The 222,695-nt window shown below is 71.5% G+C and carries 205 protein-coding genes, 1 tRNA gene, 1 other RNA gene and 1 pseudogene (1 of these 208 only partly in view); 109 read left to right on the plus strand and 99 right to left on the minus strand.

Annotation, left to right across the window (positions count from 1 at the left end):
• Both AC3RJ6_RS05905 and AC3RJ6_RS05910 read right to left on the minus strand, forming a co-directional pair.
• On the minus strand, window positions 1-698 hold the 5' portion of the coding sequence (locus AC3RJ6_RS05905; RefSeq protein WP_491425973.1) for a PspA/IM30 family protein. The gene continues 64 nt to the left of window position 1, outside the view; the window shows 698 of its 762 coding nt (coding positions 1-698); the start codon lies at window positions 696-698; the stop codon falls past the left edge of the window.
• Window positions 695-1,360, minus strand: coding sequence for a hypothetical protein (locus AC3RJ6_RS05910; protein WP_491425974.1), 666 nt, complete (start codon window positions 1,358-1,360; stop codon window positions 695-697). The genes AC3RJ6_RS05905 and AC3RJ6_RS05910 overlap by 4 nt, the downstream gene beginning before the upstream one ends.
• Window positions 1,361-1,572: 212 nt before the next feature.
• On the opposite strand from AC3RJ6_RS05910, the gene AC3RJ6_RS05915 reads away from it, so the two are divergent.
• The 7 genes from AC3RJ6_RS05915 (at window position 1,573) to AC3RJ6_RS05945 (ending at window position 7,027) form a co-directional block, all read left to right on the plus strand.
• The gene (locus AC3RJ6_RS05915) at window positions 1,573-1,845 is read left to right on the plus strand and encodes a hypothetical protein (protein ID WP_491425975.1); all 273 of its coding nucleotides are present in this window, start codon (window positions 1,573-1,575) and stop codon (window positions 1,843-1,845) included.
• Window positions 1,845-3,431 carry a hypothetical protein gene (locus AC3RJ6_RS05920; RefSeq protein ID WP_491425976.1) on the plus strand — a complete coding sequence of 529 codons (1,587 nt, stop codon included), beginning with the start codon at window positions 1,845-1,847 and terminating at the stop codon, window positions 3,429-3,431. The genes AC3RJ6_RS05915 and AC3RJ6_RS05920 overlap by 1 nt, the downstream gene beginning before the upstream one ends.
• Window positions 3,406-3,894, plus strand: a complete 489-nt coding sequence (locus AC3RJ6_RS05925; protein WP_491425977.1) for a hypothetical protein — start codon at window positions 3,406-3,408, stop codon at window positions 3,892-3,894. Before AC3RJ6_RS05920 ends, AC3RJ6_RS05925 begins: the two co-directional genes overlap by 26 nt.
• Window positions 3,891-4,559, plus strand: a complete 669-nt coding sequence (locus AC3RJ6_RS05930) for a hypothetical protein (protein ID WP_491425978.1) — start codon at window positions 3,891-3,893, stop codon at window positions 4,557-4,559. The genes AC3RJ6_RS05925 and AC3RJ6_RS05930 overlap by 4 nt, the downstream gene beginning before the upstream one ends.
• A 148-nt stretch (window positions 4,560-4,707) precedes the next feature.
• On the plus strand, window positions 4,708-5,196 hold the full coding sequence (locus AC3RJ6_RS05935) for a DUF6069 family protein (RefSeq protein ID WP_491425979.1): 489 nt from the start codon (window positions 4,708-4,710) through the stop codon (window positions 5,194-5,196).
• 56 nt (window positions 5,197-5,252) lie between these two features.
• Entirely contained in the window at window positions 5,253-6,416 is a 1,164-nt protein-coding gene (locus tag AC3RJ6_RS05940; protein ID WP_491426235.1) for a sensor histidine kinase, read from the plus strand.
• Entirely contained in the window at window positions 6,413-7,027 is a 615-nt protein-coding gene (locus AC3RJ6_RS05945) for a response regulator transcription factor (RefSeq protein WP_491425981.1), read from the plus strand. The genes AC3RJ6_RS05940 and AC3RJ6_RS05945 overlap by 4 nt, the downstream gene beginning before the upstream one ends.
• A 77-nt stretch (window positions 7,028-7,104) precedes the next feature.
• On the opposite strand, the gene AC3RJ6_RS05950 is transcribed toward AC3RJ6_RS05945, so the two are convergent.
• The 3 genes from AC3RJ6_RS05950 to AC3RJ6_RS05960 form a co-directional block, all read right to left on the minus strand.
• Entirely contained in the window at window positions 7,105-7,608 is a 504-nt protein-coding gene (locus AC3RJ6_RS05950; RefSeq protein WP_491425983.1) for a hypothetical protein, read from the minus strand.
• Between the two features lie 39 nt (window positions 7,609-7,647).
• Window positions 7,648-8,433, minus strand: a complete 786-nt coding sequence (locus AC3RJ6_RS05955; RefSeq protein WP_491425984.1) for a hypothetical protein — start codon at window positions 8,431-8,433, stop codon at window positions 7,648-7,650.
• 111 nt (window positions 8,434-8,544) lie between these two features.
• Window positions 8,545-9,183 (minus strand): hypothetical protein, encoded by a 639-nt coding sequence (locus tag AC3RJ6_RS05960; protein WP_491425985.1) that lies wholly within the window; start codon window positions 9,181-9,183, stop codon window positions 8,545-8,547.
• An 88-nt stretch (window positions 9,184-9,271) separates the two neighbouring features.
• Here AC3RJ6_RS05960 and AC3RJ6_RS05965 point away from each other — a divergent pair, with 88 nt between their 5' ends.
• Window positions 9,272-9,730, plus strand: a complete 459-nt coding sequence (locus AC3RJ6_RS05965) for a MarR family winged helix-turn-helix transcriptional regulator (RefSeq protein ID WP_491425986.1) — start codon at window positions 9,272-9,274, stop codon at window positions 9,728-9,730.
• 123 nt (window positions 9,731-9,853) lie between these two features.
• Here the strand turns inward: AC3RJ6_RS05965 and AC3RJ6_RS05970 are convergent, their stop codons facing one another.
• Window positions 9,854-10,798, minus strand: coding sequence for an EamA family transporter (locus AC3RJ6_RS05970; protein WP_491425987.1), 945 nt, complete (start codon window positions 10,796-10,798; stop codon window positions 9,854-9,856).
• A 73-nt stretch (window positions 10,799-10,871) separates the two neighbouring features.
• On the opposite strand from AC3RJ6_RS05970, the gene AC3RJ6_RS05975 reads away from it, so the two are divergent.
• Entirely contained in the window at window positions 10,872-11,816 is a 945-nt protein-coding gene (locus tag AC3RJ6_RS05975) for a LysR family transcriptional regulator (RefSeq protein WP_491425989.1), read from the plus strand.
• A gap of 11 nt (window positions 11,817-11,827) precedes the next feature.
• Here the strand turns inward: AC3RJ6_RS05975 and AC3RJ6_RS05980 are convergent, their stop codons facing one another.
• From AC3RJ6_RS05980 to AC3RJ6_RS05990, 3 genes are all read right to left on the minus strand, one after another.
• Window positions 11,828-12,286: a hypothetical protein gene (locus AC3RJ6_RS05980; RefSeq protein WP_491425990.1), complete on the minus strand. Its 459-nt coding sequence runs from the start codon at window positions 12,284-12,286 to the stop codon at window positions 11,828-11,830.
• Window positions 12,283-13,575, minus strand: a complete 1,293-nt coding sequence (locus tag AC3RJ6_RS05985) for a hypothetical protein (protein WP_491425992.1) — start codon at window positions 13,573-13,575, stop codon at window positions 12,283-12,285. Before AC3RJ6_RS05985 ends, AC3RJ6_RS05980 begins: the two co-directional genes overlap by 4 nt.
• A gap of 145 nt (window positions 13,576-13,720) precedes the next feature.
• Window positions 13,721-14,308: a hypothetical protein gene (locus tag AC3RJ6_RS05990; protein WP_491425993.1), complete on the minus strand. Its 588-nt coding sequence runs from the start codon at window positions 14,306-14,308 to the stop codon at window positions 13,721-13,723.
• Window positions 14,309-14,365: 57 nt separating this feature from the next.
• On the opposite strand from AC3RJ6_RS05990, the gene AC3RJ6_RS05995 reads away from it, so the two are divergent.
• Window positions 14,366-15,031 (plus strand): hypothetical protein, encoded by a 666-nt coding sequence (locus tag AC3RJ6_RS05995; protein WP_491425994.1) that lies wholly within the window; start codon window positions 14,366-14,368, stop codon window positions 15,029-15,031.
• Between the two features lie 16 nt (window positions 15,032-15,047).
• Here AC3RJ6_RS05995 and AC3RJ6_RS06000 read toward each other — a convergent pair whose 3' ends face one another.
• Entirely contained in the window at window positions 15,048-15,443 is a 396-nt protein-coding gene (locus tag AC3RJ6_RS06000; RefSeq protein WP_491425996.1) for a hypothetical protein, read from the minus strand.
• Between the two features lie 428 nt (window positions 15,444-15,871).
• Window positions 15,872-16,297 carry a hypothetical protein gene (locus AC3RJ6_RS06005; RefSeq protein ID WP_491425997.1) on the minus strand — a complete coding sequence of 142 codons (426 nt, stop codon included), beginning with the start codon at window positions 16,295-16,297 and terminating at the stop codon, window positions 15,872-15,874.
• On the opposite strand from AC3RJ6_RS06005, the gene AC3RJ6_RS06010 reads away from it, so the two are divergent.
• From AC3RJ6_RS06010 to AC3RJ6_RS06030, 5 genes are all read left to right on the plus strand, one after another.
• A complete protein-coding gene (locus AC3RJ6_RS06010) occupies window positions 16,277-17,521 on the plus strand; it encodes an SIR2 family protein (RefSeq protein WP_491425998.1) in 1,245 nt (414 codons plus the stop codon). The two genes, AC3RJ6_RS06005 and AC3RJ6_RS06010, sit on opposite strands and share 21 nt — an antisense overlap.
• Window positions 17,518-18,036: a hypothetical protein gene (locus AC3RJ6_RS06015; RefSeq protein ID WP_491425999.1), complete on the plus strand. Its 519-nt coding sequence runs from the start codon at window positions 17,518-17,520 to the stop codon at window positions 18,034-18,036. Before AC3RJ6_RS06010 ends, AC3RJ6_RS06015 begins: the two co-directional genes overlap by 4 nt.
• Window positions 18,033-20,414, plus strand: a complete 2,382-nt coding sequence (locus AC3RJ6_RS06020; RefSeq protein ID WP_491426000.1) for an AAA family ATPase — start codon at window positions 18,033-18,035, stop codon at window positions 20,412-20,414. The genes AC3RJ6_RS06015 and AC3RJ6_RS06020 overlap by 4 nt, the downstream gene beginning before the upstream one ends.
• Before the next feature lie 145 nt (window positions 20,415-20,559).
• Entirely contained in the window at window positions 20,560-23,199 is a 2,640-nt protein-coding gene (locus AC3RJ6_RS06025) for an ATP-dependent Clp protease ATP-binding subunit (protein ID WP_491426001.1), read from the plus strand.
• A 234-nt stretch (window positions 23,200-23,433) separates the two neighbouring features.
• Window positions 23,434-24,300 carry a hypothetical protein gene (locus AC3RJ6_RS06030; protein ID WP_491426002.1) on the plus strand — a complete coding sequence of 289 codons (867 nt, stop codon included), beginning with the start codon at window positions 23,434-23,436 and terminating at the stop codon, window positions 24,298-24,300.
• Between the two features lie 106 nt (window positions 24,301-24,406).
• Here the strand turns inward: AC3RJ6_RS06030 and AC3RJ6_RS06035 are convergent, their stop codons facing one another.
• From AC3RJ6_RS06035 to AC3RJ6_RS06055, 5 genes are all read right to left on the minus strand, one after another.
• Window positions 24,407-25,795: an NAD(P)-binding protein gene (locus AC3RJ6_RS06035; RefSeq protein WP_491426004.1), complete on the minus strand. Its 1,389-nt coding sequence runs from the start codon at window positions 25,793-25,795 to the stop codon at window positions 24,407-24,409.
• A 100-nt stretch (window positions 25,796-25,895) separates the two neighbouring features.
• Entirely contained in the window at window positions 25,896-26,600 is a 705-nt protein-coding gene (locus AC3RJ6_RS06040) for a response regulator (protein WP_491426005.1), read from the minus strand.
• Window positions 26,597-27,739, minus strand: coding sequence for a sensor histidine kinase (locus AC3RJ6_RS06045; protein WP_491426006.1), 1,143 nt, complete (start codon window positions 27,737-27,739; stop codon window positions 26,597-26,599). The genes AC3RJ6_RS06040 and AC3RJ6_RS06045 overlap by 4 nt, the downstream gene beginning before the upstream one ends.
• Window positions 27,736-28,392 (minus strand): DUF2306 domain-containing protein, encoded by a 657-nt coding sequence (locus tag AC3RJ6_RS06050; protein WP_491426008.1) that lies wholly within the window; start codon window positions 28,390-28,392, stop codon window positions 27,736-27,738. The genes AC3RJ6_RS06045 and AC3RJ6_RS06050 overlap by 4 nt, the downstream gene beginning before the upstream one ends.
• Window positions 28,393-28,482: 90 nt before the next feature.
• On the minus strand, window positions 28,483-28,878 hold the full coding sequence (locus AC3RJ6_RS06055) for a YybH family protein (RefSeq protein ID WP_491426009.1): 396 nt from the start codon (window positions 28,876-28,878) through the stop codon (window positions 28,483-28,485).
• A 186-nt stretch (window positions 28,879-29,064) separates the two neighbouring features.
• On the opposite strand from AC3RJ6_RS06055, the gene AC3RJ6_RS06060 reads away from it, so the two are divergent.
• Window positions 29,065-33,567 (plus strand): beta strand repeat-containing protein, encoded by a 4,503-nt coding sequence (locus AC3RJ6_RS06060; protein ID WP_491426010.1) that lies wholly within the window; start codon window positions 29,065-29,067, stop codon window positions 33,565-33,567.
• A 66-nt stretch (window positions 33,568-33,633) separates the two neighbouring features.
• Here the strand turns inward: AC3RJ6_RS06060 and AC3RJ6_RS06065 are convergent, their stop codons facing one another.
• Both AC3RJ6_RS06065 and AC3RJ6_RS06070 read right to left on the minus strand, forming a co-directional pair.
• The gene (locus AC3RJ6_RS06065; protein WP_491426011.1) at window positions 33,634-35,370 is read right to left on the minus strand and encodes an alpha/beta fold hydrolase; all 1,737 of its coding nucleotides are present in this window, start codon (window positions 35,368-35,370) and stop codon (window positions 33,634-33,636) included.
• Between the two features lie 157 nt (window positions 35,371-35,527).
• The gene (locus tag AC3RJ6_RS06070; protein ID WP_491426012.1) at window positions 35,528-36,382 is read right to left on the minus strand and encodes a class I SAM-dependent methyltransferase; all 855 of its coding nucleotides are present in this window, start codon (window positions 36,380-36,382) and stop codon (window positions 35,528-35,530) included.
• A gap of 123 nt (window positions 36,383-36,505) precedes the next feature.
• Between AC3RJ6_RS06070 and fosX the strand changes: the two genes are divergently transcribed.
• Complete coding sequence (gene fosX / locus AC3RJ6_RS06075; protein WP_491426013.1) at window positions 36,506-36,937, plus strand: FosX/FosE/FosI family fosfomycin resistance hydrolase; 432 nt, start codon at window positions 36,506-36,508, stop codon at window positions 36,935-36,937.
• A 91-nt stretch (window positions 36,938-37,028) separates the two neighbouring features.
• Here the strand turns inward: fosX and AC3RJ6_RS06080 are convergent, their stop codons facing one another.
• Window positions 37,029-37,601 (minus strand): hypothetical protein, encoded by a 573-nt coding sequence (locus AC3RJ6_RS06080; protein ID WP_491426014.1) that lies wholly within the window; start codon window positions 37,599-37,601, stop codon window positions 37,029-37,031.
• Between the two features lie 75 nt (window positions 37,602-37,676).
• Window positions 37,677-38,330, minus strand: a complete 654-nt coding sequence (locus AC3RJ6_RS06085) for an FMN-dependent NADH-azoreductase (RefSeq protein WP_491426015.1) — start codon at window positions 38,328-38,330, stop codon at window positions 37,677-37,679.
• 96 nt (window positions 38,331-38,426) lie between these two features.
• Between AC3RJ6_RS06085 and AC3RJ6_RS06090 the strand changes: the two genes are divergently transcribed.
• Window positions 38,427-38,885, plus strand: coding sequence for a MarR family winged helix-turn-helix transcriptional regulator (locus AC3RJ6_RS06090; protein ID WP_491426016.1), 459 nt, complete (start codon window positions 38,427-38,429; stop codon window positions 38,883-38,885).
• A gap of 129 nt (window positions 38,886-39,014) precedes the next feature.
• On the opposite strand, the gene AC3RJ6_RS06095 is transcribed toward AC3RJ6_RS06090, so the two are convergent.
• Window positions 39,015-40,313 carry an MFS transporter gene (locus tag AC3RJ6_RS06095; protein ID WP_491426017.1) on the minus strand — a complete coding sequence of 433 codons (1,299 nt, stop codon included), beginning with the start codon at window positions 40,311-40,313 and terminating at the stop codon, window positions 39,015-39,017.
• Window positions 40,314-40,415: 102 nt separating this feature from the next.
• On the opposite strand from AC3RJ6_RS06095, the gene AC3RJ6_RS06100 reads away from it, so the two are divergent.
• The gene (locus AC3RJ6_RS06100; protein ID WP_491426018.1) at window positions 40,416-41,039 is read left to right on the plus strand and encodes a CGNR zinc finger domain-containing protein; all 624 of its coding nucleotides are present in this window, start codon (window positions 40,416-40,418) and stop codon (window positions 41,037-41,039) included.
• 27 nt (window positions 41,040-41,066) lie between these two features.
• Here AC3RJ6_RS06100 and AC3RJ6_RS06105 read toward each other — a convergent pair whose 3' ends face one another.
• On the minus strand, window positions 41,067-41,444 hold the full coding sequence (locus AC3RJ6_RS06105) for a DUF4406 domain-containing protein (protein WP_491426020.1): 378 nt from the start codon (window positions 41,442-41,444) through the stop codon (window positions 41,067-41,069).
• 47 nt (window positions 41,445-41,491) lie between these two features.
• Between AC3RJ6_RS06105 and AC3RJ6_RS06110 the strand changes: the two genes are divergently transcribed.
• Window positions 41,492-42,259, plus strand: a complete 768-nt coding sequence (locus tag AC3RJ6_RS06110; RefSeq protein WP_491426021.1) for a DeoR/GlpR family DNA-binding transcription regulator — start codon at window positions 41,492-41,494, stop codon at window positions 42,257-42,259.
• A gap of 84 nt (window positions 42,260-42,343) precedes the next feature.
• A complete protein-coding gene (locus AC3RJ6_RS06115) occupies window positions 42,344-42,961 on the plus strand; it encodes a 2'-5' RNA ligase family protein (protein WP_491426022.1) in 618 nt (205 codons plus the stop codon).
• Here AC3RJ6_RS06115 and AC3RJ6_RS06120 read toward each other — a convergent pair.
• From AC3RJ6_RS06120 to AC3RJ6_RS06130, 3 genes are all read right to left on the minus strand, one after another.
• Window positions 42,945-43,730 carry a DUF2306 domain-containing protein gene (locus AC3RJ6_RS06120; RefSeq protein WP_491426023.1) on the minus strand — a complete coding sequence of 262 codons (786 nt, stop codon included), beginning with the start codon at window positions 43,728-43,730 and terminating at the stop codon, window positions 42,945-42,947. The two genes, AC3RJ6_RS06115 and AC3RJ6_RS06120, sit on opposite strands and share 17 nt — an antisense overlap.
• A 76-nt stretch (window positions 43,731-43,806) precedes the next feature.
• The gene (locus AC3RJ6_RS06125; RefSeq protein WP_491426024.1) at window positions 43,807-44,019 is read right to left on the minus strand and encodes a DUF2188 domain-containing protein; all 213 of its coding nucleotides are present in this window, start codon (window positions 44,017-44,019) and stop codon (window positions 43,807-43,809) included.
• Between the two features lie 234 nt (window positions 44,020-44,253).
• Window positions 44,254-44,691, minus strand: a complete 438-nt coding sequence (locus tag AC3RJ6_RS06130) for an ester cyclase (RefSeq protein WP_491426025.1) — start codon at window positions 44,689-44,691, stop codon at window positions 44,254-44,256.
• A 206-nt stretch (window positions 44,692-44,897) separates the two neighbouring features.
• Here AC3RJ6_RS06130 and AC3RJ6_RS06135 point away from each other — a divergent pair, with 206 nt between their 5' ends.
• A complete protein-coding gene (locus tag AC3RJ6_RS06135) occupies window positions 44,898-45,137 on the plus strand; it encodes a hypothetical protein (protein ID WP_491426026.1) in 240 nt (79 codons plus the stop codon).
• 39 nt (window positions 45,138-45,176) lie between these two features.
• Here AC3RJ6_RS06135 and AC3RJ6_RS06140 read toward each other — a convergent pair whose 3' ends face one another.
• Window positions 45,177-46,508 (minus strand): 6-phospho-beta-glucosidase, encoded by a 1,332-nt coding sequence (locus AC3RJ6_RS06140; protein ID WP_491426027.1) that lies wholly within the window; start codon window positions 46,506-46,508, stop codon window positions 45,177-45,179.
• Window positions 46,505-47,254 (minus strand): DeoR/GlpR family DNA-binding transcription regulator, encoded by a 750-nt coding sequence (locus tag AC3RJ6_RS06145; RefSeq protein ID WP_491426028.1) that lies wholly within the window; start codon window positions 47,252-47,254, stop codon window positions 46,505-46,507. The genes AC3RJ6_RS06140 and AC3RJ6_RS06145 overlap by 4 nt, the downstream gene beginning before the upstream one ends.
• Window positions 47,255-47,391: 137 nt before the next feature.
• Between AC3RJ6_RS06145 and AC3RJ6_RS06150 the strand changes: the two genes are divergently transcribed.
• The 5 genes from AC3RJ6_RS06150 to AC3RJ6_RS06170 all read left to right on the plus strand — a co-directional run bounded on the left by AC3RJ6_RS06150 (window position 47,392) and on the right by AC3RJ6_RS06170 (window position 54,834).
• The gene (locus tag AC3RJ6_RS06150) at window positions 47,392-48,486 is read left to right on the plus strand and encodes a carbohydrate kinase family protein (protein ID WP_491426030.1); all 1,095 of its coding nucleotides are present in this window, start codon (window positions 47,392-47,394) and stop codon (window positions 48,484-48,486) included.
• Window positions 48,483-49,841: an ABC transporter substrate-binding protein gene (locus AC3RJ6_RS06155; RefSeq protein WP_491426031.1), complete on the plus strand. Its 1,359-nt coding sequence runs from the start codon at window positions 48,483-48,485 to the stop codon at window positions 49,839-49,841. The genes AC3RJ6_RS06150 and AC3RJ6_RS06155 overlap by 4 nt, the downstream gene beginning before the upstream one ends.
• A gap of 70 nt (window positions 49,842-49,911) precedes the next feature.
• Entirely contained in the window at window positions 49,912-50,739 is an 828-nt protein-coding gene (locus AC3RJ6_RS06160) for a carbohydrate ABC transporter permease (protein ID WP_491426033.1), read from the plus strand.
• Entirely contained in the window at window positions 50,736-51,554 is an 819-nt protein-coding gene (locus AC3RJ6_RS06165) for a carbohydrate ABC transporter permease (protein ID WP_491426034.1), read from the plus strand. Before AC3RJ6_RS06160 ends, AC3RJ6_RS06165 begins: the two co-directional genes overlap by 4 nt.
• Before the next feature lie 211 nt (window positions 51,555-51,765).
• Window positions 51,766-54,834: an NEW3 domain-containing protein gene (locus AC3RJ6_RS06170; RefSeq protein WP_491426035.1), complete on the plus strand. Its 3,069-nt coding sequence runs from the start codon at window positions 51,766-51,768 to the stop codon at window positions 54,832-54,834.
• Between the two features lie 74 nt (window positions 54,835-54,908).
• Here the strand turns inward: AC3RJ6_RS06170 and AC3RJ6_RS06175 are convergent, their stop codons facing one another.
• Both AC3RJ6_RS06175 and AC3RJ6_RS06180 read right to left on the minus strand, forming a co-directional pair.
• The gene (locus AC3RJ6_RS06175; RefSeq protein ID WP_491426036.1) at window positions 54,909-56,549 is read right to left on the minus strand and encodes an ABC-F family ATP-binding cassette domain-containing protein; all 1,641 of its coding nucleotides are present in this window, start codon (window positions 56,547-56,549) and stop codon (window positions 54,909-54,911) included.
• Window positions 56,550-56,805: 256 nt separating this feature from the next.
• Window positions 56,806-57,465 carry a TetR/AcrR family transcriptional regulator gene (locus AC3RJ6_RS06180; protein ID WP_491426037.1) on the minus strand — a complete coding sequence of 220 codons (660 nt, stop codon included), beginning with the start codon at window positions 57,463-57,465 and terminating at the stop codon, window positions 56,806-56,808.
• A gap of 105 nt (window positions 57,466-57,570) precedes the next feature.
• On the opposite strand from AC3RJ6_RS06180, the gene AC3RJ6_RS06185 reads away from it, so the two are divergent.
• Window positions 57,571-58,965: an amidase gene (locus tag AC3RJ6_RS06185; RefSeq protein WP_491426039.1), complete on the plus strand. Its 1,395-nt coding sequence runs from the start codon at window positions 57,571-57,573 to the stop codon at window positions 58,963-58,965.
• A 115-nt stretch (window positions 58,966-59,080) separates the two neighbouring features.
• On the opposite strand, the gene AC3RJ6_RS06190 is transcribed toward AC3RJ6_RS06185, so the two are convergent.
• On the minus strand, window positions 59,081-60,274 hold the full coding sequence (locus AC3RJ6_RS06190; protein WP_491426040.1) for an FAD-dependent oxidoreductase: 1,194 nt from the start codon (window positions 60,272-60,274) through the stop codon (window positions 59,081-59,083).
• A 40-nt stretch (window positions 60,275-60,314) separates the two neighbouring features.
• Between AC3RJ6_RS06190 and AC3RJ6_RS06195 the strand changes: the two genes are divergently transcribed.
• Genes AC3RJ6_RS06195 through AC3RJ6_RS06205 form a run of 3 tightly spaced genes read left to right on the plus strand, consistent with a single transcriptional unit; the run spans window position 60,315 to window position 61,506 of the window.
• Window positions 60,315-60,719 (plus strand): hypothetical protein, encoded by a 405-nt coding sequence (locus tag AC3RJ6_RS06195; protein WP_491426041.1) that lies wholly within the window; start codon window positions 60,315-60,317, stop codon window positions 60,717-60,719.
• A gap of 59 nt (window positions 60,720-60,778) precedes the next feature.
• Window positions 60,779-61,090, plus strand: a complete 312-nt coding sequence (locus AC3RJ6_RS06200; RefSeq protein WP_491426042.1) for an ArsR/SmtB family transcription factor — start codon at window positions 60,779-60,781, stop codon at window positions 61,088-61,090.
• Complete coding sequence (locus AC3RJ6_RS06205; protein WP_491426043.1) at window positions 61,087-61,506, plus strand: SRPBCC family protein; 420 nt, start codon at window positions 61,087-61,089, stop codon at window positions 61,504-61,506. The genes AC3RJ6_RS06200 and AC3RJ6_RS06205 overlap by 4 nt, the downstream gene beginning before the upstream one ends.
• Window positions 61,507-61,606: 100 nt before the next feature.
• On the opposite strand, the gene AC3RJ6_RS06210 is transcribed toward AC3RJ6_RS06205, so the two are convergent.
• Complete coding sequence (locus AC3RJ6_RS06210) at window positions 61,607-62,008, minus strand: hypothetical protein (RefSeq protein WP_491426044.1); 402 nt, start codon at window positions 62,006-62,008, stop codon at window positions 61,607-61,609.
• A 163-nt stretch (window positions 62,009-62,171) separates the two neighbouring features.
• On the opposite strand from AC3RJ6_RS06210, the gene AC3RJ6_RS06215 reads away from it, so the two are divergent.
• Window positions 62,172-62,765, plus strand: a complete 594-nt coding sequence (locus AC3RJ6_RS06215; protein WP_491426045.1) for a hypothetical protein — start codon at window positions 62,172-62,174, stop codon at window positions 62,763-62,765.
• A 56-nt stretch (window positions 62,766-62,821) separates the two neighbouring features.
• Here AC3RJ6_RS06215 and AC3RJ6_RS06220 read toward each other — a convergent pair whose 3' ends face one another.
• Together AC3RJ6_RS06220 and AC3RJ6_RS06225 are read right to left on the minus strand one after the other, a co-directional pair.
• Window positions 62,822-63,526 (minus strand): endonuclease/exonuclease/phosphatase family protein, encoded by a 705-nt coding sequence (locus AC3RJ6_RS06220; protein ID WP_491426046.1) that lies wholly within the window; start codon window positions 63,524-63,526, stop codon window positions 62,822-62,824.
• A 75-nt stretch (window positions 63,527-63,601) separates the two neighbouring features.
• Window positions 63,602-64,582, minus strand: a complete 981-nt coding sequence (locus AC3RJ6_RS06225) for an NAD(P)/FAD-dependent oxidoreductase (protein WP_491426048.1) — start codon at window positions 64,580-64,582, stop codon at window positions 63,602-63,604.
• Between the two features lie 66 nt (window positions 64,583-64,648).
• Between AC3RJ6_RS06225 and AC3RJ6_RS06230 the strand changes: the two genes are divergently transcribed.
• Window positions 64,649-65,239 (plus strand): XRE family transcriptional regulator, encoded by a 591-nt coding sequence (locus AC3RJ6_RS06230; RefSeq protein ID WP_491426049.1) that lies wholly within the window; start codon window positions 64,649-64,651, stop codon window positions 65,237-65,239.
• A 57-nt stretch (window positions 65,240-65,296) separates the two neighbouring features.
• Window positions 65,297-65,668, plus strand: coding sequence for a PLD nuclease N-terminal domain-containing protein (locus tag AC3RJ6_RS06235; RefSeq protein WP_491426050.1), 372 nt, complete (start codon window positions 65,297-65,299; stop codon window positions 65,666-65,668).
• A 58-nt stretch (window positions 65,669-65,726) separates the two neighbouring features.
• On the opposite strand, the gene AC3RJ6_RS06240 is transcribed toward AC3RJ6_RS06235, so the two are convergent.
• Window positions 65,727-66,284 carry a hypothetical protein gene (locus AC3RJ6_RS06240; RefSeq protein ID WP_491426051.1) on the minus strand — a complete coding sequence of 186 codons (558 nt, stop codon included), beginning with the start codon at window positions 66,282-66,284 and terminating at the stop codon, window positions 65,727-65,729.
• 294 nt (window positions 66,285-66,578) lie between these two features.
• The gene (locus AC3RJ6_RS06245; RefSeq protein WP_491426052.1) at window positions 66,579-67,166 is read right to left on the minus strand and encodes a helix-turn-helix domain-containing protein; all 588 of its coding nucleotides are present in this window, start codon (window positions 67,164-67,166) and stop codon (window positions 66,579-66,581) included.
• Window positions 67,167-67,264: 98 nt separating this feature from the next.
• Between AC3RJ6_RS06245 and speB the strand changes: the two genes are divergently transcribed.
• The 4 genes from speB to AC3RJ6_RS06265 are packed head-to-tail and all read left to right on the plus strand — an operon-like array spanning window position 67,265 to window position 70,765.
• Window positions 67,265-68,221, plus strand: coding sequence for an agmatinase (gene speB / locus AC3RJ6_RS06250; RefSeq protein ID WP_491426053.1), 957 nt, complete (start codon window positions 67,265-67,267; stop codon window positions 68,219-68,221).
• 38 nt (window positions 68,222-68,259) lie between these two features.
• The gene (locus tag AC3RJ6_RS06255) at window positions 68,260-68,691 is read left to right on the plus strand and encodes a YybH family protein (RefSeq protein WP_491426054.1); all 432 of its coding nucleotides are present in this window, start codon (window positions 68,260-68,262) and stop codon (window positions 68,689-68,691) included.
• Between the two features lie 39 nt (window positions 68,692-68,730).
• Window positions 68,731-70,131, plus strand: coding sequence for a purine-cytosine permease family protein (locus AC3RJ6_RS06260; RefSeq protein ID WP_491426056.1), 1,401 nt, complete (start codon window positions 68,731-68,733; stop codon window positions 70,129-70,131).
• On the plus strand, window positions 70,124-70,765 hold the full coding sequence (locus AC3RJ6_RS06265; protein WP_491426057.1) for a cyclase family protein: 642 nt from the start codon (window positions 70,124-70,126) through the stop codon (window positions 70,763-70,765). The genes AC3RJ6_RS06260 and AC3RJ6_RS06265 overlap by 8 nt, the downstream gene beginning before the upstream one ends.
• A 48-nt stretch (window positions 70,766-70,813) precedes the next feature.
• On the opposite strand, the gene AC3RJ6_RS06270 is transcribed toward AC3RJ6_RS06265, so the two are convergent.
• Window positions 70,814-71,482 (minus strand): TetR family transcriptional regulator, encoded by a 669-nt coding sequence (locus AC3RJ6_RS06270; protein ID WP_491426058.1) that lies wholly within the window; start codon window positions 71,480-71,482, stop codon window positions 70,814-70,816.
• A 115-nt stretch (window positions 71,483-71,597) separates the two neighbouring features.
• Between AC3RJ6_RS06270 and AC3RJ6_RS06275 the strand changes: the two genes are divergently transcribed.
• The 3 genes from AC3RJ6_RS06275 to AC3RJ6_RS06285 all read left to right on the plus strand — a co-directional run bounded on the left by AC3RJ6_RS06275 (window position 71,598) and on the right by AC3RJ6_RS06285 (window position 76,910).
• Entirely contained in the window at window positions 71,598-73,085 is a 1,488-nt protein-coding gene (locus AC3RJ6_RS06275; RefSeq protein WP_491426060.1) for a purine-cytosine permease family protein, read from the plus strand.
• 8 nt (window positions 73,086-73,093) lie between these two features.
• Entirely contained in the window at window positions 73,094-74,314 is a 1,221-nt protein-coding gene (locus AC3RJ6_RS06280; RefSeq protein ID WP_491426061.1) for a serine hydrolase domain-containing protein, read from the plus strand.
• Window positions 74,315-74,480: 166 nt separating this feature from the next.
• A complete protein-coding gene (locus AC3RJ6_RS06285) occupies window positions 74,481-76,910 on the plus strand; it encodes a hypothetical protein (RefSeq protein ID WP_491426062.1) in 2,430 nt (809 codons plus the stop codon).
• A gap of 9 nt (window positions 76,911-76,919) precedes the next feature.
• On the opposite strand, the gene AC3RJ6_RS06290 is transcribed toward AC3RJ6_RS06285, so the two are convergent.
• Both AC3RJ6_RS06290 and AC3RJ6_RS06295 read right to left on the minus strand, forming a co-directional pair.
• A complete protein-coding gene (locus AC3RJ6_RS06290; RefSeq protein WP_491426063.1) occupies window positions 76,920-77,768 on the minus strand; it encodes an EamA family transporter in 849 nt (282 codons plus the stop codon).
• Entirely contained in the window at window positions 77,765-80,071 is a 2,307-nt protein-coding gene (locus AC3RJ6_RS06295; RefSeq protein WP_491426064.1) for an alpha-galactosidase, read from the minus strand. The genes AC3RJ6_RS06290 and AC3RJ6_RS06295 overlap by 4 nt, the downstream gene beginning before the upstream one ends.
• 47 nt (window positions 80,072-80,118) lie before the next feature.
• Here AC3RJ6_RS06295 and AC3RJ6_RS06300 point away from each other — a divergent pair, with 47 nt between their 5' ends.
• Window positions 80,119-81,147, plus strand: coding sequence for a LacI family DNA-binding transcriptional regulator (locus tag AC3RJ6_RS06300; RefSeq protein WP_491426065.1), 1,029 nt, complete (start codon window positions 80,119-80,121; stop codon window positions 81,145-81,147).
• 38 nt (window positions 81,148-81,185) lie between these two features.
• On the opposite strand, the gene AC3RJ6_RS06305 is transcribed toward AC3RJ6_RS06300, so the two are convergent.
• From AC3RJ6_RS06305 to AC3RJ6_RS06320, 4 genes are all read right to left on the minus strand, one after another.
• On the minus strand, window positions 81,186-82,937 hold the full coding sequence (locus AC3RJ6_RS06305; RefSeq protein WP_491426066.1) for a glycoside hydrolase family 35 protein: 1,752 nt from the start codon (window positions 82,935-82,937) through the stop codon (window positions 81,186-81,188).
• Window positions 82,938-83,041: 104 nt separating this feature from the next.
• A complete protein-coding gene (locus tag AC3RJ6_RS06310) occupies window positions 83,042-84,361 on the minus strand; it encodes an ABC transporter substrate-binding protein (protein ID WP_491426067.1) in 1,320 nt (439 codons plus the stop codon).
• A 73-nt stretch (window positions 84,362-84,434) separates the two neighbouring features.
• Window positions 84,435-85,376 (minus strand): carbohydrate ABC transporter permease, encoded by a 942-nt coding sequence (locus AC3RJ6_RS06315; protein ID WP_491426068.1) that lies wholly within the window; start codon window positions 85,374-85,376, stop codon window positions 84,435-84,437.
• Window positions 85,376-86,200 carry a carbohydrate ABC transporter permease gene (locus tag AC3RJ6_RS06320; protein WP_491426236.1) on the minus strand — a complete coding sequence of 275 codons (825 nt, stop codon included), beginning with the start codon at window positions 86,198-86,200 and terminating at the stop codon, window positions 85,376-85,378. The genes AC3RJ6_RS06315 and AC3RJ6_RS06320 overlap by 1 nt, the downstream gene beginning before the upstream one ends.
• Before the next feature lie 321 nt (window positions 86,201-86,521).
• Here AC3RJ6_RS06320 and AC3RJ6_RS06325 point away from each other — a divergent pair, with 321 nt between their 5' ends.
• The 5 genes from AC3RJ6_RS06325 to AC3RJ6_RS06345 are packed head-to-tail and all read left to right on the plus strand — an operon-like array spanning window position 86,522 to window position 94,752.
• Window positions 86,522-88,177: a glycoside hydrolase family 13 protein gene (locus tag AC3RJ6_RS06325; protein WP_491426069.1), complete on the plus strand. Its 1,656-nt coding sequence runs from the start codon at window positions 86,522-86,524 to the stop codon at window positions 88,175-88,177.
• Window positions 88,174-90,291 (plus strand): DUF5054 domain-containing protein, encoded by a 2,118-nt coding sequence (locus AC3RJ6_RS06330; protein WP_491426070.1) that lies wholly within the window; start codon window positions 88,174-88,176, stop codon window positions 90,289-90,291. The genes AC3RJ6_RS06325 and AC3RJ6_RS06330 overlap by 4 nt, the downstream gene beginning before the upstream one ends.
• On the plus strand, window positions 90,288-91,433 hold the full coding sequence (locus tag AC3RJ6_RS06335) for a metallophosphoesterase family protein (protein ID WP_491426071.1): 1,146 nt from the start codon (window positions 90,288-90,290) through the stop codon (window positions 91,431-91,433). The genes AC3RJ6_RS06330 and AC3RJ6_RS06335 overlap by 4 nt, the downstream gene beginning before the upstream one ends.
• Complete coding sequence (locus AC3RJ6_RS06340) at window positions 91,430-92,590, plus strand: glycoside hydrolase family 27 protein (protein WP_491426072.1); 1,161 nt, start codon at window positions 91,430-91,432, stop codon at window positions 92,588-92,590. Before AC3RJ6_RS06335 ends, AC3RJ6_RS06340 begins: the two co-directional genes overlap by 4 nt.
• On the plus strand, window positions 92,587-94,752 hold the full coding sequence (locus AC3RJ6_RS06345; RefSeq protein ID WP_491426073.1) for an alpha-N-acetylglucosaminidase: 2,166 nt from the start codon (window positions 92,587-92,589) through the stop codon (window positions 94,750-94,752). Before AC3RJ6_RS06340 ends, AC3RJ6_RS06345 begins: the two co-directional genes overlap by 4 nt.
• A 63-nt stretch (window positions 94,753-94,815) precedes the next feature.
• Here AC3RJ6_RS06345 and AC3RJ6_RS06350 read toward each other — a convergent pair whose 3' ends face one another.
• Window positions 94,816-96,741, minus strand: coding sequence for a glycoside hydrolase family 5 protein (locus AC3RJ6_RS06350; protein ID WP_491426075.1), 1,926 nt, complete (start codon window positions 96,739-96,741; stop codon window positions 94,816-94,818).
• Between the two features lie 195 nt (window positions 96,742-96,936).
• Between AC3RJ6_RS06350 and AC3RJ6_RS06355 the strand changes: the two genes are divergently transcribed.
• Window positions 96,937-97,560 (plus strand): VOC family protein, encoded by a 624-nt coding sequence (locus AC3RJ6_RS06355; protein WP_491426076.1) that lies wholly within the window; start codon window positions 96,937-96,939, stop codon window positions 97,558-97,560.
• A 110-nt stretch (window positions 97,561-97,670) separates the two neighbouring features.
• On the opposite strand, the gene AC3RJ6_RS06360 is transcribed toward AC3RJ6_RS06355, so the two are convergent.
• Together AC3RJ6_RS06360 and sigJ are read right to left on the minus strand one after the other, a co-directional pair.
• The gene (locus AC3RJ6_RS06360; RefSeq protein ID WP_491426077.1) at window positions 97,671-98,006 is read right to left on the minus strand and encodes a DUF1905 domain-containing protein; all 336 of its coding nucleotides are present in this window, start codon (window positions 98,004-98,006) and stop codon (window positions 97,671-97,673) included.
• A complete protein-coding gene (gene sigJ / locus AC3RJ6_RS06365) occupies window positions 97,967-98,950 on the minus strand; it encodes an RNA polymerase sigma factor SigJ (protein ID WP_491426078.1) in 984 nt (327 codons plus the stop codon). The genes AC3RJ6_RS06360 and sigJ overlap by 40 nt, the downstream gene beginning before the upstream one ends.
• 135 nt (window positions 98,951-99,085) lie before the next feature.
• Between sigJ and AC3RJ6_RS06370 the strand changes: the two genes are divergently transcribed.
• Both AC3RJ6_RS06370 and AC3RJ6_RS06375 read left to right on the plus strand, forming a co-directional pair.
• Entirely contained in the window at window positions 99,086-99,826 is a 741-nt protein-coding gene (locus AC3RJ6_RS06370; RefSeq protein WP_491426079.1) for an SDR family oxidoreductase, read from the plus strand.
• 9 nt (window positions 99,827-99,835) lie between these two features.
• Complete coding sequence (locus AC3RJ6_RS06375; protein WP_491426080.1) at window positions 99,836-100,762, plus strand: aldo/keto reductase; 927 nt, start codon at window positions 99,836-99,838, stop codon at window positions 100,760-100,762.
• Window positions 100,763-100,771: 9 nt separating this feature from the next.
• Here the strand turns inward: AC3RJ6_RS06375 and AC3RJ6_RS06380 are convergent, their stop codons facing one another.
• Window positions 100,772-101,641, minus strand: coding sequence for a 3-methyladenine DNA glycosylase (locus AC3RJ6_RS06380; RefSeq protein ID WP_491426081.1), 870 nt, complete (start codon window positions 101,639-101,641; stop codon window positions 100,772-100,774).
• Window positions 101,642-101,789: 148 nt separating this feature from the next.
• Here AC3RJ6_RS06380 and AC3RJ6_RS06385 point away from each other — a divergent pair, with 148 nt between their 5' ends.
• Together AC3RJ6_RS06385 and AC3RJ6_RS06390 are read left to right on the plus strand one after the other, a co-directional pair.
• Entirely contained in the window at window positions 101,790-103,319 is a 1,530-nt protein-coding gene (locus tag AC3RJ6_RS06385) for an ATP-dependent DNA ligase (RefSeq protein ID WP_491426082.1), read from the plus strand.
• Between the two features lie 31 nt (window positions 103,320-103,350).
• Window positions 103,351-105,192: an SLC13 family permease gene (locus AC3RJ6_RS06390; RefSeq protein WP_491426083.1), complete on the plus strand. Its 1,842-nt coding sequence runs from the start codon at window positions 103,351-103,353 to the stop codon at window positions 105,190-105,192.
• Window positions 105,193-105,196: 4 nt separating this feature from the next.
• On the opposite strand, the gene AC3RJ6_RS06395 is transcribed toward AC3RJ6_RS06390, so the two are convergent.
• The 3 genes from AC3RJ6_RS06395 to AC3RJ6_RS06405 all read right to left on the minus strand — a co-directional run bounded on the left by AC3RJ6_RS06395 (window position 105,197) and on the right by AC3RJ6_RS06405 (window position 107,556).
• The gene (locus AC3RJ6_RS06395) at window positions 105,197-105,520 is read right to left on the minus strand and encodes a hypothetical protein (protein WP_491426085.1); all 324 of its coding nucleotides are present in this window, start codon (window positions 105,518-105,520) and stop codon (window positions 105,197-105,199) included.
• Between the two features lie 25 nt (window positions 105,521-105,545).
• On the minus strand, window positions 105,546-106,151 hold the full coding sequence (locus AC3RJ6_RS06400) for a dihydrofolate reductase family protein (protein WP_491426237.1): 606 nt from the start codon (window positions 106,149-106,151) through the stop codon (window positions 105,546-105,548).
• A gap of 130 nt (window positions 106,152-106,281) precedes the next feature.
• Window positions 106,282-107,556, minus strand: a complete 1,275-nt coding sequence (locus AC3RJ6_RS06405) for an MFS transporter (protein WP_491426086.1) — start codon at window positions 107,554-107,556, stop codon at window positions 106,282-106,284.
• A gap of 65 nt (window positions 107,557-107,621) precedes the next feature.
• Here AC3RJ6_RS06405 and AC3RJ6_RS06410 point away from each other — a divergent pair, with 65 nt between their 5' ends.
• The gene (locus tag AC3RJ6_RS06410) at window positions 107,622-108,173 is read left to right on the plus strand and encodes a CGNR zinc finger domain-containing protein (protein WP_491426087.1); all 552 of its coding nucleotides are present in this window, start codon (window positions 107,622-107,624) and stop codon (window positions 108,171-108,173) included.
• A 7-nt stretch (window positions 108,174-108,180) separates the two neighbouring features.
• Here the strand turns inward: AC3RJ6_RS06410 and AC3RJ6_RS06415 are convergent, their stop codons facing one another.
• Window positions 108,181-109,140, minus strand: coding sequence for a GlxA family transcriptional regulator (locus tag AC3RJ6_RS06415; RefSeq protein WP_491426088.1), 960 nt, complete (start codon window positions 109,138-109,140; stop codon window positions 108,181-108,183).
• 71 nt (window positions 109,141-109,211) lie between these two features.
• Between AC3RJ6_RS06415 and AC3RJ6_RS06420 the strand changes: the two genes are divergently transcribed.
• Entirely contained in the window at window positions 109,212-110,039 is an 828-nt protein-coding gene (locus tag AC3RJ6_RS06420; protein ID WP_491426089.1) for an MBL fold metallo-hydrolase, read from the plus strand.
• Window positions 110,040-110,127: 88 nt separating this feature from the next.
• Window positions 110,128-110,553 (plus strand): VOC family protein, encoded by a 426-nt coding sequence (locus AC3RJ6_RS06425; protein WP_491426090.1) that lies wholly within the window; start codon window positions 110,128-110,130, stop codon window positions 110,551-110,553.
• A 3-nt stretch (window positions 110,554-110,556) separates the two neighbouring features.
• Here the strand turns inward: AC3RJ6_RS06425 and AC3RJ6_RS06430 are convergent, their stop codons facing one another.
• Both AC3RJ6_RS06430 and AC3RJ6_RS06435 read right to left on the minus strand, forming a co-directional pair.
• The gene (locus tag AC3RJ6_RS06430) at window positions 110,557-111,972 is read right to left on the minus strand and encodes an alpha/beta fold hydrolase (RefSeq protein ID WP_491426091.1); all 1,416 of its coding nucleotides are present in this window, start codon (window positions 111,970-111,972) and stop codon (window positions 110,557-110,559) included.
• Entirely contained in the window at window positions 111,969-112,892 is a 924-nt protein-coding gene (locus tag AC3RJ6_RS06435; RefSeq protein WP_491426092.1) for an alpha/beta fold hydrolase, read from the minus strand. Before AC3RJ6_RS06435 ends, AC3RJ6_RS06430 begins: the two co-directional genes overlap by 4 nt.
• 77 nt (window positions 112,893-112,969) lie before the next feature.
• On the opposite strand from AC3RJ6_RS06435, the gene AC3RJ6_RS06440 reads away from it, so the two are divergent.
• Together AC3RJ6_RS06440 and AC3RJ6_RS06445 are read left to right on the plus strand one after the other, a co-directional pair.
• Window positions 112,970-113,524 carry a TetR/AcrR family transcriptional regulator gene (locus tag AC3RJ6_RS06440; protein WP_491426093.1) on the plus strand — a complete coding sequence of 185 codons (555 nt, stop codon included), beginning with the start codon at window positions 112,970-112,972 and terminating at the stop codon, window positions 113,522-113,524.
• 62 nt (window positions 113,525-113,586) lie between these two features.
• Entirely contained in the window at window positions 113,587-114,519 is a 933-nt protein-coding gene (locus AC3RJ6_RS06445) for an intradiol ring-cleavage dioxygenase (protein WP_491426094.1), read from the plus strand.
• A gap of 88 nt (window positions 114,520-114,607) precedes the next feature.
• On the opposite strand, the gene AC3RJ6_RS06450 is transcribed toward AC3RJ6_RS06445, so the two are convergent.
• On the minus strand, window positions 114,608-116,512 hold the full coding sequence (locus AC3RJ6_RS06450) for a choice-of-anchor A family protein (protein ID WP_491426096.1): 1,905 nt from the start codon (window positions 116,510-116,512) through the stop codon (window positions 114,608-114,610).
• Window positions 116,513-116,736: 224 nt separating this feature from the next.
• Here AC3RJ6_RS06450 and AC3RJ6_RS06455 point away from each other — a divergent pair, with 224 nt between their 5' ends.
• Window positions 116,737-117,528, plus strand: a complete 792-nt coding sequence (locus tag AC3RJ6_RS06455) for a siderophore-interacting protein (RefSeq protein ID WP_491426097.1) — start codon at window positions 116,737-116,739, stop codon at window positions 117,526-117,528.
• Window positions 117,529-117,560: 32 nt separating this feature from the next.
• Window positions 117,561-118,088 carry a hypothetical protein gene (locus AC3RJ6_RS06460; RefSeq protein ID WP_491426098.1) on the plus strand — a complete coding sequence of 176 codons (528 nt, stop codon included), beginning with the start codon at window positions 117,561-117,563 and terminating at the stop codon, window positions 118,086-118,088.
• 38 nt (window positions 118,089-118,126) lie between these two features.
• On the opposite strand, the gene AC3RJ6_RS06465 is transcribed toward AC3RJ6_RS06460, so the two are convergent.
• Window positions 118,127-119,080 carry a helix-turn-helix transcriptional regulator gene (locus AC3RJ6_RS06465; RefSeq protein WP_491426099.1) on the minus strand — a complete coding sequence of 318 codons (954 nt, stop codon included), beginning with the start codon at window positions 119,078-119,080 and terminating at the stop codon, window positions 118,127-118,129.
• Window positions 119,081-119,143: 63 nt separating this feature from the next.
• Between AC3RJ6_RS06465 and AC3RJ6_RS06470 the strand changes: the two genes are divergently transcribed.
• Window positions 119,144-120,313, plus strand: a complete 1,170-nt coding sequence (locus tag AC3RJ6_RS06470; protein WP_491426100.1) for an epoxide hydrolase family protein — start codon at window positions 119,144-119,146, stop codon at window positions 120,311-120,313.
• A gap of 63 nt (window positions 120,314-120,376) precedes the next feature.
• Here the strand turns inward: AC3RJ6_RS06470 and AC3RJ6_RS06475 are convergent, their stop codons facing one another.
• Complete coding sequence (locus tag AC3RJ6_RS06475; protein ID WP_491426101.1) at window positions 120,377-121,219, minus strand: alpha/beta hydrolase; 843 nt, start codon at window positions 121,217-121,219, stop codon at window positions 120,377-120,379.
• Between the two features lie 152 nt (window positions 121,220-121,371).
• Here AC3RJ6_RS06475 and AC3RJ6_RS06480 point away from each other — a divergent pair, with 152 nt between their 5' ends.
• The gene (locus AC3RJ6_RS06480; protein WP_491426102.1) at window positions 121,372-121,953 is read left to right on the plus strand and encodes a TetR/AcrR family transcriptional regulator; all 582 of its coding nucleotides are present in this window, start codon (window positions 121,372-121,374) and stop codon (window positions 121,951-121,953) included.
• Window positions 121,954-122,054: 101 nt separating this feature from the next.
• Window positions 122,055-122,648 (plus strand): class I SAM-dependent methyltransferase, encoded by a 594-nt coding sequence (locus AC3RJ6_RS06485; RefSeq protein ID WP_491426103.1) that lies wholly within the window; start codon window positions 122,055-122,057, stop codon window positions 122,646-122,648.
• Here the strand turns inward: AC3RJ6_RS06485 and AC3RJ6_RS06490 are convergent.
• The gene (locus AC3RJ6_RS06490) at window positions 122,617-123,387 is read right to left on the minus strand and encodes an EI24 domain-containing protein (RefSeq protein ID WP_491426104.1); all 771 of its coding nucleotides are present in this window, start codon (window positions 123,385-123,387) and stop codon (window positions 122,617-122,619) included. The two genes, AC3RJ6_RS06485 and AC3RJ6_RS06490, sit on opposite strands and share 32 nt — an antisense overlap.
• A 41-nt stretch (window positions 123,388-123,428) precedes the next feature.
• On the opposite strand from AC3RJ6_RS06490, the gene AC3RJ6_RS06495 reads away from it, so the two are divergent.
• Entirely contained in the window at window positions 123,429-124,262 is an 834-nt protein-coding gene (locus AC3RJ6_RS06495) for an alpha/beta fold hydrolase (RefSeq protein ID WP_491426105.1), read from the plus strand.
• A 21-nt stretch (window positions 124,263-124,283) separates the two neighbouring features.
• On the opposite strand, the gene AC3RJ6_RS06500 is transcribed toward AC3RJ6_RS06495, so the two are convergent.
• Both AC3RJ6_RS06500 and AC3RJ6_RS06505 read right to left on the minus strand, forming a co-directional pair.
• The gene (locus AC3RJ6_RS06500) at window positions 124,284-125,360 is read right to left on the minus strand and encodes a trans-sulfuration enzyme family protein (RefSeq protein ID WP_491426106.1); all 1,077 of its coding nucleotides are present in this window, start codon (window positions 125,358-125,360) and stop codon (window positions 124,284-124,286) included.
• A gap of 9 nt (window positions 125,361-125,369) precedes the next feature.
• Window positions 125,370-126,272, minus strand: a complete 903-nt coding sequence (locus tag AC3RJ6_RS06505; protein WP_491426107.1) for a transposase — start codon at window positions 126,270-126,272, stop codon at window positions 125,370-125,372.
• 55 nt (window positions 126,273-126,327) lie between these two features.
• Between AC3RJ6_RS06505 and AC3RJ6_RS06510 the strand changes: the two genes are divergently transcribed.
• Window positions 126,328-127,023 carry an NAD-dependent deacylase gene (locus AC3RJ6_RS06510; RefSeq protein WP_491426108.1) on the plus strand — a complete coding sequence of 232 codons (696 nt, stop codon included), beginning with the start codon at window positions 126,328-126,330 and terminating at the stop codon, window positions 127,021-127,023.
• A 204-nt stretch (window positions 127,024-127,227) separates the two neighbouring features.
• On the opposite strand, the gene AC3RJ6_RS06515 is transcribed toward AC3RJ6_RS06510, so the two are convergent.
• Together AC3RJ6_RS06515 and AC3RJ6_RS06520 are read right to left on the minus strand one after the other, a co-directional pair.
• The gene (locus tag AC3RJ6_RS06515) at window positions 127,228-127,680 is read right to left on the minus strand and encodes an acetyltransferase (RefSeq protein WP_491426109.1); all 453 of its coding nucleotides are present in this window, start codon (window positions 127,678-127,680) and stop codon (window positions 127,228-127,230) included.
• A 91-nt stretch (window positions 127,681-127,771) separates the two neighbouring features.
• A complete protein-coding gene (locus AC3RJ6_RS06520) occupies window positions 127,772-128,251 on the minus strand; it encodes an NUDIX hydrolase (RefSeq protein WP_491426110.1) in 480 nt (159 codons plus the stop codon).
• A gap of 66 nt (window positions 128,252-128,317) precedes the next feature.
• Here AC3RJ6_RS06520 and AC3RJ6_RS06525 point away from each other — a divergent pair, with 66 nt between their 5' ends.
• Both AC3RJ6_RS06525 and AC3RJ6_RS06530 read left to right on the plus strand, forming a co-directional pair.
• On the plus strand, window positions 128,318-128,956 hold the full coding sequence (locus AC3RJ6_RS06525; protein WP_491426111.1) for an NAD(P)H-binding protein: 639 nt from the start codon (window positions 128,318-128,320) through the stop codon (window positions 128,954-128,956).
• 311 nt (window positions 128,957-129,267) lie between these two features.
• Complete coding sequence (locus AC3RJ6_RS06530) at window positions 129,268-131,796, plus strand: AMP-binding protein (protein WP_491426238.1); 2,529 nt, start codon at window positions 129,268-129,270, stop codon at window positions 131,794-131,796.
• Here the strand turns inward: AC3RJ6_RS06530 and AC3RJ6_RS06535 are convergent.
• The 3 genes from AC3RJ6_RS06535 to AC3RJ6_RS06545 form a co-directional block, all read right to left on the minus strand.
• A complete protein-coding gene (locus AC3RJ6_RS06535; protein ID WP_491426113.1) occupies window positions 131,771-132,859 on the minus strand; it encodes an ABC transporter ATP-binding protein in 1,089 nt (362 codons plus the stop codon). The genes AC3RJ6_RS06530 and AC3RJ6_RS06535 overlap by 26 nt on opposite strands.
• Entirely contained in the window at window positions 132,856-134,331 is a 1,476-nt protein-coding gene (locus tag AC3RJ6_RS06540; protein WP_491426114.1) for an ABC transporter permease, read from the minus strand. Before AC3RJ6_RS06540 ends, AC3RJ6_RS06535 begins: the two co-directional genes overlap by 4 nt.
• A gap of 77 nt (window positions 134,332-134,408) precedes the next feature.
• Window positions 134,409-135,431 carry an iron ABC transporter substrate-binding protein gene (locus AC3RJ6_RS06545; protein ID WP_491426116.1) on the minus strand — a complete coding sequence of 341 codons (1,023 nt, stop codon included), beginning with the start codon at window positions 135,429-135,431 and terminating at the stop codon, window positions 134,409-134,411.
• 319 nt (window positions 135,432-135,750) lie between these two features.
• Between AC3RJ6_RS06545 and AC3RJ6_RS06550 the strand changes: the two genes are divergently transcribed.
• The 6 genes from AC3RJ6_RS06550 (at window position 135,751) to AC3RJ6_RS06575 (ending at window position 140,969) form a co-directional block, all read left to right on the plus strand.
• On the plus strand, window positions 135,751-136,794 hold the full coding sequence (locus tag AC3RJ6_RS06550; RefSeq protein WP_491426117.1) for a GNAT family N-acetyltransferase: 1,044 nt from the start codon (window positions 135,751-135,753) through the stop codon (window positions 136,792-136,794).
• Window positions 136,795-136,889: 95 nt separating this feature from the next.
• On the plus strand, window positions 136,890-137,093 hold the full coding sequence (locus AC3RJ6_RS06555; protein WP_491426118.1) for a hypothetical protein: 204 nt from the start codon (window positions 136,890-136,892) through the stop codon (window positions 137,091-137,093).
• A 163-nt stretch (window positions 137,094-137,256) separates the two neighbouring features.
• Window positions 137,257-137,559, plus strand: a complete 303-nt coding sequence (locus AC3RJ6_RS06560; RefSeq protein WP_244855107.1) for a DUF1540 domain-containing protein — start codon at window positions 137,257-137,259, stop codon at window positions 137,557-137,559.
• A 207-nt stretch (window positions 137,560-137,766) separates the two neighbouring features.
• Complete coding sequence (locus AC3RJ6_RS06565; RefSeq protein ID WP_491426119.1) at window positions 137,767-139,215, plus strand: Gfo/Idh/MocA family protein; 1,449 nt, start codon at window positions 137,767-137,769, stop codon at window positions 139,213-139,215.
• A gap of 22 nt (window positions 139,216-139,237) precedes the next feature.
• On the plus strand, window positions 139,238-140,341 hold the full coding sequence (locus tag AC3RJ6_RS06570) for a discoidin domain-containing protein (RefSeq protein ID WP_491426121.1): 1,104 nt from the start codon (window positions 139,238-139,240) through the stop codon (window positions 140,339-140,341).
• Between the two features lie 145 nt (window positions 140,342-140,486).
• The gene (locus tag AC3RJ6_RS06575) at window positions 140,487-140,969 is read left to right on the plus strand and encodes a helix-turn-helix domain-containing protein (protein WP_491426122.1); all 483 of its coding nucleotides are present in this window, start codon (window positions 140,487-140,489) and stop codon (window positions 140,967-140,969) included.
• Here AC3RJ6_RS06575 and AC3RJ6_RS06580 read toward each other — a convergent pair.
• The 3 genes from AC3RJ6_RS06580 to AC3RJ6_RS06590 form a co-directional block, all read right to left on the minus strand.
• A complete protein-coding gene (locus tag AC3RJ6_RS06580) occupies window positions 140,951-141,580 on the minus strand; it encodes a ClpP family protease (RefSeq protein ID WP_491426123.1) in 630 nt (209 codons plus the stop codon). The two genes, AC3RJ6_RS06575 and AC3RJ6_RS06580, sit on opposite strands and share 19 nt — an antisense overlap.
• Complete coding sequence (locus AC3RJ6_RS06585) at window positions 141,577-142,197, minus strand: ClpP family protease (RefSeq protein ID WP_491426124.1); 621 nt, start codon at window positions 142,195-142,197, stop codon at window positions 141,577-141,579. The genes AC3RJ6_RS06580 and AC3RJ6_RS06585 overlap by 4 nt, the downstream gene beginning before the upstream one ends.
• A gap of 122 nt (window positions 142,198-142,319) precedes the next feature.
• A complete protein-coding gene (locus AC3RJ6_RS06590) occupies window positions 142,320-142,844 on the minus strand; it encodes a MarR family winged helix-turn-helix transcriptional regulator (protein WP_491426126.1) in 525 nt (174 codons plus the stop codon).
• Window positions 142,845-142,945: 101 nt separating this feature from the next.
• Here AC3RJ6_RS06590 and AC3RJ6_RS06595 point away from each other — a divergent pair, with 101 nt between their 5' ends.
• Window positions 142,946-143,518 (plus strand): NADPH-dependent F420 reductase, encoded by a 573-nt coding sequence (locus AC3RJ6_RS06595; RefSeq protein WP_491426127.1) that lies wholly within the window; start codon window positions 142,946-142,948, stop codon window positions 143,516-143,518.
• 62 nt (window positions 143,519-143,580) lie between these two features.
• Here the strand turns inward: AC3RJ6_RS06595 and AC3RJ6_RS06600 are convergent, their stop codons facing one another.
• The gene (locus AC3RJ6_RS06600; protein ID WP_491426128.1) at window positions 143,581-144,456 is read right to left on the minus strand and encodes an MBL fold metallo-hydrolase; all 876 of its coding nucleotides are present in this window, start codon (window positions 144,454-144,456) and stop codon (window positions 143,581-143,583) included.
• Between the two features lie 77 nt (window positions 144,457-144,533).
• Here AC3RJ6_RS06600 and AC3RJ6_RS06605 point away from each other — a divergent pair, with 77 nt between their 5' ends.
• The 3 genes from AC3RJ6_RS06605 to AC3RJ6_RS06615 all read left to right on the plus strand — a co-directional run bounded on the left by AC3RJ6_RS06605 (window position 144,534) and on the right by AC3RJ6_RS06615 (window position 148,275).
• Window positions 144,534-145,229 (plus strand): NUDIX hydrolase, encoded by a 696-nt coding sequence (locus AC3RJ6_RS06605; RefSeq protein ID WP_491426129.1) that lies wholly within the window; start codon window positions 144,534-144,536, stop codon window positions 145,227-145,229.
• Window positions 145,230-145,245: 16 nt separating this feature from the next.
• Window positions 145,246-146,706: a phytoene desaturase family protein gene (locus tag AC3RJ6_RS06610; RefSeq protein ID WP_491426130.1), complete on the plus strand. Its 1,461-nt coding sequence runs from the start codon at window positions 145,246-145,248 to the stop codon at window positions 146,704-146,706.
• A 114-nt stretch (window positions 146,707-146,820) separates the two neighbouring features.
• A complete protein-coding gene (locus AC3RJ6_RS06615; RefSeq protein ID WP_491426132.1) occupies window positions 146,821-148,275 on the plus strand; it encodes a lipase maturation factor family protein in 1,455 nt (484 codons plus the stop codon).
• A gap of 15 nt (window positions 148,276-148,290) precedes the next feature.
• Here the strand turns inward: AC3RJ6_RS06615 and AC3RJ6_RS06620 are convergent, their stop codons facing one another.
• A complete protein-coding gene (locus AC3RJ6_RS06620) occupies window positions 148,291-149,673 on the minus strand; it encodes an MDR family MFS transporter (protein WP_491426239.1) in 1,383 nt (460 codons plus the stop codon).
• A 169-nt stretch (window positions 149,674-149,842) separates the two neighbouring features.
• Here AC3RJ6_RS06620 and AC3RJ6_RS06625 point away from each other — a divergent pair, with 169 nt between their 5' ends.
• Window positions 149,843-150,988 carry an AI-2E family transporter gene (locus tag AC3RJ6_RS06625; protein ID WP_491426133.1) on the plus strand — a complete coding sequence of 382 codons (1,146 nt, stop codon included), beginning with the start codon at window positions 149,843-149,845 and terminating at the stop codon, window positions 150,986-150,988.
• Window positions 150,989-151,003: 15 nt separating this feature from the next.
• Here AC3RJ6_RS06625 and AC3RJ6_RS06630 read toward each other — a convergent pair whose 3' ends face one another.
• Both AC3RJ6_RS06630 and AC3RJ6_RS06635 read right to left on the minus strand, forming a co-directional pair.
• On the minus strand, window positions 151,004-152,362 hold the full coding sequence (locus tag AC3RJ6_RS06630; protein WP_491426134.1) for a GNAT family N-acetyltransferase: 1,359 nt from the start codon (window positions 152,360-152,362) through the stop codon (window positions 151,004-151,006).
• 62 nt (window positions 152,363-152,424) lie between these two features.
• Window positions 152,425-152,721 (minus strand): hypothetical protein, encoded by a 297-nt coding sequence (locus AC3RJ6_RS06635; protein WP_491426135.1) that lies wholly within the window; start codon window positions 152,719-152,721, stop codon window positions 152,425-152,427.
• 222 nt (window positions 152,722-152,943) lie between these two features.
• Here AC3RJ6_RS06635 and AC3RJ6_RS06640 point away from each other — a divergent pair, with 222 nt between their 5' ends.
• A complete protein-coding gene (locus tag AC3RJ6_RS06640) occupies window positions 152,944-154,230 on the plus strand; it encodes a multidrug effflux MFS transporter (RefSeq protein WP_491426136.1) in 1,287 nt (428 codons plus the stop codon).
• Between the two features lie 65 nt (window positions 154,231-154,295).
• Window positions 154,296-155,057 carry a phosphatase PAP2 family protein gene (locus AC3RJ6_RS06645; protein ID WP_491426137.1) on the plus strand — a complete coding sequence of 254 codons (762 nt, stop codon included), beginning with the start codon at window positions 154,296-154,298 and terminating at the stop codon, window positions 155,055-155,057.
• 91 nt (window positions 155,058-155,148) lie between these two features.
• Here the strand turns inward: AC3RJ6_RS06645 and AC3RJ6_RS06650 are convergent, their stop codons facing one another.
• The 5 genes from AC3RJ6_RS06650 to AC3RJ6_RS06670 form a co-directional block, all read right to left on the minus strand.
• Window positions 155,149-155,637 (minus strand): MogA/MoaB family molybdenum cofactor biosynthesis protein, encoded by a 489-nt coding sequence (locus AC3RJ6_RS06650; protein WP_491426138.1) that lies wholly within the window; start codon window positions 155,635-155,637, stop codon window positions 155,149-155,151.
• A gap of 35 nt (window positions 155,638-155,672) precedes the next feature.
• Window positions 155,673-156,155: a cyclic pyranopterin monophosphate synthase MoaC gene (moaC, locus tag AC3RJ6_RS06655; RefSeq protein WP_491426140.1), complete on the minus strand. Its 483-nt coding sequence runs from the start codon at window positions 156,153-156,155 to the stop codon at window positions 155,673-155,675.
• Window positions 156,148-157,497 carry a molybdopterin molybdotransferase MoeA gene (locus AC3RJ6_RS06660; RefSeq protein ID WP_491426141.1) on the minus strand — a complete coding sequence of 450 codons (1,350 nt, stop codon included), beginning with the start codon at window positions 157,495-157,497 and terminating at the stop codon, window positions 156,148-156,150. The genes moaC and AC3RJ6_RS06660 overlap by 8 nt, the downstream gene beginning before the upstream one ends.
• Window positions 157,498-157,587: 90 nt before the next feature.
• On the minus strand, window positions 157,588-158,253 hold the full coding sequence (locus AC3RJ6_RS06665) for a DNA alkylation repair protein (RefSeq protein WP_491426240.1): 666 nt from the start codon (window positions 158,251-158,253) through the stop codon (window positions 157,588-157,590).
• Between the two features lie 38 nt (window positions 158,254-158,291).
• Window positions 158,292-158,540, minus strand: a complete 249-nt coding sequence (locus tag AC3RJ6_RS06670) for a MoaD/ThiS family protein (RefSeq protein ID WP_491426142.1) — start codon at window positions 158,538-158,540, stop codon at window positions 158,292-158,294.
• A gap of 110 nt (window positions 158,541-158,650) precedes the next feature.
• Here AC3RJ6_RS06670 and AC3RJ6_RS06675 point away from each other — a divergent pair, with 110 nt between their 5' ends.
• Together AC3RJ6_RS06675 and AC3RJ6_RS06680 are read left to right on the plus strand one after the other, a co-directional pair.
• Window positions 158,651-159,856: a ThiF family adenylyltransferase gene (locus tag AC3RJ6_RS06675; RefSeq protein WP_491426143.1), complete on the plus strand. Its 1,206-nt coding sequence runs from the start codon at window positions 158,651-158,653 to the stop codon at window positions 159,854-159,856.
• A gap of 28 nt (window positions 159,857-159,884) precedes the next feature.
• The gene (locus tag AC3RJ6_RS06680; protein WP_491426144.1) at window positions 159,885-160,298 is read left to right on the plus strand and encodes a molybdenum cofactor biosynthesis protein MoaE; all 414 of its coding nucleotides are present in this window, start codon (window positions 159,885-159,887) and stop codon (window positions 160,296-160,298) included.
• A gap of 287 nt (window positions 160,299-160,585) precedes the next feature.
• Here AC3RJ6_RS06680 and moaA read toward each other — a convergent pair whose 3' ends face one another.
• The 5 genes from moaA to AC3RJ6_RS06705 all read right to left on the minus strand — a co-directional run bounded on the left by moaA (window position 160,586) and on the right by AC3RJ6_RS06705 (window position 164,988).
• On the minus strand, window positions 160,586-161,686 hold the full coding sequence (gene moaA / locus AC3RJ6_RS06685) for a GTP 3',8-cyclase MoaA (RefSeq protein WP_491426145.1): 1,101 nt from the start codon (window positions 161,684-161,686) through the stop codon (window positions 160,586-160,588).
• A gap of 62 nt (window positions 161,687-161,748) precedes the next feature.
• On the minus strand, window positions 161,749-162,903 hold the full coding sequence (locus AC3RJ6_RS06690; protein ID WP_491426146.1) for a sulfate/molybdate ABC transporter ATP-binding protein: 1,155 nt from the start codon (window positions 162,901-162,903) through the stop codon (window positions 161,749-161,751).
• On the minus strand, window positions 162,900-163,727 hold the full coding sequence (locus AC3RJ6_RS06695) for an ABC transporter permease (protein ID WP_491426241.1): 828 nt from the start codon (window positions 163,725-163,727) through the stop codon (window positions 162,900-162,902). The genes AC3RJ6_RS06690 and AC3RJ6_RS06695 overlap by 4 nt, the downstream gene beginning before the upstream one ends.
• Before the next feature lie 23 nt (window positions 163,728-163,750).
• A complete protein-coding gene (gene modA / locus AC3RJ6_RS06700) occupies window positions 163,751-164,584 on the minus strand; it encodes a molybdate ABC transporter substrate-binding protein (protein ID WP_491426147.1) in 834 nt (277 codons plus the stop codon).
• The gene (locus AC3RJ6_RS06705) at window positions 164,581-164,988 is read right to left on the minus strand and encodes a TOBE domain-containing protein (RefSeq protein WP_491426148.1); all 408 of its coding nucleotides are present in this window, start codon (window positions 164,986-164,988) and stop codon (window positions 164,581-164,583) included. Before AC3RJ6_RS06705 ends, modA begins: the two co-directional genes overlap by 4 nt.
• Window positions 164,989-165,217: 229 nt before the next feature.
• Here AC3RJ6_RS06705 and AC3RJ6_RS06710 point away from each other — a divergent pair, with 229 nt between their 5' ends.
• Both AC3RJ6_RS06710 and AC3RJ6_RS06715 read left to right on the plus strand, forming a co-directional pair.
• Complete coding sequence (locus AC3RJ6_RS06710) at window positions 165,218-166,810, plus strand: NCS2 family permease (RefSeq protein WP_491426149.1); 1,593 nt, start codon at window positions 165,218-165,220, stop codon at window positions 166,808-166,810.
• A 178-nt stretch (window positions 166,811-166,988) separates the two neighbouring features.
• A complete protein-coding gene (locus AC3RJ6_RS06715) occupies window positions 166,989-168,227 on the plus strand; it encodes an MFS transporter (RefSeq protein WP_491426150.1) in 1,239 nt (412 codons plus the stop codon).
• A 136-nt stretch (window positions 168,228-168,363) separates the two neighbouring features.
• Here AC3RJ6_RS06715 and AC3RJ6_RS06720 read toward each other — a convergent pair whose 3' ends face one another.
• The 6 genes from AC3RJ6_RS06720 to AC3RJ6_RS06745 form a co-directional block, all read right to left on the minus strand.
• Window positions 168,364-169,131: an SDR family oxidoreductase gene (locus tag AC3RJ6_RS06720; protein ID WP_491426151.1), complete on the minus strand. Its 768-nt coding sequence runs from the start codon at window positions 169,129-169,131 to the stop codon at window positions 168,364-168,366.
• A complete protein-coding gene (gene xdhC, locus AC3RJ6_RS06725) occupies window positions 169,128-169,991 on the minus strand; it encodes a xanthine dehydrogenase accessory protein XdhC (protein WP_491426152.1) in 864 nt (287 codons plus the stop codon). Before xdhC ends, AC3RJ6_RS06720 begins: the two co-directional genes overlap by 4 nt.
• 17 nt (window positions 169,992-170,008) lie before the next feature.
• Entirely contained in the window at window positions 170,009-172,426 is a 2,418-nt protein-coding gene (xdhB, locus tag AC3RJ6_RS06730; protein WP_491426153.1) for a xanthine dehydrogenase molybdopterin binding subunit, read from the minus strand.
• The gene (locus tag AC3RJ6_RS06735; protein ID WP_491426154.1) at window positions 172,423-173,913 is read right to left on the minus strand and encodes a xanthine dehydrogenase small subunit; all 1,491 of its coding nucleotides are present in this window, start codon (window positions 173,911-173,913) and stop codon (window positions 172,423-172,425) included. The genes xdhB and AC3RJ6_RS06735 overlap by 4 nt, the downstream gene beginning before the upstream one ends.
• A 195-nt stretch (window positions 173,914-174,108) precedes the next feature.
• Window positions 174,109-174,282, minus strand: a complete 174-nt coding sequence (locus AC3RJ6_RS06740) for a hypothetical protein (protein ID WP_491426155.1) — start codon at window positions 174,280-174,282, stop codon at window positions 174,109-174,111.
• A gap of 387 nt (window positions 174,283-174,669) precedes the next feature.
• Complete coding sequence (locus AC3RJ6_RS06745; RefSeq protein ID WP_491426156.1) at window positions 174,670-175,425, minus strand: IclR family transcriptional regulator; 756 nt, start codon at window positions 175,423-175,425, stop codon at window positions 174,670-174,672.
• A gap of 223 nt (window positions 175,426-175,648) precedes the next feature.
• Here AC3RJ6_RS06745 and AC3RJ6_RS06750 point away from each other — a divergent pair, with 223 nt between their 5' ends.
• The 16 genes and pseudogenes from AC3RJ6_RS06750 (at window position 175,649) to menC (ending at window position 193,657) form a co-directional block, all read left to right on the plus strand.
• Window positions 175,649-177,088, plus strand: coding sequence for an NAD(P)-dependent malic enzyme (locus AC3RJ6_RS06750; protein ID WP_491426157.1), 1,440 nt, complete (start codon window positions 175,649-175,651; stop codon window positions 177,086-177,088).
• Complete coding sequence (aceB, locus tag AC3RJ6_RS06755) at window positions 177,085-178,698, plus strand: malate synthase A (protein ID WP_491426159.1); 1,614 nt, start codon at window positions 177,085-177,087, stop codon at window positions 178,696-178,698. Before AC3RJ6_RS06750 ends, aceB begins: the two co-directional genes overlap by 4 nt.
• Window positions 178,699-178,700: 2 nt before the next feature.
• The gene (locus AC3RJ6_RS06760; protein ID WP_491426242.1) at window positions 178,701-180,029 is read left to right on the plus strand and encodes a DUF6986 family protein; all 1,329 of its coding nucleotides are present in this window, start codon (window positions 178,701-178,703) and stop codon (window positions 180,027-180,029) included.
• 39 nt (window positions 180,030-180,068) lie between these two features.
• A complete protein-coding gene (locus tag AC3RJ6_RS06765) occupies window positions 180,069-180,878 on the plus strand; it encodes a bifunctional allantoicase/(S)-ureidoglycine aminohydrolase (RefSeq protein WP_491426160.1) in 810 nt (269 codons plus the stop codon).
• A 280-nt stretch (window positions 180,879-181,158) separates the two neighbouring features.
• Window positions 181,159-181,980 carry a hydroxypyruvate isomerase family protein gene (locus AC3RJ6_RS06770; RefSeq protein ID WP_491426161.1) on the plus strand — a complete coding sequence of 274 codons (822 nt, stop codon included), beginning with the start codon at window positions 181,159-181,161 and terminating at the stop codon, window positions 181,978-181,980.
• A 57-nt stretch (window positions 181,981-182,037) separates the two neighbouring features.
• A complete protein-coding gene (locus tag AC3RJ6_RS06775; RefSeq protein WP_491426162.1) occupies window positions 182,038-182,916 on the plus strand; it encodes a 2-hydroxy-3-oxopropionate reductase in 879 nt (292 codons plus the stop codon).
• Between the two features lie 53 nt (window positions 182,917-182,969).
• Window positions 182,970-184,757: a glyoxylate carboligase gene (gene gcl / locus AC3RJ6_RS06780; RefSeq protein ID WP_491426163.1), complete on the plus strand. Its 1,788-nt coding sequence runs from the start codon at window positions 182,970-182,972 to the stop codon at window positions 184,755-184,757.
• Window positions 184,758-184,808: 51 nt separating this feature from the next.
• Window positions 184,809-185,915 (plus strand): annotated as a pseudogene (locus AC3RJ6_RS06785) (glycerate kinase); the annotation flags it as partial.
• Between the two features lie 12 nt (window positions 185,916-185,927).
• The gene (allB, locus tag AC3RJ6_RS06790; RefSeq protein WP_491426243.1) at window positions 185,928-187,364 is read left to right on the plus strand and encodes an allantoinase AllB; all 1,437 of its coding nucleotides are present in this window, start codon (window positions 185,928-185,930) and stop codon (window positions 187,362-187,364) included.
• 175 nt (window positions 187,365-187,539) lie between these two features.
• On the plus strand, window positions 187,540-188,016 hold the full coding sequence (gene bcp, locus AC3RJ6_RS06795) for a thioredoxin-dependent thiol peroxidase (protein WP_491426164.1): 477 nt from the start codon (window positions 187,540-187,542) through the stop codon (window positions 188,014-188,016).
• A 173-nt stretch (window positions 188,017-188,189) separates the two neighbouring features.
• On the plus strand, window positions 188,190-188,687 hold the full coding sequence (gene uraD, locus AC3RJ6_RS06800; protein WP_491426165.1) for a 2-oxo-4-hydroxy-4-carboxy-5-ureidoimidazoline decarboxylase: 498 nt from the start codon (window positions 188,190-188,192) through the stop codon (window positions 188,685-188,687).
• Complete coding sequence (gene uraH, locus AC3RJ6_RS06805) at window positions 188,684-189,064, plus strand: hydroxyisourate hydrolase (RefSeq protein WP_491426166.1); 381 nt, start codon at window positions 188,684-188,686, stop codon at window positions 189,062-189,064. Before uraD ends, uraH begins: the two co-directional genes overlap by 4 nt.
• Before the next feature lie 6 nt (window positions 189,065-189,070).
• The gene (pucL, locus tag AC3RJ6_RS06810) at window positions 189,071-190,051 is read left to right on the plus strand and encodes a factor-independent urate hydroxylase (RefSeq protein WP_491426167.1); all 981 of its coding nucleotides are present in this window, start codon (window positions 189,071-189,073) and stop codon (window positions 190,049-190,051) included.
• Between the two features lie 335 nt (window positions 190,052-190,386).
• Entirely contained in the window at window positions 190,387-191,301 is a 915-nt protein-coding gene (locus AC3RJ6_RS06815; protein WP_491426168.1) for a hypothetical protein, read from the plus strand.
• Between the two features lie 242 nt (window positions 191,302-191,543).
• Window positions 191,544-192,431 (plus strand): hypothetical protein, encoded by an 888-nt coding sequence (locus tag AC3RJ6_RS06820; RefSeq protein WP_491426169.1) that lies wholly within the window; start codon window positions 191,544-191,546, stop codon window positions 192,429-192,431.
• On the plus strand, window positions 192,428-193,657 hold the full coding sequence (gene menC / locus AC3RJ6_RS06825; RefSeq protein WP_491426170.1) for an o-succinylbenzoate synthase: 1,230 nt from the start codon (window positions 192,428-192,430) through the stop codon (window positions 193,655-193,657). Before AC3RJ6_RS06820 ends, menC begins: the two co-directional genes overlap by 4 nt.
• Window positions 193,658-193,673: 16 nt before the next feature.
• Here the strand turns inward: menC and AC3RJ6_RS06830 are convergent, their stop codons facing one another.
• Genes AC3RJ6_RS06830 through AC3RJ6_RS06840 form a run of 3 tightly spaced genes read right to left on the minus strand, consistent with a single transcriptional unit; the run spans window position 193,674 to window position 196,779 of the window.
• Window positions 193,674-194,531: an aminoglycoside phosphotransferase family protein gene (locus AC3RJ6_RS06830; protein WP_491426171.1), complete on the minus strand. Its 858-nt coding sequence runs from the start codon at window positions 194,529-194,531 to the stop codon at window positions 193,674-193,676.
• A complete protein-coding gene (ligD, locus tag AC3RJ6_RS06835; protein WP_491426172.1) occupies window positions 194,528-195,847 on the minus strand; it encodes a non-homologous end-joining DNA ligase in 1,320 nt (439 codons plus the stop codon). The genes AC3RJ6_RS06830 and ligD overlap by 4 nt, the downstream gene beginning before the upstream one ends.
• Window positions 195,848-195,852: 5 nt before the next feature.
• Window positions 195,853-196,779 carry a helix-turn-helix domain-containing protein gene (locus AC3RJ6_RS06840; protein ID WP_491426173.1) on the minus strand — a complete coding sequence of 309 codons (927 nt, stop codon included), beginning with the start codon at window positions 196,777-196,779 and terminating at the stop codon, window positions 195,853-195,855.
• 160 nt (window positions 196,780-196,939) lie between these two features.
• Between AC3RJ6_RS06840 and AC3RJ6_RS06845 the strand changes: the two genes are divergently transcribed.
• Window positions 196,940-197,395, plus strand: coding sequence for an SRPBCC domain-containing protein (locus AC3RJ6_RS06845; RefSeq protein ID WP_491426174.1), 456 nt, complete (start codon window positions 196,940-196,942; stop codon window positions 197,393-197,395).
• 56 nt (window positions 197,396-197,451) lie between these two features.
• On the opposite strand, the gene narI is transcribed toward AC3RJ6_RS06845, so the two are convergent.
• Genes narI through AC3RJ6_RS06865 form a run of 4 tightly spaced genes read right to left on the minus strand, consistent with a single transcriptional unit; the run spans window position 197,452 to window position 204,360 of the window.
• Window positions 197,452-198,222 (minus strand): respiratory nitrate reductase subunit gamma, encoded by a 771-nt coding sequence (gene narI, locus AC3RJ6_RS06850; protein ID WP_491426175.1) that lies wholly within the window; start codon window positions 198,220-198,222, stop codon window positions 197,452-197,454.
• A complete protein-coding gene (narJ, locus tag AC3RJ6_RS06855; protein ID WP_491426176.1) occupies window positions 198,219-198,950 on the minus strand; it encodes a nitrate reductase molybdenum cofactor assembly chaperone in 732 nt (243 codons plus the stop codon). The genes narI and narJ overlap by 4 nt, the downstream gene beginning before the upstream one ends.
• The gene (narH, locus tag AC3RJ6_RS06860; RefSeq protein WP_491426177.1) at window positions 198,950-200,605 is read right to left on the minus strand and encodes a nitrate reductase subunit beta; all 1,656 of its coding nucleotides are present in this window, start codon (window positions 200,603-200,605) and stop codon (window positions 198,950-198,952) included. Before narH ends, narJ begins: the two co-directional genes overlap by 1 nt.
• Entirely contained in the window at window positions 200,605-204,360 is a 3,756-nt protein-coding gene (locus AC3RJ6_RS06865; protein ID WP_491426178.1) for a nitrate reductase subunit alpha, read from the minus strand. The genes narH and AC3RJ6_RS06865 overlap by 1 nt, the downstream gene beginning before the upstream one ends.
• Window positions 204,361-204,593: 233 nt before the next feature.
• Between AC3RJ6_RS06865 and AC3RJ6_RS06870 the strand changes: the two genes are divergently transcribed.
• From AC3RJ6_RS06870 to AC3RJ6_RS06880, 3 genes are read left to right on the plus strand one after another with little or no spacing between them, the layout of a single operon-like run.
• On the plus strand, window positions 204,594-205,868 hold the full coding sequence (locus AC3RJ6_RS06870; RefSeq protein WP_491426179.1) for a nitrate/nitrite transporter: 1,275 nt from the start codon (window positions 204,594-204,596) through the stop codon (window positions 205,866-205,868).
• A 9-nt stretch (window positions 205,869-205,877) separates the two neighbouring features.
• Window positions 205,878-207,812, plus strand: coding sequence for a helicase HerA-like domain-containing protein (locus tag AC3RJ6_RS06875; RefSeq protein ID WP_491426180.1), 1,935 nt, complete (start codon window positions 205,878-205,880; stop codon window positions 207,810-207,812).
• Entirely contained in the window at window positions 207,812-208,450 is a 639-nt protein-coding gene (locus tag AC3RJ6_RS06880; RefSeq protein WP_491426181.1) for a GNAT family N-acetyltransferase, read from the plus strand. The genes AC3RJ6_RS06875 and AC3RJ6_RS06880 overlap by 1 nt, the downstream gene beginning before the upstream one ends.
• A 36-nt stretch (window positions 208,451-208,486) precedes the next feature.
• Here AC3RJ6_RS06880 and AC3RJ6_RS06885 read toward each other — a convergent pair whose 3' ends face one another.
• On the minus strand, window positions 208,487-209,008 hold the full coding sequence (locus tag AC3RJ6_RS06885; RefSeq protein WP_491426182.1) for a hypothetical protein: 522 nt from the start codon (window positions 209,006-209,008) through the stop codon (window positions 208,487-208,489).
• Between the two features lie 422 nt (window positions 209,009-209,430).
• Here AC3RJ6_RS06885 and AC3RJ6_RS06890 point away from each other — a divergent pair, with 422 nt between their 5' ends.
• Window positions 209,431-210,081: a DUF4190 domain-containing protein gene (locus AC3RJ6_RS06890; protein WP_491426183.1), complete on the plus strand. Its 651-nt coding sequence runs from the start codon at window positions 209,431-209,433 to the stop codon at window positions 210,079-210,081.
• A 91-nt stretch (window positions 210,082-210,172) separates the two neighbouring features.
• Here AC3RJ6_RS06890 and AC3RJ6_RS06895 read toward each other — a convergent pair.
• The 5 genes from AC3RJ6_RS06895 to AC3RJ6_RS06915 all read right to left on the minus strand — a co-directional run bounded on the left by AC3RJ6_RS06895 (window position 210,173) and on the right by AC3RJ6_RS06915 (window position 213,835).
• Window positions 210,173-210,260 (minus strand) — tRNA-Ser (locus AC3RJ6_RS06895).
• Window positions 210,258-210,354: signal recognition particle sRNA small type (gene ffs, locus AC3RJ6_RS06900), an RNA gene on the minus strand. The genes AC3RJ6_RS06895 and ffs overlap by 3 nt, the downstream gene beginning before the upstream one ends.
• Before the next feature lie 165 nt (window positions 210,355-210,519).
• Window positions 210,520-211,470 (minus strand): NAD-dependent epimerase/dehydratase family protein, encoded by a 951-nt coding sequence (locus AC3RJ6_RS06905; RefSeq protein WP_491426184.1) that lies wholly within the window; start codon window positions 211,468-211,470, stop codon window positions 210,520-210,522.
• Window positions 211,467-212,471 carry a bile acid:sodium symporter family protein gene (locus AC3RJ6_RS06910; RefSeq protein ID WP_491426185.1) on the minus strand — a complete coding sequence of 335 codons (1,005 nt, stop codon included), beginning with the start codon at window positions 212,469-212,471 and terminating at the stop codon, window positions 211,467-211,469. Before AC3RJ6_RS06910 ends, AC3RJ6_RS06905 begins: the two co-directional genes overlap by 4 nt.
• Window positions 212,468-213,835 (minus strand): flavin-containing monooxygenase, encoded by a 1,368-nt coding sequence (locus tag AC3RJ6_RS06915; RefSeq protein WP_491426187.1) that lies wholly within the window; start codon window positions 213,833-213,835, stop codon window positions 212,468-212,470. Before AC3RJ6_RS06915 ends, AC3RJ6_RS06910 begins: the two co-directional genes overlap by 4 nt.
• A gap of 215 nt (window positions 213,836-214,050) precedes the next feature.
• On the opposite strand from AC3RJ6_RS06915, the gene pta reads away from it, so the two are divergent.
• The 5 genes from pta to AC3RJ6_RS06940 form a co-directional block, all read left to right on the plus strand.
• Window positions 214,051-216,225, plus strand: a complete 2,175-nt coding sequence (gene pta, locus AC3RJ6_RS06920) for a phosphate acetyltransferase (protein ID WP_491426188.1) — start codon at window positions 214,051-214,053, stop codon at window positions 216,223-216,225.
• Window positions 216,222-217,448 carry an acetate/propionate family kinase gene (locus tag AC3RJ6_RS06925; protein ID WP_491426189.1) on the plus strand — a complete coding sequence of 409 codons (1,227 nt, stop codon included), beginning with the start codon at window positions 216,222-216,224 and terminating at the stop codon, window positions 217,446-217,448. The genes pta and AC3RJ6_RS06925 overlap by 4 nt, the downstream gene beginning before the upstream one ends.
• Window positions 217,449-217,501: 53 nt before the next feature.
• Window positions 217,502-218,080, plus strand: a complete 579-nt coding sequence (locus tag AC3RJ6_RS06930; protein ID WP_491426190.1) for a helix-turn-helix domain-containing protein — start codon at window positions 217,502-217,504, stop codon at window positions 218,078-218,080.
• On the plus strand, window positions 218,077-219,453 hold the full coding sequence (locus AC3RJ6_RS06935; RefSeq protein ID WP_491426191.1) for an MFS transporter: 1,377 nt from the start codon (window positions 218,077-218,079) through the stop codon (window positions 219,451-219,453). The genes AC3RJ6_RS06930 and AC3RJ6_RS06935 overlap by 4 nt, the downstream gene beginning before the upstream one ends.
• A 117-nt stretch (window positions 219,454-219,570) precedes the next feature.
• Window positions 219,571-222,695 (plus strand): IPT/TIG domain-containing protein (locus AC3RJ6_RS06940; protein WP_491426192.1); only part of this gene is annotated, 3,125 nt, incomplete at its 3' end.

Consider the following 222,695-nt stretch of genomic DNA (forward strand, 5'->3'; position numbering starts at 1 on the left):
CCCGAGGCATCCTTCATCGCCTTCAACTGACGGTCGATCTCGGCCTGGGCCGACATGGTCGCGAGCTGGCGCTCGATGTCGGCGTCGGGTGAGGCGGTGAGGTCTTTGAGGGCGCCGCTCGCGAGCAGCTCGTCGGTCGCGGCGGCGCGGGCCTGCATCTGCGCGACCCGGTCCTTCGCCCGGTCGAGGCTCGCGCCGACGTCGGTGATGCTCGATCCGATGCCCGCGACGGCCTCGTTCGCCTTCACCTGCGCCTCGGAGGCGGTGTAGGTCGCCTTGATCGTCTCCTTCTCGATGCGGAAGGCGGCGACCTGCTCCGACAGCTGGCGCTCGCGCTGCTGCAGCTGGGCGGTCTGCTGCTGCATCGACGCGTACTGGTCCTGCAGCTTGGCGACCTGCGTCTCGAGCAGCGCACGGCGCTCGAGGGCCGCGCGGGCGAGGTCTTCGCGACCCTGCGCCATCGCCTCGCGGGCCTGTTCCCCGAGACGCTGGTAGCGCGTGCCCATCTCCTGCCCCTGCAGGTCGATGCGCTTCTTCGCGGTAGCCACGTCGGCGACCGCCTGGCGAACCTGCTGGAGCAGTTTCACCTGCTGCTCGTAACTGTCGTCGAGGGTCTCGCGCGGGTCTTCGATCTTGTCGAGCGCCTTCTTGGTCTTGCTGCGGAAGATGGTGCGCACGCGTGCGGAGTTGTCGCTCATGGTCGGGTCTCCTTCAGGTCGAACGTCTGACGGGGTCGGTGCGGTCGGTGGTCGGCGGTCGACGCCCGGGTCGGCGGCCGGATGGGCACGACGCGTTCATCGCGCCGATTGAGCCGGCGCAGCTCGTCGACGCCCTCGGCGAGGGCCGCGACCTCGCGTTCGACGTCGGCCTGCAGGTCGGTGAGGGTCTCGTCGGTCGCACCCGTGAGCCCGGATGCCACGGCCGAACGCAGCCGGCGCACGAGCCCCGCGACCTGGTCGACGCGGTCGGCGGCGAGGGGCAGCTCGGCGGCGAGCACGGCCTGGTCGGTCTCGCTCTCGAGCAGGCGCAACTGCAGGTCGAGGGCGGCGCCCTCCTCCCGGATGCGTCGGAAGAGCCGCGGCAGCTCGCCGTGCGCCGCACCGCGGCCGTCGGCGCGCTCGGCGGCGAGGTCGATGGCGGCCTGCCCGCTGTCGAGCATCTCGGCGAGGCGCACGCGCAGGGCGAGCACCCGCCGGCGCGGGCCGCGGCTGAAGCCCGCACGGGCCCGCAGCGCGGTGTCGGCGACCGCGCGACTGCGACGGATGCGTCGATAGACCGCGCGCGCGACGAGCACGACCGTCGTGATCGAGACGATGACCATGACCACGAACGCGACGAAAATGCCGAGCAGTACCTCCACGGCTCACACCCCCTCCGACGCGGCATCCTCGCCCGCGTCGCAAACGCGATATAACGCAATCTACGCTCGGGTCGGCCGCGGGCCTAGCGCTCACTGCGAATTCGGAGGCGGCGGTCCCGATCGCGAGTGATGGGGAGTGCTGCCCATCGTGCTCGCTCCCGCCCCCGTGGTGGGATGCTGGTGAGCTGCGCAGGGCAGCGCAGAACGGAGTGATGATGGCCGACGTCGACCTCGACCTCTCCGCGCTTCGCGTCGCGCGCACCCGCGTCGGCGGGGCGCTCGACACGTTCTCGTCCGCCGATCGCGTCGGCGACGACCTCGCCGACCTGATCGGCGAAGACCGGCTGGCCGACCGGGTGCGCGACTTCGCCGGCAACTGGGACCACAACCGGGGCAAGCTCGAAGAGCAGCTCGAGACCGTTCGCGACTGGCTCGACGCGATCATCGAGACCTTCACCGAGCTCGACGAAGAGATGGAGGGCTGATGAGCTCTGGACTCGCGATCGAATTCGAGGACGTCTTCGCGGGGCGGCCGGCGCAGCTCGAGACCCGCGCCCGCCGCCTGCAGTCGACGGCCGACGCCATCGAGCGGGCCGCCGAGGCGTTGCGCGACCTCGTCGACGACCAGGTCAGCACGTCGACCGAGCAGGTGGGCGACAGCGCCGAAGAGGCGGCGAGGGGGCTGCGGCGCGCGTACCGCCGGTACAGCGGCACCGCGTCGGCTCTGACGACGTTCGCCGTCGAGCTCGGCCCCGTGCAGGAGCGGGCCCGCGCCGCCGTCGACGACGCCGACTTCCACCAGGACCGCATCTACAGCCTGCAGGGCGACCTCGGCGACCTGAACAACAAGATCACCCAGGCCGAGGCGGCGGGCAAGTCGAGCAACGACCTGCGCGACGACCTCATGACGGCGAACAACGACCTCGCGGCCTCGCACCGGCACATCCGCGAGGCGCGCGGCGTGCTGTACGACGCGCGCGACCAGATCCGGGATGCCGCCGACCGGGCCGTCCGCGAGATCGAGACGGCCATCGAGCACGGCGCCGACTCGTTCGGCGACAACTGGAACCAGTTCTGGGGCGGCGTCGGCGATGTGCTCTCGTCGGTCGGCGAGTGGCTCTGGGACGTCTTCAAGCCGGTCGTCGACTGGCTCGTGCAAGAGCTCAGCGAGCTCGTCTCGGCACTCATGGTGCTGCTCATGGTGGTCATCGGCGCCGCCCTGGTAGGGATCGTGTTCACCGCGTTCGGGCCGCTCGGCCTGCTCGTGCTCGGGCTCGCGCTCGCCGCGGCGATCATCGCGCTGCCGATCGCCGAGCAGGCCGGCAAGCCGCAGCTGCTGCGCAGCCGCAAGGAGACGACGAGCGACGACCGCGAGGCCCGCGACTACCAGAGCCTCATGGCGCAGCTGGCGAAGCAGGACCAGAACGGCAAGGAGGCGTTCAGCGAGATCCGAGTCGTTGCGGTATACGACAAGGACGGCCACATCGTGTCGTGGCGCGTTCAGACGCCGAGCACGCAGGTCTGGTCGCCGTTCAACACCGACGGGGCGATGAACGACCTGCGCACCGACCTGATGCTGTCGCTCTACCCCGAGATGCGCACCCAGTACGAGGAGGCGGTATGGCAGGCGATGACCGACGCCGGCGTCTTCAAGAACGATGCGCCGATCATGTTCACCGGCTGGTCGCTCGGCGGCATGATGGCCGGTGAGATGGCCACCGACCCGCGCGTCGCCGACCGTGTCGAGTCGGTCTTCGTCGCCGGCTCGGCGATCGACAAGCACTACAGCGACATGCCCGACGGCGTACGCGTGACGCAGATCAAGAACGGCATCGACCCCGTGCACACGCTCGAGTTCGCGGGCCTCGACCCGATCGACTCGCTCGCGGTGTTCGACTCCGACTGGCAGGAGTACCGGCCGCTCTCGTGGCCGATGCACGATTCCACGATGTACGGCGACGCGGCCGAGTACTATCTGCCCGAGCCGCGGCCGGGCGACGAGATCTTCTTCACCGAGGAAGATGGTGCATATGAGGAGGTCTACGTTGCCCAGTACACCCGCGGCTCGTAAGCGGGGCGCCCGCATCAAGATCCTGTCGGTCGTCACGATGCTCACGGTCGGCGCCGCGCTCGTCGGCTGCACCGCGAATGCCGACGTGAGCGACCTCGAGTCGCAGCTCGCGGGCATCGACAACGTGAACGGCGCGACCGCGGCGGTGACGCACCCCGGGGCACCGTGGAACACCCAGGTGGTCGTCGCGCTCTACCTCGACGATGCGTCTGACGAAGGCGTCGTCGAGGCGGTTCGCGCCGCGGCACCGGTGCTGTCGGCCGATCCGGTCGCGTCGCGGCACGACGTCGTGCTGAGCTTCATCGACGGTCAGCGCAGCGACTACGAGTCCGAATTCGACGCGCAGAGCGACGAGGTCAGTGTGACCCCCGAGGTGTACGCGGCGCTCGGCATCCGCGATCGCGGCGCCTGGTTCCTGCAGCTCTCGCCGAACCAGGTCCGCGACATCGCGGGCGCCGAGTGAGCGGCGAGATCGGTGAGCTCGCGCCGCCGAAGCTGACCTTCCAGCTGCCCGGGCGCTGGCTCACGGTCGACCCCCGCGACGAGCGGGTCGCGAGCGACCAGGTCGACGCGGCCGTGCGCGAGCTTGTGGGCGTCGCCGACGACGCGGCGATCGCCCGTCGGCGGCTGCGCGACAGCTTCGATCGCGCGATCGCAGCGGCCCGCAAGGCCGACGCGCACGCGCTGCTCCTCTGCATCGAGGCCGCGCCCGGCGTCGCGCTGCCCGCGTCGCTCACCGTGCACGCACCTGCACGCCTGCGCATGACGCCCGCGGTCGGCACCTCGGCCGACGCCGTGCTCGGCGTGCTGGCCAAGGGGCTCGCCTCCTCCGACGCGGCGGCGACCCTGGCCGACACCGTTCGTCGACTCGACGGGCCGCGGGCGAGCATGCTGCGCACCGAACGGCAGTACGAAGAACTCGTCGAAGAAGACGGGGTCTCGGTCACCGCCGTGCGCCTCGAGGTCGACTACTGGTTCGCGGTGCCGGGGTCGAAGCAGGTCGTGCTCGCGAGCTTCGCGACCCCGCTCGGCGAGATCCGCACCGCGATGCTCAACCTCTTCGACTCGATCGCGCTCGCCGCGTCGTTCGACCCGGCGATGGCCGCCACGACCCGGTCGGTCGAGTAGCGCGAAGCGCGTATCGAGACCACCCGACCCGGTCGGTCGAGTAGCGCGAAGCGCGTATCGAGACCACCTCTCGGCAGTACCTTCGTCCCTCCCGATCGGTGACATTCGTCTCTGCCCGCGTCGCCGCGCCCTTCGTAGCGTCGCAGACATGAATACGACGACCCACCAGCTCCAGCAGAACCACACCGCCGACGAGACCCGCGCCGAGGCCGCGGCCGCCCGACGCCGCCGACTCGCCCGGCTCGCGACCATCGCTGCGGCGATCGTGCTGCCGCTCCTCGTCTGGGCGATCGCAGTGCCGCTCGCGGGGCTCGACCTCATCGCCGGTGCCGGCGCGACGGCGCAGACCGTGACCCCGGCGTCGATCGTGATCGTCGGCCTCGTCACGGGGTTCGCCGCGTGGGGCTTCATCGCCCTGCTCGAGCGGTTCACCCGGCACGCGCGCCGCACGTTCGCGATCGTCGGCTGGCCGCTGCTCGCCCTCTCGCTGCTCGGGCCGGTCGGCGCCGGCGCTTCGGGCGGCGTGCTCGTCGCCCTCCTCGTGATGCACCTCGTCACGGGCTCCGCGCTCATGATCGGCATGCCCCTCGCCGCCCGCCGCGCCGCGACGCGACCGAACCCCGGCCAGGGGCGGTGAGTAGATTGACGCACGGAGCAAGCCAGAACGCCGAGCCGACCAGGATGCGTGACGTGATGACGACGACCGAAGACCCGCAGGCGGCACCGCGCACGGCGGCGTGGCTCGCCTACCGGCCCGTTCCGTGGCTCGCGCTCATCGCGGCGCCGGTGCTGCTCGTCGCCCCGCTCGTCTCGGCGATCACGGCCGGCAACCCGGCGCGCATCGCGTACGTCGTGCTCATCGGGCTCGCGTTCGCGGCATCCGTCTCGCGGCCGTTCGGAGCCGGGCGCCGCCCGGGCGGCGCCACCGAGGTCTTCTTCATCGCGCTGCTCGCCCTCTGCACCGGCTACCTCGTGCTCTGGCAGTCGGGGCAGGCCCTGCTCTTTCCGCTGCTCGCGGTCGCCGCCTCGCTCGCGGTGCGCCGCCGGTGGGCGATGGGGGTGGTGGGCTCCGTCGCGGTGACGGGCGCGCTCGCCGTCGGGTTCGAGGCCTGGTCGCTCGAGGCCGCGGTGCTCGTCGGCTTCGCCGCGTTCGCGGGCGGGGCCGGCAACTACCTCGTGCAGTACTACGTGGCGCTGGCCCGCGAGCTCGATCGCACCCGCGAGCGGCTCGCCGTCGCCGCCGTCGGCGAGGAGCGCCTGCGGTTCTCGCGCGACCTGCACGACCTGCTCGGGCACTCGCTCTCGGTCATCGCGGTGAAGGCCGAGGCCGCGCGACGCATGATGAGCCGCGATCCGGATGCCGCGACCGGGCACATCGCGGATGTCGAGGCGATCGCCCGCGACGCGCTCGGCGAGGTGCGCTCGATGGTGGCCGGCTCGCGATCGGCGAGCCTCGGCGACGAGGTGGCGAACGCGCGTCGCACCCTCGAGCAGGCCGGGGTCGCGACATCCGTCACCCTGCCCGACCGGCCGTTGCCGGTCACCGTCGACGCCGTGCTCGGCTGGGTGGTGCGCGAGGGTGCGACGAACGTGCTGCGCCACTCGGTGGCCCGCGAGTGCGTCATCGCGGTCTCGGTGACCGACGGGCGCGCCGTGGTCGACTTCTCCGACGACGGCCCCGAGCGGGCCGGTCGTTCGTCATCGTCGGATGCCTCGGGGGCGACGTTCGAGCCGGGCAACGGGCTCCGCGGGCTGCGCGAACGCGTCGAAGCGGCTGGCGGCGAGTTCGCCGTCGAGACGGCGCCGCGGTTCCGCCTCACGGCCGTCGTGCCGATGCCCGGGGAGGCGGGGCGATGAGCGCGCCGACTACCATCCTCATCGCCGAAGACCAGCGCATGATGCGCTCGGCCCTCGCCACCCTGCTCGAACTCGAGCCCGATCTCACCGTCGTGGGCGCGGTCGAGCGGGGCGACGAGGTCGTCGCGGCGGCCGAGCGGTTGCAGCCCGACGTCGTGCTGCTCGACATCGAGCTGCCCGGACCGAGCGGGCTCGACGTGATCGCGCCGCTGCGCGCCGCAGTGCCCGCGTGTCTCGTCGTGGTCGTCACGACCTTCGGACGACCCGGGTACCTCGCGCGGGCGCTCGCGGCGGGGGCGAACGGATTCCTCGTGAAGGACGATCCGGTCGAGCAGCTCGCCGCGGCGATCCGGCGGGTGCGGGCGGGGGAGCGGGTCGTCGATCCGCAGCTCGCCGCCGAGGCGCTCGGGGTGCGCGACAACCCGCTCACCGGGCGCGAAGCCGACGTGCTGCGGGCATCGGCCGACGGCGCGACCATCCACGACATCGCCGAGCAGCTCTTCCTCTCGACGAGCACCGTGCGCAACTATCTCTCGAACGCGATCGGCAAGCTCGACGCCCGCAACCGCATCGAGGCGCTCACGATCGCCCGCGACAGAGGGTGGTTGTGACCGCTCGTCGGCGGAGGTCGGTCGAGTAGCGCGCAGCGCGTATCGAGACCACCGCAGGTCGGTCGAGCGGCGAGCCGTTATCCGAACGGAGCAGGCCCGAGCAGACGACACGCCTCGGCCGCACCCGGCACGACGGCGATGTCGCCGTCGGCCAGCACGCACGCGGTGAGTTCGGCGGGCGGCTCGTGGTACTCGGGTGTGGGATCGAGCGGGTCGCCGCCGAAGGGAAGCGCGCCCTGCGTCCACATCTCGCGGCAGACGTCGAGGGCGTCGTCGACCGTCGGGCTGCCCATGCGCTGCTCGTCGAGCATCGCCTGCGCGTCGGCGTACTTGCCGTCGGGGCCGCGTTCGACGGACTCGAGGCAGTGGATGATCGAGTACTCGTCGCCGCCCGAGCCGAGCAACGAGGCGCCCGCGACGGTCGTCACGCCGATGGCGGCGAGCGCGAACGGCGAGATCCAGCGCACCGCCTTCCAGCGGCGCCTCCGCCTCGCCGTCGGCTCGTTCTCGACGGTCTCGACCAGAATCTGCCTGATCTGATCGGTGCGCGTTCGTGGTTCTTCGTCTGAAGCGTGCTTCACGGGGAGCCCTCTGCGCTCGGTGGAGCGCCTTGGACCTCGTTACTGCGACGGCCTCACGACCGTGAGCACGTAGGTGTCGGGGTCGGGGCAGGCATCGTGCAATGCGGCATCCATCTCACGATCCATGAATCGCTCGTCGTCACCGGCTGAGGGGAACCAGACGAACCCCGGGTAGGTCTCGACCCAGACGTCACGCCCAGGCGGGTCGGCCACCTCGATGCCGTTCGCGGCGAGGCACGGTGCGTAGAACTCGGTGAGGTAGTCGTAGATCCACCCGAGCTCGGCGTCGTTCGGCCCCGGGTCGGTGAACTTCGTCGGGTGCGCCGTGTCGCAGGAGTACCCCGCGATCGCTTCGGCCTCGCTGCCGCTGCCCGACCAGCTGATGGAGTCAGGCGGCCCGTCGGTGTTGCCGGCAACCCGACCCTCGTCGACCGTCAGGCCTGCCGACTGGTAGCACTCGCGCAGCACGTCGATGCGGTTCTCGTCGGTGACGTAGCCCGCGAACACGACCTCGGGGCGCACCGCGTCGGGGAAGCTCGCGACCACGCCCTGCCAGCGCGCGTCGGCGTCCGCGAGCCGCTTCGCCTCCGACTCCGCCTCGGTGAGCGGCGGGTCGGACTCGGGGTACGGCGCCCAGTCGGGCATCTCGATGCTCACGACGGCGGAGGCCGGGTCGGTGGGCGCGGCGGTGACGGCGTCGGCGGCGGGCGACGCACATGCCGTCAGCACGAACACGGATGCCACGGGCACGGCGAGGCTCCAGGCCGCGAGCGTTCGTCGGCGGCCGGGTGATCGGTGTGACCCGTTGATCTCGTGTTCGCGCATGCGCACCTCCGGTTCGTCGTCGAAGCGTGGGAACGGCCCATAGAGATATGTCCGGAGGGGCGCCGAAGGTTCCCGATTCGTGCCGAAGCGGCCAGGTCGGGTTCAGACGCCCTACGCCCAGGGGAGGCGCGTCGACACGGGCTCGGGGGCCGGCAGCGAGCCGGGCACGATGCGCCTGACGGATTGCGGCGTCGCGCCGATCTGCAACACGGACACGCGACCTCCGACGCGGACGGCGGCGAACGAGCTCTCGAACGGGACCTCGTCGGGAATCGGGATGTGGTGTTCGCCGGCGTCGAGCTCGCCCTCGAACGCCGTCACCGTGTGTCCCACCGGCTCCGGCGGCACGAACGTGCCCCAGATGCCCTCGACCGCGACCGGTGCGGCGTCATCGAGCTTCACCCGGAGCACCCGGGACTCGGCGTCGTAGTCGACGTCTGGAGCGGCGCCGTTGAAGAACTGCTCGACCTGCGCGACCAGCAACGGTGCCACGCCACCGAGGCCCGGCATGAACGTCACCCCGGGATTGAGGTCGCGGATGTCGACCTGGAGCTGCTCCTTCTTCTCCGGCGGCACCATTCCGCCGAAGATCACGAGGTCGACCTCGCGAAAGTCGTAGTCGTCGAGCAGCTGATCGAACTGGTTGCTGGCGTTCGCGCCGTAACCGCGCTGACGCAGCATCGCCACGGTGTCGACGAGTACCGCCGCGCTGCGCCCCACGATGAGTACGCGAGAAGTACGTGCTGACATGATCTGCCCCTTTGTTGGTTGATCCAATGTTGGTACGGCCAACATAGCAAACTGTTGGCCGCGCCAACAAGTGTCTAGAATCCGGGATATGCGCGAGACTCCTTCCGGTCGCACGCCAGACCGCCTCAAAGACCGGCCCACGTGGCTGCTCGGCCGAGCCGCCGCGAGGGCGTCGGCATTGCTCGCGAGCGGATTCGAAGCCCACGGCGACGGTTTGCGCGGGTACCACTACCGGCTGCTCGCCGCGCTCGACCAGTTCGGACCGGCCAGTCAGGCCGACCTCGGGCGAGGCACCGGCATCGACCGCAGCGACGTGACGGCGGCCCTCGCGCAGATGTCGGAGCGCGGACTCGTCGCCCGCGAGGTCGACCCCCGAAATCGACGGCGCAACATCGTGTCGATCACGACGGCCGGTGCGGCGACGTTGCGCGAGCTCGACGAGGTGCTCGACGGCATTCAGGAGGCGCTGCTCGCCCCGCTGTCGCCGACCGAGCGAGCGCAGTTCGCCAAGATCATGACCCGGCTCGCCGAAGCTGACCACTCGTAGGCCGATCCAGCGAACGGGCGGTCGAGGGCAGGTGGATGTCGCGGCCGATGTCGCCGCTCAGTGAGGGTTTCGGCGACAACGCGGAAAGCGCAGCGCGACTGTGATGCCCGTCGCTCGAGGCGGCTACGACCGAGGTTTGACGGCGGACGCCGGCGCTGCCACAACCCGCTCCGGTACATCCGAGGGCGGCTGAGCCCGTCGCCGCGCCGGCGCATTCGCGATGAAGACCCCGGCGACGAGCACGAGCCCGCCGACGGTCTCCCATACGTTCGGAATCTGGCCGAGCAGCAGTGCTGCCGACGCCATGGCCACGACGGGCGCGAGCAGCACCCACGGCACGACCGACGCCGAGCGGTTGCGCGCGAGCAGCCCGTTGAAGATCGCGTAGCCGACGAGCGTGCAGAGCCCCGCCGTGTAGAGCGTCGAGACGATCGGGCGCCAGCCGAACGCGGCGATGCCTGCGGCGATCGCGTCGGGTCCCTCGATGAGCGCCGACAGGCCGAGCGCGGGCAGCGGTACGACGAGCGACGACCACACCGTGAGCGACAGCGCGCCGAAGCGCTTCGCGGGCGCGACCGGGCCGGCCTTGCGCGAGATGACGTTGCCGATCGCCCACGAGAGTGCGGCGAGCAGGCACAGCACGACGGCGATCGCCGGGGCATCGCCGTCGCGACCGAGCGCGACGACGCCGAGCCCGACGGTGCCGACGAGCACGCCGATGGTCTGCAGGCGGCTGGGGCGCTCGCGCAGGGCGAGGGCCGCGACGACGATCGTCAGCACGACCTGCGCCTGCAGCAGCAGCGCCGCGATGCCGGGCTGCAGGCCGAGCGCGATCGAGGTGTAGAGCAGGGCGAACTGGCCGAGGCTCATGAAGAGGCCGACGCCGACGACGGTCTTCCAGCTCGCGAGCGGGCGCGGCACGACGACCACGGCGAGGGCGACGACGGCGAAGCGCACGGCGACGAAGAACAGCGGCGGGATGCCGCTCATGCCCCAGTCGATCACGACGAAGTTGAAGCCCCACATCGTCGCCACCAGGGCGGCCAGCAGCATGTCGCGTCTCGTCATGGTCTCTACTTCACCGCGAAGCATCCGGAAACACCAGCGATCATTTGTGCGCGTGATTCGGTAGCATCCGTACATGATCGATCTCGAAGCCGTGGTCGCCCTGCGTGCCGTGGCGACCAACGGAAGCGTCGCGGCCGCGGCCGATGCGCTCGGCTTCACGCCGTCGGCGGTGTCGCAGCAGATCAAGCGCCTCGAGCGCGGCACCCGCGTCGCCCTGCTCGAACGCGCCGGCCGCGGGGTCGTGCTCACCGACGCCGGGCGTCACCTCGTCACGTCGTCGGCGACCGTGCTCGCCGACCTCGAACGTCTCGAGGCCGACCTGCACCTGGCCGGCGGGGTCAGCGTGGCCGATGGGGCGCCCCGCCGCGTCACCGGCGAGGTGCGCATCGGTGCGTTCTCGACGGCGGTCCGCGGCATCCTCGTCGATGTGCTGCCGCGGCTTCGGGCGGAGCATCCCGAGCTGCGGGTGCCGATGCGCGAGAGCGAGCCGTGGGAGACGATCGCGCTCGTCGCGTCGGGGCAGCGCGACCTCGGCATTGTGCACCGGTGGGGCGGGGTCGCGCTCGCGATGCCCGATCACCTCGTCGAGACGCCCCTGTTCACGGATGTCGCGGACGTGATCCTGCGGCGCGACCACCGCCTCGCGCTCTCGGGCGCCGCCGAGCTGACGCCGGCCGATCTCGCCGACGAGGAGTGGATCGCGACGTTCGACTCGACGATCTGCCGGCAATGGCTGCGGCGGCTGTTCGACGGCGTCTCGAACGCGCCGCGCGTCGTGCACGAGTCGATGGAGTTCGAGAACCACCTCGAGCTCGTGCGCGCGGGGCTCGGGGTCGCGCTCGTGCCGCGGATGGGGCGGCCGGCGTTGCACCCGGATCTGGTGGCGATTCCGACGGTGCGGCCGGCGTCGACGCGCGGGGTGTCGGCGGTGCATCGGCGCAGCCAGGCGGACTCGCCGGCGCTGCAGGTGGTGCTGGATGCGGTGCGGGAGCGCTTCGCATCGTCGCTGACTGACTGAGAGTTCGACCTTCAACTGTGATGCTCTGCCGAGTCGATCAGCGATGCAAACTGCACGTTTGTCAGCACCGGCAGTCCAAACTCTCTGGCCTTGTCCTGCACCGCCTCGTCGTCGGTGACGACGATCCACTCTGGTGCGTCTAGGTACTGACTGTCCTGCGTTCGACCATCGAGGGCGGAGGCTACAACCAACGGATCGGCGCCGCCCTTGTTGGCGTACAGGTCAACGAGACCCGTATCGTCGGAGGGGATCGTTGCCATGACTTCGACGAGCCAATCGAGGACCCCGCGTGTAAGTGGGTGCAGATTCTTCCGCAGGGCATCAATGTCGGGGAAACCTTTTGCCTCGCGCAGAACCGCATCGGGTATGACCGCGTTCTCTTGGAAGAATGCGCTCGCGCGACGGTGTCGCCTCAGATAGGTCAGGGCGTTCGTGTCCACGACGTACCTCTGCCCGAAGTCGTCGTTCACGAAACGACTCTCCTGAGATCGTTGATCTGATGTGGCCGAATGTGGTTCAGACACACGGTGCGGCAGAACTCACCGGGTGAAATACTTGTCGCATCGAGCGCTCGCAGCATGCGTCGAGCGAGTTCCCGACTACCGTACTTCCGCACGGCGTTCTCAGGCAGAATCGGGCTTCGAGCGCCGATCTTCGGCCGGTTTCGAAACTCGGCTCGCAGCTCGTCGAGGTACATCGTGGCAATTTCGGTGCTGAGCATGCCGAGTCGCATTGCGCGAACAGTGACCGCGCTCGGCGTTACCTTGAACTCATCAGATGCCGCCTTCACTTCATCGAGAGATGTAAGGCTGACGGCTCCAAGACGCTCCTTCGACATGAGCATTGCGCCAGCTACGTCGTACTCGTGGCCAAGGTCGGTTTCGGTACTGCCGCCGTCCCAAGTCATGGGTGCAAAGATCCGCCGTGCAACGAGCACCGCCATCAGTGTCAGAGTGAAGAGGGTCCTCCCGACTGGTTCCTGGCCGTCGCCGTGGTCGCCTCCAGCAAGGAAGATGAAGGGCACTTTGCTATCGCGGATCGTCATGCCGCTGAAGCTCACATGGGTAAGGCGCTGAGGCATGTAATGCTGCACGCTGCGGGAGACGAGTACCTGGTTCGCCTCCAGCCGATCGATCATCAAATCGAGGGCGGCCTCCTTGTTTCGGCATCCGCGGATCGAGTCGTGAGCAAGACCCAGCGCCGACATGAGTCGCTCCGCATCCGCATCCGCATCCGGCGAAACGCCAAGCTTGCGAAGCATCCCGACGATTCTGTTCCCCGTGAGGGAGCTGTCGTGCTTCTTCAGCAATTGCTGCTTACGGATGAGATCTTTGACGATCAGTTCGACGTCACGAAGTTCTACTCGCGCTCGGGAACCAATTGAGAACGTCTCCTTGCTGACGCCGGCGAGTAGCTTTTGTGTCTTCTTGGCCACTTGCGCCTCGACGAGGGGGAGTGGAGCGAAAAAGAGGGGGTACGGGATCTCACCCTTGTTCGCGAGATAGACGAGGTCGGCGAACTTGATGTTGTGCGACTCGAGCGCACGCTCGTAGCCCTTGTATGTACCTGCGACGGAGTTGTCGAGCAGAGTCGTGAACACCGCATCGTCGATCGGGACGGTGGAGCCGCCGAGGAGCACATCTATCGGCATGTTGTAGCCCGGAGATCCATAGCTCGATGATCGATCGCGCGAGCGACGCCACGAATAGCGGCCGGTTCCGAGAACACGACTCCTTGATCGCTGCTCTTCATGAGCCAACCGTAATGAGTCTTGCACCAACCATCAGGCATTTCTGGGTGGGTTCATCGATAGACGAACGTGCTGGATTCTCGAAACGAGGTCCCGATTCGATCAGCCCTCGTCGGTGACTGCTTCCGAAAACGGTCGCGACCCTCGCCGAGATTCAGGCCGGATCGATCCGCAGCACCGGCGACGACTCACCGACGGTGAGGTCGTCAACGACCCGGATGCCGCGAGCAAGGTCGTCGACCGCCCCGATGACCGTCCCGAACCGCTCGCGATCGCTGCACACGGCCGTGACGGTCACGAGGTGCGTGCCGAGATCCCACGTGTAGGTGGCGAACGGCGGGCGACCGCCCGGCGGCAGCGCCATGACGAGCTTCTCGCCCACGCCGAGGTAGGTGCCGCGGAACTCCTCGGTGTCGTCGTACTCGATCGGCATCGAGGCTCGCGCGATTCGGATCTCGGGCGTCGCCGTCTGCACCTGGGCCATCACGACCAGTAGGTCGGGCTCGGCCTTCCAGACCCACACGAGCACCCGCCCCGCCGCCTTGCGCATCAGCAGCGGCACGGCCTGACTCAACGCCCACGCGCTGAAGCCGCCGCCCTTCGAGGGCTCGGCGCTCGGCCCCTTGGCCTGCGACAGCAGCATGCCGATCGCCTGCTTGCGGGCGCGGCGGCCGCGGAATCCGAGGGAATCGGTGACGGGCACCCACTTGGAGCGATCGGGTTCTGCGTGGAGACGGGGCACGCTGCCAGCCTAGGATGCGACTCCTGTGCGCGACACGGGCGGCACTAGGGTGATCGCGTGGCACTCGATCCGAAGCTCGACGCTGCTGTCAGGGATATCGACTCGCACGCAAAGCAATTGCGCAGTGGGTGGTGGTGGATGGGCTGGGTGAGCATCGGCATCGCGGGTATCGCTGGGGCGGGTGCTGGCATTGCTGCACGTGAGGGCGGTGTTGCTCTCGCCCTGATGGGTCTTCTCGCGGTGATCGTGGCATCAGTCTTCATGTGGTTCGAGCTGCAGCATGCCGCGCGAGTTCGCGCGGCAGAGCAAGTGGCTCCCCGCGCAGCAGTGATGCCGTTCCTCGTGACAGCTCGACTCCCGTACGAACTCGATGCGGCCGGCGCGGCTGTCGGGCGCCGCGCGCCGTACGTTTCGAATCCGGGCTTCGGTCTCCTCGTCGCCGATGAGAGCGGCATCCGAGTCTTGTCGGGTTGGGCGAGCTCTACCGACGTCGCCATTCCACGTAGGAACGTCGACGACATCGCCCTCGGCACAATCGAGTATCCGTTCGGCGTCGCTCAGTCGGTCGACCTGCTGATCGAAGGCGCGACTGAACCGGTCCGCTTGTCGTTCCGTCCGTTGAGGATGCCGAATCATTACTTCGGTGTAGAGCGACCTGAGATCATTGCCCGCTACATCGAGGCGTTACGTGCGGCCATAGAGACGCAAGAGCGAGCTGACTGAGGCCCACGCCAGCCGGTTACATCATCGACTGCAGCAGTCGGGTGGCCTGCTGGTTGTCGCTCGTCGCGAGCACGACCCGGTTTCGCGAGGCGACGTAGACGAGCGAGATGTTGATGCCCGCCTCGGCGAGGGCGCGAGCCATCCCACCGAACACGCCAGGTGTGTCGAGGTCGGGCTCGGGCAGCGCCGGACTGACGATGACGTCGGTCTCGGCATCGATCGCGATGCCGGCCCTCTCGAGCGCCGCCCTGGCGCCCGCGACGTCTTCGACGAGGATGTGGACGGCGCCCCGCCCGCCCTCCATGAGCGCGCAGAGGCCCTCGATGTTGACGCCCGCGTTGCCGAGCGCCTCGCCGAGTCGAGCCCCCTCGCCGGGCTGGTCCTCGAGGGTGACCAAGAGATCCTTCGCCATGACGGCACCTCCTTCTCGGGCTGACTCAGGTCTACGCCGGTGGGGGTGGTGCGTCAACGACTCGACGAGCATCGAGTGATGGGACATGTAGAGACCGAAGAAACGCTTCTGCCGGTTCCATGGCGGCGTTCTGCCCGATCGATTCGATCGCGGCATTCTTCACATGGCTTGACGTGTCGTGAGCGAGGTTGGTCGCATCACCTCGGATCATTGCTCACGTCACGCCGTCGCCGATCTGGATACTGACCGCGAGCGGGAGCGTGACAGGACTCGCTGGATCCGGGTAGCGGGCCGGGCCGGCGTTATCGCCGCGTCACCAGTCCCTGTCGATTTTGGCGAGTTGTCAACTGAGACCCGGTGCTGTCGAGCGAATTTGGGGCACAATCGAGGGACCCATTGTCACGGAGGACGAAGCGTTGCCTAATCCATCAGTCGCTGACCTGTATGAGTCGTTGTCGCGTGATCATGGCCAGGTCGTCGAAAACGTGGTGAGGGGTCACTACTGTTTTTGGCTCGGATCCGGAATCTCTAAGCGGCGTGCGAGGACGGTCCCCGCGTTCCTTCAGGGCCTCCTGGAGTTTCTCGTCGCAAGGCTGGAACCAGAGGCCGAGGGCCCGCATCGGGTCGCTCTCCACGAAATCCTTCGGATTGCTCGCTTTGAGATTAACGATGAGCATCAGCTCGAGAACCTCATAGATTGGGAGGAACTTGGGTCGATCTGCAATGCCCTCGCAGATCAATACTCGGCGGCCTTGGACGTCGATGTCGACGGCTTTCCCGCCGACTACCTGCTTTGGGAAGGCATCGATGTCGTGGCCCAGTATGCAGGGCCTATGGACCCCGATATCGAGCATGTCGCAGTTGCGATGCTTGGCGCTGAAGGGGCAGCACCGATTCTTGTCTCGGCGAATTGGGATCCACTGGTCGAACGCGCCTACGATCTCCTTTTCGGTTCGCGGGTTGGCCTACTGAAGGTTGAGGTTCATCCTGACGAGTTCCGGCCGCCACACGCTCGAACTGAGTTGGTCAAGTTCCACGGGGACGCAACGCTCGCGCACGCACAGGAGGATCGGTATCGACCGCTAATGATCGGGCGCAAGTCGCAGATCTTCGATTGGATCACCGATCAGAGTTTTCGGGCTCTTCGCGAGAGACTTACTGGAATCGTGCGCGATCACCCGAGCCTGATCGCTGGGCTCTCCGCGCAGGATGCCGACATTCAAGCTGTGTTCGGCTCGGCGGCTGACATGAACCCATGGGTTTGGCCGTCTGACACCGGCGCCGTGGTTGTGGCGACTCCGCAGTTGGGGACAGATCAGAAGCAAGTCCTCAAGCAGGCCTACTCCACAACCTATGCTCCGAATTCGCGACAAATACAAGAGGACGCCTGCCTTGGTGCCTATCCACGCGTAGTTTTTCTCGCTCTGCTCGTGCACGTATGGAAATCAAAACTCCTTGTCGCCGTTGACGAGCTCAAGATTGATGCCACGGTGGGTGACTCCATTCGGGCAGGGGTTGAGGTTTGGACGGCGCAGATGTCGGCCGCGCTGGGGGCCGACGAGCTTACGGACGTACTTGCACCAATCGCGAGTGTTTCTCGCGGTATCGCGCGATTCAGGCGCGGCCAGACTGGCGCGGCGATGTACGAACCACTAACTGAACGGGCCGTCCTTGAGACGTCAAGTGTGACGACTGGTCGCCCGGAAGACAATCAACTCGCTGCGCTGTCGCTGGCAATTGGCGCCTTGGCGAGTGGAGCCCAAGAAGGCCGCTGGGATATCAAGTCACCGATGTTGGATCCCAGTTCGGTCGACCTCATACTGCCGGGCGGTGTTGAACGAAACGTGCAGGCTTTCGCGGACGATGGTGCATATGCTGCGGCGTTGGCTAAAGACGATCTGAGCGGCCCATTGACCGTCATTGCAAACGGCAGCCCGTTTCAACGGAGGTCGCCAGAACATTCAGTGGGTCGTACGGGCCGGTTCGTTGCAGAGCCGATCTACCTCGATGCTATTACATCCCCCTACGACTCCTTGGCTTCGATCTTGGACGCTCTGGAGGAGTACTTGGTGCTATGAAACTTCGAGATAAGGCAGTCGAGCTGCTTAGAGCGGGCGGCTATGCCGAGATGGACGATGAACTGAACATCGGAGCGGCATCATTTGAGTTCGAATTCGTGTTCTGGAGCAGCGATGCGGGGTTCAATCTGATCCTCGGCGCGCAATATGAGAGCACCCTGCCACGTAGGCTTGCGGCTCTGGCGAGAGGACTCGACTACATGGGTTCGAAGGCATCGATTACGGTCGTGATTGACGCGGAAAGGCTAGACGCGAAGACGCGGTCAGAGATGAGTCGGTATGCCCGCGTACTCCTCGTTCGAACGGACAGCGTCGAGGATGATCTTCGGGTGCTGCTACCCCTCCACCTCGAACGGAGCGCCGTGACGTCAGTAGATCCGATCTCCGTCATGCGTCGCTCTAGCGTTAGCGACCCGCTCATTGTTGGCAGCCGATTGCTAGGAGGTTCTACCCGCGAGGAGCGAGTGCGAGAGCACCTGCGCGCCTTCATAGCTGAACCCTTGGTAGCGAAATGAAGCTGCACTCGCTTGAGGTAAGCAATTTTCGCAGTATCCGCGGCACGGTCCGATGTGACTTAGACGCGTCGGTGATCCTTGTGCACGGTGCGAACGGCGCTGGAAAGACGTCGATCATGTCCGCAATTGAGCTTGGGCTTACCGGCGGTGTCAGCTCGCTGGAAGGGTTCGGTGGGCAACTTTCGCAGCACCTCCTCCATAGCGGGATGGCGAGCGGAACAGTGGCGCTTTCGATAGGGAACGGCGGAGCCACGAGCACAATCTTCGAGTTGGCCGAAGGGGCACGCTCGGGGGAATCACTCTTGGAAGCGCAAGACCGCGACTTTCTCCGTGAGCGCGCGTACCTGGCCCAGTCGACTATGGCGCGGCTCCTTGAGACGTACGAGCAGTCTGACCGCCGAGGTGACTCGGCTCTGGCCCGCTTCGTGAATGAGTTGCTTGGCCTCGAAACACTCGACGCGCTGATTGCTGGGTTGGAGCCGGCTCGGGACGTCCGAAGAGTTCGCAAACTGGTTCCCGAGTTCGCCGATCTTGAGGCCGAACTCAACTTCCTAACGAAGCGAGCGAGCGAGACCCAGGCTGAAGTCGTGCGCGCTCGGCGAGCCCATGCTGCTCTGAGCGAGGAAGCGAAGTCAGTAGGTGGTGATCGACTCGAAGAAGTCCCGAGCATGGGGCCGAGCACCGCACTGCTCGAACGAGTCAGACATGTCAGTGCTCAGTTTGAGTCCCTACGAGTGACCGAGTCGATTGATGTCTTGGATCTCGAGGCTCGGCTTCATGCCTCCAACAATCGAATAACGTCATGGCAGTCCACTTCACAGGCCGCCTGTCAGGTCTTGTTGATGGAGGTCCTTTCCTTCGCGAACGTCGAGCTAGAGCTATCGGCAGAACCTGGCGCAGTCGAGAAGAGCCTTGAAGTCGCCGAGGGCCTCATCACTGACGTTCTGGTTGGCGCCAGCGCGCGGATTGGCGCAGACCGCGCTAGCCGGAAGCGGTTGGCAGCGCTTGATGAGCAGGTTGCCGTCGCTTTGCAAGGAGTTACGGAGACCAACGCGGAAATCGCATCGGTTGCGGTCGAGTCTGATGTCGGAGGGCTTGCGGAAGCTCTGTCGGCAATCGCTCCCTACATCGATGACGATATCTGCCCAGTTTGTGGGCGCGACTTCGGCGAGCTTCACGACGGATCGCTGGCAGGTCACCTTGCCGTGCGCATTTCTCAATTCGGTATCTTGGCGAAGCGAATCACGGCGCTGGGAGAGCATCGCGACAAGCAACAAACACGCCTGGATGAACTAGCCAGGGAGAGGAAACGAGTTCTGGACGGTCTGGAGTTCGGGGAAGCTCTCCTATCGCTTACGTCCCGCATAGCGACAGGGAATGACCTGCTAGCTCGGATTCGTGGGGCCCGACCGAGCGCCGCAGGCGTAACCCGTGACGTCGAGGAGCGGCAGCGGGTGGAGTCGTCTCTCAGCGCCTCGCGCGCAACGGCGGATCGACTGAATCGGCTGCGAGGCGAGCTGTCTGCGATTGGCTTCGACGCCGGCCTCGGACTGCGGCAGGATGCAACGCAGCCTTTCCGAGAGCAGCTCGATGACATCCTCGGGCGGGTTGAAGCGCTCCACAGATCAGCGGCGGAAGAACTCAGCGCGTTCAACGAGCGGATCGACATCGCACAGGCAATGGAAGATCGCGCGAGAGAGATTGCGGACTTGCGTGATGTTCATTCATCATTCGAAGCGCGGATTTCGGTCGCGAAGAGCCAACTTGCCGCGGCGAAGGAGCGCGTCGAATCTGCAGCCCGCCTGAGCAAGAGTGCGGTTGAGCTTCGGAACCGACTTGTTGAACAAGTCTTCGACTCCACGCTGAACGGAACGTGGCGAGAATTGTTCACGCGTTTGGCGCCAGATGAACCGTATGTCCCTGAGTTCGTCGCATCCGATAGTCCTCGAAGTGGCGGGGTGAGCCTCCGTGCGGTGAACAAGCGGACAAAGATGGCCGGCCCACCCGGCCTCGTACTAAGCGCTGGGAACCTAAACACCGCAGCGCTCACGTTGTTTCTCTCGCTGAATGCCACGGCGAAGACCTCGGTCGAACTGTTGCTCCTTGACGATCCTGTCCAAGCGATGGACGACGTCCACGTCGCGCAATTCAGCGCGCTACTTCGATCTTTTGCGCACGACCTAGGTCGGCAGGTTGTTATCGCGGTGCATGAACGTTCTCTATTTGAGTACTTGGCGCTCGAGCTGGCGCCAGCTCGAGCCGGCGAATCGCTCGTGACCATTGAGCTCAGCCGGGTGCCGGGTGAGGACACCCGCTCGCAAGTGACTCGATTCGAGTACCATCCCGATCCCATCGAGGCGGGTTTGACAGCCGCGTAGGGTGGACAAGTTGCGGAGCGACCGGAAGTGTGGCGGCTCCCGGCTTGATCGTTGCAGCATCCTGCCTCCCTAGGGCACGGGAATACGCACGTGCACTGTGCGTTGAACTTGAGCGAACCACACTCAACTTCAACCAGGAGGCCAGGTGCCCAACGACTTCAACGAGGCCGGCGCAAGCTCGTTCGACGAGTTCCTCGCCCGATACCTCGCCGGTGAGCAGGCGCGACAGGCGCGGTCGATCGACCTCAGCCGGTTCCTTACCGCGCGCACCCAATCGATTCTTCAGCAGGCCGGGCGCTTCGCCCTCGAGCGCGGACAGACCGAGCTTGACGCCCTGCACATCCTGCGCGTGATCGTCGAGGACGAGAGCGTGCAGCAGGCGATCCGCCGTGTCGGGGCGAGCCCCGAGCGCATCATCACGGCGACCGAGGCACGTCTGCCCGCGGCATCCGAGATCGCCGACATCAACGCGGCGACGATCACGCCGTCGGCATCCCGGGCGCTGTTCCACAGCTATCAGGTGGCGCGGTCGTCGGGGGCGACGTACATCGACCCGGAGCACCTGTTCTTTGCGTTGGTGCTCGGGCAGGATGCGCCTGCGGGACAGGTGCTTGCGAGGGCTGGGGTTACTGCTGAGGCGTTGACGCAGGGGATGCGTCAAGACTTCGAAGCGCAGACCGATGGTGAAGGTGGTTTCGATACGCGTCCTCCTTCGTCGGACGCTACTCAACCGACCGAGTCGACCACCCCAATGCTCGACAAGTTTGGGATGGACCTCACCGAGCGGGCCGCGAACGGCGAGCTCGACCCGGTGATCGGCCGTGCCGACGAGATCGAGCAGACGATCGAGATCCTGTCGCGCCGCACGAAGAACAACCCCGTGCTCGTCGGCGAGGCCGGCGTCGGCAAGACGGCGATCGTCGAGGGCCTCGCCCGCGCGATCGTCGAGGAGAACGTGCCCGAGGCCCTTCTCGGCAAGCGCGTCATCGCGCTCGACCTGCCCGGCATGCTCGCCGGCACCCGCTACCGCGGCGACTTCGAAGAGCGTCTCACGAAGACGATGGAGGAGATCGCCGAGAACACGGGCGAGCTCATCGTCTTCATCGACGAGGTGCACACGGTCGTCGGCGCAGGTGGGGCTGGCGAGGGCGGCATGGATGCCGGCAACATCCTTAAGCCGCGCCTCGCGCGGGGCGAGCTGCACCTCGTCGGTGCGACCACGCTCAACGAGTACCGCAAGATCGAGAAGGACCCGGCGCTCGAGCGCCGCTTCCAGCCGGTGCGCGTCGGCGAGCCGTCGATCGAAGACGCCGTGCTGATTCTGCAGGGCCTGAAGCCTGCGTACGAGCAGCACCACGGTGTCGAATACACGGATGCCGCGATCCGCGCCGCCGTCGAACTGAGCGACCGCTACCTGAGCGACCGCGTGCTGCCCGACAAGGCGATCGACCTGATCGACCAGGCCGGCGCGCGGCTGCGCCTGAAGCTCGGAGTGAAGGTCGATGTGTCGGCGCTGCAGGCACGGCTCGGGGAGCTCGAGGCGGAGAAGAACGCCGCGGTGAGTGGTGAGCACTATGAGGAGGCGTCGCGGATTCGGGACGAGATCGTCAAGGTGCAGGCGAAGCTCGATGAGGCCGTCTCCGTCGGTCGAGTAGGCGCGCAGCGCCGTATCGAGACCACGGAGGGTGATGGTTTCGATACGCGTGCTCCTTCGTCGCTCGCTACTCAACCGGCGACGATTGTCGACGAGCAGCAGATCGCGGCCGTGATCTCGCGGGCCACCGGCATCCCGGTGAACCGCCTCACTGAGACCGAGCGCGAGCGCCTCGCCGACCTCGAGGGCGAGCTGCACGAGCGCGTCATCGGGCAGGACGACGCGGTCACCGCGGTCGCCAAGGCCGTGCGCCGCAACCGCACCGGCATGGGCGACTCGCGTCGGCCGGTCGGGTCGTTCCTGTTCCTCGGGCCGACGGGTGTCGGCAAGACCGAGCTCGCGAAGGCCCTCGCCGACCGCCTGTTCGACGACGAGACCGCCGTGATCCGCTTCGACATGTCGGAGTTCGGCGAGCGGCACACCGTGTCGCGACTGGTCGGCGCCCCTCCCGGATACGTCGGCTACGACGAGGCCGGCCAGCTCACCGAGCGCGTGCGGCGCAACCCGTACTCGATCGTGCTGTTCGACGAGATCGAGAAGGCGCACCCCGACGTGTTCAACCTGCTGCTGCAGGTGCTCGACGACGGACGCCTCACCGACGGCCAGGGCCGCACGGTCGACTTCCGCAACACGGTCGTCGTGATGACCTCGAACCTCGGTTCGGAGTTCCTCGCGTCGCGGTCGGGAGCGCTCGGCTTCGTCGCCTCGGCCGACGGCTCGGGCTTCTCGTCGCAAGACGACGTGCGCGCCCGCGTCATGGGCAAGCTGCGCGAGGCCATGCGGCCCGAGTTCCTGAATCGCATCGACGAGATCGTGCTGTTCCAGAAGCTCGACCAGCCGCAGCTCGAGCAGATCGTGCGCCTCATGCTGGGTGCGACCGCGCGTCGCCTCGCCTCGCGCGAGGTCGGCTTCGAGGTGACGGATGCCGCGGTGGCGCTCCTGGCGGAGCGCGGTTACGAGCCCGAGTACGGTGCTCGCCCCCTGCGCCGGGTCATCCAGCGCGAGGTCGACGACCGCATCGCCGACCTGTTCGTGTCGGGTGCCGTCGGCGACGGCGGAGCGGTGCACGTCGACGCCCGTGACGGCGAGTTCGTCGTCACGGCCGCGGGCCTCATGCCGATGGCGGCGTAACCGCATTCGCCGGTCGAGTAACGCCGGCGCGAAGCGACGACGCGTATCGAGACCCTCGCGGGGGTCTCGATACGCGTGCTCCTACGTCGCTCGCTACTCGACCGGCGAAGGGTTCGGTCGCTCGCTACTCGACCGGCGACAGGGTTCGGTCGGGCGCTACTCGACCGACTCAGGCCGTCAGCGCTCAGGGGTGTCCCTGTGGTGCGCGCCGCCGAGTTGCGAGAGACTCCACGGATGAGCGGAGCCCTACCCGACGCAGACGGCGACACCGGTGCACCCGACCCGGTCGCACCCGAACGCGCCGCCTTCGACGTGCGCGCCCGCGCCGTCGAACTGCTCGTGCTCGTGGCATCCGTCGTCGTGCTTCGCGTCGTCGGCCTGCTGCTGCTCGTCATCTCGTCGTACGGTTTCGGCTCGGGCGAGTGGCTGTTCCCGCTCGTCGCAATGGTCGTCGACCCGAACCTGCTCGTCTGGGTCGCGCTCGCCGCAGCCGTGCAGTTCGGGCTGCGATCGATGCGCAGACCGGGGCGCTGGGGGCTGATCGTGCTGGCCGCGCCCGTCGCGGTGGTGCTCGTATCCATCGTGCGCGGCGCGCCGGGCATCGCCTCGGGCGGGATCGCCGCAGTGCTCGGCAACGGCATCGCGTTGATCGACGCCGGCATCCTCACCGCGGTCGTCGCACTCGGCGTCGCGTGCTCGGCGGCGTTCCTGAGCGGCGGCCGGTGGTCGGCGAAGGTCGCCGGTGGGCTGCTCGCCGTCGGCGGGCTGCTGGCACTCGTGCTCGCCTGGCAGGCGTTCGAGACGTATTTCACGCTCTTCGGAGTACCGGTGCAGGTCACGCCTGCCGACGAGAACCGCTACCTCGTCACGGCTGCGCTCACGCTCGGCGCGCTGATCGGCGCGGTCGTGTTCGCCGCGATCAGTCGCCGGCGCGGGCTCATCATCACGGCATGCATCATCGGATGCCTCGGGCTGGTCATCATCTTCGCCCTCCCGGTTCCGGCCGACCGCTTCATGCCCGAGCCGCAGCCCGTGCCCGTCGATCCCGGCGGAGGCGGGGGCTGCATGGGTGAGGGCGACCCGAACTGCGTGGGCGGGTAGCGACGGAGGAGACGGGCGAGACCTGTTCGCCGGGTTTCGAGACGCGTGCTGGTTTCGAGACGGCGCTAGCGCGCCTCCTCAACCCACCGCCTTCGTCGGGCGCTACTCAACCGGCGGGGTGGGCGCTGAGCTCCTCGAGGCGGGCGGTGCCCGGGGCCGAGTGGGCGACCAGCCGCTCGAGCACCGAGTCGAGCTGCGTCGAGTGCGGCGTGCCGGGCGCGATGCGGGCCGGGTTCGTCGCGACCGTCGACGCCCACTCGGCGATGTCGGGCTCCGATCCGAATCTCGCCGCGTTGCGGCCGCCGACGGCGATCATGCGCGCCCATGCCGCCATCGAGTCGGGGTAGGGCGACGGCGGGGCGAGCCGGTTCTTCTCGTCGTCGTCGGCGCGGGTCGCCTCGACGTAGCCGGCGATCGCCGCACCGAACGTCGGGAACCCCGCACGGATCGGCTGGAGCGTGATCGTGCCGGGCGCCCAGATCGGCACGAGCGGCGGATACATGAGGCCCGAGCCGGCGCAGTGCACGACGAGGGCGTCGTCGGTGATCGCGACCGACTCGCCGGCGAACTCGAGCCGCCCGCGCTGCGCCCGCCGGAGGTGCCCGAGCCGCACGACGTGCTCGATCGTGCGCAGCAGCTCGAGCTCCCACGTGCCGAGGGTGGGCGCCTTGGCCATCGTGGGCATCACCGACCGGTCGATGCGCAGCATGACGCCGGCGTCCTCCAGGTGGAGGAAGAGCTGCTCGAGCGAGTCCGACCGCACAGCCGACTCCATGATGTCGGCGACCATGCCGAGGAACACCTCGGGCACCGGCTGCTGCGCGGCCCGGTTCACCATCCACGGATCCCTGGGGCGCACCCACGTGATCGCATCGGGAGCGACGCCGCGGCCGAGCAGCCACACGATCGCATCGGTCGCCGTCTTGCCCGACCCGGCGATCACGTATCGGCTCGGCGCCGCCTCGACGTGGGCGAGCTCGTTGACCGGGATGACCCGCACGTCGTCGTCGACCGCGAACGGCGGCGGCACCTCGGCGGGCACGCGCGGCGCGAGGTAGCGGGCGTCCACGACGCGGCAGCGTTCGGGCACGGTGTACCGCGCGCCCGACACCCGCGAGACGAACGTGCGGTCGCCGAGGTACTCGCAGCCCGGGTAGAACTCGACCCGGTCCGACTCGAGCATCCGGTCGGCGAGGATGCGCTCGTAGTAGGCGCAGATCTCCGACTTCGACGCGCGCTCCTGCAGCCCGGTCTCGGGCCCGCGATGCTGCACGCGGCCGCCGCCGAGCAGGGTCGACGGCACCCCGTAGAGGGCCGATGCCTGGTGCAGTCGTACGAACGGGTAGGCCTCGAGCCAGTGCCCGCCGACACTGTGGCGCCGGTCGACGAGCGCGACGCGAACGCCCTCGGCGTGGTCGATCAGCGTGTCGGTGAACGCCATGCCCATGGCGCCTGCGCCGACGACGAGGTAGTCGACCTCGACCGTCGCGGTCATGGGTGCGAGCAATCCTCAGCAATGGTCATGGGTTCAGGATCCTCCCGTGCGCGACCGCGCACAATCGCCGCCGACACCCCAGTTCTCGGGATGCCGCGGCTCATCGCTCGCGCGTCGGGCGGCGCTCGCCGCCGCGAGCGGCGTCGTGCCCGCCGCGCTCGTGCGCCCAGATCGCGAGCTCGACCCGGTTGCGGGCGCCGATCTTCGCCATGATGCTCGCGAGATGCGTCTTCACCGTGCTGAGCGAGATGTGCAGTTCGCGCCCGATCTCGGCATTGCCGAGACCGCGCGCGACGGCGTCGAGCACGTCCTCCTCGCGGTCGGTGAGTGGCGAGGCTGGACTCGCCGGCGGGCTGGTGTCCGACCCGGCAGGCGCCGTGCCGGCGAACGCCTCGATGAGCCGCACCGTCACGTTCGGATCGATGAGCGCGTCGCCGCGAGCGGCCGCGTGCACGGCCTCGGTGAGCAGCACGGGCCCGGCGTTCTTGAGCAGGAACCCCCGTGCGCCCACGCGCAGCGCCCCGTACACGTACTCGTCGAGGTCGAACGTCGTGATGACGACGACGGGCAGGGGGTCGGCGACACCCGGCCCGGCGAGCTCGCGGGTGGCCTCGAGGCCGTCCATGAGCGGCATCCGGATGTCGAACAGGCACACGTCGGGCCGCAGCTCGCGTGCGAGGGCGACCGCCGCGGCACCGTCGGCGGCCTCGCCGACGACCTCGATGCCGGGTTGCGCATCGAGGATCATGCGCAGGCCCGAGCGCACGAGCTCCTGGTCGTCGGCGATCAGCACCCGCACGTTCATGACGACCATCCTGCGCGCGGCAGCACCGCGGCGACGGTCCACCCGCTGCGCGGCGCGGGGCCGGCCTGGCAGGTGCCGCCGAGTAGGGCGGCCCGCTCAGCCATGCCCGTGAGGCCGAAACCGGCTTGCGCGGATGCCTCGGGCTCGCCGTCGTCGTGCACCGACAGCCGCACGCCGTCGGCGTCGGCGAGCACCGCCACCTCGACCCGCGTCGCGGCGCGGGCGTGCCGCCGGGCGTTGGTCACGGCCTCTTGCGCGAGGCGGAAGACGGTCGCCGCGACGAGCGGCGGCAGCGCGTCGACGTCGCCGTCGGTGCGCACCTCGACCACGGGAGTGCCGTCGCTCGCGGCGAGACCGCGCAGCTCGGCGATGCCGGGCAGGGGAGCGAGCTCGGCGTCGGCGGCTGCCGCGCCGTCGGGCCGGCGCAGCACGCGCACGATCGCACGCATCTCGTCGAGGGTGCGCGACGCCTCGCCCTCGATCACGCGCAGCACCCGGGCGGCCGCGGCCGGATCGCTCGGCGCGACCGCGGTGCCCGCCTGCGCCTGGATGGCGATCGCCGACACGTGATGCGCGACCGTGTCGTGGAGGTCGCGTGCGAGCTGCTCGCGCTCGAGCAGGCGGGCCCGGTCGAGCTCGCGTGCACGGGCGCCCGCACGCCAGCGGAACGCCACGCCGAGGGTGCACGTCGTGATCGCGACCGCGAGCCCGCCGATGACGTCGCCGGCCGGCGGAGCACCCGAGACGAACTCGAGCAGGATGCCGGCGACCACGAGGGCAGCCCCTCCGAGCATCGCGCGGCCCGACCCCCAGCGGAATGTCGCGTAGACGAGCACGAGGAAGTATGCGGTCGTGAACAGCTGCGAGTCGCCGCCCGTCGCGACGCTCACCGCCGTGCCGACGCCGAACGCGATCGCGAGCATCGTCAGCGGCCGCGCGCGTCGCCAGAGCAGCGTGGGCGCGAGCGCCACGAGCACGACCACCCACAGCCAGCGCCACGGCACCTCGGGTCGCAGCGCAGCCTCGAACAGTGCGAGCAGCGGTACGAGCCCGACGAGCGCCCAGTCGCGCCAGACCCGCCGCGGCGGCGGAGGTGAGGCGGCCGGCGCGTCCCAGAGCGCGCGGGCGGGGCTCGTCATGCCCCGATGATACGTCGGCGACGGATGACGACCTCGGCCACCGCGAGGTTGATCACCCAGCCCGCGCCCATGAGCACCGCGTGCATCGCCTCGCCGGGCGCGCCGAGCACGAGCGTGAACGGCAGGAACGTGAACACCTGCGTGCCGGCGCCGAGCCCGATCGCGTAGGCGCGCGTCATCCAGGCGCTGTGCGTCGGCACGTCGCCTCGGCGGATCGCGACGAACGCGACGACGATCGCCGCCGCCATCGCCGTGCCGAAGCCCAGGCGCATCACCCAGAGCGCCGTGCCGTTCACCGCGGGCATCGTGTAGAAGAGCGTCATCCACAGCGCCGAGCCCGCCGAGAGCAAGCCCGCGGGAGCCGCGATGCGCCCGGCGACGCGGTGCCATCGGCGACGGCGCAGCGACGGGGCGAACTGCAGTGCGCCGAGCACGAGGAACACGCTCGAGCCCACGACGTGCACGATCACCGGGACGGGCGAGTCGAAGAACCGCGCGTTCTCGGCGGTCACGGGGCCGCCGCTCGCGAGCGAGGTGAGGCGGAAGGCGCCGGCGATGAGCGGCACGAGGCTCAGGGCGATGAGGCCCGCGGGAACGAGCCACTCGGGGCGGCGGGTCGCGGTGCGGCGTGCGGCGGCGGTCGTGATGGTCATGCACCGATGCTCGCGCCGGCGCGGCACCGCGCACATCGGCCGAGCGGCTCGACCGCATCGGCCGATCGGCCGATGGGCGAGGTGCGGCGGCTACCCGATCGTGTCGGCGTGCCGGTGCACGACCTGCCAGCCGTCGTCGCCGCGGCGGTAGACCTGCGTCGCGCGCAGCGTGAACGAGCGCGGCCGGCCGTCGACCGAGGTTGACACCCGCTCGTAGCCCACGGTGTAGGCCATGTCGCCCTGCACGTCGAACGAGATGAGCTCGTACGCGTACTCGTCGCAGTTCGAGAAGCTCGCCGAGAGCTCCTCGAACGCCTCGATCAGCTCGGCCCGGTTCGTGGCGTTGCGCCACGCGCCGAGCACGCTCACCGGTTCGTCGTGCGCCCAGATCTTGCGGCGCGGTCCGTCGTCGCCGTTGAACATCGCCCGCTCGGCCTGCACGAAGTCCTCGTGCAGCCAAATCAAGAAATCCTCACGATCGGTCATGCTCTCAGGATCCTCCGGTCGGGCGCCCGGCACAACGACGAGCACCCGACGGCACCGACGCGCGCGGTGCCACCCCCGTTCTCGGGTCTGGTGCATCGGGCGTCAGAGGTCGAGTGTTGGCTCTAGTTCCGCGCCGAGCCCGACGGTCGCGGATCGACGGCGATGGTGCCGCCTCGAGGAGGACCCATGTCCACGTCCCGCCCGAAGAGCTCCGAGGCGCCCGCGCTCGACTCGCATCGACCGAGGCTGCTCGCGCTCGTCCTGCTCACGGTCGTCGCGACGATCCTCGCGGTCGCGACGCCATCGGTCTCGTTCGCGGCCGACGACGGCACGCAGTTGCGCTACGCCTGCGCCCAGAAGTCGAACGGGCTCATGCGCGCGGCGACGAGCGCCGGCGACTGCCGGCCGAAGCAGGAGACGGCGGTCACCATCTGGCCCGGGCCGACCACGCTGTGCATCCAGCCCGACGGCTCGGTGCGGCGCTTCACCTCGGCGAAGTCGTGCACGGGCACGAAGCCGGCCGGCACCAAGCTCGTCGTGCCGACGACGACCGGCGAGCCCGTGTACTTCTGCGCCCCGAGCTCGGGCGTGCTTCGGCGGGTGGATGCCTCGACCGCGTGCCTCGCCGGGGAGCAGCGCTGGGTGATCGGCAACCACGACCCGAGCGCCCTCACCCTCTCGAACGACGACGTGCTCGAGAACGAGCCGGCGGGCACCGTCGTCGGCACGCTCGCCCTCGTCGACGGCGACCCCGCCGCGACGGCCGCGTTCTCGCTCGTGAGCGGCACGGGAAGCGACGACAATGCGAGCTTCACGATCACCGGCTCGACCCTGAAGACCGCCGCGAGCTTCGACTACGAGGCGAAGCAGAGCTACTCGATCCGCGTGCGCGGCACCGATGGATACGGCGGCAGCCTCGAGCAGGCGTTCACGATCCACGTCGGCGACGTCGATGAGGACATACCGCCGACGGCGGTCGCCGACGGTGCGACCGTCGACGAGGACAGCGGCGCCTCGACCATCGACGTGCTCGCGAACGACAGCAACGCCGACGGCGGGCCGATGGCGATCGACCTGGTCGGCCAGCCCGACCACGGCACGGTCGAGATCGCCGGCGACGCGGCATCCCTCACCTACGAACCCGACCCGGGGTTCTGCAACGACCCGCCCGGCACGACGACCGACGACTTCACCTACACGCTCGCGCCCGGCGGCTCGACCACGACGGTGTCCCTGACCGTCACGTGCGTCGACGACCTGCCCGATGCCGTCGACGACGAGGCGACGGTCGCCGAGGATGCCTCCGCCACGGCGATCGACGTGCTCGCGAACGACCCCGATGCCGACGGCGGTCCCCGCAGCATCACGAGCGTCGTGCAGCCCGACCACGGCACGGTCGCCATCACGGGCGGCGGCACCGGGCTCACCTACGAGCCCGACGCGGACTACTGCAACGCCCCCGGCGGCGACCCCGACGTGTTCAGCTACACGCTCGGCCCGGGCGACGCGAACGCGCAGGTCGCGGTCACGGTGACGTGCATCGCCGACGCGCCGCATGCCGACGACGAGACGTTCGACGGTGCGAAGGCGGCGGTCGGCAACACCCTGCTCGTCATCGACGACCCGACCGACGGGGCGATCGACCCCGCCCGCCCGCACCTCGTCGTCGTGGGCGACCTGCTCGACGGCGACACCGACGCCGACCCCGGCACCGAGCTCGCGATCGTGTCGGCCGTCACCGTGACCGAGCAAGGCGGGCTCGCCTACCTCGAGGCCGACGGCGACGTCGCCTACCTGCCGCCCGACGGCTGCACCGCCACCACCGACGGGTTCGAGTACACCGTCACCGACGGCGCGCTCACCGACAAAGGGCACGTGACCATCGCCATCAGCGACTGCGTCTGGTACGTCGACAACGCCGCCGACGGCAACGACGGCAACGTGAGCCGGCCGTTCGACACGATCGCGCAGGCCGCAGCGGCGAGCAGCGCGGGCGACGACATCTTCGTCTTCCGCGGCGACGGCACCACGACCGGCTACTCGACCGCGATCGTGCTCGACGACGACCAGCAGCTCATCGGCGAGGCATCCGACCTCGTCGTCGGCGGCCGCACCCTGCACACCGGCGACCCGACCAAGCGGCCGACGATCACCATGGCCACCGGTATGTACGTGGTCGGCCTCGGCGTCGGCAACCGCGTCGCCGGCATCGAGGTGCACCTCACGACCTCGGGCGGCGGCATCGGTGTCGTCGACATCGCCGGCGACCCGGGCGGTGACGCGACCATCGACGACGTGCGCATCGTCGACACCGTCGACGGCGGCATCGGTCTCGCGCTGCAGGGCATGACCGGCACGAACCTGATCGGCGACCTCGAGGTCGACGTCCTCGGCCTGGGTGTGCTCATCGACTCCACCCAGAAGGTCGTGTTCGACCCGGCGGCCACCGTGAAGATCCGCACCGCGGGGACCGGGTGGGCGTTGCTCGCGCGGCTCTGCAACCTCGAGGGAAGCCAGATCGATCAGGTCGTCACCGCCGGGGTGTCGAACGGCGGCGGCGTCAACCTGCAGCAGACGACCGGCGCCCTCACGTTCGGCGACCTCGACATCCGCACGACGGGCGCGAGCCAGGCGGCATTCAGCCTCAGCCTGACCGGCCCGGTGACCGTGCCCGCGAGCGCGACCGCGAAGATCGTCGCGACCAACGGCCCGGCGGTGCACGTCGGCGCGTCGTCGGGCTCGAACCTCTCGTTCGACGAGGTGACCGCGACGAAGAGCGGCGTGTACGGCATCAACATCGACCAGATCGGCGCGGGCACGTTCTCGGCGGCGGCCGGCGAGCTCTCCGCGGGGCCCTCGGGACTCACGCCGTTCAGAGTGCGAGGCGGCACCGGCGACATCTCGTACGGCGGCTCGATCACCGACGGAGCGGCGACCACGAGCGTCGACATCCAGAACCGCACCGGCGGCACGGTCACGCTCTCGGGATCGATCACCGACGGCCCCGACGCGGGCGGCGGCATCGTCGTCGCGAACAACACCGGCGGCGCCACCGTGCTCTCGGGGGCGTCGAAGCACCTCGAGACCGGGGCCGTCGATGGAGTCGAGTTCGGGTCCTCCAGCGGGCACAGCCTCTCGATCACGGGCGGCGGCCTCGACGTCGCCACGACGAGCGGTCGAGCGCTCGACGTGTTCACCTCGGGCACGATCGTCGTCACCGGCACGGGCAACAAGCTCGCGAGCACGACCGGCACCGCGCTCTCGATCGCGCTGACCGGCATCGGGGCCGACGACGTCACGTTCGAACGCATCTCGTCGAACGGGGCGGCGTCCGGCATCATGTTGGGCGCGACGGGCACCGCGGGCGGGTTGCACGTCACGGGCGGCGGCAGCTCGATTCAGGGCGGGGATGCCTCGGGCGGCACGATTTCGGCCGCCACGAGTAACGGCATCTCGCTGCAGAACACGGTGGATGTCTCGTTGCGCAACATGCGCGTCGAGAACAGCGCCGGCAACGGCGTGTGGGGGGCCGGCGTCGACGGGTTCTCGTTCGTCGACGGCACCGTCACCGGAGCGGGCGACGCCGACGGCGAAGACGGCATCGCGTTCGACGGTGCGAACCTGTCGAACCTGTCGGGTGCGGTCGTGATCTCGAACAACGTGCTCACCTCGAACGAGGCATCCGGCATCTCGATCGCCAACCGCGGGGGCACCATCTCGCAGGCGACGATCAACGGCAACCGCATCTCGGATGCGGGTGATCTGCTCACCCCCGGATCGGCGGTCGTCGTGTCGGCGACCGGCAGCTCAGCTGGCGCGGCGACGATCACGAAGGGCACGATCTCGGGCAACGTGATCACCGACTTCCGCGGCGGTTACGGCGTGCGCGTGCTCGGCGGCAACACCGACGGTGCCGCGAAGTCGATGCTCGGCCAGCCGAACAGCGGGGCGAACGTCATCGCGGTGACCGGCAACCGGATGGACGGCGGCGCAGGCGGACCCGGGCAGCAGGCCGGCCGCTTCGCGTGGCTGCAGATCATGGGGACGGGCGACGGCAACTTCACTGTCACGGGCAACGGCACCGACGCCGAACCGCTCCGCCACCTCGACTGCCAGGCGATCGTGATGGCCGCGTCGGGCGCCGCGAACGTCACGGGAACCATCGATGGGAACGTCATCGCCGCCGGCAGCCAGACGCCCTGTCCGGGCATCCACGTGACGTCGACCACCAGGGACGGCGCCAGCGCGACGATGAGCTTGGGCGTGACCAACAACAAGATCCGGGAGACCGGCGCTTCGGGCATCGCCGTGCAGGCGGCGTCGGCCGGGGTGCTCACGGCGCAGGTGCGCAACAACGTCGTCGCAGCCCCCGCCGGGGGCGCGTACGCCGGTATCTACGCCGAATCGGGAACGGCGGGCGCCACCGATGCGCGGCTGTGCCTCGCGATCACGGGCAATACGACGACCGGCGCCCAGGGGATGCCCGGCATCGAACTCGTGAAGGTCGGCGCCGATCCGGTCGTGAACGACTTCGGCATCGAGGGCCTGAGTCCGGTGCAGACGGCGTCGCCGCAGGTCGAGGCCTACGTCAACAGCGTCAACACGAGCACGCCGGGTGCCGTGGGCGTCGGCGGCACGGTGCTCTCGTCGGCGACGAGCGGATTCACGTCGTGCGCGACGGTGCAGTGACGGGCGGCGGACATCGGGTCGCGGCGGCCGGGGGAACTCCGCCGCACCCGACCGCGGTCGCCCGGCTCAGATCGACCGCAGGAGCGCCCAGAACCCGAGGCCGGCCGCGGCGCCCGTGCCGACGGCGAACTTCGCCCCCTTCGCACGGCCCAGCCTGACGAGGCCGAATCCGGCGAGCCATCCGAGCCCGCCGAGAATGAGCCACGAGATCGGCGGGAGGCCGATGCCGCGGCTCGCGACGTGGAACGCCCGCCGGCCGAGGTCGGGTTTCGTCGCGGCATCCGGACCCGGCTCGCCGACGGGAGCGGCCTGCCGGGGTGCTTGCCCCTGCGGGGCATCGCCCGGCCCCGCGGTGAGATATCGGGCGATGTCGTCGAGCTGGTCGCGGCGCGCGAGGGCCGCGCCGTGACCTCCCGGCACCGTGAGGTTCTGGTCGATCGCGCGCCCCGAGATGTTCTCGAAGCCGTCGACGCCCGCCGTGCCGACGTCGGGGCTGCCGAGCCCGCGCAGCCACGAGCAGAGGATGCCCACGGGCACATCGAGGGTCGCGCGGTCGACGCGCACCTCGCCCGTCGTCCAGTCGCCGCCGCCGCGATGCCCGATCTGCTCGTTCTCGAACAACCGCTGCCAGCCGTACCGCCGGGGCAGCACCGTACCCGCGAGGTAGATGCGCTTGAACCGCATGGCCGGCACCCGGTCGAGCGCCTGCGCCATCATGTACGTGCCGTTCGAGTGTCCCGCGAAGACGAACGAGTCGGGGTCGCGCGTCGCGTACGCCTCGCCGTACAGGCGCAGGAACTCGTGCACCTTGCGACGCCGCGTGCCGGGCAGCGCGAACTCGAGCGCACTGAAGTACCCGGTGTCGGGGCTCACGACCTGCGCGCCGTCGTCGCCCGACGCCGTCGTGAACCCCGTGCCGAGGTCTTGCACCCAGGTGCCGAGCGCCGACGCGCGGATGCCGTGCAGGATGAACGCGGTCGGCGCGTGCACCGGCTCCTGCTCCTGCGCGACCTCCTCGTCGGGTCGGCCGAGGATCGCGTCCTTGAGCTGGCGATACCGCCGCTTCGGGTCGCGGGCGCGGTCGAGCGCGATGAGCCCGCCGTGGTCGGCCCCGGGGATCTCGTACACCTTCGTGCGCGGCATGAACTTCTGGTCGAGGATGTCGTCGTGCGTCACGAGGAAGTCGGAGGTGCCGAGGATCTGGATGACGCGCGGACGCATCGACTCGCCCGGCTGCCCGGTGCGGAAGGCCTCGAGCCAGCGGAGGCGCAGATCCGTGATCCAGTACCCGCCCGCCATGACCTTCTCGAAGGTGAAGTCGGCGAACGGCGTCGCGAGCGCATAGGCGAGGCGCCATCGCAGCGGGGTGCCCGGCGCGTCGGTGCGGTAGCCGGAGTTCGGACTGCCGAGCAGCACGAGCCGCTTGAGGTGCGTCGTCCATCGGCGCCCGGGCCGTTCGGGGGTCGCCGAGTCGAGCAGGTACGCGGCACGGGCGAGGATGCCGCCGAAACTGTGGCCCGCGACGATGATGCCGTCGGGCTCTTCGACATCGGTCGACAGCTCGCCCGACCAGTCGCGGATCTGGGCGGCGAGGCGGCGCACCACGTGATCGAGATCGACCCGCGACGTCGCCGTGAGTTCGTGCTCGAACACCTCCACCCGCCAGGTCGGTTCGAGGTCGGCGCGCAGCCGGTCGACGAGGGTCTGCCACGGCTGCCGGCCTGCGATCGACTTCGGCGGCAGTCCGGGCACGAAGACGAAGAGCCCTTTCGTCACGTTGGCGATGCCGGTGTACTCGGCCATGCGCGACCCCCTCGAACGCGTAGGTGCGCGATCAGGCTAGTCGGCGACGCCGTAGCGGGCACCCGGGCCAGCACCGAAACGCTCCCGACGGGCGCGAACCCCGTGAGCCGGTCGGTGGAACCGGCTCACGGGGTTGCGGCGCGTCGATCGGCAGCGGTCAACGACGGGTCGCGGTGACGACCAGGTACTCCCAGCGCATCGTGCCGTCGCCGTCGGCCTTCAGCTGCGTGTCGCCGAGCGCCGCGAGTGCGTCGTCGAGCGCCCGCACGGCGTCGGCGTCGTCGGCGATGCGGCGGTACACCGCGATCGTCGGGCCGTAGTTCGCCGTGAAGTAGTCGCGGAACTCGGCGCCCGTGGCGAAGTGGCCGATCGCGACCGAGTCGCGCTGCACCTCGACGCCGTCGACGGCATCGCCGAGCAGCTCGCGCACGTGCGCCTCGTCGCCCCACAGCGGGGCGGGCTGCGCACCCTCGGGCAGGGGCGCCGCGAACGGCTTCATGGCCCGGAACATCCGGCCGATGAATCCCTCGGGCGTCCAGCTGAGCACGCCGACGCGGCCGCCGGGGCGCACGACGCGCACGAGCTCGCCCGCCGCCGCTTCGTGGTGCGGGGCGAACATGATGCCGATCGACGAGATCGCCGCGTCGAACGCGCCGTCGTCGAAGGGCAGCCGCTCGGCGTCGGCCTCGACCCATTCGAGCTCGACGCCGGCGTCGGCCGCGTTGCGTCGGCCGGCCTCGAAGAGCTCGGGCACGAGGTCGCTCGCGGTGACGACGGCGCCCCGCTGGGCGGCGCGGATCGCGGCACTGCCGGTGCCCGCCGCGATGTCGAGCACACGGTCGCCCGCGTTCACGCCCGTCGCGTCGACGAGCTTCGCGCCGAGCGGCCAGACGAGGTCGGCCGCGACGGCCGGGTAGTCGCCCGACGCCCACATGCTGCGGTGCTTCGCTTTGAGTTCGCGGTCGGCCTCGCTGCCGATGCCGGTCGAGATGGTCGGGTTGGATTCGGTCATCGGGGGCTCCTTCAATCGGGTGATGACAACAGGAGCGAGTGTCGGCGCGGCCGTGGAGCGCCGCATCCGTGCGTGCACGGAGATCGGGCTCAGGGACGCAGGCGCCTCGCGTAGCCTGACCCGGTGACCAGCAGCGGACTCAGCCATGTGACCTTCATCGTGCGCGACCTCGACCGCATGGAGCGCATCCTCACCGAGGTGCTCGGCGCGGTGCGCGTCTACGACAGCGGCAGCGCGACGTTCTCGCTCTCGGAGGAGCGGTTCTTCCTCGTCGGCGAGGGCGAGTCGGCGACGTGGGTGGCGACGATGCTCGGCGAGGGCGGGATGCCGCGCAGCTACAACCACGTCGCGTTCCAGGTCGAGCGGGCCGACCTGCCCGGCCTGCGTGCGAAGGTCGTGGAGCTCGGTCTCGACGTGCGCCCGCCGCGCTCGCGCGTCGACGGCGAGGGCGCATCGGTCTACTTCTACGACGACGACGGACACCTGTTCGAGCTGCACGCCGGCTCGCTGCGCGAGCGCCTCGCCGTCTACGCGCCCGCACCCTCCGTGGGTTGAGGAGCGCCGACGCGAAGCGGCGACGCGTCTCGAAACCGCCGGGCGCTCGTCGACGGCGAGGTGTGGTCTCGACAGCTGTGCCAGTTCCGCCTCACGATGAGGCGGAACTGGCATTGCGTCGGCGCGCGACCCCATCGGCCGTCGACCGGGCCGGCCTGACCGCCAGTGTGCGGAGCATCGCGGCGTAGATCGCGATCGCGAGCGTCGTGAACGCGTAGAGCACGACGGCCTGCAGCGCGTACGCGGGGTAGTCGATGACCCAGAGCGGGGCCGAGGGGTCGGTCGCGGCATCCGGGTTGTCGTGCACGTAGGGCACGGCCTCGGCGAGGAGGTACCCGACCGCCTGTCCCGCGCCGTAGACGAGCACGAGCACGCCGAGCGCGAGCCACGCCTGCCCGGTGCGACGGCGCCAGACGTCGCGGGCCGCCCGCATCGCCGTGCGGGGCTGCCAGGTGCCGGCGACGGGTGCCCCGATCGCGTTCAGCACGGGTGCGAGCACGACGGCGGCGATGAGCAGGGCGAACAGCAGCGGCATCCCCACCATCAGCAACGATTCGCTGCCCGCGCGACTGCGCATGAGCTGGGGCGTGAGCATGAGGGCGAAGAGCGGCAGGCACCCGACGGCGACCGCCGCCCACCCGCGCAGGAACGTGACGATTGGCATGCCTCGAGCCAAGCGGACCGGTGCGGGTGGGCGGTATCGGGTGAACCCCCGAATGCCCGGGCGGGGCGCCGCGAGTCAGGCAGCGGCCGCCCGCGCGTCGCGGCCGAACTCGGCGCCCAGCCGCCGGGCCTCGGCGTGCGCGGCGAGCCGACCGGGCTCGGCGTCGGCGATCGCGAGGTTCGGCCGGAACTCGACCGAGTCGATCTCGTCGATGCCCGCCCAGCGCAGCCAGTTCTCGAAGAACGGGCGCTGGAAGTCGGCGCCGAACGCGGGCGGACGCCCCTCGCCGTAGACCGCGCCCGTGTAGACGACCGCGGCGCGCTTGCCCTCGAGCAGGCCCGAGTAGCCGGTCTCGCCGTCGAAGCCGAATACCCAGCCGGGCTGGCTCACGACGTCGATGAACTGCTTCGCGATGTAGGGCACGCCCGAGTTCCACATGGGCAGGCTGAACAGGTAGAGGTCGGCCGCGTCGAAGCGCTCGAACGCGAGGCGGGCGCGGTGCCACGCGATCTCCTCGGCGCCCTCGGGCTCGTCGCCCGCGAACACGCGCATCTTGGCGCCCGCCCCGTCGGGGCCGAAGGCGGGCAGCGATCCGTCCCAGAGGTTCCAGTGCTCGACGGTCGCGTGGGGCGAGGCCTGCTCGAACGCATCGACGAAGGCCTGGGCGATGGCGAGCGAGTGGGATGCCCCACCGCGAGGGGAGGCGGAGATGTGCAGGAGCGTGGTCATGGCTCGGTCCCTTCAAGTGTGTGCACGCGCACATAAGTTGAACGAGAGCGAGTCTGACATATGTGTGCGCACGCACGCAAGTGATAGGGTTCGGGCATGAGCAAGCCGAGTGACGCCGAACGCGCCTGGGAGTCCCTGCTGCGCCTGCATGCCGCCGTGCTGCCGCGCCTCGAGCGGGCGGTCGCGACCGAAGGCGGACTGCCCCTCAGCTGGTACGACGTGCTGCTCGAGCTGCACGACGAGGGCGGCCCCCTGACGATGGGCCAGCTGGGGGAGCGGGTCGTGCTCAGCCGCACTCGGGTGAGCCGCCTCGTCGACGACCTCGTGGCGGCGGGGCTCGTCGCGCGCAAGGCGAACCCCGACGACCGGCGTTCGGCCCACGCGGTGCTCACCGCCGAGGGCCGGCGGCGGTTTCTCGCCGGGGCGAAGGCCTACCTGCCGGCGATCGACCGCGAGCTCGCGCCCGCCGGCGCCGACGGCGTTCGCGCGCTCGCCGAGGCGCTCGAGGGGGCGCTCGCCGCGATCGACCCGAGCGCGCCGATCCGCCGCCGATAACCTGAGCAACGCTTCCGCTGGTTGAGGAGCGCCGACGCGGAGCGGCGACGCGTCTCGAAACCACGGTGAGTCGCTTTCAGAGACCGGATCATCAGGTTTCGAGACGCGTGCTCCTTCGTCGCTCGCTCCTCAACCAGCGGAAGCCGCGGCGACCGCGGATGCCTCCTGCTCACGCCGCTCGGCGATCGCGAGGTCGGTCGGGTCGCCGACGCGCGGCAGCGGCCCGAGGGCGACCCAGATCACGGCCGAGAAGGTGAACAGCACGCCGATCAGGATGCCGATCTGCGTGCCGACGAGCTCGCCGACGAGGCCGCCCGCGGCGGCGCCGAACGCGATCGTGCCGTACGACACCCAGCGCATGCTCGCGTTCACGCGGCCGAGCAGGTGGTCGGGGGTGCGCAGCTGCCGGATGGTGATGAGAATGACGCTCGAGAGCGTCGCACCGGCGTCGCCCACCGCGAACACGAGGCCGAGCACGATCACGAGCGTCGGAGCCCCCCACGAGGCATCCGCGACCGGCAGCAGGAGCAGCACGACGCACTCGGCGATCGCGGTGAGCAGGATGGGGCGGCCCGCCCCGAACCGGCGCACGAGCGGCCCGGCGAGCAGTGAGCCGGCGAGGGCGCCGGTCGCGCCGATCGCGAGGATGAGGCCGACCTGGAACGCGTCGAGGCCGAGCTCGTCGACGGCGTGCAGCAGGAAGAGCACCATGACCCACTGGATGAACGGGTTGTAGAGCGCCGAGAAGCCGAGGTTCGCGACGAGGTACTTGTCGCGCCGCACGTACGACAGGCCCTCGCGCAGCTCGGTCGTGAAGCCGGCACGGCGGGTCGACGGCGACTCGGGCGCGCGGATGCCGCTGACCGAGACCGCCGACACGACGTAGCCGACCGCCGTGACGAGCAGGGCGAACGGGGCGGTGATGAGCTGCACGAGCATGCCGCCGAGGCCCGGCCCGCCGACCTGCACGGCGGCCGCGGTCGCCGCGAGGCGCGAGTTCGCGCGCTCGAGCCCCGAGGGCGGCACGACGCTCGGCACGATCGACTGGTACGAGACCTCGAAGAGCACCGTGAAGCAGCCGATCGCCGCCGCGAGCAGCAGCAGTGCGGGCGTCGTCAGCACGCCGGCGACCGCCGTGACGATGATCGCGACGGTCAGTGCGGCACGGCCCCAGTCGGAGACGACGATCATCGGGCGGCGCCGGTGCCGGTCGACGAGCACGCCGAGGGGCAGTGCGAGCAGCAGGAACGGCAGCCAGCGCGCGACGCCGAGGAGGCCCAGCTCGAGGGCGGACGCGTTGAGCATGAGCACGGCGAGCAGCGGCAGGGCGAGCTCGGCGACCTGCGCGGCGGCGACGCCCGCGCCCTGCGCGACCCAGAGGCGCGAGAAGTCGGCCGGCAGGCGCGTGCGGCGCGGAGTGCCGCGCACCGCGGCCCTGCGGTTGCTAACGGATGATCGAGCAAGCATGCATTACACACTGGCAGACGGAATCGAATGCGTAAAGCCCGAAACAGGCATTAGTATCGATTCATGGCGATTCCGGTCATCTATCGACGGCGCGAGCGGCCCTTCGCGCAGATCGCCGGTGCCGTCGGGCTCGACCTGATGAACACCGTGTTCGAGCGTCGGGCGCCCGACGAATTCGTCGACTACCTCGTCGACTACGACGACGTCGTGCGATTCGCCGAGCAGTCGGGGCTCGTCGATGCGTCGCAGGCTGCTGCGCTGCGGAAGCTCGCGGCGGAGCATCCGATCGAGGCTGCCGACGAGTGGGCGCGCGTGCGCGACCTGCGCGAGACGCTCTACGCCGTCTGCTACGAGGGCGCGCCGAGCGACCCGGTCACGCGGGTGCACGCCGAGGCGGTCGCCTCGGGCTCGCTCGTGCGGGCCGGCGACGGGTGGGCCTGGAGCTTCGACATCGACCTCGCGCTGCCGCGCCGCCGCCTCGCGCTCGCCGCCGTCGACCTGCTGCTGCGCGACGACCTCGACCGGCTCTCGCAGTGCGCCGACACCGTGTGCGGCTGGGTCTTCCTCGACACCTCGCCGCGGCACAACCGCCGCTGGTGCGTCGCCTCCGACTGCGGCAACCGCAACCGCGTGCGCGACTTCTACGCGCGCAAGCAGGTGGCCGGGTCCGGCGGGGACGCCGAGTAGCGCCCCGCCGGCCGGTCGGCCGTGGCGTCAGGCCGCAGCCGCAATGCCCGGCACCTCGTCGAGCGAGTAATAGACGGGGATGCCGCGACCCTGTGCGATCGCGACGTCCTGGTCGGCCCCGCGCGACTCGCCCGGCAGTCGCAGCACGGCATCGCAGAGCTGCAGGAGACGCTCGGCCGTCGGGTACATGACCTCGGCCGCCAGCGGATCGCTCGGCCCGCTCGCCCCGGCGCTCGAGAGCACGGGGAGTGCCACCCATTCGCCGATCATGGGCACGTGGCCGGCGCGGAAGATCGGCCAGGCCGCCTCCTCGAGGCGCTGCAGGTTCTTCGCCATCAATTCGGGGTCGCCACCCGTGCCCGAGGCGTAGGGGCCGGCGATCAGGATCATCATGGGCTTGCTCATATCCGGCACAATACTGCAGAATCGTGAAAGAACAGGAAGGAATCGGAATGCTCGCCGCTGCACGCAAAGACCTGCTCCTCGAGCGACTCCGTCGAGACGGACGCGTCGTCGCCAAGGAGATGGCGCTCGAGCTCGGGCTGTCGGAAGACAGCATCCGACGCGACCTGCGCGAGCTCGACGCCGCCGGCCTGGCCGTGCGCGTGTACGGCGGCGCCCTGCCGGCCTCGCCGGCCGTCGCCGACTACGCGACCCGCACGCACGTGGCCACCGAGAGCAAGCGTCTCGTCGCGGCGACCGCCGTCGGGCTCATCGAACCCGGCGCCACCGTGATCGTCGACGGCGGCACCACGGCGCTCGCCGTGGTCGACGCGCTGCCGACGACGCTCGAGTGCACCGTCATCACGCACAGCCCGACGGTGGCGAGCCGGCTGCTCGACCACGCGGCCGAGGTGTTCCTCATCGGCGGCCGGTTGTTCAAGCACTCCGCCGTGGCCTGCGGTGCCGCGGCCGTCGAGGCGGCCGGCATGATCAGCGCCGACCTCTTCCTGCTCGGCGTCACCGGGGTGCACCCGACCGCGGGCCTGACGACCGGCGACGCCGACGAGGCCGCGATGAAGCGCGCCCTCGCATCACGTGCCGCCGAGACCTACGTGCTCGCGAGCGCCGAGAAGATCGGCACCGCCTCCCGTTACCCGGTCGTGCCGCTCGACGCCGTCGCCGGAATCATCACCGACGGCGAGCCCGGCAACCCGGCGCTCGGCGAACTCGCCGCGGCAGGTGTGCCGATCATCGCGCCCGACGCGCACGCACGCTGACTCGGGCGTGGGTCGGCCTTCTGGGCGGGCCGCTCGGCCGTAGCATCGGGGGTGGGAAGCGAGGTGCGGATGGTACGAGCATTCATGACCGATCCTTCGATGCTCGAGTCACTCGAAGGACAGCAGTACCTCGTCATCCGGCCCGAAGGCGACGTCGCTTCCTGCTACCGCGCCGAGCAGGCGCGATTGCTCGGCCTGTCTCCCGAAGGCGTCACCCATCCGCACACCGGGCACGTCACGCTTCGCGGCTTCTTCGAGCCTCAGCGTCGTGATGAACTCGCCGCAGCGCTCGCCGTCTGGGCCGCACGCCAGGCGCCGATCGAGCTCCGACTCGACGCCATCGATGGGTTTCCGCCGCCGTTCCAGATCGTCATCGCCCGGCTCGAGCGTACGAGCTCGCTGGTCGACGCATATGGGAGCCTCACGACGATGCTCGATGCCACCGACTTCACTCGGATCGGTGAGCTGCCGCTCGATGAATGGGTGTTCCACATGTCGCTCGCCTACGCCGCGAACGTCGGCGAACGCGAGTGGGCCGGCCTGCTCGAGCTCGGTCGACGAGACTTTCCCGGCCGCCCCACCGAGATCGCGCTGACTGCGGAGTTCGTCTCGTATGAGAACGGCGTCGAGCACCGCGCGGTAGTCCAGCTCGGTGCGCCGATGGCGAGGCCGACTGCATCGAGTATCACGCCGGCCCGGTGACGGCGCCGGCCTGGCGCCAGAACCCCGGGAGTCCGCGTCGGGCGATCAGCCACTCGGCGACGACGAGGTTCGGCACCCAGCAGAGGAACGGCACGGCAGCGTAGGCGTTCGCGAACACAGCGTCGAAGTCGGTGCCTTCGGTGAGGAACGGCACCTGCACGAGCAGCAGCAGCGGCAGCCAGATGCGCAGGGTCACGGCGGCGTACGTGAGCGCGAAGTTGCGCATCATCCAGGCGCGATGCGTGGCGACGTCGCGCCGGCGGATCGCGCGGTACGCGAGCCACCCCGTCACGAGCCAGAGCACCCCGAGCCCGCCGAAGCCGAAGAGGCCGACGAGTCCGGCGTCGTTGACGGGCGCGATGACGAGTGCGGCGATGCCGCCGATGCCGATCGCGGCGAGGTACGTGCGTCCGATCCACCGGTGCACGCGCGGATGCCGGTCGCGCAGGCCGCGCCAGAACTGCAGCGGGCCGAGCACGAGCGCGATGCCGCCGCCGAGGATGTGTGCGTAGAACGCGATCTGGATGGGCAGCGGCTGTTCGGCGTAGTTGCCGGCGAGGCCGCCCGACCGCGACTCGGCGAGTTCGCGCAGCGGAGCAGTGAGGTAGGGCATGACCGCGAACGCGGCGATGCCGAGCGACGAGAGCAGCACCCAGGTCCAGGCGACGCGCGTCGTGGTGCGGCGGGGCACAGGGGAGGCCACGGGGGTGTCGCCCGGCGTGCCCGGGCGGTCGGGAGCGGCGGTCTTCTGAGCGGTCTCGGTGGTCACAGCGGCAAGCTACGACCGCGCCGATCGGGCCGACAGGGGGCGAACCCCCGATTCGGATGGGCGGTTCTCGCCCGTCTCAGCGCTCGGAGGCACTGTCCTCGTCGGTGATGGCACCCGTCGGCTCGGCGTCGGTCACGATGTGCCGCGTGCCCATCGCCGCGGCCAGGCGTGCGCCCTCCTCGACGGCCTCCTCGCGGCTGGCGAAGCTCTGCGAGAGCTCGGGGTCGCCTTCGACGTGGTTCTCCCACTGACCGCGATTCGAGCGCGTCTCGATGTCGCCCTTGGCCATGTCGTTCCTCCTCGGTGTGGTCATGTGGTCGCGCGGGGTGTGGTCGTGTGGTCATGTGGCCGACGTCCCGAAACGAACACTCCTTACCCCGGCCGCGACGAGGCCGGCGCACTCGTGCCGGTGACGGCCACGGTCGACAAGGTACGCCGGCCACGAGGCATCCGCACCGGGGTTGACGCCCGCGGCCGCCGTCGCCGCCGTCGCGGGCGAGCGGACGAGCCGCCGAGCGGCCGATCAGCCGCGCAGCCGCTCGAGCGCGCCCGTCTGCGCGAGCATCGCGAAGCGGTCGGGCACGCCCCAGTGCTCGACGATGCGGCCGTTGACGACGCGCGCGACGTCGAACACGGTGATCGAGATCGCGCGGCCGGTCGGCGGGCCGATGAACGGGCCCGTCTGCGTGCCGGTCGCCGTTGCGCGGGTCCAGACCGTGTCGCCCTGCACGACCCAGTCGTCGACGGCGAGCCTGAAGTCGGGCATGCCGCGGTGCAGGTCGTCGATGCCGCGCTTGATCTTCTCGATCGACTCGGCGGGCGTGCCGCGGAAGCCGAACTGGTGCTCGACGAAGTCGGGCGAGCAGAGCTCGTCGACGACGCGGGTGTCGCCGCCCGAGAATCCCTCGCGCAGCAGCCGGTCGAGGACGAGGTACGGCTCCGGAGGCTGATCGGTGTTCATGAGGCGCTCCTCTCGCCGGCCGGGCCGCCACCGCCGGTCATGCGGACGCGGCGACGTCGCCGCACCTCTCAGTGTCGCGCCGAGGAGCCGACCCGTCCAGATGAACTCGAGGATTCGTCAGCGACCGATGGTCGGCGCCGACGGACGTCTATGCTTCCGTCGACGGCCCACTACAGTGCCGCATCCATCGACCGAGGAGGCCGGACGTGGGAACCACAGCGGCCGTCGTCGTCTGGATCGCGTTGGCCATCGTCGGCGGCACGAGTCTTGTCGTGTACCGGCGCCCGGTCGCACGCTGGTATCGCGACGTCTACACGAGAACCCTCGGCGGCCCGAAGTCGCGAATGGCCCGAAGGTTCACGCCTTCGACGGTGGCGTTCGTCGGTACGTGCTGGGCGCTCATGGGCGTCTTCCTCGGCCTGAATTACTTCGTGTGGTCGAGATGACCCGGCTGCCGACGATCTCTCCGCCGAGTCGCCGCGCGCCTACCGCGTGAGCGTCTCGCCGATCTCGGGGAACGCCTGGCTGTAGCGGTCGACGAGCGAACGCGCGACCTCGACCGAGTCGACGAGCGGGTGCGCGGCGAAGCCGCGCCACGCGAGCTCGCGCGACCGCTCGTGCACGGCGCCGATCACGAGGCGCTCGGCCGACTTCACCTGGGTCATGAGGCCCAGCATGTCGCCGCGCACGGGTGCGATCGGCCACGGGTGCACGCCGTCGGCGTCGACGACGCAGCCGACCTCCACCACCGCGTCCTCGGGCAGCTGCGGCACGAGGGCGTTGTTGCGCACGTTGAGGATCATGGTCGACGGGCGGCCGGTCGCGAGCGCCGCCATGAGATCGAGCGCGACCTGGTGGTAGCCGCCGCCGTCGACGTCGGAGGCGTGCCGCTCCTCGTCGGCGTCGCGGCTCTCGGCCATGTAGCTCGACTCGCGATCGTGGCGCGCCTGCAGCCAGGTCGCGAGCGGGTCGTCGCCGGGCGCCGAGTAGAACGCGGCCTGCTGGCGGTCGATGAACTCGCCGCGCGTCGACGACGCCTCGCGGATGCGGGCCGTCGCCTCGCGTGTGAAGTAGTAGTAGTACAGGTACTCGTTCGGCAGCGCGCCGATCGCGCGCACCCAGTCGAAGCCCATGAGCCTCGCCTCTTCGATCGTCTCGAGCGAGGCATCCGACTCGAGCAGGCGCGGCAGCAGGTCGTCGTCGCCGGCCGTGACCGACCGCAGCCAGCCGAGGTGGTTGAGCCCGACGTAGTCGAACGAGATCGCGTCGGCCGAGGCGCCCGTCGCCGCGGCGGCGCGGCGCATGAGCCCGATCGGGGTGTCGCAGATGCCGACGACGCGGTCGCCGAGCACGCGCTGCATCGCCTCGGTCACGATGCCCGCCGGGTTCGTGAAGTTGATGACCCACGCCTCGGGGGCGACCCGGCGGATCGTCTCGGCGAGCCGGGTCATGAACGGCACCGTGCGCAACGCGTAGGCGAGGCCGCCCGGACCGACGGTCTCCTGGCCGAGCACGCCGAGCTCGAGCGCCGTGCGCTCGTCGAGGATTCGGCCGGCGGTGCCGCCGATGCGCACGGCGCTGAAGACGAAGTCGGCGCCGCTCAGCGCCTCGGCGAGGTCGGTCGTCGTCGTGATCGCGGGCACGTGCCGGCGCGTCTGCGCGAGCCGGGCCACGATCGCCCCGATCGTCTCGAGCCGCGATGCGCTCACGTCGTACAGCGCGAGCTCGTCGATGCGCACGGGCGCGTCGTCGGCCGCGACCGCCTCGAACACCTGGGGCACGCGGAACCCGCCGCCGCCGATGATGGTGAGCTTCACGCCGTCATCACCTCGACTCCCTGCTCGCGGAGCAGGTCGAGGGTCGCGGCATCCGCATCGTCGTTGGTGACGACCGTCGAGATCTGCTCGGGCCCGCACACGCTCAGCACCCCGACGCCGGGGAACTTCGAGGCGTCGGCCAGCACGACAGTGCGCTGCGAGGACTCGATCATGGCCCGCTTCACGGGAACCTCCATGCCGGTCGTGTCGCTGATGGTGCCGTCGGCGCGGATGCCGCTCGTGCCGAGGAAGCACGTCGTCGCGCGGATCTGCGCGAGCGCCTGCTCGGTGAGCGTGCCGATCATCGAGTTGTAGTTCTTGCGCACGGCGCCGCCGAGCACGATGAGCTCGACGACGTCGTCGTCGCGCAGCTCGTCGATGACCGCGAGGCTCGAGGTGATGACCGTGATGCGCCGGCCCCGCAGCTGCGCCGCGAGCAGGGCGGTGGTCGTGCCGATGTCGATGATGACCACGTCGCCCTCCGACACGAGTTCGGCCGCGCGCTCGGCGACGCGCAGCTTCTCGGGCGCGTGCTGGCGCTCGACGTCGGTGAACGGGATCTGGTCGGGCTCGATGCTGCCGCCGCCGCGCACGCGCCGCAGGAGCCCCTCGGCGCTCAGCGCATTGAGGTCGCGGCGGATCGTCGAGAGCGAGACGCCGAACTGCACGGCGAGCTCTTCGACGGTGACTTCGCCGTCGGCGCGCAGGGAGTTCAGGATCTGAGCCTGTCTCGTAGCTGTGAGCATGAGCATGATGCTAGCAGTCAACTTCGAGCATGAATCGACGATTTCGAGCATGAATTGACGCAGAACCGTTCATTCGAGAGTATGTTCAGTCAAAGCCGATCTCGCGATCGCGCTGGTGATGCAATCGAGGAGGATGCGTGGCAGAACGGGTCGCCGACGGCACCGTCGACGTGCTGCTCACCGGGCCGGTGTTCTTCGACCTGGTGATGACCGGCGTGGCCGGAACCCCGCGCCCGGGCACCGAGGTCTACGCCGACGGCCTCGCCTCGAGCCCCGGCGGCGTCGCCAACCTCGCCGTCGCGACCGCCCGCCTCGGGCTCGGCACGTCGCTCGCCGCGACGCTCGGCGACGACGTCTACGGTCGCTGGTGCTGGGAGTTCCTCGGCGACCGCGAGGGCATCGACCTCGGCCGCTCGCGCCTCGTACCGGGCTGGCCGACCCCGGTCACGGTCTCGATCGCCTCGGGGGGCGACCGCAGCATGGTCACCCGCGAAGAACCGTCGCCGTTCAGCGCCGGCGAGCTCGTCGGCGACGATCCGCGCGCACGCGCCGCGTTCGTCGACCTCGGTACCGCCCGCGGCGGCCGCGGCGACGACTGGTGGCGCACCGCCGCCCGCGCGGGCACGAAGGTCTTCGCCGACCTCGCCTGGGATCCGAGCGAACGATGGGATCCGGCCGACCTGCGCCCGCTCGCCGACTGCTACGCCTTCACCCCGAACGAGACCGAGGCGATGGCCTACACGCGCACCGACTCCGCCGTCGCGGCGGCCCGCGCACTCGCCCGACTCGTGCCGCTCGTCGTCGTCACCCGCGGAGAGCGCGGCGCGATCGCGATCGACGCCGGCAGCGGCGACGCGGTCGAGGTGCCGGCGGTGCCCGCGAACGGGCGGGATGCCACGGGCGCCGGTGACGTCTTCGCCGCCGCGTTGATCTTCGGAACCCTGCACGAACTGCCGCTCGCCGAGCGCCTCTCGTTCGCGGCGCTGTGCGCGGCCCTCGCGGTCGAGCACGCGGGCGGCGCCGTCGGCGCGCCCGGCCGGGGCGACCTCGCCGACTGGTGGCAGCGCACGCGCGACGGCGACGACCGCGGGCTCGCGGCCCGCTTCGCGTTCATGGACGACGCCTTCCCCGAGGCATCCGGGCGCCGCAGAGCGGAGCTCACCTTCCCCTTCGCCGACTACGGCTCCACAGCGGCCCGGCGATCGAATCCCGAGAAGAGAGGTACATCATGAGACGGAACACCCGACTGACCGCGGTCGCGCTCGGCGGCGCCGCACTCGTCGTCGCGCTCACGAGCTGCGCCCCCGGCACCGGTGCCGACCCCGGCAGCACCGCCGACACGGGCGACATCAGCACCGACATCTCGGACGTGGGCGACGTCACCCTGACCGTGTGGGACCAGGAGGTGCGCGGCGGCCAGAACGAGCAGATGGAGCAGCTCAACGAAGCGTTCATGGAGAAGTACCCGAACGTCACGATCGACCGCAACTCGCAGTCGTTCGACGACCTCGCCACGACACTGCGGCTCGCCCTCACCGACGCCGACGCGCCCGACGTCGTGCAGGCGAACAACGGCCGCAACACGATGGGCCAGTTCGTCGCCGCCGACCAGCTGCGCCCGCTCGACGACTACGCCGAGGCCTACGGCTGGACCGACCGGTACTCGCCGTCGGTGCTGCAGTACTCGACGTACAGCGACGACGCGAAGGTGTTCGGTGACGGCAGCCTCTACGGCCTGCCCCAGGTCGGCGAGGTGGTCGGCGTCTTCTACTCGAAGCAGAAGCTCGAGGAGCTCGGCATCGAGGTGCCCGCCGACTGGAGCGAGTTCGACGCCGCGCTGAAGACCGCGAAGGACGCGGGGGAGACCCCGATGCTGCTCGGCAACATCGAGAAGTGGCCCGCGCTGCACGTGTTCGGCCCCGTGCAGGGCGACCACGTCGACGCCGAGGCCATCACCGACCTGGGCCTCGGCAACGCCGGCCAGAGCTGGACCACGCCCGAGAACGTCGCGGCCGCGAAGACCCTGCAGGACTGGGTCGACGCCGGCTACTTCAACGACGGCGTCAACGGCACCGACTACGACGCGGCCTGGCAGTCGCTCGCTGCGGGCGACGGCGTCTTCCTCATCGGCGGCTCGTGGCTCGCGGCCGACCTCGCCGACGCCATGGGCGACGACGTCGGGTTCTTCATCCCGAACACGGGCGACGGCACGCCCGCGACCACGGGCGGCACCGGCCTGCCGTTCACGATCACGTCGGCCGCCGACAACACCGACGTCGCGGCCGCCTACATCGACTTCATCACGAGCGACGAGGCGATGCAGGTGCTCGCCGACACCGGCAACCTGCCCGTCAACCGCACCGCCGAGCTCGCCCCGAGCGAGGGCGTGATGGCCGACGTGTTCACGGTGTTCGGCGACGTCACCGGCGACGGTGCGCTGCTGCCGTACCTCGACTACGCGACGCCGACGTTCGGCGACACGATGGGACAGGCGCTGCAGGACCTGCTCGCCGGGCAGACGACGCCCGAGCAGTTCACCGAGACCCTCGAGGCCGACTACTCGGAGTTCGTCGCGAGCAATGAGTGACGGCACGACCACGATCGGGCGGAGCGCCTCGCGGCGTTCCGCCCGATCGGCGTGGGTTCCCTGGGCCTACATGGCCCCCGCCATCCTGCTGTACGGCGCGTTCCTGCTCTTCCCGCTGGGTCGCGCCGCGCAGTTCTCGCTCTTCCAGTGGGACGGGCTCGGGGCGTCGACGTTCGTCGGGTTCGACAACTACGTCGAGATCCTCGACGACCCGCGACTGCGCGAGGCGTTCTGGCACGCGCTCGTGCTCGTGTTCTTCTACGCGATCCTGCCGCTCGGCATCGGCCTGCTGCTCGCGAGCCTGTTGACCCGCGCCCAGGTGCGCGGGCTCGGGTTCTTCCGCAGCGTCATCTTCCTGCCCCAGGTCATCGCGATGGTCGTCGTCGCGGTCACCTGGCGGCAGATCTACGCGCCCGACGGCCCGCTCAACGGGTTCCTGCGCCTGATCGGGCTGGGCGCGCTCGCCCGGCCGTGGCTCGGCGACTACACCTTCACGCTGCCCGCGGTCGGACTCATCGGCACCTGGGTGTGCACGGGCCTCGTGACCGTGCTGCTCATGGCCGGCATGAGCCGGGTGCCGCGCGAGCTGTACGAGGCGGCGCGACTCGACGGGTCGGGGCCCGTGCGCGAGTTCTTCGCGATCACGCTGCCGATGGTGCGCGGTGAGATCACGGTCGCGCTCACGCTGACGATCGTCGCCGCCCTGAAGACCTTCGACCTCGTCTACGTCACGACGAGCGGCGGCCCCGGCACGTCGACGACGGTGCCGAGCTACGAGATCTACCGCCGGGCGTTCGAGCTCGGCGAGGTCGGCGTCGCGACGGCCGTCGGCGTCGTGCTCACCCTCATCGTCTTCGCCATCAACGGCATCGTGAACATGATCGGAGACCGCTCGTGAAGGTGTCCCCGATCGAACGGGGCGCGAACTACGTCGTGCTCGTCGCGTTCGCGCTCATCGTGCTCGGCCCGATCGCCGTCATCGTGTCGCTCGCGTTCGGCCCGCAGAGCGCGTCGGCCGCGCGCGAGGGCGGCTGGTTCCACCCCGAGAACTTCCCCGAGGCGTGGGAGATCGGCCGCTTCGGCCAGTACATGCTGACCTCGCTCGTCGTCGCCGTGATCGTCGTCGTCATCGCGGTGCTCGCATCGATCCTCGCCGGGTACGCGCTCGGCACGATGAAGTTCCGCGGGGCGACGGTCATGTTCTACGTGTTCCTGCTCGGCATCATGGTGCCGACCGAGGCGTTCATCGTGCCGCTCTACTTCGACCTGCGGGTCGTGGGGCTCACGAACACCGTCTGGGGCGTCGCGCTGCCGCAGGTCGCGATGTCGATCGCGTTCGGCACGTACTGGATGCGCACGTACTTCCGCACCTCGAGCCGCGCGCTCATCGACGCCGCTCGGCTCGACGGCGCCGGGTCGATGCGCATCCTCTGGCAGGTGCTCGTGCCGATCGGGCGCCCGGCGATCCTCACGCTCGTGCTGCTCACGTTCATGTGGACGTGGAACGAGTTCCTCATCCCGCTCGTGATGTCGCCGAACGGCTCGGTGCGCACGGCACCGCTCGGCCTCGCGTTCTTCCAGGGGCAGTACACGCAGGGCACCGCCCTGCTCGCGGCGGGCGCGGTGATGGTCGCGCTGCCGATCGTGCTGCTCTACGTCTTCCTCCAGCGGCACTTCATCAAGGGCATGATCGAGGGCGCCGTGCGCGAGTGAGGCGGGCGCGCCGGGCGTGGCCGGCGCAGGGCGGGGTGCGCGCGTCTGGTGGCGCGCACCCCGCATCGCCATGCCCGCGTGCGCGCAACTACGCGCACGCATTCATGCGCGAATTTGCGTGAAACTGCTTGATTGTTCGATCGAGTCTGCTCTAGCTTGAGGGGAATGATCGGGCGGCAGTCCGTCGTCCGAGTGTCCAACGGAGGACCGCATGAAACGACATCACGCCATCCTGCTGACCTCGCTGGTCGCGGCCGCCGTGCTCCTGACGCCTGGCACGGCGCTCGCGGCGACGATGGGCAGCGAGACGACGGCGGCCGACGCCGCGACGAAGCTCGCAGCCGGCGACCCCTCGGTCGCCATCGACACCGAGCGCGGCAAGATCGACGTCATGGGCATCTGGGCCCACCCCGACGACGACGCCGGGTTCACGACGCCGTGCGGCGTCTGGCACGACCGCTACGGGGTGCGCTGCGGCATCATCATGGCCACCCGCGGCGAGGGCGGCTCGAACTCGGTCGGCCCCGAGGCCGGCCCCGACCTCGGCCTGCGCCGCGAGAACGAAGATCGCACCTCGCACGTGCGCTCGGGCACGATCGACATCTTCAACCTCGACCGCGTCGACTTCTTCTACAACACCTCGGCGGCGCTCACCGCGAAGGTGTGGGACGCCGACGAGACCCTGCGCCGCACGGTGCGCATCATCCGCGAGACCCAGCCCGAGATCCTCGTCGGCTCCACGCCGTCGCTCGCGGCCGGCCACGGCAACCACCAGTACGCGCAGGGCCGCATGATCTGGGAGGCCGCCGCCGCGGCCGCCGACCCCGACATGTTCCCAGAACAGCTCGAGGGCACGGGCGCCGTCGACACCTGGCAGGTCAAGAAGGTCCTCGCCGGCGGCCTGACGACCGGCTCGGGCGGCACCGCCGCGCCGAACTGCAACACGGGCTTCACGCCGGCCGCGACGAACCCGTTCACGGTCGTCGGCACGTGGACCGGCTACGACTCGCCGTACGTCTGGGCCGAGGGCAACGTGCAGGGCCAGCAGGCCGGCACCGCCAAGACGTGGGCGCAGGTCGGCCGCGAGGGCGGTCGCGCGCACCCGACCCAGGCGCGCGTGATGGAGAAGGGCCTCGTCAACCCGACCTGCCAGCGCTACGGCGTCTCGCAGTCGATCGTGCCGATGCAGCCCAACAGCTCGCCGGCCTCGGCGAACGACGACGCGGTGCTCTACGGCGCCGTCGTCGCCGACCCGGGCGGCATGCCCCTCGGCTCGCAGTTCTCGCTCGCAGTGGGCGAGTACTACGAGGCCGCCGGGGAGCCGTTCGAGGTCACCGTCTCGGCGCGCTCCGGCGAGGGCGACCTCGCCGGCGGCACTGTGAGCCTCGCGGTGCCCGCGGGCTGGCAGGTCTCAGAGCCCGTCGAGCTCGACGGCATCGGCGACGAGGATGCCTCGGACGCGACGTTCACCGTCACCCCGGCCGCCGACGCGGCCGCGGGGGTCTACAAGCTCGCGGCATCCTTCGACGGCGAGGTGACGGCGTACAACGACGCCCGCGTCGAGCTCGTCGCCCCCGTCGAGGGCCGCTTCGAGCGCTGGGGCAACATGGCCGAGTACGAGCAGTGGACGCGCGACCACGACGCCTACGTGGGCGGTCGCTCGAACGCCGTCGCGCAGATCGGCGCCGGCGAGACCGTGACCGTGCCCGTCGAGGTGACCAACCGCACCGCCTCGACCGAGTCGGGCGAGGTCGCGCTCACGCTGCCGGCCGGATTCGTCGCCGACGCGGCATCCAAGCCGTTCACGGGGCTCGCCCCGGGCGACACCGCGACCGTCGAGTTCGTCGTCACGCACACCGACCCGGCCGACCCGGGCAGCCGCACGGTGACCTTCACCGCGACGACGACCTCGGGCGCGGGCACGTCGACCGAGAACGAGACCGTGTACCTCGTGCCGACCGTCGTCATCCCCGAGCTCGCCTCGGCGCCGACGGTCGACGGCCGCGCCGACGACGTCTACACGGGCGACCCCGTCGACGTCGGCACCCGCTGGGAGGGCGCGGCCTGCGCCGCCGACGGCGTCGACTGCGGCGACGGCAGCCTCGCGAAGCTCGGCTGGTACGCCGACGCGCTGTACGCGCAGATCCGCGTGACCGACGACGTCGCGAGCGCGGCGGCGACGCCCGACCGGTGCTTCGGCCACTGGCTCGTCGACTCGGTCGAGCTGCTGCTCGACCCGCGCGGCGACTCGGTCGACACGTCGACGACGTTCAAGCTCGGCATGTTCCCCTTCACGGACGACGCCGAGGGTGCGAATGGCAACGGCGAGAACGGCCCGTGCTGGTCGCGCGACGCCGACAACCACCAGGGGTTCTCGACGGGCCCGCTCGCCGAGACCGTCGAGGGCGGACTCAACGCCGAAGGCGTCGAGGTGGCGGTCGAGGTCGCACGCGAGGCCGACGGCACCTACGCCGGCGGCGGCTACGACCTCGAGGTGAAGGTGCCGCTCGCGGACCTGCCCGCCGCGGTCGGCCCGACCGGCGCGGTGCCTTCGGGCGATGCGGCCGAGAACGACGTCGACCCGACGTACCTCGGCCTCAACGTCACGCCGTACGACTCCGACACGCAGGACTTCATCGGGCAGACCCGCACCGCGTGGTCGGCCTTCGGAAGCCAGCAGTCGGAGCCCTACCGCTGGGGCCACGCGTACCTCGACGGCTACGCGCCCCCGGCCGACCGGTCGACCGAGGCCTCGGCGCCGATCATCCCCGACACCGCCCTGCAGGGCGTGCAGTCGCCGCAGACGGTCGCGCAGTCGGCCACCCGCGGCGGCACGATCTCGGGGGTGCAGCCGAGCGAGGCGATGAGCGTCACCGACGTCAAGATCCAGCAGAAGGACGTGCGCATCTCGTACCGCGCCGACGAGGCCGGCACCGTGCGCGTCTTCCTCTGGAAGGGCGACACGACGTTCATCCCGGTCTGGACGTCGAGTTGCGCCGGCGACGTGTACGGCTTCGAGGCGTGCTCGCCGACCGACGGTGCCGCCCCGCCGTGGTCGCCCGACATGAGCGGCCGGCTGCTCGGCACCTTCGAGCAGGCCGTCGGCGCGGGCACGGGCAAGCTCGCCGTGCCGATCGACGCCGCCACGCGCGCCGCGCTCGCCGATGACGCCCGCATCCTCGTCTCGTACGCGGAGCAGGACGGCATCGACTCGGCGACGGGCGACGGCGTGAACGCGTGGAGCTTCCCGATCGAGGCATCCCGCCCCGGCAAGGGCTGATCCGCGCCGACCCATCCGGCGAACGCCCGGTCCGCGTGATGCGGGCCGGGCGTTCGCGCACGTCGCCGGCGCCCTCAGTCGCCCAGCCGCAACCGCTCGCCCCCGAACCGCTCGCGCAGCAGCCGGTCGTGCGAGACGAGCACGACCGCACCCGTGAACGTCTCGAGGGCGCCCTCGAGGTCTTCGACGAGATCGGGCGACAGGTGGTTCGTCGGCTCGTCGAGCAGCAGCAGCTCGTGCGGTTCGCTCACGAGCAGCGCGAGCTCGAGCCGGCGCCGCTGCCCGTACGAGAGCGCCCCCACCGGCACCGCGAGATCGCGCGGGTGGAACAGCCCGAGCGGCATGAGCCGGCCCTCCGCCGTCTCGAGGTCGTCGCGGATGCCCTCGGCGTAGACCTCGAGCAACGACCGCCGGCTCGGCCGGATCGCGCTGTGCTGGCGCAGGTGGCCGACGCGCGGCGGCGCGGTCACCGTGCCCGCCTCCGGCCGCAGCTCGCCCGCGATGACCCGCAGCAGGCTCGTCTTGCCGATGCCGTTGCGGCCGGTGACGAGCAGTCGGCCTCCGGCCGCGAGCTCGAGATCGTCGACGGATGCCTCGGCCACACGCACCCCCGAGAGCACGAGCAGCGGCGTGTTCGGGTCGCCCGGGGCATCCGGCCCGATGCCCGGCGCGGGGGCGACGTTCATGCCCGTCGCGCGGAACGCGAGCCGCTTCGGCGGCGGGGTCACCGGCGTGTCGAGCAGCCGCGCCAGGCGCTCCTTCGCGTTGCGGATGCGGCCCATCGCGCCGTGGGTGCGACTGCGCGGCGTGAAGGCCCCGTGGCCCATGCCCGCCTTCTCCATCTTTCGCGGGATCGCCGCGAGCCGGCCGGCGTTCGCCGCGACGAGCTCGCGGTTGCGGGCGAGCTCGGCCTTCCAGGTCTCGTAGGCGAGCCGGTGCCGCTCGCGCTCGTTGCGCTTCGCGATCAGGTAGCCGTCGTAGCCGTCGCCGTGGCGCGCGACGTCGGCCGCGTCGACCTCCCAGATGACGTGCGTGAGGGCCTGCAGGAATGCACGGTCGTGCGTCACGGCCACGACCGTGCCGTCGTGCGCCCGCAGCCGGTCGACGAGCCACCGCCAGGCGTCGTCGTCGAGGTCGTTGCTCGGCTCGTCGAGCAGCAGCAGCTCGGGGTTCGCGGCGAGCGTCGCCGCGAGCGAGACGCGCGAGCGCTCGCCGCCCGACAGCGTCGCCCACGCGCGCTCGCGGCGGATGCCGCCGACCCCGAGCGCCTCGAGCGACGCGTCGAGCCGTGCGGGGGCGCCGTAGCCGTCGCGCGCCTCGAACCGCCCGGTGAGCGAGGCGTAGTCGTCGAGTGCGGCGTCGAGCGCCGGGCCGGACAGCCCGGCCAGACCGGTTTCGGCGGCGTGCATGGCGTGCTCGAGTGCGCGCAGCTCGGTCGAGCACGCGTCGATCGCGTCGGCGACGGTCGCGCCGGCGGGCAGCTCGAGCACCTGGTCGAGGGTGCCGACACCGCTCGCGAATCGGGCGATCAGCTCGCCCGCATCGGGGGCCAGCGCGCCGCCGATCAGGCGCAGCAGGGTCGACTTGCCCGCGCCGTTGTCGCCGATGATGCCGACCCGTTCGCCGGGCCGGAGCGAGAGGTCGACGCGGTCGAGCACGACGCGCTCGCCGAAGCGCTTCGTGACGGCGTGCAGGGAGAGTTGGCTGGTGGTCATGGAGGGTGCTCCGTTCCCGGCCCGTTCGCGGGTGCGCGAACGCCGGTCGGGCTCGCGGACACCGCTCAGTGGCGTGCGCGAGCCGCGGCTGCGGGCCGAATGCTCAGTGGTGGTCGACGGCGCGTCGATCAGCCGCGCTCGGCGCGTGCCGGAATCGACGCGGAAGCCGTGGAGCAGATGCTCGACACGGCTCACCACTCAGGAGTAGATCAGCGTACCCATCGCCGAGCGACGCTAATTGGTCCGTGAGTCGATGTCAAGGGTTCGTCGCCGTCGCACCCGCCACGAGCGTGGCGTCGAGCCCGGCGATGAGGGCCTCGAGCCCCTGGTCGAACGTCTCGAGGTCTCGCATTCCGGCGACCCCGGCCGACGCGGTACCGCCAGAGGCCGCCGCACGGTCCGGTGCGTTGCTGCGTGCCCACACGACGAGGAACCCCGAGGCGTACGCGTCGACGATGCCGAGCACCTGTCGCGCCTGGTCGGGCGCGAGCCCGGCGTGCTCGAGCCCGGCGAGCACGCCGACGAGGTGCGGCGCCACGGGCGACGTGTCGTACGGTGCGAGGGCGAGCAGCTCGAACGCGTGCGGGAGCGCGACGGCGAGGTCGCGGTAGGCGCCGAGCGTACGGCGCACGGCCTGCTGCCACGGCTCGCCCGGCTCCTCGTGCAGGTCGAGCCGTTCGATGAGCTGCTCGACGATCGCGTCGACGAGGTCGTCGCGGCTGCGCACGTGCGTGTAGAGGCTCATCGGCGCGAAGCCGAGCTCGGTCGCGAGGCGGCGCATCGTCAGCGACTCGAGCCCGTCGCGTTCGACGAGCGCGATCGCGGCGTCGGTGACCTCGCGTCGGGTGAGGGTCTTGCGGGGCTCGCGCGGGCGGCGCGCATCGGTCGCCTGCCCTGCCCCTTGACGTGACGCCATGCGTGCAAGAGTATCGTCCGTACAGTGTACGGAAGCGTACAAAGTACGGACGGTCGCGACGAGCGCGTCGCCGACCACCGGTCTCACCCGAAAGGCACACCCCACATGGACCTGTTCCGGCTCACGGCCATCGAGGCAGCCGAGCTGATGCGACGGCGCGAGCTCTCGCCCGTCGACCTGCTCGAGTCGGTGATCGCCCGCACCGAGGCGACCGAACCCGTGATCAACGCGGTCACCGAGCAGTGGATCGACGAGGCGCGCGACGCCGCGCGCACGTCGGACGCACGGTTCGCCGCAGGCGACGACCTGCGCCCGCTCGAGGGCATCCCGCTCATGCTCAAGGACGAGCAGCCGATCGCCGGCCGGCTCCTTGAAGACGGATGCCTGCTCGAGCAGGGCCACATCGCGAGCGAGACCCACCCGATCGTCGAGCGCATCCAGGCCGCGGGCGCCGTCATCCATGCGCGCACGACGACGCCCGAGTACTGCTGCGCACCCGTGACCCACTCGAAGCTCTGGGGCGTCACGCGCAACCCCTGGAATCCCGACTTCACGCCGGGCGGCTCGTCGGGCGGCTCGGGCGCGGTGCTCGCGGCCGGCTCGACGATCCTCGCGACGGGCTCCGACATCGGCGGCTCGATCCGCATCCCGTCGTCGTTCTGCGGCGTCGTCGGCTTCAAGCCGCCGTTCGGGCGCGTGCCGGGCATGGCGCCGTTCAACTCCGACACCTATTGCGCCGACGGCCCGATGGGTCGCAGCGTCGCCGACGTCGCGATGCTGCAGAACGTGATCTCCGGCCCGTGGTTCGGCGACGCGGCATCCCTTCGCGACCTCGCGACCGTCTCGGGAGCCGTCGGCCCGCTCGACGGCGTGCGTATCGCGCTCAGCCTCGACCTCGGCGGGTACGACGTCGACCCCGCGGTCGAGGCGAACACCCGCGCGGTCGACCGCGCGCTCGTCGCCGCCGGTGCGACCGTCGACCTGGTCGAGCTGCCCTGGGGTCCCGCACGCACCCTCGAGACCGCGTGGCCGCACTTCGGTGCCGTCATGGGGCCGTTCATCGAGTCGATCGCCGAGGGCGACCCCGCTCGCACCGAACAGCTCATGCCGTACACGCGGGCGTTCGCCGAGTCGGCGGCGGCGGGGGGCGACTACGTCGACGGGCTCGTCGCCGAGAGCGCGTTCTACCGCCCCTTCGCCGAGCTCATGACGGGGTACGACGCGCTCGTCTGCCCGACGATCGCGACGACCGGGTTCGCCGCCGACGAGCCGTCGACCGACAGTGCCGCGATCTTCTCGATGCTCATGACGCTGCCGTTCAACGTCATCGGCCGCGTGCCCGTCCTCGCCGTGCCGTCGGGGATCGCGCCGAACGGCGTGCCGACCGGCGTGCAGATCGTCGGCCGCACGTACGACGATGCGGCCGTCTTCCGCGTCGGCGCCGCACTCGAGCAGGAGCTCGGGCTCTGGACCGACCCGGCCTGGTGGCCGGAGGTCTGAAACCCTGCCGCCGCTACAGGCAATTTCGCGTGACACGCCGGCCGGCGTCCGCCGTCATCGGCGTGCCGGCCGGAAGTGCCTGTAACGGTGGCGCCCGGGCAGGTGGTGCGGCCGGTCAGCCGACGGATGCCTCGGGCGTGCCGCCGAGCGCGGTGGGCGAGTCGAGCGCGGCCTCGGTCGCAGCAGCGGCGGCGGGGTCGGTGCCGAACCGGTCGAACGCGAACGGCGCGAGGTCGACGGGCGGCGTCGCGCCCTCGGCGAGGTCGGCGAGCACGAGCCCCATGAGCGCCGAGAACTTGAAGCCCTCGCCCGAGTCGCCGCACGCGACGGTGACGCCCGGCAACGGCGTGCCGATCACGAAGCGGCCGTCGGGGGAGTCGGTCCAGCTGCACACCTTCGCATCGACGACCGCGGCGCCGGTCATGCCGAGCGCGGTGCGCGCGTAGTCGAGCAGTGCGTCGGTGCGGGCGGGGTCGGGCGTGCGGTCGTCGTCGACGCCCCACACGACGTCGCGCAGCGGCGCGTCGAGCCCGAGCTTGTAGCCGACGCCCGGGGTGGCCATCGCGTAGAGCGTCGGCCGGTCGGCGGTCGCGATGTCGATGAGGTCGGGCAGGTCGTCGAACGGTCGGGCCGGGTCGGCGACGTGCACGACCTGCTCGAGGTGCGGACGCAGCGGCACGTGGAGTCCCAGATGCTCGAGCAGCACGGCGGCGCCGGGCCCGGCCGCGATCACGAGGGCGTCGGCCTCGAGCACTTCGCCGTCGGACAGGCGCACCCGGCGGGGGCCGTCGCCCGCGGCATCCGCCTCGAGGTCGACGACGTGGGCGATTCGCAGCTCGCCGCCGGCCTGCTCGAAGCGCCGCAGCTGCGCCCGCAGCGAGACCTCGGCGAGCACGGGCCCCGCCTCCGACGTGTAGATCGCGCCGCGCCCGTCGGGCACGAGGCCCGCGAACCGGGTGCCGACGCGGTCGGCGTCGAGCCGCAGGTGGGGGATGCCCTCCATCGCGAGCGCCCACTCGAACCGGTCGAGCGCGGCCCGGTCGTCGCGCCAGACGAGTCCGCGGCGCAGGAACACCGGTTCGCCCGCGATCGACGAGAGCCGCTCCATCGCCTCGAGGCTCTGCCGGGTCATCGCGATCTTCGCCGGGTCGGGGTCGGCGAGCCGCCAGATGCGGGTCGGTCCATGCGACGACGAGAGGGCGTTGGCCGGTCCGTAGCGGTCGACGAGGGTGACGCGGTGGCCGCGCCCGGCGAGCTCGGCCGCCGTCGGAAGTCCCCAGGCGCCGGCGCCGATGACGATGATCTGCATGCCTTCCATCTTCGTGGGGGGCGAGGTGCAGAATGTCCGCATGACGGCAGGAGTACGGCTCATCGTCGACGTCGCGAACGTGATGGGCTCGACGCCCGACGGCTGGTGGCGCGATCGCGCCGGCGCCGCGACGCGACTGCTCGCCGCCCTGCCGGCACTCGTCGGCAGCGAGACCGCGGGGCCCGACGGCGAGCCGCTGCGCATCGCGTCGATCGTCGCCGTCGTCGAGGGTGCCGCCCGCTCGGCGGCGGTGCCCGACGGCATCGAGGTCGTGTCGGCACCGGCCGACGGCGACTCCACGATCGTCGAGATCGCGAACGGCGCCGGCGTCGAGGCATCCGCGAGGCCCGTGGTGGTGACCGCGGATCGCGGGCTGCGCGCCCGGCTCGACCCCGTCGTGCTCGTCGCGGGGCCCGGCTGGCTCAACGCCCTGATCGGTCGCTGAACCGAGAACGCGTCGGAGAAAGTTGACATGTCGGAGAACTCCGACATATTGTCGTCGGCATGGCCCACGACGTGTTCAGCGGACTGGCGAATCCGGTCCGCCGTGACATCCTGACCGAGCTCGCGACCGGTCCGAAGTCGGCGGGCGAGCTCGCCGAGCGGTTCGCGATCGGGCGGCCCGCGGTGTCGGAGCACCTGCAGGTGCTCCGCGGCATCGGGCTCGTCACCGCCGAGCAGGTGGGCCGGCACCGCTACTACCACCTGGATGCCTCGCCGCTGGCCGAAGCGGCCGACTGGCTGGCACCCTTCGAACGATACTGGCGGGCACGGCTGCGCTCCTTGCGCGACGTGCTCGATGAGGAGAACCGATGACCCAGAACGCCGCGATCGAGTGCGACGAGTTCCTGCCCTACCCGGCCGACGTCGTCTGGCGGGCGATCACGACGCCCGCGACCGTCGCCAAGTGGTGGGGCGTCGCCGATTCGCTTCGACCCGTCGTCGGGCACCGGTTCACGATCGACATGGGCGGCTGGGGTGAGCAGCAGTGCGAGGTGGTCGAGGTCGCCGAGGGCCGGCTGCTGCGCTACACCTTCGCCGAGGGCGTGCTCGACTCGACGCTCACATGGCGGCTCGAGCCCGAGGGCACTGGCACGCGGCTGTTCCTCGTGCACGACGGACTCGACCAGGACACGCCGCTCGGGCGCCAGGCGTTGCAGGGCATGGGCCGCGGCTGGCCGGGCGTGCTCGCCCGGATCGCGGATGCGATCGCGGCGACCGGGGCGGCCTGAACCGCCGCTGTGCCATTCGTTGAGCCCGTCGACGCGTGGGCTCGCTCGGCTCTCGGCGCTCCCGCACGTGCGAACCCCACGAGCCCCTCGGCTCGCCGGGTCACTCCTCGGCCCGGTCCTGCTCGGCCCGCGATCCGGCGATGAGGTACCCGCTGATGGCGCCGCCGAGCGCGGCGAGCGGGCTGAGCAGCATGGCGTACGACCAGAGGGCGTCCTGCGTCATGCTCATCGCGAGCCACGTGAGGCCCGGGCTCGCGACGAGCAGCGCCGACCACCAGGGAGCCGCGAACGCGAAGGCGGCGAACCCGCACACGATGCTCGCGATGCCGCAGATCACCATGAGCGGAGCGGCCCACGGGTTCGCGTTCTCGGGGCTGAAGCTGCCCCAGCCGTCGGCGATGACCGCGACGACCATGGTCGGGCCGGCCACGATCGCGACGACCAGCCAGATGGTGCGGAGTGCGACCCCGTAGGGCCGCTCGGTCGTCGTCGAGTCGGTCATGCGCGCCAGTGTAGGGAGCGCGGGCAACGGGCGCGGCCCCACATCGAGGGGGTGCGGGGGAGGCGGCCCGGTCGTCCCACGAGGGGTGGCGGCCCGCGCGGAGGTGTGTTATACCCACAGGGGGTATAGATACCCGGCAAACATCAGCGAGGAGGACATCCCGATGAATCGGCTCGAATCAACGGCGGCCGCGGTCGACCGCGGCCCGTCCGCGACGCAGCGGCAGCCCGTCTGGCTCATCGTCGTCGTGGTCGCCGTCGGCGTCGCGAGCGGCGTCGGCCTGCTCTTCAGCGGCTACCCCGAGGCGCTCGGCACGGCCGTGCCGATGACGGCCCTCGGCATCGCGACGCTCTGCTACCTGGCCGCCGCCGTGACCGGGCTGCGATGGGTCGCCTGGCTCGTCGTCGGGCTCGGCACGGTGCTCGTCTTCGGCGCAGAGCTGCTCGACGTGCCGCGCTGGATCGCGCTCGCGCTCGCCGGCGCCGTGCTCGCCGTCATCGGGTTCGTCCGCCGCCCGCGCATGACGACGCCGCAGGCGATCGCCATGGCCGCGTACTTCGGGGTCGCGGTCGTCGCGCTCGCGCTCGACCCGCGCATCGGACTCGCCGTCGCGGGGCTCGCGCTCGCCGCGCACGCCGGGTGGGACCTCGTGCACTATCGGCGCAACGTCGTGGTCGGCCGCTCGCTCGCGCTCTGGTGCATGGGGCTCGACCTGTTCCTCGGGCTCACCTGCGCGGGCCTCGCGATCGCCGCGTGAGGCGGATGCGACAGCGATTGCAGTGACTGCGACGGCTGCCGCGGCTGCCGCCGACCTCAGATGACGACGTCGATCTCGTCGTCGGCGTGCAGGCCGACGTACTGCGCGTCGACGAGGATCGGCAGATGGTCGCTCGACCCGCGCGGCAGCGTCTCGACGCGGCGGATCTCGAAGTCGGCCGACGTCGCGAAGTCGAAGTGCCCGCGGAAGTACTTGTAGCGCGTGTAGGTGCGGCTGTCGCTGAGCGTCAGCTCGTAGCCCGCGTCGCGCACCTTCTCGGCGAGGTTGTCTTTGAAGACGGGGTAGTTGTAATCGCCGACCATGAGTGTCGGCAGGTGCGGGCCCATGAGCTGCAGCGAGCCGAGCGCCGAGTGGATCTGGTGGCGCCGCAACGAGTTGAGCGCCGTGAGCGGCGCCGCGTGGAACGACGCGACGACGAGGTCGCGGCCGTGCTCGAGATCGGTCAGCCGGGCACCGAGCAGGCGTTCGTGCGCGGGTCGCAGGATACGGTCGTGCAGCGACTTCTTGAGCGCGAAGGCACGGATGTCGCGGGGCTGGAACCGATCGTCGCGGTAGTACATCGCGAGACCGAGCCGGTTGCCCGTCGTCGAGTGCGCGAGGCGCAGCCGGCCGACCCGCTCGGCGAGGTTCGAGGTGTCGACCTCCTGCAGGCACAGCACCTCGGGCGAGTAGCGCTCATCGAGCGCCGCGAGCTCGGAGATGGCGCGGTGCTTGCGCAGGTTGTAGCTGATGACCAGCATCACCTCAGCCTAGGCGTTCGAAGGTGAACGGCGGCCGTGGATGTCGCGACGAGTCGGTCGCGGGGCGGCGGCGCGTCAGCGACCGGCGACGGCGGCCCGCACCTCCTCGTCGACGAGGTCGGCATTGATCGCGGCGCCGGCCATGCTGCCCGCGGCCATCGCGAACGGCACCGACGAACGGGGATCGGTGACGTTGCCCGCCGCCCACACGCCCGGCACGCTCGTGCGACCCATCGCATCGACCACGGCGAACTCGCCGCCCATGGGGTGCGGCGCACGCTCGGCGCCCAGCTGACGCAGCACCGGGTCGTTCGGCTCGGGAGCCGGGCCGACGAAGATCGCATCGACCGCGATCTCGGTGCCGTCGACGAGGCGGACGCCCCGGAGCGAGCCCGGTTCGTCGGCGACGATCTCGGCGACGCGGCGATCCTCGACGGTCACGCCGCGCGCGACGAGTCCTTCGCGCGCCTCCGCAGGCAGGCCCGCGTCGGCGGCGAAGACGATGACCTCGGCCGACAGCTGGCGCATGAGCTGCGCCTGGTGCACCTGCGCGGCCGACGTCGCGATCACGGCGATACGACGATCGCGCACCTCCCAGCCGTCGCAGTACGGGCAGAGGAACGCGCCGCGACCCCACTGCTCGGCGAGACCGGGCACGGGTGGCAGCACGTCGCGCAGGCCGGTCGCCACGAGCAGCCGCCGGCCGCGCACGGCCGCACCGTCGGCGAGCTCGAGGACGAAGCCCGTGCCGTCATCCATTTCCGGCCGCGCGGGTTCGCCGGGGTGCGAGCCCGCGACGCGTGCGCGGGTCGCGACACCGGTGCGGATCGTCACGCCCTCGTACCGGCCGAGCTCGGCGCGGCCCTCTGTGAGCAGGTCGATCGGCGACGTGTGATCCCGGCCGAGCACGCCGTGCATGTGCCCGGCGAACCGGTTGCGGGGGGCGCCCTCGTCGAGTACGAGCACCGATCGGCGCGAACGGCCGAGCATGAGGGCGGCGCTGAGTCCGGCGCTGCCGCCGCCGATGATGATGACGTCCCACGAGTCCTGCTGCATGCTCCGATCGTCGAGGATGGAAGGATGAGATGGCAATCCGATTTGCCGAAACAGCAAGGGAAGCGCATGCCCGACGATCTCGCAGGACCGCCCATCGACCTGATGCTCGACGGCGTCGCCGCTCGGCTGCGAGCGCTCCGCACCCGCCGCGGTCTCACCCTCGCCGAGCTCTCCGCCGAGACCGGCATCTCGACGAGCACGCTGTCGCGCCTCGAGTCGGGCGGGCGTCGCCCCACGCTCGACCTCCTGATCCGCCTCGCCGGGGTGTACCGTGCGACCCTCGACGATCTCGTCGGCGCGCCGCAGATCGCCGACCCGAGGGTGCACCCGAAGCCCTTCTACCGCGCGGGCACGGCCATCATTCCGCTCACCCGCAGCAACCCCGGGCTGCACGCCTACAAGATGGTGCTGCCGGGGCACCCGCCCGAAGCGCGGGTCGAACAGCGGGTGCACGACGGCTACGACTGGATCTACGTGCTCAGCGGCCGGGTGCGGCTCGCCCTCGGCGACGAGGAGCTCGTGCTCGAGCCGGGCGAGGCCGCCGAGTTCGACACGCGAACGCCCCACGGCACGGCGAGCGCGTCGCTCGAACCCGCCGAGATCCTCAACCTGCTGAGCGCGCAGGGCGAACGCGTGCACCTCCGCGAGGCGCCGTGAACGCGGCCGTCGCGCCGGGCTCGACCTCGCGGGCGCCGTCGCCCTAGGCTTGCGCCCATGCCGCTGATCTTCTCGCTCATCACCCTCGCGGCGATGGTGTACGCGCTCGTCGACCTCATCATGCGCGACGAGTCGCAGATCAAGCACCTGCCGAAGTTCGGCTGGATCCTGCTCGTCGTGTTCCTGCCGCTCATCGGCACCATCCTGTGGTTCGTGCTCGGTCGTGAGTACGCACCGCGCAGTGCGGGCCTCGGCGGCTTCACTCCGGCCGGCCGGGCCCCCGAGCAGTCGTACGCGCCGCCCGTGCCGGTCGACACCCGCTCGACCGAGGAGCAGATCGCCGACCTCGACCGCGAGATCGAGTTCTACCAGAAGCGGGCCGAGCTCGAGCAGCGCAAGCGCGAGCTCGAGGCGGGCGGCGAGGCCTAGTCAGACCGTGAGTCGGCCCGATCGCGCCGATCGCCGGGGACGATCGCGGGAGCTTCGGTCATTTCGGTTCTCCCGGGACGAGGCCGATCTTCTCCGCCAGTAGGGCGTCGCGGATCTCGGCACGTTGTTCTTCGGGGATCTCGGCATCGAAGATGAGCGCATTCGTCGCGCCGACCGCACGGCTGAGCCCGTCGATGTCCCTCTTGGCGACTGACGCAGCCGCGCGGTCGGACACCAGGTAGCCTTCGAGGATCGTCGACCGGGACTGCAGTCGAAGCCCGATGCCGTGGTTGTTGAAATCGTCTGGGCTGCTGCACGCGGAGGCCGCGGCCCAGTCGTCACCGCCGGCTACGAGAATGAAGCACAACTCCCGGGCAGCGTTGAGTGCGACGAAGAATTCATCCTCGTCGGTCGATGCAACGAGTCGAAGCGTCGCGGCATCGAGCTCGCCGTCTGCCAGATTCGCCAGATCGAGCGACTCGGGCAGCAGAGAGGCTTGCGACTTCTCGACTTCGTTCGTTCGAAGGAGCGCGAGATCGTAGCCATTGACACCCGGTGCGGCGGCGTCGACGCCGGCTGCGGCCACAGTACCGAGACCGACGGTCAGCCCGACCACACCCGAGATGATGTGGAGCAGCCTTCTTCGCATCGGCTCTCACTTCCCCGTCTGATCGGAACGTAGCGAGCCCGTGCGGTGCCGTCAACCGGTCGTCGTGAAGCTCTCGTCGATCGCCGAGCCCGTCACCGAGGCGTGGAACCGCGAGCACGCCGACCTGTTCGGCGCCGTGTGCCGGGCCGTCGAAGGCGGCTGAGGCGGATTGAGGGGGAGCGCAGCGACCTCTCGAAATCCACGATGGACGACTGTCTGGTTTCGAGACGGCGCTGGCGCGCCTCCTCAACCCACTGAGGATCAGCTCGACCCGCTCCACGACGCGGGCACGATGACCCAGACGACCTCGGCGCCGAGCTCGTCGTCGGCCCGCCAGTTGTGCGGTTCGCGGCCGGGGAAGGTCATCGAGTCGCCCGCGACGAGCGGCACCTCGCGATCGACGAAGCGCACGCTCACCGCGCCCGAGAGCACGTGCAGCACCTCGACGTCGCTCGAGATCGTGTAGAGCTCGGCACCGCCCGACGCCCCCGGCTCCATGGCCGACCGGATCACCTGCACGCGGGACTCGCTGCGCGCCGACACGAGGTGCTCTTCGACGCCCGTGCCGCCGAGGTTGATGCGGGGCGCGGCCGCGAGCGGCACGACCTGGATCTCGGGCTCGGCGAACAGCGACCCGACCGAGATCGAGAGCACCTGGCAGAGCTGCACGAGCGTCGCGACGCTCGGCGAGGTCTCATCGCGTTCGAGCCGGCTGAGGAACCCCTTCGTGAGTCCGGCCGCCTCGGCGACCTGGGCGAGCGTCAGCCCCTGCGCGGTGCGGGCGTTGCGCAGCCGGGGGCCGATCGCCATGGGGGAGTCGCTCGGCGACGGCGGCACCGGTCGTTGCATGCGGGCTCCTTCGGGTCGACGGCGGGCTGTTGACACCGTAGCGGGCCGGTCGTACCATTGCCCCGAAGTTTACTCCAGTACATCGGAGGTTTCGCAATATGCAACCGGATGCTTCGCCCGAACCCATCGGCCCCGTCGACGCCAGCCGCGTCCCGCGCTTCGCGGGCATCGCGACGTTCGCCCGCCTTCCCCGCCTCGACGAGGTCTCGCACGCCGACATCGCCGTCGTGGGCGTGCCCTTCGACAGCGGGGTGAGCTACCGCCCCGGCGCCAGGTTCGGCCCGTCGCACGTGCGCGAGGCGTCGCGCCTGCTGCGCCCGTTCAACCCCGCGCAGGGCGTGCTGCCGTTCGCCGTGCAGCAGGTCGCCGACGCCGGCGACATCGCGGTCAACCCGTTCAACATCGACGAGGCGGTCGCCGACGTCGAGGCGGGCGCCCGATCGCTCGCCGAGCAGGCCGACCGGCTCGTCGTGATCGGCGGCGACCACACGATCGCGCTGCCGCTGCTGCGCGCCGTCACGGCGAAGCACGGCCCCGTCGCGGTGCTGCACTTCGACGCCCACCTCGACACGTGGGACACCTACTTCGGTGCTCCGATCACGCACGGCACGCCGTTCCGCCGCGCGTCGGAGGAGGGGCTCATCGACCTCACCGCGAGCATGCACGTCGGCACGCGCGGCCCGCTCTACGGCGTCGAGGACCTGACCGACGACGCGCGCCTCGGCTTCGCGATCGTCACGAGCGAAGACATCGAGGAGCAGGGCGTCGAGGCCGCGATCGAGCGCATCCGCGCCCGCATCGGCGACAAGCCGCTGTACATCTCGATCGACATCGACGTGCTCGACCCGGCGCACGCGCCCGGCACCGGCACGCCCGAGGCGGGCGGGCTCACGAGCCGTGAGCTCCTCCGCATCATCCGCGCCCTCGCCGACCGGCACATCGTCGGCGCCGACGTCGTCGAGGTCGCCCCGGCCTACGACCACGCGCAGCTCACGGCGGTCGCGGCATCCCACGTCGCCTACGAGCTCATCAGCGCGATGGCGCCCCGCCCCTGACCCGACCCAACCTGCCCCACCGATCGAAGGAGATCGACATGACCACCCGCGAACCGACGACCGACGAGGTGCTCGCCGCCGCCGACGCGATCGTCGACGCGTTCGCCGCGACCGACGGCCCCCGCTACTTCGCGGGGTTCGCGCCCGACGCGAGCTTCCTGTTCCACACCGAGCACGCACGACTCGACGACCGCGCCGCCTACGAGGCGCTCTGGGCCGAGTGGACCGCCGGCGGCTGGCGCGTGCTCTCGTGCGAGTCGACGAACCGGCTCGTGCAGGCCTACCCCGGCGGCGCCGTGTTCTCGCACGACGTCGCCACCCGCGTCGACACCGGCGACGGCGAAGACGCGTACCGCGAGCGGGAGACCATCGTCTTCCGCGTCGACGGCGACGACGGCGAACGCCTCCTCGCCGTGCACGAGCACCTCTCGCCCATGCCCGGCGCCGGCGCCGAGGCATCCACCGACTGACGGCCCCACCCCGACCTCCACCCCCGAGGAGAAGCAGCAATGTCGCTCTACACCCGTCTCGACCGCAGGCTCGCCGAGCAGGCCGACAACTCCGGGCCGGTCCGCGGCACGTTGTCGACGCCGCGCATCGGCATGATCTGGCTGGCGGCGAACCTCGTCGTCACCACCCTGCTCACCGGCACCCTGTTCATCCCCGCCGTCGACTTCGGCGTCGCGATCACGATGATCGTCGTCGGCACGCTCGGCGGCGCCGTCGTGCTCACGCTCGTCGGCAACATCGGCACCCGCACCGGCCTGCCGACGATGGCGCTCACCCGCGGCGCGTTCGGCACCCGCGGCGGCTACCTGCCGATGGCGGCGAACGTCATCATCCTGATGGGCTGGAGCTGGGTGCAGGCGATGCTCGCCGGCGTCACCGTGAACTACCTGGTCGAGAGCCTCACCGGGTTCTCGAGCCCGATCCTGTTCTCGGTGCTGTGCCAGACGATCGTCGTCGTCCTCGCGATCTTCGGCCACGAGGGCATCGCCCGTGTCGAGCCGTGGCTCGCGGTGCTCATGCTCGCGATCATCGCGTGGATCTTCGTCATCGCGTTCTCGAGCTTCGCGCCGAGCGCGTACCAGGCGATCCCCGTCGACCTGTCGATCGGGTACACGCCCGCGATCGTGCTCGACATCGTCATCGCGACGGCGATCTCGTGGACGGTGCTCTCGGCCGACTTCAACCGCCTCGCGGTGTCGAGCCGCGCGGGCATCCTCGGCTCGGGCATCGGCTACACGCTCTCGACGGTCATCGCGATGACGCTCGGCGCGACCGCGATCGGCTACGTCATCCTCTCGGGCGGCGAGGCCGCGCCGTTCGACCCGGGCGTGCTCGTCGCGGCGTTCGGCGCGCCGATCGCGATCGTGATCTTCGTGTCGGTCATGGCGACGAACTCGATGGTCGTCTACGGCATGACCACGTCGATCGTGAACGCGAGCGCCGGGCGGGCCAAGCTGCGGTTCCTGCCGACCGCGCTCGTCGTCGGCGTGATCTCGATCATCGGCTCGACCTGGCTGGCCCTCCTCGACCAGTTCACGACCTTCCTGACGATCATCGGCGCCTTCTTCGTGCCGGTGTTCGCGATCATGATCGTCGACTACTACCTCATCAAGCGGTCGTCGTACTCGCGCGACCTGCTCGAGCACCGCGGCGGCCGGTACTGGTACCTCGCGGGCGTCAACTGGTTCGCGGTCGGTGCGTGGGCGATCGGCGCGTTCGCGTCGTACCTCATGGTGTTCGTCTGGCCGAGCCCGGTCGGCGCGACGATCCCCGCGTTCGTCATCACGTTCGTGCTGTACCTGCTCGCGATGCTGCCCGAGCGGGCGCGCACCGTGCGCGAACCGAGCGTGCACCTCGCCGAGGCCACGACGAGCGACGAGGATGCCGCCGCCCATGCGTGAGCTCAGCAGGAGCGTCTCGGGCGGGATGCGGGTCTACCCCGGCGACCCCGAGGTGACGATCGGTCCGGCCCTCGAGGTCGCGACCGACGGGGTCGACGTCGCGCTGCTGCACCTCGGCTCGCACACGGGCACGCACCTCGACGCGCCGTCGCACACGGTGCCCGGCGGGCGCACGACCGGTCGCATCGGGCTCGACGAGCTCGTGGGGGAGGCGCTCGTCGTGCACCTCGCAGGGCTCGAGCCCCGCGCCGTGTACGGGCTCGCCGAGATCGAGGACGCGCTCGGCGAGCGGCTCGCCGAGCGCGTCGAGCCGATCGTGATCGTCGACACGGGCTGGGCGCGCCACTTCGAGACCGACGCCGCGCTCGAGCATCCCGCCCTCGAGGCCGCGGCCGCCGCCGAGCTCGTGCGGCGCGGCATGCACGTGCTCGCCGTCGACACCCTGAGCCCCGACCTCACGGGCGGCGACGGGGGATTCCCCGTGCACGACGCCGTGCTCGGCGCCGACCGGCTCATCGTCGAGAACCTCTCGGGGCTCGAGGGGCTGCCGGCGCGGGTACGAGTCGGGTTCTTCCCGTTGCGGGTCGACCTCGACGGGGCGCCCGTGCGGGCGGTCGCGTTCGACGTCGACTGAGTGTCGCCACGACTTCGGCGATCGACACCGAATCGGAGCGGTTCGGGCTCATACGTCCGAAGTCGTGGTGACCTCCGACTCTGAGGCGAGCGCAGCGACCTCGGCGCGGAGGCGGCCCGGCTCGAGGCCGAGCGCCCACTCGGTCGCGTCGGTGACGAACCGCCAGTACGCGTCGGAGGCGAAGGTGCCCGTGTTGTTGGCGTAGGCGCCGAACCCGTCGATCGCGATGAAGATGCGCACGCACGCGTCGAACGCGTCGTCGGGTGCGAACACGCCCGCCGCGACGCCCTCGTCGACGAGGCCGGTGAGCCGGGCGCGGTCGAGCGACTCCTGCTCCTCGAGCGCGGCGTCGAGCGCCGGGCTGAACCGGCTGAGGTGGCGGGCGTTGAGCCACAGCCGCGAGATCGGGCGCGCCTCGGGGCTCTCGACGCGCGAGACGAGCCGGGCCATGCGTTCGAGCGGCTCGCCGCCCTCGGGCACGAGCGTCTCGCGCTCGTCGCTCACGGCGTGCACGAACGCGGCGATCACGAGGTCCTCCGCGACGGGGAAGTAGTGGCTGATGAGGCCCGGCCGCACCCCCAGTCGTTCGGCGACGGCGCGCAGCGTGATGCCCTCGAGCCCGTCGTCGAGGGCGATCGCGGCCGCGGCGGCGACGATCTCGGCGCGGCGCTCGGCGGGCTGCTTGCGGACGCGCGTCGCCGGTGCACTTGACATCATGCGAAACATGTTATTGGATAAGCGACCAATAGCCCATTGGTCGTTTGATCAATAGCAGCGTCGCCACCGGCAGGGCCCTGACGACGCCACCCAGGCCCCCGCCGAGAGGATCCCCGTGTCATCCCAGACTCCCGCAGCGTCGCAGGACTACATCGACGCCCCCAGCCAACCCGAGACGCGCGGCATCGAGGTCGTCAGCCCCTCCGAACGGCACGGCCGCGCCCGCGACCTCTTCGGCGTGTGGGCGGCGCCGAACGTCAGCATCCTGAACTTCACCATCGGCGCCACGATGATCCTGCTCGGCCTCGAGATCTGGCAGGCGGTCGCCGTGATCGTCGCCGCGAACCTGCTCTGGGCGTTCCCGGGGCTCATCGCGATCTCCGGCCCCGCCGCCGGCACGTCGGGCTCCGTCATCAGCCGCGCCCTCTACGGCATCATCGGCAACAAGGTCATCATCGCGTTCACGGGCTGGCTCATCTCGGCCGTGTTCCTCGCCCTCAACTGGCTCGCCTCGTCGTTCATGGGCGCCGACCTGCTCGCGCAGTGGGGCTTCACCGATCCCGTGCTCGGGCCGGTCATCGTGACGCTCGTCGTCTCGGCGATCACGGTGCTCGTCGCGGTCTACGGCCACGCGCTCATCATCACGAGCTACACCGCGATCTCGATCGGCCTGTTCGTGGTCTTCCTCGCCGTCACGGCGTTCGCGCTGCCGACGGTCGACTGGGGCTACCGGGCGCCCGAGGCGCTCTCGGGGGTGCCGCTCTGGTCGGCGATCACGATCGGGTTCACGATCCTCGCGTCGACGCCGCTCTCGTACATCAACAGCCCCGACATCGCCCGATACCTGCCGCGCGAGACCAAGGCCTCGCACATCATCGCGGCGACGGCCCTCGGCGGGGCGCTGCCCGGCATCTTCTTCACCGTCGTCGGCGCGCTCATCGTGACGGGGCTCGAGCCCGCCGCCGTCGACGCGGGCATCGAAGGGGCCATCCTCGGCGTCCTGCCGACGTGGCTCGGGCCGCTGCTCGTGCTCGCGGTCATCGTGAACACGATCGCCCTGAACGGCATGACCACCTACACCTCGAGCATGGCCCTGCAGTCGGTCGGCGTGCCGATCCGCCGCATCCCGTCGGCCATCGTCGTCGGCATCATCGGCACCGCTCTCACGCTCTACCTCGTGATGTCGACGAGCCTGCTCGACGCGGTCAACCTCATGCTGCAGTTCCTCGTCATCGTCTCGGGCCCCGCCATGGCGATCTTCGCGACCGACATCATCCTGCGCCGCAACCGCTACGACGCGATCGACCTCTTCGACGAGGAGCGCGGCGGCAAGTACTGGTACACGGCGGGCTGGAGCATCCCCGGCATGACGGCCGTCGTCGTGGGCGGCGTTGCGACCGCGGTATGCCTCTCGACCGACGTGTGGACCGGCCCCGTCTCGGAGGCGATGGGCTGGGTCGACCTGTCGGTGCCCGTCGGCATGATCGTCTCGGCGCTCGTCTACCTCGGCCTGTCGAAGACCCGCTTGGGCCGGTTCGAGGGGTCGCCGACGACCGCTGCGGTGCCCGCCGCGTCGGCCGTGCAGTCCGAGGCGGCGGCATGATGGGGGAGATGAGCGACGCCGCACGCACGATCGACCCGCACGACCCAGCCGCGACCGGCCCGCACCCGCCGCGCTACCCGGGCGCGCCCGCCGGCGTGCCCGACCTCGACACCTGGCAGGAGGCGCCGGGCAACCGCTGGGCGTTCGGCGACCTCGGCGAACTCGTGCCCACCGCGACGATCTCGCGCACGTCGCCCGCCGTGCGCGCCGCGGCGGCCGAGGTCGCGACCGTGCGGCTCGACGCGTTCGCGACGGCGCTGCCCGGGCTCGAGCAGCGCCTCGAGGCGACGTTCACCGACGCATTCCTCGTGCTGCGCGGCGCCGAGGTCGTCGCCGAGTACTCCAAGCCGGGCTTCGCGCCCGACCAGCGGCACCTGCTCATGAGCGTGTCGAAGTCGATCTGCGGCCTGACCGTCGGCGCGCTCGTCGACGCCGGACACATCGACCCGGCGCGCCCCGTCGTCGAGTACGTGCCCGAGCTCGCCGGCTCGGTGTACGACGGGCCGACCGTGCGGCACGTGCTCGACATGCAGGTCGCGATCGACTACGACGAGAACTACGTCGACCCGGCGGCCGAGGTGCAGACCCACGACCGCTCCGCGGGGTGGCGACGCCGACGCGAGGGCGACCCGGTCGACACCTACGCCTTCCTCACGACCCTCCGCGGCAGCGGCGCGGTCGGCGAGTTCCAGTACTGCTCGGCCAACACCGACGTGCTCGCCTGGATCGTCGAACGGGTCACCGGCTCGCGCTACCACGAGGTCGTCTCGGAGCTCGTCTGGTCGAAGCTCGGCGCCGACCACGACGCCGTGATCACCGTCGACAGCGCCGGATTCGGGTTCGCGAACGGCGGCATCTCGTGCACCGCCCGCGACCTCGCCCGCGTCGGCCGGGCCGTGCTCGACGGCGGCGTCGCCCCGGGCGGCCGCATCGTCTCGGAGGCCTGGGCCCGCGGCATCCTCGACGGCGGCGACCGCGACGCGATGACGTACGAGGGATTCACGGGGGCGTTCCCCGACGGGTCGTACACCGCGCAGTGGTGGTGCATGGGCAACGCGCGCGGCAACGTGAGCGGCATCGGCATCCACGGCCAGAACCTCTGGCTCGACCCCGCGACCGACTCGGTCGTCGTCAAGTTCTCGACGTGGCCCGACCCCGACACCCCCGAGTGGAACGCGCTGCAGAGCACCCTGCTGCTCGACGTGTGCGAGGCGCTCGACTCGATCTGAGCGATTCCACGACGAACCGGATGCCTCGGAGCCGCGTCGCTCCGAGGCATCCGCCGTTCGGTGCAGCGGGATTCGGTGGCAGCCCGGAGGACGCGGCGAAAGCTGAGCTTCTATCATTCCGGGTGTCCGAACCCCGCCGCGTCGCGGGCGAACCCCGGGAGGACCCATGCACGGCCACCTCGCAGCCATGGCATCGCTCGCGGCAGAGCCGTCGGCCGGCTCCGACTGGGGACTGTTCCGCTCGGGATTCATCGGGTCGCTCATCGACTTCGGCATCGTCTGGGTCGGAGCGTGGCTCGTCACCGTCGTGCTCGCACGATTGCTCTCGAAGATGCGGCTCTGGACGAGGCATCCGGTCACCCGGCGGTCGAGCACGGTGGCGAAGGTGATCGGCGGACTCGTCACCGCCGTCGCGGCCGTCGCGTTCGTCACGACCGGGGCGATGACGAGCGCGATCGGGCCGTGGCTCACCGCCACCTGGATCGCCGTCGGCCTCGTCGCCGCCGCCGGCGTCGTCGTGCTCGCATTCGGCATGGCGACGACGCCCTGGCTCAGGATCGGGGTGACCGGAACCGGCGGTGCCACGAACGACGCGTGGGCGACCGAGGTCACCGTGCGCATGCGCGAGCTCAACGCCGACAACCCCGACGGCCGTGTCGAGCGGCCCGACGGGTCCGATCTCAACGAGCTCGTCGCGATCGCCGATCGCACCGACAACTGGGCGGTCGCGCTCGCCGCCGGAGCGATGTCGATGCTGCTCAACCTCACACCGTGGCGCCTCGAGGTCACCGTGTTCGATGCGACGTCGGGCGTCGCGCGGCTGCGCCGCAACGGCCGCGTCGTCGAAGACGCCTCTCTCCGGTTGCCGGCTCCTCCCGTCGACGGCGACCACCCGGGCGAACTGCTCACCCTCGCGGCGGCGTTCGCCGCCGTGAAGGTCGCCCAGGAGTACCCCGACATCGTCGGCTTCTACAACACCCGCGAGTGGCTCGGCCTCGGGCTCATCGGCGTCGCACGCGGCACGACCGACGACGCGTTGCGCGAGCGATACCTCGCCAAGGCGAAGGAGGTCGACCCGCGCAGCATCCTGGTCGAGTACGAAGACCTCTACTGGCGGTACCAGGGGGCCACCGACCCCCGGCGGCTCCGTGAGCTGATCCGGCGGCTCGAGCCCATGATCGAGGTCGCCGCCGAACAGGCCGGCCGCCGCATCGAGGCGCTCCAGGACGCGCGGTTCCAACGCTGGCACGACCACCGCGACGAGGCACCGGTGGCAAGCGCTGCGAGCGCTCCGTCGTCGGTCGCCGAGCGCGGCGCGCTGGCCCTTTCGTCACGCCGGCGCCGATCGGCGGCCGACGACGGGGTGGTGGAGACCCCGGTCGCTGCCGGTACGGTCGCCGGTCGTACGAGATTCGACGAGATGCTCCACCGCAGGCGCCGATCGTACGAGGAGCCCAAGATGCTCATGCTCCGGCTGCAGAGCTATTACCTGATGACGATGCGCAACTGGCTCGTGTCGGGAGACAAGGACCTCGAGCGCGACAAGGTGCGCGAGCTCGAGCGCGCGACGAACGTCGTCGGCGACCTCGTGGCCGAGCTCGACGGGCTGAAGCGGGAGGCGGAGGCCGAGCGGAACGTCATTCGCCGACTCGCGACGACGACGAAGCGCCGGATCACCTCGACCGAGCCGGCTGCGGCGAGCTCGACGACGGTGCGGCGGCGGCCGGCGCCGAAGGGACGGTATGCAGCCCAGCGCACCTCGCTCGAACGCATGGAGCAGCGTGCCGCGCTGGGACTGCTGCTGCTGACCGCCGACCTCCAGAAGCACGCGGGCGGCGGGGCGGACGTCGCACGGTGGGAGCCGCAGCTGAAGATCGCCGAGGAGTGGAAGCGCAGGGCGATGAAGTCGAAGGAGGCCGAGGTGAAGTACTCGGTCGCCTGCTACGAGAGCCGGTGCATCGCCGCGGAGCGGTCGCGGGACGAGGCGGCGTTCACGGCCCTCGTGAAGCGGCTCGGCGAGGTCTGCTGGGACGACGAGTACCGGGGGCTCGCAGTCGAAGACCCCGAGCTCCGTCCGAACGCCGACCCGAGGCGGACCAGCCAGCGGCATCGCGCCATGATGCGCGACGCGGTGCTCGACGGCATGGACGACGCGTGGCAGATCGAACGATTCCGCACGGCGCGATCGCAGCTCGTCTCGGCGGGAGTGAACTCGCCCGAACGCCTCACCGGCCTCGGCACCCGCAACCGGGTGGTGCAGCGGTCGAGCCTGAGCGCCGAGCAGGTCGATCGGCTCGCCGATGCGGCTCGCATCCTGAACGCCGCGCTCAACACCGAATGCAACGTCGTTCCGGACAAGCGCGACGGACGCGACGCGGAACGCGAGCGGCGGGCGCACCTGCGGGCGGCGCGGACGCTCCTCGACGACGGGCGGCACACCGTCGCGACGTTCCTGGACGAGCACGATGCGGACCCGGCGTCGCTCGTCGACGACATCGCGAAGGCGATGTTCTGGATGCCCGACAAGAAGGAGCGCAGCAACGTCGAACGGTACGTGGAGCGGATGGTCGAGCTGCTGCGGCCGCCGACCGTGTGAAGCCCGCCCTCAGCCGCCCGCGCGGATCGCGACGATGCCGGCGACGGCGCACAGGCTCGCGACGAGACGCCACGGCCGGAGCCGTTCGCGGAACACGAGGTACCCGATCGCGCTCGCGGCGATCACGCCCGTCTCGCGAAGCGCTGAGACGACCGCGAGCGGGGCGACCGACTGGGCCCACACCACGATCGTGTACGCCGCGAGCGAGATCGCCCCGCCGGCCGCCCCGAGCGGGGCGTGCCTGCGCAGTCCCCGCACGAACGCCCGGCGGTCGCGTGAGAGGGCGAGGCACACGAACGGGATGGCCGCGCCCTGCAGCAGGAACAGCCAGGCCGCGTAACCGAGCGGCTGTCCGGAGGCGCGCACGCCGATGCCGTCGAGCACCGAGTACACGGTCACGGTCGCGCCGACCGCGATGATGAGCAGCGTGCCGAGCCGATCGGCGGTCGCACCGCCGCGGGTCCACGACACGGCGAGCAGCGAGACGGCGACGACCGCGATGCCGAGCAGCTGCACGGGGGTGAGCCGTTCGCCGAGCAGGGTCGTCGACGCGAGCGTGATGCCGAGCACCGAGAGCCCGCGGGTGAGGGGATACGCCCGGCCGAACTCGCTGCGGGCGTACGCGGCGGTCAGCAGCACGAGGTAGACGGTCTGCGCGATCGCCGACGCGATCAGGTAGGGCACGCTCGCCGGGGCGATCGGCGGCAGCACGAGGCATCCGATCGCGCCGGCGACGAGGTAGACGAACCCGATGAGCGCCGACGCGACCAGCCGCGCGGGGATGGCCTTCGCGATCGCGTTCCACGTGCCGTGGAGCACCGCGGCGCCGAGTACCGCGGCGAGCACGATGGGGCTCACGCGTCCTCCGGGCTGCCTGCAGCACGACCGCCGCCGGGCTTCGGCTCGTCGACCGCCGTGACCTCGAGCAGCACGGCGTGCTCGGGATGCAGCGCCGGCATCACGAGGCCGGCCGAGCCGAGGGCCGCGCCGCCGAGCACGAGCGGTGCCGCGTCCCACCAGGCGGGGCGGTCGCCGACCTCGGGCTGGGCGCCGAGGCGCACGGGTTCCACGCGGTAGTCGCGTCGCGGGTCGAGGCCGGGAAGTCGCACGCGTCCGGCCCCCGAGAGCGGCGACCGGGCGCGCGACGAGTACGCGTAGAGCGCCCGCGAACGGTCGTGCGCGACGACCCCGTCGAGCGCGAAGGAGGTGTCGGGGTGGTCGAGTCGCACGAGGTCGCCGTCGTGCAGCAGGCCGCGGTGGCGGCGGTGCAGCGCGACCCAGTCGGCGAGCTCGGCGAGTTCGTCGTCGTCGAGCCGCCGCAGGTCGGTCTCGATGCCGAGGTGGCCGAAGAAGGCCGTGATCGCCCGGTACGCGAGGGCGTGCGTGCGCCGGGTCGTGTGCGACCGCGCCGAGGCGATGTGGGTGCCCATGAGCTCGGGCGGCACGAGCTGGCTCGTCCAGCGGTTGATGTCGCCACGGTCGAGCGGGTCGTTGTTGTCGGAGACCCAGACCCGGTCGGTGAGCTCGAGCGCGCCGAGGTCGACCCGCCCTCCGCCCGACGAGCAGGCCTCGATCTCGAGGTGCGGGTACCGCGTCTTCAGCTCGTCGACGAGCTTGTAGAACGCGGCGGTCTGCCGGTGCACGCCCGGGCGGCGCCCCGGGCCCGATCCGGCGTCGACGAGGTCGCGGTTGTGGTCCCACTTGAGGTACGCGATGTCGTACTCGTCGAGCAGCGCGACGAGCGCGTCGCGGATGTGCGCGTAGCAGTCGGGGTCGGCGAGGTCGAGCACCTGCTGGTGGCGCGACTCGACGGGCCAGCCGTCGCGGGCCGACATGATCCACTCGGGATGCCGCCGTGCGAGGTCGGAGTCGGGGTTGACCATCTCGGGTTCGACCCAGAGCCCGAACTGCATGCCGAGCCCGCGCACGCGGTCGACGAGCGGGTGGAGCCCGTCGGGCCAGACGTCGCGCGAGACGGTCCAGTCGCCGAGCCCCGCCCGGTCGTTGCGGCGACCGCCGAACCAGCCGTCGTCGAGCACGAAGCGCTCGACGCCGATCGCGGCGGCCCGCTCGGCGAGTTCGCTGAGCACGTCGAGGTCGTGGTCGAAGTAGACCGCCTCCCACGTGTTGAGCGTCACGGGCCGGGGGGACCGGGGATGCTGCGGCCGGTCGCGCAGCATGCGGTGCAAGCGGCGGGCGGCGTCGTCGAGCCCGTCGCCGTGCACGCCGTAGACCCACGGGCTCGCGTAGCGCTCGCCGGGGCCGAGCACGACCTCGCCCGGCATCAGCAGTTCGCCGCCGCCGAGCAGCTGGCGGCCGCCCAGGTCGCGCTCGAGCTGGTGCACGTGGTTGCCCGACCACGCGGTGTGCACGCCCCACACCTCGCCGCCCGCGAAGCCGAAGCCCGGCTCGCCCGCGACGAGCAGGGTCGCCGAGTCGAGGCCGGTGCGGCCGTGCCGGCCCTCTCGACGGTGCTGGCCCACGACGATCGGATGCCGCTGGGCCGCGCGCTCGCGACCCCAGCGGCCCGCGAAATCGAGCGACTCGGCCGCGGCGAGCGGCACGGGCAGGCAGATGAGCAGCTCGTCGAGCTGGTACACCGTCGCAGCGAGGTTCTCGATCTCGGCGCGCACACGCACGACGCCCGATGGGCTCAGCTCGACCGTGAGCTCGAGCCCGAGCCCCGTCACGCGGTCGGACGCCTCGAACACCACGCGGCCCGCACCGAGCGTCACCACGGCGGGTTCGTCGGGCGCACCGCCCCGTGGATCCGCGGCCGGAGCGGGCACGGCCGCCGCGTGCCCGGCGTCGCGCTGCTCGCCCGCGGCGGCGTGGAGGAGGTCGGCGCCGTCGGCCGAGACCGCGTGCACCGTGAACCGCGGCGACCATGCCGCACCGTCGCGCGAGCCGCTGACGCCGGGGCGGCCCAGCCAGCCGCGGCTGTGCTCGGGCAGGAGCGACAGCCGTACGGGCTCGTCGATCTCGCTCGCGGCGGCCGGGGCGACGCCCGCCGCGGCGAGCGTGCGGAACGCGGCGGGGGAGAGGTCGCCGAGATCGGCGCCCCAGTGCACGACGGAGGGCAGCGCGCCGTCGTGCACGTGGAGCACGAGTGCGACGCCGCCCGAACGGAGCACGACGCCGAGATCGGGCAGGTCGGTCATCGGAGGGTTCCTTTCGAAGGGCCGTTGTCGATAGTGTTTACGTTGCCATGAAGCCAGGTCCGAATTCTCCCGTCCGAGCCTCGATCAACGACGTCGCGGCGCACGCCGGCGTGTCGGCGCAGACCGTGTCGCGCGTCGCGAACGGGCAGAACAACGTGCGCCCGTCGACGCGCGAGCGCGTGCTCGCCTCGATGCGAGAGCTCGGCTATCGGCCCAACAGTGCGGCACGCAACCTCAAGTCGGGGCGCTTCCGCAGCATCGGGTTCGTCACCTTCAGCCTCACGACCCTCGGCAACGAGCGCACCCTCGACGCCGTCACCGAGGCATCCGAGGCGGCCGGCTACACGACCACCCTGCTCTCGATCGCCGATCCGACCCAGGGCGACGTCGCCGGCGCGTTCGGCCGGCTCGAGGAGCAGGCCGTCGACGGCATCATCCTCGTCATGTCGGCCGAGGTCGGTTCGCTCGACGAGCTGACGATCACAGCCGGGCTGCCCGTGGTCATCGTCGACAGCGACGCCGACCTGCCCTACACGATCGTCGACACCGACCAGGAGCAGGGCACGAGGCTCGCGCTCGACCACCTGCTGGGGCTCGGTCACCGCGACATCGTGCACGTCGCGGGGCCCGCGAAGTCGTTCTCGGCGCGGCGTCGCGCCGAGACCTACCGTCGTTCGCTCGAGCGGGCCGGCCTGCCGGTGCCCGAGGCGCACATCGGCGACTGGACGGCCGCGTCGGGCCTCGAACTCGGGCGGCGCATCCTCGACCCCGAGCACCGGCCCACGGCGATCTTCGTCGCCAACGACCAGATGGCCCTCGGCGTGCTGCACGCCGCCCACGAGCGGGGCCTGCGCGTGCCCGAAGACCTCAGCGTCGTCGGCTTCGACGACAGCGACGAGTCGCTCGCGTTCTGGCCGGCGCTGACGACGGTGCACCAGAACTTCGACGAGGTCGGCCGCAAGGCGACCGCGCAGCTGCTCGCCCTCATCGACGGCGAGCCGGTCGAACGCCAGAAGATCCTCATCCCCACGAGGCTCGTCGTGCGCGACAGCACCGGGCCCGCGCCGACCCGCTGACGGCGCGGTCGCCGGCGCGCCGAACGCGCGAGCCGGCATCAGAGCTCGGTCGGCCCGAGTTCGGGCGCCCCGGCGAACCGGGCGGTCGCCGAGACGAGACCCGACAGCTCCAGCACGATGAGCTCGTTGGCGCCGGTTCGCAGTGCGGGCGCGGGGATGTACAGCGTGCGCTGGGGTCCGCGACTCCAGTGCCGACCGAGGTTGAAGCCGTTCACCCACACCGTGCCGGCGCCCCACTCGCTCGTGTCGAGGTGGAGGTCGTGCGGCTCGTCGAGGTGGAACGTGCCCGACGCGAAGGCCGGCCCGACGATCGGATCGGAGGGGGAGATCGGGGCTCCGGTGCGGTCGAGGGCGGCGCGCACGGCCTCGACGTCGAGGTCGAGCGGGCCCGCGCTCCAGTCCTCGACTGGGCGGCCGTCGAGGGTGGCCGGGCCGATGAGGCCCTTCGGCTCGCCGAGGCGCGGGCCGTAGTTGACGCCGCCGAGGTGCTCGACGAGCACGGTCAGCCGCCCGGGGCCGGGCACGGCGATGACCCGCTCGCCGTGCTCGCGGTCGATCGTGCCGAGTCGCATGCCGTCGAGGAACACGTGGGCGCGGTCGCGGACCTCGTCGAAGGCGAGCAGGCCGCCGTGATCGATCGAGGTGGCGTAGTGCGAGAAGCCGCGCGGTGCCCCGAATTCCGAGGCATCCGGCAGCGCATCGAAGCCGGTCTCGCGCACCAGGGCCGCATCGTGCACCGTGGTGCCGCGATCGAGGGCGACCTCGAAGGCGGGCGCGGCGCCGCGCTCGGCCGGGCGCTCGTCGGGCACCGGGGCGTACTGCGCGATCACCTCGCGGAAGCGCCAGTACTTCTCGGTGGGCGTGCCGTCCTCGGCGAGCGGGGCGTCGTAGTCGTAGCTCGTCGCGATCGGGCGGTAGATGCCCTTGTCGTTCGCGCCCGAGGTGAAGCCGAAGTTCGTGCCGCCGTGGAACATGTAGACGTTCACCGAGGCGCCCGCGGCGAGCAGCGTCTCGAGCTCGGCGGCCGACTCGGCAGCGGGGGTCGTGTGATGCGGACCGCCCCAGCTGTCGAACCAGCCGCACCAGAACTCGGAGCACATGAGCGGGCCGGTCGGCTGGTGACGGCGGAGCGTCTCGAGGCGCTCGGCGGCCCGCGAGCCGAACGAGCCGGTGCGGTGCAGCTCGTCGAGGCTGCCGCGCTCGAGCATGCCGTCGAGCGGCTGGTCGACCGTGGTGAGCGGCACTCCGATGCCGGCCCCGCGGGTGTGCGCTACGAGCGCGCGGAGGTAGTCGGCATCGTCGCCGTAGGCGCCGTACTCGTTCTCGATCTGCACGAGCACGACGGGTCCGCCCTCATGCACCTGGCGCGGCGCCACGATGTCGTACACCGCGTCGAGGTACTCGGTCACGGCCGCGAGATAGGCGGGGTCGCTCGAGCGCAGTCGAAGCCGGGCGTCGCCCGTGAGCCATCCGGGCAGGCCGCCGTCGTGCCATTCGGCGCAGATGTAGGGGCCGGGGCGCACGATGGCGAACAGGCCGGCCTCGTGCACGAGGTCGAGGAAGCGGGCCAGGTCGAGGCCGCCCTCAGTGCGGAAGGCGCCGCGCTCAGGGGAGTGCTCGTTCCACGGCACGTACGTCTCGATGGTGTTGAGGCCCATCATGCGGGCCTTCTCGATGCGATCGGCCCACTGGTCGGGGTGCACGCGGAAGTAGTGCATCGCGCCGGAGATCACCTGGAACGGTGCTCCGTCGAGCAGGAAGTCGGTCTCGCCGATCGTGAAGGAAGGCATCTGGCTCTCTCGGGGGTTCAGCCGGCTCGAGACGTTTCGCTCGAACTGGGGGAGGCATGCCGCGGGGGACCTGCGCGAGCAGATCCCCCGCGGCGTTCATGCGATTACTGGTTGACGGTGAAGCCCTGCGAGTCGCCGTACTCGATGAGGGTTTCCTGCCACTCGAGCAGGGCGGCGTTCAGGTCGCCCTCCGACGAGAGGGCCTTGCCGACCGAGTCGCCGAACACGTTGTTCGCGTAGCCCTGGTACGGCAGGTACTGCCAGCCGGGGATTACCGACTCCGAGGCGGCAGCACCGACCTCGTTGGCCGTCTGGTCGCCGTAGATCTCGGGCCACGTGCGCCCGAGCCACTCGGGGTCCTGCATGGTCGCGACGGTCGACGGGAAGCCCGACTGGTTCACGAGGTCGCGGCCCTCGCCAGATGCGAGCCACTGCAGCACGCCGGCGGCGGCCGCCTTGTGCTTCGACTGCTCGGTGACGGCGAGTGCGCTGCCGCCGTTCTCAGCCGAGGCGGGCTGGCCGTCGAGCGAGGGCATCGGGGCAACCTGCCAGGTGTCGCCGGCGTCGGTCGGGCCGCCGATCTCCCACGCGCCCATCATGAGCGTGCCGAGCTTGCCGGCCGCGAGGGCTCGGTTCCACTCGTCCGACCAGGTCGCCACCTGCGACAGTTCGCCCTTCTGCAGCATGCCGCCCCAGAAGTCGGCGAACTGCGTCGAGCCCTCGTCCTGCAGGTCGATCGTCACGTTCTCGCCGTCGGTCGTGAAGGGCTGGCCGCCGAACGACCAGATCATGCTGGTGAAGAAGCCTGCGTCGCCCGCGTTGGCGATGTAGGCCTCGGGGTCGTACGCGTGGATCTTCGACGAGGCGGCCGCGAACTCATCCCAGGTCTTCGGCGCCTCGGTGACGCCGGCCTTCTCGTAGAGGTCGGTGTTGTAGATCATGACCATGGGGCCCGAGTCGAGCGGCAGGCCGACGAGCTGGCCCTGCACGTTGACCGCGTTCCACGTCGATGCCGTGAACTCGCCCTCGTTGTCGGCGAGTCCATACGGCGTCAGGTCGGCGAGCGCCTTGCCGAGCGTCAGCTGGGGAAGCGTCTGGTACTCGACACCGAGGATGTCCGGGGCGCCCGAGCCCGCCTTGACGGCGTTCTGCAGCTTCGTCACTGCGGCGTCGGGGTTGTCGACCTTGACGACGTCGATCGTGATCTTCGGGTGCTCCTTCATGAAGGCGGCGGCCCAGTCCTTCGGCTGGTCGCCCCAGGTCCACCAGGTGAGGGTGGTCTCGGTGTCGAGGGCGGCCTCGATGTCGGTGCTGTCGCTGCCCGACGCGCCGGCGGCGCAGCCGGAGAGCGCGCCGACGAGCAGTGCGCCGGCAGCGGCGACGGCGCCGGCGCGCTTCCACAGGCGCATGGTGTTGTTCTTCACGTGCGGTCCCTTTCTCGGGTGCTGTTCAGGTGTGTGCAGGTGGTGCTGGGTGGTGCATGCCGACAGGGGGCGGCTATTTCACGCTCCCCGCGGTGAGCCCCGACTGCCAGTAGCGCTGGAGGTAGAGGAATGCCGCGGAGATCGGAAGGACGGTGAGCAACGATCCGGTGATCACCAGGTTCGGGATGGGCACGGTGCCGACCGAGGTCGACGCCGACGCCCATTGGTTGAGGCCGACCGTGAGCGGGTACCACTCGGGGTCGCTCAGCATGATCAGCGGGAGGAAGTAGTTGTTCCAGGTCGCGACGACCGCGAACATGAGCACGGTGATCAGCGCCGGCGCGAGCTGGCGCAGCGAGATCGAGAAGAAGATGCGCAGTTCGCCCGCACCGTCGAGGCGCGCCGCTTCGAGCAGCTCGTCGGGAATCGCCTCGGCCGCATACACCCACACGAGGTAGAGCCCGAAGGCGCTCACGAGCGAGGGGATGATGACCGCCCAGGGCGTGTTCGTGAGGCCGAGCCCGCTGAACATGAGGAACTGCGGCACGGCGAGCACCGAGCCGGGGATGGCGAGTGCGCCGAGGATGATGGCGAACACGGCGCGCCGGCCGGGGAAGCGGTACTTCGCGAGTCCGTATCCGGCGAGGGTCGCGAGCAGGGTCGCGCCGCCCGCGCCGACGACGACGTAGAGCAGCGTGTTCGCGAACCAGCGGGCGAACTCGCCGTCGTTGTAGGTGAATACCTCGACGATGTTGTCGACGAGCGCGAAGTCGGGCGCGAACCAGAGTGCGAACGTGTCGTAGAGGTCGGAACGGCTCTTGGTCGCGTTGATGACGAGCCAGAACAGCGGCACGACGCAGTAGAGCAGCATGAGCAACATGAGCGCCGTCAGGGTGATCGAGGCGCGGCGGTTGCGGGGGCTGCGGCGCGCGGCCGCGCGGCCGGCGAAGGGGAGGCGCCCGCTCGCGAGACGGCTCGGACGACGACCGGCGGTGGTGATCGATTCGGTGGTCATCAGCGCTTCTCCTGCTTGTTGCCCGTCGACTGCGCGAAGTACGCGACGACCATCGTGATGAGGCCCGAGACGATCGCGATCGCCGCGGCGTAGTTGAACTGCTGGCCGGCGAACGACAGGTTGAACGCGTAGAGGTTCGGCGTGAAGTAGCTCGTGATGAGGTTCGGTGCGATCGACTGCAGCACGGCCGGTTCGTTGAACAGCTGGAAGCTGCCGATGATCGAGAAGATCGTCGCGACGAGGATTGCGCCGCGGATCGAGGGGATCTTGATCGCGAAGATCGTGCGGAAGGCGCCCGCGCCGTCGATCTCGGCCGCCTCGTAGAGCTCCTGCGGCACGGCCTTCAGCGCCGAGAAGAAGATCAGCATGTTGTAGCCGACGAACTCCCAGGTCACGATGTTGCCGATCGCCGGCATGATGTAGCTCTCGGAGAGCGGGGCGGGCAGTGAGATGCCGAGCCAGTGCTCGAGGTCGGCGACGAGCCCGAACTGCGAGCCGTACATGTAGCCCCAGATCATGACGGCGACGACGCCCGGAACGGCGTACGGCAGGAAGATGCTGAGCCGGTACAGCGGCACGAACCGCAGGCGCGCACTGTCGAGCGCGAGGGCCACGAAGAGCGCGAGCCCGAGCATGATCGGCACCTGCACGCAGAGGAAGATCGTGACCCGGATCGTCGCGTCCCAGAACTTCGGGTCGGTGAGGGCGAGGGCGTAGTTCTCGAGCCCGACGAAGTGGTTCCCTCCGACGAGGGTCTCCCGGAAGAGGCTGAGGAAGATCGCGTAGGCCAGCGGGGCGATGAGCACGAGTGCGAACACGAGCATGAACGGCCCGACGAACCACCAGCCGGCCCAGTCGCGCCGCGTCCGTCGCCGGCTCGTCCTCGACGCGTCCGAGCCGGGTGCGACACGGCTCGCGTACGTCGCATACGAGACGCCCGCGGGCGGCTCCGCCTTCGCGTGCACCGCGGTCATCGGCGGCCTGCTCTCGCACCTCGGGCGGGTGACGTCTTCGTCATGCGCGATCGCACTCCTTCGTGAATGTTTGCGTTCCCAGTGGAGTATACGGGAGGATCATGTTTACGCAAACAGAAATCCTCGGGCCCATGGCCGGGCGCGAGGATCGTCTTCGAAGAGGAGGGCCCGATGTCGAACGGCACGGTGCAGGAGGCGGGGGCCGGGCTACCGCCTCCCGGTCGATCCGCCGGCGACGAATGGTGGCGCTCGGCAGTGTTCTACCAGGTGTACCCGCGCTCGTTCGCCGACTCCGACGGTGACGGCATCGGCGACCTGCCGGGCGTCACCGCTCGGCTCGACGCGCTCGTCGAACTCGGCATCGACGCCGTCTGGCTCTCGCCGTTCTACACGTCGCCCCAGAAGGACGCCGGGTACGACGTCGCCGACTACTGCGACGTCGACCCGCTGTTCGGCACGCTCGCCGATTTCGACTCGCTCGTCGCCGCGGCGCACGCCCGAGGCGTCCGTGTCATCGCCGATCTGGTGCCCAACCACTCCTCCGACCGGCACCCCTGGTTCCAGGCCGCCCTGGCCGCTGGCCCGGACAGTCCCGAGCGTGCCCGTTACCTCTTCCGGGACGGGCGCGGGCCCGGTGGCGACGAGCCGCCCAACAACTGGCAGTCGGAATTCGGCGGCCCCGCCTGGAGCCGCGTCGTCGAGGCCGACGGCGCCCTCGGCCAGTGGTACCTGCACCTGTTCGACTCGTCCCAGCCCGACTTCGACTGGAGGAACGACGACGTGCGCGACGAGTTCCGCCGCATCCTGCGGTTCTGGCTCGACCGTGGTCTCGACGGCTTCCGCGTCGATGTGGCGAGCAGCCTCGTCAAGGCGGAGGGCCTGCCCGACCACCACCCGGAAGCCGATGGATTCGCGCCCTTCGACGGCCAGCCCGAGGTGCACGACGTCTTCCGCGACTGGCGCGCGATCGTCGATGAGTACCCGGGTGATCGCGTCCTCGTCGCCGAGGCCTGGATCAAGCCGCTCATCCGCCGGGCCGACTGGGTGCGGCCCGACGAGATGCACCAGGCGTTCAACGACCTCTTCGACGTCTGGGATGCCGCGGCGCTTCGCCGCGCGATCGACGAGGCCCTCGCGGCGTATCCGTCGGTCGGCGCCCCGGCGACCTGGGTCGCATCGAACCACGACTCGATCCGGCCCGCGACCAGGCTCTCGATGACGTCCGCGCAGCGGGAGGGCGGCCTCGGGCCGACCTCCCCGGGCGTCCCCGAGTACGCGGACGCGCTGCCTCGGGCACGGGCGCTCGCGCTGCTCATGCTCGCCCTGCCCGGCTCGGCGTACCTCTACCAGGGCGAGGAGCTCGGCCTGCCCGAGGCGACCGAGATCCCCGGTGCGGCACGGCAGGACCCGACCTTCTTCCGCACCGGCGGTGCGCAGTACGGCCGCGACGGGTGCCGCGTGCCCATCCCGTGGGAGGCCGAGGCGCCGTCGTACGGATTCGGGCCGGGCTCCGCGTCGTGGCTGCCCCAGCCGACCGCCTGGAGACGGCTCGCCCGGGATCGCCAGCGGGTCGACCCCGGCTCGACACTGAACCTGTACCGACGGGCGCTCGTGGCCCGTCGAACGCACGCGCTCGGCGCCGGTGACCTCGACTGGATCGACGACCACCCGCCGCACGTCGTCGCCTTCCGCAACGGCGACATCACCGTGCTCGCGAACACCGGCGGCGTCCCTGTGCCGCTGCCGCCCGGCGAGGTCCTCCTCGCCAGCGACCCGCTCACCGCCCGTATCCTCGAACCCGACACCGCAGTTTGGATGACCGCATGACCCCCACCCCCGACGTCCGCACGATCCAGGACGTCCGCACGATCCACGTCGTCTTCAAGACCCACCTCGACCTCGGCTTCACCGACACCGCCGCGAACGTCACCGATCGCTACGTGCACGAGTACCTCCCGCGCGCGATCGCCCTCGCAGAGGAGCTCGAACGGCGCGGCGGCCCCGCCCGATTCGTCTGGACGACCGGCTCGTGGCTGATCCACGAGGCGCTCCGCCTCGGCCGCGCGGATGAGCAGGATGCGCTCGAGCGGGCGATCCGTGCGGGCCACGTCACCTGGCACGCGCTGCCCCTGACCACCCACACCGAGCTCATGGACGCGGGCCTCGTCGAGCACGCCATCGCGATCGGCCGCAAGCTCGACGCCCGGTTCGGCCACCGCACGACCGCCGCGAAGATGACCGACGTCCCGGGCCACACCGTCGGTCTCGTGCCGTTCCTGGCGCGCGCCGGCATCGAGTACCTGCACCTCGGCGTCAACGGCGCCTCGGCCGTGCCCGAGGTGCCCGAGTTCTTCGTCTGGCGCGCACCCGACGGCAGCGAGGTCGTCGTCAACTACGCCCGCAGCTACGGGGCGACCGATCTCGGGCTCGCGGTCGTGCCGGGCGGCACCGATGCGCTGCACCTCGCGCACACCGGGGACAACTTCGGCCCGCCCCCGGTCGAGGACGTCGAGGAGCTCTTCGCCCGCCTCCAGACGGAGTACCCGGATGCCCGAGTGGTCGCCTCGACGCTCGAGGCGTTCAGCGCCGGAGCCGTCGCGGTGCGCGAGAGCCTGCCGGTGCTCGAGCAGGAGATCGGCGACTCGTGGATCCACGGCGTCGCAAGCGACCCGGTGCAGACCGCCCGGCTGCGCGCTCTGCTGCGGCTGCGTGCCGAATGGGTGGCCGCCGGCGCACTCGTCCCGGGTACGGAGGAGTGCGACGCGTTCGGCGACGGCCTGCTGCTCGTGCCCGAGCACACCTGGGGCGAGGACCTGAAGACCCACCTGCCCGACTACGTGAACTACGAGAAGGCCGACTTCCGGCGCGCCCGTGCAGCCGACGTGATCGACCCCGCGTCGAACCCCGCCGAGTTCGACGAGTACGCCTGGGCGTACACCGAGCACCCGAGCACGCACGGGCTGCGCTACTCGGCGTTCGAGGCATCATGGGCCGAGCAGCGGGCCCATCTCGACCGGGCGCTCGCGGCCCTCTCGCCCGAGCGACGCGCTGAGGCTGAGGCGGCGATCGCCGAGACCCGGCCCGCCGACCACGACGGCGCGGGCGCGGCGGCGGTTCCGATCGACCCTGCGGGCGAGCACGTCGTCGGCGCCTACCGGGTGCGCTTCGGCACCGACGGCGCACTCGTCTCCCTCGTCGACGCCGACGGCACCGACTGGGCGGGTTCCGACCATCCGCTCGCCGCCTATCGCTACGAGACGTTCGACGAGCGCGACGAGGCCCGATGGGTGCGAGAGTACTGCCGCGACCTCGACGAGCACGCGTTCTGGGCGGTTCCCGACCAGTCGAAGCCCGGGCTCGCGATCGCCGAGACCCTGCCGGCGACGACGTTCGCGCCGCGCGTCGAGGCGGCCGAGCGTTTCGATCATGCCGACGCGACGGCCGTCGTGCTGCGGCTCGGCCTGCCCGCGGCGGCCTGCGAGAACTGGGGCGGGCCCCGCGACATCCGGCTCGCCTACCGGTTCCCGGCCGTAGCCGGGCCGATCACGATCACACTCGACCTCCGCGACAAGGACGCCTCCCGGCTGCCCGAGGCGGGCTGGCTCGGCTTCCGCCCGCGCACCGAGCCCGGCGACTGGCGGCTCACGAAGATCGACACGCCCGTCGACCCGCAGCAGGTCGTGCGGAACGGCAACCGCAACCTGCACGCCGTCGCCGAGGTGACGCACACCGCAGAGCGGACCTTCTCGCTGCGCCCGCTCGACGCGGCACTCGTCGCGGTCGGCGGCCCCGCGCTGTACCGGTTCGACAACGCGGTGCCCGACCCGGACGACGGCCTCCACGTGAACCTGCACAACAACATGTGGGGCACGAACTTCACGATGTGGTTCGACGACGACCTGCGATTCCGGTTCACCCTCGACCTCGGGGGCGTTCGATGACCGAGCCGCTCGTGACCAGTCCGCCCGTCGTGATGGCGCCGCGTGCCGACGGGTTCGAGGTCGTCTGGGGCGTGAGCCGGCTCAGCCGGGGTCGGGTCGAGTGGGAGGCGGCCGACGGCACGCGGGGCACGGTGACCGCCGACGCGTTCGGCATGGTGCCGCAGGGCGACCGGGTGCTGCGCGTGCGCATCGCCGGCCGGCCTGCGGGCACCTCGCTGCGGGTGCGCTCGGTCACCGAGGCGGTCGCGGCGCCGAACGAGCGCCACGAGAGCGACTGGAAGCCCGTGCGCACCCTCGATGCGGCATCCGACCGAGCGCGCTTCGCCGTGTGGAACGACACCCACCAGGAGGACGACACGCTGCGGGCCCTGCACGAGGCGACCCCCGAGGTCGACGTGCTCGTCTGGAACGGCGACCTCTGCAACGACTGGAAGGATCCGTCGTGGTTCACCTCGACGGTGCTGAACCCGGCCGGCCTCGACGTCAGTGCGGGGCGCCCCCTCGCGATCGTGGTGGGCAACCACGATGTGCGCGGAACCTGGGCGTACCAGCTCGAGGACTTCGTGGCGACGCCCGAGGGGCGGCCGTTCACCGCGTTCCGCATCGGGCCGGTCGCCTGCATCGTGCTGCACACGGGCGAGGACAAGCCCGACGCCCACCCGACGTTCGAGGGGCGCGTCGCCTTCGAACCGCTGCGCGCCGAACAGGCGGACTGGCTGCGCGAGGTCACCGCTCGTCCCGAGCTCAGGGATGCCCCGTACCGGGTCGTGTTCTGCCACATCCCGCTGCGCTGGATCGATGAGCGCGTCGTCGACTACGACGACGAGGGCTACGACTGGTTCAGCAGGATGAGCCGGGATGCCTGGCACGATGCGCTCGTCGAATGGGGCGCCCAGGTCGTCGTCTCGGGGCACACGCACTACCAGACCTGGATGCCGGCGACCGAGGAGTTCCCCTACGCGCAACTCATCGGCGGCGGGCCCGATGCCGACGTGACGAGCGACGAGGCGGCTGCGTGGATCGACGGCGAGGCGAACGCCGACGAGCTCGTGCTCACGATGCGCGACCTCGCCGGCACGGTACTGCAGGAGGCGCGGCTGGCGCCGCTCGCGGCGCCGGACGCGACGGAGACGGCCGAATGACCGACGAGCGGGCGCCCGGCGCCCTCGCCCTCACCCCGCCGATGGGCTGGAACAGCTGGAACCAGGTGCGTTGCGAGGGACTCACCGAACGGGTCGTGCTCGAGGCGGCGTCAGCCCTCGTCGAGCGGGGGCTGGCCGACGCCGGCTACCGCTACGTCGTCGTCGACGACTGCTGGCAGGGCGGCCGCGACGAGTCGGGCCGGCTGGTCGCCGATCCGGCGCGATTCCCCTCGGGCATCCCGGCGCTCGCGGCGCAGGTGCACGAGCTCGGGCTGCGCTTCGGCATCTACGCGGTGCCCGGTGCGCAGACCTGCGCGAATTACTACGACGACTACCCCGGCCTCGGGCTGGGCAGCTACGGCCACGAGCGACTCGACGCCGAGACCTTCGCCGAGTGGGGCGTCGACTACCTGAAATACGACTGGTGCCGCGCCGAGGAGACCACGCCCTACAGCCGGCCCGAGGCGTTCGCGCTCATGCACGGCGAGCTCGCCCGGCTGCGCCGGCCCATCGTGTACGCGATCTCGGAGTACGGCGAGGGCGAGCCGTGGCGCTGGGCGCCGCCGATCGCCAACCTCTGGCGCACGACGGCCGACATCGACGCCACGTGGCCGTCGATCGTGTCGATCATCGACCAGCAGGCCGGGCTCGGCGAGTTCGCACGCCCCGGGGCCTGGAACGACCCCGACATGCTGCAGTTCGGCAATGGCGCGCTCACCCTCGCCCAGAACCGCTCGCACTTCGCGATGTGGTGCATGCTCGCGGCGCCGCTCTTCCTCGGCACGAACGTCGCGGCGCTGCCCGACGAATTCGTCGCGGTGCTCGTCAACGCCGAGCTCGTCGCGATCGACCAGGACGCCCTCGGACGCCAGGCTCGCCGGGTCGCCGACGGCGAGTCGGGGCAGGTCTGGGTGCGCGAGCTCGCGGGCGGCGAGGTCGCGGTCGCACTGTTCAACGAGACCGCCGCGCCGATGCGCATCACCGCGTCGTTCGAACTGCTCGGCCTGCCGCCGGAGTGGGTCTCGGCCGTGGCGCGCGATGCCTGGAGCGGCGGTGAGCGGCGTCTGCCCGCGGCATCCGTCTCGGCCGAGGTCGCGGCGTTCGACACGATGGTCTACCGGCTGCGCCATGACGGCCTGACGGCGCCCCGCCGATGACGCGAGGCGACCAGCCGGACGCCACGGCATCCGTGCCCGAGACACCGCCCGGGTTCGACGCGGCGCGCGGCGCCCTCGAACGTCTGCTCGGCGAGAGCGCGAACGCGTTCGACCTCGTGCGGGTGCCGCTCGGGTCGGGCGACCGCTACGTCGTCGACTCGATCGGCGGGCGCATCACGATCTCGGCGACGAGCCCCGCCACGGCAGTGACCGCCGCCACCGCCTACCTGGCGCAGATCGGCCGGTCCATCTCGTGGAACGGGCACAACGTCGAACCGGGGATGCCGCTGCCCCCGCCGACCGCGCCGATCGCGGCGTCCGCGAACGTCGCCCACCGGTACTACGGCAACGACACGGAGGACGGCTACACCGGGCCGTACCGCACCTGGGACGACTGGCAGCGACAGCTCGACGAGCTCGCCGCGCTCGGGTTCAACGAGGTGTACGTCCCCGTCGGAACCGAGGCCGTGTATGCCGAGATGCTGCAGCGGTTCGGATACTCGTCCGAGGAGCTGCTCGCCTGGATCCCGCTGCCCGCGCATCAGCCGTGGTGGCTGCTCCAGAACATGGCGGGGTTCCCGTCGGGCATGACCCCCTCGCTGCTCGCACGACGGGCGGCGCTCGGGCGCAGGATCGCCGACCGGCTGCGGGAGCTCGGGATGACTCCGGTGCTGCCGGGGTACTTCGGCACCGTGCCCGCGGACTTCTCGACGCGCAACGTCGACGCGCGCGTCGAGCCGCAGGGCGACTGGGTGGGATACGAACGCCCCGGCTGGCTCGACCCGAACTCCCCGGCCTTTCCACGCGTCGCGGCCGCGTTCTACGAGGCATCGGCGAGCGTGCTGGGTGCGGCCGGCGCGTACAAGATGGACGTGCTGCACGAGGGCGGGCGCCGGGGCGACGTCGACGTCGCCGGCGCCGTCCGCGCGATCGAGCACGCCCTGCAGGCCGCCAACCCCGGAGCCCGGTGGATCCTGCTCGCGTGGGAGGGGAATCCCTCGAGCGAGGTGGCGGCGGCGCTCGATCGGCGGACCAGCTTCATCGTCGACGGCCTGTCCGACCGGTTCGACGACGCGAGTGGGCCGCACGCCGCCTGGCGTGACGTTCCGCACGCCTTCGGGACGATCTGGAACTTCGGCGGCCACACGACGATGGGTGCCGAGATCGCGACCTGGAACCGACGCTACGACGAGTGGCGTGGGGACCGAGCGAGCATGATGAACGGCATCGCCGCGATGCCGGAAGGCGGGCTCAACAATCCGGTCGCCCTCGAGTTCTTCGCCGGGCTCGCCTGGCGCGGCGGCGTGCCCGACCTCGGCGGCTGGTTCGACGACTGGACGCGCCGTCGCTACGGTCGCGACGACCCCGACCTGAAGGCGGCGTGGCGACTGCTGGCCGAGACGGCCTACACGCTGCCGGACAACACGGTGTTCAGCGAGGCGCACGACGGACTGTTCGGCGCGACCCCCTCGCTCGACGCGGCGTTCGCGGCGACGTGGTCGCCGCCGACGCTGACCTACGACGTGGGGCGCTTCGCGGAGGCGCTCGGACGGCTGCTGGCGGCCGCCCCCGCCGTCGGCGATCGCGAGACCTACCGGTACGACCTGATGGATGTCGCCCGCCAGGTCGTCTCGAACACCTCCAGGGTGCTCCTGCCGAGGTTGCGCAGTGCCGTCGTCGCACGGGATGCTCCGCGATTCCGACGCCTCGCGGCCGAGTGGCTCGGGAACATGGACCTGCTCGATGAGATCGTCGGCACTCGACCGCTGATGCTGCTCGGCCGATGGATCGCCGATGCGCGTGCTGCGGCGGACGACGTCGCCGACGCGGATCGATTCGAGTTCGACGTGCGATCGATCATCACGACCTGGGGCGAGTGCAACGCCGTGCGTGCGGGGCTCAACGACTACGCGAACCGCGAGTGGCAGGGGCTCGTCGGCGGCTATTACAAGGGCCGCTGGGCCCGGTTCTTCGACGGCCTCGTCGCTGCGATGGAAGGCGGGGTCGAGCCCGCGCCGATCGACTGGTGCGCCGTCGGCGCCGAGTTCGTCCGCTCCACCGACGTGTCGACGTTCCTCATCGAACCGCAGGGGGACATCGTACGTCTCGCTGCGAGCGCGCTCAGTGCTCACGACCGGGCGTCCGACGACCGTCACGGCTGACCCGGCGAACACGACGAAGGGGCCGGTGCGCGTCGCACACCGGCCCCTGTTGCTCTGCGCCGCTCAGCTCAGCGGCTTGCAGAGCAGCGCGTCGGGCACGCCGCCGTGCATCCAGCGATACGTGAAGGCCACGCCGGCGATGTACTCGGTGTCCTTGCACTGGCCCTTGTAGTTGCCGGGCGCCCAGTCGCTCGCGGTCGAGCCGCCGCCGGCCGGGCGGTTGTCGCCGTGGTCGAACCAGATCAGGCGGCCCTGGCTCGCCGGCAGCGCCGTGGTGCTCGTCGCGCAGACGAGGTTCCACATCGCGGCCTTGGTGCCGCCGCCGGTGCCCAGGCTGTAGCCGACCGCGACCTCGCCGGGGTTGCACTGCAGCTTGTCATAGCCGGAGGCCCAGTCGTTCGTGATGTTGCCCTGACCGCTCTGCACGCGCGGGTTCGAGGTGGCGATGCCCCCGACGTCGGTGCAGAGGCCGCGGTTGGTGCCCCGTGCGATGCCCTGCAGTCGCTGGCTGTCGGGACAGGTGCCCTTCCACTGACCGGGCGACCAGTCACCCGCCTGCAACATGCGCAGGGACGACTGGCTGTCGACGAAGCTGCCGCTGCCGATCATGTTCCAGCGGGTCACGGATGCCACGGGGCCGGTCTTGCCGTTCGCGTTCACGAGCTTCGTCCACTGCGGGTAACGCCAGTCGTCGGCGATGCTGAGTTTCGTGCCGTCGGGCTTGTAGGCGAGCAGCGCATAGCCGTCGGCGAATTTGCCCGCGGCGTCCGCCTGGGCGACGAGCGGCCACGCCGCGAAGTCGCTGTCGTTGGCCGCGAGGATGTCGGTGAAGTTCGTCCACCAGGCCTTGTCGAGCGCGCCGGTGTCGGCGGCGTGGCCGATGCCGAACTCGCTGAACCACACGGGCGCGGTGTAGTGCTGGCCTGCCGTGGTGACGTAGGCGGCGGCCCTGTCCACCTCGTCGACGAGTTCGCTCTGGGTGAGGTCGCGGTAGCGGGGGTCGGTGGTCTCACCGAGGCCCGTCGCGCCCGTGTGCTTCGGCCCGGTGTAGGCGTAGATGTGCGCGGAGTAGACGAGCTTGTCGGGGTACGGGAGAGCGTTCGAGAGGTTCGCGACGGGCTTGAGGTGCGGGCGGTCGTGGAAGGTCAGGTCGGTCGGGATGCCCTGCCAGTTGATGCCCTCCATGATGACGAGCACGTCGGGGTTCGCCTGCTGGATGGCGATGCCGGCCCGCTGGTAGGCCTGATAGAGGTCGTGGGCGTCGCCCCAGCCCCAGTTCGCGTCGTTCAGGATGTCGCGCCGCACCTCGTTGCGCAGGTCCATGCCGACGACGCGGGGGTTGTCCTCGTAGCGCTCGGTCAGCATCACCCAGTCGCTGATCCACTTCTCGGTGGTCTGGCTGCTGTTCCACCGCTCGTTGCCGTCGTTGGTTCCGCAGCACCAGCGCGAGGTGGTGGTGTGGTCGTTGAGGATGACGGCGAAGCCGTCGGCCGTGAGCGCCGCGACGACCGCGTCGAAGACCTGCAGCGGCGTCTTGCCCTTCAGCTGGGGGTTCGCCGTCACCGCGACGTCGGGCACTGGCGCCGTCATCCCGAGCATCTCGTTCGAGTACGACAGCCGGATGCTGTTGAGCCCGAGCCCGTGGAAGTCGCTCATGAGCGTCGCCATCGGCACGCGGTCGAGCCCCATGGGGATGTCGTAGCTCATGCCGCTGTTGTGGTTGGCCGGGTCGTTCTTGTCGCCGCTGCCGTTCCAGTGGCCCTGTGCGCCGTCCCAGTTGGCCGACTCGAGCTTGAACCGGTCGCCGTCGGCGTCGACGATGTACCGGCCCCTCGTGCTCAGCGGCGCTGTCCACGAGGCCGCGAGCTGCGGCCCGGTGAGCTGGGCGATGGGTGCCGACTCGGTCTCCGCGTGCGCGGGGACGACGGTCGAGACGGCGAGTGCCGCGGTGACCACGGCGACCGCGAGCGTCGCGATGCGACGATGCATTCGAACCTCCCTGTTCGTTTCTCTCCGCGTCGTCACGGGGTCGGGCTGCACTCGCGGCGACGCCTGGCGGTCGCCATGCTATGGGCGCGCCATTCGAAATGTCAACGTAAACATGTTTGCGTTGCCAGAATCGACGCGAGCATCGGTCAGGATTCGAGAAGCGCCCGTGCCTGCCCCGCTCGTAGCGTGATCGACATGTCAACCATCGAATCCATCACCATCGACGTCGACGACCCCGCTGCCGCCGACCGCTTCTACACCGACGCGCTCGGCCTCGACGGCCGTCTGCGCACCCGGCTCGCCACCGAGCCGTCGACCGGCTTCCGCGGGTACACGCTGTCGCTCGTCGTCGCGCAGCCCGGCAACGTGCAGGCACTGTTCGACACGGCCGTCGCCGCCGGAGCCACCGTGCTGAAGCCCGTCGCCAGGTCGCTCTGGGGCGTCGGCGCTTCGGTGCAAGCACCCGACGGCGCGATCTGGAAGTTCGCGACCTCGGCCAAGAAGGACACCGAGCCGGTCCGTCGCGACTTCGAGCGACTCGTGCTGCTGCTCGGCGTCGACGACGTTCCCGCGAGCAAGCGCTTCTACGTCGAGCACGGTTTCTCGGTCGGCAAGAGCTTCGGCAGCTACGTCGACTTCGAGACGCCCGGCAGCCCGATCGGTCTCGGACTCTACAAGCGACGCGCCCTCGCGAAGGACGCGGGCGTGCCCGAGGAGGGAACCGGCTCGCACCGCCTCGTCATCGCGAGCGGCGACGGCGCATACGCCGATCCCGACGGCTTCGCGTGGGTCCCGGTCGCCGCGACCGCCGACGCCTGAACACTTCGGTACGCCACGGTTTCGGAGACCACCGCAGATTCGGAGCAATTCGCCCGAATCCCTCCGAAACCGTGGCGGATGCCGCGATCGCGGTGGCCGCACCACAGAGCTCAGGGCCCTGCGACCGCGAGCCGCACCTCGACGGGATCGCCCACCTCGAGCGACTCGGCCGCGCGCACCCACGCCTTGACCGGCACGATGTAGCCGCCGTCCTTCGGCCAGAGCGCCGTCGGCCACTCGCTGCCGCCGATGCGCACGGTCGCGGGCACCATGCCCCACCCGTAGCTCACGAGCGGGGCGATCGCCGCGAGTGCGTCGCACGCGTCGGCGGGCACGGTCACGAAGTGCCAGGGCGCCGGCCCCCGCCAGAACCACAGCTCGCCCGTGAACTCGAGTTCCATGCCGCTCACGACCGGGGCGGCGTGCTCGGCGCGACGGCGTTCCACCGTCGCAGCTTCTCGGGGTTGCGCATCACCCAGGCGCGGGCGATGCGCGGGCGATCGCCGGCCGAGTCGTCGCCCGCACCGTCGCGCCCGCGCACCTCGACGAGCGCGACCGTGTCGACGACGCCGCGCTCGCCGAACGCGAGCGTGAGCCCGTCGGCGGTCTCGTGCAGCGACCACTCGAGCGCCGGGCCCCGCTGCGTGAGGATGCCGGCGATGAACCGGGCGACGTGATCGGGGCCGAGCACGGGGCGCCGCGTCGCCGAGACGAGTCCGCCGCCGTCGGAGACGAGCACGACGTCGGGGTCGAGCAGCGACAGCAGCGCGTCGAGCCGGCCCGTGCCTGCGGCGGCGACGAACGCCCGCACGACCTCGTCGTGCCGTTCCCGGCTGACGACGCCGTCGCGGCGCTCGCGCACGTGCCGACGGGCCGAGGCGGCGAGCTGGCGGCACGCGGCGGGCGTGCGCCCGACGACCTCGGCGACCTCGGCGAACGGCATCGCGAACACCTCGTGCAGCACGAACGCGACGCGCTCGGCCGGGGTCAGCGACTCGAGCACCACGAGCAGCGCCGTCGAGACCGACTCGTCGAGCATCGCGCGATCGAGGGGGTCGTCGGCGGCTCGCACCGCGAAGCGCGCCGCGTCGGCCGTCGGCAGGGGCTCGGGCAGCCACTCGCCGACGTACTGCTCGCGCCGATGACGCGCGGATCCGAGCTCGTCGAGGCAGATGCGTCCGACGGCGCGCATGAGCCACCCGCCGGGCCGCTCGATCGCGTCGCGCTCGGCACGAGGCATCCGGTACCAGCGGGCGAAGCCGTCCTGCACGGCGTCTTCGGCGTCGGCGACCGTGCCCAGCATGCGGTACGCCAGGCCGACGAGCGCGGGGCGCTCGGCCTCGACCTCGGCATCGCGCGCGTCGGGCGGTGCGACGGGGGCATCGGGCATGGACCCAGCCTCGCACGCGAACGGCGTGCGGGCACCTCACATCGTGACGGGCTGCGTCGTCGGAATGGTGAAGGGGCGAGAGACGGATGCCCCGACCGCCGCCGCACGCGCGGCCCGACCGCAGAGGAGCCCATCATGAAGATCGCCGTCGCCGGAGGAACCGGCACCGTCGGACGACACGTCGTCGACGTCGCCCGCGAGCGCGGGCACGAGGTCGTCGTGCTCACTCGCTCGGCCGGGGTGGACGTGATCACGGGCGAGGGGCTCGCCGAAGCGCTGCAGGGCGTCGACGCGGTCATCGACACGAGCAACCTGACCACCCTCGACGCGAAGAAGGCCGAGGCGTTCTTCACGACCGGGTCGCGCAACCTCCTCGCCGCCGAGGCCGCAGCCGGGGTCGCCCACCACGTGCTCGTCTCGATCGTCGGCATCGACCGCGCGCCGTACGGCTACTACGCCGCGAAGCTCGCACAGGAGCGCGTCGTCGAACAGGGCGAGGTGCCGTGGACGATCCAGCGCGCCATGCAGTTCCACGAGTTCGCCGGGCAGATGCTCGAGGGCATGTCGTTCGCGGGGCTCCACCTCGCGCCGAAGGTGCGCACCGCACCGGTCGCCGCGCGCGAGGTCGGGGAACGGCTCGTCGCGCTCGCCGAAGGCGCACCGGCGGGTCGCGTCGCCGATCTCGCCGGCCCGCGCGAGGAGAAGCTCGAGGAGATGATCCGCAAGCTCGCCCGTGCCGAGGGCAAGACGGGCCCGGTGCTGGCCGTGTCGCTGCCGGGCAAGCAGTTCGCCGCCATGCGATCGGGGGCGACCCTGCCCGGGCCCGATGCGGTGCGCGCGCACCAGACGTTCGACGAGTGGGTGGCCGACCGATAGCCTGCATCGGTGAAGACCATCGATCTCGGCGGCATCGCCGCACCCAACGTCGTGCTCGGACTCATGCGCATCGAGCAGCTCGGCGACGACGAGGTGCGCACCCTCATCGGCACCGCCCGCGACGCTGGCATCGACTTCTTCGATCACGCCGACATCTACGGAGAGACGCTCCACGCGTGCGAGCGCCGCTTCGCCGAGGCGATGCGGCTGAGCCCGTCCGAGCGCGAGCAGGTCACCCTGCAGACGAAGTGCGGCATCGTGAAGGACGGCCCGTACTTCGACTTCTCGTACGAGCACATCATCGAGTCGGTCGAGGGCTCGCTCGAGGCGCTGCAGACCGACTACCTCGACATCCTGCTGCTGCACCGGCCCGACGCCCTCGTCGAGCCCGACGAGGTCGCCCGCGCGTTCGACGAGCTCGAGGCATCCGGAAAGGTGCGCGCCTTCGGCGTCTCGAACCACACGCCGAGCCAGATCGAACTGCTGCGCCGGTCGGTGCGCCAGCCGATCGTCGCGAACCAGCTGCAGCTGTCGATCACGCACGCGCCGATCATCGCCCAGGGCATCTCGGCGAACATGCAGGGGTTCTGGCAGTCGACGATGCTCGACGGGGGAGTGGTCGACTACTGCCGCATGAACGGCATCACGATCCAGGCGTGGTCGCCACTGCAGGCGGGTTTCTTCAACGGCGTGTTCCTCGGCTCGGCCGACTACCCCGACCTCAACGCCGCGATCGACCGGCTCGCCGAGAAGTACGACGTGACGCCCATCGCGATCGCGACCGCATGGATCACCCGGCACCCCGCGAACATGCAGGTCGTGCTCGGCACGACGAACCCGTCGCGCGTCGCCGACGCGGCCGCGGGCTCGGCCGTGCCGCTCACGCGGCCCGAATGGTACGAGCTCTTCCGCGCGGCCGGCTACCAGGTGCCCTGAGCGCGGGGCCTACCCCGGGGCAACGGTCGCGAACGCGGCATCCAGGATGCTGCGGCGCAGGCCGTTCGCGCGCTCGGCGAACCCGCGCTGGCGGCGCACGTACTCGGCCTTGCCGTCGGGCGTCTCGATGCGCACGGGCTCGCCGCCCCACGGCTCCATGTCGTAGGGCGACGCCTGCATGTCGAGGTACCGGATGTCGCGGGCCAGCTCGAACGCGTCGAGCAGCAGCTCGCCCGGCACGAGCGGGCCGAGCTTCACCGCCCACTTGTAGACGTCCATGTTGGCGTGCAGGCAGCCGGGCTGCTCGAGCTCGGGCTGCGACTCGCGCGTCGGCTCGAAGCGGTTGCGCGGCACCGCGTCGGGCGTGAAGAACCGGAACGCGTCGATGTGCGTGCAGCGCAGCTCGTGCGCCTCGACGACCTCGTCGGTGGCGGCCTGGCCGAGCCGCAGCGGCACGGGGTGGCGGTGCTCGCGCTGGCGGTACACCATGGCCCACTCGTGCAGCCCGAAGCAGCCGAAGGCGCCGGCGCGCTTCGCCGTGAGCCGCAGCATGCGCTCGACCGTCGCGAGCATCGGACCCTTCTCAGCCGTCATCGCGTCGACGTCGACGATGAGCGATCGGGATGCCGCGCCCGGCGCGTACCAGCGCCAGCCCGCGCGCTCGGTGCCGGCGGCCTCGTCGAGCTCGACGCCCGGCCCGGGGTGCCAGCGCCGCAGCAGGCTCGGCGAGTACGAGTAGTACGTGAACAGGAAGTCCTCGATCGGGTGCTTCTCGCGCGCGGCCGCGCGGGCGCGATGACCGGCCGTGAGGGCGTCGGCCCGCTCGGCGTGCGCCGCGGCGCGATCGCGCCAGTCGACGGCGGCGAGCACGGAGGTCATGCCTCAAGGGTACGTTTCCGGTCGGTCGAGTAGCGCGCAGCGCGTATCGAGACCACCACTGCCCCGAGTCACTCGTGGTCTCGATACGGCGCTGCGCGCCTCCTCGACCGGCGAGTGGCATGTCGGCGGCTGGTGCCAGACTGGGCGCGTGCTGCTCGAAGAGCTCGTCACCACCTCCGACGCCGTCGCGTCGACCCGTTCGCGCCTCGCCAAGGTCGACGCGCTCGCCGAGCTGCTGCGCCGGCTCGAGCCCGACGAGATCGCGCCGGCCGTCGGCTTCCTCGTCGGCAAGCCGCGGCAGGGCCGCGTCGGGGTCGGCTGGCGCGGGCTCGCGGCCGCCGTCGAGGCGACGCCCGCCGCGACCGAGCCCTCGCTCACGGTCGACGACCTCGACGCCGCACTCGACCGACTCGCCGGGGCCGGCGGCGCCGGTTCGTCAGCAGGCCGCGCGCGCGAGCTCACCGAGCTGCTGGGCCGGGCGACCGACCGCGAGCAGCACTTCCTCGGCGGCGTGCTGCTCGGCGAGATGCGCACGGGCGCCCTCGAGGGCGTGCTGACCGACGCGGTCGCCCGGGCGGCCGACCGGCCGGGCGACGCCGTGCGCCGGGCCGCCATGCTCTCGGGCGACCTCGGCGAGACTGCGCGGCTCGCGCTCACCGGCACCGCCGACGAGCTCGAGGCGGTCGGGCTCGTCGTCGGGCGGCCCGTGCTGCCGATGCTCGCCGCGACGGCGGCGACGCCGACGGCCGCGATCGAGCTCACGGGCGAGGCATCCGTCGAATACAAGCTCGACGGGGCGCGAATCCAGGTGCACCGCAGCGGCGACGACGTGCGGGTGTTCACCCGCAACCTCGCCGACGTCACCCACCGCCTGCCCGAGGTCGTCGAGGTGGTGCGCGGCCTGCCGGTGCGCGACGTGATCCTCGACGGCGAGACCCTCTCGCTCGACGAGGCGGGGGCGCCGCGACCCTTCCAAGAGACGATGTCGCGGTTCGGCGCCGAGCACGCCCGCGAGACCGTGCTGCATCCGTGGTTCTTCGACGTGCTGCACGTCGACGGGCGCGACCTGCTCGACGAGCCGCTCGCGACGAGGCTCGCCGAGCTCGAGCGCATCGCGCCCGCGCATCGCATCCCGGGCGAGGTGACGGCCGACCCCGAGGTCGCCGAGCGCGTCTCGGCCGAGGCGCTCGCCGCGGGGCAGGAGGGGGTCGTCGTCAAGGCGATCGGGTCGGCCTACGCGGCCGGCCGACGCGGCTCGAGCTGGGTCAAGGTCAAGCCCGTGCACACGTACGACCTCGTCGTGCTCGCATGCGAGTGGGGCTCGGGGCGGCGCGCCGGCTGGCTCTCGAACCTGCACCTCGGGGCGCTCGACCCGGTCGGCGAGTTCGGCGAGCCCGGCGGCTTCGTGATGGTCGGCAAGACGTTCAAGGGGCTCACCGACGAGCTGCTGCGCTGGCAGACCGAGCGCTTCCCCGAGATCGAGGTGCGGCGAACCGCGCACACCGTCTGGGTCGAGCCGATCACCGTCGTCGAGATCGCGATCGACGGCGTGCAGCGGTCGAGCCGCTACCCCGGCGGCATCGCCCTGCGCTTCGCAAGGGTCAAGGGCTACCGCGACGACAAGCGGCCGGCTGACGCCGACACGATCCAGACCCTGCGGGGGCTGCTGCGCGGGTGACGGCCTGCCGCCCGGCCGATACTGTGGCAGCGTGAACTGGCAACTGCTGGTTGTGCTCACCCTGCTCGTCGCGTCGATCGTGATGTTCGCGATCAACCGTCCGCGCATGGACGTCGTCGCGGTGGGCCTCCTGGTCGCCCTTCCGCTCACCGGGGTGCTGACGGTGCCCGAGACGCTGTCGGGGTTCTCCGACCCGAACGTCGTGCTGATCGCCGCGCTCTTCGTCATCGGCGAGGGGCTGTCGCGCACGGGGCTCACCTACCGGCTGGGCGACTGGTTGTCGGCGAGGGCCGGCACGAGCAGCACCCGGCTCATCGTGCTGCTCATGCTGAGCGTCGCGCTGCTCGGCGCGTTCATGAGCTCGACCGGGGTCGTCGCGATCTTCATCCCGGTGGTGCTGAGCATCGCGGGGCGACTCGGCGTCTCGCCGCGGCAGCTCATGATGCCGCTGAGCGTCGCCGCGCTCATCAGCGGCATGCTGACGCTCATCGCGACCGCGCCGAACCTCGTGATCGACGCCGAGCTCGTGCGCGCGGGCGAGGCCGGGTTCGGGTTCTTCTCGGTCACCCCGTTCGGTCTCGTGGTGCTGGCCCTCGGCATCGGCTACATGCTCGTGGCGCGCCGGTTCCTCGGTGCCGACACGGCCGACGACTCGGCCGGCGACGACCGCACCTACGGCCACCTGATGCGCGACTACGGGCTCGCCGACCGTGATCGGCGCGTGCAGGTCGTGCGAGGATCGCCGCTCATCGGACGGAGTCCGGCCGACCTCGACCTGCTTCGGCATGGCATGCGCGTCGTCGCCGTCGAGCGCCGCCGGTGGCTGCAGCGCACGCTCCAGGTGACGGCGACCGGGGCGTCGGCGCCGCTCGCCCGGGGCGACGTGCTGCTCGTCGACGTCTTCGAGCGTCGCGACGAGCTCCCGGTGGAGCTGCGCCGCCTGCACCTGCGCGCCCTGCCCCTCGACGACGGGTTCCTCGCCGAGCGTTCGCGTGAGGTCGGCCTCGGGGAGGTGATGCCGCCGCCGAACTCGGGCGCGCTCGGGCGAACGGTCGGCGAACTGCGCACGCGCGAGCTGTACCGGGTCGACGTGATCGGCCTCCGGCGCGGTGCCGAGGCGCTGCCGGGCTCGCTCGCCGCCGAGCGCGTGCGCCTCGGCGACACCCTGCTCGTCGTCGGGGCGTGGGGCGACGTCAAGCGGCTCACCTCGCGAAGCGCCGACTTCGTCGCGCTCGAACTGCCCGCGGAGGTGCGCGAGCAGGCGCCCGCGGCGAATCGCGCGCCGTTCGCGCTGCTCAGCGTCGTGGTCATGGTCGTGCTCATGGTCACGGGGCTCGTGCCGAACGTGATCGCCGCGCTCATCGCGTGCCTCATGATGGGCCTGTTCGGCTGCATCGACATGCCGAGCGCGTACCGTTCGATCCACTGGCCGACGCTGCTGCTGATCGTCGGGATGCTGCCGTTCGCTCTCGCCCTCGAGCGCACGGGCGGCATCGACCTCGCGGTGGACGCCCTGACGGGCCTGCTCGGCGAGGGGAGTCCCACCGTGCTGCTCGCGGGGCTCTTCGTGACGACCGCGGTGATCGGGCTCTTCGTGTCGAACACCGCGACGGCGGTGCTCATGGGCCCGGTGGCGATCGCGACGGCCGAGAAGCTGGGAGCCTCGCCGTACCCGTTCGCCATGGTCGTCATGCTGGCGGCCTCGGCCGCGTTCATGACACCCGTGTCGTCGCCCGTGAACACGCTCGTGCTCGGGCCGGGCCGCTACCGGTTCGCCGACTTCTTGCGCGTCGGCACGCCGTTCGCCGTGGTCGTGATGATCGTGGCGATCACCATGGTGCCGTGGCTGCTGCCCCTGTACCCGAACGGTTGACGGCTCAGCGCGGCGTGATCGAGTCGACGAAGGCGTAGGCCTCGCGAGCGACCTCACGCCACCGGTCGACGCCCTCGGCGACGGGGATGACGGCCCACTCCCGCATCGGGCGCCCGCGCATCACCATGTTGTCGAGCCCGGCCGCCTCGATGCGGTCGGCATCGAGCTTGACGACGAGGTCGCCCTGCGACGAGACGAACGCGAAGAACTTGCCCCGCACCGACAGCCCCTCCGAGCCGAACATGCGGCCGAACGCGACGCCGGGCTCGGCGAGGAGTTCGGGCGTGATCTCCCCGAGCAGTTCGAATCCCTCGTCGCGCGTACCCACGTTCGCCCTCCGTTCGCCGCTCGGCTCATTCGCCGATCGTGAGGCCGGTCACAGGAACGCCGGCGCGGTCGTAGACGAGCCCGACCGCCCCGCTCCCGTACGTGCGCGCGGGCTGCGCGAGCGTGAACGCCGCGGGCTTCACCCCGTCGCGGAAGACGCGCTTGCCGGTGCCGAACGCGACCGGGTAGACGAAGAGGTTCAACCGGTCGACGAGGTCCTCGTCGAGCAGGGTCTGCAGGAGGTCGCCGCTGCCGATCGTGTGGATCTCGCTGAACCGCTGCTTGAGTGCGGGCAGCTCGCCGACGGGGTCGGCGATCACCGTCGTGCCGGCCCAGGTCGGGTCGTCGAGCGTGCGCGAGACGACGAACTTCGGCACCGCGTTGAACTTGGCGCCGATCGCGTCGGACTGCTTCGGCCAGTAGGCGGCGAAGATGTCGTAGGTCTTGCGGCCGAGCAGCAGGGCGTCGAGCCGATCGATGCCGGCCATGATGTCGGCGCCGTTCTCGTCGTCGAGGTACGGCGCCTGCCATCCGCCGTAGGCGAAGCCGTCCGAAGCGTCCTCGTCGGGCCCGCCGGGAGCCTGGTAGACCCCGTCGAGCGTGACGAACAGGTCGGCGGCGATGATGCCCATGGTCCACTCCTTCGCGTGCCGGGCGGCACCGCCGCGCGGCTCGTCATCGTTGCGGTTCGCGGGAGGGTCCCGCACCGTCCCATCATTCGCTCATCCGGCGCGGGATGGAACCCCCGGCACGCCTCATCGATCAGGGATGCTCCGCCGCTGCGCCCGGCCGACGGGCGAGGTGCGCCCGCCACGCCACGACGAAGCCGGCCGCCGCGATCACGGCCATGGCCGTCGCCGCGAGGAACACCGCCTCGACCCCGAACGCGGTCGCACCGAGGCCCGCGAGCGCCGAGCCGAGCGGCAGCGCGCCCCAGCTGATCACGCGCGACGCGGCGTACACGCGCCCGATGAGGTCGGCAGGCGTCGTCTGCTGCCGGATGACCGCGACGACGATGCGCCACACGCTCGACCCCGCGCCGGCCGCGACGACCCCGGCCGCGACGACCCAGAGCGGTGCGCCGAACGCCGAGGGCGCGACGAGCGCGATCGTGCCGAAGCAGTCGGCGAAGAGCAGCACGCCGTCGCCGAGACGTCGCTGCAGCGCCGCGGTCACGAGCGATGCGGCGATGCCGCCGGCGGCCATCGCCGTGAGCAGCCAGCCGTAGCCGGCCGGCGTCAGGCCGAGCGGCCCGGGTGCGACGGCGTGCACGACGAACACGGCGAGCCACATGCCCCACACGAGGTTCATCGCCGCCGTGAGCACCGTGAGCGAACGCTGCAGCGGATGCCGCCAGAGGAACGCGATGCCGTCGCGCACTCGTCCGGCCGAGCTGTGAGCGCCGGTCGGTGCGACGCCGCCCGGCGTCGCCGTGAGGCCGGCTCGTGCCCGTCGCCATCCCGCAGCGAGCCCGACCGCGGCGAGGCCGGCGAGCGCGTAGAGCGCGCTGCCCGTCACTGCGGCCAGCGCCGACGAGACGCCGACGAGCAGCCCGGCCAGGGGCGGGCCGACCAGCTGGTTCGCGACGTTCACCGTCGCCTCGAGCCGGGCGTTCGCACTCGTCAGCCGGGTGCCCGGCACGATGCTCGGCACAGCGGCGACGAGCGACGTGTCGACGAGCGTCTCGGCAAGGCCGAAGACGAATGCCGCGACCAGCACCGCCCCGACCACGGGCCCGTCGAGCACGACGACGACCGCGAGGCTCGCGAAGGCGAGCACCCTGACGGCGTTGACGCCCGCGAGCAGGCGCGGTGCGGCGACCCGGTCGACGATCCACCCCGCGTGCAGGCCGAAGAGCGGCCAGGCGATCGTCGCGATCGTGGCGACGAGTGCGACCTCGCCCGGCGACGCGCCGGCGGCGAGTGCGATGAGCGGCAGCGCGGTGAGCATCACGCCGTCGCCGAGGTTGGCGGCACCTGCTGCGGCCCAGAGCCAGCCGAACGACCTGGCCCGACTCTCACCAGTGAAAGTGCTCATACCGGTGAGGCTACGCGTGAAGGCATAACCTGTCAATCGTGCTGAACCGGTGAGACAATGGAAGGGTGGACTTCGAACACGTCGCGAACTCCCTCGCGCTCGAACTCGTGAACTCGGTCACCGGCCGCGACCAGAAGACCGACTGGCTCGCCGAGCCGGCGGTGGCCGCGGCGTGGGCCGACTCGCTCGGGCTGCCGCTCGAGGCGTCGCTCGACGAGCGCGGCCATCGTCGCCTCGCCGAGCTGCGTACCGCCATCGCCGGCGTGTTCGGCGCGATCGCCGCGGGGGAGCCCGCGGACCCCGGCGCGGTGCGCGCCGTGGCCGCCGCACACGCGCGCGGCCTCGAGGCGTACGGATACGTCGTGGACGGAGCATCCGTCTCGCGCGACTGGCCCGAACGCTGGAGCGTCGATGCCCTCGTCGCGCGGTTCGCGGAGTCGGCCGTCGACGAGCTCACGGGCGACCGGCTCGCCCGCGTGAAGGAGTGCCCGAGCTGCGGCTGGCTCTTCGTCGACACGAGCCGCAACCACGCCCGCCGGTGGTGCTCGATGGAGATGTGCGGCAATCGCGACAAGGCCTACCGGCACTACCACCGACGGCGCGAGCCCGCCGAGTAGCCGAACGTCAGGCCGCGGCGACCGGGCCGCGGAACGCGGCGCGATGCGCCGCGGGACTCACCCCGAGCCGTCGCTGGAAGTGATGCCGCAGCGTGACGGCGCTGCCGAAGCCCGCCTGTGCGGCGACCGCCTCGATCGACGCGTCGCCCTGCTCGAGCAGCAGTCGTGCGTGATCGACGCGCTGCTCGAGCAGCCACTGCTGCGGGCTCGTCGCCGTGCGCTCGCGGAAGCGCCTCGTGAAGGTGCGCCGCGACATGTGGGCGACGGCCGCCCATCGGTCGAGGTCGACGTGATCGGCGAGGCTCGCGCGCGCCCAGACCATCGCGCGCTCGATCGGATCGTCGCCCGCCGGGTCGGCGACGGGCACGGGGATGTACTGCGCCTGGGATCCGCTGCGGTGCGGGGCCAGCACGAGTGCGCGGGCGAGCTCGGCGGCGACCGTGCTGCCGCGGTCGCGTCTCGTGAGGTGCACGCAGCAGTCGAGGGCCGCGGCGACCCCCGCAGACGTGACCACGTCGCCGAGGTCCGACCAGAGGATGTCGCGGCGCACCGCGACCCGCGGATGCTCGCGGGACAGGCGATCGGCCGCCGACCAGTGCGTCGCGACCTCGCGGCCGTCGGCGATGCCGCTCGCCGCCACCACGAACGAGCCGAGGCAGAGTCCGACGACGCGGGCGCCCCGCTCGTGCGCCGCACGCACGGCGTCGAGCACCGCGGCTGACGGCTCGCGACCGGCGCGCCAGCTCGGGATGACGACCATGTCGGCCTGCGCCATCGCCTCGAGCCCGTCGTCGACGACGATGCGATAGCCCGCGGCCGTGGCGAGCGCGCCCGGGTGCTCGGCGCACACCCGCACGTCGTACTGCGGGGCGGCGCTGTCGAGGCCCGCCCCGCCGAAGACGAGCGTGGGCACCGAGAGGTGGAACGGGCTGATCCCGTCGAAGGCGAGCACCGCGACCGACTGCATGGCCTGATCTTAGCGAACCGTGACCTGCGGGCCACTTTCGTCACTCGTCGCCGGCGGCCAGCATGGGGGACATGACGACGAACCTCACCAGCACCAGCACGCACGACGCACTCGCCGGCACCGGCACGACCTCGGGGGCGGGCGCCGCGGGCGGCATCGACGTGCTCCTCGTCGGCGGCCCGACCCTGCACCTGCGCTACGCGGGACTCTCGGTGCTCACCGATCCGACCTTCGACGAGCCCGGCGACTACGACGGTGCGATCGTGCTGCACAAGCTGACCGGGCCGGCCGTGCAGCCCGCCGACCTCGGCCCCATCGACCTCGTGCTGCTCTCGCACGACCAGCACTTCGACAACCTCGATCACTCGGGCCGCGACCTGCTCCAGTCGGTCGGCACCGTGCTCTCGACGCCGGGCGCGGCCGAGCGCATCACCGGCGTGACCGGTCTCGAGCCCTGGCAGACGGTGCGCGTCGGCCCCGTCGAGGTGATGGCCGTGCCCGCCCTGCACGGGCCCGAGGGCGCCGAGGCCCTGAGCGGCGTCGTCACGGGTTTCGTGCTGCGCGCCGACGGCGAGCCGGTCGTCTACGTGTCGGGCGACAACGCCTCGGTCGACCTCGTGCGGCAGATCGCCGATCGAGTCGGCCCGATCGACGTCGCCGTCCTGTTCACCGGTGCGGCCAACCCCGGCCGGTTCGGCGACACCGACGTCACGCTCAACGCCCGCACCGCGCTCGAAGCGGCCGAGGCGCTCGGCGACGCCCTCATCGTGCCGATCCACGCCGAAGGGTGGGCGCACTTCTCCGAGACGCTCGAGCGCCTCGAGCTCGTCTTCGGGTACGGCGGCGCCGCCGGGCGCCTCCGCGTTCCGGTGAAGGGCGAGCGCCTCGTGATCGCCTGATCGCGGCGGTGGAGGATGTCGCCGGCGCGGCGTAGCGTGTGCCGGGTGACGGCCGCGACGCCGCGGCCGCTCGAGGAGGGGACTGGCGATGGCCAACCTGGTCGTGCATTTCGAGATCCACGCGAGCGAGCCGCAGCGGCTCGTCGACTTCTACACCCGGCTGCTCGGCTGGCGGTTCACGCAGTTCGGCGATACGCCCTACTGGGTGATCGACACGGGCGAGGGCTCCATCGGCAACGTCGAGGGCAAGCCGGGCAACGGCATCAACGGCGGGCTCACGCAGCGTCAGGGGCCGGCGCCCGAGCGCGGGGCGGCTGTGAACGGGTGCAACATCGTGATCGGCGTCGACGACGTCGACGCCCTGTTCGCGCGGGGCATCGAGCTCGGCGGCACCGAGGCGCTGCCGCCCGAAGACATGGAGGGCGTGGGCCGCGGCGCGTACCTCCACGACCCCGACGGCAACCTGTTCGGACTCATCACGCCGATCATGAGCGACGGCACGAAGGCGATGTAGCCGTCAGGCTGCGCGCTCGAACCAGTCGAGCACGAGCGCGGAGACGGCATCGGGTGCGTCGTCGGTGATGAAGTGCGCGGCGTCCTCGACGAACGCGAACTCGAGGTGGTCGGCGAATCGCGCCGGGTCGCCCGAGATCTGCCGCACGACGTCTTCGGTGAACGGCAGGTCGCGCCGCCCGAACACGATGAGCGTCGGCGGGTGCAGGCGCTGCTTCGTGTAGCGGCCGCTCATGATCCGGCCCGCCTCGGGCAGGATCATGCCTCGGTACAGTCGGCCGACCGCACGGTCGACCTCGGGCCGCCGGGTGGGCGCGAGGTACGACTCCACGGTCTCGGGCGAGAATCCCTTCGCCGAGTACTCGTCGGTGAAGAGCCAGTCGAGCGATCGGCCGCGCCGGTGCAGGCTGAGCGGCGGCAGGTGGCTGAGTCCGCTCAGCATCTTCGGGCTGAACGACATGAACGGCGGCGGCACCGAGAGCGCAACCAGCGACGCGACGCGCCCGGGGTGCGCGTAGGCGAGCTGCGCCCCCGCGATCGCGCCCATGTCGTGGCAGACGAGGCGCACCCGGTCGAGTCCGAGCGCGTCGAGGAGGGCGACGAGGTCGTGCAGTCGCGTCTCACGGCGGATCCGCGGGTCGTCGGCCTCGGTCCAGCCCGCGCCGCGCAGGTCGGGGCAGATCGCCCGGTACCCCTGCTCGGCGAGCCGCGGTGCGATGTCGCGCCACTGCCACCAGTGTTGGGGGAAGCCGTGCAGGAGCACGATCGGTTCGCCGTCGTCGTCGCCGATCGCCGCGACGTGGCTGCGCAGGCCGGGTGTCTCGACGATGAAATGCTCGAAGCCGGCCGCGCCCGGCAGGGGCGGCGACCAGGTCGACGCATCAGCCGGAACGGGGCGGAGAACGGGTGCGTCCATGACGACCCCCGGCTCCTCGGTGCGTTCGTGACCGGCCACGAGGAACGCCGCGACGCGGTCGAAGTGGGCCGGCCAGACGGTCGACTCGAAGAAGTCGCGCAGCTCGGTCGCGGGGAACCCGGTCTGCTCGACGGTCACGAGCGTTCCGGTGCCGGTCGCCGCGAAGGTCATCACGATGCGCGTCTCGAGGGTCGGCATCGCCTCGCCCCCGACGCTCGACTCGCCGACGAGGTCGGTGACCACCCGATGCGGGCGGTCGATCTCGCGGAAGGTCTGCACGTCGTGCACGAGGGTGTGCGGGTCGGGGTGGAACCGTGCCTCCCACCGGCCGCCGACGCGGAGATCGATGGAGGTCTGCACGGCGCCCTCGTCGGGGCCGAGGCTCGACAGCCAGACCCGCTGCTTGCGGGGATCCGTGTACGCGTCGAACACCTCGTCGGGGGTGCCGGCGACCTCGCGCTGCACGGTGAGCCCGATGCTCGCGCTCGTTCCGATCCGATTCATGACACTGCTCCTCGCCTCGGGGGGCGCCCGAACCAGTCGAGCGCGAGTGCGGCGACGGCCTCGGGGGCGTCGTCGACGATGAAGTGCGCGGCATCGTCGACGAACGCGAGTTCGAAGTCGTCGGCGTACCGATCGGCGCCACGGCACAGGCGCCGCACGAGGGGCTCGTCCCAGGGGTGGTCGAGCTTGCCGAACACGACGAGCGTCGGGGGCGCCAGGCGCTGCCGACGGTACTGGCCGCGTGCGAACCGCAGCGACATCGGGATCGCCATGCCGCCGAAGATCCGGCGGACGGCACCGTCGACCTCGGCGCGCGACGCGGGCGCGAGGTACGCCGCGACCGTCTCGCCCGACGGTGGGTGCACGATGTGCGCCTCGTCGAAGAGCCAGTCGAGCGTGCGACCCGGGCGATGGCGGAGGAGCCGCGGCATGTGCCGGAACCCGGGCACGAGCCTGGGGCTGAAGCCCATGAAGAACGGCGGCACCGAGAGCGAGACGAGCGAGCGCACCCGCTCGGGATGCCGGTAGGCGAACTGGGTGGCCGGGATGGCTCCCATGTCGTGGGCGAGGAGGCGCGGTCGCTCGAGGCCGAGCGCATCGAGGAGGGCGATGAGGTCGTCGAGGTACGTCTCGGGCCCGAGGCGCAGGTCGGCAGCCTCCGTCCAGCCCATGCCGCGCAGGTCCGGGCAGACGGCCCGGTATCCGGCGTCGGCGAGCCGCGGCGCGACCTTCCGCCACATCCACCAGTGCTCGGGGAACCCGTGCAGCAGCACGACGGGCTCGCCCTCGCCGAAGACCGCGACGTGCGTGCGCAGGCCGGGCGTCTCGACCATGAGGTGCTCGAAGCCGGGCGCCTCGGGCAGCGGCGGCGACCAGGTGCCTGCCCGGGCATCGACCCGGTGGAGTGCGGGGGCGTCCATGACGACTCCTTCGTCGCAGCGATACTACGTTCGTAGTAGGACTATGTTCATAGTAGACCTGATCGAGCGAGGTGTACATGGCCACGACCCGAGATCGTGCCCTCGACGCGGCACTCGAGCTGCTCGGCACCGAGGGCGTGCGTGCACTCACGCACGCGCGGGTCGACGCGGCCGCCGGGCTGCCCGCCGGCAGCACCTCGAACTGGTTCCGCACGCGCCGGGCGCTCCTCGCCGGATGCGTCGACCACCTCGCCGAGCAGGAGCGCGCCGACTTCGACTCGTCGGGGGCGCCCGCACCGAGCACCCCCGACGAGTTCGTCGAGGGGCTCTGCCAGATCTTCGCGCTGCAGACCGGCCCTCTCTCGGTGAGAACCCGGGCCCGCTACTCGCTGTGGCTCGAGCTCGCACACGACCCCGAGCTCGGCGAGCCGCTGCGACGGCAGCGCCTCGAGTTCGAACGCTGGTCTGAGGCCTTCCTGGTCGGCATCGGCATGCCCAACCCGGCGACCGCGACGAAGACCGTCATGGCGCTCGGCGACGGGCTCGTGCTGCACCGGCTCACCGTCGACCCGGTGCTCGACGCACGCCCGCTCCTCGAACGGGCGATCCGTGCGCTCATGGCGGGGGCATAGCAGCCGCACAGCCTCGGGAGAGGCATCCGGGCCATGCTCGCTGCAGACGTGAGGAGCCAGCCATGACCGACCGAACCACCGACCGCACCGCGCGCGAGCGCGACACCGCCCGCGTCGACCCCCGCTGGATCGACGCCGACGGCAATGAGATCGACGAGGACCACCGGGGCCTCGTCTACGACATCCGCACCCTCGTCGACCGACGGCGCGCCCTCGGCATCTTCGGCGGCATCGGCCTCACCTCGTTGCTCGCGGCCTGCGCCGCCGAACCCTCGCCCCGTGCGACGGCGACGACGGATGCCTCGGCGGGGGCGACCGCGACTGCGACGCCGACCCCGACGACGCCGTCGACGGGCACGGCATCCGGCCCGCTCGACGAGGTGCCCGACGAGACCGGCGGCCCCTATCCGGGCGACGGCTCGAACGGCGTCAACGTGCTCGACGACTCGGGCATCGTGCGCAGCGACATCCGTTCGTCGTTCGGCTCGTCGACGACGGTCGCCGAGGGCGTGCCGCTCGAGATCGCGCTCACGGTGCGCGACGCGGCGTCCGGCAGCGCGCTCGTCGGCGCGGGCGTCTACCTCTGGCACTGCGATCGCGGCGGGAACTACTCGCTCTACTCGCCGGGCGTCGAGGACGAGAACTACCTGCGCGGCGTGCAGGCGACCGACGACACGGGCACCGTGCGGTTCACGTCGATCTATCCCGCCTGCTATTCGGGTCGTTGGCCGCACATCCACTTCGAGGTGTACGCCGACGTCGACAACGCGGTCGCCTCGGGCCCGATCGTGAAGACCTCGCAGATCGCGCTGCCCGAGGAGGTGAACGCGCTCGTCTACGCGACGACCGGTTACGAGCAGAGCGTGCGCAACCTGGCGCAGACGAGCCTCACCCGCGACATGGTGTTCGGCGACGACGGCGGCATCCACCAGATCGCGAGCATGTCGGGCTCGGTCGCGAACGGCTACACCGCGGCGCTCACGATCGGCGTCTGACCACCCGTCGCCGAGCGCGAGGATGCCTCGTGCCGCACGCGCGGCACGAGGCATCCTCGGTCATCGGCGGCCACCGGGGCCGCGCGGATCAGGCCCTGCGGCGACGGGCCGCGACGACGAGCGCGGTGCCGAGGAGCAGCGCGACGCCGCCCGCGACCACCGGCACGAGGCCGTCGAAGCCGGTCTCGGCGAGGTCGCCCTCACCGGGCGCGGCCGGGGTGGAGGGCGACGGGCTCGGCGACGGGCCGGGGCCGGGCGTCGGCGTCGGTGTCACGGCGGTCGCGGTGTTCGTCACCGTGACCTCGACGTTCTCGCCGTCGGCGATCGTCACGGTCGATGCGCTGAGTTCGGGGGTGCCCCACTCGACGCCGTCGATCGTGGGCAGGTCGACCTCCTCGAACGTGACGACCGTACCGGCCGGCAGGTCCTGCGGTCCGTTCACGACCGTGCCGTCGGCGGGCAGTGAGAGCTCGCCCTCGACGGCCGAGCCGTCGAGCTCGTACGAGTACGCGAGTGTGAACGTCGTCTCGGCCGGAACGTCGTCGGTCGCGTCGCCCTCGATCGCCTTCGCGGCCGAGAAGCCGCCGCCCTCGCCGGCCGGCGTCACCGCGTCGGCGGTGTTGGTCACGGTGACGCGGGTGGCGGTCGCCTCGCCGATCGTGATCGTCTCGGGGGCGATGTCGGGGGTGCCCCAGACGACGCCGTCGACCTCGGGGATGTCGACCTCGTCGAAGGTGACGACGGTGCCCTCGGGCAGTTCGGGACCTTCGACGGTCGTGCCGTCGGCCGGCAGCAGCAGTTCGCCGGTGACGGTCGCGCCGTCGGCCTCGTAGCGGTACTGGAGCGTGAACACGGCATCCGCCGCAACGAGGTTCGCGCCGTCGCCCACGATCACCTTGGCCGCGTCGAAGCTCGCGGAGCCGCAGTCGAACGGGCCGCCGCCGATCCACGGGTAGTTGTGCTGCTCGTTGCCGACGCCGCTCGTGGTGAGGTCGCCGCCGACGTGCACGCGGCCGTTCGTCGACGCCGTGATGGTCGCGTCGGCCACCGGTGCGAGGAACGACCCGAGCACCTGGCTCGTGCCGCCGATCGTCACGTCGGTCGCGTCGACGAGGTTCCACATGATCTGCGAGGCGGCGTTGCCGAAGTTCGGCGAGGCGAGGTCGTCGACGCGCTCGCCGTCGAGGTCGAAGTACGTCGGTGAGAACGCGACCGTGCCGCCGACCACGTTGACGACGATCGGCGTCGCCTCGGCGATGTCCTCGAAGAACACCTCGGTGACGGCGCTCAGCTGGGCCGCCGTGATGCGGAACACCTGCAGGGCCGTGGTTCCGTCGCCGCGGAAGGTCGCGCGGGCGCCCGAGAGCTCGGTGACGCCCGTGTCGGTCGCCGAGGCGAGCGACCCGGAGGCGTCGACGATGACCGACTGGAAGTCGGCGTTCGGGGCCATCGCCGCGGCCTGGCCGAGGTTCTGCGTGACCGTCGCGCCGTTCGTCTCGATCACGCCGCTCGCGGTCGCGCCGACGGTGACGGCGCCGCCGCCCGGAACGTTGTGCCCGACGTCGACGCGCGTCGGGTCGACGACGTCGAGCGTGCCGCCGACCTGGAGCATGGGCGTGCCGCCCGGGGGGACGATGCCGGAGCCGACCCCGACCGCGCCGACGTTGAAGATGCCGCCCGCGGACTTGTCGAACGTGGCGTCGCCGCGCACGAGCAGGAGGCCCTCCGACTCGGCGGCCGCTCCAGTGGCGAGGTAGTCGCCGCCCGCGTAGACCGCGACGCTCGAGTCGGTGTACTCGGGCAGGCCGTTGTCGATCGGGGGCATCCCGCCGTCGGGCGGGCACATGCCGAGCGCGGTGGCTGCGACCGGGGCGGCGTGCGCGGCCGCCGGTGCGCCGTTCGCGAGCGCGATGGCGCCGATGACGGCGAGGCTTCCGGCGGCGGCGATGGTCGCGCCGGTGCGGAGGGCGCGTCGGATTCGTTGGGGCTTCACGTCTCGGGCTCTCTGTGTTGCAGACGGGGGACGAGCGGGGGTCGTGCGGGCACGCGAAGATCCACTCGAACAGAGAGACGGCGCCCGCCGCGAATCATGACGCCGCTCGGCCGAATTCTTCAGGATTCTTGCTTTCTGTCGTCGAGAGCGGCTCGCGAGGTCGGGATGCGCGCACGCGTCGATTCAGTTAGGTTAGGGTTACCTAACCCGACCGGAGGGGTCCAGTGGTACTCAGCAACATCGCGATCACCCATGCGCCGAGCGGCGTCGTCGAGGCCGACGTCGTCGGTGCGGTTCGGATCTCGCCCCACTTCGTGCGCCTGACCGTCTCCGGCGACCAGCTGGCCGACTGGCGCCACCTCGGGTTCGACCAGTGGTTCCGCCTCGCCGTGCCGACCGCGGGCGACACCCGGTTCGACAACCTCGCCGACACCTACGACATGGCGGGCTACGTGCGGTACCTGACCCTGCCGAAGGCCACTCGGCCGGTGATCCGCAACTACACCGTGCGCGAGTTCCGGCCCGACGCGCTCGAGGTCGACATCGACTTCGTCGTGCACGGCGACGACGGGGTCGCGGGGCCGTGGGCGAACGGACTCCCGGTGGGCGCGCGCGTCGCGCTCATCGACCAGGGATGCGGCTTCCAGCCCGTCGCATCCGATCAGACCCTGCTCGTCGGCGACGAGAGCGCGCTGCCCGCGGTGCTGGGCATCCTGCGCGATCTTCCGCGCGACAGCCGTGGCCACGCGATCGTCGAGATCCCCGACGCCGACGACTTCCAGCACGTCGACGCGCCCGACGGCTTCGACGTGCACTGGGTCATCCGGCGCCCGGAAGCACCGGCGGGCGCGACGGCGCTCGAGCACCTGCGCGAGCTGCCGTTCCCCGACGGCTCGGTGTACGCGTTCGCCGCGGGGGAGTCGAAGCTCGCGACCGGCGCCCGCCGTCACCTGGTGAACGAGCGCGGCGTGCCGAAGCGCAACGTGTCGTTCTGCGGGTACTGGCGCGCCCGCTGAAGGGCGCGCGCCCCGCGGCGTAGACTGCGGAAATGGAGGCTCCGTCCAGCACCACGCTGGTCGTCGTCGGAGATGCGACGACGAGTGCCATCCATGCGCTCGAGGGTTTCGCGAACGTGCGGGCCGCGTCGTTGCCCGACGCCTCCGACGCCGAGGTCGCACGCTGGTCGTCGGGTTCCGCGGCACCGTATCTCGTGCACGATCACGACCCGCTGGCGCACGTCGCCGCCGCGTGGGTCGAGTTCTTCGACGACCTCTCGACGTTCGGCGTGCTCGAACTCGAGATCGCGCGCGCGCTGGAGGCCGCGAGCCGGCACGAGCTCGACGTGCCCGACTACTACGTCGTGATCCACCCCGAGAACCTGCCGGTCACCTGGAAGCACTGGTGGCTCGGCGTGCTCGCGAGTGCGTCGCCGAGCCGCGTCATCCCCTGGCCCGCCGCCGACGAGTCCCTCGCGCAGCTGCTGCGCCGGCTGCCGGCCGCGCGCGCCTGGCCCGAGGTCGATGCGTGGCTGCCGACGGTCGCGGCCGCGGTGCCCGACCGCATCGGGCTCGGCTGACGGTCGACCGGGGACCGCAGCGACTCGGCCTCGTCGGCTCAGCCCGCTGCGGCGCGTGCGTAGCGCTCGGAGTAGGTGCGCAGCACCGCGCGCAGCTCGGCCGGCGACTCGATCGTGAAGTCCATGCCGAGCATGCCGATGTAGGCCGCGATCGTCTCGAGGCTGTCGGCGCCCGTCACGAGCATCGACGCCGTCTCGTCGATCGGCTCGACGACGCCGACGGCGGGGTTGATGCGGGCGAGCACCGCGTCGGCCGGCGCGGCGATGCGCAACCGGGCGTGCACGTTCCACCCGGTCGCGGCGATCGTGCTCATCGCGAACGCGGTCGCGTCGCCGCCGGGCACCGGCCGGGGTTCGAACCGCCGCCTGGTCGGCATTCGCGGCGCGATCCAGTCGACGCGGTACGTGCCCCACTGACCCGTGCGCGGGTCGCGCGCGACGAGGTGCCAGCGGCGCTGCCAGCTCAGCAGCCGGTACGGCTCGACGAGCACCGGCTCGCCCCTGAAGTCGAAGCGCAGCCACTCCACGTCGCGGATCGCTCCGGCGACGGCTTGCAGCACGCCGGGGTCGACCTCGGGGTCGGGGGCGTCGGTACCGGTGTTCTCGGGAGCCCGGTCGACGGTGCCGTGCAGGGCCGCGACCGTCGGCCGGAGCCGCGACGGCAGCACCTGCTCGAGCTTCGCGAGGGCGCGCCCGCTCGACTCCTCGATACCGGCGATGCCGGTCGCCGCGCGCAGGCCGACCGCCACCGCGACCGCCTCCTCGTCGTCGAGCAGCAGCGGCGGCAGCTTGCCGCCCGCGCCGAGCCGGTAGCCGCCCGCGGCGCCGCGGGTCGCGTCGACCGGGTAGTCGAGCTCGCGCAGGCGGTCGATGTCGTTGCGGATCGTGCGGGTGGTGACGCCGAGGCGCTCGGCGAGCTCGGTGCCGGTCCAGTCGGGACGCGACTGCAGCAGCGAGAGCAGGGCGAGCAGGCGTGCGGCGGTGTCGGTCATGTCTCCGAGAATCCTTCGCTATTAGGAACGATTCGTGCCTGTATCGACCGTACCGTCGAAGACATGAACACCACCACCGCTTCCACCGAGATCCGTCCCTTCCGCGTCGAGGTCGCCCAGGCCGAGCTCGACGACCTGCGCGAGCGGCTGGCCCGCACCCGCCTCCCGCAGCCCGCTCCCGTCGACGACTGGGACGCGGGCACGCCGAACTCCTACCTCCGCGAGGCGGTCGACCGCTGGCTCGAGCTCGACTGGCGCGCCGCCGAGGCCCGCATCAACGCGGTGCCCCATTTCATGACCGAGGTCGACGGGCAGCCCATCCACTTCATCCACGTGCGGTCGCCGCACGCCGGCGCGACCCCGCTGCTGCTCGCACACGCCTATCCCGGCTCGTCGGTCGACTACCTCGAACTCATCGGCCCGCTCGTCGACCCGGTCGCCCACGGCGGTCGGGCGGAGGACGCGTTCGACGTCGTCGTGCCGGATGCCCCGGGCTTCGGCTTCTCGAACCCGCTGGCCTCGACGGGCTGGACGACGGCTCGCGTCGCCCGGGCCTACGACGAGCTCATGCGCCGGCTCGGCTACGACGAGTACGGCATCCACGGCTCCGACAACGGCGCCCTGGTCGCGCGCGAGCTCGGACTGCTGAACCCCGGCGGCTTCCTCGGTCTCCACGTGCTGCAGCTGTTCTCGTTCCCCTCGGGCGACCCGGCCGAGTTCGAGCGGCTCGAGCCGCAGGACTACGCGGGACTCGAGCACATGCAGTGGTTCCAGTCGGTCGGCGGCTACAACACCATGAACGCGAGCCGGCCGCAGACCGTCTCGGTCGGGCTGAGCGACTCGCCCGTCGGCCTCCTCGCCTACAGCGAGCTCTACAACTCGTTCGGCAACGGCACCTCGCTCGTGCCGCTCGACGCGATCCTCCTCGAGGTGAGCGTGAACTGGTTCGCGAACGCCGCATCGGGCATGAGTCGCATGTACCTCGAGGACGCGCGCGCCGCCGCTGCGGCCGCCGCGGCGGGGGAGACCCCGGCCGTGAACACCGCACCGACCGGTGTCGCCGTGTTCGCCGACGACTTCCAGACGATCAAGGTCTTCGCCGAGCGCGACAACTCGAACATCGTGCACTGGAGTCGCTTCGACCGCGGCGGCCACTTCGCGGCGCTCGAGGTGCCCGACGACGTGGTGGGCGACATCCGTGCGTTCTTCGCGGGGTTTCGTGCGGCGGCCTGAAGCACGGCGAAGGCGCGGACCCGGCCGGGTCCGCGCCTTCCGCGCGAGTGCGAGGGGGCCGTGTCAGGCCGCCTGCGGCGCCTGCGCGTGCTCGGTGGCCCAGTTCAGCGCGTACTCGGCGACCTCCTCCCAGCCGTCCTGGCTGACGATGCGGTGCGTGCGGCCGGCGAACTCGCGGAGTTCGACGATCGCGGGGCTGCCGGTCGAGGTGTACTTCTTCACGATCGCTCGACCGATGGCCGGCGGCACGACGTGGTCGATCTCGCCCGTGATGACGAGCAGCGGGGCCCGGTCGGCGCGGGCGTAGTCGACGTGGGTGACCCCGCCCTTCTCGTTGAGCGTCGAGGCGACCCCCTCGAAGAAGACCCGGTTGTACGAGTTCACCGCCTGTTCCTCCCAGATGCGATCGGATGCCTCGCGGGAGAGGTCGTTGCCGAAGGTGAAGTGGAAGTGCGCCTTCGAGATCGGCTTCGCGCCGTTCTTGTCGAACGGATTGGCGAGGATCGGGAACCCCGTGCGCAGCGTCGACGGGGGCAGGGTCGTGATGCCGGCGGTCTGGCCCGGCTCGACGCCGACATAGGCTGCTCCCAGCCCGCGGTCGGCGAGCAGCTGGGTGATGACGCCGCCGAAGGAGTGGCCCATGATGATCGGCTTCTCGGGGAGTGCGCGGATGATGCGCTCGTAGTGGTCGGCGATCTGCGCGAGGCCGATGCCCTTGAGCGCCTCGGGGTTCGAGCGGATGTCAGCGACGTCGCGGTCGTCGATGCCGGGCCAGCCGGGGACGATGACCTCGTGGCCGCGGGCCCGGAAGTACTCGGCCCACGTGTCCCAGCTCTTCGGGGTCATCCAGAGGCCGTGCACGAGGACGATGGTGGCCTTGCCGCTGTTCGCGCCGGTGGTGTTCATGGTTCCTGCTCCTTCTGAGTGTGGCGATCGGGTAACCGCTTCGTGATCTGTGAAGTAGAACGATCGTTCTATCTCTTTGTATTCCCAGACTGTACGCCCAGGGCGGAACGGATGTCAAGCAAAAAGAGAAAGATCGTTCTATCATCTTTGGTATGGCTGCACGAACCACCTCGACCGGCGCCTCCGCGGCGCGCGAACGGCTGCTCCAGACCGCGTCGGAGCTCTTCTACCGAGAGGGCATCCACGCGGTCGGCGTCGACCGCATCATCGCCGAGGCCGGGGTCACCCGCGCGACGTTCTATCGGCACTTCCCGAGCAAGGAGGATCTCGTCGAGGCCTACCTCGGCGTCGAGGACGCGAACATTCGAGGGGCGTTCGCCGCCGCGGAGGAGTCGGGGGCGGACCCGCGGGCGCTCGTCGGACTCGTGATCGACGGGCTCGCCGACGACGTGGCCCGCCACCACACCCGCGGCTGCCCGTTCATCAACGCCGCAGCCGAGTACCCCGACGCCGGGAGCGGCGTGCGACGCGCCGTGCACGAGCACCGCGAGTGGTTCCGCTCCGAGCTCGAGCACGTGCTCGCCGCCGCAGAGGTCGACGACCCCACCGCGGCCGCCGGCCAGCTCGTCCTGCTCCGCGACGCCGCCATGGTCGGCGGGTACCTCGACGGGTGGGACCGCGTGCGCCCCTCCTTCATCGCGGCCGCGACGCGCACCGCCGGCCTCGACGGCTGACGCGCGCCCGAGGCATCCCCCGCAGACTGCTGCCGGCGGATCGCGCCGAGCCGACGGCGACCCGGCGTGACAGGTCCCGGCGGGCGCGGTAGCGTGCCGGAATGGCCGAACCCCGCCCGATCGACCGCGACGCGATCGACGACCTCGAGCGCGAGCTCCTCGGCCGCGTGCGCGGCCGCGTGCTCGAGATCGGTGCCGGCGAGGGCGAGAACTTCGGCGCGTTCGCGCTCGACGTCGACTGGGTCGGGCTCGAGCCCGACCCCGAGCGGCGCGCCGAGCTGGCGACGCGGGCGCGCGAGTGGGGGCACGTCGCCGAACCCCTCGATGCGGTCGCCGAGGCGATCCCGCTGCCCGATCACTCGGTCGACGCGGTGGTCGGCACCTACGTGCTCTGCTCGGTGACCGACCAGGCCGCGGCGCTCGCCGAGGTGCGGCGGGTGCTCGTGCCGGGCGGACGGGTCGTCTTCGTCGACCACGTCGCCGCCGCGCCCGGCACGCTCAAACGCGCCGTGCAGCGGGTCGCGACGCCGATCTCGAAACGCTGGTGCCACGGCTGCCACTGGGACCGCGAGACCGAGCGGGCGCTCGCCGAGGCCGGCTTCATCGGCACCGACGTGCGGCGGCTGCGCGCGAAGTCGCTGCCGTTCGGCCCGGTGCCCATCCTCATGTTCGAGGGCCGGGCGCCGGAGCGGTGACCGGCTCGGCGGCCGAGTCGATCGCCGCGCGGGCGAGCATCGTCGACCCCGCGACCGCCGCGGGCATCGTGAACACCGCGCCGAGCGGCACCATGAAGCAGAGCTGCGTCGCGACGCCGAAGCCGAACATCGCCGCGCGATGCCCGCGCAGCAGTCTGCGCCGGTCGGGCCCGTGCAGGTCGCGGGCGGCGAAGGCGCGCGACACGAGCTCGGCGGCGAGCAGCCGACCCGACAGCACGACGCCGAGCACCGGGCCGACGACGGCGCCCACGAGCGGCACGAACCCCACGAGACCGACACCCATCGCGATGAGCGCACCGAGTCCGATGAGCGCGAGCGAGTCGCCGACCGCGCGCCAGAAGCCCGCGCCCTGTTCGGGCACGTCGCCGCCGACATCGGCCTCGACGGCGCGCCAGATCCGCTCGTAGAACGGATCGCCGACGGCGAGCGTGACGGCCGTGAAGGTCACCGCGGCGAGCACCACGGCGGCGGCGAACACGACCGTGGCGAGCACGCCGCGCACCACCCCGGGCCACGGGTCGGGCCAGTCGTCGGCGAAGGGGGTGAGCCAATCGGTGATCGAGGGCAGCCCGAAGCCGAGCCCGACGAGCGCCGCGACGACCACGACGAACACGATCGCCGCCGGGATGAGGCCGAGGAACATCACCGCCGGCCGCTTCGCCCAGAACCCGAAGCCGCGCGCGAGCATGCGCGCGCCCGAGAAGAATCCGCCGATCACGCGCCCAGCCTAGGCTGGGCGACTGAAAGGCGGTGGTCGGCGTGGTCGCGACGCACGAGGTCGGGCTCGACGACGGGCGCGTCCTGCGCGCCCACGACTCCGGGGCGGATGCCGCGACCCGGCTCACGCTCATGTGGCACCACGGCTCGCCGCAGACGGGGGCGCTGCTCGACCCGGTGCTCGAGGCGGCGTCGGCGCGCGGCATCCGCCTCGTGTCGTACGCCCGCCCCGGCTACGCCGACTCCACGGTGAGCCCGGGGCGCGATGTCGCGTCGGCCGCGGCCGACGCGGTCGCCGTCGCCGACGCGCTCGGAGTCGAGCGGTTCACGGCGATGGGCGCCTCGGGCGGCGGACCGCACGCACTCGCGGGGGCGGCCCTCGCACCCGACCGGGTGATCGGGGTCGTGACGCTCGCGGGCGTCGCGCCCTACTCGGAGTCGTTCGACTGGTTCGACGGCATGCGGGCGCCGGGCGGGCTGCTCGCCGCACGGACGGGTCGGGCGGCCCGGGCGCGATTCGCCGAGACCGATGAGTTCGACCCCGAGGTGTTCCTGCCCGTCGACCTCGCCGCGCTGGAAGGCCGGTGGGCGTCGCTCGGCGCCGATGCGGCTCGTGCCGACCGGGAGGGGCACGACGGACTCGTCGACGACGACGTCGCCTTCGCGAAGCCGTGGGGGTTCGAGCTCGAGCAGGTCGCCGCGCCCGTGCTGCTCGTACAGGGGGAGGGCGACCGCATCGTGCCGCGGCAGCACGCGGTCTCGATGCTCGCGCGGCTGCCGAACGCCTCCCTCTGGATGCGGCTCGACGACGGGCACGTCTCGGTGCTCGACACGGTGCCCGACGCGATGGACTGGCTGCTCGACCGCCTCGCCTGACGCGGTCGTGCGCGCCGGGCGTCAGACGATCCCGTCGAGCGCTCCGGAGAGGTCGCGCCAGAGGTCGTCGACCTGTTCGATGCCGACCGAGAGCCGCACGAGGCCCTCGGGGATCGTCGGCTGCTCGGCGGGCCAGCGTCGTCGCCGCTCGAACGTCGACTCGACGCCGCCGAGGCTCGTCGCGTGCACCCAGAGCCGGGTCCGCTCGACGAGTGCGTCGGCCGGGGCGGCGCCGCCGTGCACGACGATCGAGATGATCGCGCCGAAGCCCGGGTAGCGCACCTCGTCGAGCGCGGGGTGGCCGTCGAGCCGGCGCACGAGCTCCTGCGCGTTCGCCTGCGCGCGCTCGAGCCGCACCGCGAGGGTGCGGAGCCCCCGCAGCGCGAGGAATGCCTCGAGCGGTGCGGGGATGGCGCCGCCGAGGCTGCGGCGCTGCACGAGCGCCGCGGCGAGCTCGCCGGTCGCGGCGATCGCGGCGCCCATGACGACGTCGCTGTGCCCCGACAGGTACTTCGTCGCCGAGTGCACGACGAGGTCGGCCCCGAGTGCGAGCGGGCGCTGCAGCAGTGGCGTCGCGAAGGTGTTGTCGACGGCGACGAGCGCGCCGTTCGCGTGCGCGGCCGCCGCGATCGCGGCGATGTCGGCAACCTCGAGCGCAGGATTCGTCGGCGTCTCGAACCACACCATCGCCGCGCCCTCGCACGCCGTCGCGACGGCGGTGGTGTCGGCGATGTCGACGAAGGCGAGCCGCAGGTGCCCCTGCCCGGAGCGCTCTTCGAGCAGCGCGACCGTGCCCGTGTACGAGTGACGCGGGGCGACGACGAGTCCGCCGGGCTCGACGAGGTCGAGCACGGCCGAGATCGCCGCCATGCCCGACGCGAACGACACGCACCGCCCACCCTCGAGGGCGCCGAGCACGTCCTCGAACGCCGTCCAGCTCGGGTTGCCGTACCGCCCGTAGGCGACGTCGCCGCCCGCGACGTACGTCGAGGTGAGGTGCACGGGAACGTTCATCGGCGCGTCGGGGCCGTGCGCCGGCCGGCCGGTGACCACGGCGAGCGTGTCGGGATGGAAGTCGGTTCCGGCGTCGTCGTGCATGCCGCAAGGCTAATCGAGTGCGTCGCGTGCGGCGGCCGCCTCGTCACGCGCCGACTCGGCCGTGCGCGCCGCCCGGTCGCGGTCGCGCGCGAGCCGTCGCCGTTCGCGGCCGCCCTCGGAGAGGCGCTCCTCGAGCCCGCGCAGTTCGTCGTCGAGCTCGTCGCGACGGGCGGTGTCGGCCGCGATCCGGTCGTCGAGGTCGGCGAGCTCGCGTTCGAGGTCGTCGAGCGCGTCGGATGCCGCAGCGGCCCGTTCCTCGGCGGCCGACGCCTCGCGCTCGAGCTCCCGGCGTCGCTCCTGCTCGCGTGCCGCGCGTTCGCGTGCGGCGGCCGCATCGTCTGCGCCGCCGACGCCGTGCTTCCGCCCCGCGGCCGGCTTCGCCCGCGCCCTCCGGCCGGCTCCGCCCGCACCACCGGCCACCGCGCCCTCGAGGTCGACCTCGACCCCGACGGCCTCGAGGCCGCGCACGAGTCGACCGCTGCGCACGGCGTCGGCGGCCGAGGCATCCGCCATGCCGGCCTGCAGCGTCTGGGCGAGCTCGTCGAGCACGGGCTGGCGCACGGGGTTGCCGAGCTCCTCGGCGAGCCCGCCGGCCTCCTGCGCGAGCGCCGCCACGAGCCGCCGCCGCTCCTTCGCGAAGCGGGCGAGCGACAGTGCGTCGAGCTCGTCCTGCGCGTCGCGCAGCTCGTCGCCCAGGTCGAAGAGCTGCTCGACCTCGTCGGCGCGGAGACGCACGAGCTGGTTCGCGAGCCAGGCCGCTGGCGACGGACGCCGCAGCTCGGCGACGGCGTCGGCGAGCTCGCGGTCGTCGTCGCGGAGCTCGCGCGCCCGCGCGTTGCGGGCAGCCGTGAACTCGTCGGGACGGAGCGCGTAGAGCGCGACCGCCTCGTCGGCGAGCGCGTCGGCGGGCATACCGCCATCCTGCAAGATCGTGCGCGATTGCGACAGGGCGTGGTCTCATGGAGGCATGCGAGTCGTCGTGCTCACCGGTGCCGGCATCTCGGCCGAGAGCGGGGTGCCGACGTTCCGCGACGCAGGCGGCCTCTGGGAGGGGCACCGCGTCGAGGACGTCGCGACGCCCGAGGCCTTCGCCCGCGACCCCGAGACGGTGCAGCGCTTCTACGACGCCAGGCGCCACGCGGTCGCGCTCGCCGAGCCGAATCCCGCGCACGACGCGCTCGCCCGGCTCGAGCGGGTGCTCGGCGACGACCTGCTCGTGATCACGCAGAACATCGACGCGCTGCACGAGCGCGCGGGTTCGCTGGGGGTGCTGCACATGCACGGCGAGCTCGCGCTCGCGTGGTGCACGGCGTGCGACGCGCGGTCGCCGGTACCCGGCGACCTGATCGACCGGCCGGCCTGCCCCGAGTGCGGCGAACGGATGCTGCGCCCCGATGTGGTCTGGTTCGGCGAGATGCCGTACGGGCTCGACGAGATCGAGACCGCGCTCGCCGCCTGCGACGTGTTCGCCGCGATCGGCACGTCGGGCGCGGTCCACCCGGCGGCCGGGTTCGTCGTCACCGCGGCCGAGCGCGGCGCGCGCACGATCGAGCTCAACCTCGCCTCGAGCGAGATCACGCCGCTCTTCGACGAGGTGCGCCACGGGCCGGCGAGCCTCGTCGTGCCCGAGTGGTGCGACGAGGTCATCGCCGCCGCCGGCTAGGCCGTGTGGCTCAACCTGTTCCGGTGGCTCGCGGGTCGGGCTCGGAGTCGTGTCGCGTGATGTGATCTCGGATGAGGCGCGCGGGATCGCGGTGCGCTCAGACAGGACTGCCCGTAGCCACCACGCTGGCGTGCGTCTCGCTGCGACACAGCCGATGGCTGCGGTTCGCCCGGGCGAAGCTCCCGCGCTGGCGGCTTCAGTGGGTCAGGACGGCCTGATGAGCCGCAAATGGAGCAGCGGGTACGGCCGACCGGCCTCGTCGGTCTCGCTGCGACCGACGACCTCGAATCCACGGTGAGTGTAGAAGGCTGTGGCCGAGAGGTTCTGCTCGTTGACATCGACCTCGGTGACGCCGTGTTCCCTGATCGCATGGGCGAGAAGGGCGGTACCGATTCCCCGGTCGCGCTGCGTCGCGTCGACGAACAGCATCTCCAACGTTCCGTCGAGCACGCCCGAGAAGCCCACCGGTCGACCATCACGCTCTGCGACTGAGAGCACGACTGCCGGAAAGTAGTCGGACTGCAGTCTGGCCTCGATCTCGTCCCGATCTGCTTCTGCGAGGAAGTCGTGCGTCGCGTCCACCGCCCCACGCCAGATCGCAACGAGCGCCGGATACTCCGCAGCTCCGATCGAGGGCCGAATGCTCAAGACGGGCACGAGGGGGTCCTTTCGCGGAGACATCGGCCCATCCTCGCAGAGCGCGCGATGACACGCGAAGACGCCGCCGTCGCCCGTTCAGCAACACGGCCTAATCGGCTCGGGCCGCGAGCCGGGTCTCGAGCGCGTCGAGCACCTGCACCTGCCCCTTCGTCACGAGGCGGCGGGCCTCGTCGAGCGGCGCCCAGCGTGCGTCGTCGACCTCGGGGAACGACTGCACGCGACCGGAACGCGGCGGCCACTCGAGCTCGAAGGTGTTGCTCTCGATGCCGGCCACCTCGAACTCCGGCGCCTCGGCCGCGAACACGCGGATGAGCTTGCCCGACGCGTAGCGGAACTCGCCGAGGTCGGCGTAGTCGAGTTCGGGCGCCTCGACGCCGATCTCCTCGCCGAACTCGCGGCGCGCCGCGAGCAAGGGGTGCTCGGTCGCCGCGAGGAACTCGCCCTTCGGCACCGACCACGCACCCTCGTGCTTGCGGGCCCAGTACGGACCGCCCATGTGCGCGATGAACACCTCCGTGCACCCGCCGGTCGCGCGGTGCAGCAGCAGGCCCGCACTCGTCACGGGCACGATCGCGCCCCTTGCGTCGTCGCACCCGCCGGGTAGCGTGGACCGGGAAACGCGAAGGAGTCGTCCATGGCACGCATCGTACTCATCGGCGGTCACGGCAAGGTCGCACTCCGGCTCGAACGGCTGCTCACCGCCCGCGGCGACGAGGTCGACGCCGTCATCCGCAACCCCGAGCACGCCGCCGACGTCGCCGCGACCGGGGCGAACCCCGTCGTCGCCGACGTCGAGACGCTCGACGTCGACGGCCTCGCCGAACTGCTGCGCGGGCACGACGCCGTCGTCTGGTCGGCGGGTGCCGGCGGGGGCAACCCGCCGCGCACCTACGCGGTCGACCGCGACGCCGCCCTGCGCTCGATGGCCGCCGCCGAGGCTGCCGGCGTGCGCCGGTACGTGATGGTCTCGTACTTCCGTTCGCCCGACCACTCGGTGCCCGAGGCCGATTCGTTCCACGCCTACGCCGAGGCGAAGGCCGCCGCCGACGAGCACCTCGCGACGACCGCGCTCGACTGGACGATCCTGGGCCCGAGCCGGCTGACCGACGGCGACGGCACGGGCGGCATCGACGCCGAGGGATCCGAGAGCCGCACGGTCGACCGCGCCGACGTCGCCGCCGTGGCCGCAGCGGTGCTCGTCGAGCCCGCGACGGTCCGTCGCACGATCCGCTTCAACGCGGGTACCACGCCGATCGCCGACGCGATCCGCTGACGCGATCCGGCGGGATCCGACGGCGGGAGCCGCCGGCACGGCGGTCGCGAGAGCGGTCGGCGTCACGTTTCCATGGGGGTTAGGGTAGGCTTACCTTCGCCCATCGACCTGCGCGGTGCCCCTGCCGTGCGTCTCGCAAGGATTCCCCCATCACCGCACTGACCTTCGCCACGCCCGTCGGGCTGTCCCTCCTCGGCGGACGCCCCGGCGACGTCGCCCTCGTCGTCGACGGGCGCGCGATCGACTACGGCGAGCTCGCCGACCGCGTCGACGCGCGCCGCCGCGAACTCGGCGACGAGCGCCGCCTCGTGATGATCGAGGCCGGCAACGCGCTCGAGCCCATCGTCACGTACCTCGCCGCGCTCGCCGGCGGGCACCCGGTGCTGCTCGTCGCCGACGACGAGGCGAGCCGCGCGCACCGCGAGCGCCTCGTCGACCGGTTCGACCCCGATGTGATCGCCGGTCCGGTCGTGCCCGGCGGCGCCGACGCCTGGCGGCTCGACGAGCGCCGGCCCGGCACTCGCCACGACCTGCACCCCGACCTCGCGCTGCTCGCGAGCACCTCGGGCTCGACGGGCTCGCCGAAGCTCGTCCGGCTGTCGTCGGAGAACCTCCGCAGCAATGCCGCGGCGATCGCCGAGTACCTGCGGCTCGGCCGCGACGATCGCGCGGCGACGACGCTGCCGCTGCAGTACTGCTACGGCCTCTCGGTGGTCAACAGCCATCTGCTCGCGGGCGCGAGCCTGCTCGTCACCGACCGGTCCGTGACCGACGAGCAGTTCTGGCGCGAGGCGGCCGAGCACCGCATCACCTCGTTCGCCGGCGTGCCGTACACGTTCGAGCTGCTCGAGGCGGGCGGGTTCGCCGAGCGGCGCCTTCCCGCCCTGCGCTACCTGACGCAGGCCGGCGGCCGCCTGGCGCCCGAAGCGGTGCGCCGGTTCGCCCGGCTCGGCGACCAGCAGGGCTTCGAGCTCTTCGTCATGTACGGCCAGACCGAGGCGACCGCGCGGATGGCCTATCTGCCGCCCGAGCTGGCCGAGCAGGCGGCCGGCGCCATCGGCCGGCCGATCCCCGGCGGGCGTTTCCGCATCGAGCCGCTCCCCTCCGACGAGGCGGAGTCGCGCGACGGCGTGGGCGAGCTCGTCTACGAGGGGCCGAACGTGATGCTCGGCTACGCCGAGCGACCCGAGGACTTCGCACTGGGGCGCACGGTGCACGAGCTGCGAACGGGCGACCTCGCCCGGCTGCGGACCGACGGCCTCGTCGAGATCGTCGGGCGCGCGAGCCGGTTCGCGAAGGTCTTCGGCCTGCGCATCGATCTCGATCGCGTCGAACGGCTGCTCGCCGACGAGGGGCTCGCGGTACGCACCGCGAGCGACGACGAACGACTGCTCGTCTTCACGACGGCGCAACGGCTCGTCGGTCGCGCCCGCGAGCTCGCGGCGGCGGCCACGGGGCTGCCGACGCACGCGATCGGCGCGTACGCCATCGACGAGTTCCCGCGCACCGCGAGCGGGAAGCCCGACGCCGCAGCGCTCGTGCGCCACGCCGCCGAGCACGACCGGCTCGCGGCGCCGAACGACGCGCCCCCGCACGACGAGGTGTCGCCCGAGTCGGTGCGCTCGCTCCTCGCGGTGCTGCTCGGGCGGCCCGACGCGGGCGCCGACGACTCGTTCGCGGGCCTCGGCGGCGACTCGCTGAGCTACGTCGAGGTGTCGCTGCAGCTCGAGCAGCTGCTCGGCGCACTGCCGCGCGACTGGCCCGCGATGACGGCGCGCGAGCTCGCGGCGTCCGCCGCCCCTCGCGAAGCGGCGTCGGCCGAAGCAGCCCCTGAGACCGTGGCCGCCACCGCGTCGCCGGCCGGGCGCAGGCGCCGGGCGCCGTGGGTCCGGCTCGAGACGCCGGCCCTGCTCCGCGCGGCCGCCATCGTGCTCATCGTGGCGACCCACGCCGACCTGTTCATGCAGAAGGGCGGCGCCCACCTGCTGCTCGCGGTCGCCGGCTACAACCTCGCGCGCTTCCAGCTCGCACCGGTTCCCGGCGCGACGCGCGTGCGACGGCTCTGGCGCAGCGCGCTCCAGCTCGCCGTGCCCGCCGTCATCTGGATCGGCGCCGTCGCCCTCGTGACCGGCCAGTACCGGCCGACGACGGCGCTGCTCGTGAACAACCTCGTGCCCGGCGACGGGCGCTGGAACGAGCAGTGGCAGTTCTGGTTCCTGGAGGCGGCGATCTGGACGATCGTCGGGCTCATGGCCCTCTTCGCCGTCCGTAGCATCGACCGGCTCGAGCGGCGCGCCCCGTTCGGGTTCGCGCTCGCGGTGCTCGCCGTCGCGCTCGTCGCCCGGTTCGCGATCGCCGGGCCGCAGGCCGAGTACGTCGAGCGGTACGCCGCGCCCGTCGTGGTCTGGCTCATCGCACTCGGATGGCTCGTGGCCCGCGCCGACACGACGGCGCGTCGTGTGCTCGTGTCGGCGATCGCGATCGCGACCGGCTTCGGATTCTTCGGCGACCCGGTTCGTGAGGCGATCGTGGTGGGCGGCATCCTCGCGCTCGTCTGGGTGCGCGCCGTGCCGGTGCCGCGCCTCGCGGTGCCCGTCATCGCGACGCTCGCGAGCGCGTCGATGTTCATCTACCTCACGCACTGGCAGGTGTACCCGCCGTTCGAGCAGACCGCGCCGTGGCTCGGAACGCTGCTCTCGCTCGCAGTGGGCGTGGTGGCCTGGCAGGTGCACCGCACCGCGACGGCGGGCATGCGCCGGCTCGCGCGACGTCGGCGCACCGCCGAGCCCTCGGCGGCGCGACGTCGGTCGGCGTTCAGGCCCGCGTCGGCGACGCGGTGACCGCGGGTCGATCGGGCTCGGGGTAGAGCACCACCCCACCGTCGACCGCGACCTGCACGGGGCAGCCCGGCTCGAACCGCACCGCCTCGTGCAGCGGCACCCGATGGGTCACCTCGACCGGGAACTCGGCCGCGCCGAGACGCAGCTGCAGCTCCGCCGAGGCGCCGACACGGCGCACGCCGACCACGGTCGCGTTGCCGGTGCCGTCGGCGCGGTCGAGGCGCAGCTGGTCGGGGCGCACCATCGCGCACACACGGCCGGCTCCGCCGCTGCGATCGTGGCGCACCGCGAGGCATCCGAACGCGCAGTCGGCCAGGGCCGCACCGGCCGGCCGCGCCGGCACCAGCACGACGTCGCCGAGGAACTCGGCGACCCCGGAGTCGATCGGCGCGTCGAACACGGCCGCGGGATCGCCGGCCTGCACGAGTCGCCCGCTCGCGAGCACGCCGACCTGCTGCCCGAACGACAGCGCCTCGTCCTGGTCGTGCGTCACGAGCACGGCCGTGACCCCGCTGCGCTCGAGCACCTCGATCACCGCCCGCCGCGTCTGCGCGCGCAACCCGGTGTCGAGCGCGCTGAACGGCTCGTCGAGGAGGATCACGCGCGGGCGCTGGGCGAGGGCCCGCGCGAGCGCGACGCGCTGCTGCTGCCCGCCCGAGAGCTCGTGCGGCATGCGATCGGCGAGCGACGGGTCGAGCGAGGCGAGCGTCATGAGCTCCCGCACGCGGGCCTGGCGGCCCATGCCGCGGGGCAGGCCGAACGCGACGTTCCGCGCGACCGAGAGGTGCGGGAAGAGCGCGCCGTCCTGCGCGACGTACCCGATGCCCCGCCGGTGGGCCGGGACCGTCGGCGACCCGCCGCCCGCGAGCGTGCGGCCGTCGAGCTCGATCGTGCCGGCGTCGGGCTGCTCGAACCCGGCGATGAGCCGGAGCAGCGTGGTCTTGCCGCTGCCCGACGAACCGACGAGCGCGAGGCGGGTGGCGTCGGGCACCTCGAGCGTGACATCGCGCAGCACCTCGGTGCCGCCGAACGACTTCGAGATGCCGGTGAGGCGAAGGGTCATCGGAGGCTCCGTCCGGTGGCGTGGGAGAACATGAGGGCGACCGCGGGGATCGAGAGCAGCACGAGCAGCACCGCGTACGGTGCGGCCGCCGGATAGTCGAGGGAGGACGCGGCCGACCAGAAGCTCGTCGCGACGGTGCGCGTGCCGGTCGGCGCGAGCAGCAGGGTCGCCGTGAGCTCGTTCGCCGCGCCGAGCGCGACGAGGGCGCCGGCGGCGCCGACCGCGGGAACGAGGAGCGGCACCGTGACCCGCAGCCGTGCCGCCCACGGCGCGATCCCGAGCGAGCGCGCCGCCTCCTCGAGCGACTCGGGCACCTGGGCGAGACCGGCGCGCAGCGGCACGAGCGCCCGCGGCAGGAAGATCACGACGTACGCGGCGATGACCGTGACGGCCGTCTGGTAGAGGCCGGGGGCGAGCGCGAGAGTCGTCGCGACGAAGGCGAGCGCGACGATGATCGCGGGAAGGCTGCTGGCGAGGTACGCCGCGCCCTCGAGCAGGCGGGCGATGCGGCCCGGATGGCGCACCGAGAGCCACACGAACGGCAGCGCGACGAGGATCGCGCACACCGCGCCCGCGAGCGCGAGGCCGAGGGTCTGCATCGTCGCCGAGACGAGGTCGCCGAACTCCGCCGAGTCGGCGCGCACGAGCCAGCGGGTGACGCTCGAGAGCGGCACGACGATGGCGGCGACGATGAGCGCGATGACGGCGACGAGCGCGAGGGGCGAGAACCGGCCGAGGTGCAGCCGCGCGGGCGGGTGCGGCACGCCGCCGCCGACTCGGGCGTAGCGCGCACGTCCGCGGGCGAGCGATTCGCCGGCGAGCAGCACGAGGCACAGCACCGTGAGCACGATGCCGAGCGCCGCCGCGTTCGGGCCGGCGAAGGTGCTCTGGTATGCCACGACGATCGCGGTCGTGAACGTGTCGAACCTGAGGAACGCGAAGGCGCCGTACTCCGCGAGCAGGTGCAGGGCGACGACGAGCGCGCCGCCGAGCACGGCGAGGCGCAGCTGCGGCAGCACGATGCGCGCGAAGACCGCCCACGAGCCCATGCCGAGCGATCGGGCCGACTCCTCGAGCGCCGGGTCGAGGCCGCGGATCGCCGCGAGGGCGGGCAGGTACACGAGCGGGTAGTAGGCGAGCACCGCGACGAGCACGCCGCCCCACAGGCCGCTGATCGAGGGGATGGCGCTCGCCCAGCCGTAGCTCGCGACGAAGGCGGGGATCGCGAGCGGGGCCGCGAGGGCGACCGCGAACGCGCGTCGCCCGGGCAGGTCGGTGCGTTCGACGAGCCACGCTCCGCCGACGCCGAGCACGACGGTCAGGGGCACGCCGATCACGACGAGCAGCACCGTGTTGACGAGGAGTTCGCCGACCTTCGGCCGGAACACGAGCGCGGCGAGCTCGGCCCAGCCCATCGACACCGCGGCCACCACCACGTACGCGATCGGCACGAGCGCGCCCGCCGCGAGCACGGCGACGAGTGCGACGAGGCCGACGGGCGCCCGGCGCTCGTGCGCCGGTGCCGTCGGAGAGCTCGCCGCGACGGTGGTCAGAGCAGGCCGGCTTCCGTCATGAGCTCGATGACCTGCGGGCCGTTGAGCGTCGATGGGTCGATCTGCGGGGCGTCGAGGTCGGCGAGCGGAGGCAGCGCGGGATTCGCCGGCACGTCGGACGCGACGGGGTACTCGAAGCTGTAGCCCTCGCCGAGGATGCGCTGGCCCTCTTCGCCCGCGATGAACGCGAGGAACTGCTGCGCCTCGTCGGGGTGCGGCGCGTTCTCGAGCACGCCGCCGCCCGAGATGCTCACGAAGGCGCCCGGGTCCTGGTTGCCGAAGTAGTGCAGCTTCGTGTTGCCGCTGTCTTCGGCCGCGGCATCCTGATCGCGGTACCAGTAGTAGTGGTAGATGACGCCGACGGGCACTTCGCCCGCGTTGACGGCCTTCATCGTGACGATGTTGTTGCGGTACTCGGTCGCGTTCTGCGCCATGCCCTGGAGCCACTCGCGTGCGCCGTCCTCGCCCTGGGTGGCGAGCACGGCCGAGACGATGGCCTGGAAGTCGGCCTTCGCGGGGGCGGCGCCCCAACGGCCCTTCCACTCGGGCTCGGCGAGGTCGAGGAGCGACGTCGGCAGCTCCGACTCCGAGATGAGCTCGGGGTTGTAGACGAGCACCGTCGAGCGGGCGGCGATGCCCGTCCAGTCGCCCGACGCGGGCCGGTACTGCTCGGGCACGAGTGCGAGCGTCGACTCGTCGACGGGGGCGAAGAGCCCCGCCTCCTCCACGAGCGACATGGCGGGCGAGTTCTCGGTGAGGAAGACGTCGGCCTTCGACGCAGCTCCCTCCTGCACGAGCTGGTTGCCGAGCTCGCTGTCGTCGCCGTTGCGGAGGACGACCTCGATGCCCGTCTCCTCGGTGAAGGCGTCGGCCCACTCCTGGGTGAGCTCCTCGTGCTGCGCGTTGTAGACGACGAGCGCATCGGCGTCGGGCTCGTCGGCGCCGGCGGCGCAGCCGGAGAGCACGAGCGCGGCGACCGCGAGAGGGGCGATGAGCAGACGGCGCGGGCGAGCGGACATGCAGCAGGGGCCTTTCGGTCCGATGGGGGAGGTAAGGCTATCCTAATGCACCCGCCGGGCGCGCTCGAACGCGCCGACCGCTGAGGCGATCGGGCCCGGCCCGTTCAGGCTGCGACCGTGCGCCTCAGTGCTCGCGAGGTCGGCGCACGAGCGCCCAGAGTGCGGCGAGCAACCCGATCCCGCCCACCGTCGCGATCACCGCGAGCACCGACCACAGCATCTGTTCGACCGACATCGCCCACCTCCGAGTCCGTGGGTCCCATTCTGCTCCCGGAGTCGGACCGAACTCCAGCGTTCGCGGCGTGCCATGATCTGAGGCATGTCTGCCTCCGAGCTCCCGCTCTCGCGCCGCGTCGGCCCCTCGCCCGAGCCGCAGTTGCCGGCGCACGCCGACGTCGCGATCTGGCGCCCCGCGACGGTGGGCGACGTCGACGAGCTGCTCGCGTTCCACGCCGACGTCGCGAGCGTCGACCACCCCGAATGGATCGAGACGCGCGACGAGGTGATGGAGGTGTTCGAGGCCTCGAACATCGACCCCGTGCGCGACACCATGCTCGGCGTCGACGACGGCGGGCGCATCCTCGCCTCGGGCTCCGTCGTCGTGCCGACCGGGCGCGAGACGCTCATCCGGGCGATCGCGCTCGGCGCGGTGCGCCCGGAGGTGCGCGGCCGCGGAATCGGGCGTGCCCTCCTCGCCTGGCAGCTCGAGCGGGCGCGCCAACGGCTCGCGGGGTTCGACGACGCGTTGCCGGGCTGGATCGTCGCGTACGCCGAGGAACGGGCGCCCGATGCGGGCGCGCTGCTCGAGCGGGCCGGACTGCCGCAGCGCCGCCACTTCTTCACGCTCGGGCGAGACCTCTCGCTGCCGATCGAGGCGGTCGAGCCGCGTGCCGAGGGCGTCGACCTCGTGCCCTGGGCGGCCGAGTGGACGGAGTCGACCCGCCTCGCCCGCAACGAGGCCTTCGCCGACCATTGGGGCAGCCAGTCGACCGCACCCGAGACCTGGAGCCGCATCGTCGGCGCCGAGCACTTCGCGCCCTCGCTCTCGTTCGTCGCCGTCGAGCGCGGTGCGGGCGGTGATCGCGTCGTCGGGTTCGTGCTGGCGCTCCGCAACCCCGGCGACTGGCCCGGCCAGGGGTTCAGCTCGTCGTACGTGCAGCTCGTCGGCGTGGTCCGCGAGTGGCGCGGGCGGCGCATCGCGCAGGGGCTGCTCGCCCGGCACCTCGAGGCCTGCCGCGACGACGGGCTCCAGCAGTCCATCCTCGACGTCGACGCCGAGAGCCCGACCGGGGCGCTCGGGCTCTACACGGCGCTCGGCTACGTGGTCGCCAACACGCACCACAGCCACGTGCGCGAGTACTGACCCCTGCCGGGCATCAGTCAAGCCGTTGACGGATGCCGCGGGGCCCGCGCACGCTCGAATGGACGACACGAACCCGACGAGCGGAGGCGGGCACCATGACCGACGAACGACGACCGGGACCCACGCCGCGGGATCCCGACGAGGCGATCGGTGCCCAGGGGCGACTCGATCGCGAGGGTGATCCGGCCGACGCCTCGCACGGCCTCGAGCGCGGCACCGATGCCGACGACGTCGAGGCCGACAACCCCGTCGAGGAGGACACGCTCGAGACCATCGACCCCGACAACGCGCCCGCCTGATGCGGGCCGCGCCGGCGCGAATCCGCACGCATAGGTAAGGCAATCCTCAGAAGAAAGTCGCCACTGATCTGCGGAAATCGTCCCGCGAAGTGCTGCGTGACGACGCGGGGCGGGGCTACCATCCAGATACTCGCACGGTCTGCAACCACTTCAGGAGGTCACCATGAGCATGACGCTCGACGAGATGCCCGCGGTCGCCGAGTGTTCGGTGGCCGGTTGCTCCTACAACGACCACTCGCACTGCCACGCGGCAGCCGTGACGATCGCCGGTTCGCCGGGCGACGCCGAGTGCGCGACCTTCATCCCGCTCGGGTCGAAGGGCGGGCTCGACAAGGTGCTCACCCACGTCGGCGCCTGCCAGCGCTCCGAGTGCATCCACAACTCGAAGCTCGAGTGCACGGCCGCCGCGGTACGCATCGGCGCCGGTGCCGACGATGCCGACTGCCTCACCTACGAGGTCGCCTGAGCACTGCTCCCGCTTCGAACGGGCCGTTCCGCTGAAGCGGGCGGCCCGTTCGTCATGCCCGACGGCCACAGGAGTAGTCAACCAGACTGCGCGCTACTGATCGATTCGATCAGTTTTGAATCAACTCTTGACATTGCGTGATCATTCGCGAGAGTGTGCTCCCCAAGTGACCTACCCACTGACGCCAGGAGTGCAACGATGCGTTTCTTGACCAGTTCTCGTGTGCCGACCCGGCCCTCGGCCGGAGTCGAGTCGATGCCGTCGGGCTTCACTCGACGCAATCTCATCGGCGGCGCGCTCGCCGGAGTCGCCATCGCGACGGCCGCGTCCGCGGGCCCGGCCGGTGCCCTCGCGCCCATGCGCGCCTCGGGCGCCAGATCGATGGTGGACGTGCCGTTCGAGGCCGTCGACACCGTCAAGATCGGGCTCATCGGCCTCGGCAATCGCGGCATGGGAATGCTCGGCAGCTGGGTCGCCGTGCCCGGCGCCCAGGTCGTCGCGGTCTGCGACATCCGCGCCGATCGGGCGACTCGCGCCGCCGACCGCGTCGCCGCCGCAGGCAAGGCCCGCCCGCGCGAATACGGCGGCTCGGACACCTCGTTCCAGAAGATGCTCGACACCGAGGAACTCGATCTCGTCTACATCGCGACGCCGTGGGAGTTCCACTACCCGCAGGGCAGGGCGGCGCTCCGCGCCGGCGCGCACGTCGGCGTCGAGCTGCCCATCGCGACCGAGCTCGACGAGCTCTGGGACCTCGTCGACACGAGCGAGCAGACGCGCAAGCACCTGTGGCTGATGGAGAACTGCTCGTACGGTCGCAACGAGCTCGCCATGCTCAAGATGGCCCACGACGGCGTGTTCGGCGACATCACGAGCGGCCACGGCGGCTATCTCCACGACCTGCGCTCGCTGCTCTTCAACGACGGCTACTACACCGACGACTGGCGGCGCATCTGGCACACGAAGAGCGTCGCGAGCTTCTATCCGATGCACGGCCTCGCACCCATCGCCGCGGCCATGGACATCAACCGCGGAGACCGGTTCACGACGCTCACCGCGACCGCCAGTGCACCGCGGGGCCTCGCCGACTATCGCGAGCGCTTCGTGCCGCGCGATCACCGGTCGTGGAAGGAGGAGTACATCAACGGCGACCTCGTCACGTGCATGATCAGCACGGCGAACGGGCGCATGATCCGGGCCGAGCACAACGTCAGCCAGCCGCGGCCCTACAGTCGCATCAACACGCTCGAGGGCAGCCGCGGCATCTTCGAGGACTACGCCGGCAGCGACGCCACCGGCGCCCGCATCTACGTCGAGCCGTTGCACAGCGGTGACACCTGGCGTGGCGCGAGCGCCCTGCGCGCCGAGTACGACCACTGGCTGTGGAAGGACCTCGAGGGCCCGGCGTCGGGTGGCGGCCACGGCGGCATGGACTACGTGCTGCAGTGGCGCATCGTGCAGCTCATGCGCACGGGCCAGGTTCCCGACATCGACGTGTACGACTCGGCGGCATGGTGCGCACCGGTGCCGCTCAGCGTCAAGTCGCTCGAGAACAAGGGCCGCCCGGTCGAGGTGCCCGACTTCACGCGGGGCGAGTGGAAGAAGCTCCGCCTCGGACTCGACTCGGTCCGCACGACCATGCCCGCCGTGGCCTGACGCCGAGAGGAAGGGATCAGACATGTCATCGAAGACCGTTCGGCACGGCGCGCTCGCCGCGCTCGCGCTCGCCTCGACGCTTGCGCTCGCGGCCCAGCCCGCCTTCGCCGACCCATCGGATGCGACACCGGAACCCACGGCGACGAGCATGCCGGCTCCGCCGCAGGTCGCGGAGCCTCCCGTCGCACCCGCGACCGAGGGCGAGACGCCCTCGACGGAGTCGCCGGAATCGCCTGCGACGGAGTCGCCGGACGCAGGAACCGCGGCGCCCGAGGCATCCGGACCCGCTGCGACGGCCGACCCGCGCGCCGCAGCCGCGCCGACGGCCGCCGCCGAAGAGGCCCCCGCCGAGCCCGAGATCGCGGTCTCGATCTCGGAGATCAGCCTCGAGGGGCCCGCGATCCTCGACGTCGAGGTGACCGTGCAGAACGATTCGGCGCAGGCCATGACCAAGGTCGCCGTGTCGTTCGCCGGCCCGATCGGCTGGCAGGTCGTCGCGATCGACGACGACCTCGGGCGGATCGCGCCGGGCGACGAGGAGTCGGCCGCCTTCCAGATCCGCGTGCCCGAGAAGCGCCCCGGGTATGCGCTCCGCGTGTTCACCGCGACCGCCGAGTACCGCGGCGGCGACGGCGCGGGGAGTGCGACCGAGACGGTCTCCATCCCGACCATCCCGCCCATGCCGAATCTCATCGACCAGTCGCGACTGTCGGTCGCCGACGTCTCGAGCGAGGAGACGGTCGCGGAGCACACGCCCGCGACGAACGCGATCGACGGCGACGTGAACACCTTCTGGCACACGGCCTACCGCGACGGCGCCCGCCCGTACCCGCACCACATCACGATCGACCTCGGCGCGGACTACGACGTGACCGGCCTCGAATACGTGACGCGCCAGAACGCGGTCAACGGCCGGATGAAGGACTACCAGGTGTACGTCTCGACGGACGGCACCACCTGGGGCGATCCGGTCGCGACCGGATCGTTCACCGCCGAGCTCGGCCCGCAGCGCGTCGCGTTCGCGGCTGCGGCCGGACGGTACGTGAAGCTCGTCGGCCTGAACTCGGTGGCCGGCAACGCCTTCGGAGGGGCGGCCGAGATCAACATCGGCGGCCTTCCCCGATGAGGGCTCCCGTCTCGGGTGTGAGGCGGTGAGGCGCAGGCGGCGCGGGTTCGGGTCCCGCGTCGCCTGCATCGCCGTGGTCGGCGGCCCGTTCTGCTCTGAGCGGATCGCCCTGTCGCGCCGGGCGGGCCGCGGTTAGCCTCGGGGCATGGGCAAGGTCGTCGAGTTCCCGAAGGTGACGCAGCGGTCGAGGCCGCTCTGGCGCGACGTGCTCGGCGAGGTGCTGCGCGGCGAACGACTCGCGCAGGAGCGCATCCTCACCGAGGTCGCGGCGACCGCGGGGGTCTCCCCGCAGTACCTCTCCGAGATCGAGCGCGGCCGCAAGGAGCCGTCGAGCGAGGTGCTCGGCGCCGTCGCCGATGCGCTCGGGCTCGAACTCTTCGAGGTCGCGCACCGAGTGGGCGAGGTGCTCGGGGCCCGTCATGAGGCCGAGCGGCTCGAGGCCGAACGGCGCGAGCGCCTCGACACCGAACGGGCGTTCGCGTTCCGGGCCGACGCGCCGGCGCGGCATCCCGCCGTCGACTCCGGCACCGTGCTGGTGCTCGACCTCGAGGGCGTCTCCGGCGCACCCGCCGACGGCGGCGCGACCGTCGTCGCACCGCCCGGCGGCGTCTACCTGCTCGCGGCGTAGGCGCCGACGCCGGCGCCGACCGGCACGCGTGCCGTCAGCACGTGGTCGGCGAGCCCGTACTCGACGGCCGCCGCCGCCGGCAGGATCAGGTCGCGGTCGGTGTCGTGCCGCAGCGTCGCGACGTCGTGCCCCGTGTCGGCGGCGAGGGCCGCCTCGAGCTCTGAACGTACGCGCACCACCTCGTCGGCGTGGATGATCAGGTCGGGGATCGTGCCGCGCCCCTGCGTCGACGGCTGGTGCAGCACCACCCGGCCGTGCGGCAGGATGGCGCGCCGGCCCTTCGCGCCGCCCGCGAGCAGCACCGCGGCCGGTCCGCCCGCCTGGCCGACGCACGTCGTCGCGACGTCGGGGCGGATGTGCTGCATCGTGTCGTACACCGCGAGCGCTGCGCCCGGCGAGCCGCCGGGGGAGTTGAGGTAGAGGCTGATCGGGGTGTCGCCCGACTCCGACGCGAGATGCAGGAACTGCGCGATGAGCACGTTCGCGACGCCGTCGTCGATCTCGGTGCCGAGGTACACGATGCGCTCCGAGAGCAGTCGGCTGTAGACGTCGAGCGAGCGCTCGCTGTTGCCGCGGCGTTCGACGACGTACGGGATGGTGTAGCTGGTCATGCGGGCACTCGCAATCCGGTCTGGGGCCGCGCGGCCCTCGGGAACATCTCGTCGAAGCCGTCGACGACGCGGTCGATGAAGCCGTAGTCGACAGCCTCTGCGGCGGTGTACCAGCGGTCGCGCAGCGAGTCCTCGGCGATCTTCGCGATGGGCTGGCCCGTGTTCTCGGCGGTGATGCCGAGCACCGTGTCGCGCGTGTACCGCAGGTCGTCGGCCTGCAGCTCGACGTCGACCGCCGTGCCGCCGATGCCGGCCGATCCCTGGTGCATGAGGATGCGCGCGTGCGGCAGCGCGAACCGCTTGCCCGGCGTGCCGGCGCTCAGCAGGAACTGGCCCGCGCTCGCCGCGATGCCGTAGGCGATCGTCGCGACGTCGTTCGGGATGGAGCGCATGAGGTCGGCGATCGCGAGCATCGCCGACACCGATCCGCCGGGCGAGTTGATCCAGAACCGGATGTCGCGGCGGGGGTCGTCGCCGGCGAGGGTGACGAGCTGCGCGCACAGGCGGTTGCCGCCCTGCTGGTCGAGCTCGTCGCCGAGCACGATGATGCGTTCGTGGAAGAGCCGGGCGGTGAGCTCGGCGTCGATCGGCTGGATCGCCGGGGTCTGTTCGCTCATGCCCCCAGCCTGCGCGCCATCGGCGCGCTGCGGGCCGGATGCTGCTGTCGGCAGTACTGCTCTCGGCAGCGCCCACCGCTGGTCGATGGGCGCCGACGCGGAGCGGCGACGTGTCTCGAAACCTACCCGGCGAGCTCGCGCGCGACGGGCCCCTCGCTGTACTGGCACGAGGTCGCGCTCAGCCGCTCGTCGGGGTCGAGCTTCGAGAGCACGGCGCCCGCGATCACGTAGAGCTGCTCGAGCTGCTCGGGGGTGAGCGCGTCGAGCACGTTGGCCCGCACGGTGCCGACGTGACCGGGTGCGGCGTCGGCCATGAGGTCGAGGCCCGCCTCGGTGATCGTGGCGTTCGTCGCCCGGCGGTCTTCGGGGCAGGGGAAGCGGCGGATCAGCCCGCGCTCCTCGAGGCGACGGGCGACGTGCGAGAGCCGGGGGAGGGTCGCGTTCGTGCGCGAGGCGAGCTCGGTCATGCGCAGCGTGCGCCCGGGCTCGTCGGCGAGCGCCATGAGCGCGACGTACTCGAAGTGGGTGATGCCGGCGTCACGGAGCAGCTGCGCGTCGAGCGCACCGGGCAGCAGTTCGGCGACGGCGATGAGTCGCACCCACGCCGCCGATTCCTCCGTGCTCAGCCACTTCGTGTCGTCGGTCATGGCCCCAGTCTACCGCAATGGTTGACGAGACAACTGAATTGGCGTACAGTAATGGTTGTCGAAACAAGTAATCGCGTCGAACGGCGCGGGGAGGAAAGACAATGACGACCGTCAGCATCATCGGGAACGGCAACATGGGCCAGGCCATCGGCGGCATCGTGGCCGCGGGCGGCAACAGCGTCGAGGTGCTCGGCCGCGACCTCGCGCAGCCCGTCACGGGCGACATCGTCGTGCTCGCCGTGCCGCACTTCGCGATCGCCGAGATCGCCGAGGCCCGCCGTGCCGAGCTCGCCGGCAAGATCGTCGTCGACATCACCAACCCGCTGGACTTCGAGACCTTCGACTCGCTCGTCCCCGCGTCCGACAGCTCGAAGGCGGCCGAGCTCGCCGAGCTGCTGCCCTCCTCGCGCGTGCTCAAGGCGTTCAACACGAACTTCGCAGCGACCCTCGCCTCGAAGTCGGTCGGCGAAGAGGAGACCACGGTGCTCGTGGCCGGCGACGACGCGGTGGCCAAGCAGGCCCTCATCGACGTCGTGCGCGCCGGCGGCGTCAAGGCGATCGACGCCGGCGCCCTCAAGCGCGCCCGTGAGCTCGAGTCGATCGGCTTCCTGCAGCTCACGCTCGCCGTGCAGGAGAAGATCGGCTGGACCGGCGGCTTCGCTGTCGCGGCCTGACCTCCGCTCCGTCACGCTCGAAGGGCCCGGTTCCGCACGGAACCGGGCCCTTCGCGTCGGGGTCAGCCGCGGTCGCGCAGGTACCTCAGCTGCGCCCGCATGGATGCCTCGGCGGCACCCCGCACGGAGGCGTCGATCTCGGCGTAGACGACGTCGGTGACCTCGCCGACCGAGGCGGTCGCCGCATCGGAGCCGAGCCGTGCGAGCGCGGCGCGCACCTGGTCGAGCCGCTCGGCCCGGTGCGCGAGGTACGCGTCGCAGATCGCCGCGAGGTCGGGCAGCTCGGGGCCGTGGCCGGGAAGCACGGCGACGGGGCCGGGGGCGCCGAGCGCGCGCAGGCGCTCGAGCGAGTCGAGATACGGCCCCAGCGCCCCGTCGGGGTCGGCGATGATCGTCGTCCCGCGGCCGAGCACGGTGTCGCCCGTGAGCACCGCGAGCGGGCGCACCGGTTCGACGTCGGCATCGGCCGCGGCATCCGCGCCCTCGAACACCGCTGAGCCGGCACCGGCCTCGCCGAGCAGCGCGAAGCAGACCGAGTCGCGCGTGTGCCCGGGCGTGGCGACGACCTCGAGCTCGAGCCCGGCGGCCGTGATGCGCTCGCCGTCGACGAGCGGGTCGGCGTCGCGGCAGAAGGCGGGGTCGATCGCGCGCACCGGCGCGCCCGTCATGCGCGCGAAGGCGTCGATCGCCTCGGTGTGGTCGGCGTGGTGGTGCGTGATGAGCACGAGCTCGACCGGCAGCGCGGCGAGCAGTTCGAGGTGCCCGGCGTCGGCCGGGCCCGGGTCGACGACGATGCTCGACCTGGCGCCCGGCGCCTGCAGCACGTAGCTGTTCGTGCCGTCGAGCGTCATGGGGCCGGGGTTGGGCGCGAGCACCGCGCGCGCGAAGCGCGACGGCCCCGACGGATCGACGTGCGGATGTGCGGCGGGCTCCTCCATGTCGGCAGTGTATCGGCGGCGGCGGCCCACGCCCGATGCTCTGGCCCACGTGCCGACGACCGGCCTAGGCTGAAGGGATGGACAGCGTGCCCGAGTCTCCGTCCACTCCCGTCACCGTCGCAGCACCGCCCATCGCCGGGTCGGCAGCGACCGTGGTGCTCCTGCGCGACGGCGAGCTCGGCGTCGAGGTGCTGCTGGCCGAGCGGCCGAGCGACCGCGGCTCGTTCGCGGGCGCCTGGGTGTTTCCGGGCGGCGCGGTCGACGACGACGACCTGCACGGCGACGCCCGCGACGGCATCGACGCCGCCCGGCGAGCCGCCGTGCGCGAGGTCGCCGAAGAGGTGGGACTCGTGCTCGACGCGGCAGAGCTCGTGCCGTTCGCGCGATGGACTCCGCCGAAGGGCGCGCCCAAGCAGCTCACGACCACGTTCTTCGCGGTGCGCGTGCCCGACGGCGAGTTCCGCCTCGCCGCCGACGAGGTCGTCGCCGTCGACTGGCTGCGCCCCGCCGATGCCCTCGAACGCCACGCCGCCGGCGCGCTCACGCTCTGGCCGCCGACGTGGGTCACCCTGCACGGGCTCACCGCCGCCGACTCGGTCGATCACGCGCTCGCCGCGTTCGCCGCGGGCGAGGTGCTCGAGTACGTGGCGCGCCGCGACGACGCCCGGCGCATGGTGCTCTGGCAGGAGGACGACGAGGTCGCCGGAGCGCGGGGTCACCGGCACCGGCTGCTCATGGATCGCCTGCCCTGGGTCTACGAGCGCGAGTTCTGAGCGTGGTGTTCTGACCGTGGTCGACGTCACCGTCGTGGGGTCGGGGCCGAACGGCCTCGTCGCCGCCGTCCTCGCCGCACGCGCCGGGCTGTCGGTGCGCCTGCTCGAGGCGGCCCCGACGCTCGGCGGCGGCGTGCGCACCGCCGAGCTCACGCTGCCCGGCTTCCGGCACGACGTGTGCTCGGCGGTGCACCCCGCGGCGCTCGCCTCGCCGGTGTTCCGCCGGCTCGGCCTCCTCGACGGCCCGCACGCCCCCGAATGGATCGTGCCCGACGTCTCGTACGCCCACCCGCTGCCCGGCGGGCGGGCCGGCGTCGCCTGGCGCGACCTCGATCGCACCGTCGACGGCCTCGGCGCCGACGGCACGGCGTGGCGGCGGCTCGTCGCGCCGCTGCTCGCCCGCGAGCGCGGGGTCGTCGCGTTCACGGGGTCGCAGCTGCTCCAGATCCCGCGCGACCCCGTCGCCGCGGTGCGGTTCGGGTTGCGCGCGCTCGAGCAGGGCACCGCGGCGTGGAACTCGCGGTTCAGCGGCGACGTCGCCCCGGCCCTGTTCACGGGCGTGGTCGCCCATGCGGCGGGCGGCATGCCGTCGCTCGCCTCGGCCGGCGCGGGCCTCCTGCTCGCGATGCACGCGCACGGCGTCGGCTGGGGGCTCCCCGCGGGCGGTTCGCAGGCGATCGCCGATGCCCTCGTCGCCGAGCTGCGCGAGCGCGGCGTCGAGATCGAGACGGATGCCGCGGTGCTGAGCCTCGACGAGGTCGGCGACTCCCGGGCGGTGCTGCTCGACACGTCGCCCGAGCTGCTCTTCTCGGCGGAGCTGCCGCGTCGCTACGAGCGGGCGCTCCGCCGCTACCGATACGGCTCGGGCGTCGCGAAGGTCGACTTCGCGCTCGACGGCCCGGTGCCGTGGGCGAACCCCGCCGTGCGACTCGCGCCGACCGTGCACGTCGGCGGCAGCCGACGCGAGATCGCACTCGCCGAGAACGCGGTCGCGCGCGGCCTCCAGCCCGGGGTGAACGCAGGAGTCACGGGGCACGGCGGTGCACCGAGGCATCCCTACGTGCTCGTCTGCCAGCCGAGCGTCGTCGATCCCTCGCGCGCGCCCGAGGGCAAGCACGTGCTGTGGGCGTACACGCACGTGCCGGCCGGGTCGACGCTCGACGCGACCGAGCTCGTGACCGCGGAGGTCGAACGCTTCGCGCCCGGATTCCGCGACGTCGTGCTCGCCTCGGCGGCCAGCTCGGCGGCCGAGGTCGGCGCCTACAACGCGAACTACGTCGGCGGCGACATCTACTCGGGCGAGCTCTCGTTCGCGCAGCTCGTCAAGCGTCCGGTCGTGTCGACCGCCCCCTGGCGGACGCCCGTCGACGGCGTGTACCTGTGCTCGAGCGCGACACCGCCGGGGCCCGCGGTGCATGGCATGAACGGGTGGTACGCGGCGAAGCTCGCGCTGAAGGAGCGGTTCGGCATCCGCTAGCAGGAAGGTCGGTCGAGTAGCGACGAAGGAGCGTATCGAGACCACTCCGTCGGTGGTCTCGATACGGCGCTTCGCGCCTACTCGACCCACCCTGCCCGGGCGTAGCGTGGAGGCGTGGACTGGACCGCCTGGTTCGACGCGAACGACTACGAGGTCGCCCGCCAGGTGCTGCAGCGCGGCGTCGCGGTGCTCGCGGTCGTCGCGTTCACCTCGACGCTGAGCCAGTTCCGGCCGCTGCTCGGCGAGCACGGTCTGCTGCCGGTGCCCGCCCTGCTGCACCGGGCGAGCGCGCCGGGCGCGCGGCTGCGCGGTCCGACGGTGTTCCGCTGGGGGTACTCCGACCGCGGGCTCGTGGCCGTCGCCGTGGCCGGAGTCGTGCTCGCGGCATCCCTCGTCGTCGGCCTGCCGCAGGCCGGGCCGCCCTGGCTGCCCCTCATCGTCCTCCTCGCGCTGTGGGTGCTGTACCTCTCGATCGTGAACGTGGGCCAGACGTTCTACGGCTTCGGCTGGGAGATGCTGCTGTGCGAGGCGCTCTTCACGGTCGCGTTCCTCGGCTCCGACCAGGTGCCGCCGCCGGTGACGATCGTCGTCGCGGTGTGGTGGCTCGTGTTCCGCCTCGAGTTCGGGGCGGGAATGATCAAGATCCGGGGCGGGCGCGAGTGGCGCGACCTCACCGCGCTCATGTACCACCACGAGACGCAGCCGATGCCGGGCCCGTTCAGCCGCCAGGCGCACCTGCTGCCGCCGTGGTTCCATCGCGGCGAGGTGCTCGGCAACCACTTCGCGCAGCTCGTCGTGCCCTTCGTGCTGTTCGTGCCGGGGCCCGTCGGGTCGGGAGCGGCGGCGATCATCATCCTCACGCAGCTGTGGCTCATCGTCACCGGCAACTTCGCCTGGCTCAACTGGATCACGGTCGTGCTCGCCGCGTCGGCGATCACCGACCCCGTCTGGCACTGGCTGATCCCGGCTCTTCCCGAAGACCTGAGTGCGGATGCCTCGGGCTCGCCGCTGTGGTGGGTGATCGTCGTGCTCGCGGCGAGCGCCCTGATCGTGGTGCTCAGCTGGTGGCCGCTGCGCAACCTGTTCGCGCATCGCCAGCTCATGAACGCGAGCTTCAACCGGTGGATGCTCGTCAATGCCTACGGCGCGTTCGGCACGGTCACGAAGCGTCGCATCGAGATCGTCGTCGCCGGCACGCTCGACGAGGTGCCCGACGACGGTGCGGCGTGGCGGGAGTACGCCTTCAAGGGCAAGCCCGGCGACGTGCGGGCGTTGCCGCGTCAGTGGGCGCCCTACCACCTGCGGCTCGACTGGCTGATGTGGTTCCTGCCGCTCGGCCGCATGTGGGAGCCGTGGTTCGGCGTGTTCCTCGAGCGACTGCTCGCGGCCGACCCGCCGACCCTCGCGCTGCTCGCCCACGACCCGTTCGACGGGGTGCCGCCGAGGTGGGTGCGGGTGCACGCGTACCACTACCGCTTCGCGACGCGCGCCGAGCACCGCGCGACGGGCGACCGCTGGGTGCGCACGCTCGAGGCCGAGGTGATGCCGCCCGCCGGGCGCTGGGACTGACGCCTGCGAGCGGACTCAGGCGGCGGTGGACGCCTCGGCGGGGCGGTGCTCGATGTCGTCGACGCGGGCGCGCGGCATCGCGACGGCCGCGATGATCGTGAGCACCGCCGCGACCGCGACCGCGAAGAACACCGCCGCCGACGCCGCCTGGATCGCGACGGGGGAGTGCTCGCCGAGCCCGGAACGCGCGATGACGCCGTTCGCGACGGCGCCGAAGATCGCGACGCCGACCGCGCTGCCGACCGAGCGCAGGAACATGTTGGCGCCGGTCACGACGCCGCGCTCCTCCCACGGCACCGACGACTGCGCGGCGATGAGCGTCGGCGAGGCGATGAGGCCGAGCCCGAGTCCGACGATGAAGCACGCGATCGCCGTCGTCACGACGTTCGGCGCGAACGACGCCGCGACCAGCGCGATGCTGCCGAGCACGGCGATCGCGATGCCGATGAGCGCGGTGTTCTTGAACCCGATGCGCAGGTAGAGCCGGCCCGAGTTCGACGCCGAGATCGGCCAGCCGAGCGTGAGCGCGGCGACGGCGAGGCCCGAGACGATGGGCGTCGCGTCGGCCGTGACCTCGAGGAACGTCGGCACGTACGACGTGAGCCCGATGAGCACTGCGCCGACGCCGAGCGAGATGAGCGAGGTCGTGACGATGAGCCGGCGCGAGAAGACCCAGAGCGGCAGCACCGGCTCGGCCGCGCGCAGCTCGATGAAGACGAACGCGACGAGCAGCGCCCCGCCGAGGCCGAAGGCCACGAGGCTCTGCCACGAGTACCACGCCCACGCCTGGCCGCCCTCGAGCACGCCGAGGATGACGAGCGTCAGGCCGATCGTGAGCACGATCGAGCCCGTGATGTCGATGCGGTGCTTCTTGCGCTCGAACGACTCGTGGTACGCGCGCCACAGCATGACTCCCGCGATGATGCAGAGCGGGATGTTGATGAAGAAGATCCACCGCCACGACAGGAACTCGGCGAACACGCCGCCGAGCGTCGGGCCGAGCACCGACGACGCCGCCCAGACGCTCGCGATGTAGCCCTGCACCTTCGCGCGCTCGCGCACCGTGTAGATGTCGCCCGTGATGGTGATGGACACCGGCATCACGGCGCCCGCGCCGAGGCCCTGCACGGCGCGGAAGACGATGAGCGACGTCATGTCCCACGCGAACCCGCAGAGCACCGACCCGACGAGGAAGAGGGCGATGCCGACGAGCATGATGGGCTTGCGGCCCACCGTGTCGGCGAGCTTCGCGTACACGGGCACCGAGACCGCCTGCGCGAGCAGGTAGATCGAGAACAGCCACGGGAACTGCGCGAACCCGCCGATGTCGCGCACGATCGACGGCACCGCCGTCGCGAGGATCGTCGAGTCGATCGCGATGAGCCCCGTCGCGAGCATGACCGCGATGAGCACGGGCCCTCGCTCCGACCGGAATCCCACACCTGCTGCGTCGCCCACGCCACTCCCTTCGCGGACGGCGCGCGCACGCGGCATCCACAGGGTGCAATCGCGCGACGGGGCCGTTTCATTCCCCGGGGATGCCCCGTGCCGGCCGTACGGTCGGAACATGAAGCCTTTCGGCACGTCCGCATCGCGCCGCCGCGACGAGTCCGCCGCGCCCGCGAGCCCGGCGTCGACGTCGACGACCGTGGAGCCCGCCCAGCTGCCCGAGTTCCGCGTGCGGGCGTTCCGCATCGGGTTCACCGCGACCCTGGGCGTGCTGCTCGCGCTCCTGCTCGGCGGCATCGTCGGGCAGCTCTCGACGGTCATCCTCTACGTCGCGCTCGCGCTCTTCCTGGCCCTCGGCCTCGACCCCGCGGTGAGCTGGATGCAGCGCAAGGGCCTGCCCCGGTGGGCGGCGATCCTCATCGTCATCGCGGTCGTGATCGGGGTGTTCGTCGCCCTCATCGCGACGATCGTGCCGATCGTGATCAACGAGGGCTCGAAGATCGTGAACGACTGGGATCGCATCGCGTTCAACCTGCAGCACAACGACTTCATCACGTGGCTCAACGACATCACGGGCGGCGACGCGGTCGCCCAGGCGATCGCCGCGGTCGGCGACTGGCTCAGCGATCCGGCGAACATCGGTTCGCTCGGCGGCGGCATCCTCGCGGTCGGCGCGGGCATCGCGGGCGGCTTCACGGGCGCGATCATCGTGCTCATCCTCACGCTCTACTTCCTCGCGTCGCTGCGTGCGATGAAGCGGGCCTCGGCCCGCTTCGTGCCGGCCACCTCGCGCCGCGGCTACCTCGACGTCGCGGGCGACATCACCGACGCGGTCGGACGGTACGTCATGGGGCAGGTCTCGCTCGGCGCCGTGAACGGTGTGCTGAGCCTCATCTACCTGACGATCATCGGGGCGCCGGCGCCGATCCTGCTCGCGTTCATCGCGTTCCTGTGCTCGCTCGTGCCGCTCGTCGGCACGCTCACGGGCGCGATCATCATCACGCTCGTGTGCCTGACCGCCTCGCCGGTGACCGCGCTCGCCGCGGGCATCTACTACCTCATCTACATGCAGATCGAGGCCTACGTGATCAGCCCGCGCATCATGAACCGGGCCGTCGCCGTGCCGGGCGCCCTCGTCGTCATCGCGGCGATCGCCGGCGGCACGCTGGGAGGGGTGCTCGGCGCGCTCGTCGCGATCCCGGTCGCGGCGTCGCTCATCATCATCCTCGAGAAGGTGGTGTTCCCGAAGCTCGACGCCCGTTAGCCGTCGCGGCGGGGCTCAGAACCAGATGCTGAGGTGCGGGGTGCGCGGCGACGCGAAGAGGCGGTCGGCGAGGGCGAGCGAACCCGGGGATGCCTCGACGATGCGCCCGGCCCTGGCGAGCAGCGACGGCGTGACGTCGCCGAGGTAGATCGCCGACAGCTCGGCGACGCCGAGCCGGAGCCCCAGCCCCTGCGAGGGGCGCGACCGTCGTGCGGCGCGGGCCGAGGCATCCGTCGAGCCGGGTTCGGCGCGCCGCACCTCGGCGTGGCCCTTCGCCGAGAACTCGATCTCGAAGCGGCCGGCCGCGTAGCCCTGCGGGTCGTCGACGTCGAGCACGAGCGAGCCGCTGCCCGAGTACCGGCGCGCCTCGAGCGCGGCGACGGGGTCGAGGATGCGCAGCCAGAGGTGGTCGGAGACCTCGCCGATGTCGATCGCGCGACGGTCGGCGACGAGCCACGGCAGCGGCTCGTCGATCGACCTGAGCCGTCCGCGGATCTTCGAGACGAGGTCGTGTTCGATGAGGAATCGCCACAGCGCACGTTCGGCCTCGTCGGTCGCGGCGGCGAGGAAGTCGAACTCGAGGACGACCTCGTGCGTGCCCGCATCGGGGCGCATGCGGAACACGACGAAACCCTGCGGCTGGTCGTGGCGGTCGTCGTAGCGGGCGACGCGGATCGACCGCGACCGCTCGCTGTCGGGGTCGTGCGTGCCCAGCACGCGGTCGAGCAGGCCCGGCCAGCGGTCGATCTCGCCGGGCGTCCGTGCGACCGCGCGGCGTGCGATCGCGGCCGCGGCGGTGCGCATGACGGCGGGCGCGACGAACTGCACCCGGCCGGGCTCGGCCGGCGCCGTCCACTCGACCCGGCGACGATCGACCTCGATCGTCGCGATGCGGGCGGCGGGTGCGTAGCCGTACCGTCCGTAGAGCGTGGCCTCCGAGGCCGTGAGCATCGCGAGCGCGGCGCCGGCGGCCTGCGCGTTGCGCAACTCGGCCTCCATCATCGCCCGGGCGATGCCGCGACGGCGATGCGTCGGCGCGACCGTCACCGAGGCGACCGCCCAGGCGTCGACGCTGCGGCCGCCGGGCACGCTGAGCCCGCTCGGCCAGCACGCCGCCGTCGCGACCGGGATCTCGGGCGCGTCGATCGTCGGGTCGTAGACGCCGATGACGCGGCGATCGGCGATCACCGACAGTTCGCGGGCGAGCTCGGGTGCATGCGCGCGGTTCTCGTGGAAGCCGCGGCGGTCGGCCTCGACCCACGCCTCGAGCGCGGCGCGATCGTCGCGGTCGACGACGCGGTACTCGAGGCCCCGGGCCGCGAGCGCGGCCTCGGCCTTCGGGTCGAGCGGGATGTCTCGCAGATCGAAGGGCACCGATCCAGCCTACCGACGAGGAGCGCCGGGCGGCCGGACGGGTGCGGTGTCCGCGGCCGTCGTCAGTGGGCCTTCGGCCGGTGCGGACGGCCGGGGTCGTTCGAGGCGAACCGGCCGTGCCGCTCGGAGGGGTCGTGGACCTCGGGGTGCTCCTCGGTGGAGGTGTAGCTGCCCACCTCGCTCTCGTCGTCGTCGACGCCGGCTCCGCTCGTGTAGGCGCCCGCGACCGTGCGCAGGTGCGGGGGCGCGTCGTCGGACTCGGTGTACGAGCCCTCGGTCGGGTCGGCGTCTGGATCGACCGCTCCGGCCGCCGCTTCGCCGGTCGGGCGGTTCGGGTCTTCGCGCTCGGAATCGGACATCTTCGCTCCCTCGGTCGGTGCTTCGGGGCGCCGTCTCTCGGCGACGTCGTCGATCCCGAGTCTACGCTCGCGCGTTCCGCGCGACCCGTGGTCGGAAGCGACCCGCATCCGTTAGAATCGAGTCTTCTCGAATCGATTCGAGACCGGCGTCCGAGGGCGTGCGCCGCGGCATCCCCGTTCTTCCCGCACCGCTGCATCGCAGCGCTCGAGCCCAGGTATCGCATGTCCGCCACGAGCCCCATCCCCATCGTCCGCCCAGATGACACCCGGTCGACGCCCGTCGTCTCGACGCACCCGGGCGACCTGCTGTCGAGCCGGCAGCGCCTCGTCTATGTGCTCGTGCTCGGCGCGCTCACGGCGCTGGGCCCGTTCACGGTCGACCTCTACCTGCCCGCCTTCCCCGTGCTGCAGGACGAGTTCGGCGTCTCGGCGGCTGCGGTGCAGATCACGCTCACGGGCACGATGATCGGGTTCGGCTTCGGCCAGCTGATCGTCGGCCCCTGGAGCGACAAGGTGGGCCGTCGGCTGCCGCTCATGCTCTCGACCGCACTGCACATCGCGGCCTCGGTCGGGGCGGCGCTCGCCCCCGACATCGCGTGGCTCGCGGCGTTCCGCCTGCTGCAGGGCTTCGGCGCGGCGGCGGGCGGCGTCGTGGCGATGGCGATGGTGCGCGACCTGTTCGGCGGCAAGCCGCTCGTCAAGATGCTCTCGCGGCTCGCGCTCGTCAACGGACTCGCGCCCGTGCTCGCGCCCGTGATCGGCTCGCAGCTGCTGCAGGTCATGGACTGGCGCGGTGTGTTCTGGGTGCTGGCCGGCTACGGCGTCGTCGTCGTGCTCTGCGTCGCGTTCCTCATCGTCGAGACGCTGCCGCGCGAGCGCCGGCACGTCGCCGGGCACTCGACGATGCGCGACCGGTACGCATCGCTCTTCCGCGACCGGGTCTACCTCGGCGCGGCGCTCGTCGGCGGCATGGTCTTCACCGGCCTGTTCGGGTACCTGTCGACCTCGTCGTTCCTGTTCCAGGAGGTCTACGAGTTCACCGCCCAGCAGTACGGGCTGCTGTTCGGCGTCAACTCGATCGGCATCATCATCGGCGTGCAGACGAGCTCGCGCCTCATGCGCGGACGCGTCGCGCCGCAGTGGATCCTCTCGGTCACGACGCTCGTCCTGTTCGGGTCGGCGATCGCGATCGGCGTGCTCGACGTGACAGGTGCCGGCCTGTGGGGCACGATCGTGCCGCTGTTCCTCTTCATCACGGCGTGCGGGTTCTCCTTCCCCGCGGTGCAGATCCTCGCCCTCGCGTCGCACGGCAGCGAGGCCGGCACGGCTGCGTCGCTGCTCGGTGCGCTGAACTTCGGGCTCGCCGGCCTCATCTCGCCGCTCATCGGACTCATGGGCGTCGGCAGCGCGCTGCCGATGGCGATCGTCATGACCGGAGCGGCCGCCGTCGCGATCATCGGCCTGTGGGCGCTCGTCCGCCCGAAGACCGTGCCGCCCCTCACCGACTGACGGGTCCCGCCGACCCGGTCGCGCCGCTGCCGCGCGCGATCGTGCGCGCGGGTTAGCGTTGGTGGATGCAGGCGGCGAACACCATCGAGGAACAGCATCGGGTCGCCTCGGTGCGACGGGTCCGGCGGCGTGCGCCCCTCATCGGCGGCATCGCCGCGCTCGTGACCGCGACGCTCCTCGGATTCGTGATCATGGTGCGCAACGGCGGCGTGCCGTTCCCGGTCGACGAGGAGTGGGTCGAGGAGATGCTCTCGCTCCGAGGCCCGGTCGGCGACGTGTTCGCGTATTTCATGAACGCGCTCGGCGGTGGGGTGATCGGCGTGTTCATCGTGCCCGTCGGCACGGCGATCGTGCTGCTCGTGCTGCGACGCCCGTGGGCGGCGTTCTACTTCATCGTCGCCTCGGCGGCGAGTGCGGGCGTCGTGCAGCTGCTCAAGACGTTCTTCGGCCGCGCCCGGCCCGAGGACATGATCGTCACCTCGGACTTCGGTTCATTCCCGTCGGGGCATGTGGCGAACGCGGCGACGATCGCCGTCGCGATCGGCGTCATCGTGCCGCGCCTGTGGGTGTGGGTGCTCGGCGCCCTGTACACCGTGCTGATGGCGATCAGCCGCACCTACCTCGGCGCGCACTGGCTCAGCGACACCGTCGGCGGCGCGCTCGTCGGCGCGGGCGTCGCGCTCGTGCTCTGGGCGGTGTTCGCGGTTCCGCTCGAACGCGAACGGCTCGACTGGATCGCCCGACTCTCCGAACGCAACGCCGCGGAGGCCCAGCGGCACGTCACCCCGCCGCGCTCACCGCGCGAACGCACTCCGCCGGTCGAGTAGCGCCCGACGAAGGAGGACGCGTATCGAGACCACGCACGCGAGGTCTCGATACGCTCGTCGTCGCTACTCGACCGGCGGAGAACGTACGTGGCTACTCGCCCGGTCGCGCGTGGTCGCCGCCAGCGAGCTGGTCGAGCACGTGGTCGAGCACCTCGTCGAGCAGTGCGAGTCCGTCGCGCACACCGCCGCGCGAACCCGGCAGGTTCACGACGAAGGTCGACCCGGCGACCCCCGCGACGCCGCGAGTGAGCAGCGCGGTGGGCGTGGTGGCGGCGCCGCGGCGGCGCAGCTCCTCCATGAAGCCCGGCAGCTCGCGATCGAGCACGAGCGCGGTCGCCTCGGGCGTGAGGTCGGTGGGCGCGAGCCCCGTGCCGCCCGTGGTCACGACGACCGCCGGAGCCGCGTCGATCGCCCGGCCGAGGGCGACGGCGAACTCGGCACCGTCGGCGACGACCACGGGCCCGGCCACGTCGAATCCCCGTTCGGCGAGCCAGGCTGCGATGACCGGCCCGGTCAGGTCGTCGTAGACGCCGGCCGCGGCGCGCGTCGACGCGACGAGCACCGTTGCGGCACGAGGCATCCCGCTCGCCGAACCGAAGCCCGCGGCCGCGCCGCTCATTCGCGACTCCAGTCGCCGCTCTTGCCGCCCTCCTTCGCGAGCACCATGATGTCGCTGATCACCGCGCGGTTGTCGACGGCCTTGATCATGTCGTAGAGCGTGAGCGCCGCGACGCTCGCGGCCGTCAGCGCCTCCATCTCGACGCCCGTCACGCCCTTCGTGGTCGCCGTCGCGACGACGCGCACCCGGTCGCCGTCGGCCGTGATGTCGACGTCGAGCTTCGTGAGCGGCAGCGGGTGGCAGAGCGGGATGAGCGCCGAGGTCTGCTTCGCCGCCATGATGCCCGCGATGCGCGCGGTGCCGATCGCCTCGCCCTTCGGCAGGGTGCCGTCGGCGATCATCGCGACGACCTCGGGACGGGTCGTGAGCACGGCCTGCGCGCTCGCGATGCGCTTCGTGGTCGCCTTGTCGGTGACGTCGACCATGTGCGCCGACCCGTCGTCGCGCAGGTGGGTGAGGCGGGGCGGGGTGTCAGTCATCGATCCTCCAGACGTCGACGAGGGAACCGGCCGGCAACGCGTCGACGCCGACCGGCAGGTGCACGAGCACGGTGGCGTTCGCGTACGCGTGCAGCAGGTGGGAACTCGGGGCGCCGACCTCGACGGCACCGTCGCCGTCGACGATGCCGCGACGCACCTGGTGCCGCCGGCCCGGGGAGGTGACGTCGTGCGCGAGGCGCAGCCGCGCGCGGTGCCGGTCGGGTGCGAGCCCCTCGAGGCGGCGCAGCACCGGCCGCAGGAACAGCTCGAACGACACGAGCGCCGATACCGGGTTGCCCGGGAACGAGACGACGGGCACGCTCACGGCGCCGCCGGTGCGGGATGCCTCGGGCGAGGCATCCTCGTCGACCTGCAGGGTCGCCGTGCCGAGCCCCTGCGGTCCGCCGGGCTGGATCGCGACCTTCGTGAACTCGACGCCGAGCGGCTCGAGCGCGTCGCGCACGACCTCGAAGGCTCCGGCGCTCACGCCGCCCGTCGTGACGACGAGGTCGACCGGCGTGCCGGGCGCGCCGTCGCGGGGGCGGAGCGAACGGGCGATCGCCGCCCGCACCTCGTCGGGCTCGTCGGGGGCGACGACGTCGACCACCTCGGCGCCGCACTCGCGGAGGGCCGCGCCGAGCATCGCGGTGTTCGCGTCGTGGATCTGGCCCGGGCGCAGTGTCGAGCCCGGCGGCCGCAGCTCGTGCCCGGTCGAGAGCAGCAGCACCCGCAGCCGGCGGCGGACCGCGACCCGGGTGAGGCCCGTTGCGGAGATCACGCCGAGCTGGGCGGGCCCGAGGCGCGAGCCCGCCGCGAGCAGCAGCTCGCCCGTGGCGACGTCGCTGCCCGCTGCTCGCACGAACTGGCCGTGCGCGACGGGCGCCGTGAACGCGACGACCGAGCCGGCGGGAGAGTCGTGCCGGCCACCGCCGAGCCCGATGAACGCCGGCGGGTCGGCCGCTTCGATCTGCACGACGGCGTCGGCGCCGCGCGGAATCGGGGCGCCCGTCATCACCGGCGAGGCGGTGCCCGGCGCGAGGTCGAAGATCGCGTCGCCCGCGGCGCTCGTCGGGCCGACCGGCAGACGAACGGGAGCACCGGGGCTCGCGGCGGCGAGGTCGGCGGCGCGCACGGCGTAGCCGTCCATCTGCGAGTTGTCGAAGCCGGGCAGGTCGGTGGGGGAGACGAGGTCGCCCGCGAGCACCCGCCCGAGCGCGTCGGCGACGTCGACGGTGTCAGCGCGCGTGGCGATCCCGGTGTCGCCGGCCCCGGCGGAGAGGCGCGCGGCCAGCGGATCGAGCAGCTCGTGCACGGCGCGCTGGTGTTCGGCGTAGGTGCGCATGCGGCCTCCTGCTGGTACCTCGTCTGCGGGTGCTTCGTCGCCCAGTGGGCAGTGTAGTCGCGGGGCGCGCGGGCGGCGCGGGGTGCAGGCCTACGCGCTCGCGCCCTGCCGGCGCACCATCTCGCCGATCCACGCCGGAGCGTAGGGCGACGTGCAGTTCGGCGGAGTCGGGTAGTCCTTCAGCACCTCGAGCCGCTCACCGATCGCGAGGGCGCGCGCCCGTTTCGCGGGGTGGTGGATGCCGATCATCGCGAGGCAGGTGTTCATCTCCCATTGGAGGGGCGCCGCGGCGCCCTGCATCTCGCGCTCGATGACGTCGAGCAGGGCGTCGAGGTCGACGAGCTCGGGCTGCTTGGCGACCACGTCGGCCGTGAGCGCCCAGCCGGCAGCCGCGACGTGCGGGTCGGCGTCGTCGAGCCAGGCGAGCCGCAGCGCTTCGCGGTGCGGGCTCTTCTTGACGACGTAGTTCACGAGCCAGTCGCGCACCTTGGCGGCGCGCGCCTCGCGCAGCATCGCGTCGAGCTCGGCGGCGTCGAACGACTTCGGCTTCGCGACGAGGATCGCGACGAGCCGCGCCGCGGTGTCGTCGGTCGCCCACAGCTCGAGCGCGAGCTCGTGCTGCGTCGTGAGCTCTTTCGCGACCGCGCGCAGCTTCGTGAGGTTCACGCCGTGGTCGTCGCCGTGACGCTCGTTCACGGCACGCATCTTGGGGTCTTCGAGCGCAGCGAGGCGGGCCAGCACGTCGGCGGCGGTCATCGCGGTGGCCGTGCCGGTCGCGGTCGTATCGCCCACGGTCACCCTCCCGCGAACGGCGGCAGGATGTCGACCGTCGCCCCGACGGGGTGTGCGGGGTCGCGGCGCACGGTGCCGTCGACGAGGAACGAGCCGCTGCGCAGCACCCGCTCCATCGCGAGGCCGTAGCGCCCGACGAGCTCGTCGCGCAGTGCGCCGAGCGTCGCGCCGTCGGCGATCTCGAGGCGCTCCTCCTCGACGCCGGCCGCCTCGGCGGCCGCCGCGAAGTACCGGACGGTCACGGGGGGCATGCGTCGATGGTACCCCGGCGCGGCATGCCTCGGGGCCGTCGCATCCACAAAACGAAATCGAATATCCACTGAACGGAAGGCGTCGAACCCGCCCTGCGTAGAATTGGTGCATGCCATCGACGCCCGCTCCTGCCGCGACGCAGCGCCCCGGCGCAGCCCGCCCGGCCCCGCTCGTCGAGCCCGCACCTCCGCTGACTCCCGAGCGCATCGCCCGGTACAGCCGGCAGATCATGCTGCCGGGATTCGGCGAACTCGCCCAGCGACGGCTCGCGGCTGCCCGCGTGCTCGTGATCGGCGCGGGCGGCCTCGGTGCGACCGTCGTGCCGCTGCTCGCCGCGACCGGGGTCGGCACGATCGGCATCGCCGACGACGACGACGTCGAGCTCTCGAACCTGCACCGTCAGCTCGGGCACGGGCTCGCCGATATCGGCCGGCCGAAGGTCGACTCGCTCGCCGACACCGTCGCGGCCACCGACCCCGAGATCCGCGTCGTGCGCCACCGCGAGCGACTGACTTCGGCGAACCTCGTCGAGCTCCTCGCCGACTACGACCTGCTCGTCGACGGCAGCGACAACTTCCCGACCCGGTATCTCGCGAACGACGCCGCCCTCCTCGCGGGCGTGCCGCTCGTGTGGGGGTCGATCCTGCGGTTCCACGGCCAGGTGAGCGTCGCCTGGCACCGCGAGGGCCCGACGTACCGCGACCTGTTCCCGGTGCCGCCGCCGCCCGACGAGGTGCTCTCGTGCGAGCTCGGCGGCGTGCTGCCCTCGCTCTGCGTGACCGTCGGCGCGCTCATGGCGGGCGAGATCGTGAAGCTCGTGACGGGCGTCGGCACGCCGCTGCTCGGCCGGGTCACGACGATCGACGCGCTCACGGGCCGCACCCGCGAACTCGCGTACGAGACGATCGCCGATGCGCCCGAGATCACCTCGCTCGTCGACTACGAGCTGTTCTGCGGGCTCGAGCCGGGCGTGGAGCACGGGGCCGACCACGAGGCATCCGACCCCCGCATCTCGGCCGCCGAACTGCTGCGCCGCCTGCGCGAGGGATCGCCGATGCGGCTCGTCGACGTGCGCGAGCCCGCCGAGGCCGAGCTGCGTCGCATCGACGGGTCGGAGCTCGTGCCGCTCGGCGACCTGCTCATGGGCGCCGAGCCCGCAGACGGCGACGGCGCCATCGTCGTCTACTGTGAACGGGACGTTCGCTCGCGCCGCGCGGCGCGAGCGCTCGCCGACCGGGGCCACGTCGACGTGACGTACCTGGCCGGCGGCATCGACGGCTTCGCCGCCGTCGCCTCGGAGTTCGTGCGCCGATGACGGCGCCGACCAGTCGGAAGCGAGACGCATGAGCACGACCCTGGCCGCGATCACCGACCAGCCCATCGACGAGCAGGCGGTGCGCGCCGCCGTCGAGGCCGACGCGAGCGGTGCGATCGTGCTGTTCTGCGGCGTCGTGCGCGACCACGACGGCGGTCGCGGCGTGCGCTCCCTCGACTACCGCGCGCACCCCGAGGCCGAACGGTTCCTCGCCGAGTGCGTCGATCGCGTCGCCGGCGAGACCGGGCTCGCGATCGCCGCGGTGCACCGGGTCGGCGAGCTGAAGATCGGCGACGTCGCGCTCTACGCGGCGGCGGCCGCCGCCCACCGGGCCGAGGCGTTCGACGTGTGCGAGCGCCTCGTCGAGGAGATCAAGCGCACGGTGCCGATCTGGAAGCGGCAGCACTTCGCCGACGGCGTCTCGGAGTGGGTCGGACTGTAGTCGCCTCGTCGGTCGAGTAGCGCGAAGCGCGTATCGAGACCACGAGCTCGCGATCTCCCCTTCTCTCGCGTCGAGAGTGCAGTCGTCGCCGCTCGTCGGGCGACAGGTGCACTCTCGAGCCGTACGCAGCGACGCGCGTGATGCCGAGAGTGCAGTCGTCGCCCAGCAAACGGGCGACGACTGCACTCTCGATGAAGAGGGCGGAGCCGCTCGAGCACCTTCGTCGGTGGTCTCGATACGGCGCTTCGCGCCTACTCGACCGACCGGGGGACTCGACCACCAGTGCCTCAACCCCCGATGTAGCTCATCTCGATCTTCTGCCGCGCCTGACGCAGCTCGGGCGTGAGCGTCGAGCGGATCTCGCTGTAGCGGTCGTCGCGCGCCCCCCAGATGCCGGCCATCGCGCGTGAGAGGCCCTCATCGTCGATGCCGCCCCGCAGCAGCGCCCGCAGGTCGTGCCCCTCGTCGGCGAACAGGCACGTGAAGAGCTTGCCCTCGGTCGAGATGCGCGCACGGTTGCACGTGCCGCAGAACGCGTTCGTGACGCTCGAGATGAGTCCGATCTCGCCGCCGCCGTCGGCGTAGCGCCAGCGCGTCGCCGTCTCGCCGGGGGCCGTTGCGCCGAGCGGCTCGAGTGGCATCTCGGCGCCGATGCGCGACACGATCTCGGCCGATGGCACGACCTCGTCGAGCGACCAGCCGTTCGAAGTGCCGACGTCCATGTACTCGATGAACCGCAGGGTGTACGGAGTTCCCTTGAAATGCCTGGCCATCGGCACGATCTCGTCGTCGTTGAGGCCGCGCTTGACGACCATGTTGAGCTTGATCGGGCCGAGCCCCGCCTCGTGCGCGGCGTCGATGCCGTCGAGCACGCGCGCCACGGGGAACCGCACGTCGTTCATCGCCTGGAAGCGGGCGTCGTCGAGCGAGTCGAGCGACACGGTGACGCGTGTGAGGCCGGCTGCCTTGAGCGACGCGGCCTTCACGGCGAGCGCCGAGCCGTTCGTCGTGAGGGCGATCTCGAGCGGGCGCCCGTCGGGGGTGCGCAGCTCGGCGAGCTGCTCGATGAGCGACTCGACGCCGCGCCGCAGCAGCGGCTCGCCGCCCGTGAGGCGCAGCTTCTCGACGCCGTTCGCGGCGGCGACCCGCGCGATGCGGGTGATCTCCTCGAAGCTCAGCAGCTCGTCGCGGTCGAGGAACGCGTAGTCGCGCCCGAACACGGCCTTCGGCATGCAGTACACGCAGCGGAAGTTGCAGCGATCGGTGATCGAGATGCGCAGGTCGCGCATCGGGCGGTCGAGGCGGTCGGTGACGAGCCCGGTCGAGGGCAGCCGGCGCGCGCGAGGGCGCTGCGGCGCGTCGTCGCGCGTCGGAACGGTCGTCGTCATCGGTCACCCCCTCGTGGTCGGCACTACGGTAACACCGTCGCGGCGCGCCGCCGCAAACGGAGTCAGGGCTCCGCGCGCAGCGAGACGTCGGTCGCGGCGACGCCGAACGCGAGGCGCGAACCGCTGCCGAGGTCGAGCGCGACCGCCTGCGACGACGGCACGTCGACCGCGAGTCCGGGGTGCTCGGCGATCCGGATCCGCACGCCGCCGGGGGCCGGCTCGACGAGCGCGACGGTGCCGATCCAGCGGTTCGGCAGGCCCGGTCCGGCGGTCTCGGGCGACGGCGTCGGGGATGCCTCGGGGCCGACGTGCACGGACGCGGGGCTGAACACCGCCGAGGCCGTTTCACCCGCCCGCAGTTCGCCCACGCCGCGCAGTTCGAGGCCGTCGGCGACGAGCGTGTCGGTCGCCGCGGCGACCCCCGTGACGAGGTTGACGCCCGCGAGGGCCGCGATGAACGGCGTGCGCGGGTGGCCGAGCACCTCGCCCGTCGGCCCCTCGTCGACGATCGCGCCGTCGTGCAGGATCGCCGCCCGCCGGGCGAGCACGATCGCGTCGAGCGGGTCGTGGGTGACGAGCACGGCGGGCACCTCGAGCCGCGCGAGCTCGTCGGCGACGAGCCGGCGCATGGATGCCGCGGCCTCGACGTCGAGCGCGGCGAAGGGCTCGTCGAGCAGGAGCGCCTCGGGTTCGGCGGCGAGGGTCCGTGCGAGGGCTACGCGTTGCTGCTGCCCGCCCGAGAGCGCCGCCGGGCGGCGATCGCCGAGGCCGTCGAGGCCGACCCGAGTGAGCCAGTCGTCGGCCGAGGCGCGCGCGGCGCGAGCGGGCACGCCGCGGGCGCGCGGGCCGAAGGCGATGTTCTCGCGGGCGCTCAGGTGCGGGAACACGAGGGCGTGCTGGCCGAGCAGGCCGACGCGGCGCTCGGCCGGCGGCAGCGCCGTTCCTCGGTCGGCGACGTCGGTGAGCACGCGCTCGCCGAGTCGCACCCGGCCGGTCGTCGGTAGCACGTGGCCGGCGATCGCGCCCAGCAGGGTCGACTTGCCCGAGCCGTTCGGTCCGAGCACGGCGAGCACGTCGCCCGCCGCGACGACGAGTCGGGCGTCGAGCCGGAACGTGCCGGCGTCGACGCGCACGTCGACGTCGAGCGCGCCGGCCCCCGCGGCGGTCGGGGCGCAGGGTCGCGAGGCGCCCGCGCGAGGGGGAGTCGTGGCGCTCATCGCGGTGCGTCCGCCCGCCAGCCGCGCATGAGCAGCAGCACCCCGATCGCGACGAGGATGAGCATGAGCGAGAGGGCGATCGCCGTGTCCTCCTCGACGCCCGCGCCGTTGAACGCCGTGTAGATCGCGAGCGGCATCGTGCGCGTGGTGCCGGCCGAGTTGCCGGCGAACAGGGCCGTGGCGCCGAACTCGCCGAGCGCGCGGGCGAAGCACAGCACCGTGCCGGCGACGAGCCCCGGCGCGACGAGCGGCAGCGTGATGCGGCGGAACACGGTCCACCTGCTCGCGCCGAGCCCCGCCGCGACGAGCTCGTACCGGGTGCCCGCCGTGCGCAGCGACCCCTCGACCGAGATCACGAGGAACGGCAGCGCGACGAACGCCTGCGCGATGACGACCGCGGCCGTCGTGAACGGGATGCGCAGGCCGAACGCCGCGAGGGCGTCGCCGAAGAGTCCCTGGCGGCCGAGCAGGGCGAGCAGCGCGATGCCGCCGACGAGCGGCGGCAGCACGAGGGGCAGCGTCGCGAGCGTGCGCAGCACGGCGGCGACCGCGGGGCCCGATCGGGCGATCACGAGGGCGAGGGGCACGCCCAGCACGATGCACGCGACGGTCGCGATCGACGCCGTCGCGAGCGACAGGCCGAGCGCCTGCAACGCCTCGGGCGAGGTGACGGCTGCGGGCACGCCGACCCAGTCGAGCCGGGCGAGCAGCGCGGCGAACGGCAGCACGAGCACGGCGACGCCGACCGCGGCGGGCGCGTAGAGCCAGAGCGGAAAGCGCGCCGCGACGCGCGTGGCGTCGCGGCGCGCGGGCGGCGCCGTCAGCGAGGTGGATGCCGCCGTCTGCGTCACGGCGCTCCGAACCCGAACGACGCGAGCACCTGCTGCCCCGCCTCCGAGGCGACGAACTCGACGAACGCGGCGGCCGCATCGGGGTTCGGTGCGTCGGTCAGCGCGGCCAGCGGGTAGACGTTGGTCGCGGCATCCGCGTGGTCGATCTCGACGCCATCGACGGCCGCGCCGGCCGCCTGCACGTCGGTGACGTACACGAGCCCGGCGTCGGCCTCGCCGGCCTTGACCTTCGTGAGCACCGCGGTGACGTTCTGCTCCTCGCTCGCGGGGGTCAGCGTGAGGCCGGCGTCGCCGATGAGCGTCTGCGCGGCGCTGCCGCACGGCACCTCGGGGGCGCAGACCACGACCGTGAGCGGGGTGCCGTCGGCGCCCGTCGTCGCACCGTCGGCGAGGTCGTCGAGCCCGGCGATGCCGTGCGGGTTGCCCGGCGCGACGGCGATCTCGAGCACGTTGGTCGCGAAGTCGACCGGCTCGTCGGCGAGGCCGGCGTGGACCACCTTCGTCATGTTCTTCTCGTCGGCCGAGGCGAAGACGTCGGCGCGGGCGCCCTCGATGAGCTGGGTCGCGAGCACCGACGATCCGTCGTAGGTGATCGGCACGACGTCGAGCCCCGGGTGCGCGGCCTCGAACTCCGTCGCGAGCTCGTCGAAGGCGCCGCCGAGTGAGGCGGCCGCGAAGATCGTGAGTTCACCGCCGAGCTCGTCGGCAGCGGCGGTCGGCGCGGCGCTCGGCTCCGCGGCCGGATCGCCGGCGTCGCCAGAGGCGCACCCCGTGAGGGCGAGCGCGGCGAGGCCGATCACGACGGGCAGCAGGTGGCGGGGACGGGTCATGGCGCAGCATCCTTCTCGGTCTCGATGATGACCGTGGTCGCCTTGACCACGGCGACGCCGCGGGAGCCGACCTCGAGCCGCAGCTCTCGCGCCGCCTCGGCGGACATGAGCGACACGACCCGGTGCGGTCCGCACTGCAGCTCGACCTGGGCCATGAGCCCGTCGATCTGCACGCCGGTCACGAGCCCGACGAACCGGTTGCGGGCACTGCGGCGCACATGGCTGCGGTCGGCGACGGCGGCCGCGGCGGCCTTCGCCCGCTCGGCGAGCTCGGCGCCGGGCACGACCTGCAGGCCCGACTCGTCTTTCGTGGAGCTCAGCATGCCGTCGTGCACCCACCGGCGCACGGTGTCGTCGCTCACGCCGAGCAGCTCGGCGGCCTCGCTGATCCGATAGTGCGTCATGAAGAGGACGATATCTCCGCATCTGCGGATGCGCAATTCGGATATCCACAATACGGAAGCATGATTCCGAAAATGCCTAGACGTGCGGCCGCCCGGCTGCTACCTTCGAACCCGGCCGCCGCAGGAACCCTGACGATCGTGCGGTCACCCATGAGTCGGATCAACGGAGATCCACCCGGTACCCCGGGGAGTCCACCGCGCCGGCGATGAACAGCAAGGAAGCCCTCTCATGGATTCGACAACCCGCGCCGGCGATGACGCCGCCGTGACGCAGTCCGACGGCACCGCCGGGACTGCAGATTCCCCAACCCCCAACCCGACCCCCGCCGGCGAGCCCACGCTCGACACGTTCGCCGTCGCGAGCGTGCCGAACCCGCTGCCCACGGGCGCGACGACGACCGTCGAGGCCGAGCCGAAGAACGCCTTCGACCGGTTCTTCGAGATCTCGCGTCGCGGCTCGACCCTCGCCCGCGAGTTCCGCGGCGGCATCGTGACCTTCGTCACGATGGCCTACATCGTCATCCTCAACCCGCTCATCCTCGGCAACGTGCCCGACGTCGACGGCAACGTGCTGAACCCGGCCATGGTCGGCGCCGCGACGGGCCTCACCGCGGGTGTCATGACGATCCTGTTCGGCGTCTTCGCGAGACTGCCCTTCGCGATCGCGGCCGGCCTCGGCATCAACTCGTTCCTCGCCGTGTCGGTCGTCGGGCAGGTCACCTGGCCCGAGGCGATGGGCCTCGTCGTCATCAACGGCGTGATCATCGTGCTGCTCGGCGCCACCGGCGCCCGCACCGCGATCTTCAAGGCGGTGCCGCAGGCGCTCAAGGCCGCGATCACGGTCGGCATCGGACTCTTCATCGCCTTCATCGGCTTCGTCGACTCGGGCTTCGTCAACCGCACCCCGGGCGGCCCGCCCGTGCAGCTCGGCGACGCCGGCTCGATCACGTCGGTGCCGACGCTGATCTTCCTCCTCGGCCTCCTCACCATCGGCATCCTCGTCGCACGACGCGTGCCCGGCGGCATCCTCATCGGCATCGTCGCGACGACGATCGTCGCGATCATCGCGCAGGCCATCCTCAACCTCGGCCCCTCGTTCGAGGACCCGAACGGCTGGCACATGACGATCCCCGAGCTGCCGACCTCGTGGGTGACGGTGCCCGACTTCGGCCTCGTCGGCCAGTTCGACCTGTTCGGCGCGTTCGGCCGCATCGGCGCCCTGAGCGCCACGATGCTCGTCTTCACCCTCGTGTTCTCGAACTTCTTCGATGCGATGGGCACGATGACCGGTCTCGCGAAGAACGCCGGCCTCGCCTACAAGGACGGCACCTTCCCGCGCCTGCGCTCGGCGTTCGTCGTCGAGGGTCTCGGCGCGGTCGCCGGCGGTGCCACGTCGACCTCGTCGAACACGGTCTACGTCGACAGCGCCTCGGGCATCGGCGAGGGAGCCCGCTCGGGCGTCGCGTCGCTCGTCGTCGGCGTGCTGTTCCTGCTCTCGATGTTCCTGACTCCGCTCACCCTCGTGGTGCCGATCGAGGTCGGCTCGGCCGCCCTCGTCGTCGTCGGCGCGATGATGATGGGCCAGATCAAGGAGATCAAGTTCTCGAACTTCGCGGTCGCGCTGCCGGCGTTCCTCACGATCGTGACGATGCCGCTGACCTACTCGATCGCGAACGGCATCGGCGTCGGCTTCATCGCTTGGACGCTCGTGAACGCCCTCTCGGGCCGCGCCAACAAGGTGCACTGGCTCATGTGGGTGGTCTCGGCGGGCTTCGCGCTCTACTTCGTGCGCGGACCGATCGAGGCGATGCTGGCAGGCTAGAAGCAGCCGGCTCCACGACGACGGCCTGGCCCGGCCCGCACCCCCGTGTGCGGTCCGGGTCGGGCCGCTTCGCGTGCAGCATGGCGTTGCGGATGCCTCCGCGCGAGGCATCCGCACCGGATTCGGCCCGCCCGCGCGTTCGCCGCCGGTAGTGCACACAGGAGAAAGAGGAACGCACGTGACGCAATCGGTCTGGCGCGCACCCGGCATGCCCGCCCTGCTGACGATGGTCGCTGCGGGCTTCTCGGGCTACGCGGTGCTGCTGCCCGTCGCGCCGCAGTGGGCGGTCACGGGCGGCGCGGATGCCGCAGGCGCCGGACTCGTCACGGGCGTGTTCATGCTCTCGACGGTGCTGTTCCAGACGTTCGTGCCCGCGGCGCTGCGCCGACTCGGGTGGGGGCCGGTGCTCGTCGCGGGCCTCGTGCTGCTGGGGGCGCCATCGCTGCTGCACCTCGTGTCGAACTCGCTCGGCGTCGTGCTCGCGATCGCGACCGTGCGCGGTGCGGGCTTCGCGGTGCTCACGGTCGCCGGATCGGGGGCGGTGGCCGACCTCGTCGAGCCCGCCCGACGCGGCCGAGCGATCGGGGCGTTCGGCCTCGCGATCGCCGGGCCGCAGCTGCTGCTGCTGCCGCTCGCGCCCTGGGTTGCCGAGACGTTCGGGTACCAGTGGGTGTTCCTCGCCGGGGCGCTGCCGCTCGTCGGCATCGTGCCGGCGATCCGCCTCGCGCAGCGCTTGCACGCGCGCCACTCCGAGCAGGCGGCCGCGGCGGCGGCGGCCGGGCACGTGCCCGCCGCGCCCGGACGGCTCGCCGCCCTGCGGCGGCTGCTCGCGCCGGTCGGCATCCTGCTGGGCGTGACCCTCGCGGGCGGCGCGCTCATCACCTTCACGCCGCAGATCACGGGCGACGCCGTCGCCGTCACGGTCGGGCTCGCACTGCTCACCGCGATGGCGGCGCTCAGCCGCTGGCTCGTCGGCGGACTCGCCGATCGCTTCGGCACGCACCGACTGCTGTGGCCGTTCATCGTGCTCACGGCGGCCGGGCTCGGGCTCGTCGCGTGGGCGGTCGTCGGGGTGGGCGCCGTCTCGAGCGTCGACACGGGCGACGCTGCCGGTGCGCTGTCCGCGGATGCCGCGACCGCGCCGCTGCTCGTCGGGCTCGCGTTCGTCGGGGTGAGCTACGGAGCCCTGCAGAACCTCACCATGGGGGAGGCGTTCGCCGTCGTGCCGCCGAACCAGTCGGTCTTCGCGAGTGCCGTCTGGAACATCGGGTTCGACGCGGGCAGCGGCATCGGCGCGATCGTGGTCGGCGTCATCGCGACGGGCTCGTCGTTCAGCGCCGCGTTCCTCGTGGCGGCCGCGATCTCGCTCGCGACGCTGCCGCTCGCGCTTCGCCGCCGGCCGAGCGTGCCCGCCTGATTCTCGCGTCGCGTCCCAGCATCCGACGCGCGTTCCCATGGCTGGCCCGGGAGTCTCCCTGGCGCGAGCGTGCAGTCGTGGCCCGGATTCGGGCGTCGAGTGCACGCTCGAGGGGCGGCGCGCGGGTTGCGCTCGCTCAGCCGCGGCCGATGAACGGCATGCCCGCCGCGGTCGCCGTGAGCTGCGGCACGCTGACCTCCGCGGGCAGCGACGCGAGCTGCACGATGAGACCCGCGACGATCTCGACGTCCATGGTCGGCTCGACGACCCGGCGGCCGTCGGCCTGCAGGGCGCCCTCGCCGACGAAGCCGTCGAGCAGCTCGGTGCGTGCATTGCCGACATCGAGCTGCGTCGCGCTGATGCCGTAGGGGCGCCCGTCGAGCTCGATCGACTTCGTGAGGCCGGCGATCGCATGCTTGGTGGTCGTGTAGGCGACCGACTTCGGCCGCGGCGACTGCGCGGCGATCGAGCCGTTGTCGATGATGCGTCCGCCGCTCGGTCGCTGCGCCGCCATCTGCCGGAACGCCGCGCCCGCGCAGAGCACCGCCCCCGTGAGGTTGACGGCGACGACCGCCGCCCAGTCGTCGGGCCGCAACTCGCCGACGTCGGCCACGGGGCCGGGCACCCCCGCGTTGTTCACGAGCACGTCGAGCCGGCCGAACCGCTCGACGTGCGCGGCGACGAGCGCGTCGACCTGGGCCGCATCGGTCACGTCGCACGACACGACGAGCGCGTCGGGATGCCTCGAACCGTCGCCGCCCGTCGCGGCGGCCTCTTCGAGGGGAGCGGTGCGACGCCCCGCGAGCGTCACGCCGAACCCCGCGGCGAGCAGGGCGCGGGCGGCGGCGCGGCCGATGCCCGTGCCCGCTCCGGTGACGATGACCGAGCGGGCGACGGCGCTCACGATCCGGCCTCGAGCGAGGCATCCCGAATCGGGGCCTCGGCCGGCTGGGCCTCTTCGATGAGCTGCAGGATGCGCGCCGCCACGCTCACCGCGATCGTCGCGGGCGCCTTGCCCGCCACCTCGGGGATGCCGATCGGCGTCGTCACCCGTTCGAGGTCGGCCTCGTCGTGACCGAGCTCGGTGAGCTTCGCCCGGAACCGCACCCACTTCGACTTCGACCCGATGAGCCCGATCGACCCGAGGTCTTCGCGCCGCAGCGCGCTGTCGGTGATCGCGAGGTCTTCGAGGTGGTCGTGGGTCATGATGAGCACGTGCGCCCCCGGCGGCAGCTCGGTCAGGCCCGCCTCGGGCACGGGCTCGTGGTGCACGCGCACGTCGGCGACGGCGTCGGCGAGCACGCCCGAGGCGCCGGGCACGCCGAGGCGCTCTGGCGCGAGCATTTCGGCGCGCGAGTCGACGAGGTGCAGCTCGAGCTCCTGCCGCGCGAGGATGCGCGCGAGCTCGAGGCCCACGTGCCCCATGCCGAACACGGCGACCGACGGAACGACCCGCACGGGTTCGAGCATGAGCGTGACCTCTCCTCCGCAGCACTGCACGCCGTACTCGGTCGTGGCCTTGTCGCTGAGCTTCAGGGTGAGCAGTTCGGGTTCGGCCGAGCCGGCCGCGAGCAGGTCGCGGGCGCGGTCGATCGCCGTCTGCTCGAGGTTGCCGCCGCCGACGGTGCCGAACACCGTGTCGGGAGCGACGACCATCTTCGCGCCGCCGTTGCGCGGAGCGTGGCCGCGCACGATGGCGAGCGTGACGATCACCGCGGGCGTCCGCGCGTCGCGGAGGCGCCGGAGGGCGTCGAGCCAGTCCATCGTGCGCGGCCCCCGGCTCAGGAGTCCGCGCCCGCGAGGGCGGGCTCGGTGCCCGCCTCGGCGGCGACGCCCGTGCGGCTCGGCTCCGAGGCATCCGCATCGATGGATGCCTCGGCCCGCGCCGCCTCGACGGCCCAGTAGACCGCTTCGGGCGTGGCCGGCGAGCCCAGCACGACGCCGCGGTCGGCGGGGCCGAACGCGCCGACGGCCGTGCGGATCGCCTCGCGCGCGCTGAACGCGAGCATCAGCGGCGGCTCGCCGACGGCCTTCGAGCCGTAGACCGCGCCGTCTTCGCGGGCCTTCTCGAACAGGCGCACGTTGAACTCCTCGGGCATCTCCGAGAAGCTCGGCAGCTTGTACGTCGAGGCCGACTGGGTGAGCAGGCGACCCCGGCCGGGGCCGTCGGTCTCGTCCCAGCGCAGCTCTTCGAGCGTGAGCCAGCCGACGCCCTGCACGTACGCGCCCTCGATCTGGCCGATGTCGAGCATCGGCGAGAGCGAGTCGCCCACGTCGTGGATGATGTCGACCCGGCGCACCCGGTACGCGCCCGTGAAACCGTCGACCTCGACCTCGGTCGCCGCGGCGCCGTAGGAGAAGTACTTGAACGGCGAGCCCTGCATGAGGTCGGGGTTCCAGTGCAGGCCCTCGGTGCGGTAGTAGCCCGCCGCCCAGAGCTGCACGCGCTGCAGGTAGGCCGCCTCGGCGACCTCGGCGAAGCTCAGCCGCTGGTCGCGGTTGCCGAGCCCCGTCACGAAGCCGGCCTCGAAGCGCACGTCGCGCTCGTCGACGTTCAGCAGGCGCCCGGCGACCTTCGCCATGCGCTCGCGGATCTGCTCGCACGCGTTCTTCACGGCACCGCCGTTGAGGTCGGCGCCCGACGACGCCGCGGTGGCCGACGTGTTCGGCACCTTGTCGGTGCGGGTCGGGGCGAGCCGCACCTGGTGCAGCTCGAGGCCGAGCGCGGTCGCAGCGACCTGCAGCATCTTCGTGTGCAGGCCCTGGCCCATCTCGGTGCCGCCGTGGTTGACGAGCACCGAGCCGTCTTTATAGACGTGCACGAGTGCCCCGGCCTGGTTGAACGCGGCGAAGTTGAACGAGATGCCGAACTTGATGGGCGTGATGGCGAGCCCGCGCTTCACCTCGTCGTGCTCGGCGTTGAACGCCGCGACCTCGGCACTGCGCGCGTCGAAGTCGCACTCGTCCTTCAGCTGCGACCAGATGGCCGGCATGCGCTCGGCGTCTTTCACGAGCTGGCAGTAGGGGGTCGACTGGCCGGGCACGTAGAAGTTCTGCTCGCGCAGCACCGTCGGGTCGATGCCGAGCTCGGGCGCGATGCGGCCGAGGATGTCCTCGATGAGGAACACGCCCTGAGGGCCGCCGAAGCCGCGGAACGCGGTGTTCGACGTCTTGTTCGTCTTCGCGATGCGCCCGTGGGCGTGCACGTTCGGAATCCAGTAGGCGTTGTCGAGGTGGCAGAGCGCACGGCCGAGCACGGGCTCGGAGAGGTCGATGCTCCAGCCGCCGTCGGCGGTGAGGGTCGCGTCGAGCCCCTGCAGGTACCCGTCGGCGCTCACGCCGACCTTCCACGTGATGTGGAAGGGGTGGCGCTTGCCCGTCATCGTGAGGTCCTGCGTGCGGTTGAGGCGCAGGCGAACCGGGCGACCGGTGAGCTTCGACCCGAGCGCGGCGATCGCGGCGAGGCCGTGCGGCTGCATCTCTTTTCCGCCGAAGCCGCCGCCCATGCGCAGCTGCTGCACGGTCACCTCGCTCGACGAGATGCCGAGCACGTGGGCGACGATCTCCTGCGTCTCGGAGGGGTGCTGCGTCGAGCACTGGATGAAGTACTGCCCTTCGCTGTCGCGCACGGCGAACGAGGCCTGCGTCTCGAGGTAGAAGTGCTCCTGGCCGCCGAACCGGGTGACGCCCTCGAACACACGGTCGGCCTCGGCGATCGCGGTCTTCGCGTCGCCGCGCTCGACGGTGCGGGCGATGCCCTGGAACGAGCCCGCGTCGATCGCCTCCTGCACCGTGATGTACGACGGCAGCGGCTCGTACTCGACCGTGACGGCCTCGGCGCCGAGGCGGGCCGCCTCCGGCGTCTCGCCGAGCACCCAGACGAGGGCGTGGCCGTAGAACATCGCCTCGCTCGGGAAGAGCGGCTCGTCGTGCTTGATGCCGGCGTCGTTGAGGCCGGGCACGTCGTCGGCGGTGAGCACGCGCACGACGCCCGGAACCGCGTAGGCGGGGGCGACGTCGATCGTCACGCGCGCGTGCGCGTTGGTCGACTGCACGGGCCACGCGGTGAGCACGCCCGTCGAGAGGCCGGCGACGTCGTCGGTGTACATCGCGGCGCCGGTCACGTGCAGCGCGGCGCTCTCGTGCACGGCGCGGCGGCCGACGACGGGGTTGGCGGGGCGGTCGGCGAGGTGGCTCATGCCGACACCTCCTTGTTCTCGTCGTGGATCGTGGTCGAGTAGAGCTTCAGCAGCGCGCTGCCGAGCATGAGCGAGCGGTAGTCGCTCGAGGCGCGATGGTCGCTCATGGGCGTGCCCTCGCCCTTCAGCACGGTCGACGCCGCCTTGACGGTCGCGATGTTCCAGGCCTTGCCGACGAGCGCGGCCTCGGTGTCGTAGGCGCGCAGCGGCGTCGCGGCGACGCCGCCCAGGCCGATGCGGGCGCTCGTGACGACGCCGCCCTCGATGTCGAGCGCGAAACCGAGCGCGACGCTCGAGATGTCGTCGAAGCGGCGCTTCGCGATCTTGTGGAAGGCGGTGACCTTCGCGAGCGGCAACGGGATGCGGACCGCGCGGATGAGTTCGTCGGGGCGGCGGATCGTCTGCCGGTACCCGGTGAAGTAGTCGGCGAGCTCGACCTCGCGCTCGCCGTCGGCCGACGCCAGCACGAGCCGGGCGCCGAGGGCGAGCAGGGCGGGCGGGGTGTCGCCGATGGGCGAGCCCGTGCCGAGGTTGCCGCCGATCGTGCCGCGGTTGCGGATGAGCCGCGCGGCGAACTGGGGGAAGAGCTGGGCGAGCAGCGGCACCCGGCCGTCGAGCCGGCGCTCGATCTCGGAGAGGGGCAGTGCTGCCCCGATCTCGATGACGTCGTCGCCGACGCTGAGGGTGCGCAGCTCGTCGAGCTGCTCGATCGCGACGGCCAGTGGGGCGCGGCGGCCGCGGAGATTGACCTCGACGCCGACGTCGGTCGAGCCCGCGACGAGCAGCGCCGTGGGCTCGTCGCGGAGGAATCGCAGGGTCTCGTCGAGCGAGGCGGGGCGCACGAACCGCCCGCCGCCCGCCGTGAAGTCGGTCGGCACCGCTACGGGTGCCGGACGCTCGCGCCGCTCGGCGAGCTCGTCTCCCGCCTCGGGCATGCCGAGCTCGTAGGCGGCGTCGCGGATCGGGCGGTACCCGGTGCAGCGACAGAGGTTGCCGCTCAGTGCGTGCAGGTCGAACCCGTTCGGCCCGTGCTCGGGGTCGCGCACGGGGCATCCCTCGTCGTGCCCGTCGGACGGATCGTGATCGTGAGCCGCCTCGGGGACCCGGTCGGCGCGGTAGTACTCGCCCGCCATGCTGCAGGCGAAGCCGGGGGTGCAGTAGCCGCACTGCGAGCCGCCCGCCTCGGCGAGCTTCTCCTGCACGGGGTGCAGGGCGTCGGGGGAGCCGAGCCCCTCGGCGGTCACGACCTCCTGGCCGTTGAGCGCCGCGACGGGCACCAGGCACGCGTTGACCGCCGTCCAGGCGGTGCCGCCGTCGTCGCCGGGCGTCGCGACGAGCATCGCGCAGGCGCCGCACTCGCCTTCGGCGCAGCCCTCCTTGCTGCCCGTGAGGCCCGTGTCGCGCAACCAGTCGAGCGCGGTGGTGTGGGCGGTGGCGCCGTCGAGCGGGCGTCGAAGCCCGTTGACGGTGATGGCGATCTCGTCCATGGGATCTCCTCGGGTGAGGGAGGCGTCATCGATGACGCCTGCGGCACCGGGGCCCCGGTGGCCCCACCTCGCACCGCAGCTGCGTGAGCAGTACAAACCGATAGTACTGCGTCAGCGGCAGCGAGTTCTTGCTAGTCGGAATCCCGATTTCGCAGAACGGATATTCGCTCGCTCGTCGCTCGCGTGGTCCTCGCCTCAGGCGACCCGGCGGCTCAGCCCCGGCGTGCGATGGAACCAACGGGCGAAGCGGCTTCGCCGATCGGCCCGTGCCGGGATGTAGATGTCGGGATCGACCTCGATCGAGGCATAGCTGACGGCGAGCGGTCGGTTGACGGCTGCGGCGTCCTCTTCGTTGTGGCGGTCGTACATTCGTCACCCTCCTCTCCGTCGAGTTGCTTCCGAAATGCGGAAACAAAATTCTGACCTACGGAAAGAGTACGGCGCGGCGGGATGCCTCGTCAAGGGGTGCGCGCGCCGACCGTTGCCGTTCGTGCCGAGGGTCGCCGAAGTGGCGGCGCCACTCGGTCGAAACGGCGACATTCGATCGGGGGGCGCGCGCCGGTCGGTCGAGTAGGCGCGCAGCGCCGTATCGAGACCACGCCGCCGGTCGGTCGAGTAGCCCGCAGCGCCGTATCGAGGCCGCGCCGCTGATCGGTCGAGTCGGCGCGCAGGGCCGTATCGAGGCCGCGGATGCCTCGAGACGAGTGGTCTCGAGACGCTCCTTCGTCGCTACTCGACCGACGGAGGGCAACCCGCCTACGCGGCGGCGGTCGCTTCGGCGATCTCCTGCACGACCTCGCGCAGCACGGGGATGGCGCGCTCGGCGAAGTCCTCGTCGACGCGGGCGACCGGGCCCGACACCGAGACGGCCGTCGGGATCGGTGCGCCGGGCACCGTCATGGCGTAGCAGCGCACGCCGATCTCCTGCTCGCCGTCGTCGATCGCGTACCCGCGCTCACGGGTGATGCGCAGGTCTTCGAGCAGGTCGTCGAGCGTGGCGATCGAGTGCACGGTCGACTGCGGCAGGCCGGTGCGGCCGATGATGTCGCGCACGGTGTCGTCGTCGAGCTGGGCGAGGATCGCCTTGCCGACGCCCGTCGCGTGCAGGTGCGAACGGCGGCCGACCTCGGTGAACATGCGCATGGCGTGCGGCGAGGGAGCCTGCGAGACGTAGATGACCTGGTCGCCGTCGAGGGTCGCGAGGTTCGCGGTCTCGCCGAGTCGCTCGACGAGCTCCTTGAGCTGGGGGCGGGCCATGCGGCCGAACTGGCGGTTCGCGACCTCGCCGAGTCGCACGAGCCGGGGCCCGAGCGCGTAGCGCCGGTTCGCGAGCTGGCGCGCGTAGCCGAGGGCGACGAGGGTGCGCAGCAGACGGTGGATCGTCGGCAGCGGCAGCTCGGCCATCGTCGAGAGCTCGCTCAGCGTGACGTCGCCGCCGGCGTCGGCGATGAGCTCGAGCAGATCGAAGACCCGCGCGACCGACTTGACGCCCTCGGGCTGACCTTCAGCCATGCCGTGCTCCCCGTTCTCGTCGTGGCAGACCTTATCCGCATCGCGGAAAACTGCCGGGATGCAGTCAACATACCGCACGCGCCCGTGCGTGCGGGCGCGCGACGGGCCTCGCGGTGCGGCATCCGCGAACCAGGGGTTGAGTTTCCGAATGGCAGACATTAACATCCGTAATACGGAAACCGCCGCGCTTGAAACAACGCGGGCATTCAAGAAAGTCGATCCGATGGCGAATCCCAGTCCCGGTTATTCCATCCAGCTCCGCGTCGAGGCGCCCGCGGGCGTCACCGCGACGAGCGAACTCGTGGTCGCGGCGGCCGATGCTGGTGCCGTCATCACCGCCGTCGACGTCAGCGAGTCGAGCACCGACCGCGTGCTCGTCGACCTGACCTGCTACGCCGAGAGCGCCGAGCACGCGGCGCAGGTGGCGGCGGCCCTCACCGCGCGCGACGGCGTCGTCGTGCACGAGGTCGCCGACCGCACCTTCCGCCTGCACCAGGGCGGCAAGCTCGAGATCGTGCCGAAGACCCCGCTGCGCAACCGCGACGACCTGTCCCGCGCGTACACGCCGGGCGTCGCCCGCGTCTGCCTCGCGATCGCCGACCGCCCGGCCGACGCCCGCCGGCTCACCGTGAAGGGCAACACGATCGCCGTCGTCACCGACGGCTCGGCGGTGCTCGGTCTCGGCAACATCGGCGCGACCGCCTCCATCCCCGTCATGGAGGGCAAGGCCGCCCTCTTCAAGCAGTTCGCCGACGTCGACGCGTGGCCGGTCGCCCTCGACACGCAGGACACCGAGGAGATCATCAGCATCGTCAAGGCGCTCGCGCCCGTCTACGGCGGCATCAACCTCGAAGACATCGCGGCGCCCCGCTGCTTCGAGATCGAGCGGCGCCTCCGCGAGGAGCTCGACATCCCCGTCTTCCACGACGACCAGCACGGCACCGCGATCGTCACGCTCGCCGCGCTCATGAACGCGCTCCGCGTGGTCGGCAAGCGGCTCGACACCGTGCGCATCGTCGTCTCGGGCGTCGGCGCGGCCGGCAACGCGATCATCCAGCTGCTGAAGGCCGAGGGTGCGCAGCACATCGTCGCGTGCGGTCGCAACGGCGCGATCCACCGCGGCGAGCAGTACGCCGACGGGCACCGCACCTGGCTCGCCGCGAACACGAACGCCGAGGGCGTCACCGGCACGCTCGCCGAGGTGCTCGCGGGGGCCGACGTCTTCATCGGCGTGAGCGCACCGAACCTGCTCGGCGAGGCCGAGATCGAGAGCATGGCCGACGAAGCCATCGTCTTCGCGATGGCGAACCCCGACCCCGAGGTCGACCCCGTCGTCGCCGCCCGCCACGCAGCGGTCGTCGCGACCGGTCGCAGCGACTTCCCGAACCAGATCAACAACGTGCTCGCCTTCCCCGGATTCTTCCGGGGGCTGCTGGATGCCGGTGCCGTCGACATCACGCCCGAGATGCTCGTCGCCGCGGCAGAGGCGATCGCGTCGTGCGTGCGCGATGATGAGCTGAACGCGAGTTACATCATTCCGAGCGTCTTCGATCCCGATGTCGCCCGCGCCGTCGCCGAGGCCGTCGCCGGCGCCGCGCATCGCGAAGACACCCACCGGGACACCGAGCTCACCGCCGAGACGCAGGAAGGCGCCGCCGCATGACCACCGACATCCGTTCCCTCGAGATCACCCGCCCGGCCGAGATCGACGGCGCCGACGAGATCCTGACCCCCGAGGCCCTCGCCTTCGTCGAGGCGCTGCACCGCGAGTTCGACGCCCGCCGACTCGACCTGCTCGCGGCCCGCAAGGTGAAGCGCGACCGCATCGCCGCCGGCGGCACCCTCGGCTTCCTGCCCGAGACGCGCGAGATCCGCGAGTCGGAGTGGAAGGTCGCGCCGGCGCCCGAGGCCCTCCTCGATCGCCGCGTCGAGATCACCGGCCCGCCCGCCCCCGCCAAGATGGCGATCAACGCCCTCAACTCCGAGGCGCGCGTGTGGCTCGCCGACCTCGAGGACGCCGCGGCCCCCGAGTGGGAGAACGTGATCGCCGGCATCCTCAACCTCCGCGACGCCGCCCGCGGCACGCTCGCCTTCACCTCGCCGCAGGGCAAGGCGTACGCGCTCCGCACCGATGTGCGCCGCCCCACGGTCGTCACCCGCCCGCGTGGCTGGCACCTGCCCGAGCGGCACGTGCTCGTCGACGGTCGCGAGGGCAGCGGCTCGCTCGTCGACTTCGGCCTGCACTTCTTCCACACCGCGCGCCAGCTCATCGAGAACGGCGACGGTCCGTACTACTACCTGCCGAAGATGGAGAGCCACCTCGAGGCCCGCCTCTGGAACGACGTCTTCGTGTTCGCCCAGGAGTACCTCGGCATCGCCCGCGGCACGGTGCGCGCGACCGTGCTCATCGAGACGATCCCGGCCGCGTTCGAGATGGACGAGATCCTCTACGAGCTGCGCGAGCACGCCTCGGGCCTCAACGCCGGCCGCTGGGACTACCTGTTCAGCATGATCAAGGTCTTCCGCGACGCGGGCGACGCGTTCGTGCTGCCCGACCGCGCCCAGGTGTCGATGACCGCGCCGTTCATGCGCGCGTACACCGAGCTGCTCGTGAAGACGTGCCACCGTCGCGGCGCCTTCGCGATGGGCGGCATGGCCGCGGTCGTGCCGAACCGCAACGACCTCGAGGTCACCCGCGCGGCGTTCGACAAGGTGCGCGCCGACAAGACGCGCGAGGCCAACGACGGCTTCGACGGTTCGTGGGTCGCGCACCCCGACCTCGTGCCCGTCTGCCGCGAGGTGTTCGACGAGGTGCTCGGCGCGAAGCCGAACCAACTCGACAAGCAGCGCCCCGAGGTCGAGGTCACGGCGGCGCAGCTGCTCGACGTCGCCTCGGCGGGCGGCGAGGTCACCTCGGCAGGTCTGCACAACAACCTCTACGTCGCCGTCGCCTACACCGCCGTCTGGCTGTCGGGCAACGGCGCGGTCGCGATCCACAACCTGATGGAGGATGCCGCGACCGCCGAGATCTCGCGCTCGCAGGTGTGGCAGCAGCTCAAGAACGGCGTCGTGCTCGCCGACACCGGCGAGACCGTCACGGTCGAGCTCGTGCGCAGCGTCCTGGCTGAAGAGGTCGAGCGCCTGCGCGGCGAGGTCGACCCCGCGCGCTTCACCGCCTACTACGAACCGGCCGCGAAGCTCATCGGGGAGATCTGCACCTCCGACGACTACGTCGACTTCCTCACCCTCCCCGCCTACGAGCTGCTGGGATGAGCATGGTCGACAGCGAGATCCGGGGCGCGCTGGGTGCGGCAGGCCCGGCAGCGGATGCCGCGGCGCCGCGCACCGCGCTGACCGACGCCGACCTCGCCCGCGTCGAGGCGCGGCTCGCCGACACCGACGAGCTGCTCGCGACCGTCTACCCGGGCGACGACGGCTCCCGCCAGCCCGTGCACACCGTGTACGTGCCGGCCGACACCTTCACTCCCGAGCTGGCCGCGGCGTGGGGCCGCGCAGCCGAGGAGTCCGTGACTGCGGACGGCGGGTTCGAGGCGCTCGCCGTCCGCATCGGGGTGGATCCCGCACTCGCGGCGCGCATCGCGCCGCGAGTGCGGGAGAAACTCGCCCGCGAACCCATCGAAGACCTGCGCCTCGACTTCGAGGACGGCTACGGCGACCGCGGCGACGAGACCGAGGACGCCGACGCCGTGCGCGCGGCCGAACAGGTCGCGACCGCCGTCGCGGCGGGGGTCGCACCGCCCTTCATCGGCATCCGGTTCAAGTGCTTCGAGGCGCCGACGCGGGCCCGAGGCATCCGCACCCTCGATCTCTTCATCGCCGCACTGCTCGCGCACGGCGAGCTGCCCGACGGCCTCGTGCTCACGCTGCCCAAGGTCACGACCGTCGCCCAGGTCGAGGCGATGGTCGACCTCGTCACCGCGCTCGAGCGCGCGCACGGCCTGCCCGAGGGGCGGCTGCGCTTCGAGGTGCAGGTCGAGACGCCGCAGCTCATCCTGGGCGCGGACGGCACGTCGCCGGTCGCGCAGCTCGCGGTCGCCGCGCCGGGTCGCATCAGCGCGCTGCACTACGGCACCTACGACTACAGCGCGTCGCTGCAGATCGCGGCCCGCTACCAGTCGATGGAGCACCCCGTCGCCGACCTCGCGAAGGAGATCATGCAGCTCGCGGTCGCCGGCACGGGGATCCGGCTGTCCGACGGCTCGACGAACATCCTGCCGGTCGGCGATCGCACCGAGGAGGCGTGGCGACTCCACGCGCGGCTCGTGCGACGCTCGCTCGAGCGCGGCTTCTACCAGGGGTGGGACCTCCACCCGCACCAGCTGCCGACCCGGTACCTCGCGACCTACGCCTTCTACCGCGAGGGCTACCCCGAGGCATCCGTTCGCCTGCGCAACTATCTGGAGCGCACCGCCGGCGCCGTGCTCGACGAGCCGGCCACGGCACGCGCGCTCGCCGACTTCGTGCTGCGCGGCGTCGAGTGCGGCGCGGTCGGCGAGGCCGAGATCGTCGCCGACATCGGCATCGACCGGCGCGCGCTGACGCTGCTCGCGCACCCCAAGCTCGCCGGCACCGCGAACGACTGAGCGGATGCCGCGACCCACCCCGAAACACAAGGAACGAGCATGAGCTACTTCACCCCGCAGGGCGGGCTGCCCCCGCAGACCGACCTGCTCACCGACCGCGCGGTCGTCAAGCAGGCGTACACCTTCATCCCGAAGGGCGTGCTGCGCGACATCGTCACGTCGAATCTCCCCGGCTTCGAGGGCACGCGCGCCTGGATCATCGCCCGACCCGTCGCGGGCGGCGCGACGACGTTCTCGCAGCTCATCGTCGAGATCGCCCCGGGCGGCGGCGCTGCGAGGCCCGAGGCCGAGGCCGGCGTCGAGGGCGTCGTGTTCGTGACGACCGGCTCGCTCACGCTGACGCTCGAGGGGGAGCGGCACGTGCTCGAGGCCGGCGGCTACGCCTTCCTCGCGCCCGGCGCCGAGTGGTCGCTCGCGAACGAGGGCACCGAGCTCACGAGCTTCCACTGGATCCGCAAGGCGTACGAGTTCCTCGACGGCGTCGAGGTGCCGGCGTCGTTCGTCACGCGCGACCAGGACATCGAGCCCGTGCCGATGCCCGGCACCGACGCATGGGCCACGACCCGGTTCACCGACTCGAACGACCTCGCGCACGACATGCAGGTCAACATCGTCACGTTCCAGCCGGGCGGGTCGATCCCGTTCGCCGAGACCCACGTCATGGAGCACGGCCTCTTCGTGCTGCAGGGCAAGGCGGTCTACCGGCTCAACGACGACTGGGTCGAGTGCGAGGCCGGCGACTACATGCTGCTGCGCGCGTTCTGCCCGCAGGCCTGTTACGCGGGCGGCCCCGAGCCGTTCCGCTACCTGCTCTACAAGGACATGAACCGGCAGATCCGGCTCACCTGAGAAACCTGCCCGCGGCGACACCCGCGGGCGAGCGTGCGAAGCGCCCGGCGACGAGAGGTCCGTCGCCGGGCGCTTCGTCGTGTCCGTCGGTCGAGTACGCGCGCAGCGCCGTATCGAGACCACGGATGCCGTGACCGCGGTGGTCTCGATACGCGCTTCGCGCTCCTCGACCGACAGGGGGCGTCACGAGGGTTGACGTGTCGCCGGGATGCGCTTACGATTTCATACAGCAAAAGAATTCTTCCGGAATACGGAAGTAGCCACACGAAAGAAGTCGACGATGACCTACACGGTGAACTGCTCGATCCTCCTCACCGAGCTGCCCCTGCTCGAGCGCCCGGCCGCGGCCAAGGCCGCCGGCTTCGACGCCGTCGAGTTCTGGTGGCCGTTCGCCGAGTCGGTGCCCGCCGACCGCGACGTCGACGCCTTCATCGGCGCGATCCGCGATGCGGGCGTGCAGTTGACGGGCCTCAACTTCAACGCGGGCGACATGCCCGGCGGTGACCGCGGGCTTGTCTCGTGGACGGGTCGCGAGCAGGAGTTCCGCGACAACATCGCCGTCGTCGCCGGCATCGGCGAGGCGCTCGGCACGAAGGGCTTCAACGCGCTCTACGGCAACCGCATCGACGGCGTCGACGCCGGCGCGCAGGACGAGACCGCCGTCGCGAACCTCGCGGCTGCGGCCGCCGGCGTCGCCGCGATCGGCGGCACCGTGCTGCTCGAGCCGGTCTCGGGCGCCGCCCGGTACCCGCTGCTCACGGCGGGCGACGCGCTCGCGGTCATCGAGCGGGTGCGGGCCACCGGCAACGAGAACATCGCGCTCCTCGCCGACTTCTACCACCTCGCCGTCAACGGCGACGACGTCGCCGCGGTCATCGAGGCGCACGCCCCGTCGTTCGGCCACATCCAGATCGCCGACGACCCCGGTCGCGGTGCCCCCGGCACCGGTGCCCTCCCGCTCGACGCCTGGATCGCGCGCAGCCGCGAGCTCGGCTACGAGGGCCCGATCGGCCTCGAGTACAAGGCCCCGATCGACGAGGCCTTCACGTGGCTCGCCGGCGCCGGGCCCACCGCCGCGACCAGCACCGTCGCCACCGCCTGACGCCGCCCGCACACCGTCACCGACAGACCCGCACGACGCAACACGAAGGACCCTCTCATGAGCAAGATCGCGATCATCGGCCTCGGCATCATGGGCCTTCCCATGGCCAAGAACCTCGTCACCGCCGGGCACGACGTCACCGGCTACAACCGCAGCCAGGCGCCGATCGACGCGCTCGTCGCGGCGGGCGGCCACGGCGCCTCGAGCATCGCCGACGCGGTGAAGGACGCCGACGTCGTCATCACGATGGTGCCCGACTCGCCCGACGTCGCCGGCGTCGTGCGCGGTGAGGAGGGCGTGTTCGCCAATGCCAAGGCCGGCGCGCTCTGGATCGACAACTCGTCGATCCGCCCCGACGTCGCGAAGGAGCTCGCCGAGGAGGCCGTCGCGGCCGGCTTCAGCGCGGTCGACGCGCCCGTCTCGGGCGGCGAGCAGGGCGCCATCGACGGCGTGCTCTCGATCATGGTCGGCGGCTCTGAAGCCGACTTCGCCAAGGCGCTGCCCGTGCTCGAGGGCATCGGCAAGACGATCGTGCACGTCGGACCGGCCGGCGCCGGCCAGACCGTCAAGGCGGCCAACCAGCTCATCGTCGCCGTCAACATCCAGGCGCTCGCCGAGGCGGTCGTCTTCCTCGAAGCCTTCGGCGTCGACACCGACGCCGCACTCAAGGTCCTGGGCGGCGGGCTCGCCGGCTCCAAGGTCCTCGACCAGAAGGGGCAGAAGATGCTGAACCGCGACTTCGCCCCCGGATTCCGCCTCGCGCTCCACAACAAGGACCTGGGCATCGTCACCGCCGCCGCACGCCAGGCCGGCATCACCGTTCCGCTCGGCTCGGCCGTGGCCCAGCTGGTCACCTCGCTCGTCGCCCGCGGCGACGGCGGGCTCGACCACTCGGGCCTCTTCAAGCTCACGACCGAGCTCGCCGGCCGCGAGTAGCTCGCGCCGCGGCATCCACCCACGTCTTCCCACTTCTCCGAAGGAGCACTCCCATGACTCGCATGCGTGCCGTCGACGCCATCGTGCAGATCTTGATCAAGGAGGGCGCCACCGAGGCCTTCGGCCTGCCCGGTGCCGCGATCAACCCCCTCTACTCCGCGATGCGCGCGAACGGCGGCATCCGGCACACCCTGGCCCGCCACGTCGAGGGCGCCTCGCACATGGCCGACGGCTACAGCCGCACCGGCGACGGCCGCATCGGCGTGTGCATCGGCACTTCGGGCCCCGCGGGCACCGACATGATCACCGGCCTCTACGCCGCGATCGCCGACTCGATCCCCATGCTGTGCATCACGGGCCAGGCGCCCGTCGCGAAGCTCGACAAGGAGGACTTCCAGGCCGTCGACATCGCGTCGATCGCGAAGCCGGTCACGAAGTTCGCGAAGACCGTGCTCGAGGGCGCCCAGGTGCCCGGCGTCTTCCAGTCGGCGTTCCAGATCATGCGCTCGGGCCGCCCGGGCCCGGTGCTCATCGACCTGCCGTTCGACGTGCAGATGACCGAGATCGACTTCGACATCGACACGTACGAGCCGCTGCCGGTCGCCAAGCCCACCGCGACCCGCGCGCAGGCCGAGAAGGTGCTCGACCTGCTCGTCGCCTCCAAGCACCCCGCGATCATCGCGGGCGGCGGCGTCGTCAACTCGGGCGCCTCCGCGAAGCTCGTCGAGCTCGCCGAGACGCTCGGCGTGCCCGTCTTCCCGACGCTCATGGGCTGGGGCGCGATCGCCGACGACCACCCGCTCGCCGCGGGCCTCGTCGGCATCCAGACCTCGCAGCGCTACGGCAATGCGAGCTTCCTCGAGTCGGACTTCGTGCTCGGCATCGGCAACCGGTGGGCGAACCGCCACACGGGCGGCCTCGACACGTACCGCACGGGCCGCACGTTCGTGCACGTCGACATCGAGCCCACCCAGATCGGCCGCGTGTTCGCGCCCGACTACGGCGTGGTCTCCGACGCGGGCGCCTTCATCGACGCCCTGCTCGAGGCGGCGCGCGACCGCGTCGCCGACCTGCCCGACTACTTCGGCTGGGCCGAGGAGTGCCGCGGCCGCAAGGCGACGCTGCAGCGCAAGACCAACTTCGACCAGGTGCCGATGAAGCCGCACCGCGTCTACCAGGAGATGCTCTCGGCGTTCGGTCACGACACCACCTACGTCACGACGATCGGCCTGTCGCAGATCGCCGGCGCGCAGTTGCTGCACGTCTACGGCCCGCGCCAGTGGATCAACGCCGGGCAGGCCGGCCCCCTCGGCTGGACCCTGCCCGCGGCGCTCGGCGTCGTGCGCGGCAAGCCCGGTTCGAACGTCGTCGCGCTGTCGGGCGACTACGACTTCCAGTTCATGATCGAGGAGCTCGCGGTCGGCGCGCAGCACAAGCTGCCGTACATCCACGTCGTGGTGAACAACAGCTACCTGGGCCTCATTCGCCAGTCGCAGCGCGGCTTCGAGATGGACTACGAGGTCTCGCTCGCCTTCGACAACGTCAACACGCCGTTCGACCCGTCCAGCGTCGCGACCGGATACGGCGTCGACCACGTCAAGGTGGCCGAGGGTCTCGGCTGCAAGGCGATCCGCGTCGAGCGCCCCGAAGACCTTGCGGCCGGCTTCGCCGAGGCCGAGCGCCTGCGCGACGAGTTCGAGGTGCCGGTGGTCGTCGAGGTCATCCTCGAGCGTGTCACCAACATCGCGATGGGTGCCGACCTCGACACGGTCAACGAGTTCGAGGACCTCGCGACGTCGCCGGCCGACGCGCCCGAGGCCGTGTACGCGCTGCTCGACTGAGCGGGCGACCTCGCACTCCCGCTGAATCTGCAGACACGGAAGACTGGAACCATGCGCATCGTGATCGCGCCCGACAAGTTCAAGGGGTCGCTCTCGGCTCCCGAGGTGGCCGCCCGCGTCGCCGAGGGCGCCCGCCGTGTCGACCCCTCGATCGAGATCGAGGCGATCCCGGTTGCCGACGGCGGCGAGGGCACGCTCGACGCGGCCCTCGCGGCCGGCTTCGAGCGCCGCATCGCACGCGTCACCGGCCCGCTGGGCGCGCCGGTCGACGCCGCGTTCGCCCTGCGCGGCGACGAGGCGGTCGTCGAGATGGCGCAGGCGTCGGGTCTCGACCTGGTCCCTCCGGGCGGGGCGGATGCCTCGGGCGCGACGAGCCTCGGCACCGGTCAGCTCATCGCGGCCGCACTCGACGCGGGCGCCCGGCGCATCGTGCTCGGCATCGGCGGCAGCGCTTCGACCGACGGCGGGGCCGGTGTGCTGCAGGGCCTCGGCGCGCGCCTGCTCGACGACGCGGGGCGCGAGCTGCCGGTCGGGGGAGGCGCCCTCGCCGACCTCGCCCGCGTCGAGCTCGACGGGCTCGACGCACGGCTCGCCGAGACCGAGATCGTGCTCGCGAGCGATGTCGACAACCCGCTGCTGGGGCCGTCGGGCGCCGCCGCGGTCTTCGGCCCGCAGAAGGGTGCCGCACCCGACGAGGTCGCGCGACTCGATGCGGCGCTCGCGAACTTCGTCGAGGTGCTCGCCGCCCACGACACCGTGCCCGCCCGCATCGCGGCCGAGCGCCCGGGCGCCGGCGCGGCCGGCGGCGTTGGCTTCGCCGCGCTCGCGGTGCTCGGCGCGGAACGCCGGCCGGGCATCGACGTGGTGCTCGAGTTCACGGGCCTCGAGGCCCGGCTCGCGGGTGCCGACGCGGTCATCACGGGCGAGGGCAGCCTCGACGCGCAGAGCCTCATGGGCAAGACGCCCATCGGCGTCGCCCGCGCGGCGCGACGGGCGGGCGTGCCGGTCTACGCGGTGAGCGGCCGGCGGCTGCTGAACGACGACGAGGTGCGCGATGCGGGGTTCGCGAACGCCCGCGCGCTCGCCGAGCTCGAGCCCGATCCGGCCCGCAGCATGGCCGACGCATCCGACCTGCTCACCCGACTCGCGGAGGAACTCGTGACCGACTTCATGACCGACCAGGCCGGCCCCGCCGGCCGTCCGGCCGAGGCGGGCCGTCCGGCAGAGACCGGCCGGCCGGCCGGCGATGCGGCGCAACCCGTCGCATTCGACGTGGTGTTCCGCGCCGAGCGCGCGCTCGTCGGCGGCGACGGCTCGCCCGTCGAGCGCGCCGTCGAGATCGGCGTGCGCGACGGCCGCATCGTCGCGATCTCGCCGCTCGGCACGGGGCTCGCGGGCGCGACCGTCGTCGAGCTCGCCGCCGACGAGGTGCTGCTGCCGGGCCTCGTCGACACCCACGTGCACGTCAACGAGCCCGGCCGCACCGAGTGGGAGGGCTTCGCCTCGGCGACTCGCGCCGCCGCGGCCGGCGGCGTCACGACCATCGTCGACATGCCGCTCAACTCGATCCCGCCGACCGTCTCGGTCGAGGCCCTCGACGAGAAGCGCGCCGCCGCGGCCGGCCAGACCTTCGTCGACGTCGGCTTCTGGGGCGGCGTCGTTCCCGGCAACCTCGACGAGCTCGCGCCGCTCGTGGCCGAGGGCGTGTTCGGCTTCAAGTGCTTCCTGCTGCACTCGGGCGTGGACGAGTTCCCGCAGGTCTCGGCCGACGAGATGGAGCAGGCGATGCGCGTCATCGCCGAGCACGACTCGATGCTCGTCGTGCACGCCGAGGACGCCCACGTCATCGACGCCGCGCCGCACCGCGGCGGTCCCGGCTACGCCGACTTCCTCGCCTCGCGCCCGCGCGAGGCGGAGGACACGGCGATCGCCGAGGTCATCGAGCGGGCCGAGCGCACGGGCGCCCGCGCGCACATCCTGCACCTCAGCTCCGCCGACTCGCTCGGGCAGATCGCCCGGGCCAAGGCCGCGGGCACGGATCTCAGCGTCGAGACGTGCCCGCACTACCTCACGCTGTTCGCCGAGGACGTGCCCGCGGGCGCGACGGCGTTCAAGTGCTGCCCGCCCATCCGCGAGGACGCGAACCGCGACCTGCTCTGGGAGGGGCTCCGCGACGGCGTCATCGACTACGTCGTCTCCGACCACTCGCCGTCGACGCCCGAGATGAAGTACAAGGGTGACGGCGACTTCGAGCTCGCGTGGGGCGGCATCGCGTCGCTGCAGCTCGGCCTGCCGCTCATCTGGACCGAGGCGCGAGAGCGCGGCATCGGCCTCGAGCGGGTCGTCGAGTGGATGGCGCAGCGCCCGGCCGAACGGGTCGGCCTCACCACGAAGGGGCGCATCCAGACCGGGTACGCGGCCGACTTCGCGGTGTTCGCGCCCGACGAGCAGTTCACCGTCGATGCCCGCTCGCTCGAGCATCGGCATCCCGTCACGCCGTACGACGGCCGCGAGCTCACCGGCGCCGTGCGTCGCGCGTACCTCGCCGGCACGGCCGTCGACCGCGAACGGGCCCAGGGCCGGATGCTTCGAAAAGGGAACGCGTAGCATCCCGGGGGCCGTGAGGCCGGGCGGTCCGATACCGTGCCGGTCCACGGCCGTATCCGTTCCCGACCCACCACCCCCTCCCACCCCTACCTCCCGCCAACCGAACCGGACCACCGGACCCCGCGATGGGCACCGGCGCCGAGGCATCCCGTCGACCGATGAAACGGAGCACCTCATGATCAACTCGTCCGAAGAGCTGGAGACCGGCCAGCAGGCCCCCGACTTCGCCCTGCCCGACGCCACCGGAACGGTGCGCCGGCTGAGCGACCACCGCGGCGGCCCGGTCATCGTCTACTTCTACCCGGCCGCGTTCACGCCGGGCTGCACGACCGAGGCGTGCGACTTCCGTGAGAACCTCGGCTCCTTCCAGTCGGCCGGCTACACGGTGCTCGGCATCTCGCCGGACCCGGTGTCGCGCCTCGCCGAGTTCGCCGAGGCCGAGCAGCTCGCCTTCCCGCTGCTCTCCGACGAGGATGCGCAGGTCGCCCGGGCCTGGGGCGCGTGGGGCCAGAAGACGGTCGCCGGGCGCACGTTCGACGGGCTCATCCGCTCGACCGCCGTCGTCGACGCCGAGGGCCGGGTCTCGGCGCTCGAGTACAACGTCGACCCGAACGGGCACGTCGGCCGACTGCGCGAGCAGCTCGGCCTCTAGCGCTCTGAGACCGGATGCCTCGTGGCGCGACTTCTTCTTCGGAAATCGTTGCCACGAGGCATCCGTGTTGTTAGCATTGTCACATGCTGAAATAACAGTTCCACGATGCGAAACACAAGTTCCGCATATCCGTACACCGTGGATGCCAGCAGAATGAGAAAGTGACTCAAGCGATGAAGCTTGAACAGTTCAACGAAGCCGATCGTTCGGAGGCGATCGCCACGCTTCGACCATGCGTCGACGTCACGCGGTGGTGCGAGCACCTCGCCGATCGTCGACCGTACGGCTCGATCGACGAGCTCGTGACCGAGGCCGGCACCGCCGCGTCGCCGTTCACGGCCCGCGAGGTCGAGCAGGCGCTCAGCCACCATCCCCGCATCGGGGAGCGTGCGAGCGGTGCGAGCACCGAGGCGGCCCTGTCGCGATCCGAGCAGGCGGGCGTCGACCCGGCCGACGCCGAGATCGCACGGGCCCTCGCCGAGGGCAACGCCGCGTACGAGCAGCGGTTCGGGCGGGTGTTCCTCATCCGTGCCGCCGGCCGCTCGGCGAGCGAGATCCTCGAGGCGCTCACCGCCCGGCTCGGCAACGACGATGCGACCGAAGACCAGGTCGTCGCCGAGCAGCTGCGCGAGATCGCCGTTCTGAGATTGAAGGGGGCCATCGCCGCATGACCGTTTCGCAGATCACGACGCACGTGCTCGACGCCCAGCGCGGCAAGCCCGCCGCGGGGGTGCCGGTCGAGCTGTACCGCCGCTCGGCCGCGCGAGCCGAGGCGGCCGACGGCGCCGGCCTCTCCGCCGACGGCTGGGAGCTCGTCGCGAGCGCCGTGACCGACGACGACGGGCGGGCGAAACAGCTCGGCCCCGAGACCATTCCCAACGGCGAGTACCGGCTCCGGTTCGACACCGGCGCCTATTTCGCCTCCACCCAGACCGAAGCCTTCTACCCGGAGGTGCAGCTCACGTTCCTCGTCGCCGAGGAGGGTCGCCACTACCACGTGCCGATCCTGCTGAGCCCCTTCGCCTATTCGACCTACCGAGGAAGTTAGATCCACATGACCGACACCCTGATCAACACCGTGACCACCACCGACGCCGCGGGCGGCGCGAGCGCCGCCGCCGAGACGGCGGCCGCGGCATCCGGCGCCATCGTGCTCGGCCCGAACCAGTACGGCAAGGCCGAGGTCCGCGTCGTCAAGGTCACCCGCGACACCGACCGCCACGAGATCGAGGACCTCAACGTCACCTCGCAGCTGCGCGGCGACTTCGCCGGCGCCCACCTCGACGGCGACAACTCGCACGTCGTCGCGACCGACACGCAGAAGAACACCGTGTTCGCCTTCGCCCGCGACGGCGTCGGCTCGCCCGAGGCGTTCCTGCTGCGCCTCGCCGACCACTTCATCGGCTCGTTCGACTGGGTGACCGGCGGCCGCTGGCTCGCCGAGAGCTACGCGTGGGAGCGCATCACCGCCCACGGCCAGCCGCACGACCACTCCTTCGTGCGCAAGGGCCAGGAGATCCGCACGGCCGCGGTCATCGCCGACGGCGACACCCGTCACGTCATCGCGGGCCTCAAGGACCTCACGGTGCTGAAGACGACCCAGTCGGGCTTCGTCGGCTACCCGAAGGACCGCTACACGACCCTGCAGGAGACGACCGACCGCATCCTCGCCACGAGCGTCGCCACCCGCTGGCGCTACCAGCCGGGCGCCGAGGTCGACTACAACGCCGTCTACGACAGCGTGAAGGCGATCCTGCTCGAGACGTTCACCGAGCACTACTCGGCGGCGCTGCAGACGACCCTCTTCGAGATGGGCCAGGCCGTGCTCGAGGCGCACCCCGAGATCGCCGAGATCCGCTTCTCGATGCCGAACAAGCACCACTTCGTCGTCGACCTCGAGCCGTTCGGCCTCGACAACCCCAACGAGGTGTTCTACGCGAGCGACCGCTCGTACGGTCTCATCGAGGCCACGGTCACCCGCGAGGGCCTCGCCGAGGTTCCCGAGGTCTGGGCGTCGACCGGCGCCTTCTGCTGATCGGATCCGGGAGCGGGCGCGGGCTTCGCGCCTGAGCTCACCCTGATCCACCCTGTCCCATCGAGAGTGCACTTGTCGCCCCGCTTCGGGCGACAAGTGCACTTTCGCGTTGGTTCGGGGTGCGGGCGGCGCCGATATGACACCCGAGACCGGGCCGAGAGTGCAGTCGTCGCCCTGAACGCGGTTACGACTGCACTTTCGATGAAGCGGCCGAACGCCATGGGAGGTTCGCGACCCGAGCTCACCTCTCCTCCACACTTGGCCAAGGAGCAGCCCACCTCACAACTCGTGGGCGAACGGGCAGCAACGGCGCGAAGCGCTGCGAATCTCAGAGGATGCGCGCCGAACTCCCGCTCGACCTCGCCCTGCGTCCGTTCACGACTTCCGAAGGTGAGGCGCGCGGCCTGAGCGAGAAGCGGATGCGGTGCGCCGACCTCATCGTGCCGGTGCGTGGAGTTCGGATGCCCGCCGAGGACGCGAAATCGCTCCTCCAGCGGTGCGCGGCCCTCGAGCTGCATCTCAGTCACCCGAATGTCGCGTTCAGCCACGCGACGGCGGCGGAACTGTGGGGGATGCCGCTGCCGTTTCGGGTGCAATCGCCCGCCGTTCTGCACGTGGTCGTCTGGGGTGGGGTGTATCCGCCGCGAGTACGGGGAGTCGTCGGACATCGTGCGGCGGCCGCCCCGACGGCGAGTCTGCTCGGGGGTCTGCGACTGGTGAGCCCCGCCGACGCGTGGTGCCAGCTCTCGACCCTGCTCGGTGAGACCGAGCTCGTGCAGGCCGGCGATCGGCTGGTGGGCAGGCCGCAACCGCTCACCACGTTCGACGAGATCGACGCCGCGATACAGCGGTATGGGTCACGGCGCGGATGCCGCATGCTTCGCGCCGCCCGCGAACATCTGCGGTCCGGTTCCGAGTCGCCGAGGGAGAGCACGCTCCGGCTCGAGGCGATCGCCGCGGGGTTTCCCGAGCCCGAATCGAACGGGGTGATCCGGCTGCGGTCGGGACGGGAGACGCATGGTGATCTCGTCTTCCGCGAGTGGATGGTGCTGCTCGAGTACGACGGTGACCACCACCGCGAGGACGACGTGCAATGGGAGCGCGATGTCGATCGGCTGAACGAGCTCGCCGGCAACGGGTGGCTCGTGATCCGCGTGAGCAAGCAGTCCCGAGCGGACGCCTGGTCACGTCAGCTCGCCGAAGCCCTGCGGCTCAGGGGCTGGGGCGGCTCGCCTCGCGTCGTCGTCTGAGGCGACTGCGGGCGAACTCGCCGGCGCTCGCCACGGGGGTTGCGCCCCGCTCGTCGAGAGTGCAGTCGTCGCCCCGAAGCAGGGCGACGGCTGCACTCTCGTTGAGTACGCAGCGTCGTGGTGGGCGTCGAGCGTGCACTCCCCGCCCGGACGCGGGCGGGGAGTGCACTCTCGACGAGCGAGGCGGGCGGGGTGAGCGACACACCCGCCGCGCCGCAGGCGCGCTCGGCTAGCCTCGACACATGGACGCCGTTGTCGCCGAAGCTGCTGCTGCCGCCGTCGCAGCCGCCGACCGCGCCGACCTCCGCGCGGGCATCGTGACGCGCGAGGCCGCCGAGCACGAGATCCACGCGGTGCTCGATCGGTTCGAGGCGACGTGGGGCGAGGGGCGCGGGCCCGACCACTCGATGATCCGGGCGCTCGCGCACGCGGGGGCGACGGTGCTCGTCGCGGTCGCCGACGACGAGGGCGGGGTGGATGCCTCGGCGACGCCGCCGTTCGCGAAGCCGGGCGAGCTGCTCGGCGCGACGCTCGGATTCCTCGGCTGGAACGAGGGCCTCCACCTGCACTCCCATATGAACGCCGTGGCCCCCGCGGCGCGCGGCCACGGCATCGGGCTCGCGCTCAAGCTCCGCCAGCGGGCGATCTGTCTCGACCACGGCGTCGACGAGATCCGCTGGACGTTCGACCCCCTCATCCGCCGCAACGCGCGCATGAACCTCGTGCGCCTCGGCGCCGAGGTCGCCGCCTACCTGCCCGAGTTCTACGGCGTGCTCGGTGACCAGATCTCGGGCGCCGACCGCAGCGACCGCTTCGAGGTGCGCTGGCGGCTGACCTCGCCGCGCGTGCGTCGAGCCCTCGCCGGAGACGCGCCGCCGCCCTGGACGGGGGAGTCGGGCTTCGCGCTCGTGCCCGACTTCGAGGCACTGCGGCGGGATGCCGCTGCCGATGCGGCACGTCTGCGCGAGGCATCCGTGCGCGCGTTCACCGCCATGGCTCGGCAGGGGCTCCGCCCCGAGCTCGACGCCCACGGCGACTACGTGTTCACCCCCGACGATGCCGACGCAGGCACCGAGCCCCGCGCCCACGCCGAACCCGGCACCGCCCCGACGCCCGAGGAGGCACGATGACGAAGGCGACGACGATCGAGGCGATCGAGCTGCACCGCATCGAGGTGCCGCTGGTGCGGCCGTTCGAGACGAGCTTCGGCCGAGAGACGGTGCGGGAGGCGTTGCTCGTGCACGTGCGAACCGACGCCGGCGAGGGCTGGGGCGAGTGCGTGGCCGGCCGGGAGCCGTTCTACTCGTCCGAGTGGGTCGACGGCGCGGCATCCGTGATCGAACGGTTCCTCGGCCCGGCCCTGCTCGAACCGACGGCGGCTCACCACGCGCCCGACGCCGCCCATCGCGAGGCGCCTGTGACCGGTGCCGACGACGCACCCGACGGTCCTCGCAACCGCGGCGCCTCGGTGCCGCTCGCGCGATCGGTCTCTGGCTCGCTCGCGTTCGTCGCAGGGCACCGCATGGCGAAGGCCGCGCTCGAGTCGGCGGTGCTCGATGCCGAGCTTCGCGCGCAGGGCAGGTCGATGGGCGAGGCGTTCGGTGCGGAGCGCGAGTGGGTCGACTGCGGGGTCTCGGTCGGGATCGCGCCGACCCTCGAGGAGCTGCTCGACGAGGTCACCGGATACCTCGAAGACGGCTACCGGCGCATCAAGCTCAAGATCAAGCCCGGGTGGGACGTCGTGCCCGTCGCGGCCGTGCGCGAGCTCATGGGGCGCGGCGGCCTGCTGCAGGTCGACGCGAACACCGCGTACACGGGCGACGACATCCCGCTGCTCGCGAGCCTCGACGCCTTCGACCTGCTGCTCATCGAGCAGCCGTTCGCCGAGGAGGACATCGCCGCGCACGCCCGCCTCGCGGCCGCCTGCGAGACGCCCGTCTGCCTCGACGAATCGATCCTGGATGCCGCGACCGCGGTCGACGCGATCGACCGCGGTGCGACGAGCGTCGTCAACATCAAGCCGGGCCGCATGGGCGGCTACCTCGAGGCGCTGCGCGTGCACGACGCCTGCCGCGAGCTCGACGTGCCCGTGTGGTGCGGGGGCATGCTCGAGACCGGCATCGGACGCGCCGCGAACGTCGCGCTCGCCGCGCTGCCCGGGTTCACCCTGCCGGGCGATACCTCCGCCTCCGACCGGTACTACGCCGACGACGTGACCGAGCCGTTCGTGCTCGGCGACGGCGAGCACCGCGGGCAGCTCCGGGTGCCCGACGGGCCGGGCACCGGGGTCACCGTGCGCACCGACCTCGTGCGCGAGTGGGCGTCGCGGCCGCCCGTCGAAGTGACGCGCGGCTGACGCACCGGCGGGCACGTCACAGCACGAGGTCGGCGGCCGTCACCCCGATGCGCGTCACCGACTCGGCATGCACCGGGTCGTCGGCGATCGCGAACCACGTCGACGACAGCGCGCACCACGCCACGAGCCAGTCGCGCTGCCGCGCAGGCAGCACGCCGGTCTCGTCGACCACGATGCCGAACTGGCGCTCGAGGCGCCCGGGCAGCAGCGCGCGCGCGTGCGACGGGTTGCAGAGCAGGTTGCAGCTGTCGAACGCCGCTTCGCCGACGAGTCCCTTCGGGTCGATGACGAGCCACCCGCGCTCGCCGAAGTCGAGCACGTTGCCGTGATGCAGGTCGCCGTGCAGCACGCGGACGTCGCGCTGCGTCGACAGCAGCCGGTCGGCGTAGTCGGCGCCCTGACGGTGCAGCGGGTCGAGGTCGTCGGCGTGGGCGAACAGCTCGCGGAACCACTCCTCGAGCGGCACGAGCAGGGGCTCGCCGGCCTCGGTGAGCGTGGGCAGCTCGGCGGGGTCGAGGTGGATGCGAGCCGCCGCGGCGCAGATCACCCGCGTCGCCCCGTCGTCGTCGCCGTCGACGACCATGCGCACCAGGTCGCGGGTGCCGGTGGCGCGCTCGAGCAGCACCGCGCCGCCGTCCCGTTGCAGGACCCGTGCGGCACCGCGCCCGTCGAGCAGCTCGAGCAGTTCGGCGCCGCGCTCCTCCTCGTCGACGTGGGCGATCTTGAGCATCGCCGGAAGCCCGTCGCGCGTGCGCACGGGTATGAGCGTGCTCGACGCGGTCGTCTGCGGATCGCCCTCGGGATGCAGGCGCCAGCGGTGCAGCCACTCGACGTCGGCGTGATGGCCGGGGTCGACGGGACCGAGGTCGCTCACGAGGTGCGGCCGGTCGTGCCCGCGTCGGGGCGATCGTCGGAACGCGTGCCCGGCCGGCCGCCGGGGAACGAGAGCGAGCCGTCCTCGTCGCGGTACTTCGCCCACGGGTCGTAGTCGACCTCGAGCGGCTCCTGCTCCGGCCGCTCGGCCTCGGGCACGTGCTGCAGGTTCACCCGGATGCGGTACCAGAGCGACGAGCTCCCGCGCATGCCGTCGACGAGCACGTCGGCCGGCTCGAGGCGGGCGACGACGTCGGGATGCCGCTCCTTCCACCGCTCGAGGCCGTCGAGCGCCTCGGGCTTCGTCTTGGCGCGGGCGATCTCGATGAGCGGCATCGTCGACCGGCGCTGCCCGGAGCCGTCGCCGGAGCCGCGACGCGGCGGCTTCTCGGCGGGTCCGAGTTCGTCGGCGAGCCGAAGCAGCCCGTCGAGGCGGCCGGTCGCCTCGTCGATGCCGGCCGCGGCGTCGCCGCGCTCGGCGAACCGCTCGAGCACCGTTGCGACGGTGAAGCGCTCGGGCCGGCTCTCGCGCACCTCCGACCAGTCGAGCGGGGTCGAGACACGGGCGTCGGGCAACGGACGCACCGAGTACGCCGACGCGACGGTGCGGTCCTTCGCGTTCTGGTTGAAGTCGACGAACACGCTCTCGCCGCGCTCCTCCTTCCACCACCGCGCCGATGCGAGTCCGGGTGCACGCGCCTCGACCTCCCTCGCGAGGGTCTCGGCGGCGAGGCGCACCTCGGGATACGTCCACTCGGGCGCGATGCGCACCGAGATGTGGATGCCGCGCGAGCCTGAGGTCTTCGGCCAGCCGACGAGCCCCACGTCGTCGAGCACCTCGCGTGCGACGAATGCGACGTCGACGATCTGCGACCAGTCGACGCCGGGCATCGGGTCGAGGTCGACGCGCAGCTCGTCGGGGTGGTCGAGGTCGTCGGCTCGCACCGGGTGCGGGTTCAGGTCGATGCATCCGAGGTTCACGACCCAGGCGAGCGCGGCGGCGTCGTTCACGACCACCTCTTCGGCGGAGTTGCCCGAGGCGTAGTGCAGGGTCGCGGTCTCGATCCAGTCCGGCCGCTTGTCGGGCGCGCGCTTCTGGAAGAAGGCCTCCTGGTCGATGCCCTTGACGAAGCGCTTGAGCACCATCGGGCGGCCGCCCGCCCCGCGCAGCGCACCATCGGCGACCGCGAGGTAGTAGTTCACGAGGTCGAGCTTCGTGAGTCCCGGCTCGGGGAAGACGACCTTGTCGGGGTGCGAGATGCGCACCTCGCGACCGTCGACGTCGATGACCTCTTCCGCTCGCGCTGCAGGGCTCACGCTCTTCACCCTAGGTCGGCCGGGTCGCCGGAGGGAACCCCCGCTCGGGTCGCCTGCGCCGCGGCAGCGTATCGGCGCGGGGTCTCGCCGATGACCGCGCGGAACTCGCGGGTGAAGTGCGCCTGGTCGGCGAAGCCGAGTTCCGCGGCGAGGTCGGCGAGCGAGGGCGGGTGGTCGGCCGCGAGCCGATGCGCGGCCTCCTGCATGCGGTAGCGGCCGATGAGCCATTTCGGCGTGAGGCCGATCCGGGCGCGCACGAGGCGTTCGAGCGCGCGGAGTCCGAGCCCGCTCGCCTCGGCCAGCTCGCTCGCCCGCAGGATCGTGCGATCGGTCTCGGCGAGCTCGACGACCCGGGCCGCGAGGGCCGCGTCGGGATCGAGCGAGATCTGCTGCCCGGCGAGCCAGTCGGCGAACGCCGCAACCGCCTCGTCGTCGTGACCGGCCTCGGCGGCCGACCGGACCCGGGCGACACCGGCTTGGGTGCCCTGCAGCAGCAGCGCCTCGACCGGAACCGAGCCGCCCACGAGCGCGCGGAGCTCGCCCGGGACGATGAGGCCCGCGACGCCGGGCTGCAGGAGGGCGCCGACGGCCCACCCCTCGCCCTCGAGGCGGGAGACGCCGCGCCCGACCGACGGCCCGTGCAGCGCCGCGTCGTCGGGCTCGACGACGAGGTTCGCCGAAGGGTACTCGAGCACGCCCTGCTCGACGACGACGCCGGCGGGCAACCGCCACCGGGGCACCCAGAAGTGCCGCACGAGGTGCGCGACCGCGGGCGGCGCCGGGAACCGCGCGAGCCGAACCGGCGCCGCGGCAGCGTGCTGGGCGGCCGCGTCGGCTGCGATCGGTGCGAGCCCCGGCTCGTCGGGTCTCGGCGCGAGCACGCCCTTGTCGGCGGCGCCGGCGCGCGTGCGCCAGTAGTCCGAGGGCTGCATGGTCCGATTATGGCGTCGCCCCCCGACAGCCGGCACCTCGCGTCCACCGACGACGACACCCGTGTCGCGTTTCTGCAAGACGCCGGCCACGAGGCATCCGTACCGTCGAACCGAATCAACCCGAACGAATCGAACAGCACCAGAGAGCGGAGAACCGACCATGTCCGACTTCGAGATGACCCTGTACGTCGCGGCCGAGCCGCAGCGGGTATGGGACGCGATCACCGGCGACGAGGGCAGCCGAGCCGTCATGTGGGGCTCGGTGCTGCGCGGCGAGCTCGCCCCGGGCGAGCGGTACGAGTACGTGGGTCCGGGCCAGGACGGCGACGAGACCGTGCACGTCTACGGCGAGGTCCTCGCCGCCGAGCCGGGTGCGCTGCTGCAGCTCTCCGAGCATCCCGGGCCCACCTACCGCGAGAACCACGCCGAGCTGCGCAGCCGCATGACGTGGCGCATGAGCCCGGCGGGCGACGCGCTCACGAAGCTCACGTTCACGAACGACGAGTGGAGCGAGGGCCACCCGGCCGAGGCCGAGACCGCGGAGACGTGGCCGCTCGTGCTCTCGAGCTTCAAGTCGTGGATCGAGACGGGGCGCGCGCTGCCGTTCCCGGCGTGAGCCGCCGCGCCCGTCCCGGCCGGCGCCAAGCCCGGCCGGGCCGGGCGCCCGCCCCGTCAGAGCTTCGTGAGCTTCTTCGGGTCGGGCGTCTGGATGCCCTCCCAGCCGCGCCGCTGCCCGCTCGTGCCCGGGCGGGTGCTCGCGGCGTCGCGCGAGCGGTACACGATGTACGGCCGGAACAGGTAGCCGACCGGGGCCGAGAACACGTGCACGAGCCGCGTGAACGGCCACAGCGCGAACAGCAGCGTCGCGCACAGCACGTGCAGCTGGAACATGAGCGGCACCCCGGCCATGAGCTCGGGCTGCGGCTGCAGGAGGATGAGGCTGCGGAACCACGGACCGACCGTGCCGCGGTACTCGTAGCCCGGTCCGAGCACCTGGTACATGACGGTCGCGAGGGTGCCGAACAGGATCACGGCCCCGAGGAAGACGTACATGACCTTGTCCATGCGCGTCGTCGCGAGGAAGACCGGCCCCACTGTGCGGCGCCGGTAGATGAGGATGACGAGCCCCGCGATCGTGAGCACGGCGGCGGCCGTGCCGAGCACCGTCGCGCCCAGGTGGTACAGGTGCTCGTCGATGCCGATCGCGTAGAGCCATTCGCGGGGGATCAGGAGGCCGACGACGTGCCCGGCGATCACCATCAGGATGCCGAGGTGGAACATCGGCGAGCCCCAGCGCAGCAGACGGTTCTCGTAGGTCTGGCTCGACCGCGTCGTCCAGCCGAACTTGTCGTACCGGTAGCGCCAGATGTGCCCGACGACGAACACCGCGAACGCCGCGTACGGCAGCGCGACCCAGAGCAGCACGTTCCAGGCGTCGTTCATGCGCGGACCTCCTCGTGCGCGGCGCCGACGGGCGCATACGGTGCCGTTGCGGACCGGCCGGGCATCCCGAGGAACGACAGCCCGACCATCTCGGCCGGCGGCCCCTCGGTCACGAGCGCGAGGTAGCGCTCGCGGGTCTCCTCGTCGAGCTCGGGCAGCGACCGGCAGACGGCCCGCACGAGCCCGGCCCACCGGCTGCCCTGCTTCTCGAGGGCCTCGCGCAGCACCTCGAGCCCGTCGCGGTGCGCGGCGATGAGCTCGGATGCCTCGGGCGAGTCGCTGCGCGCCGAGAACTCGAGCACGGCCGGCAGGAAGTCGGGCAGCTCATCGGCGTCGAACTCCCACCCGGCCGCCCGGTACGTCTCGATGAACGAGACCAGCGCGGCGCCGCGCTTGCGGGTGTCGCCCGCCTGGAAATACGTCAGGTAGAGGCAGCACTTGCGCTTGAGGTCGAACGTCGCGACGTACTCGGCCTCGAGCTCGACGGCGGGCGTCGCCGCCGCGTACTCGAGGAACGCCGCGAACTCGCGCGACAGTTCGGCGGGCAACGCGGAGAGGGATGCCTCGACCGCCGCAGCGCGTTCGGCGAAGCCCGCACCGGGATAGTCGAGCAGCAGCGACGCCGCCATGTGCGCGAGGCGACGCTGGTCGTCGCTCAGCGCGAGGCGGCGTCCTGCCGACGGCGGCACGGAGCCGGGGCGGCGGAAGACGAGCGGCAGCCTGGCCATCACTCGCCCCCCTCGCCCCCGCCTGCGCCCTTCGGCGGGAACAGCCCCTGCGGCGAGCCGTTGCCGTCCCAGTTGAGCAGGTTCACCCGGCCCGGCGTCGACGGCCGGTCGGCGGTCTGCCGGTTCTTCAGCGCGTGGAAGTTCTCGACCGCGACGGGCACCTGCTGGCCGCTCGACGAGCCGAAGGGCCCTGCGCCGCCCATGCCGGGGCCGCCGTCGTAGTCGAGCGAGCACGCGAGCTCGTCGAGCTCGCGTGCCTGTTCGGTGTGCGCGGCGGGGATGACGTAGCGCTCCTCGTACTTCGCGATCGCGAGCAGCCGGTACATCTCCTCGAGCGTGTCGCCCGTCATGCCGACGGCGTCGGCGATGCGCTCGTCCTTGCCCTCGCCGAGGTTGATGCCGCGCATGTACGAGCGCATCGCGGCGAGCTTGCGCAGCGACGCCTCGACGGGGCGGGTGTCGCCCGCGGTGAAGAGGCCGGCGAGGTACTCGAGCGGGATCCGCAGCTTCGAGATGGCCGAGAACAGCGTCTTCGCGTCTTCGCCGTCGTTGCCCGACGAGGCGACGACGTCGACGACGGGGGAGAGCGGCGGGATGTACCAGACCATCGGCATCGTGCGGTACTCGGGGTGCAGCGGCAGCGCCACCTTGTACTCGTTGATGAGCTTGTGGATGGGGGAGCGCTGCGCGGCGTCGATCCAGTCTTCCGGAATGCCGGCCTCGCGGGCGGCCTGCACGACGGCGGGGTCGTGGGGGTCGAGGAAGACGCTGCGCTGCGACTCGAGCAGCTCGTGCTCGTTCTCGACGCGGGCCGCCTCGGCGACCCTGTCGGCGTCGTAGAGCACGAGCCCGAGGTAGCGCAGCCGCCCGACGCACGTCTCGGAGCACACGGTCGGCAGCCCGACCTCGAGGCGCGGGTAGCAGAGCGTGCACTTCTCGGCCTTGCCGGTCTTGTGGTTGAAGTAGACCTTCTTGTAGGGGCATCCCGACACGCACATGCGCCAGCCGCGGCACTGGTCCTGGTCGACGAGCACGATCCCGTCCTCCACGCGCTTGTACATCGCGCCCGAGGGGCACGAAGCGACGCACGAGGGGTTGAGGCAGTGCTCGCAGATGCGCGGCAGGTAGAACATGAACGTCTGCTCGAACTCGCTCGCGACGTGCTCCGACATGTGCTGCAGGATCGGGTCGTCCTGCATCGTCTCGCCCGAGCCGCCGAGGTTGTCGTCCCAGTTGGCCGACCACGAGATCTTCATGTCCTCGCCGGTGAGCAGGCTCTTCGGCTTCGCGACCGGCGTGTGTTCGCCCGCCGGGGCATTGAGCAGCATGTCGTACTCGTACGTCCAGGGCTCGTAGTAGTCGTGGATCTCGGGCAGCTTCGGGTTCGAGAAGATCGTCGCGAGCTTCTTGAGCCGGCCGCCCGAGCGGAGCTTCAGGCGGCCCGACTTCGTGCGCACCCAGCCGCCGCCCCACTTCTCCTGGTCTTCGTACCGTCGCGGGTAGCCGATGCCCGGGCGGGTCTCGACGTTGTTGAACCAGACGTACTCGACGCCCGAGCGGTTCGTCCACGCCTGCTTGCAGGTGACGCTGCAGGTGTGGCAGCCGATGCACTTGTCGAGGTTCATGACCATCGACATCTGCGCCATGACCTTCATCAGTACTCGACCTCCTGGCTGCGACGGCGGATCACCGTGACTTCGTCTCGTTGGTTGCCCGTCGGGCCGAGGTAGTTGAACGCGAAGGCGAGCTGCGCATAGCCGCCGATCAGGTGGCTGGGTTTCAGCAGCACGCGGGTGAGCGAATTGTGGATGCCGCCGCGGAGGCCGCTCGTCTCGGTCCGCGGCACATCCACCGTGCGGTCCTTCGCGTGGTACATGTACACCGTGCCCTCGGGCATGCGGTGCGAGACGATCGCGCGGGCGACGACGACGCCGTTGCGGTTGTACGACTCGATCCACTCGTTGTCGCGCACGCCGATCTTGTCCGCGTCCCGCGGACTCATCCAGATCGTGGGCCCGCCCCGCGAGAGCGAGAGCATGAAGAGGTTGTCCTGGTACTCGGAGTGGATCGACCACTTCGAGTGCGGCGTGAGGTAGCGCACCGCGACCTCGGCGTGCCCGGCGGCGGCAGGGTCGCCGCTCGGCACCGTCGACCCGGGGGCCGGCGAGTCGCCGAAGAGTCGGGCGAGGTCGAGCGGCGGCCGGTAGACGGGCAGGTTCTCTCCGAGCTCGCTCATCCAGTCGTGGTCGAGGAAGAAGTGCTGCCGCCCCGTGAGCGTGTGCCACGGCTTCAGGTGCTCGACGTTGATCGCGAACGCCGTGTAGCGCCGGCCCCCGTGCTCGGAGCCCGACCACTCGGGGCTCGTGATGACCGAGACCGGCCGCGACTGCACGTCGGCGAAGCGGATGCGGCCGCCCTCGTGGTCCTCCGCGAGCTGCGCGATGCGCTGCCCGGTGCGTTGCTCGAGCTGGCGGAAGCCCTGCACCGAGAGTCGCCCGTTCGTCGTGCCCGAGAGGGCGAGGATCGCCTCGCAGACCTTGACGTCGGTGTCGAGCAGCGGCTGCCCCGTGCCCGCGCCGCGCGTCGCGACCCCGTTGAGGCGGCCGAGCTCGGCGACCTCGGGCGTCGGGTCGAACACGATGCCCTTCGTGACCATGCCGGCCTTCGCCGCGAGCGGCCCGAGCGTCGCCATCTTGTCGGCGATCGCGGTGTAGTCGCGTTCGACGACGACGAGCTTCGGCATCGTGACGCCCGGCACGAGCGGCAGCCCGTCCTCGACGATGCCGTGCGGGGTCGCCATCGCGTCGGGGGTGTCGTGCATGAGGGGAGCTGCGACGAGGTCGCTGCGGATGCCGAGGTGCGTGCGGGCGTACTCCGAGAGGCGCTGCGCGATGAGGTGGAAGATCTCGAAGTCGGTCTTCGTCTGCCAGGGTGGGGCGATCGCCGGGTTGAACGAGTGCACGAACGGGTGCATGTCGGTCGACGAGAGGTCGTGCTTCTCGTACCAGGTCGCCGCGGGCAGCACGACGTCGGAGAACAGCGTCGTCGACGTCATGCGGAAGTCGGTCGTGACGAGCAGGTCGAGCTTGCCCTCGGGCGCCTCGTCGTGCCACTCGATCGAGTTCGGCCGGCGCTCGGGCGGCGCCTCGGCGGCGCGCACGGCCGAGTCGGTGCCGAGCAGGTGCTTGAGGAAGTACTCGTTGCCCTTGCCCGACGAGCCGAGGATGTTCGCCCGCCACACGTTGAGCACGCGCGGGAAGTTCGCGGGGGAGTCGGGGTCCTGGCACGCGAACTTCAGCGACCCGTCGTTCAGCGAGCCGACGACGTACTCGGCCGGCTCCTTGCCCGCGGCCCGCGCGTCGTCGACGAGGTCGAGCGGGTTGCGGTCGAAGGTCGGGTAGCTGGGCATCCAGCCGCGCTTCGCCGACTCGACGAGGCAGTCGGCGGTCGTGCGCCCGGCGAACAGGCCCGCGGCGAGGGGCGAGGCGAGCTGGTCGGCGGGCAGCCCGTCGTAGCGCCACTGGTCGGTCGCGAGGTACCAGAACGCGGTGCCGATCATCGCGCGGCCGGGCCTGGACCAGTCGCTCGCGGTGCCGTACTGCGTGTAGCCGGTGACGGGCCGCACCTTCTCCTGGCCGACGTAGTGCGCCCAGCCGCCGCCGTTCACGCCCTGGCAGCCCGTCATCGTCGTGAGCGCGAGGAACGTGCGGTAGATCGTGTCGGAGTGGAACCAGTGGTTGGTGCCGGCGCCCATGAGGATCATCGAGCGGCCGCCCGACCGCTCGGCGTTGTCGGCGAATTCGCGCCCGATGCGCTCGGCCTGCTCGGCCGGCACCCCGGTGATCTCCTCCTGCCAGGCGGGCGTGCCGGGGCTCGAGGGGTCGTCGTACCCGGCCGGCCAGGTGCCGTGCAGCCCGTCGCGGCCGACGCCGTACTGCGCGAGCAGCAGGTCGAACACGGTCGTCACCGTGCGGCCCGCGACCTCGATCGTCGGCACCCCGCGGCGAACGACGCCCGCGCCGCCCTCGTGCTCGGCCCCGAGTGCGGGGGCGACGTCGAAGCGCGGCAGGTCGACGGCCGCCGTCGCGCCGAGCCACGCGGCGTCGTCCATGATCGAGAGCAGCGGGTCGACGCCCTCGAGGTCGAGGTTCCACCTGCCCACGTCGTCGGCGCCGAACCGGTGGCCGAGCGAGCCGTTCGGCACGACGGGCTCGCCGCCCTCGCCGAGCAGCACGGTCTTGAACGCGGCGTTCGCCGTCTCGGCCGCCTCGCCGCCGAGCTCGGCCGCGGTGAGGAACTTGCCCGGAACGAACGCGTCGCCGCGGCGTTCGAGGGTGATCAGGTACGGGGCGTCCGAGTAGGTCTTCAGGTAGTGCGCGAACCGCTCGGTGCGCCGCTCGACGAGGAACTCCCGCAGGATCACGTGCCCCATCGCCATCGCGAGCGCTGCGTCGGTGCCTGGGTGCGGCGCGAGCCACTCGTCGGCGAACTTCGTGTTGTCGGCGTAGTCGGGCGACACGGTCACGACCTTCTGCCCGCGGTAGCGCGCCTCGGTCATGAAGTGCGCGTCGGGCGTGCGGGTGACCGGCACGTTCGAGCCCCACATCATGAGATAACTCGAGTTCCACCAGTCGGCCGACTCGGGCACGTCGGTCTGGTCGCCGAACACCTGCGGGCTCGCCACCGGAAGGTCGGCGTACCAGTCGTAGAACGACTGCATCGTGCCGCCGATGAGGTTGATGAATCGTGCGCCGGCACCGTGCGACACCATCGACATCGCGGGGATCGGCGAGAAGCCCGCCACCCGGTCGGGGCCGTGCGCCTTGATCGTGTGCACGTGCGCGGCCGCGATGATCTCGAGCGCCTCGTCCCAGCTCGCGCGCACGAGGCCGCCCTTGCCGCGCGCCCGCTTGTAGGCCCGGGATGCCTCGGGGTCGGTGACGAGCGCCTCCCAGGCGAGCACGGGGTCGCCGCCGACGCGGGCCTTCGCCGCCCGGTACCGCTCGAGCAGCACACTGCGCAGGTAGGGGTAGCGCACACGCGTCGGCGAGTACGTGTACCAGCTGAACGCGGCGCCGCGCGGGCAGCCGCGGGGCTCGTACTCGGGCGAGTCGGGGCCGACCGACGGGTAGTCGGTCTGCTGCGTCTCCCACGTGATGATGCCGTCCTTCACGTACACCTTCCACGAGCACGAGCCCGTGCAGTTGACGCCGTGGGTCGAGCGCACGACCTTGTCGTGCGACCACCGGTCGCGGTAGAAGACGTCGCCCGCGCGGCCGCCCTCGAGGGTCACGGTGCGCAGGTCGGGGGAGACCTCGCCGGGCCGTACGAATCGGCCGAGCTTGACGAGGGCGTCGGCGAGCGCGCCGTCGGTGGCTGGACCGCTCGAACTCGGGGGCGTCTGACTCACGAAGGCCTCCTCGCCTGTGCGGCGAACGCCGTGGTACCGGCGCTGCCGGGGTTGTCGCTCAGTGCGGACACTACCGACCGTATGGGGCGCGACGGCGGTCTGTCGAGGCGTTTCACCGGGTTTATTCGAGGTTCGCGAACTCGGTCGAAATGGCTGGCCAACGGGGTCATCCGCCCGGTACTGTCGGGCGCAGCGGCGGGTACGCCGGCGGATCGCACCGATCGGGGGCAGCGTTGAGCGAGGCATCGAAGCAGGCGACGACGGCATCGGCGACGCAGGGCGAGCCGCCGCTCAGGGGGCAGTTCGCACAGGTGCTGCTGGCCACGTTCGCCTCGGCGATCGGGTTCTGGGCGTGGATGCTCATCGCGCCGATGCAGAAGACCTACGCGACCGAGATGGGACTCGACGAGGGGCAGATCTCGCTCATGCTCGCGACGCCCGTGCTCGTCGGCGCGCTCGGCCGCATCGTGACCGGTGCCATGACCGACCGCTTCGGCGGACGCAGGATGTTCACCATCGTGCTGCTCGGCTCGGTGCCTGCCGTGCTGCTCGTCGCGCTCGCCGGCGAGATCAAGAGCTTCCCGCTGCTGCTCGTCGCCGGGTTCTACCTCGGCGTCGCGGGCACGATCTTCGCCGTCGGCGTGCCGTTCTCGAGCGCGTGGTACGAGGCGAAGCGGCGCGGTTTCGCAACCGGCGTGTTCGGCATGGGCATGATCGGCACGGCGATCTCGGCGTTCCTGACGCCCCGCCTCGCCGAGTCGATCGGCTACCTGCCCACGCACCTGCTCATCGCCGGGATCATGGTGGCGACCGCGATCGTCGTCTGGCTGTTCCTCCGCGACTCGCCCCGCTGGGAGGCGAGCCGGCAACCGCTCGTGCCGAAGGTCGTCGGTGCGTTGAAGCTCCCCATCACGTGGGAGATGGCGTTCCTCTACGGCATCGTGTTCGGCGGCTTCGTCGCCTTCTCGACGTTCCTGCCGAAGTACCTCACGACGATCTACCCCGACGAGGTCGACCCGGTCGGCGCGGGCACCCGCACCGCGCTCTTCGCGGCCGCGGCCGTGATCGCTCGGCCGATCGGCGGCACGCTCGCCGACCACGTCGGCCCGAAGGTGATCTCGCTCATCTCGCTCGCCGGCATCGTCTCGCTCGCGTACATCGTCGGCCAGCAGCCGCCCGAGGGCATCGTCACCGGGGTCACGTTCATCCTGATGGCCGCTGCGATGGGCCTCGGCATGGGTGCCGTCTTCGCATGGGTGGGTCCGTCGACGCCGAACGACAAGGTCGGCGCGGTGACGGGCGTGGTCGCCGCTGCGGGCGGCCTCGGCGGCTACTTCCCGCCGCTCGTGATGGGCGCGACGTACGACGCCGAGACCAACTCGTACGCGCTCGGGCTGTGGCTGCTCGTGCTCGTGGGCGCGGTCGCCCTCGTGGTCGCGGGAATGCTCCGCGACGCGCGCCCGGGTTCGGCGACGAGGGCCCCCGGCCCTGCGCCGTCCCCTCGATAGGATCGCGGCATGGCCGATGACGCGGTGAAGCAAGCTCAGGAGGCGGCCGCCGCTGCGGCCGAGGCGGCGAAGGCCCTGCAGGCGCAGGCGGAGGCCGCGATCAAGGCGGCCGAAGAGGCGGCGGCGCTCGCGAAGGCGGCCGCCGAGGCGGCGAACGCCGGGGATGCCGCCGCAGCGGCGCCCGCGGAGACCGAGGCGCCGGCCGCCGAACCCGCCGACGAGGCGCCGGCCGCCGAACCGGCACCCGTCGCACCGGCCGCGACCGCGCCGCCGGCCGAGCAGCCCTCGCCCGAGGCATCCGGCCCGCTCGACGCGAAGCACGTCGAGGCGATCCGCAGCGGGTACGCCTTCGAGGGCCCAGCCCTCGAGATGGGTGCGCTCGTCAATGGCGAGGCGATGCCAGACGTGCCCGTGCGCATCCCCATCGCGATGACGAACCGGCACGGGCTCGTCGCCGGCGCCACCGGCACCGGCAAGACGCGCACGTTGCAGGTGCTCGCCGAGCAGCTCTCGGCGGCCGGCGTCGCGGTGTTCGCCGCCGACATCAAGGGCGACCTCTCGGGCGTCGCGACGCCCGGCGAGGGCAACGAGAAGCTCCTGAAGCGCACCGCCGGCATCGGCCAGGACTGGGCGGCGGCGAGCTTCCCGACCGAGTTCTTCTCGCTCGGCGGGGTCGGCCGGGGCGTGCCGATCCGCGCCACGATCTCGGGCTTCGGGCCGCTGCTGCTCTCGAAGGTGCTCGGCCTCAACGACACGCAGGAGTCGAGCCTCGGCCTCGTCTTCCACTACGCGAACGCGAACAACCTGGCGCTCCTCGACCTCGAAGACCTGCGCGCGGTGCTCGCCTACCTCGTGAGCGACGAGGGCAAGCCCGAGCTCGAGGGTCTCGGCGGCCTCTCGAAGGCGACGGTCGGGGTCATCCTGCGCGAGCTCATCACGTTCGCCGACCAGGGCGCCGACGTCTTCTTCGGCGAGCCCGAGATCGACACCGCCGAGTTCCTGCGCACCACGCCCGACGGCCGGGGCGTCATCAGCCTGCTCGAGGTGCCCGGCGTCGCCGACAAGCCGGCGCTCTACTCGACGTTCCTCATGTGGCTGCTCGCCGACCTCTTCACCGACCTGCCCGAGGTCGGCGACCTCGACCAGCCGAAGCTCGTGTTCTTCTTCGACGAGGCGCACCTGCTGTTCAAGGACGCGTCGAAGGAGTTCCTCGCCCAGATCACGCAGACCGTTCGGCTCATCCGTTCGAAGGGCGTCGGCGTCTTCTTCGTGACGCAGACCCCGAAGGACGTACCGGGCGACGTGCTCGCGCAGCTGGGCTCGCGGGTGCAGCACCAGTTGCGCGCGTTCACGCCCGACGATGCGAAGGCGCTGCGCGCGACCGTGTCGACCTATCCGAACTCGGGCTACGACCTCGAAGAGACGCTCACCGTGCTCGGCACCGGCGAGGCCATCGTCACGGTCATGAACGAGAAGGGCGCCCCGTCGCCCGTCGCCTGGACCCGGCTGCGCGCCCCGCAGGCGTCGATGTCGCCGTCGCCCGACGCCGCGATCGACGCGGCCGTCGCCGCCTCGCCGCTGTCGGCGAAGTACTCGACGGGCATCGATCGCGAGTCCGCGCACGAGATCCTGACGAAGAAGCTCGCGGATGCCGCCGCCAAGGTCGAGGCCGAAGAGGCCGCGGCGGCCAAGGCGAAGGCCGACGCCGACTACGCGAAGATGCAGGCGAAGATCCAGGCCGACGCGGCGAAGGCCGACAAGAAGGCGCAGGCCGAGTACGACCGGGTCATGAAGCAGACGTCGGGCGGCTCGCGGTCGCGCTCCTCGTCGCGGTCGCGCTCGAAGGAGAAGTCGGCGCTCGAGGAGGTGCTCGGCTCGCGCACGACCCAGACGGTGCTGAAGCAGGTCATCACGGGCATCTTCGGAATGGCCAAGCGCCGCTGATGGCCTTCGCGATCCGCCCGTACCGCCCCGACGACCGAGACGACGTCGCGCTGATCTGCCTGCGCACGGCGGCGGCGGGCCGCGACGCGACGGGCGTGTACTCCGACGATTCGCTCATGCCCGAGGTGTTCGCGCTGCCTTACGTCGAGTACGCACCCGAGCTCGTGTTCGTCGTGGCCGACGACGAGCGCGCCGCCGGGTACGTGATGGCCGTCGCCGACACGGCCGACTTCGTCGACTGGTGGCGACGCGAGTGGACACCGGGCTTCGCCGCGCGGCATCCCGTCGCCGCTCCGCCGACCGCGCACGCGCCCGCGTTCACCGAGGCGGCCCTCATCGACGCCGGCATGCATCCCGAGCGCATGCTCATCGACGAGCTCGACGACTACCCGGCGCACCTGCACATCGACCTGCTGCCCGAGCTGCAGGGGCAGGGCTGGGGGCGGCGGCTCATCGACACGGTGCGCGGCGCCCTCGCCGAGCGCGGGGTCGCGGCGCTCCACCTCGGCCTCGCCGCCGAGAACACGGGCGCGCGGGCGTTCTACGATCGGCTCGGGTTCCACGAACTGCCGTCGAGCACGCCCGGCTCGCCGAAGCTCGGCATCGCGACGAGCGGGAGCAACCCGTCGGTCGGGTAGCGCGAAGCGCGTCTCGAGACCACCGAGCCGCGAGGCTCAGGCCATGAGCGAGCGGCGCTCGAACCAGTAGAGCAGCCCCGGGTCGCTCTCGCGCAGTTCGGCGAGGGTGACCGGGTCGGGGCGGGTGACCTCTTCGACGTCGAGCGCCGGCGCCACGACGTCCATGGCCGCGGCGTCCCAGAACCGGCCGCGCATGCGGAACCGGCCGCGACCGCCGCGGCAGACCACGAACAGCTCGTCGGTCGTCTCGAGGCTGTTCGGCCGGTAGAGCTGCACGCGCAGCACCTTCTCGACGTCGCGGGCGGCGACGACGGTGGTCGCGCCGAAGAATCCGCGCTCGACGAGCCCCTGGCGGCTGATCGAGACCCGCGTGCGGCGGTAGGCGATCCAGGCGAGGCACATGAGCACACCAACGACCGCGGCCGTGGCGGCGACGACCGGCCATGAACCCGTCGGGTCGAGCACCCACAGCTCGACCGCGAGCAACGGAAGCACGAGCGCCGCCGCGGCGACTCCGTAGCTCCATCCGAGCGAGCGACGAGGCCTCAGGGTGATCACCCTGAGGCCGTCGCCCCCTGCTGCCGCTGCGCCGATGGAGGAGCCCCCTGCGTCCCCACTCCTCGTGTCCACCTGTGCCGCTGACATCTCTCACATCATGCGCCGCGCGGGCGACGCGCGCTATTCGGCATTAATGAGGACACGACGGGGGACCGGGACGCTCGGCAGCACGACGAGGCAGGTCGGGCGACGCCCGGAGGAGAGGGAAGGAAGCGAATGTGCCGGCGTCGTGGGGTCAACGAGAACGCCGTCGTCTTCGTCGACATCTCGGGCCCTCACGACCCGGCTCAGGACAGCATAGGCGTTGCCGGCGACAGTTCGGTGCACCGTGGTGGGACGCAGCATCGGGCCCATCGTGTTCGAACTAGGATGCTCCTGACTCGCGCGGTACCCCCTGTGCGACCCACCCGTTTGGAGACCATGTGGCGACGCCGCCCGACCTCACCGTCGACGAGACGGTGGAGACCTTCGATTCCCGAATCATCCGGCTGCTCGGCGAGCTCGCGACACTGCTCGAGGGTGGGGGTCGCGCGGCGTGGGCGCGAAGCATGCGCGTCGATGCGGCACGTCTTGCAGACGGCGACGACGACGCGGTGCCCGCGCTGCGACGGTATTTCTCCGATGAGCCCAGGCTCCTGTCGGTCCAGCTCGGCGACCTCGACGAGCAGCGCCGCTTCGAGTCGATGGTGATGCGGCTGCACACGCTGCTCGATGAGCGCGATGCTCGGCGTGCGTGGGCGTCGGATCCGCGACGCGAGGTGCCCGGCAAGACGCTCGGCATCGTCGGGTTCGTGCTCGCGCTCGTCGGCGGTCTGAATCTCGTCGGGCTGATCCTCAGTTGGGTGGCCCTCGTCCAGTCGAAGCGTGCGGGCGCGAAGAACCCGCTCGCGCTCGCCGGCGTGATCATCGGCGCCGCCGGCGTCGTCTTCGTCATCGTCATGCTGGCGTTCGCTGCTCGCAGCTTCATCGACCTGTTCGAGACGTGCGCCCGGCTCGGCACCGGCGTTCACGAGATCGGCGATTCGGTCTACACCTGCACGCCGACCTCGGCGAACGTCCACACCGCCGGCTGAGCCGACCGATTTCGGTGGACCCGGGAGCGTGCCGGGACGAAGAACGCCCCTCATCGAGAGACGAGGGGCGTCATCGAGCGCATGAATATCTTGGCGGAGGATGGGGGATTCGAACCCCCGAGGGCTTTCACCCAACACGCTTTCCAAGCGTGCGCCATAGGCCACTAGGCGAATCCTCCAGTGACCCCCCACGCACCCGCCAGAGCCCGGTTACCCTTGCTGCGTTTCCGCCCTGGGGGAGTTGGCCTGGATAGCGCCACGTGGGGAGCCTCGGACAGTCTACCCGAGTCACGGGCGCTCGCTGTACGCGGGGCGGCGGCATCAGTCGGCGGGCCGGGATCCTCGGCGATGGGAAGCCGCGGACCGTTGAGCAGGAGCATCCGACATGCACCGCCGATATCGGGCCTGCATGTCGGATGCTCCTCCTCGAGCGCCGCGCTACCGGCGCGCCGCCCGCGCTGCGAGATACGCGTCGAACGCCTCGCGGCTCGTCTTGCCGGGCACGTACCCGAGCTCCGACTTCAGCCGGTCGTTCGCGAGCACGGGGCGGTACTGCAGGAACCCGACGCGCTCGGGCCCGTGCACGGTGAGGCGCAGTGCGCGCCCCGCGCGCAGCGCGAACCCGAGCATTCCGGGCGACAGGGTGAGCACCGGCTTGCCGAGCGCATCGGCGATCTCGTGCACGGTCACCCTGCCGTCGCCGGCGACGTTGAACTCGCCGGTCACGTCGCCGGTCGCGCCGGCGACGATCGCTCCGACGACGTCGTCGACCCACACGAACACGAACGGGCTGTCGGATCCGCGGATCGCGAGGATTCGCGGGCCGTCCCAGAGTGCGGTGATCTGGTTCGCGACGGTCGGGCCGAGGATGGTGCCGATGCGCAGCACGACCTGTCCGAGCGCGGGATGCGCGACCCGGTAGCCGGCGAGCATCTCCTCGACGAGCCGCTTGTGGCGCGAGTAGCTGAACTCCTCGTTGCCGCGGATCGCGTCGCTCTCGACGAGCCACTCGGGGTTGTCGGCGTGGTAGCCGTAGGCGGCGCCCGACGACGACACGACGATGCGCGAGACCCCGTACGCGACGGCGGCGTCGAGCACGTTGCGCGTGCCGTCGACGTCGACCCGGTACTCGATCTCCTCGTCGAGCGCGCCCGGGTTCACGATCGCCGCGAGGTGCACGATCGTGTCGATGCGGTGCCGCGCGACGACGGCGGCGACCGCCTGCGCGTCGGTCACGTCGCACGACTCGACGACGACGCCGTCTGGGGTGTTCGCGGGCGGGCGCACGTCGCCCGAGACGACCAGTTCGGTGAGGGGATGCCGCGCCAGCGCGGCGACCGCGGAGGAGCCGAGGAACCCCGACCCGCCGGTCACGAGCACGCGCCTCATTCGGCGGCCTCGCTTCCGGCAGGTTCGGCGGGGCCGGTGGTCTCGACACGCTCGCTGCGCTCGCTCCTCGACCGACCGGAGTCCGCCGGCGCCGAGGCATCCGCCCGCTTCTTCGAATGCCGCGCCCAGAACGAGGCGACGGCGAGGCCCGCGATGATGTCCCAGATGCCCCACCAGCCGGCGACGACGGCCATGCCGCCGAGCCCGCCGAAGAAGGCGAACACGAGCCCGAGCCCGAGGCCCGAGTTGCGGATGCCGACCTCGAACGTGATCGCCTTGCGGTCGCGCACGCCGAGTCCGCCGATGCGCGCGCTCGCGTAGCCGAGTCCGAGGGCGACCGCGTCGTGCAGGAACACCGCGACGAGCACGACCCCGATGTACGCCATGAAGATCGCCCAGTTGCCGATGAGCGCGGCGGCGATGAAGCCGACGAGTCCGAGCAGGCTGATCCAGCGGGCGTAGGGCTGCACGCGCTCGGCGAGCCGGGTCCAGCGGGCGCGGATGAGCATGCCGGCGAAGAACGGCAGGCCGATGATGAGGAAGATGTCGGCGAGCATCTGCCAGCCGTCGAGGCTCACCTGGTGCATGAGCTCGCGCGCGGTGGGGTGCAGGCTGCCCCAGAATGCGAGCGAGATGGGCAGCACGAAGATGTACACGACGTTCGACACGGCGGTCATCGACACCGAGAGGGCCACGTTGCCGCGCGATCGGTAGGTGAGCACCTGCGAGATGTTGCCCGGCGGGCAGCACGCCACGAGGATCATGCCGAGCGCGATCGACGCCTGCACGTTCAGCAGCAGGGTGAGCCCGAAGGTCACGGCCGGCAGCAGCACGAGCTGCGCGACGAGCGCGATGAGCATCGCCTTCGGCGCCTTCGCGACGGCTTTGAAGTCGTCGACGCTCGTGTCGAGCGCGATGCCGAACATGATGAGCCCGAGCACGATGTTGAGCGCCACGAGCGAGCCGGGCGTGAAGTTGAGCACGACGTCGTCGATGTTCATGCGGTCACCCCCGCGGCCTCGGCACGCGCGATGCTGCGGGCGGGGGATGCCGCGGGCAAGGTCTTGCGCAGCTTCTTGACGGTCCGCCGGTAGGCGTCCTTGTTGACGTAGTACGACATGCGGTCGAGCCCGAGGTAGTCGTAGCCGCCGGTGAGGTCGGGCCACGCGGCATCCGCGCGCCGACGGAACGCGGCCGCCTGCTCGGGCGCAGTGCCTTCGGCGGCGGCCAGGTAGGCGGCGATGAGGTCGGCCTGCTCGTAGCGGCCCTGCCAGCCGATGCCCGATGCCTCGATCATGCCGAGCACGAAGAGCCCGTTGAAGCTCGGCGGGAAGATGTTCAGGAAGAGCGACGGCGAGGCGCCCCGCCAGTTGAGATGCTCGCGCGCGACGAACGGGTAGTCGAGCTTGTAACCCGTTGCGAGCATCACGAGGTCGTAGTCGCCCGACGTCCCATCGGCGAAGTGCACCGCGTCGCCGTCGAACCGGTCGACGTCGGGCACGACGCGCAGGTCGCCCTGCCCGAGGTGGTTCAGGATCAGCGTGTTCACGATCGGGTGCGACTCGTAGATCTTGTAGTCGGGCTTCGGGAAGCCGAAGCGCACGGGGTCGCCCGTGAACGCCCTGAGCACGCGGGTGTCGACGAACTGCTTGATCGGGGCGGGCAGCGGCCGCCCCTGGTTGAGCGTGTCGGAGGGCTTTCCGAACAGGTAGCGCGGCACGAAGTAGTAGCCGCGGCGCACCGACAGGTCGATGGATGCCGCGTGGTGCACGGCGTCGACCGCGATGTCGCAGCCCGAGTTGCCGGCGCCGATGATGAGCACGCGCTTGCCGTCGAACACCTTCGCCGACTTGTACGCGCTCGTGTGCATGACCTCGCCGGCGAACTCGCCGCGGAAGGCGGGCACATTGGGCTCGGCGAGGGTGCCGTTCGCGAGGACCACCGAGGAGTAGTCGCCCTCGATCGTCTCGCCGGAGGCGTCGACCGCGGTGAGGTGCCAGCCGTTCGCACCGGGCGTCTCGCCGTCGGCGACGGGCAGCGGCTCGACCGCGGTGACGCGCGTCCCGAAGCGGAAGCGCTCGCGCAGCCCGAACTCGTCGGCGTACTCGCGGAAGTAGCCGAGCAGCTCGCGGTGACTCGGGTAGTCGGCGGTCGAGCGCATCGGGAACTCGGCGAACTCGGTCGTCGTGCGGCTCGAGATGAGGTGCGCCGACTCGTACATGGTCGATCGGGGATTGTCGATGTTCCAGAGGCCGCCGACGTCGGCGCCGGCCTCGAAACCGTCGAAGGGGAGCCCGGCGCGGGTGAGTGCTCGCGCGCCGGCGAGGCCGGAGGGGCCCGCTCCGATGAGGGCGATGGGGTTCACGGGTGGGTTTTCGGGTTCGGGTCGCACCGCTGGGGGACGGCACGGCACGGCGATGTGCCCGATCAGCATAGGCGAAGATCGTTCGGTTTCCTTACCGCCCTGGGCACGTTCCCAGCACCCGGGACGCGCCCGAGCGGACGACTCGGTGCGACGACTCGGTGTGCTCCCCGCGAACTCCCGGTCGGGCGAGGTGCCCGCCGAATAGGCTGGTGACCGTGGCGCACAGCATCTACATCTGCTCGGCCGAGGGGAACACCGGCAAGTCCACCGTCGCGCTCGGCACGCTCGACACGCTCACCCGGCGTGCGGCGAAGGTCGGCGTCTTCCGCCCGATCGCCCGGTCGACCGCCGAACGCGACTACGTGCTCGAGCTGCTGCTCGCGCACGACGGCGTCGTGCCGCTCTCGTACGACGAGGCGATCGGCGTCTCGTACGACGAGGTGCACGCCGACCCCGACGCGGCGCTCGCGACGATCGTGCGCCGGTTCAAGGCCATCGAGGGCCGCTGCGACGCGGTCGTCATCATCGGCTCCGACTACACCGACGTCGGCAGCCCGACCGAGCTCGCGTACAACGCGCGCATCGCGGCGAACCTCGGCACGCCCGTGCTGCTCGTGCTCGGCGGCCGGGTCGGCGAGAACCAGAATCGCGCCCTGAGCGAGCGCCTCGGCGACAGCGACGCCCGCACGCCCGACGAGCTCGCCCAGCTCTCCGAGCTCGCGGTCGAGGAGCTCGAGCGCGAGCACGCCTCGCTCGTCGGCGTCGTCGTCAACCGCGCCGACCCCGAGCGGCTCGACGAGATCGTCGCGGCGGTGCGCGCTGCAGGGCTCGGGCCCGCCGGGGCGGGCATCCGCCAGGCGAACGGCGCCGCCGGCGAGGCATCCGCCGCCGTCTGGGCGATCCCCGAGGACCAGTTCCTCGTAGCGCCCTCGATGCGCACGATCATGCAGGCCGTCGACGGCGAGCTGTACGCGGGCGACCCCGACCTGCTCGACCGCGAGGCGCTCGGCGTCGTGATCGCGGCGATGTCGATGGAGAACGTGCTCTCGCGGCTCATCGAGGGCTCGGTCGTGATCGTGCCGGGCGACCGCAGCGAGGTGCTGCTCGGCGTGCTGACGGCGCACTCGTCGCAGACGTTCCCGTCGGTGTCGGGCATCGTGCTGAACGGCGGGTTCCCGCTCTCCGAGCACATCGTGCGCCTCGTCGAGGGCCTGAAGGCGGGGCTGCCGATCATTCGCACCGAGCTGTCGAGCTACGAGACGGCCCTCGCGATCACGCACACCCGCGGCCGGCTCGCGGCCGAGTCGCAGCGCAAGCGCGACACGGCGCTCTCGCTCTTCGAGCACCACGTCGACGCCGACGCGCTGCTCGACCGGCTCGAGATCGCGAGCCCCGACGTCGTCACGCCGCTCATGTTCGAGTACGGCCTGCTCGAGCGGGCGCGCCGCGACCGCAAGCACATCGTGCTGCCCGAGGGCTACGACGACCGCATCCTGCGCGCCGCGGCGACGCTGCTCGCACGCGACGTCGCCGACCTCACGATCCTCGGCGAGGAGATCGAGATCCGCTCCCGCGCGATCGGGCTCGGCCTCGACATCTCGCGGGCGACCGTGCTCTCGAATCACGACTTCGTCTACGTCACGCGGTTCGCCGAGGAGTACCAGAAGCGTCGCGCGCACAAGGGCGTCACGCTCGAGCAGGCGCGCGAGCGCGTGCAGGACGTCTCGTACTTCGGCACGATGATGGTCGAGCTCGGCATGGCCGACGGCATGGTGTCGGGCGCCGCGCACACGACCGCGCACACGATCCGGCCCTCGTTCGAGATCATCAAGACGAAAGACGGGGTCGACGTCGTCTCGAGCGTGTTCCTCATGGCGCTCGCCGATCGGGTGCTCGTCTACGGCGACTGCGCGATCGTGCCCGACCCGACGGCCGAGCAGCTCGCCGACATTGCGATCTCGTCGGCGGCGACGGCCGCGCAGTTCGGCATCGAGCCGCGCGTCGCGATGCTCTCGTACTCGACGGGGGAGTCGGGCGAGGGCGCCGACGTCGACAAGGTGCGCCGCGCGACCGAGCTCGTGCGCGAACGCGCACCGCACCTCGCGGTCGAGGGGCCGATCCAGTACGACGCGGCGGCCGACGCGGCCGTCGCGCGCACGAAACTGCCCGACTCGGATGTCGCGGGGCGGGCGACGGTCTTCGTCTTCCCCGACCTCAACACCGGCAACAACACGTACAAGGCGGTGCAGCGCTCGGCGGGCGCCGTGGCGATCGGCCCGGTGCTGCAGGGCCTGCGCAAGCCCGTGAACGACCTCTCGCGGGGCGCGCTCGTGCAGGACATCGTGAACACCGTGGCCATCACGGCGATCCAGGCGGCTGAGGCCTCGTGAGCCTCGTCCTCGTCATCAACTCGGGCTCCTCGTCGCTGAAGTACCAGCTGGTCGAGGCCGAGTCGGGCCGCTCGCTCGCGTCGGGGCTCGTCGAGCGCATCGGGCGCGACGGCGGGCGGGCGAAGCACGTCGCGTCGGCGGCCGGGGCGCCGGGTGCCGAGGGGGATGCCGCCGAGGCATCCGTGACCCGCGAACGTGACGTCGACGTGCGCGATCACTTCGCGGCGTTCGACGTGATGCTCGACGCCTTCGCCGACGCGGGCCCCTCGCTCGAGACGCACCCGCCCGTCGCCGTCGGCCACCGGGTGGTGCAGGGCGGCGCGCGGTTCTTCGAGCCGACCGTGATCACCGAGCTCGTGAAGATCAACATCGACGAGCTCTCGACGCTCGCGCCGCTGCACAACCCCGCGAACCTCGAGGGCATCGAGGCGGCGCAGCGCGCGTTCCCCGACGTGCCGCACGTCGCGGTGTTCGACACGGCGTTCCACCAGACCATGCCGCCGGCGGCGTACACCTACGCGATCGACCGCGACGTCGCCGCGAAGTACCGCATCCGGCGGTACGGGTTCCACGGCACGTCGCACCGGTACGTGTCGCAGGCCGCCGCCGCGTTCCTCGGGCGGCCGCTCGAGGAGCTGCGCCAGATCGTGCTGCACCTCGGCAACGGCGCCTCCGCGTGCGCGATCGACGGCGGGCGCTCGGTCGACACGAGCATGGGCATGACCCCGCTCGAGGGGCTCGTCATGGGCACGCGGTCGGGCGACATCGACCCGGCCGTGCTGCTGCACCTGCAACGGCGTGGCGGCCTCGGCGTCGACGAGGTCGACGACCTGCTCAACCTCCGCAGCGGCATCCTCGGGGTCGGCGGCCACGCCGACATGCGCGACCTGGTCGACGCGGCCGAGTCGGGCGACGAGCGTTCGCGGCTCGCGCTCGACGTGTACGCCCACCGGCTTCGGGGATACGTGGGTGCGTATCTGGCGCAGCTCGGCGGCGTCGACGTGATCTCGTTCACGGCGGGGGTGGGCGAGAACTCGGCCCCCGTGCGCGCCGCCGCGCTCGCCGGGCTCGGGGGCCTCGGCATCGAGCTCGACGCCGCGCGCAACGCCGTTCGTGCGGGCGAGACGCGCGTGATCTCGACTGATGAGTCGCCCGTCACGGTGCTCGTCGTGCCGACGAACGAGGAGCTCGAGATCGCGCGGCAGACCATGCAGGTCATCTGACAAACTCTGCAAGAACTGTTGCGCAACATCTCTTGCAGAGTTACGCTGGCGATATGAGCCAGCACGAGAACTCCATCGACCTCCGCGATGCGGGGGCCATGCGCGCCATGGCGCACCCGCTGCGACTGCGCATCCTCGGCCTGCTCCGCATGCACGGCCCGCAGTCGACGGGCATGCTCGCCGAAGCGACCGGGGCGGCGTCGGGCTCGATCAGCTATCACTTGTCGACGCTCGCGAAGCACGGCTTCGTCGAGCCCGCGCCCGAACTCGGGCGCGACGGGCGCGAGCGCTGGTGGCGGTCGGCCCACGAGGTGACGAGCCTCGATGCCGAGAGCTACCTCGACGACCCCGAGCGCCGTGAGGCGGCCGAGGCGATGCGCCGTACCGTGATCGACGCGTACCACCGCGAGCTGCTCGAGGCGCTCGACGCCGAGATGTCGCTGGAGCCCGAGTGGATCGCGGCCTCCGACTCGAGCGACGGCGGTGCGCAGCTCACGCTCGACGAATTCCGGGAGCTGACCGCCGACCTCGCCGCCGTGCGCGACAAGTGGTGGGCGGTCGGGCGCGAGCCCCGCCCCGGTACCCGCGCCGTGCGCTGGATCACCCACACCTTCCCGAGGACCGAGCGATGAGCGCCGAGGCACCGGTCGAGCGGGTCGAGCGGGTTGAGGAGCGCCCGACGCAGGAGGACGCGTCTCGAAACCGCGAGACGGAGGTCGATCGGGTTGAGGAGCGCCCGACGCAGGAGGACGCGTCTCGAAACCCCCGCCGTCGCATTCCCCTGCTTGCCAACCTCGCGGCCGCCCTGTTCTCGCGCGGCGGCAACGCCATCGCCCTCGTCGCCCTGCCGATCATCGCACTGCAGCAGACCGGCTCGCCGCTCGCCGCCGGCGTCGTCGGGGTCTTCTCGACCGTGCCGCTCGTGATCGGCGGCGCCCTCGGCGGCGTGCTCGTCGACCGGTTCGGCTACCGCGTCTCGTCGATCGTCGCCGACCTGGCGAGCGGGGTGACGGTGCTCGCGATCCCGCTGCTGCACGCGACCGTCGGCCTGCCGTTCGGGGCGCTGCTCGCCCTCGTCTTCCTCGGCGGACTCCTCGACCCGCCCGGCGACACCGCGAAGACGTCGATGACGCCCGACCTGGCGGCGCTCGCACGCTGGCCGATCGAGCGAGCGGCCGGTGCGCAGTCGGCCGTCGAGCGCACCGCGATGATGCTCGGGGCGGCGACGGCCGGAGGCCTCGTCGCACTCATCGGCCCGATGCCGGCGCTCTACGTCGACGCCGCGGGCTTCGCCGTCTCGGCGCTGCTCGTCGCGTGCTTCATCCCGCGCCGGGCCGCTCGGCCGGTCGAGCCCGTCGACGTCACCTCCAGCGGGGACGGCGCCGCGGCCCCGGCCGGTCGCGGCGGCTTCGCCGAGGGGCTGCGCTTCGTGGCATCCTCGCCGCTGCTGCGCTCGATCGTGCTGCTCGTGACCCTCACGAACGCGATCGACGCGGCCGGCATGACCGTGCTGAAGCCGCTCTACGCGACCCAGGTGCTCGGCGACCCCGCCCAGCTGGGCTTCATGATGGGATGCTTCGCGGCCGGCGCACTCTCGGGGTCGATCGTGTTCGGGGCCATCGGTCACCGGTTCTCGGGGCGGGCCCTGTTCGCCGCGTGCTTCATGATCGCCGGCACCGTGCCGTACCTGACGATGGCACTCGGAGCGCCGGCACCGGTGCTGCTGCCCGTGCTGCTGCTGTCGGGCTTCGCCGCGGGCGCCATCAACCCGATGATCGCAACGGCGATGTACGCCCTCATCCCCGACGGCATGCGCGCGCGGGTTTTCGGCGTCACCACCGCGGGCGTCGCGGCGACCATGCCGCTCGGCGCGTTCCTCGGCGGTCTCGCGGCCGAGCAGCTCGGCCTCGTGCCGACGCTCGTGGTGTGCGCGGCGATCTATCTCGTGCTCGCGTCGTCGCCGCTGTACCTGCGGTCGTTCAAGGGATTGCGGTCGGCGGGGTGAGACCCCCCTTTCGGGGGCCATTTGCGACGGCACCCCTTCCGGGGGACATGCGACCGTCGTAGTTTGAGCGCAGGCGACGCGGGGGGCGTCGCTGGTTGACTCTGGGGGGACGTCACCATGTTCTTCGCGCGCGCCCGTACTGCTAGCGACACGAAGCGCCGAGGCGCGCATCGGGCACCCGATCCGCGAGGGCGCCGCGCTCTGCGATGGCTCGCCGCCGTCGGCGTCGTCGCACTGACGGCGGGCGGCGGGGCGATCTCGGCGCAGGCGGCGCCGGGGGACACGTCGTACGCGGAGGGTCAGTTCCTGTCGGGCACGCTGCTCGACTTCGTCGACCTGAGCGCCGTCGCCGGCATCGACGGCGAGTCGGCCTCGAGCGACGGGGTCACGCCCGAGACCAATTCGACGAACTTGAACCTCTCGGCGCTCTCGGTGCTCAACATCGACATCGGCGGCGGTGTGCAGGTGCCGTTGAACTTCGCCGAGGCCGGTGTCGTCGGCCAATATGCGAGCGCCGCGATCGACGGGTCGTCGATCGGTGCGTCGGGTCTCATCTCCGACTCGGGAGCGATCGGGACCGGCGTCACGCCGGCGCCGGGAGTCGCGCCCGGACCGATGAGCGTCGATCTCGCCGACCTGCTCGGACCCGAGTTCGCCACGACGATCTCAGATCTCGACGTCACGCTCGGCGCGATCAGTGCGAACGCGTCCGCCGACCAGGGCGGCACGCCCGTCGGCGACTACGAGATCGCGAGCGCGACGGTCGTCGTCGACAGCCCCGTCATCGAGGGAATCACCGGCACCGTCGACGGGGCCGTGGCCGACCTCGATACCGCGGTGGACGCGCTCGCGGGGCCGGACGGCCTCCTCGTGCAGGGCGTGCTCTCGGCCGTCGACAGCGTGTTGGCGGTCGGCGGGCTCGGCACCGCGACCGCCACCGTGACGGTCGACCTGCAGGCCGCGGTCGACGGCGTGCTCGCCCAACCGCTCGACTCCGGCGGCGGCGTCGTGATCGACCTCGAGGACGGCACGATCACGCTCGATCTCGATCAGCTCGTCGGTGGCCTCAACTCGCTCGACCCGAGCACCGAACTGCTCTCGAGCGCGGTGCTCACCGAGGTCACGAGCCAGGTCGCCGGCCTCATCGACGGGCTCGTCGCCGACCTCGACGTCGCGGTGACCAACGCACTGAACAACGCTGCCGTGACCGTCGACGTCGACGTGAACGGGCCGGCGCCGCTGTCGCTCCCGCTCGTGAACGTGACCGTGACGGGAACGCTCCTGCAGATCTCCGACGGCACGGCGACGGTCGACATCACGGCGCTCGGAGGGCTGCCGATCGGCGGACTGACCGACGACATCATCCTCGACACGCTCGGCCCGATCGTCGACGCCGTGATCGACCCCGAGACCGGAGCGCTCGGCACCTTCCTCACGACACTCACCGACGAGGTCGTGAACCCCGTCATCAACGACCTGAACCCGGCCCTGCTGCTCATCAACACGATCGTGTCGCTGCTTGCGAACGTGCAGGAACCCGAACCCGGAGTGGCCGGGCAGGTCTTCCAGGAGACCGCGCTGCGTCTGAGCCTGCTCCCGACGACGATCGTGCCCGAGCTGCTCGAGCTCGATCTCGCCCGTGCCCTCGTCGGCCCGAACCTCGTCGCACCCGTTCTGACGACGCTCACGCCCGACGAAGGTCCGACGGCGGGCGGCACGCTCGTCACGATCGACGGCACGGCCCTCGGCGGCGCGACCGAGGTGTCGGTCGACGGCGCGCCCGTGACCTTCACGCAGGTGAGTGAGACGCAGATCACCTTCACGACCCCGCCGCACGCTGTGGGCCCGGTCGAGGTGACCGTCACGACTCCCGCGGGCGAGAGCGCCCCGCTCACGTTCACGTACGTGCCCGCCCCGGCGCTCACGACGCTGACGCCCGATGAGGGCCCGACCGCGGGCGGCACGCCAGTCACGATCGACGGCACCGATCTCGGCGGGGCCACCGCGGTGACCGTCGACGGCGTCTCGGTGCCGTTCACCCAGGTGAGCGACACGCAGATCACGTTCGAGACGCCGGCGCACGTCGCCGGCGCAGTCGACGTGACGGTCACCACGGCGGGCGGCGAGAGCGATCCGCTGACCTTCACCTACATCCCGGCGCCGGTGCTGATCGACCTCGATCCCGATGCCGGGCCGGTGGCGGGCGGCACGCCGGTGACGATCACGGGCACGGACCTCGGCGGCGCGACCGACCTCACGGTCGACGGAGTGTCGGTGCCGTTCACGCAGGTGAGCGAGACGCAGATCACGTTCGAGACGCCCGCGCACGTCGCAGGGCCGGTCGACGTCGTCGTCACGACGGTGGGCGGCGAGAGCGATCCGCTGACCTTCACCTACTACGACGTGCCCGTGCTCACGACGCTGACCCCCGATGAGGGTCCGGCCGCGGGCGGCACGCTCGTCACGATCGACGGCACGGCGCTCGGCGGAGCCACGGTGGTCACGGTCGACGGGGTGTCGGTGCCGTTCACGCAGGTGAGCGACACGCAGATCACCTTCACGACCGAACCGCACGCCGCCGGGCCGGTCGACGTCGTCGTCACGACGCCCGGCGGCGCGAGCGATCCACTGACCTTCACCTACCTGCCCGGGCCGCTGCTCTCCTCGCTCGATCCCGATGCGGGGCCGGTCGCCGGGGGCACGCCGGTGACGATCACGGGCACGGATCTCGGCGGCGCGACGGAGGTGACGGTTGACGGGGTGTCGGTGCCGTTCACGCAGGTGAGCGAGACGGAGATCACGTTCGAGACGCCCGCGCACGCCGCAGGCGACGTCGACGTGGTCGTCACGACGCCGGGCGGTGCGAGTAATGCGTTGCCGTTCACCTACTTCGCGGTGCCGGCGCTCATCTCGCTCGATCCTGATGAGGGTCCGACTGCGGGCGGCACGATCGTGACGGTGTCGGGTACGAACCTCGGTGGGACGACGGAGCTGACGGTCGATGGGGTGTCGGTGCCGTTCACGCAGGTGAACGACACGACGGTCGCGTTCACGACGCCGTCGCATGCGGCGGGCCCGGTGGATGTGGTGGTGACGACGCCGGGTGGTGCGAGCGGCCCGCTGACGTTCACGTACGTGCCCGCGCCGGTGCTGACCGCGCTGGAGCCGGATGAGGGTCCGGTCGCGGGCGGCACCCCGGTGACGATCACCGGGACTGATCTGGGCGGTGCGACGGCGGTGAC

This window comes from Agromyces cucurbitae, assembly GCF_058349945.1.

Excerpts from the sequence above, each read along its gene's own strand:
- AC3RJ6_RS05915 (WP_491425975.1), top strand. The coding sequence starts at position 1,573 with ATGATGGCCGACGTCGACCTCGACCTCTCCGCGCTTCGCGTCGCGCGC.
- AC3RJ6_RS05920 (WP_491425976.1), top strand. The coding sequence starts at position 1,845 with ATGAGCTCTGGACTCGCGATCGAATTCGAGGACGTCTTCGCGGGGCGG.
- AC3RJ6_RS05935 (WP_491425979.1), top strand. The coding sequence starts at position 4,708 with ATGAATACGACGACCCACCAGCTCCAGCAGAACCACACCGCCGACGAG.
- AC3RJ6_RS05940 (WP_491426235.1), top strand. The coding sequence starts at position 5,253 with ATGACGACGACCGAAGACCCGCAGGCGGCACCGCGCACGGCGGCGTGG.
- AC3RJ6_RS05945 (WP_491425981.1), top strand. The coding sequence starts at position 6,413 with ATGAGCGCGCCGACTACCATCCTCATCGCCGAAGACCAGCGCATGATG.
- AC3RJ6_RS05955 (WP_491425984.1), bottom strand. The coding sequence starts at position 8,433 with ATGCGCGAACACGAGATCAACGGGTCACACCGATCACCCGGCCGCCGA.
- AC3RJ6_RS05960 (WP_491425985.1), bottom strand. The coding sequence starts at position 9,183 with ATGTCAGCACGTACTTCTCGCGTACTCATCGTGGGGCGCAGCGCGGCG.
- AC3RJ6_RS05965 (WP_491425986.1), top strand. The coding sequence starts at position 9,272 with ATGCGCGAGACTCCTTCCGGTCGCACGCCAGACCGCCTCAAAGACCGG.
- AC3RJ6_RS05970 (WP_491425987.1), bottom strand. The coding sequence starts at position 10,798 with ATGACGAGACGCGACATGCTGCTGGCCGCCCTGGTGGCGACGATGTGG.
- AC3RJ6_RS05975 (WP_491425989.1), top strand. The coding sequence starts at position 10,872 with ATGATCGATCTCGAAGCCGTGGTCGCCCTGCGTGCCGTGGCGACCAAC.
- AC3RJ6_RS06000 (WP_491425996.1), bottom strand. The coding sequence starts at position 15,443 with ATGGCGAAGGATCTCTTGGTCACCCTCGAGGACCAGCCCGGCGAGGGG.
- AC3RJ6_RS06010 (WP_491425998.1), top strand. The coding sequence starts at position 16,277 with ATGGACCCCGATATCGAGCATGTCGCAGTTGCGATGCTTGGCGCTGAA.
- AC3RJ6_RS06005 (WP_491425997.1), bottom strand. The coding sequence starts at position 16,297 with ATGCTCGATATCGGGGTCCATAGGCCCTGCATACTGGGCCACGACATC.
- AC3RJ6_RS06015 (WP_491425999.1), top strand. The coding sequence starts at position 17,518 with ATGAAACTTCGAGATAAGGCAGTCGAGCTGCTTAGAGCGGGCGGCTAT.
- AC3RJ6_RS06020 (WP_491426000.1), top strand. The coding sequence starts at position 18,033 with ATGAAGCTGCACTCGCTTGAGGTAAGCAATTTTCGCAGTATCCGCGGC.
- AC3RJ6_RS06030 (WP_491426002.1), top strand. The coding sequence starts at position 23,434 with ATGAGCGGAGCCCTACCCGACGCAGACGGCGACACCGGTGCACCCGAC.
- AC3RJ6_RS06035 (WP_491426004.1), bottom strand. The coding sequence starts at position 25,795 with ATGACCGCGACGGTCGAGGTCGACTACCTCGTCGTCGGCGCAGGCGCC.
- AC3RJ6_RS06040 (WP_491426005.1), bottom strand. The coding sequence starts at position 26,600 with ATGAACGTGCGGGTGCTGATCGCCGACGACCAGGAGCTCGTGCGCTCG.
- AC3RJ6_RS06045 (WP_491426006.1), bottom strand. The coding sequence starts at position 27,739 with ATGACGAGCCCCGCCCGCGCGCTCTGGGACGCGCCGGCCGCCTCACCT.
- AC3RJ6_RS06050 (WP_491426008.1), bottom strand. The coding sequence starts at position 28,392 with ATGACCATCACGACCGCCGCCGCACGCCGCACCGCGACCCGCCGCCCC.
- AC3RJ6_RS06055 (WP_491426009.1), bottom strand. The coding sequence starts at position 28,878 with ATGACCGATCGTGAGGATTTCTTGATTTGGCTGCACGAGGACTTCGTG.
- AC3RJ6_RS06060 (WP_491426010.1), top strand. The coding sequence starts at position 29,065 with ATGTCCACGTCCCGCCCGAAGAGCTCCGAGGCGCCCGCGCTCGACTCG.
- AC3RJ6_RS06065 (WP_491426011.1), bottom strand. The coding sequence starts at position 35,370 with ATGGCCGAGTACACCGGCATCGCCAACGTGACGAAAGGGCTCTTCGTC.
- AC3RJ6_RS06070 (WP_491426012.1), bottom strand. The coding sequence starts at position 36,382 with ATGACCGAATCCAACCCGACCATCTCGACCGGCATCGGCAGCGAGGCC.
- AC3RJ6_RS06080 (WP_491426014.1), bottom strand. The coding sequence starts at position 37,601 with ATGCCAATCGTCACGTTCCTGCGCGGGTGGGCGGCGGTCGCCGTCGGG.
- AC3RJ6_RS06085 (WP_491426015.1), bottom strand. The coding sequence starts at position 38,330 with ATGACCACGCTCCTGCACATCTCCGCCTCCCCTCGCGGTGGGGCATCC.
- AC3RJ6_RS06090 (WP_491426016.1), top strand. The coding sequence starts at position 38,427 with ATGAGCAAGCCGAGTGACGCCGAACGCGCCTGGGAGTCCCTGCTGCGC.
- AC3RJ6_RS06100 (WP_491426018.1), top strand. The coding sequence starts at position 40,416 with ATGGCGATTCCGGTCATCTATCGACGGCGCGAGCGGCCCTTCGCGCAG.
- AC3RJ6_RS06105 (WP_491426020.1), bottom strand. The coding sequence starts at position 41,444 with ATGAGCAAGCCCATGATGATCCTGATCGCCGGCCCCTACGCCTCGGGC.
- AC3RJ6_RS06110 (WP_491426021.1), top strand. The coding sequence starts at position 41,492 with ATGCTCGCCGCTGCACGCAAAGACCTGCTCCTCGAGCGACTCCGTCGA.
- AC3RJ6_RS06115 (WP_491426022.1), top strand. The coding sequence starts at position 42,344 with ATGACCGATCCTTCGATGCTCGAGTCACTCGAAGGACAGCAGTACCTC.
- AC3RJ6_RS06125 (WP_491426024.1), bottom strand. The coding sequence starts at position 44,019 with ATGGCCAAGGGCGACATCGAGACGCGCTCGAATCGCGGTCAGTGGGAG.
- AC3RJ6_RS06130 (WP_491426025.1), bottom strand. The coding sequence starts at position 44,691 with ATGAACACCGATCAGCCTCCGGAGCCGTACCTCGTCCTCGACCGGCTG.
- AC3RJ6_RS06145 (WP_491426028.1), bottom strand. The coding sequence starts at position 47,254 with ATGCTCACAGCTACGAGACAGGCTCAGATCCTGAACTCCCTGCGCGCC.
- AC3RJ6_RS06155 (WP_491426031.1), top strand. The coding sequence starts at position 48,483 with ATGAGACGGAACACCCGACTGACCGCGGTCGCGCTCGGCGGCGCCGCA.
- AC3RJ6_RS06160 (WP_491426033.1), top strand. The coding sequence starts at position 49,912 with ATGGCCCCCGCCATCCTGCTGTACGGCGCGTTCCTGCTCTTCCCGCTG.
- AC3RJ6_RS06170 (WP_491426035.1), top strand. The coding sequence starts at position 51,766 with ATGAAACGACATCACGCCATCCTGCTGACCTCGCTGGTCGCGGCCGCC.
- AC3RJ6_RS06175 (WP_491426036.1), bottom strand. The coding sequence starts at position 56,549 with ATGACCACCAGCCAACTCTCCCTGCACGCCGTCACGAAGCGCTTCGGC.
- AC3RJ6_RS06180 (WP_491426037.1), bottom strand. The coding sequence starts at position 57,465 with ATGGCGTCACGTCAAGGGGCAGGGCAGGCGACCGATGCGCGCCGCCCG.
- AC3RJ6_RS06185 (WP_491426039.1), top strand. The coding sequence starts at position 57,571 with ATGGACCTGTTCCGGCTCACGGCCATCGAGGCAGCCGAGCTGATGCGA.
- AC3RJ6_RS06190 (WP_491426040.1), bottom strand. The coding sequence starts at position 60,274 with ATGCAGATCATCGTCATCGGCGCCGGCGCCTGGGGACTTCCGACGGCG.
- AC3RJ6_RS06195 (WP_491426041.1), top strand. The coding sequence starts at position 60,315 with ATGACGGCAGGAGTACGGCTCATCGTCGACGTCGCGAACGTGATGGGC.
- AC3RJ6_RS06200 (WP_491426042.1), top strand. The coding sequence starts at position 60,779 with ATGGCCCACGACGTGTTCAGCGGACTGGCGAATCCGGTCCGCCGTGAC.
- AC3RJ6_RS06205 (WP_491426043.1), top strand. The coding sequence starts at position 61,087 with ATGACCCAGAACGCCGCGATCGAGTGCGACGAGTTCCTGCCCTACCCG.
- AC3RJ6_RS06210 (WP_491426044.1), bottom strand. The coding sequence starts at position 62,008 with ATGACCGACTCGACGACGACCGAGCGGCCCTACGGGGTCGCACTCCGC.
- AC3RJ6_RS06215 (WP_491426045.1), top strand. The coding sequence starts at position 62,172 with ATGAATCGGCTCGAATCAACGGCGGCCGCGGTCGACCGCGGCCCGTCC.
- AC3RJ6_RS06220 (WP_491426046.1), bottom strand. The coding sequence starts at position 63,526 with ATGCTGGTCATCAGCTACAACCTGCGCAAGCACCGCGCCATCTCCGAG.
- AC3RJ6_RS06225 (WP_491426048.1), bottom strand. The coding sequence starts at position 64,582 with ATGCAGCAGGACTCGTGGGACGTCATCATCATCGGCGGCGGCAGCGCC.
- AC3RJ6_RS06230 (WP_491426049.1), top strand. The coding sequence starts at position 64,649 with ATGCCCGACGATCTCGCAGGACCGCCCATCGACCTGATGCTCGACGGC.
- AC3RJ6_RS06235 (WP_491426050.1), top strand. The coding sequence starts at position 65,297 with ATGCCGCTGATCTTCTCGCTCATCACCCTCGCGGCGATGGTGTACGCG.
- AC3RJ6_RS06245 (WP_491426052.1), bottom strand. The coding sequence starts at position 67,166 with ATGCAACGACCGGTGCCGCCGTCGCCGAGCGACTCCCCCATGGCGATC.
- speB (WP_491426053.1), top strand. The coding sequence starts at position 67,265 with ATGCAACCGGATGCTTCGCCCGAACCCATCGGCCCCGTCGACGCCAGC.
- AC3RJ6_RS06255 (WP_491426054.1), top strand. The coding sequence starts at position 68,260 with ATGACCACCCGCGAACCGACGACCGACGAGGTGCTCGCCGCCGCCGAC.
- AC3RJ6_RS06260 (WP_491426056.1), top strand. The coding sequence starts at position 68,731 with ATGTCGCTCTACACCCGTCTCGACCGCAGGCTCGCCGAGCAGGCCGAC.
- AC3RJ6_RS06265 (WP_491426057.1), top strand. The coding sequence starts at position 70,124 with ATGCGTGAGCTCAGCAGGAGCGTCTCGGGCGGGATGCGGGTCTACCCC.
- AC3RJ6_RS06270 (WP_491426058.1), bottom strand. The coding sequence starts at position 71,482 with ATGATGTCAAGTGCACCGGCGACGCGCGTCCGCAAGCAGCCCGCCGAG.
- AC3RJ6_RS06280 (WP_491426061.1), top strand. The coding sequence starts at position 73,094 with ATGAGCGACGCCGCACGCACGATCGACCCGCACGACCCAGCCGCGACC.
- AC3RJ6_RS06285 (WP_491426062.1), top strand. The coding sequence starts at position 74,481 with ATGCACGGCCACCTCGCAGCCATGGCATCGCTCGCGGCAGAGCCGTCG.
- AC3RJ6_RS06295 (WP_491426064.1), bottom strand. The coding sequence starts at position 80,071 with ATGACCGACCTGCCCGATCTCGGCGTCGTGCTCCGTTCGGGCGGCGTC.
- AC3RJ6_RS06300 (WP_491426065.1), top strand. The coding sequence starts at position 80,119 with ATGAAGCCAGGTCCGAATTCTCCCGTCCGAGCCTCGATCAACGACGTC.
- AC3RJ6_RS06305 (WP_491426066.1), bottom strand. The coding sequence starts at position 82,937 with ATGCCTTCCTTCACGATCGGCGAGACCGACTTCCTGCTCGACGGAGCA.
- AC3RJ6_RS06315 (WP_491426068.1), bottom strand. The coding sequence starts at position 85,376 with ATGACCACCGAATCGATCACCACCGCCGGTCGTCGTCCGAGCCGTCTC.
- AC3RJ6_RS06320 (WP_491426236.1), bottom strand. The coding sequence starts at position 86,200 with ATGCTCGTGTTCGCACTCGTGCTCATCGCCCCGCTGGCCTACGCGATC.
- AC3RJ6_RS06325 (WP_491426069.1), top strand. The coding sequence starts at position 86,522 with ATGTCGAACGGCACGGTGCAGGAGGCGGGGGCCGGGCTACCGCCTCCC.
- AC3RJ6_RS06330 (WP_491426070.1), top strand. The coding sequence starts at position 88,174 with ATGACCCCCACCCCCGACGTCCGCACGATCCAGGACGTCCGCACGATC.
- AC3RJ6_RS06335 (WP_491426071.1), top strand. The coding sequence starts at position 90,288 with ATGACCGAGCCGCTCGTGACCAGTCCGCCCGTCGTGATGGCGCCGCGT.
- AC3RJ6_RS06340 (WP_491426072.1), top strand. The coding sequence starts at position 91,430 with ATGACCGACGAGCGGGCGCCCGGCGCCCTCGCCCTCACCCCGCCGATG.
- AC3RJ6_RS06345 (WP_491426073.1), top strand. The coding sequence starts at position 92,587 with ATGACGCGAGGCGACCAGCCGGACGCCACGGCATCCGTGCCCGAGACA.
- AC3RJ6_RS06350 (WP_491426075.1), bottom strand. The coding sequence starts at position 96,741 with ATGCATCGTCGCATCGCGACGCTCGCGGTCGCCGTGGTCACCGCGGCA.
- AC3RJ6_RS06355 (WP_491426076.1), top strand. The coding sequence starts at position 96,937 with ATGTCAACCATCGAATCCATCACCATCGACGTCGACGACCCCGCTGCC.
- sigJ (WP_491426078.1), bottom strand. The coding sequence starts at position 98,950 with ATGCCCGATGCCCCCGTCGCACCGCCCGACGCGCGCGATGCCGAGGTC.
- AC3RJ6_RS06370 (WP_491426079.1), top strand. The coding sequence starts at position 99,086 with ATGAAGATCGCCGTCGCCGGAGGAACCGGCACCGTCGGACGACACGTC.
- AC3RJ6_RS06380 (WP_491426081.1), bottom strand. The coding sequence starts at position 101,641 with ATGACCTCCGTGCTCGCCGCCGTCGACTGGCGCGATCGCGCCGCGGCG.
- AC3RJ6_RS06400 (WP_491426237.1), bottom strand. The coding sequence starts at position 106,151 with ATGGGCATCATCGCCGCCGACCTGTTCGTCACGCTCGACGGGGTCTAC.
- AC3RJ6_RS06405 (WP_491426086.1), bottom strand. The coding sequence starts at position 107,556 with ATGAGCACTTTCACTGGTGAGAGTCGGGCCAGGTCGTTCGGCTGGCTC.
- AC3RJ6_RS06415 (WP_491426088.1), bottom strand. The coding sequence starts at position 109,140 with ATGCAGTCGGTCGCGGTGCTCGCCTTCGACGGGATCAGCCCGTTCCAC.
- AC3RJ6_RS06420 (WP_491426089.1), top strand. The coding sequence starts at position 109,212 with ATGACGACGAACCTCACCAGCACCAGCACGCACGACGCACTCGCCGGC.
- AC3RJ6_RS06425 (WP_491426090.1), top strand. The coding sequence starts at position 110,128 with ATGGCCAACCTGGTCGTGCATTTCGAGATCCACGCGAGCGAGCCGCAG.
- AC3RJ6_RS06430 (WP_491426091.1), bottom strand. The coding sequence starts at position 111,972 with ATGAATCGGATCGGAACGAGCGCGAGCATCGGGCTCACCGTGCAGCGC.
- AC3RJ6_RS06435 (WP_491426092.1), bottom strand. The coding sequence starts at position 112,892 with ATGGACGCCCCCGCACTCCACCGGGTCGATGCCCGGGCAGGCACCTGG.
- AC3RJ6_RS06440 (WP_491426093.1), top strand. The coding sequence starts at position 112,970 with ATGGCCACGACCCGAGATCGTGCCCTCGACGCGGCACTCGAGCTGCTC.
- AC3RJ6_RS06445 (WP_491426094.1), top strand. The coding sequence starts at position 113,587 with ATGACCGACCGAACCACCGACCGCACCGCGCGCGAGCGCGACACCGCC.
- AC3RJ6_RS06460 (WP_491426098.1), top strand. The coding sequence starts at position 117,561 with ATGGAGGCTCCGTCCAGCACCACGCTGGTCGTCGTCGGAGATGCGACG.
- AC3RJ6_RS06465 (WP_491426099.1), bottom strand. The coding sequence starts at position 119,080 with ATGACCGACACCGCCGCACGCCTGCTCGCCCTGCTCTCGCTGCTGCAG.
- AC3RJ6_RS06470 (WP_491426100.1), top strand. The coding sequence starts at position 119,144 with ATGAACACCACCACCGCTTCCACCGAGATCCGTCCCTTCCGCGTCGAG.
- AC3RJ6_RS06475 (WP_491426101.1), bottom strand. The coding sequence starts at position 121,219 with ATGAACACCACCGGCGCGAACAGCGGCAAGGCCACCATCGTCCTCGTG.
- AC3RJ6_RS06480 (WP_491426102.1), top strand. The coding sequence starts at position 121,372 with ATGGCTGCACGAACCACCTCGACCGGCGCCTCCGCGGCGCGCGAACGG.
- AC3RJ6_RS06485 (WP_491426103.1), top strand. The coding sequence starts at position 122,055 with ATGGCCGAACCCCGCCCGATCGACCGCGACGCGATCGACGACCTCGAG.
- AC3RJ6_RS06500 (WP_491426106.1), bottom strand. The coding sequence starts at position 125,360 with ATGCACGACGACGCCGGAACCGACTTCCATCCCGACACGCTCGCCGTG.
- AC3RJ6_RS06505 (WP_491426107.1), bottom strand. The coding sequence starts at position 126,272 with ATGCCCGCCGACGCGCTCGCCGACGAGGCGGTCGCGCTCTACGCGCTC.
- AC3RJ6_RS06510 (WP_491426108.1), top strand. The coding sequence starts at position 126,328 with ATGCGAGTCGTCGTGCTCACCGGTGCCGGCATCTCGGCCGAGAGCGGG.
- AC3RJ6_RS06525 (WP_491426111.1), top strand. The coding sequence starts at position 128,318 with ATGGCACGCATCGTACTCATCGGCGGTCACGGCAAGGTCGCACTCCGG.
- AC3RJ6_RS06530 (WP_491426238.1), top strand. The coding sequence starts at position 129,268 with ATGATCGAGGCCGGCAACGCGCTCGAGCCCATCGTCACGTACCTCGCC.
- AC3RJ6_RS06535 (WP_491426113.1), bottom strand. The coding sequence starts at position 132,859 with ATGACCCTTCGCCTCACCGGCATCTCGAAGTCGTTCGGCGGCACCGAG.
- AC3RJ6_RS06545 (WP_491426116.1), bottom strand. The coding sequence starts at position 135,431 with ATGTCCGCTCGCCCGCGCCGTCTGCTCATCGCCCCTCTCGCGGTCGCC.
- AC3RJ6_RS06550 (WP_491426117.1), top strand. The coding sequence starts at position 135,751 with ATGTCTGCCTCCGAGCTCCCGCTCTCGCGCCGCGTCGGCCCCTCGCCC.
- AC3RJ6_RS06555 (WP_491426118.1), top strand. The coding sequence starts at position 136,890 with ATGACCGACGAACGACGACCGGGACCCACGCCGCGGGATCCCGACGAG.
- AC3RJ6_RS06560 (WP_244855107.1), top strand. The coding sequence starts at position 137,257 with ATGAGCATGACGCTCGACGAGATGCCCGCGGTCGCCGAGTGTTCGGTG.
- AC3RJ6_RS06570 (WP_491426121.1), top strand. The coding sequence starts at position 139,238 with ATGTCATCGAAGACCGTTCGGCACGGCGCGCTCGCCGCGCTCGCGCTC.
- AC3RJ6_RS06575 (WP_491426122.1), top strand. The coding sequence starts at position 140,487 with ATGGGCAAGGTCGTCGAGTTCCCGAAGGTGACGCAGCGGTCGAGGCCG.
- AC3RJ6_RS06580 (WP_491426123.1), bottom strand. The coding sequence starts at position 141,580 with ATGACCAGCTACACCATCCCGTACGTCGTCGAACGCCGCGGCAACAGC.
- AC3RJ6_RS06585 (WP_491426124.1), bottom strand. The coding sequence starts at position 142,197 with ATGAGCGAACAGACCCCGGCGATCCAGCCGATCGACGCCGAGCTCACC.
- AC3RJ6_RS06590 (WP_491426126.1), bottom strand. The coding sequence starts at position 142,844 with ATGACCGACGACACGAAGTGGCTGAGCACGGAGGAATCGGCGGCGTGG.
- AC3RJ6_RS06595 (WP_491426127.1), top strand. The coding sequence starts at position 142,946 with ATGACGACCGTCAGCATCATCGGGAACGGCAACATGGGCCAGGCCATC.
- AC3RJ6_RS06600 (WP_491426128.1), bottom strand. The coding sequence starts at position 144,456 with ATGGAGGAGCCCGCCGCACATCCGCACGTCGATCCGTCGGGGCCGTCG.
- AC3RJ6_RS06605 (WP_491426129.1), top strand. The coding sequence starts at position 144,534 with ATGGACAGCGTGCCCGAGTCTCCGTCCACTCCCGTCACCGTCGCAGCA.
- AC3RJ6_RS06620 (WP_491426239.1), bottom strand. The coding sequence starts at position 149,673 with ATGCTCGCGACGGGGCTCATCGCGATCGACTCGACGATCCTCGCGACG.
- AC3RJ6_RS06625 (WP_491426133.1), top strand. The coding sequence starts at position 149,843 with ATGAAGCCTTTCGGCACGTCCGCATCGCGCCGCCGCGACGAGTCCGCC.
- AC3RJ6_RS06635 (WP_491426135.1), bottom strand. The coding sequence starts at position 152,721 with ATGTCCGATTCCGAGCGCGAAGACCCGAACCGCCCGACCGGCGAAGCG.
- AC3RJ6_RS06640 (WP_491426136.1), top strand. The coding sequence starts at position 152,944 with ATGTCCGCCACGAGCCCCATCCCCATCGTCCGCCCAGATGACACCCGG.
- AC3RJ6_RS06645 (WP_491426137.1), top strand. The coding sequence starts at position 154,296 with ATGCAGGCGGCGAACACCATCGAGGAACAGCATCGGGTCGCCTCGGTG.
- AC3RJ6_RS06650 (WP_491426138.1), bottom strand. The coding sequence starts at position 155,637 with ATGCCTCGTGCCGCAACGGTGCTCGTCGCGTCGACGCGCGCCGCGGCC.
- moaC (WP_491426140.1), bottom strand. The coding sequence starts at position 156,155 with ATGACTGACACCCCGCCCCGCCTCACCCACCTGCGCGACGACGGGTCG.
- AC3RJ6_RS06660 (WP_491426141.1), bottom strand. The coding sequence starts at position 157,497 with ATGCGCACCTACGCCGAACACCAGCGCGCCGTGCACGAGCTGCTCGAT.
- AC3RJ6_RS06665 (WP_491426240.1), bottom strand. The coding sequence starts at position 158,253 with ATGACCGCCGCCGACGTGCTGGCCCGCCTCGCTGCGCTCGAAGACCCC.
- AC3RJ6_RS06670 (WP_491426142.1), bottom strand. The coding sequence starts at position 158,540 with ATGCCCCCCGTGACCGTCCGGTACTTCGCGGCGGCCGCCGAGGCGGCC.
- AC3RJ6_RS06675 (WP_491426143.1), top strand. The coding sequence starts at position 158,651 with ATGCCATCGACGCCCGCTCCTGCCGCGACGCAGCGCCCCGGCGCAGCC.
- AC3RJ6_RS06680 (WP_491426144.1), top strand. The coding sequence starts at position 159,885 with ATGAGCACGACCCTGGCCGCGATCACCGACCAGCCCATCGACGAGCAG.
- moaA (WP_491426145.1), bottom strand. The coding sequence starts at position 161,686 with ATGACGACGACCGTTCCGACGCGCGACGACGCGCCGCAGCGCCCTCGC.
- AC3RJ6_RS06690 (WP_491426146.1), bottom strand. The coding sequence starts at position 162,903 with ATGAGCGCCACGACTCCCCCTCGCGCGGGCGCCTCGCGACCCTGCGCC.
- modA (WP_491426147.1), bottom strand. The coding sequence starts at position 164,584 with ATGACCCGTCCCCGCCACCTGCTGCCCGTCGTGATCGGCCTCGCCGCG.
- AC3RJ6_RS06705 (WP_491426148.1), bottom strand. The coding sequence starts at position 164,988 with ATGACGCACTATCGGATCAGCGAGGCCGCCGAGCTGCTCGGCGTGAGC.
- AC3RJ6_RS06710 (WP_491426149.1), top strand. The coding sequence starts at position 165,218 with ATGGATTCGACAACCCGCGCCGGCGATGACGCCGCCGTGACGCAGTCC.
- xdhC (WP_491426152.1), bottom strand. The coding sequence starts at position 169,991 with ATGGACTGGCTCGACGCCCTCCGGCGCCTCCGCGACGCGCGGACGCCC.
- xdhB (WP_491426153.1), bottom strand. The coding sequence starts at position 172,426 with ATGAGCCACCTCGCCGACCGCCCCGCCAACCCCGTCGTCGGCCGCCGC.
- AC3RJ6_RS06735 (WP_491426154.1), bottom strand. The coding sequence starts at position 173,913 with ATGGACGAGATCGCCATCACCGTCAACGGGCTTCGACGCCCGCTCGAC.
- AC3RJ6_RS06740 (WP_491426155.1), bottom strand. The coding sequence starts at position 174,282 with ATGTACGACCGCCACAACGAAGAGGACGCCGCAGCCGTCAACCGACCG.
- AC3RJ6_RS06745 (WP_491426156.1), bottom strand. The coding sequence starts at position 175,425 with ATGGCTGAAGGTCAGCCCGAGGGCGTCAAGTCGGTCGCGCGGGTCTTC.
- AC3RJ6_RS06750 (WP_491426157.1), top strand. The coding sequence starts at position 175,649 with ATGGCGAATCCCAGTCCCGGTTATTCCATCCAGCTCCGCGTCGAGGCG.
- aceB (WP_491426159.1), top strand. The coding sequence starts at position 177,085 with ATGACCACCGACATCCGTTCCCTCGAGATCACCCGCCCGGCCGAGATC.
- AC3RJ6_RS06760 (WP_491426242.1), top strand. The coding sequence starts at position 178,701 with ATGGTCGACAGCGAGATCCGGGGCGCGCTGGGTGCGGCAGGCCCGGCA.
- AC3RJ6_RS06765 (WP_491426160.1), top strand. The coding sequence starts at position 180,069 with ATGAGCTACTTCACCCCGCAGGGCGGGCTGCCCCCGCAGACCGACCTG.
- AC3RJ6_RS06770 (WP_491426161.1), top strand. The coding sequence starts at position 181,159 with ATGACCTACACGGTGAACTGCTCGATCCTCCTCACCGAGCTGCCCCTG.
- AC3RJ6_RS06775 (WP_491426162.1), top strand. The coding sequence starts at position 182,038 with ATGAGCAAGATCGCGATCATCGGCCTCGGCATCATGGGCCTTCCCATG.
- gcl (WP_491426163.1), top strand. The coding sequence starts at position 182,970 with ATGACTCGCATGCGTGCCGTCGACGCCATCGTGCAGATCTTGATCAAG.
- allB (WP_491426243.1), top strand. The coding sequence starts at position 185,928 with ATGACCGACCAGGCCGGCCCCGCCGGCCGTCCGGCCGAGGCGGGCCGT.
- bcp (WP_491426164.1), top strand. The coding sequence starts at position 187,540 with ATGATCAACTCGTCCGAAGAGCTGGAGACCGGCCAGCAGGCCCCCGAC.
- uraD (WP_491426165.1), top strand. The coding sequence starts at position 188,190 with ATGAAGCTTGAACAGTTCAACGAAGCCGATCGTTCGGAGGCGATCGCC.
- uraH (WP_491426166.1), top strand. The coding sequence starts at position 188,684 with ATGACCGTTTCGCAGATCACGACGCACGTGCTCGACGCCCAGCGCGGC.
- pucL (WP_491426167.1), top strand. The coding sequence starts at position 189,071 with ATGACCGACACCCTGATCAACACCGTGACCACCACCGACGCCGCGGGC.
- AC3RJ6_RS06815 (WP_491426168.1), top strand. The coding sequence starts at position 190,387 with ATGCGCGCCGAACTCCCGCTCGACCTCGCCCTGCGTCCGTTCACGACT.
- AC3RJ6_RS06820 (WP_491426169.1), top strand. The coding sequence starts at position 191,544 with ATGGACGCCGTTGTCGCCGAAGCTGCTGCTGCCGCCGTCGCAGCCGCC.
- menC (WP_491426170.1), top strand. The coding sequence starts at position 192,428 with ATGACGAAGGCGACGACGATCGAGGCGATCGAGCTGCACCGCATCGAG.
- AC3RJ6_RS06840 (WP_491426173.1), bottom strand. The coding sequence starts at position 196,779 with ATGCAGCCCTCGGACTACTGGCGCACGCGCGCCGGCGCCGCCGACAAG.
- AC3RJ6_RS06845 (WP_491426174.1), top strand. The coding sequence starts at position 196,940 with ATGTCCGACTTCGAGATGACCCTGTACGTCGCGGCCGAGCCGCAGCGG.
- narI (WP_491426175.1), bottom strand. The coding sequence starts at position 198,222 with ATGAACGACGCCTGGAACGTGCTGCTCTGGGTCGCGCTGCCGTACGCG.
- narJ (WP_491426176.1), bottom strand. The coding sequence starts at position 198,950 with ATGGCCAGGCTGCCGCTCGTCTTCCGCCGCCCCGGCTCCGTGCCGCCG.
- narH (WP_491426177.1), bottom strand. The coding sequence starts at position 200,605 with ATGAAGGTCATGGCGCAGATGTCGATGGTCATGAACCTCGACAAGTGC.
- AC3RJ6_RS06875 (WP_491426180.1), top strand. The coding sequence starts at position 205,878 with ATGGCCGATGACGCGGTGAAGCAAGCTCAGGAGGCGGCCGCCGCTGCG.
- AC3RJ6_RS06880 (WP_491426181.1), top strand. The coding sequence starts at position 207,812 with ATGGCCTTCGCGATCCGCCCGTACCGCCCCGACGACCGAGACGACGTC.
- AC3RJ6_RS06905 (WP_491426184.1), bottom strand. The coding sequence starts at position 211,470 with ATGAGGCGCGTGCTCGTGACCGGCGGGTCGGGGTTCCTCGGCTCCTCC.
- AC3RJ6_RS06910 (WP_491426185.1), bottom strand. The coding sequence starts at position 212,471 with ATGAACATCGACGACGTCGTGCTCAACTTCACGCCCGGCTCGCTCGTG.
- AC3RJ6_RS06930 (WP_491426190.1), top strand. The coding sequence starts at position 217,502 with ATGAGCCAGCACGAGAACTCCATCGACCTCCGCGATGCGGGGGCCATG.
- AC3RJ6_RS06935 (WP_491426191.1), top strand. The coding sequence starts at position 218,077 with ATGAGCGCCGAGGCACCGGTCGAGCGGGTCGAGCGGGTTGAGGAGCGC.